Source organism: Limimaricola sp. G21655-S1 (genome assembly GCF_027213785.1).
Classification (GTDB): Bacteria; Pseudomonadota; Alphaproteobacteria; order Rhodobacterales; family Rhodobacteraceae; genus Limimaricola.
This window is the reverse complement of sequence record NZ_JAPWGO010000002.1, coordinates 1-224,565: the sequence shown is the minus strand read 5'-3', so window position 1 is coordinate 224,565 and position 224,565 is coordinate 1. Positions and strand designations below refer to the sequence as shown.

At 68.3% G+C, this 224,565-nt stretch carries 208 protein-coding genes, 7 tRNA genes, 1 other RNA gene and 1 pseudogene (1 of these 217 only partly in view); 139 read left to right on the top strand and 78 right to left on the bottom strand.

Features of this window, described 5'->3' with window-relative positions:
• The 3 genes in view from O4G76_RS03510 to O4G76_RS03500 are tightly spaced (at most 2 nt apart) and all read right to left on the bottom strand, a layout consistent with a single transcriptional unit that may run on beyond the window.
• Positions 1–570, bottom strand: partial view of a phosphoadenylyl-sulfate reductase gene (locus O4G76_RS03510; RefSeq protein ID WP_269396010.1) — the 5' portion only. The gene continues 174 nt to the left of window position 1, outside the view; 570 of the gene's 744 nt are visible here — the first part of the coding sequence; the start codon lies at positions 568–570; its stop codon lies off the left edge, out of view.
• Positions 560–2,242, bottom strand: coding sequence for a nitrite/sulfite reductase (locus O4G76_RS03505; RefSeq protein WP_269396009.1), 1,683 nt, complete (start codon positions 2,240–2,242; stop codon positions 560–562). Before O4G76_RS03505 ends, O4G76_RS03510 begins: the two co-directional genes overlap by 11 nt.
• Before the next feature lie 2 nt (positions 2,243–2,244).
• Positions 2,245–2,544, bottom strand: a complete 300-nt coding sequence (locus tag O4G76_RS03500) for a DUF2849 domain-containing protein (protein ID WP_085895688.1) — start codon at positions 2,542–2,544, stop codon at positions 2,245–2,247.
• Between the two features lie 141 nt (positions 2,545–2,685).
• Between O4G76_RS03500 and O4G76_RS03495 the strand changes: the two genes are divergently transcribed.
• Positions 2,686–3,147, top strand: a complete 462-nt coding sequence (locus O4G76_RS03495) for an Lrp/AsnC family transcriptional regulator (RefSeq protein ID WP_017928309.1) — start codon at positions 2,686–2,688, stop codon at positions 3,145–3,147.
• Between the two features lie 21 nt (positions 3,148–3,168).
• Here the strand turns inward: O4G76_RS03495 and O4G76_RS03490 are convergent, their stop codons facing one another.
• A complete protein-coding gene (locus O4G76_RS03490; RefSeq protein ID WP_269396008.1) occupies positions 3,169–4,335 on the bottom strand; it encodes a cytochrome P450 in 1,167 nt (388 codons plus the stop codon).
• 61 nt (positions 4,336–4,396) lie between these two features.
• Between O4G76_RS03490 and O4G76_RS03485 the strand changes: the two genes are divergently transcribed.
• From O4G76_RS03485 to O4G76_RS03465, 5 genes are all read left to right on the top strand, one after another.
• Positions 4,397–6,112, top strand: a complete 1,716-nt coding sequence (locus tag O4G76_RS03485; protein ID WP_269396162.1) for an ATP-binding protein — start codon at positions 4,397–4,399, stop codon at positions 6,110–6,112.
• Positions 6,109–7,356 (top strand): sigma-54 dependent transcriptional regulator, encoded by a 1,248-nt coding sequence (locus O4G76_RS03480; protein ID WP_269396007.1) that lies wholly within the window; start codon positions 6,109–6,111, stop codon positions 7,354–7,356. The genes O4G76_RS03485 and O4G76_RS03480 overlap by 4 nt, the downstream gene beginning before the upstream one ends.
• Before the next feature lie 218 nt (positions 7,357–7,574).
• Complete coding sequence (locus O4G76_RS03475) at positions 7,575–8,579, top strand: TRAP transporter substrate-binding protein (RefSeq protein ID WP_269396006.1); 1,005 nt, start codon at positions 7,575–7,577, stop codon at positions 8,577–8,579.
• Between the two features lie 89 nt (positions 8,580–8,668).
• On the top strand, positions 8,669–9,361 hold the full coding sequence (locus O4G76_RS03470) for a TRAP transporter small permease (RefSeq protein ID WP_269396005.1): 693 nt from the start codon (positions 8,669–8,671) through the stop codon (positions 9,359–9,361).
• Positions 9,362–9,363: 2 nt separating this feature from the next.
• The gene (locus tag O4G76_RS03465; RefSeq protein WP_269396004.1) at positions 9,364–10,791 is read left to right on the top strand and encodes a TRAP transporter large permease; all 1,428 of its coding nucleotides are present in this window, start codon (positions 9,364–9,366) and stop codon (positions 10,789–10,791) included.
• Positions 10,792–10,857: 66 nt separating this feature from the next.
• On the opposite strand, the gene tpiA is transcribed toward O4G76_RS03465, so the two are convergent.
• From tpiA to O4G76_RS03430, 7 genes are all read right to left on the bottom strand, one after another.
• The gene (tpiA, locus tag O4G76_RS03460; RefSeq protein WP_269396003.1) at positions 10,858–11,607 is read right to left on the bottom strand and encodes a triose-phosphate isomerase; all 750 of its coding nucleotides are present in this window, start codon (positions 11,605–11,607) and stop codon (positions 10,858–10,860) included.
• Positions 11,608–11,724: 117 nt separating this feature from the next.
• Complete coding sequence (locus tag O4G76_RS03455; protein ID WP_085895695.1) at positions 11,725–12,105, bottom strand: iron-sulfur cluster assembly accessory protein; 381 nt, start codon at positions 12,103–12,105, stop codon at positions 11,725–11,727.
• 63 nt (positions 12,106–12,168) lie between these two features.
• Positions 12,169–13,806, bottom strand: coding sequence for a mechanosensitive ion channel family protein (locus tag O4G76_RS03450; protein WP_269396002.1), 1,638 nt, complete (start codon positions 13,804–13,806; stop codon positions 12,169–12,171).
• Positions 13,807–13,917: 111 nt separating this feature from the next.
• Positions 13,918–14,274 carry an SUF system Fe-S cluster assembly protein gene (locus O4G76_RS03445; protein ID WP_269396001.1) on the bottom strand — a complete coding sequence of 119 codons (357 nt, stop codon included), beginning with the start codon at positions 14,272–14,274 and terminating at the stop codon, positions 13,918–13,920.
• Between the two features lie 257 nt (positions 14,275–14,531).
• Positions 14,532–14,954, bottom strand: coding sequence for an arsenate reductase (glutaredoxin) (gene arsC / locus O4G76_RS03440; RefSeq protein WP_269396000.1), 423 nt, complete (start codon positions 14,952–14,954; stop codon positions 14,532–14,534).
• Complete coding sequence (locus O4G76_RS03435; RefSeq protein WP_269395999.1) at positions 14,951–15,625, bottom strand: MIP/aquaporin family protein; 675 nt, start codon at positions 15,623–15,625, stop codon at positions 14,951–14,953. Before O4G76_RS03435 ends, arsC begins: the two co-directional genes overlap by 4 nt.
• Positions 15,622–15,942, bottom strand: a complete 321-nt coding sequence (locus O4G76_RS03430; RefSeq protein ID WP_269395998.1) for a helix-turn-helix transcriptional regulator — start codon at positions 15,940–15,942, stop codon at positions 15,622–15,624. Before O4G76_RS03430 ends, O4G76_RS03435 begins: the two co-directional genes overlap by 4 nt.
• An 82-nt stretch (positions 15,943–16,024) precedes the next feature.
• On the opposite strand from O4G76_RS03430, the gene tgt reads away from it, so the two are divergent.
• The 4 genes from tgt to O4G76_RS03410 all read left to right on the top strand — a co-directional run bounded on the left by tgt (position 16,025) and on the right by O4G76_RS03410 (position 21,465).
• Positions 16,025–17,149 carry a tRNA guanosine(34) transglycosylase Tgt gene (tgt, locus tag O4G76_RS03425; protein WP_269395997.1) on the top strand — a complete coding sequence of 375 codons (1,125 nt, stop codon included), beginning with the start codon at positions 16,025–16,027 and terminating at the stop codon, positions 17,147–17,149.
• Between the two features lie 175 nt (positions 17,150–17,324).
• On the top strand, positions 17,325–18,422 hold the full coding sequence (locus tag O4G76_RS03420; protein ID WP_269395996.1) for an alkene reductase: 1,098 nt from the start codon (positions 17,325–17,327) through the stop codon (positions 18,420–18,422).
• Positions 18,423–18,613: 191 nt separating this feature from the next.
• Positions 18,614–21,028 (top strand): endopeptidase La, encoded by a 2,415-nt coding sequence (gene lon / locus O4G76_RS03415; protein ID WP_269395995.1) that lies wholly within the window; start codon positions 18,614–18,616, stop codon positions 21,026–21,028.
• A 362-nt stretch (positions 21,029–21,390) separates the two neighbouring features.
• A tRNA-Val gene (locus O4G76_RS03410) sits at positions 21,391–21,465 on the top strand.
• Between the two features lie 41 nt (positions 21,466–21,506).
• Here O4G76_RS03410 and O4G76_RS03405 read toward each other — a convergent pair.
• On the bottom strand, positions 21,507–22,403 hold the full coding sequence (locus O4G76_RS03405; RefSeq protein WP_269395994.1) for a 5'-methylthioadenosine/S-adenosylhomocysteine nucleosidase: 897 nt from the start codon (positions 22,401–22,403) through the stop codon (positions 21,507–21,509).
• Positions 22,404–22,475: 72 nt separating this feature from the next.
• Positions 22,476–22,724, bottom strand: coding sequence for a hypothetical protein (locus O4G76_RS03400; RefSeq protein ID WP_269395993.1), 249 nt, complete (start codon positions 22,722–22,724; stop codon positions 22,476–22,478).
• A gap of 79 nt (positions 22,725–22,803) precedes the next feature.
• Here O4G76_RS03400 and soxR point away from each other — a divergent pair, with 79 nt between their 5' ends.
• From soxR to O4G76_RS03385, 3 genes are all read left to right on the top strand, one after another.
• Positions 22,804–23,271, top strand: a complete 468-nt coding sequence (gene soxR / locus O4G76_RS03395) for a redox-sensitive transcriptional activator SoxR (RefSeq protein WP_269395992.1) — start codon at positions 22,804–22,806, stop codon at positions 23,269–23,271.
• Positions 23,268–23,864 carry a histidine phosphatase family protein gene (locus O4G76_RS03390; RefSeq protein ID WP_269395991.1) on the top strand — a complete coding sequence of 199 codons (597 nt, stop codon included), beginning with the start codon at positions 23,268–23,270 and terminating at the stop codon, positions 23,862–23,864. Before soxR ends, O4G76_RS03390 begins: the two co-directional genes overlap by 4 nt.
• Positions 23,865–23,876: 12 nt before the next feature.
• Positions 23,877–23,952: transfer RNA gene (locus O4G76_RS03385), tRNA-Val, on the top strand.
• Positions 23,953–23,983: 31 nt separating this feature from the next.
• Here O4G76_RS03385 and O4G76_RS03380 read toward each other — a convergent pair.
• Positions 23,984–26,041: a VCBS repeat-containing protein gene (locus O4G76_RS03380; RefSeq protein ID WP_269395990.1), complete on the bottom strand. Its 2,058-nt coding sequence runs from the start codon at positions 26,039–26,041 to the stop codon at positions 23,984–23,986.
• Between the two features lie 428 nt (positions 26,042–26,469).
• Between O4G76_RS03380 and O4G76_RS03375 the strand changes: the two genes are divergently transcribed.
• The 4 genes from O4G76_RS03375 to O4G76_RS03360 all read left to right on the top strand — a co-directional run bounded on the left by O4G76_RS03375 (position 26,470) and on the right by O4G76_RS03360 (position 27,833).
• The gene (locus O4G76_RS03375) at positions 26,470–27,396 is read left to right on the top strand and encodes a pirin family protein (protein ID WP_269395989.1); all 927 of its coding nucleotides are present in this window, start codon (positions 26,470–26,472) and stop codon (positions 27,394–27,396) included.
• Between the two features lie 138 nt (positions 27,397–27,534).
• Positions 27,535–27,611 (top strand) — tRNA-Asp (locus O4G76_RS03370).
• Between the two features lie 34 nt (positions 27,612–27,645).
• A tRNA-Asp gene (locus O4G76_RS03365) sits at positions 27,646–27,722 on the top strand.
• A gap of 34 nt (positions 27,723–27,756) precedes the next feature.
• Positions 27,757–27,833 (top strand) — tRNA-Asp (locus O4G76_RS03360).
• A 263-nt stretch (positions 27,834–28,096) separates the two neighbouring features.
• Here the strand turns inward: O4G76_RS03360 and O4G76_RS03355 are convergent.
• Positions 28,097–29,479, bottom strand: a complete 1,383-nt coding sequence (locus tag O4G76_RS03355; RefSeq protein WP_269395988.1) for a M20/M25/M40 family metallo-hydrolase — start codon at positions 29,477–29,479, stop codon at positions 28,097–28,099.
• Positions 29,480–29,687: 208 nt separating this feature from the next.
• On the opposite strand from O4G76_RS03355, the gene hemA reads away from it, so the two are divergent.
• The 4 genes from hemA to O4G76_RS03335 all read left to right on the top strand — a co-directional run bounded on the left by hemA (position 29,688) and on the right by O4G76_RS03335 (position 34,403).
• Positions 29,688–30,911, top strand: a complete 1,224-nt coding sequence (gene hemA / locus O4G76_RS03350; RefSeq protein ID WP_269395987.1) for a 5-aminolevulinate synthase — start codon at positions 29,688–29,690, stop codon at positions 30,909–30,911.
• Positions 30,912–31,034: 123 nt separating this feature from the next.
• Positions 31,035–32,321: a helix-turn-helix domain-containing protein gene (locus tag O4G76_RS03345; RefSeq protein WP_269395986.1), complete on the top strand. Its 1,287-nt coding sequence runs from the start codon at positions 31,035–31,037 to the stop codon at positions 32,319–32,321.
• A 49-nt stretch (positions 32,322–32,370) separates the two neighbouring features.
• Positions 32,371–33,504: a flavodoxin-dependent (E)-4-hydroxy-3-methylbut-2-enyl-diphosphate synthase gene (gene ispG / locus O4G76_RS03340; RefSeq protein ID WP_269395985.1), complete on the top strand. Its 1,134-nt coding sequence runs from the start codon at positions 32,371–32,373 to the stop codon at positions 33,502–33,504.
• Between the two features lie 170 nt (positions 33,505–33,674).
• Positions 33,675–34,403, top strand: a complete 729-nt coding sequence (locus tag O4G76_RS03335) for a DUF1236 domain-containing protein (RefSeq protein WP_269395984.1) — start codon at positions 33,675–33,677, stop codon at positions 34,401–34,403.
• 57 nt (positions 34,404–34,460) lie between these two features.
• Here the strand turns inward: O4G76_RS03335 and O4G76_RS03330 are convergent, their stop codons facing one another.
• Both O4G76_RS03330 and O4G76_RS03325 read right to left on the bottom strand, forming a co-directional pair.
• Positions 34,461–34,922, bottom strand: coding sequence for a GNAT family N-acetyltransferase (locus O4G76_RS03330; protein WP_269395983.1), 462 nt, complete (start codon positions 34,920–34,922; stop codon positions 34,461–34,463).
• A complete protein-coding gene (locus O4G76_RS03325) occupies positions 34,919–35,668 on the bottom strand; it encodes a DsbA family protein (RefSeq protein ID WP_269395982.1) in 750 nt (249 codons plus the stop codon). The genes O4G76_RS03330 and O4G76_RS03325 overlap by 4 nt, the downstream gene beginning before the upstream one ends.
• 138 nt (positions 35,669–35,806) lie before the next feature.
• Between O4G76_RS03325 and O4G76_RS03320 the strand changes: the two genes are divergently transcribed.
• Complete coding sequence (locus O4G76_RS03320) at positions 35,807–36,967, top strand: pyridoxal phosphate-dependent aminotransferase (RefSeq protein WP_269395981.1); 1,161 nt, start codon at positions 35,807–35,809, stop codon at positions 36,965–36,967.
• Positions 36,968–36,999: 32 nt separating this feature from the next.
• Positions 37,000–38,229, top strand: a complete 1,230-nt coding sequence (locus tag O4G76_RS03315; RefSeq protein WP_269395980.1) for an N-acetylmuramoyl-L-alanine amidase — start codon at positions 37,000–37,002, stop codon at positions 38,227–38,229.
• Between the two features lie 57 nt (positions 38,230–38,286).
• On the opposite strand, the gene O4G76_RS03310 is transcribed toward O4G76_RS03315, so the two are convergent.
• On the bottom strand, positions 38,287–38,964 hold the full coding sequence (locus O4G76_RS03310; protein ID WP_269395979.1) for a trans-aconitate 2-methyltransferase: 678 nt from the start codon (positions 38,962–38,964) through the stop codon (positions 38,287–38,289).
• A 156-nt stretch (positions 38,965–39,120) separates the two neighbouring features.
• Here O4G76_RS03310 and O4G76_RS03305 point away from each other — a divergent pair, with 156 nt between their 5' ends.
• From O4G76_RS03305 to O4G76_RS03295, 3 genes are all read left to right on the top strand, one after another.
• Positions 39,121–41,643: a PBP1A family penicillin-binding protein gene (locus O4G76_RS03305; protein WP_269395978.1), complete on the top strand. Its 2,523-nt coding sequence runs from the start codon at positions 39,121–39,123 to the stop codon at positions 41,641–41,643.
• A gap of 94 nt (positions 41,644–41,737) precedes the next feature.
• On the top strand, positions 41,738–42,862 hold the full coding sequence (prfB, locus tag O4G76_RS03300; RefSeq protein ID WP_269395977.1) for a peptide chain release factor 2: 1,125 nt from the start codon (positions 41,738–41,740) through the stop codon (positions 42,860–42,862).
• Between the two features lie 139 nt (positions 42,863–43,001).
• A complete protein-coding gene (locus tag O4G76_RS03295) occupies positions 43,002–44,072 on the top strand; it encodes an NAD(P)/FAD-dependent oxidoreductase (protein WP_269395976.1) in 1,071 nt (356 codons plus the stop codon).
• 64 nt (positions 44,073–44,136) lie between these two features.
• Here O4G76_RS03295 and O4G76_RS03290 read toward each other — a convergent pair whose 3' ends face one another.
• The 4 genes from O4G76_RS03290 to bcp form a co-directional block, all read right to left on the bottom strand.
• Positions 44,137–44,646, bottom strand: coding sequence for a polymer-forming cytoskeletal protein (locus tag O4G76_RS03290; protein ID WP_085895720.1), 510 nt, complete (start codon positions 44,644–44,646; stop codon positions 44,137–44,139).
• Positions 44,636–45,964: a M23 family metallopeptidase gene (locus tag O4G76_RS03285; protein ID WP_269395975.1), complete on the bottom strand. Its 1,329-nt coding sequence runs from the start codon at positions 45,962–45,964 to the stop codon at positions 44,636–44,638. Before O4G76_RS03285 ends, O4G76_RS03290 begins: the two co-directional genes overlap by 11 nt.
• A gap of 204 nt (positions 45,965–46,168) precedes the next feature.
• Positions 46,169–46,996 (bottom strand): ferritin-like domain-containing protein, encoded by an 828-nt coding sequence (locus tag O4G76_RS03280; RefSeq protein WP_269395974.1) that lies wholly within the window; start codon positions 46,994–46,996, stop codon positions 46,169–46,171.
• On the bottom strand, positions 46,993–47,478 hold the full coding sequence (gene bcp / locus O4G76_RS03275; protein WP_269395973.1) for a thioredoxin-dependent thiol peroxidase: 486 nt from the start codon (positions 47,476–47,478) through the stop codon (positions 46,993–46,995). Before bcp ends, O4G76_RS03280 begins: the two co-directional genes overlap by 4 nt.
• Before the next feature lie 142 nt (positions 47,479–47,620).
• Here bcp and O4G76_RS03270 point away from each other — a divergent pair, with 142 nt between their 5' ends.
• The 7 genes from O4G76_RS03270 (at position 47,621) to uvrA (ending at position 59,078) form a co-directional block, all read left to right on the top strand.
• On the top strand, positions 47,621–50,923 hold the full coding sequence (locus tag O4G76_RS03270; protein ID WP_269395972.1) for an AsmA-like C-terminal region-containing protein: 3,303 nt from the start codon (positions 47,621–47,623) through the stop codon (positions 50,921–50,923).
• A 13-nt stretch (positions 50,924–50,936) separates the two neighbouring features.
• Positions 50,937–51,995 (top strand): tRNA preQ1(34) S-adenosylmethionine ribosyltransferase-isomerase QueA, encoded by a 1,059-nt coding sequence (gene queA / locus O4G76_RS03265; RefSeq protein WP_269395971.1) that lies wholly within the window; start codon positions 50,937–50,939, stop codon positions 51,993–51,995.
• Positions 51,996–52,093: 98 nt separating this feature from the next.
• Positions 52,094–53,371: an MFS transporter gene (locus tag O4G76_RS03260; RefSeq protein WP_269395970.1), complete on the top strand. Its 1,278-nt coding sequence runs from the start codon at positions 52,094–52,096 to the stop codon at positions 53,369–53,371.
• A 108-nt stretch (positions 53,372–53,479) separates the two neighbouring features.
• Entirely contained in the window at positions 53,480–54,091 is a 612-nt protein-coding gene (locus O4G76_RS03255; protein WP_269395969.1) for a DUF924 family protein, read from the top strand.
• Positions 54,092–54,201: 110 nt separating this feature from the next.
• Positions 54,202–55,596, top strand: a complete 1,395-nt coding sequence (gene lpdA, locus O4G76_RS03250; protein ID WP_269395968.1) for a dihydrolipoyl dehydrogenase — start codon at positions 54,202–54,204, stop codon at positions 55,594–55,596.
• A gap of 104 nt (positions 55,597–55,700) precedes the next feature.
• The gene (locus O4G76_RS03245) at positions 55,701–56,057 is read left to right on the top strand and encodes a peptidoglycan-binding domain-containing protein (RefSeq protein WP_269395967.1); all 357 of its coding nucleotides are present in this window, start codon (positions 55,701–55,703) and stop codon (positions 56,055–56,057) included.
• A 156-nt stretch (positions 56,058–56,213) separates the two neighbouring features.
• Entirely contained in the window at positions 56,214–59,078 is a 2,865-nt protein-coding gene (uvrA, locus tag O4G76_RS03240; RefSeq protein WP_269395966.1) for an excinuclease ABC subunit UvrA, read from the top strand.
• Between the two features lie 64 nt (positions 59,079–59,142).
• Here the strand turns inward: uvrA and O4G76_RS03235 are convergent, their stop codons facing one another.
• The 4 genes from O4G76_RS03235 to O4G76_RS03220 all read right to left on the bottom strand — a co-directional run bounded on the left by O4G76_RS03235 (position 59,143) and on the right by O4G76_RS03220 (position 63,055).
• Positions 59,143–59,787 (bottom strand): hypothetical protein, encoded by a 645-nt coding sequence (locus O4G76_RS03235; RefSeq protein ID WP_269395965.1) that lies wholly within the window; start codon positions 59,785–59,787, stop codon positions 59,143–59,145.
• Between the two features lie 68 nt (positions 59,788–59,855).
• A complete protein-coding gene (locus O4G76_RS03230; protein WP_269395964.1) occupies positions 59,856–61,007 on the bottom strand; it encodes a carboxylate-amine ligase in 1,152 nt (383 codons plus the stop codon).
• 65 nt (positions 61,008–61,072) lie between these two features.
• On the bottom strand, positions 61,073–61,471 hold the full coding sequence (locus tag O4G76_RS03225; RefSeq protein ID WP_269395963.1) for a cupredoxin family copper-binding protein: 399 nt from the start codon (positions 61,469–61,471) through the stop codon (positions 61,073–61,075).
• A gap of 84 nt (positions 61,472–61,555) precedes the next feature.
• A complete protein-coding gene (locus O4G76_RS03220) occupies positions 61,556–63,055 on the bottom strand; it encodes a CoA-acylating methylmalonate-semialdehyde dehydrogenase (RefSeq protein ID WP_269395962.1) in 1,500 nt (499 codons plus the stop codon).
• A gap of 107 nt (positions 63,056–63,162) precedes the next feature.
• On the opposite strand from O4G76_RS03220, the gene O4G76_RS03215 reads away from it, so the two are divergent.
• The 5 genes from O4G76_RS03215 (at position 63,163) to O4G76_RS03195 (ending at position 67,595) form a co-directional block, all read left to right on the top strand.
• Positions 63,163–64,068 (top strand): LysR family transcriptional regulator, encoded by a 906-nt coding sequence (locus O4G76_RS03215; protein WP_269395961.1) that lies wholly within the window; start codon positions 63,163–63,165, stop codon positions 64,066–64,068.
• Positions 64,069–64,111: 43 nt separating this feature from the next.
• The gene (locus O4G76_RS03210) at positions 64,112–64,546 is read left to right on the top strand and encodes a CBS domain-containing protein (RefSeq protein ID WP_269395960.1); all 435 of its coding nucleotides are present in this window, start codon (positions 64,112–64,114) and stop codon (positions 64,544–64,546) included.
• Positions 64,547–64,640: 94 nt separating this feature from the next.
• Positions 64,641–65,135 (top strand): pantetheine-phosphate adenylyltransferase, encoded by a 495-nt coding sequence (coaD, locus tag O4G76_RS03205; protein ID WP_085895737.1) that lies wholly within the window; start codon positions 64,641–64,643, stop codon positions 65,133–65,135.
• A 61-nt stretch (positions 65,136–65,196) separates the two neighbouring features.
• Positions 65,197–66,564, top strand: a complete 1,368-nt coding sequence (locus tag O4G76_RS03200) for a L,D-transpeptidase (RefSeq protein WP_269395959.1) — start codon at positions 65,197–65,199, stop codon at positions 66,562–66,564.
• A complete protein-coding gene (locus O4G76_RS03195) occupies positions 66,561–67,595 on the top strand; it encodes an extensin family protein (RefSeq protein WP_269395958.1) in 1,035 nt (344 codons plus the stop codon). The genes O4G76_RS03200 and O4G76_RS03195 overlap by 4 nt, the downstream gene beginning before the upstream one ends.
• A gap of 94 nt (positions 67,596–67,689) precedes the next feature.
• Here the strand turns inward: O4G76_RS03195 and gap are convergent, their stop codons facing one another.
• Together gap and O4G76_RS03185 are read right to left on the bottom strand one after the other, a co-directional pair.
• Positions 67,690–68,691 carry a type I glyceraldehyde-3-phosphate dehydrogenase gene (gene gap, locus O4G76_RS03190; RefSeq protein ID WP_085895740.1) on the bottom strand — a complete coding sequence of 334 codons (1,002 nt, stop codon included), beginning with the start codon at positions 68,689–68,691 and terminating at the stop codon, positions 67,690–67,692.
• Positions 68,692–68,797: 106 nt separating this feature from the next.
• Positions 68,798–68,941, bottom strand: coding sequence for a hypothetical protein (locus O4G76_RS03185; protein ID WP_269395957.1), 144 nt, complete (start codon positions 68,939–68,941; stop codon positions 68,798–68,800).
• Between O4G76_RS03185 and O4G76_RS03180 the strand changes: the two genes are divergently transcribed.
• A complete protein-coding gene (locus tag O4G76_RS03180) occupies positions 68,940–69,368 on the top strand; it encodes a DoxX family protein (protein ID WP_269395956.1) in 429 nt (142 codons plus the stop codon). The two genes, O4G76_RS03185 and O4G76_RS03180, sit on opposite strands and share 2 nt — an antisense overlap.
• Positions 69,369–69,437: 69 nt before the next feature.
• Here O4G76_RS03180 and tkt read toward each other — a convergent pair whose 3' ends face one another.
• Positions 69,438–71,453 carry a transketolase gene (gene tkt, locus O4G76_RS03175; protein WP_269395955.1) on the bottom strand — a complete coding sequence of 672 codons (2,016 nt, stop codon included), beginning with the start codon at positions 71,451–71,453 and terminating at the stop codon, positions 69,438–69,440.
• 225 nt (positions 71,454–71,678) lie between these two features.
• Between tkt and O4G76_RS03170 the strand changes: the two genes are divergently transcribed.
• From O4G76_RS03170 to O4G76_RS03160, 3 genes are read left to right on the top strand one after another with little or no spacing between them, the layout of a single operon-like run.
• Complete coding sequence (locus O4G76_RS03170; RefSeq protein ID WP_085895743.1) at positions 71,679–72,143, top strand: hypothetical protein; 465 nt, start codon at positions 71,679–71,681, stop codon at positions 72,141–72,143.
• On the top strand, positions 72,143–72,550 hold the full coding sequence (locus O4G76_RS03165; RefSeq protein ID WP_269395954.1) for a cell division protein ZapA: 408 nt from the start codon (positions 72,143–72,145) through the stop codon (positions 72,548–72,550). Before O4G76_RS03170 ends, O4G76_RS03165 begins: the two co-directional genes overlap by 1 nt.
• Before the next feature lie 4 nt (positions 72,551–72,554).
• Positions 72,555–72,884, top strand: a complete 330-nt coding sequence (locus O4G76_RS03160) for a GNAT family N-acetyltransferase (protein ID WP_269395953.1) — start codon at positions 72,555–72,557, stop codon at positions 72,882–72,884.
• A gap of 127 nt (positions 72,885–73,011) precedes the next feature.
• Here O4G76_RS03160 and grxD read toward each other — a convergent pair whose 3' ends face one another.
• The 5 genes from grxD to O4G76_RS03135 form a co-directional block, all read right to left on the bottom strand.
• Entirely contained in the window at positions 73,012–73,395 is a 384-nt protein-coding gene (grxD, locus tag O4G76_RS03155; RefSeq protein WP_085895746.1) for a Grx4 family monothiol glutaredoxin, read from the bottom strand.
• A 26-nt stretch (positions 73,396–73,421) separates the two neighbouring features.
• A complete protein-coding gene (locus O4G76_RS03150) occupies positions 73,422–73,664 on the bottom strand; it encodes a BolA/IbaG family iron-sulfur metabolism protein (RefSeq protein ID WP_085895747.1) in 243 nt (80 codons plus the stop codon).
• A gap of 94 nt (positions 73,665–73,758) precedes the next feature.
• Positions 73,759–75,948 carry a phosphoribosylformylglycinamidine synthase subunit PurL gene (purL, locus tag O4G76_RS03145; RefSeq protein WP_269395952.1) on the bottom strand — a complete coding sequence of 730 codons (2,190 nt, stop codon included), beginning with the start codon at positions 75,946–75,948 and terminating at the stop codon, positions 73,759–73,761.
• A gap of 296 nt (positions 75,949–76,244) precedes the next feature.
• Positions 76,245–76,571 carry a glyoxalase superfamily protein gene (locus tag O4G76_RS03140; RefSeq protein ID WP_373568005.1) on the bottom strand — a complete coding sequence of 109 codons (327 nt, stop codon included), beginning with the start codon at positions 76,569–76,571 and terminating at the stop codon, positions 76,245–76,247.
• Between the two features lie 328 nt (positions 76,572–76,899).
• Positions 76,900–77,805, bottom strand: coding sequence for a LysR family transcriptional regulator (locus O4G76_RS03135; protein WP_269395951.1), 906 nt, complete (start codon positions 77,803–77,805; stop codon positions 76,900–76,902).
• Positions 77,806–78,058: 253 nt separating this feature from the next.
• Between O4G76_RS03135 and O4G76_RS03130 the strand changes: the two genes are divergently transcribed.
• The 9 genes from O4G76_RS03130 (at position 78,059) to O4G76_RS03090 (ending at position 85,830) form a co-directional block, all read left to right on the top strand.
• Positions 78,059–78,958: a lysophospholipid acyltransferase family protein gene (locus O4G76_RS03130; protein ID WP_269395950.1), complete on the top strand. Its 900-nt coding sequence runs from the start codon at positions 78,059–78,061 to the stop codon at positions 78,956–78,958.
• Positions 78,936–79,748 carry a glutamate racemase gene (murI, locus tag O4G76_RS03125; RefSeq protein WP_269395949.1) on the top strand — a complete coding sequence of 271 codons (813 nt, stop codon included), beginning with the start codon at positions 78,936–78,938 and terminating at the stop codon, positions 79,746–79,748. Before O4G76_RS03130 ends, murI begins: the two co-directional genes overlap by 23 nt.
• Positions 79,749–79,801: 53 nt before the next feature.
• Positions 79,802–80,830: an N-acetyl-gamma-glutamyl-phosphate reductase gene (gene argC / locus O4G76_RS03120; protein WP_269395948.1), complete on the top strand. Its 1,029-nt coding sequence runs from the start codon at positions 79,802–79,804 to the stop codon at positions 80,828–80,830.
• Positions 80,830–81,288 (top strand): cytochrome c maturation protein CcmE, encoded by a 459-nt coding sequence (gene ccmE, locus O4G76_RS03115; protein ID WP_269395947.1) that lies wholly within the window; start codon positions 80,830–80,832, stop codon positions 81,286–81,288. The genes argC and ccmE overlap by 1 nt, the downstream gene beginning before the upstream one ends.
• 45 nt (positions 81,289–81,333) lie before the next feature.
• The gene (locus tag O4G76_RS03110; protein WP_269395946.1) at positions 81,334–81,945 is read left to right on the top strand and encodes a holin-associated N-acetylmuramidase; all 612 of its coding nucleotides are present in this window, start codon (positions 81,334–81,336) and stop codon (positions 81,943–81,945) included.
• On the top strand, positions 81,936–82,493 hold the full coding sequence (locus tag O4G76_RS03105) for a holin family protein (RefSeq protein ID WP_269395945.1): 558 nt from the start codon (positions 81,936–81,938) through the stop codon (positions 82,491–82,493). The genes O4G76_RS03110 and O4G76_RS03105 overlap by 10 nt, the downstream gene beginning before the upstream one ends.
• A gap of 79 nt (positions 82,494–82,572) precedes the next feature.
• Entirely contained in the window at positions 82,573–84,546 is a 1,974-nt protein-coding gene (locus O4G76_RS03100) for a heme lyase CcmF/NrfE family subunit (protein WP_269395944.1), read from the top strand.
• Positions 84,543–84,986 (top strand): cytochrome c-type biogenesis protein, encoded by a 444-nt coding sequence (locus O4G76_RS03095; protein ID WP_269395943.1) that lies wholly within the window; start codon positions 84,543–84,545, stop codon positions 84,984–84,986. Before O4G76_RS03100 ends, O4G76_RS03095 begins: the two co-directional genes overlap by 4 nt.
• A gap of 67 nt (positions 84,987–85,053) precedes the next feature.
• Complete coding sequence (locus O4G76_RS03090) at positions 85,054–85,830, top strand: enoyl-CoA hydratase-related protein (RefSeq protein ID WP_269395942.1); 777 nt, start codon at positions 85,054–85,056, stop codon at positions 85,828–85,830.
• Between the two features lie 4 nt (positions 85,831–85,834).
• Here the strand turns inward: O4G76_RS03090 and O4G76_RS03085 are convergent, their stop codons facing one another.
• The 3 genes from O4G76_RS03085 to gltX form a co-directional block, all read right to left on the bottom strand.
• Entirely contained in the window at positions 85,835–86,443 is a 609-nt protein-coding gene (locus tag O4G76_RS03085; RefSeq protein WP_269395941.1) for a hypothetical protein, read from the bottom strand.
• Positions 86,444–86,882: 439 nt separating this feature from the next.
• Entirely contained in the window at positions 86,883–88,178 is a 1,296-nt protein-coding gene (locus O4G76_RS03080) for a citrate synthase (protein WP_085895760.1), read from the bottom strand.
• A gap of 102 nt (positions 88,179–88,280) precedes the next feature.
• Positions 88,281–89,684, bottom strand: a complete 1,404-nt coding sequence (gene gltX / locus O4G76_RS03075; protein ID WP_269395940.1) for a glutamate--tRNA ligase — start codon at positions 89,682–89,684, stop codon at positions 88,281–88,283.
• A gap of 50 nt (positions 89,685–89,734) precedes the next feature.
• Between gltX and O4G76_RS03070 the strand changes: the two genes are divergently transcribed.
• Positions 89,735–91,825, top strand: a complete 2,091-nt coding sequence (locus tag O4G76_RS03070; protein ID WP_269395939.1) for a ComEC/Rec2 family competence protein — start codon at positions 89,735–89,737, stop codon at positions 91,823–91,825.
• On the opposite strand, the gene lexA is transcribed toward O4G76_RS03070, so the two are convergent.
• The 7 genes from lexA to O4G76_RS03035 form a co-directional block, all read right to left on the bottom strand.
• Positions 91,819–92,499, bottom strand: coding sequence for a transcriptional repressor LexA (gene lexA / locus O4G76_RS03065; RefSeq protein ID WP_269395938.1), 681 nt, complete (start codon positions 92,497–92,499; stop codon positions 91,819–91,821). The genes O4G76_RS03070 and lexA overlap by 7 nt on opposite strands.
• A 78-nt stretch (positions 92,500–92,577) precedes the next feature.
• A complete protein-coding gene (gene glp / locus O4G76_RS03060; RefSeq protein WP_269395937.1) occupies positions 92,578–93,750 on the bottom strand; it encodes a gephyrin-like molybdotransferase Glp in 1,173 nt (390 codons plus the stop codon).
• Positions 93,747–94,217, bottom strand: coding sequence for a cyclic pyranopterin monophosphate synthase MoaC (moaC, locus tag O4G76_RS03055; protein WP_269395936.1), 471 nt, complete (start codon positions 94,215–94,217; stop codon positions 93,747–93,749). Before moaC ends, glp begins: the two co-directional genes overlap by 4 nt.
• On the bottom strand, positions 94,217–95,026 hold the full coding sequence (gene trpC, locus O4G76_RS03050) for an indole-3-glycerol phosphate synthase TrpC (RefSeq protein ID WP_085895766.1): 810 nt from the start codon (positions 95,024–95,026) through the stop codon (positions 94,217–94,219). The genes moaC and trpC overlap by 1 nt, the downstream gene beginning before the upstream one ends.
• Positions 95,027–95,065: 39 nt before the next feature.
• Complete coding sequence (locus O4G76_RS03045) at positions 95,066–95,713, bottom strand: uracil-DNA glycosylase (RefSeq protein ID WP_269395935.1); 648 nt, start codon at positions 95,711–95,713, stop codon at positions 95,066–95,068.
• Complete coding sequence (gene trpD / locus O4G76_RS03040) at positions 95,710–96,729, bottom strand: anthranilate phosphoribosyltransferase (protein ID WP_269395934.1); 1,020 nt, start codon at positions 96,727–96,729, stop codon at positions 95,710–95,712. The genes O4G76_RS03045 and trpD overlap by 4 nt, the downstream gene beginning before the upstream one ends.
• A complete protein-coding gene (locus O4G76_RS03035; protein WP_269395933.1) occupies positions 96,726–97,328 on the bottom strand; it encodes an aminodeoxychorismate/anthranilate synthase component II in 603 nt (200 codons plus the stop codon). The genes trpD and O4G76_RS03035 overlap by 4 nt, the downstream gene beginning before the upstream one ends.
• A gap of 221 nt (positions 97,329–97,549) precedes the next feature.
• On the opposite strand from O4G76_RS03035, the gene O4G76_RS03030 reads away from it, so the two are divergent.
• Together O4G76_RS03030 and O4G76_RS03025 are read left to right on the top strand one after the other, a co-directional pair.
• Positions 97,550–99,331 carry a divergent polysaccharide deacetylase family protein gene (locus tag O4G76_RS03030; protein ID WP_269395932.1) on the top strand — a complete coding sequence of 594 codons (1,782 nt, stop codon included), beginning with the start codon at positions 97,550–97,552 and terminating at the stop codon, positions 99,329–99,331.
• A gap of 130 nt (positions 99,332–99,461) precedes the next feature.
• A complete protein-coding gene (locus O4G76_RS03025) occupies positions 99,462–99,866 on the top strand; it encodes a DoxX family protein (RefSeq protein WP_085895771.1) in 405 nt (134 codons plus the stop codon).
• A 121-nt stretch (positions 99,867–99,987) separates the two neighbouring features.
• Here O4G76_RS03025 and O4G76_RS03020 read toward each other — a convergent pair whose 3' ends face one another.
• The 6 genes from O4G76_RS03020 to fabI form a co-directional block, all read right to left on the bottom strand.
• Positions 99,988–100,488, bottom strand: coding sequence for an N-acetyltransferase (locus O4G76_RS03020; RefSeq protein WP_269395931.1), 501 nt, complete (start codon positions 100,486–100,488; stop codon positions 99,988–99,990).
• A 371-nt stretch (positions 100,489–100,859) separates the two neighbouring features.
• Positions 100,860–102,368 (bottom strand): anthranilate synthase component I, encoded by a 1,509-nt coding sequence (gene trpE / locus O4G76_RS03015; RefSeq protein WP_269395930.1) that lies wholly within the window; start codon positions 102,366–102,368, stop codon positions 100,860–100,862.
• A 7-nt stretch (positions 102,369–102,375) separates the two neighbouring features.
• On the bottom strand, positions 102,376–104,274 hold the full coding sequence (locus O4G76_RS03010) for a SurA N-terminal domain-containing protein (protein WP_269395929.1): 1,899 nt from the start codon (positions 104,272–104,274) through the stop codon (positions 102,376–102,378).
• A gap of 117 nt (positions 104,275–104,391) precedes the next feature.
• A complete protein-coding gene (locus O4G76_RS03005; RefSeq protein ID WP_269395928.1) occupies positions 104,392–105,570 on the bottom strand; it encodes an aminotransferase in 1,179 nt (392 codons plus the stop codon).
• A 151-nt stretch (positions 105,571–105,721) separates the two neighbouring features.
• Positions 105,722–106,228 carry a xanthine phosphoribosyltransferase gene (gpt, locus tag O4G76_RS03000; protein WP_085895777.1) on the bottom strand — a complete coding sequence of 169 codons (507 nt, stop codon included), beginning with the start codon at positions 106,226–106,228 and terminating at the stop codon, positions 105,722–105,724.
• 5 nt (positions 106,229–106,233) lie between these two features.
• Positions 106,234–107,040 (bottom strand): enoyl-ACP reductase FabI, encoded by an 807-nt coding sequence (fabI, locus tag O4G76_RS02995; protein ID WP_085895778.1) that lies wholly within the window; start codon positions 107,038–107,040, stop codon positions 106,234–106,236.
• 168 nt (positions 107,041–107,208) lie between these two features.
• On the opposite strand from fabI, the gene pdxH reads away from it, so the two are divergent.
• The 10 genes from pdxH to queE all read left to right on the top strand — a co-directional run bounded on the left by pdxH (position 107,209) and on the right by queE (position 116,213).
• Positions 107,209–107,814: a pyridoxamine 5'-phosphate oxidase gene (gene pdxH, locus O4G76_RS02990; protein WP_269395927.1), complete on the top strand. Its 606-nt coding sequence runs from the start codon at positions 107,209–107,211 to the stop codon at positions 107,812–107,814.
• Positions 107,815–107,914: 100 nt separating this feature from the next.
• A complete protein-coding gene (locus O4G76_RS02985; protein WP_085895779.1) occupies positions 107,915–108,496 on the top strand; it encodes a cold-shock protein in 582 nt (193 codons plus the stop codon).
• Entirely contained in the window at positions 108,493–108,966 is a 474-nt protein-coding gene (locus O4G76_RS02980) for a DUF192 domain-containing protein (protein ID WP_269395926.1), read from the top strand. The genes O4G76_RS02985 and O4G76_RS02980 overlap by 4 nt, the downstream gene beginning before the upstream one ends.
• Positions 108,967–109,017: 51 nt before the next feature.
• Positions 109,018–109,094 (top strand) — tRNA-Pro (locus O4G76_RS02975).
• Between the two features lie 504 nt (positions 109,095–109,598).
• The gene (locus tag O4G76_RS02970; protein ID WP_269395925.1) at positions 109,599–111,527 is read left to right on the top strand and encodes a hypothetical protein; all 1,929 of its coding nucleotides are present in this window, start codon (positions 109,599–109,601) and stop codon (positions 111,525–111,527) included.
• Positions 111,528–111,598: 71 nt separating this feature from the next.
• Entirely contained in the window at positions 111,599–112,189 is a 591-nt protein-coding gene (locus O4G76_RS02965; protein WP_269395924.1) for an exopolysaccharide biosynthesis protein, read from the top strand.
• 83 nt (positions 112,190–112,272) lie between these two features.
• The gene (locus O4G76_RS02960; protein WP_269395923.1) at positions 112,273–114,327 is read left to right on the top strand and encodes an NAD(+) synthase; all 2,055 of its coding nucleotides are present in this window, start codon (positions 112,273–112,275) and stop codon (positions 114,325–114,327) included.
• Between the two features lie 94 nt (positions 114,328–114,421).
• On the top strand, positions 114,422–115,120 hold the full coding sequence (queC, locus tag O4G76_RS02955; RefSeq protein WP_269395922.1) for a 7-cyano-7-deazaguanine synthase QueC: 699 nt from the start codon (positions 114,422–114,424) through the stop codon (positions 115,118–115,120).
• Positions 115,120–115,497: a 6-carboxytetrahydropterin synthase gene (locus O4G76_RS02950; RefSeq protein WP_269395921.1), complete on the top strand. Its 378-nt coding sequence runs from the start codon at positions 115,120–115,122 to the stop codon at positions 115,495–115,497. The genes queC and O4G76_RS02950 overlap by 1 nt, the downstream gene beginning before the upstream one ends.
• Complete coding sequence (gene queE, locus O4G76_RS02945; protein ID WP_269395920.1) at positions 115,494–116,213, top strand: 7-carboxy-7-deazaguanine synthase QueE; 720 nt, start codon at positions 115,494–115,496, stop codon at positions 116,211–116,213. The genes O4G76_RS02950 and queE overlap by 4 nt, the downstream gene beginning before the upstream one ends.
• Before the next feature lie 3 nt (positions 116,214–116,216).
• Here the strand turns inward: queE and O4G76_RS02940 are convergent, their stop codons facing one another.
• On the bottom strand, positions 116,217–116,906 hold the full coding sequence (locus O4G76_RS02940; RefSeq protein WP_269395919.1) for a hypothetical protein: 690 nt from the start codon (positions 116,904–116,906) through the stop codon (positions 116,217–116,219).
• 143 nt (positions 116,907–117,049) lie between these two features.
• Here O4G76_RS02940 and O4G76_RS02935 point away from each other — a divergent pair, with 143 nt between their 5' ends.
• The 12 genes from O4G76_RS02935 to O4G76_RS02880 all read left to right on the top strand — a co-directional run bounded on the left by O4G76_RS02935 (position 117,050) and on the right by O4G76_RS02880 (position 130,335).
• Complete coding sequence (locus O4G76_RS02935) at positions 117,050–118,060, top strand: c-type cytochrome (RefSeq protein WP_269395918.1); 1,011 nt, start codon at positions 117,050–117,052, stop codon at positions 118,058–118,060.
• A complete protein-coding gene (gene ctaD / locus O4G76_RS02930) occupies positions 118,057–120,627 on the top strand; it encodes a cytochrome c oxidase subunit I (protein ID WP_269395917.1) in 2,571 nt (856 codons plus the stop codon). Before O4G76_RS02935 ends, ctaD begins: the two co-directional genes overlap by 4 nt.
• Before the next feature lie 11 nt (positions 120,628–120,638).
• Positions 120,639–121,061 carry a hypothetical protein gene (locus tag O4G76_RS02925; protein ID WP_269395916.1) on the top strand — a complete coding sequence of 141 codons (423 nt, stop codon included), beginning with the start codon at positions 120,639–120,641 and terminating at the stop codon, positions 121,059–121,061.
• A gap of 26 nt (positions 121,062–121,087) precedes the next feature.
• The gene (locus O4G76_RS02920) at positions 121,088–121,651 is read left to right on the top strand and encodes a cytochrome c oxidase assembly protein (protein WP_269396160.1); all 564 of its coding nucleotides are present in this window, start codon (positions 121,088–121,090) and stop codon (positions 121,649–121,651) included.
• A complete protein-coding gene (locus O4G76_RS02915) occupies positions 121,648–122,820 on the top strand; it encodes a c-type cytochrome (protein ID WP_269395915.1) in 1,173 nt (390 codons plus the stop codon). Before O4G76_RS02920 ends, O4G76_RS02915 begins: the two co-directional genes overlap by 4 nt.
• A 134-nt stretch (positions 122,821–122,954) precedes the next feature.
• A complete protein-coding gene (locus O4G76_RS02910; protein ID WP_269395914.1) occupies positions 122,955–124,160 on the top strand; it encodes an ABC transporter substrate-binding protein in 1,206 nt (401 codons plus the stop codon).
• A gap of 1 nt (position 124,161) precedes the next feature.
• Positions 124,162–124,995, top strand: coding sequence for an ABC transporter permease (locus O4G76_RS02905; RefSeq protein WP_269395913.1), 834 nt, complete (start codon positions 124,162–124,164; stop codon positions 124,993–124,995).
• Positions 124,992–125,789 (top strand): ABC transporter permease, encoded by a 798-nt coding sequence (locus tag O4G76_RS02900; RefSeq protein WP_269395912.1) that lies wholly within the window; start codon positions 124,992–124,994, stop codon positions 125,787–125,789. Before O4G76_RS02905 ends, O4G76_RS02900 begins: the two co-directional genes overlap by 4 nt.
• Entirely contained in the window at positions 125,786–126,823 is a 1,038-nt protein-coding gene (locus O4G76_RS02895; protein ID WP_269395911.1) for an ABC transporter ATP-binding protein, read from the top strand. Before O4G76_RS02900 ends, O4G76_RS02895 begins: the two co-directional genes overlap by 4 nt.
• Before the next feature lie 106 nt (positions 126,824–126,929).
• Positions 126,930–127,685, top strand: coding sequence for a cytochrome c biogenesis CcdA family protein (locus tag O4G76_RS02890; RefSeq protein ID WP_269395910.1), 756 nt, complete (start codon positions 126,930–126,932; stop codon positions 127,683–127,685).
• A gap of 65 nt (positions 127,686–127,750) precedes the next feature.
• Entirely contained in the window at positions 127,751–128,980 is a 1,230-nt protein-coding gene (locus tag O4G76_RS02885) for a hypothetical protein (RefSeq protein ID WP_269395909.1), read from the top strand.
• A complete protein-coding gene (locus O4G76_RS02880) occupies positions 128,977–130,335 on the top strand; it encodes a cytochrome P450 (RefSeq protein WP_269395908.1) in 1,359 nt (452 codons plus the stop codon). Before O4G76_RS02885 ends, O4G76_RS02880 begins: the two co-directional genes overlap by 4 nt.
• Before the next feature lie 46 nt (positions 130,336–130,381).
• Here the strand turns inward: O4G76_RS02880 and O4G76_RS02875 are convergent, their stop codons facing one another.
• The 8 genes from O4G76_RS02875 to O4G76_RS02840 all read right to left on the bottom strand — a co-directional run bounded on the left by O4G76_RS02875 (position 130,382) and on the right by O4G76_RS02840 (position 135,238).
• The gene (locus O4G76_RS02875) at positions 130,382–130,564 is read right to left on the bottom strand and encodes an N-(5'-phosphoribosyl)anthranilate isomerase (RefSeq protein WP_306467175.1); all 183 of its coding nucleotides are present in this window, start codon (positions 130,562–130,564) and stop codon (positions 130,382–130,384) included.
• 71 nt (positions 130,565–130,635) lie between these two features.
• Entirely contained in the window at positions 130,636–130,854 is a 219-nt protein-coding gene (locus O4G76_RS02870) for a ribbon-helix-helix domain-containing protein (RefSeq protein ID WP_269395906.1), read from the bottom strand.
• Positions 130,847–131,023 carry a DUF4169 family protein gene (locus O4G76_RS02865; RefSeq protein ID WP_269395905.1) on the bottom strand — a complete coding sequence of 59 codons (177 nt, stop codon included), beginning with the start codon at positions 131,021–131,023 and terminating at the stop codon, positions 130,847–130,849. Before O4G76_RS02865 ends, O4G76_RS02870 begins: the two co-directional genes overlap by 8 nt.
• On the bottom strand, positions 131,020–132,420 hold the full coding sequence (gene fumC / locus O4G76_RS02860; RefSeq protein WP_269395904.1) for a class II fumarate hydratase: 1,401 nt from the start codon (positions 132,418–132,420) through the stop codon (positions 131,020–131,022). The genes O4G76_RS02865 and fumC overlap by 4 nt, the downstream gene beginning before the upstream one ends.
• Before the next feature lie 85 nt (positions 132,421–132,505).
• Positions 132,506–132,955, bottom strand: coding sequence for an SspB family protein (locus tag O4G76_RS02855; protein ID WP_269396159.1), 450 nt, complete (start codon positions 132,953–132,955; stop codon positions 132,506–132,508).
• Between the two features lie 110 nt (positions 132,956–133,065).
• Positions 133,066–133,740: a DUF1194 domain-containing protein gene (locus tag O4G76_RS02850; protein ID WP_269395903.1), complete on the bottom strand. Its 675-nt coding sequence runs from the start codon at positions 133,738–133,740 to the stop codon at positions 133,066–133,068.
• Between the two features lie 71 nt (positions 133,741–133,811).
• Positions 133,812–134,165, bottom strand: a transfer-messenger RNA (tmRNA) gene (gene ssrA, locus O4G76_RS02845).
• 32 nt (positions 134,166–134,197) lie between these two features.
• Positions 134,198–135,238: an ABC transporter substrate-binding protein gene (locus O4G76_RS02840; RefSeq protein WP_269395902.1), complete on the bottom strand. Its 1,041-nt coding sequence runs from the start codon at positions 135,236–135,238 to the stop codon at positions 134,198–134,200.
• Between the two features lie 158 nt (positions 135,239–135,396).
• Between O4G76_RS02840 and acuI the strand changes: the two genes are divergently transcribed.
• The 9 genes from acuI to O4G76_RS02795 all read left to right on the top strand — a co-directional run bounded on the left by acuI (position 135,397) and on the right by O4G76_RS02795 (position 147,577).
• Positions 135,397–136,386, top strand: a complete 990-nt coding sequence (gene acuI, locus O4G76_RS02835) for an acryloyl-CoA reductase (RefSeq protein ID WP_269395901.1) — start codon at positions 135,397–135,399, stop codon at positions 136,384–136,386.
• A gap of 146 nt (positions 136,387–136,532) precedes the next feature.
• Positions 136,533–138,248: a BCCT family transporter gene (locus tag O4G76_RS02830; RefSeq protein WP_269395900.1), complete on the top strand. Its 1,716-nt coding sequence runs from the start codon at positions 136,533–136,535 to the stop codon at positions 138,246–138,248.
• A 118-nt stretch (positions 138,249–138,366) separates the two neighbouring features.
• Positions 138,367–139,488, top strand: coding sequence for a mechanosensitive ion channel family protein (locus O4G76_RS02825; protein WP_269395899.1), 1,122 nt, complete (start codon positions 138,367–138,369; stop codon positions 139,486–139,488).
• A gap of 50 nt (positions 139,489–139,538) precedes the next feature.
• The gene (locus tag O4G76_RS02820) at positions 139,539–140,954 is read left to right on the top strand and encodes a deoxyribodipyrimidine photo-lyase (protein ID WP_269395898.1); all 1,416 of its coding nucleotides are present in this window, start codon (positions 139,539–139,541) and stop codon (positions 140,952–140,954) included.
• A gap of 90 nt (positions 140,955–141,044) precedes the next feature.
• Positions 141,045–142,253, top strand: coding sequence for a cyclopropane-fatty-acyl-phospholipid synthase family protein (locus O4G76_RS02815; protein ID WP_269395897.1), 1,209 nt, complete (start codon positions 141,045–141,047; stop codon positions 142,251–142,253).
• 27 nt (positions 142,254–142,280) lie between these two features.
• Complete coding sequence (locus O4G76_RS02810; RefSeq protein WP_269395896.1) at positions 142,281–142,721, top strand: TrgA family protein; 441 nt, start codon at positions 142,281–142,283, stop codon at positions 142,719–142,721.
• A gap of 2 nt (positions 142,722–142,723) precedes the next feature.
• Positions 142,724–143,854: an NUDIX domain-containing protein gene (locus O4G76_RS02805; protein ID WP_269395895.1), complete on the top strand. Its 1,131-nt coding sequence runs from the start codon at positions 142,724–142,726 to the stop codon at positions 143,852–143,854.
• A gap of 52 nt (positions 143,855–143,906) precedes the next feature.
• On the top strand, positions 143,907–144,941 hold the full coding sequence (locus O4G76_RS02800) for a cysteine synthase A (RefSeq protein ID WP_269395894.1): 1,035 nt from the start codon (positions 143,907–143,909) through the stop codon (positions 144,939–144,941).
• On the top strand, positions 144,938–147,577 hold the full coding sequence (locus O4G76_RS02795) for a DUF3772 domain-containing protein (RefSeq protein WP_269395893.1): 2,640 nt from the start codon (positions 144,938–144,940) through the stop codon (positions 147,575–147,577). Before O4G76_RS02800 ends, O4G76_RS02795 begins: the two co-directional genes overlap by 4 nt.
• Positions 147,578–147,598: 21 nt before the next feature.
• Here O4G76_RS02795 and O4G76_RS02790 read toward each other — a convergent pair whose 3' ends face one another.
• Positions 147,599–148,744, bottom strand: a complete 1,146-nt coding sequence (locus O4G76_RS02790) for an AI-2E family transporter (protein ID WP_373568004.1) — start codon at positions 148,742–148,744, stop codon at positions 147,599–147,601.
• 131 nt (positions 148,745–148,875) lie between these two features.
• Between O4G76_RS02790 and O4G76_RS02785 the strand changes: the two genes are divergently transcribed.
• A tRNA-Ser gene (locus O4G76_RS02785) sits at positions 148,876–148,965 on the top strand.
• 958 nt (positions 148,966–149,923) lie between these two features.
• Here O4G76_RS02785 and O4G76_RS02780 read toward each other — a convergent pair.
• Together O4G76_RS02780 and O4G76_RS02775 are read right to left on the bottom strand one after the other, a co-directional pair.
• Positions 149,924–150,229: a hypothetical protein gene (locus O4G76_RS02780; RefSeq protein WP_269395892.1), complete on the bottom strand. Its 306-nt coding sequence runs from the start codon at positions 150,227–150,229 to the stop codon at positions 149,924–149,926.
• Positions 150,230–150,380: 151 nt separating this feature from the next.
• Positions 150,381–151,334, bottom strand: coding sequence for a 1-phosphofructokinase family hexose kinase (locus tag O4G76_RS02775; RefSeq protein ID WP_269395891.1), 954 nt, complete (start codon positions 151,332–151,334; stop codon positions 150,381–150,383).
• Positions 151,335–151,789: 455 nt separating this feature from the next.
• Here O4G76_RS02775 and O4G76_RS02770 point away from each other — a divergent pair, with 455 nt between their 5' ends.
• A complete protein-coding gene (locus O4G76_RS02770) occupies positions 151,790–154,522 on the top strand; it encodes an HAD-IC family P-type ATPase (protein ID WP_269395890.1) in 2,733 nt (910 codons plus the stop codon).
• 107 nt (positions 154,523–154,629) lie between these two features.
• On the opposite strand, the gene O4G76_RS02765 is transcribed toward O4G76_RS02770, so the two are convergent.
• Together O4G76_RS02765 and O4G76_RS02760 are read right to left on the bottom strand one after the other, a co-directional pair.
• Positions 154,630–154,809 (bottom strand): hypothetical protein, encoded by a 180-nt coding sequence (locus tag O4G76_RS02765; RefSeq protein WP_269395889.1) that lies wholly within the window; start codon positions 154,807–154,809, stop codon positions 154,630–154,632.
• Positions 154,810–154,979: 170 nt separating this feature from the next.
• On the bottom strand, positions 154,980–155,921 hold the full coding sequence (locus tag O4G76_RS02760) for a penicillin-binding protein activator (RefSeq protein ID WP_269395888.1): 942 nt from the start codon (positions 155,919–155,921) through the stop codon (positions 154,980–154,982).
• Between the two features lie 437 nt (positions 155,922–156,358).
• Between O4G76_RS02760 and gspD the strand changes: the two genes are divergently transcribed.
• Positions 156,359–158,413, top strand: coding sequence for a type II secretion system secretin GspD (gene gspD / locus O4G76_RS02755; protein WP_269395887.1), 2,055 nt, complete (start codon positions 156,359–156,361; stop codon positions 158,411–158,413).
• Positions 158,414–158,762: 349 nt separating this feature from the next.
• Here gspD and O4G76_RS02750 read toward each other — a convergent pair whose 3' ends face one another.
• The 3 genes from O4G76_RS02750 to O4G76_RS02740 all read right to left on the bottom strand — a co-directional run bounded on the left by O4G76_RS02750 (position 158,763) and on the right by O4G76_RS02740 (position 163,867).
• A complete protein-coding gene (locus tag O4G76_RS02750) occupies positions 158,763–159,839 on the bottom strand; it encodes an SCO family protein (RefSeq protein ID WP_269395886.1) in 1,077 nt (358 codons plus the stop codon).
• Positions 159,836–162,277, bottom strand: coding sequence for a multicopper oxidase family protein (locus O4G76_RS02745; RefSeq protein WP_269395885.1), 2,442 nt, complete (start codon positions 162,275–162,277; stop codon positions 159,836–159,838). The genes O4G76_RS02750 and O4G76_RS02745 overlap by 4 nt, the downstream gene beginning before the upstream one ends.
• A 168-nt stretch (positions 162,278–162,445) precedes the next feature.
• Positions 162,446–163,867, bottom strand: a complete 1,422-nt coding sequence (locus O4G76_RS02740; RefSeq protein WP_269395884.1) for a GspE/PulE family protein — start codon at positions 163,865–163,867, stop codon at positions 162,446–162,448.
• A gap of 83 nt (positions 163,868–163,950) precedes the next feature.
• Between O4G76_RS02740 and O4G76_RS02735 the strand changes: the two genes are divergently transcribed.
• The 6 genes from O4G76_RS02735 (at position 163,951) to O4G76_RS02710 (ending at position 168,313) form a co-directional block, all read left to right on the top strand.
• On the top strand, positions 163,951–164,979 hold the full coding sequence (locus O4G76_RS02735; RefSeq protein ID WP_269395883.1) for a PilN domain-containing protein: 1,029 nt from the start codon (positions 163,951–163,953) through the stop codon (positions 164,977–164,979).
• On the top strand, positions 164,976–165,533 hold the full coding sequence (locus tag O4G76_RS02730) for a GspMb/PilO family protein (protein WP_269395882.1): 558 nt from the start codon (positions 164,976–164,978) through the stop codon (positions 165,531–165,533). Before O4G76_RS02735 ends, O4G76_RS02730 begins: the two co-directional genes overlap by 4 nt.
• Positions 165,530–166,048 (top strand): hypothetical protein, encoded by a 519-nt coding sequence (locus O4G76_RS02725; protein WP_269395881.1) that lies wholly within the window; start codon positions 165,530–165,532, stop codon positions 166,046–166,048. Before O4G76_RS02730 ends, O4G76_RS02725 begins: the two co-directional genes overlap by 4 nt.
• Positions 166,049–166,114: 66 nt before the next feature.
• Positions 166,115–167,323 carry a type II secretion system F family protein gene (locus tag O4G76_RS02720; protein WP_269395880.1) on the top strand — a complete coding sequence of 403 codons (1,209 nt, stop codon included), beginning with the start codon at positions 166,115–166,117 and terminating at the stop codon, positions 167,321–167,323.
• Positions 167,307–167,687 (top strand): type II secretion system protein, encoded by a 381-nt coding sequence (locus tag O4G76_RS02715; protein ID WP_269395879.1) that lies wholly within the window; start codon positions 167,307–167,309, stop codon positions 167,685–167,687. The genes O4G76_RS02720 and O4G76_RS02715 overlap by 17 nt, the downstream gene beginning before the upstream one ends.
• Entirely contained in the window at positions 167,684–168,313 is a 630-nt protein-coding gene (locus O4G76_RS02710; RefSeq protein WP_269395878.1) for a hypothetical protein, read from the top strand. The genes O4G76_RS02715 and O4G76_RS02710 overlap by 4 nt, the downstream gene beginning before the upstream one ends.
• On the opposite strand, the gene gspG is transcribed toward O4G76_RS02710, so the two are convergent.
• Positions 168,271–168,705 carry a type II secretion system major pseudopilin GspG gene (gene gspG, locus O4G76_RS02705; RefSeq protein WP_269395877.1) on the bottom strand — a complete coding sequence of 145 codons (435 nt, stop codon included), beginning with the start codon at positions 168,703–168,705 and terminating at the stop codon, positions 168,271–168,273. The two genes, O4G76_RS02710 and gspG, sit on opposite strands and share 43 nt — an antisense overlap.
• Complete coding sequence (locus tag O4G76_RS02700; RefSeq protein WP_269395876.1) at positions 168,696–169,250, bottom strand: A24 family peptidase; 555 nt, start codon at positions 169,248–169,250, stop codon at positions 168,696–168,698. Before O4G76_RS02700 ends, gspG begins: the two co-directional genes overlap by 10 nt.
• 61 nt (positions 169,251–169,311) lie before the next feature.
• Here O4G76_RS02700 and O4G76_RS02695 point away from each other — a divergent pair, with 61 nt between their 5' ends.
• Positions 169,312–169,905 (top strand): hypothetical protein, encoded by a 594-nt coding sequence (locus O4G76_RS02695; RefSeq protein WP_269395875.1) that lies wholly within the window; start codon positions 169,312–169,314, stop codon positions 169,903–169,905.
• Here O4G76_RS02695 and O4G76_RS02690 read toward each other — a convergent pair.
• From O4G76_RS02690 to O4G76_RS02680, 3 genes are all read right to left on the bottom strand, one after another.
• Positions 169,902–170,480 (bottom strand): helix-turn-helix transcriptional regulator, encoded by a 579-nt coding sequence (locus tag O4G76_RS02690; protein ID WP_269395874.1) that lies wholly within the window; start codon positions 170,478–170,480, stop codon positions 169,902–169,904. The genes O4G76_RS02695 and O4G76_RS02690 overlap by 4 nt on opposite strands.
• A 67-nt stretch (positions 170,481–170,547) precedes the next feature.
• Positions 170,548–171,219, bottom strand: a complete 672-nt coding sequence (locus O4G76_RS02685) for a hypothetical protein (RefSeq protein WP_269395873.1) — start codon at positions 171,217–171,219, stop codon at positions 170,548–170,550.
• A gap of 124 nt (positions 171,220–171,343) precedes the next feature.
• Positions 171,344–172,066: a hypothetical protein gene (locus O4G76_RS02680; protein WP_269395872.1), complete on the bottom strand. Its 723-nt coding sequence runs from the start codon at positions 172,064–172,066 to the stop codon at positions 171,344–171,346.
• A 543-nt stretch (positions 172,067–172,609) separates the two neighbouring features.
• On the opposite strand from O4G76_RS02680, the gene O4G76_RS02675 reads away from it, so the two are divergent.
• Entirely contained in the window at positions 172,610–173,368 is a 759-nt protein-coding gene (locus O4G76_RS02675) for a response regulator transcription factor (protein WP_269395871.1), read from the top strand.
• 162 nt (positions 173,369–173,530) lie between these two features.
• Here the strand turns inward: O4G76_RS02675 and O4G76_RS02670 are convergent, their stop codons facing one another.
• On the bottom strand, positions 173,531–174,373 hold the full coding sequence (locus O4G76_RS02670; protein WP_269395870.1) for a universal stress protein: 843 nt from the start codon (positions 174,371–174,373) through the stop codon (positions 173,531–173,533).
• Positions 174,374–174,550: 177 nt separating this feature from the next.
• Here O4G76_RS02670 and O4G76_RS02665 point away from each other — a divergent pair, with 177 nt between their 5' ends.
• The 23 genes from O4G76_RS02665 to O4G76_RS02555 all read left to right on the top strand — a co-directional run bounded on the left by O4G76_RS02665 (position 174,551) and on the right by O4G76_RS02555 (position 197,751).
• On the top strand, positions 174,551–174,958 hold the full coding sequence (locus tag O4G76_RS02665; protein ID WP_269395869.1) for a c-type cytochrome: 408 nt from the start codon (positions 174,551–174,553) through the stop codon (positions 174,956–174,958).
• A gap of 57 nt (positions 174,959–175,015) precedes the next feature.
• Positions 175,016–175,459, top strand: a complete 444-nt coding sequence (locus tag O4G76_RS02660; protein ID WP_269395868.1) for a hypothetical protein — start codon at positions 175,016–175,018, stop codon at positions 175,457–175,459.
• Positions 175,460–175,485: 26 nt separating this feature from the next.
• Entirely contained in the window at positions 175,486–176,328 is an 843-nt protein-coding gene (locus O4G76_RS02655; RefSeq protein ID WP_269395867.1) for a universal stress protein, read from the top strand.
• A gap of 177 nt (positions 176,329–176,505) precedes the next feature.
• Entirely contained in the window at positions 176,506–177,360 is an 855-nt protein-coding gene (locus tag O4G76_RS02650) for a universal stress protein (RefSeq protein ID WP_269395866.1), read from the top strand.
• 37 nt (positions 177,361–177,397) lie between these two features.
• Complete coding sequence (locus O4G76_RS02645) at positions 177,398–178,225, top strand: universal stress protein (RefSeq protein WP_269395865.1); 828 nt, start codon at positions 177,398–177,400, stop codon at positions 178,223–178,225.
• Between the two features lie 135 nt (positions 178,226–178,360).
• Positions 178,361–179,026 carry a sulfotransferase family 2 domain-containing protein gene (locus tag O4G76_RS02640; RefSeq protein ID WP_269395864.1) on the top strand — a complete coding sequence of 222 codons (666 nt, stop codon included), beginning with the start codon at positions 178,361–178,363 and terminating at the stop codon, positions 179,024–179,026.
• A gap of 523 nt (positions 179,027–179,549) precedes the next feature.
• Positions 179,550–181,484 carry a PrkA family serine protein kinase gene (locus O4G76_RS02635; RefSeq protein WP_269395863.1) on the top strand — a complete coding sequence of 645 codons (1,935 nt, stop codon included), beginning with the start codon at positions 179,550–179,552 and terminating at the stop codon, positions 181,482–181,484.
• A 13-nt stretch (positions 181,485–181,497) separates the two neighbouring features.
• Positions 181,498–182,814 carry a YeaH/YhbH family protein gene (locus O4G76_RS02630; RefSeq protein WP_269395862.1) on the top strand — a complete coding sequence of 439 codons (1,317 nt, stop codon included), beginning with the start codon at positions 181,498–181,500 and terminating at the stop codon, positions 182,812–182,814.
• A complete protein-coding gene (locus tag O4G76_RS02625; RefSeq protein WP_269395861.1) occupies positions 182,807–184,282 on the top strand; it encodes a SpoVR family protein in 1,476 nt (491 codons plus the stop codon). Before O4G76_RS02630 ends, O4G76_RS02625 begins: the two co-directional genes overlap by 8 nt.
• Before the next feature lie 93 nt (positions 184,283–184,375).
• Positions 184,376–186,670, top strand: a complete 2,295-nt coding sequence (locus O4G76_RS02620) for a bifunctional salicylyl-CoA 5-hydroxylase/oxidoreductase (protein ID WP_269395860.1) — start codon at positions 184,376–184,378, stop codon at positions 186,668–186,670.
• Positions 186,670–187,428 carry an SDR family NAD(P)-dependent oxidoreductase gene (locus tag O4G76_RS02615; RefSeq protein ID WP_269395859.1) on the top strand — a complete coding sequence of 253 codons (759 nt, stop codon included), beginning with the start codon at positions 186,670–186,672 and terminating at the stop codon, positions 187,426–187,428. The genes O4G76_RS02620 and O4G76_RS02615 overlap by 1 nt, the downstream gene beginning before the upstream one ends.
• The gene (locus O4G76_RS02610) at positions 187,425–187,886 is read left to right on the top strand and encodes a MarR family winged helix-turn-helix transcriptional regulator (protein ID WP_269395858.1); all 462 of its coding nucleotides are present in this window, start codon (positions 187,425–187,427) and stop codon (positions 187,884–187,886) included. The genes O4G76_RS02615 and O4G76_RS02610 overlap by 4 nt, the downstream gene beginning before the upstream one ends.
• Entirely contained in the window at positions 187,883–188,674 is a 792-nt protein-coding gene (locus O4G76_RS02605; RefSeq protein WP_269395857.1) for an enoyl-CoA hydratase family protein, read from the top strand. Before O4G76_RS02610 ends, O4G76_RS02605 begins: the two co-directional genes overlap by 4 nt.
• A 1-nt stretch (position 188,675) precedes the next feature.
• Entirely contained in the window at positions 188,676–189,827 is a 1,152-nt protein-coding gene (locus O4G76_RS02600) for an acyl-CoA dehydrogenase family protein (protein WP_269395856.1), read from the top strand.
• Positions 189,828–189,892: 65 nt separating this feature from the next.
• Positions 189,893–191,515 carry an AMP-binding protein gene (locus O4G76_RS02595; RefSeq protein WP_269395855.1) on the top strand — a complete coding sequence of 541 codons (1,623 nt, stop codon included), beginning with the start codon at positions 189,893–189,895 and terminating at the stop codon, positions 191,513–191,515.
• 14 nt (positions 191,516–191,529) lie between these two features.
• Entirely contained in the window at positions 191,530–192,303 is a 774-nt protein-coding gene (gene kynA, locus O4G76_RS02590) for a tryptophan 2,3-dioxygenase (RefSeq protein WP_269396157.1), read from the top strand.
• A gap of 35 nt (positions 192,304–192,338) precedes the next feature.
• The gene (locus O4G76_RS02585) at positions 192,339–193,475 is read left to right on the top strand and encodes an ABC transporter substrate-binding protein (protein WP_269395854.1); all 1,137 of its coding nucleotides are present in this window, start codon (positions 192,339–192,341) and stop codon (positions 193,473–193,475) included.
• 54 nt (positions 193,476–193,529) lie between these two features.
• Positions 193,530–194,450, top strand: coding sequence for a branched-chain amino acid ABC transporter permease (locus tag O4G76_RS02580; RefSeq protein WP_269395853.1), 921 nt, complete (start codon positions 193,530–193,532; stop codon positions 194,448–194,450).
• 44 nt (positions 194,451–194,494) lie between these two features.
• Positions 194,495–195,475 carry a branched-chain amino acid ABC transporter permease gene (locus O4G76_RS02575; RefSeq protein WP_269395852.1) on the top strand — a complete coding sequence of 327 codons (981 nt, stop codon included), beginning with the start codon at positions 194,495–194,497 and terminating at the stop codon, positions 195,473–195,475.
• A complete protein-coding gene (locus O4G76_RS02570) occupies positions 195,468–196,217 on the top strand; it encodes an ABC transporter ATP-binding protein (RefSeq protein ID WP_269395851.1) in 750 nt (249 codons plus the stop codon). The genes O4G76_RS02575 and O4G76_RS02570 overlap by 8 nt, the downstream gene beginning before the upstream one ends.
• The gene (locus O4G76_RS02565) at positions 196,214–196,903 is read left to right on the top strand and encodes an ABC transporter ATP-binding protein (RefSeq protein WP_269395850.1); all 690 of its coding nucleotides are present in this window, start codon (positions 196,214–196,216) and stop codon (positions 196,901–196,903) included. Before O4G76_RS02570 ends, O4G76_RS02565 begins: the two co-directional genes overlap by 4 nt.
• A 4-nt stretch (positions 196,904–196,907) precedes the next feature.
• Positions 196,908–197,363: a thioesterase family protein gene (locus O4G76_RS02560; protein ID WP_269395849.1), complete on the top strand. Its 456-nt coding sequence runs from the start codon at positions 196,908–196,910 to the stop codon at positions 197,361–197,363.
• Positions 197,353–197,751, top strand: coding sequence for a RidA family protein (locus O4G76_RS02555; RefSeq protein ID WP_269395848.1), 399 nt, complete (start codon positions 197,353–197,355; stop codon positions 197,749–197,751). Before O4G76_RS02560 ends, O4G76_RS02555 begins: the two co-directional genes overlap by 11 nt.
• On the opposite strand, the gene O4G76_RS02550 is transcribed toward O4G76_RS02555, so the two are convergent.
• The 3 genes from O4G76_RS02550 to O4G76_RS02540 are packed head-to-tail and all read right to left on the bottom strand — an operon-like array spanning position 197,748 to position 201,344.
• On the bottom strand, positions 197,748–198,500 hold the full coding sequence (locus tag O4G76_RS02550) for a metallophosphoesterase (RefSeq protein WP_085895855.1): 753 nt from the start codon (positions 198,498–198,500) through the stop codon (positions 197,748–197,750). The two genes, O4G76_RS02555 and O4G76_RS02550, sit on opposite strands and share 4 nt — an antisense overlap.
• 37 nt (positions 198,501–198,537) lie before the next feature.
• Positions 198,538–200,082 (bottom strand): CRTAC1 family protein, encoded by a 1,545-nt coding sequence (locus O4G76_RS02545; RefSeq protein ID WP_269395847.1) that lies wholly within the window; start codon positions 200,080–200,082, stop codon positions 198,538–198,540.
• Entirely contained in the window at positions 200,079–201,344 is a 1,266-nt protein-coding gene (locus tag O4G76_RS02540; protein ID WP_269395846.1) for an ROK family transcriptional regulator, read from the bottom strand. Before O4G76_RS02540 ends, O4G76_RS02545 begins: the two co-directional genes overlap by 4 nt.
• Positions 201,345–201,562: 218 nt before the next feature.
• On the opposite strand from O4G76_RS02540, the gene xylF reads away from it, so the two are divergent.
• From xylF to O4G76_RS02520, 4 genes are all read left to right on the top strand, one after another.
• Complete coding sequence (xylF, locus tag O4G76_RS02535) at positions 201,563–202,597, top strand: D-xylose ABC transporter substrate-binding protein (protein WP_269395845.1); 1,035 nt, start codon at positions 201,563–201,565, stop codon at positions 202,595–202,597.
• A 98-nt stretch (positions 202,598–202,695) separates the two neighbouring features.
• The gene (locus O4G76_RS02530) at positions 202,696–204,021 is read left to right on the top strand and encodes a sugar ABC transporter permease (RefSeq protein WP_269395844.1); all 1,326 of its coding nucleotides are present in this window, start codon (positions 202,696–202,698) and stop codon (positions 204,019–204,021) included.
• 1 nt (position 204,022) lies between these two features.
• Positions 204,023–204,829, top strand: a complete 807-nt coding sequence (locus tag O4G76_RS02525; protein WP_269395843.1) for an ATP-binding cassette domain-containing protein — start codon at positions 204,023–204,025, stop codon at positions 204,827–204,829.
• A gap of 201 nt (positions 204,830–205,030) precedes the next feature.
• On the top strand, positions 205,031–206,005 hold the full coding sequence (locus O4G76_RS02520; protein ID WP_269395842.1) for a hypothetical protein: 975 nt from the start codon (positions 205,031–205,033) through the stop codon (positions 206,003–206,005).
• Between the two features lie 4 nt (positions 206,006–206,009).
• Here the strand turns inward: O4G76_RS02520 and O4G76_RS02515 are convergent, their stop codons facing one another.
• Positions 206,010–206,726 (bottom strand): endonuclease/exonuclease/phosphatase family protein, encoded by a 717-nt coding sequence (locus tag O4G76_RS02515; RefSeq protein WP_269395841.1) that lies wholly within the window; start codon positions 206,724–206,726, stop codon positions 206,010–206,012.
• Positions 206,727–206,733: 7 nt separating this feature from the next.
• Entirely contained in the window at positions 206,734–208,122 is a 1,389-nt protein-coding gene (locus O4G76_RS02510; RefSeq protein WP_269395840.1) for a phospholipase D-like domain-containing protein, read from the bottom strand.
• 164 nt (positions 208,123–208,286) lie between these two features.
• On the opposite strand from O4G76_RS02510, the gene O4G76_RS02505 reads away from it, so the two are divergent.
• From O4G76_RS02505 to O4G76_RS02430, 16 genes and pseudogenes are all read left to right on the top strand, one after another.
• Positions 208,287–209,321, top strand: coding sequence for an LLM class flavin-dependent oxidoreductase (locus O4G76_RS02505; protein ID WP_269395839.1), 1,035 nt, complete (start codon positions 208,287–208,289; stop codon positions 209,319–209,321).
• Positions 209,321–209,779 (top strand): metallophosphoesterase family protein, encoded by a 459-nt coding sequence (locus O4G76_RS02500; RefSeq protein ID WP_269395838.1) that lies wholly within the window; start codon positions 209,321–209,323, stop codon positions 209,777–209,779. The genes O4G76_RS02505 and O4G76_RS02500 overlap by 1 nt, the downstream gene beginning before the upstream one ends.
• Positions 209,780–209,892: 113 nt before the next feature.
• Positions 209,893–210,951 carry a C4-dicarboxylate TRAP transporter substrate-binding protein gene (locus O4G76_RS02495; protein WP_269395837.1) on the top strand — a complete coding sequence of 353 codons (1,059 nt, stop codon included), beginning with the start codon at positions 209,893–209,895 and terminating at the stop codon, positions 210,949–210,951.
• 113 nt (positions 210,952–211,064) lie between these two features.
• Positions 211,065–211,586: a TRAP transporter small permease gene (locus O4G76_RS02490; RefSeq protein ID WP_269395836.1), complete on the top strand. Its 522-nt coding sequence runs from the start codon at positions 211,065–211,067 to the stop codon at positions 211,584–211,586.
• Positions 211,587–211,590: 4 nt separating this feature from the next.
• Positions 211,591–212,928: a TRAP transporter large permease gene (locus O4G76_RS02485; RefSeq protein WP_269395835.1), complete on the top strand. Its 1,338-nt coding sequence runs from the start codon at positions 211,591–211,593 to the stop codon at positions 212,926–212,928.
• Between the two features lie 7 nt (positions 212,929–212,935).
• Entirely contained in the window at positions 212,936–213,748 is an 813-nt protein-coding gene (locus tag O4G76_RS02480) for an IclR family transcriptional regulator (RefSeq protein ID WP_269395834.1), read from the top strand.
• Positions 213,749–213,840: 92 nt separating this feature from the next.
• Positions 213,841–215,928: a 3-hydroxyacyl-CoA dehydrogenase NAD-binding domain-containing protein gene (locus tag O4G76_RS02475; protein WP_269395833.1), complete on the top strand. Its 2,088-nt coding sequence runs from the start codon at positions 213,841–213,843 to the stop codon at positions 215,926–215,928.
• 14 nt (positions 215,929–215,942) lie between these two features.
• Positions 215,943–217,118, top strand: coding sequence for an acetyl-CoA C-acyltransferase (locus O4G76_RS02470; protein WP_269395832.1), 1,176 nt, complete (start codon positions 215,943–215,945; stop codon positions 217,116–217,118).
• Positions 217,119–217,131: 13 nt separating this feature from the next.
• A complete protein-coding gene (locus tag O4G76_RS02465; protein WP_269395831.1) occupies positions 217,132–218,328 on the top strand; it encodes an acyl-CoA dehydrogenase family protein in 1,197 nt (398 codons plus the stop codon).
• Positions 218,329–218,338: 10 nt separating this feature from the next.
• Positions 218,339–219,463, top strand: a complete 1,125-nt coding sequence (locus O4G76_RS02460) for an acyl-CoA dehydrogenase family protein (RefSeq protein WP_269395830.1) — start codon at positions 218,339–218,341, stop codon at positions 219,461–219,463.
• Between the two features lies 1 nt (position 219,464).
• Positions 219,465–219,893 (top strand): PaaI family thioesterase, encoded by a 429-nt coding sequence (locus tag O4G76_RS02455; protein WP_269395829.1) that lies wholly within the window; start codon positions 219,465–219,467, stop codon positions 219,891–219,893.
• Entirely contained in the window at positions 219,890–220,684 is a 795-nt protein-coding gene (locus O4G76_RS02450) for an oxepin-CoA hydrolase, alternative type (protein WP_269395828.1), read from the top strand. The genes O4G76_RS02455 and O4G76_RS02450 overlap by 4 nt, the downstream gene beginning before the upstream one ends.
• Positions 220,681–221,703, top strand: coding sequence for a nitronate monooxygenase family protein (locus tag O4G76_RS02445; protein ID WP_269395827.1), 1,023 nt, complete (start codon positions 220,681–220,683; stop codon positions 221,701–221,703). Before O4G76_RS02450 ends, O4G76_RS02445 begins: the two co-directional genes overlap by 4 nt.
• A complete protein-coding gene (locus O4G76_RS02440; RefSeq protein WP_269395826.1) occupies positions 221,700–223,262 on the top strand; it encodes a class I adenylate-forming enzyme family protein in 1,563 nt (520 codons plus the stop codon). Before O4G76_RS02445 ends, O4G76_RS02440 begins: the two co-directional genes overlap by 4 nt.
• 1 nt (position 223,263) lies before the next feature.
• Positions 223,264–224,475, top strand: a complete 1,212-nt coding sequence (locus tag O4G76_RS02435; protein ID WP_269395825.1) for an acyl-CoA dehydrogenase — start codon at positions 223,264–223,266, stop codon at positions 224,473–224,475.
• 14 nt (positions 224,476–224,489) lie between these two features.
• Positions 224,490–224,565, top strand: a pseudogene (locus O4G76_RS02430) (electron transfer flavoprotein subunit beta/FixA family protein); the annotation flags it as partial.

Sequence of the window (224,565 nt, the reverse complement as noted above, 5' to 3'; positions counted from 1 at the left end):
GGGCAGGCGGTTCTCGGCGATATAGTCCTGCAGGTCGGTGCTGGTCCAGTGGGCCAGCGGATTGATCTTGATCCGCAGGTCGTCCTCGTTCTCGAAGAACTCGAGCGCGGCGCGGGTCTTGCCCTGGTAGCGCTTGCGCCCGGTGATCCAGCTGTCGAAGCCCGAGAGCGCGCGTTGCAGCGGCTCGGTCTTGCGGATCGCGCAGCACAGGTCGGGGTTCGACTTGTGCAGCAGGTTCTCGGGGTCGTGCTCGGCCAACGCCTCGGGACGAGCCTTGATAGTGCGCACGTTCTTGAGGTTCAGCCGCTCCGTCAGCTCCATCTGGTAGGCCAGCGTTTCGGCGAAAAGCATCTCGGTGTCGACGAAGAGCACCGGGGTGGTGCGGTCGATCACCGAGACGAGGTGCAGGAGCACGACCGATTCCGCGCCGAACGAGCTGACCAGGGCGATCCGGCCGAGCGCGTGCTCGGCCAGCGCCTTTTCCAGCACCGCGGTGGCGCCATGGTGGCGGTAGCGGGCGTTCAGGTCACGGACGGTCTCGTCGATGCGATGCGGCCTCTCATGCAGCATCAGCCCGCTCCCGCTTCGCCTCTTGCTCGGGGTAGAGCACGGCCTTGAACGGCGCGGGCCCGAGCCGGCGATAGGCGGCGAGGAAAGTCTCTTCCGGCCCCGAACGCAGGTCGAGATAGCCCAGAACCAGCCGCTCGATCGCGGGCACGATCTCCTCGGCCGAAAAGCCGGGGCCGGCGCGCTCGCCGATGCTCGCGGTCTCGTCGCCCGAACCGCCCAGCGTCACCTGGTAGTTCTCGACCCCGGCGCGGTCGAGCCCGAGGATGCCGATATGGCCGACATGGTGATGGCCGCAGGCGTTGATGCAGCCCGAGATCTTGATCTTGAGCGGGCCCACGTCGTGCTCCAGCTTCAGCTCCTCGAAGCGCAGCGCGATCTGCTGGGCCACCGGGATCGAACGGGCCGTGGCCAGCGCGCAGTAATCCATGCCCGGGCAGGCGATGATGTCCGAGACCAGCCCGATATTGGCCGCGGCGAGGTCGTGCTCGCGCAGCTTCGCGTAAAGCGCCGGCAGGTCCGATTTGTGGACATGCGGGATGATCACGTTCTGCTCGTGGCTGATGCGCAGCTCGTTGTGCCCGTAGAGATCGGCGAGCTCGGCCAGCACCCGCATCTGCTCGGCGGTGGCGTCGCCCGGCGTCTGCCCCGGCTTCTTGAGCGATACCGACACGATGGCGTAGCCCTCGGCGCGGTGCTGCGCGAGGTTGGTATCGGCCCAGCTGCGGAACAGCGGGTCGGCGGCATAGGCCGCGTCATAGGCCTCGATCGGCGCGTTGCGCCACGCGGGCGGGGCGAATTGCGCGCGGATCTCCTCGAACAGCTTCACGTCCACGCCCGAGAAGGCGGGCTTGGTGCGGGCGAACTGCTCGTTCACCGCGTCGCGGAACGCGTCGAGGCCGTTCTCGAAGACGGTGATCTTGATGCGTGCCTTGTACTTGTTGTCGCGCCGGCCCATCAGGTTGTAGGCGGCGACGATCGCCTCGCAGTAGGGCAGCAGGTCTTCCTGGCTGACGAACTCCTCGATCACCTTGCCGATCATCGGGGTGCGCCCGAGGCCGCCACCGACCAGCACCTTGTAGCCGATCTCGCCCTTGGCGTTCTCGACGATCTGGATGCCGATGTCGTGGGCCTGGATCACCGCGCGGTCATGCGCGGCGCCGGTCACGGCGATCTTGAACTTGCGCGGCAGGAACTGGAATTCCGGGTGATCGGTCGACCACTGGCGCAGCAGCTCGGCCACGGGGCGCGGATCGGCGATCTCGTCGGCGGCGGCGCCGGCGAAATGGTCGGCGGTCACGTTGCGGATCGTGTTGCCGGAGGTCTGGATCGCGTGAAGGCCGACATCGGCCAGCGCCTGCAGCATGTCCGGTACGTCACGCAGGGCGGGCCAGTTGTACTGGATGTTCTGGCGCGTGGTGAAATGGCCGTAGCCGCGATCCCACTTCTCGGCCAGGAGCGCCAGCGTGCGCATCTGGTCGGAATTGAGCGTGCCATAGGGGATGGCCACGCGCAGCATGTAGGCATGCAGCTGCAGGTAGAGACCGTTCATCAGGCGAAGCGGGCGGAACTCCTCCTCCTTGAGCGAACCGTCGATCCGGCGCTCCACCTGGCCGCGGAACTGGTTCACGCGCTCTTGGACGAAGGCGCGGTCGAAGTCGTTGTAGTGATACATGCTCAGAGCTCCACCTGCTTGCCGTGGGCGTAGTTCGACGGACCGCGGGTACGGAAGGTTTCGCGGAAATGCGTGGGCTCGGGTCCCTCGGCGCCGGGCTTGGCATCGGCGAGATAGGGGCCGACGACGATGTCGGCCTGACTCTGCGCCGCCAGCAGCCGCAACTCGGCATGCGCCTCCTCGTCGATCAGCTCGGCCTCGCGCATGTCCGGAGTCCAGCGCCCGTCGGCGGTCAGCCAGACGGCATCGCCCTCGAGAAGGCGGTTGGCGGTCACGACCTTGGGCGTGAACTTGCGGGGCATGGCGCGATCTCCGTCCTGTGTTCTGACGTCGATATAGGACAGATGTCTTGCTTTTGGCCACCCGGCCGGGCAGATAAGGAATGCGTGTTCTTCTGGAAGCCTTCCGGGGGACATGCGTTCCAAAACCGAGGAGTGCCGCGAATGTCGTTCCAGCCTGACGAGATCGACCGGAAGATCCTGATCGAGCTGCAGCGCGACGCGGGTCGCTCGCTCGACGAGATCGCCAAATCGGTGGGCTCGTCCAAGACCCCGGTGTGGAACCGGATCCGCAAGATGCGCGAGCGCGGCATCATCGGCCCTCAGACCGTGGTGCTCGATGCCGAGGCGCTGGGCTTCGAGGCCTGCTTCTTCGTGCTGATCCGCACGAGCGCCCACGAGGCCGACTGGCAGGCCAAGTTCCTCGCCACGCTGCGCGACCGCCCCGAGGTGCAGGAGGCGCACCGGCTCGCGGGCGACATCGACTACATCCTGAAGGTGCGGGTCCGCAACGCGCGCGCCTATGACGCCTTCTATCAGGCGCTGATCGCCGAGGTGCGGGTGCAGAGCGTCACCGCGCTGCTGTCGATGGAAGAGATCAAGTCGACGGTGGCGCTGCCGCTCTGATCGATGGGCGGTGAACCAGCCTCAGAACGCGCGCACCATCAGTCGCTCCAGCCCGTGGAAATGATAGAGGTCCGAGTAGCGCGGCTCTTCGGCCAGCGCCAGATCCGGGCATTGGCGCATCAGCAGGCTCAGCGCGCATTGCATCTCGAGCCGCGCCAGCGGCGCGCCGACGCAGAAATGGATGCCCGCGCCGAAGCCCAGATGCGCGGGGCCGCGGCGCGCGGGGTCGAAGCGATGCGGGTCGGGATAGACCTCCGGGTCGCGGTTGGCCGCGCCCAAGAGGCAGGCGATGCGGTCGCCGCGCGAGAACCGATGGCCGAAGATCTCCAGATCCTCGTAGACCCAGCGGGTGAACATGTGCAGCGGCGGGTCGAGTCGGACCAGCTCCTCCACGCAGGCCGCGTCGATCTCGCGGTGGCCATGCATCAGCAGGGTGCGCACGGCATTGCCAAGTGAATGCACCGTCGCCTCGTGGCCTGCGTTCAGGAGCAGGATGCAGGTCGAGACCAGCTCCTCGGTGCTCAGCTTCTCGCCCTCCTGCTCGGCGGCGATCAGCTCCGAGATCAGGTCGTCGGCCGGGTTGCGGCGCTTTTCGGCGATATAGACCGCGAGGAAGTCGCAGAAGGCCTGCGTGGCCATCTCGGCGGCGTCCTCCATCGCGCGGGTGCGCTTGGCTTGGTACATGCCGACCATCGCGTTGGACCAGGCCAGCAGGTCGTCGGCGCGGCTTTCGGGCAGGCCCATGAGCCGGGCGATGACGATCACCGGCACCTGCCGCGCATAGGCGTCGAGCAGGTCGAACGGACCCTGCGGGAAGCCGTCGATCAGCCGGTGGCACAGCGCCTCGATTTCGGGTGCCAGGGCGTTGACGCGGCGCGAGGTGAAGGCGCGCAGCACCAGTCCCCGCAGCCGCGTATGGGCGGGCGGCTCCAGCTCCAGCATCGAATGCGCCTCGCAGGCATAGAAGGCGGCAAGATGCTGTGGAATCTCGGGCGCGCGCTCAAGCGGCACCTCGCGGCCCATGCGCCGGTCCCGAAGGATCGCGGAGACGGCGGCATGCGAGGTGGCGCAGGCCATGTCGTATTCGCTCCAGCGGAACAGCGGCCCCGCCGCCCGCGCCCGGTCATAGAACGGGTAGGGGTTCTGCACGAAGGCGGGCTCGGTCGGGGATTGGGACAACTCCTGCATGATCGGGAGGTTGGCCCGTGGCTCTGGCCTTGGCAAGCGCGCAGACGATATGATGCGAGTCATGGACGGGTCGCGGATCAGGCGGGCGCTGCGGGTGCTCGGATTTCTGGCACTGGTGGCGGCGCTGGCGCTGGCGGTGCAGCATTGGGGCTATCGCGCCGCGCTGTCCGAGATGTCGCGACGCGGCGCCTCGGACCTTGCGCTGGCCTCGGACAGGCTCACCAGCGAGTTGCAGCGCTACCGCCAGCTTTCGGTCCTGACCGCGCGGCACCCCTACCTCGCGCCGCGTCTCGACGGGCCGGATGGCGGGCGGGCCACGGCGCTGCTGCGCCAGACCGCCGACATGACCGGCGCGCTCGACATCGTGCTGCTGGACCGGTTCGGTCGGCAGATCGCGGCGGCCGGTTCCGTGGCACGGCGCGGCGATGCCGGTACGCCGTGGTTCGAGCGGGCGATGGACGGGGCGCTTGGCGTCGCGCATCTGTCGAGCCGCCGTTACGGGCGGCGGATATTCCTCTTCGCCGCGCCGATCTTCTCGCCCGAAGGGCCGGTCGCGGGCGCCGTGGTGGTGGTCACCGACGTCGAGGCGATCGAGGCGGGCTGGCGCGGCGATCCGCCGGCGCTGTTCTTCACCGACGATGCGGGGGAGGTCTTCGTCTCGAACCGCTCCGAGCTGGTCGGGCGCAGCGATCTGGGGCTGGTCGGGCGCGTCCGCGAGGCCGGGCAGGAGATCTGGCGAATGCGCGCCGGTCCCTATCTGCCCGAGCGGGGCCTGCACCTGTCGCAGCCCCTGCCGGTGATCGGCCTGACCGGCGAGGCGCTTCTCGACACCGCGCCGGCGCGCCGCATCGCGCTGTTGCAGGCCTCTGCGGCGGCGGCGCTTTGCCTCGCCTTCGGCGCGCTTTTGTTCCTCGCCACGATCCGACGGCGCACGCTGGCGCGCGCCAATGCCCGGCTCGAGGAGCGGGTGGCGCGGCGCACGGTGGCGTTGCAGGCGGTCAATGCCAGCCTGCAGCGCGAGGTGGCAGAACGTGCCGCCGCCGAGGCGCGGCTCCGGCGGGCGCAGGCCGATCTGGTGCAGGCGGGCAAGCTCTCGGCGCTGGGCCAGATGTCGGCCGGGATCAGCCACGAGCTGAACCAGCCGCTGATGGCGATCCGCAGCTTTGCCGAGAACGCCGAGACCTTCCTCGCGCGTGGCAATGCGGAGGCGGCGGGCCGCAATCTCGAGCGGATTTCCGAGCTGGCGCGCCGCATGGGCCGGATCATCCGCAACCTGCGCGCATTCGCCCGGCAGGAGAGCGCGGCGGTGGTCGAGGTGGACCTCGTGGCGGTCGTCGAGGCGGCGCTGGAGATGGCGATGGCACGGGCCCGGCAGGCCGAGGTGACCCTGGAATGGACCCCGCCAAAGGCGCCGGTCACGGTGCGCGGCGGCGAGGTGCGGCTGCAGCAGGTGGTGCTGAACCTCGTGGGCAACGCGATCGACGCGATGGAGGGGCGCGAGGAAAAGCGGCTCGCGATCGAGATCGCGCGAATGAGCGACCGGGCCCGTCTCACGGTGCGCGACAGCGGGCCGGGTATCGGCGAACCGGACCGGATCTTCGATCCGTTCTACACCACCAAGGAGGTCGGTGCCTCCGAGGGGATGGGCCTTGGGCTCTCGATCTCCTATGGGCTCGTGCAGAGCTTTGGCGGCGCGATACGGGGCCGCAACCACGAGGAGGGCGGGGCCGAGTTCACCGTGGAACTCGATCTCGCCAAGGCGAGCGAGGCGGCATGACGAAGCGGGTGTTGCTGGTCGATGACGACCGCGAGGTGCGCGAGGCGCTGGGCCAGACATTGGATCTCGCCGATCTGGAGCCGATCCTCGCGGGCTCCTACGTCGCGGCCAAGGACCATATCGCGCCGGGCTTCGACGGGGTGATCGTCACCGACATCCGGATGCCGGGGCGCGACGGGTTCCACCTGCTGGAACGCGCGCGCGAGGTCGATCCCGAGCTGCCGGTGATCCTGCTAACCGGCGAGGGCGACATCCCGATGGCGGTCCGCGCGATGGAGCAGGGCGCACATGCCTTTCTCGAAAAGCCCTGCGGCCCCAAGGAGTTCGTCGCCACGGTGAAGCAGGCGCTGGGCCTGCGCGCGGAGGTACTGGCGGCGCGTCGCGCGCGAGCGGCGAGCGTCGCGGGCGACGCGGCGTCCCGGATGCTGGTCGGCCGCTCGGCCCAGGCCGAGGCGATGCGCGAGCGGGTGCGGGCGATCGCGCGGGCCTCAGCCGAAGCGCTTGTCTGCGGCCCGCCCGGCAGCGGCACCTCCAAGGTCGCCGAGGTGATCCACCTGCTCTCGGCCTCGGCCCGCGCGCCCTTCGTCAAGCGGGCCGGTGCGGCGCTCGACGAGGCAGGGCTCGCGGCGGCCATGGAGGAGGCGGGCGGCGGCACTCTCTATGTCGACGAAGTCACGATGCTGCCGCCCGGCACGCAATACGCGCTTCTGGGCCGGCTCGAGGGCGGCGATACTCGCCCGCGCGTACTGGGCGGCAGCACCCGCGATCCTGCGGCCGAAGCCGAGGCCGGACGGCTCAACCCCGAACTGTTCTGGCGGCTCGACCTGATGCGCGTCACCATCCCGCCGTTGCGCGAGCGGCCCGACGACATCCCGGTGCTGTTCCGGCACTATGTCGCGCAGGCCTGCGAGCAGGCCAACCTCTCCATGCCCGAGATCGATTCCGACCTGTTGGCCCGGCTGATGGCGCGCGACTGGCCAGGCAACGCGCGCGCCCTCACCAGCGTGGCGATGCGGGTGGCGATGGGGCTCGATCCCGGCCTCGACGCACCAGAGTCGGAGAACGAAGGAGGCGGCCTCGCCGAACAGCTCGCCCGGGTCGAGCGGTCGCTGTTGATCGAGGCGCTGCGGCGGTATGGCGGCCATGCCACCCGAACCGCCGAGGCGCTGAAGCTGCCGCGCAAGACCTTCTACGACAAGCTCGGCCGCCACGGCCTGCGGGCCGAGGATTATCGCCGCGACTGACTGTGCGGATTGTCGCACAGTTTTTGGGCGAGGGTGTGCGGAACACCGCGCAGCCTTGGGGCGCGCTGAGAAGGCGATACATTATAAATGCTCACTAATATGTTATAAGGAAACGACTTTTTCACATATGGTGCGATGAGTGGTTTCCCGCTTGAGCGGTAGGCGGGCCGCCTGTTTGCTCGGCGCCGACGAAACGGAAGTCTCATGGGAGGAGACGCATGAAATACCTTTCCCTCGCCGCCACCGCCGCGGCGCTGAGCATTGCCGCGCAGGCCGCGCAGGCCGATCCGATGGGCTGCGACGCCGGTGAGACCGTGGTGAAGTTCAGCCATGTCACCAACACCGACAAGCACCCCAAGGGCATCGCTGCCGAGCTTCTCAAGACCCGCGTCAACGAGGAGATGGACGGCACGATGTGCATGGAGGTCTTCCCGAACTCCACGCTCTACACCGACGAGCAGGTGATCGAGGCGATGCTGCGTGGCGACGTGCAGATGGCCGCTCCCTCGCTGTCGCTGTTCGAGTCGATCACCAAGGCCTACCGCCTGTTCGACCTGCCGTTCCTGTTCGACGACATCGCCGCCGTCGACGCCTTCCAGGCCTCCGAGAGCGGGCAGGCGATGCTCGACAAGATGCAGCGCCGTGGCGTGCAGGGCTTGGGCTTCTGGCACAATGGCATGAAGCAGATGTCGGCCAACAAGCCCCTGCTCGAGCCCTCCGATGCCGAAGGCCTCAAGTTCCGCGTCCAGCCCTCCGATGTGCTGGTGGCGCAGATGGAAGCGCTCGGCGCCAGCCCGCAGCCGATGGCCTTTGCCGAGGTCTATGGCGCGCTGCAGACCGGCGTCGTCGACGGGCAGGAGAACACTTGGTCCAACATCTACGGCCAGAAGTTCTTCGAGGTGCAGGATGGCATCACCGAGACCAACCACGGCGTGCTCGACTACATGGTCGTGGCGAGCGTCGATTTCCTCGACAGCCTCGACCCGGCGGTGCGCGAGCAGCTGGTGACGATCACCGAGGAAGTGACCGCCGAGCGCAACGCCGCCGTCACCCAGGTCGATGCCGAGGCGCGCCAGGCGATCCTCGACGCCGGTGGCGAGATCCGCGAACTGACCGAGGAGCAGCGCGCGGCCTGGGTCGAGACCATGAAGCCGGTCTGGGCGCAGTTCGAGGACGAGGTCGGCGCCGACATGATCGAGGCGGCCCAGAACGCCGGCAAGTAAGCCCGCGCGATCGGGGCAGGGGCCGGGCCGCCGCCACGCGGCCCGGCCCCTCGCTTATCCGCAACATCGAACACGAAGGGACACGGGGGATGAACGCCGTCCACAGCAGGCCCGGCAGGGGCCGTTTCGGGCGCATCGTCGAGGAGTTCGAGGAGGGCATGATCGCCTTCCTGCTCGGCGCGATGACGCTGCTCACCTGCACCAACGTCATCATGCGCTACGGCTTCAACAGCTCGATCATCTGGAGCCTCGAAACGGTGCTGACGCTGTTCGCGTGGCTGGTGCTGTTCGGCATCGCCTACGGCTTCAAGATCACCGCCCATCTGGGCGTGGACGCGGTCATCAATCTGCTTCCCAAGCGCGGCCGTCGGATCGTCGCGCTCGTCGCCTGCGCCGCCTCGCTGGCTTACGGCGTGCTGCTGCTGAAGGGGGCCTGGGACTACTGGGCGCCCTTCGCGGACCTGCCCAAGACCACCGGCACCTGGCTGCCCACCGGCTTCGACACTCAGGCCCGCACCACGTCCTATTTCGAGACCGACCAGATCCCGATGTTCGACTGGCTGCGCTTCCTCGAGGGTTGGATCAACTACGACGAGCGCTACTCCAAGATGCCGCGGGTCATCCCCTACCTGATCCTGCCGATCTCGGCCGCCTTGATCCTGTTCCGCCTGATCCAGGCCACGATCCGCATCTGGAAGGGCGAATCCGAGAGCCTGATCGTCAGCCACGAAGCCGAGGACGCGGTCGCCGACGCCGCGCATCTGAACCGGGAGCTCTCCTGACCATGGAAGTCGTCTTTCTCTTCCTGATGATCGTGGGCCTGCTGCTGATCGGCGTGCCGATCGCCATCGCGCTGGGCCTGTCCTCGATCGTCTTCCAGCTGATGTTCTCCGAGACCTCGCTGGCCTCGATCGCGCAGTCGCTCTACCAGTCCATGGCGGGCCATCCCTCTCTGCTGGCCATTCCCTTCTTCATCCTCGCCTCCTCCTTCATGTCCACGGGCGGCGTGGCGCAGCGGATCATCCGGTTCGCCATCGCCTGCGTTGGTCACCTGAAGGGCGGCCTCGCCATCGCGGGCGTGCTGGCCTGCATGATGTTCGCCGCCCTCTCGGGCTCGTCGCCGGCCACCGTGGTCGCGATCGGTTCGATCGTCATCGCGGCGATGCGGCAGGTGGGCTACACCCGCGAATTCGCCGCCGGTGTCATCTGCAACGCCGGCACGCTGGGCATCCTGATCCCGCCCTCGATCGTGATGGTGGTCTACGCCTCGGCCACCGATGTCTCGGTGGGGCGGATGTTCCTCGCGGGCGTGATCCCCGGCATCCTCGCCGGCGTCATGCTGATGATCACCATCTACGTCATGGCGCGGATCAAGGACATGCCGGCGGGCGAGTGGCTCGGCTGGGGCGAGATCTGGGCCAGCTTCCGCGAGGCGTTCTGGGGGCTGTTCCTGATCGCGATCATCATGGGCGGCATCTATGGCCACCCCTGGGTCGATTTCTCGGGCGGCTTCCCGATCGTCTGGGCACCGGGCGCCTTCACCCCGACCGAGGCCGCCGCCGTCGCCGCCGTCTACGCGTTCCTCGTCGCCACCTTCGTCTATCGCGACATGGGGCCGCTCGCGGCCCGCGAAAAGGGCGGCAAGCCGACGCCGCTCTACCGTGCCCCATGGGCGCTGGGCACCGGCTTCATCCACCGCGATACACGCGCCACGCTGTTCGAGGCGGGCAAGCTGACCATCGTGCTGATGTTCATCATCGCCAACGCGCTGATCCTCAAGCACGTGCTGACCGACGAGCAGATCCCGCAGCATATCGCCGAGGCGCTGCTGGGCGCCGGTCTCGGCCCGATCACCTTCCTGATCGTGGTCAACGTGATCCTGCTGATCGGCGGCCAGTTCATGGAGCCTTCGGGGCTTCTGGTGATCGTCGCGCCGCTGGTGTTCCCGATCGCGATCCAGCTCGGCATCGATCCGATCCATCTGGGCATCATCATGGTGGTGAACATGGAGATCGGCATGATCACCCCGCCGGTGGGTCTCAACCTCTTCGTCACCTCCGGTGTCGCGGGCATGTCGGTGATGGGCGTAGTCCGGGCGGCGCTGCCCTTCCTTGCGGTATTGGGCGTGTTCCTGCTGATCATCACCTACGTGCCGTGGATCTCCACCGTGCTGCCCAACGCCACGATGGGCCCCGAAATCATCGTCAACTGACGACCCCTCACCGAAAACGGGAAAGGCGCCCTGAGGGGCGCCCTTTCTGCATGGCGGATACGTCGCTCAGAGCGAGGATTCGAGCGCCGAGACGATCGGCGAGAAATCGGTCGATTTCAGGCTGGCGCCGCCGACCAGCGCGCCGTCGACATTCTCGACGCCGAAGATCTCGGCGGCGTTGTCGGGCTTGACCGAGCCGCCATAGAGCAGCCGGATGCCCTTCGCCTCCTCGCCGAAGCGCTCCTTGAGGCCGGCGCGCAGGGCGCCATGCACCTCGGCGATCTGCTCGAGGCTCGGCACCTTGCCGGTGCCGATCGCCCAGATCGGCTCGTAGGCGACGACGGTATTGGCCGCGGTGGCGCCATCGGGCAGGGAGGCCGCGAGTTGGCCGCCCACCACTTCGAGCGTCTCGCCCGCCTCGCGCTGCGCGAGGCTCTCGCCGAGGCAGATGATGGCGGTGAGCCCGGCCCTGTGCGCGGCCTCGGCCTTGGCGCGGACCATGTCGTCGGTCTCGCCGTGATCGGCGCGGCGCTCGGAATGCCCGAGGATCACGTAGCGCGCGCCGGCATCCTTCAGCATGTCGGCCGAGATGTCGCCGGTATGGGCGCCGCTTTCCTTGGCGTGGCAGTCCTGACCGCCGACCCGGATCGGCTGGCCGCCGAGGCTGAAGGCCATGCGCGACAGCAACGTCGCGGGCGGGCAGATCACGATGTCCACGCGCGGCGCGGCCCAGGCGATCCCGAGCGCCTCGATCTCCTTGAGATCGGCATTGGTGCCGTTCATCTTCCAATTGCCCGCGACCAGTTTGCGACCCATGTGCCGTCCTTTCGAATGTGAAGAGTTGCGCCTGTGTAGACCAAATGCCCCATCGGCAAAAGCCGAGGGGCCGGTCCCTTTGGAACCGGCCCCTCTCAGGCCCGGGCGATCCGGTGCTCAGCCGTTGCGGCGTTCCGCGGCCAGCTCGTTCACGTCCTTGAACTTGATCGATTCGCCGCAGCCGCAGGCATCCTCGACATTCGGATTGCGGAACTTGAAGCCGCTTTCGAGCAGCGAGGTCTCGTAGTCGATCTCGGTGCCGAACAGGAACATCTGCGCCATCGGCGCGATCATCACCCGGGCGCCGTCCTGCTCGACGGTCTCGTCGTTGGGATCGGCCTCGTCGACATAGTCCATCGTGTATTCCATGCCCGCGCAGCCGCCCTTCTTGAGGCCTATGCGCAGCCCCGCATGACCGCCCTTCTCCATGAGACGGGCGATCTGCCGCGCGGCAGCGGGGGAAATGCTGACGGCCTGCTTGCCGGGGATCGAAAACATCTGGGGCCTCCTGGATTGGCACCTATCAACATAAGGCCCCGGCCACGCCGTCTCAAGCAGGGCTCAGGCGGCTTCGGCCGGATTCGCCTGCGGAAATACCGTGTGCCCCTCGGTCGCCCGCTCCCGCGCCCGTTCCAGCAGTGCCTCGCGCACCTGGCAGGACAGCGTCCATGCGGTGTCGGCCTTGGCGCAGGCGAGGCAGAACCACACCTCCTGGCCGAACACGTCCTGATCGGCCACCATCACGAAGTGTTGGTCGCGCTCCTGCACCTCGTCGGGATCCTGTTCGTCGACGATCTCGAAGAAGGCGTCGCGCAGCGGCTGCACCTCGGCATCATGCGCCAGCTTGAGCTTGATGGTGCGGATCATCGAGGGCGTCTGCATGGTCCAGTTCTCGAACGGCTCGGCCACGAATTCCGAGACCGGCACGATCAGCCGCACCCCGGTCCAGTCGAGCAACTGCACGTAGGTGAAGTTGATCCGCTCCACGGTGACAATGTGGCCCCGGAATTCGAGCTTGTCGCCGATCTTGGCCGAGCGGTTCATCGCGATCTGCAGGCTCGACAGGATGTTCCCCAGGATGTGCCGCGCCGCGAAGCCGATCAGCAGGGTCAGCGCCCCGGCCGAGGCGAGGATCGACAGGCCGAGGCTGCCGAAGAACTGTGCCTCGGCCAGCACGATCGCGCCGCCGATCAGCACGATCGCGATGATCAGCACCCGCCGCCACGCCGCGATCCGGGTGGCGAGGTTGCGGCGGTTCTCCATGCGCGGATCCGACAGGTTGTCGTCGTCGAAGGGCACGATCCGGTTCAGCACCGCGTCGATGCCGTTCATCACGAAGATCAGCGCGGCGGCGGTGAAGCCCAGCGCGATCAGCGGCACCAGCACGCTGTTGATCCGGCCCGAGAACATGAACAGCGAATGGCTCAGCGCCGCGGTCAGGCCCGAGCAGATCGCGAGGATGATCGGCATTCTCGTGGCACGCAGAAAATCGGTGGCCAGACGTCCCTTGGCGCGGCTGGCCAGCGCGGCCTGCAGCCGCCCGGTGGTCCAACCGGCGGCACCGACCAGCAAGAGCATCGCCGGGAAGGCGACCAGTTCCCACCACCTCAGCCCCCAGAAGGCCTGCTCGCGCCACGCCTCGGGCATCTCCTCCTCGAAGCGGGTGGGCCCGTAGATCGCGTGCAGCGCCGGGATGTTTGCCACGGTCTGGCGCGAGAAGACCCAGACCGGTTCGTCATCGCCGGGCTTCAGCCGGTTCAGCCGGATCGCCACCGCGCGATTGCCGAGTTCGACCACGTCGATCAGGATCGAACGTTGCGGCTGACCCGCGACCGGGCTCTCGGCGCTGGCATTGGCGTCGAGCGCGTCGGGCCTCTCGAGCAGCGCGGTCCAGTTGATGACAGCGATGCGGTCGAGCACCTCGACCAGGTCGGCGGCGAGCCGCGCGCCGCGCTCCACCTGTTCCTCGGGCGGGACGTCGACGAGGTTCAACAGATGCGCGGCGGTCTCGTACTCATGCGCCTCGATCAGCTCGAACAGCGCTTCCATGGTCGATTGCGGGGTCGAGCGATCGAGCCTGTCCGGCGGGGAAGGCAGCCCCTCGTTCAGTGTCTCGACCTCGAAGACAGAGGTGTCCTGCGCCAATACGGCGACGGGCAGCCAGACCAGCAGGGCGCAGGCGGCGATCAAGGTCTTCATGGGCAAGGTCGGGTCTCCCGCGATATCGCGGACCCAACCGGGGGCGGGGGCAGGGGTTCCGATGGCTGCCCCAAGGGGCAGGGCAGGCGGGCAGGCCCGCCGGGCCCCGAACTACATGAAGCCGAGCTCCAGCCGCGCCTCGTCGGACATCATCTCCATGCCCCATTGCGGCTCCCAGACCAGATCGACGTCGACCTGCTTGACGCCCGGCACCGCGCCCACGGCATCGGCGACCCAGCCCGGCATCTCGCCGGCGACGGGACAGCCCGGCGCGGTGAGCGACATCTTGATGTTCACCGCGTTCTCCTCGTCGATATGGATCGTGTAGACGAGGCCGAGATCGTAGATGTTCACCGGGATCTCGGGGTCGTAGACCGAGCGGCACGCCTCGACCACCTGATCGTAGAGCGCATGGTCGGTCGAGGAGGGCGCGATCAGCGGCGTGCCTTCGAGTTGGGTGTCGGGCATGGGCTGTCCTTGGGCTGGAGCGGGGCGCGCTTTGGCGGCGCCGATACCTGAGCGATCATATAGGAAAAGCGCGGGGCGGGGTAAAGGGTGCGGCCTTGCTGCCGCCGACCTGAAGCGTCCGGGAGGGGTGCGCCATGCGTATTTGCCTGAAGGATGAACGGGGAGGGGCGCCGAGGCGGATCCGGCGCGGGGCCCCTCCTTCATCAATCCTCAAATACGCAGATCCCGACGCCTCATCCGTGTTGCCTCCGGGGGCTTCATCCCACCCGGCGACCCTCTGCGTCGATCACCGCGGAGCCGTCCTCCTTGAAGAGCGGGCCCGGCGGCAGGCGGTCGAGCAGGTCGAGCACCGTCTCCGAGGGGCGGCACAGGCGCACCCCCTTTGGGGAGGCGACGATGGGGCGGTTGACCAGCACCGGATGCGCGATCATCGCGTCGAGCAGCGTCTCGTCATCGACGCTCTCGTCCAGAAGCCCGAGCTCGGCGGCGGGGGATTTGGAGGTCCTGAGCGCGTCGCGCGGGGTCAGCCCGGCGGCGGCGAAGAGCGCGAGAAGCTGCGGCCTGGTCCAGCCGGTCTGGAGGTATTCGATCACGATCGGTTCGGTGCCCGAGGCGCGGATCAGTTCCAGCACGTTGCGGGAGGTGCCGCAGGCGGGATTGTGGTGGATGACGATGCTCATGCTGTCTGCTCCTGTGGGCGGCCCGGGGCGAAGAGCCATGCCGCCACCGCCACGCCGATCAGCGCGCCGATGATCTGCGCCGCCACGAAGCCGGGCAGGTCGAAAGGCCGGATGCCCGAGAAGGTGTCGGTGAAGCTGCGCGCGATGGCGACGGCGGGGTTGGCAAAGCTGGTGGATGCGGTGAACCAGTAGGCGGCGGTGATGTAGAGGCCCACCAGCCACGGGATCGCGGCGGGCGCCTGCCGGATGCCGGCGAAAATGGTGAAGACGAGGCCGAAGGTCGCCACCGCCTCGGCCAGCCATTGCGGCCCGCCGGTGCGGATCTTGGTCGCGGTCTGCAGCACCGGCAGGTCGAACATGCCATGCGCCAGCGCCGCGCCGGCGATGCCGCCCGCCACCTGCGCGAGGATGTAGGGTGCGACCTCGCCCCAAGGGGCCTGCCGGCGCACGGCGAAGGCCAGCGTCACCGCCGGGTTGAAATGCGCCCCCGAGACCGGGCCGAGGATGGTGATCAGCACCACGAGGATCGCACCGGTGGGTAGGGTATTGCCCAGAAGCGCCAGCGCCACGTCCGGCGTGAGGCTCTCGGCCATGATGCCCGATCCGACCACGGCGCAGACCAGAAGCCCGGTGCCCAGCGCTTCGGCGAAGAGACGGCGCGACAGGCTCATGCGCAGTCCCCCATGGGCGGGCAGAGATCGGGCCTGCCGCCGCAGCAATCCTCGACGAGGAAATCGACCAGCGCGCCGACGCGGCCCATCGCCGCGAAATAGCGGATCGAGCGCCCCTCGCGGCGGCTCTCGACCAGCCCGGCCGCGTGCAGCACCGACAAGTTGGCCGACATGGTGTTCTGCCGCGCACCTAAGGCGTCGGCGATCTCGCCCGCCGCCATGCCGTCCGGGCCCGCCTTCACCAGCAGGCGGAAGGCATCGAGCCGCGTGGGCTGGGCGAGGGCGGCAAAGGCCGTGATGGCGTCTGTCTGTTCCATGTATCTGGAATTATCGATGTGACGGCGATGGGTCAAGCCATGTCGATTGCGCGGCGCGCCATTGGACGCTATCGGCTGCCCCATGAGCTTTTCCTTTTCCCTGAACGCCACCGACGGCGCCGCCCGCACCGGGGTCATCTCCACCCCGAGGGGCGAGATCCGCACGCCCGCCTTCATGCCGGTCGGCACCGCCGCCACCGTCAAGGCGATGATGCCCGAAAGCGTCCGCCAGACCGGCGCCGACATCCTCCTGGGCAACACCTATCACCTGATGCTGCGCCCCTCGGCCGAGCGGATCGACCGGCTCGGGGGCCTGCACAAATTCATGAACTGGGAGCGACCGATCCTCACGGATTCGGGCGGCTTCCAGGTGATGAGCCTCGCCTCCCTGCGCAAGCTCACCGAGCGCGGCGTGACCTTCAAGAGCCATATCGACGGCTCCAAGCACGAGATCACGCCCGAGCGATCGATGGAGATCCAGAAGCTCCTCGGCTCGGACATCGTCATGGCTTTCGACGAATGCCCGGCGCTGCCCGCCGACCGTGAGCGGATCGCCGAGTCGATGCGGCTGTCGATGCGCTGGGCCCAGCGGAGCCGCGACGCCTTTGGCGACCGGCCCGGCCACGCGCTGTTCGGCATCCAGCAGGGCGGGCTGGAGCGCGACCTGCGCGAGGAAAGCGCCGAGGCGCTCAAGGAGATCGGCTTCGAGGGCTATGCCGTGGGCGGTCTCGCGGTAGGCGAGGGGCAGGAGGCGATGTTCGGCTGCCTCGACTACGCGCCCGCGCAACTGCCCGAGGACAAGCCGCGCTACCTGATGGGGGTGGGCAAGCCCGACGACATCGTCGGCGCGGTGAAGCGCGGCATCGACATGATGGATTGCGTGCTGCCCTCGCGCTCGGGCCGCACCGGCCAGGCCTGGACCCGGCGCGGTCAGGTCAACATGCGCAACGCCCGCCACGCCGACGATCCGCGCCCCCTCGACGAGGATTGTGGCTGTCCCGCCTGCCGCAACTACAGCCGGGCCTACCTGCATCACGTCGTGCGCAGCCAGGAGATGATCGCGGGCATGCTGCTGACCTGGCACAACCTGCACTATTACCAGGAGCTGATGGGCGACATGCGGGCGGCGATCGCGGCAGGCGATTTCGCGGGCTTCGAAACCCGGTTTCACGCGTTGCGCGCCGAAGGGGACATCGAACCGCTCTGAGGTCTCGCCGGAAATCGCGAAGTTTCAGAACGAGGTAACCCGGCGCCGTGCCACGCGGCGTCCGGTTCTCGCACTGAGGCAGCAATGGCGCACATTGCACCGCGCATCGCCCCCGTCTTGCGGCGGCGCGGCGACGGCATAGTTCGGCTCCAATCCGTTCGGAAAGGACCGAAGAATGACCGACAAGCTATTTACCCCCGGCAAGCTCGGCGATGTCGAGCTGAAGAACCGCGTGCTGATGGCGCCGCTCACCCGTAACCGCGCCAGCAAGCAGGGCGACGCGCCCTACGACATTCATGTCGAATATTATCGCCAGCGCGCCGGGGCCGGTCTCATCATCACCGAGGCCACGCAGATCACCCCGGAGGGCAAGGGCTATATCCAGACCCCGGGCATCTACAGCCGCGAGCAGATCGACGGTTGGAAGAAGGTCGTGAACGCCGTGCATGGCGAGGGCGGCAAGATCGCTCTGCAGCTGTGGCATGTCGGCCGGATCAGCCACGTCTCGCTGCAGGAAGGCGGCCAGAAGCCGGTCGCGCCGTCGGCGCTCAGGGCAGAGGCGCAGACCGTGACCGAGGAGGGCTTCGTCGATGTCTCCGAGCCGCGCGCTCTGGAGCTCGACGAGATGCCGCGACTGGTCGATGATTATCGCCGGGCCGCCCAGAATGCCGAGGAGGCGGGCTTCGACATGGTCGAGATTCACGCCGCCAACGGCTATCTGCTCGACCAGTTCATCCGCGACGGTGCGAACAAGCGCAACGACGCCTATGGCGGCAGCCCGGAGAACCGCGCCCGGTTGATCCTCGAGGTGGTCGATGCCGTCACGGAGGTCTACGGCGCGGGCCACACCGGTATCCGCCTGTCGCCGCTGATCGAGGTGGCCGGGCTGAAGGACAGCGATCCGATGACCGTCTATTCCTACCTGATCCCCGAGCTGAGCCGCCGCGGCATCGCCTATATCCACATGGTGGAGCCGGGCACGCAGGGCGATCTCGATCAGGAACTCGGCCGCCAGACCGCGCGGCTGCGCGAGCTGTTCGACGGCGCCTACATCGCCAACGCGGGTTACGGGCGCGACACCGCGATCCGCGTGGTCGAAAGCGGTCAGGCGGACTTCGTGGCCTTCGGTCGGCCCTATATCGCCAACCCCGATCTGGCGCATCGCCTCGAGGTGGATGCCGAGCTGAACGAGGGCGACCAGTCGACCTATTACGGCGGCGGCGTCGAGGGGTATCTCGACTATCCGACGCTCGCGGAGCAGAAAGCCGCCTGACATCCGGGGACGGGTGGGGCAATCCGCCTTGCCCGTCCGCCCGCTCCGAGGCACATTGCCGAGAGAGCCACGCGACACGCGCTTGAACTGACCGGTCGGTTCACCCAAGTAAGATCCCGGACAGGAGACGGCCTTGCGGCTGCCGCACAGCGGGGCCAGACCGTCTTGCCAAGAACAAGGATACAATGAGCATGCAAGAGCCCCTCAGCCCCTCCTACCCGGTGCTGCCTCTGCGCGACATCGTGGTGTTCCCGCACATGATCGTGCCGCTCTTCGTGGGCCGCGAGAAGTCGGTGCGCGCGCTCGAGGAGGTCATGGCCGACGACAAGCAGATCCTGCTGTCGTCCCAGGTCGACCCCGGCGTCGACGAGCCGACGTCCGAGGGCATCTACAAGGCGGGCGTGCTGGCCAACGTGCTGCAGTTGCTGAAACTGCCCGACGGCACCGTGAAGGTCCTCGTCGAGGGCAAGTCGCGGGTGCGCATCGCCGAGTTCATCGAGAATGACAGCTTCTTCGAGGCACGCGCCGAGTACCTGACCGAGATGCCCGGCGACCGCGACATCGTGGCCGCGCTGGTGCAGAGCGTCGCGCAGGAGTTCGAGCGCTATTCGAAGATCCGCAAGAACATCCCCGAAGAGGCGCTCTCGGCCGTCACCGAGGCGACCGATCCGGCCAAGCTCGCCGACCTCGTCGCCGGCCATCTCGGCATCGACGTCAAGCAGAAGCAGGATCTCCTGGAAACGCTCGACATCGGCGAGCGGCTCGAGAAGGTCTATGGGCTGATGCAGGGCGAGATGTCGGTTCTGCAGGTCGAGAAGAAGATCAAGACCCGCGTCAAGAGCCAGATGGAGAAGACCCAGCGCGAGTACTATCTGAATGAGCAGATGAAGGCCATTCAGAAGGAGCTGGGCGACGGCGAGGATGGCGGCAACGAGGTCGCCGAACTGGAGAAGCGCGTCGAGGAGACCAAGCTCTCGGACGAGGCCCGCGAAAAGGCCGAGGCCGAGATCAAGAAGCTCAAGAACATGAGCCCGATGTCGGCCGAGGCCACCGTCGTGCGCAACTATCTCGACTGGCTGCTCTCGATTCCGTGGAACAACCCGTCCAAGACCAAGAAGGACCTGAAGCTCGCGCAGAAGGTGCTCGACGACGACCATTTCGGTCTCGAGAAGGTCAAGGAACGGATCGTCGAGTATCTCGCCGTCCAGCAGCGCTCGAAGAAGCTGAAGGGGCCGATCATGTGCCTCGTCGGCCCTCCGGGCGTCGGCAAGACCTCTCTGGGCAAATCGGTCGCCAAGGCCACGGGGCGCGAGTTCATTCGCATCTCGCTCGGCGGCGTGCGTGACGAGAGCGAGATCCGCGGCCACCGCCGGACCTATATCGGCTCGATGCCGGGCAAGATCATCCAGGCGTTGAAGAAGGCCAAGACCTCGAACCCGCTGATCCTCTTGGACGAGATCGACAAGATGGGCCAAGACTTCCGCGGCGACCCGGCCAGCGCGATGCTTGAGGTGCTCGACCCCGAGCAGAACGGCACCTTCGCGGACCACTACCTCGAGGTCGAGTATGACCTGTCGAACGTGATGTTCCTGACCACGGCGAACTCCTACAACATGCCGGGGCCGCTTCTGGACCGCATGGAGATCATCTCCCTCGCGGGCTACACCGAGGAAGAGAAGCGCGAGATCGCGCGGCAGCACCTGCTGCCCAAGGTTCTCAAGAACCACGGTCTGAAGGAAAAGGAGTTCTCGATCGACGACGCGGCGCTCACCGAGATGGTGCGCACCTATACCCGCGAAGCCGGCGTGCGGAACCTCGAGCGCGAGCTGTCGAAGATCGCGCGCAAGGCGGTGACCAAGATCGTCCGCAAGGAGGTCGAGGCCGTCGAGGTGACGCCCGAGAACCTGAACGACTTCCTTGGCGTGAAGCAGTTCCGCTACGGGCTGGCCGAGAAGGAGGATCAGGTGGGCGTGGTCACGGGTCTGGCATGGACCTCCGTGGGCGGCGACCTGCTGCACATCGAGGCGCTCAAGCTACCGGGCAAGGGCCGGATGAAGACCACCGGCAAGCTCGGTGACGTGATGAAGGAATCGATCGAGGCGGCGTCGAGCTATGTCCGCTCGATCGCGCCCCAGATCGGCGTCAAGCCGCCGCGCTTCGACCGCATGGACATCCACGTCCACGTGCCCGACGGGGCGACCCCGAAGGACGGCCCCTCGGCCGGCCTCGCGATGGTCACCTCCATCGTCTCGGTGCTGACCGGCATCCCGATCCGCAAGGATATCGCGATGACCGGCGAGGTGAGCCTGCGCGGCAATGCCATGCCGATCGGCGGCCTCAAGGAGAAGCTGCTCGCGGCGCTCAGGGGCGGCATCACGACGGTGCTGATCCCCGAGGAGAACGAGAAGGATCTCGCCGAGATCCCGGAGGTGGTGAAGAAGGGGCTGGAGATCATTCCGGTCAGCCATGTGTCCGAAGTGCTCAAGCACGCGCTCGTGCGCCAGCCCGAGCCGATCGAGTGGGACGAGGAGGCGGAGGAAGCCGCCGCCGCGGCCCGCGCGCTCGAGAGCCGCGACGGCACCGCGGGCACCGCCGCCCATCACTGAACGAGGAAAGGGCGCCCTGCGGGGCGCCCTTTTCGCATGGCGGGATCAGTTCCCGTCTAGCAAAGCCAAGCAGGCCCGGTGGCCGTGTTCCGCGACGCCGCCAGCCCCCCTGATGGCCGTCATCTGGTGCCCGGCCTCGCTGTCACCGGCACGATCGCTCGACAAATGGGAAGCTCCTTGATCGGGCGAACGAGAAGCCACGGGAGATTTGGCATGTCAGCGCCGGTCGCGCTTCCAAGGCCGTCCTTCGAGCTGGCAGCCGTGCCTTGGCCCAACGGGGCGTGTGAATTTCCACCCGAGGTGAAATTGCCGCGAAGGAGGTCTTGCGCCCCTTCGCCGGGACCGCTAAATGACGCGCCAACGGGTGATTAGCTCAGTGGTAGAGCGCTTCGTTCACATCGAAGATGTCAGGGGTTCAAATCCCTTATCACCCACCATATTACGGAAGGCGCGCCCGACGGGGCGCGCCTTTTGCGTTTCAAAGGGATGCCGGCAGTCGCGCCAGCACCGCGCGCATCAGCCGCGCCGAGTTCTCGGCCGCCACCGACATGAAGCGTACCATCTCGTTCTCGCCGCCGCCGCCGCCGGCGAGGTCGGACAGCGAGCGGAAGGCGATGAAGGGCACGCCGTTGGCATAGGCCACCTGCGCCACGCCTGCGCTCTCCATGTCGAGCACCCGCGCCTCGAAGCTGGCATGGGCGTGCTCGCGGAATTGGGCGTTGTCCATGAAGACCGGGCCGGAGATGCCGTTGCCGCCGATCACCACCCGGGGCGGGGTCGCCTCGGCGCCGCAGCCCAAGAGTTCGACCTCGGCTGCGGCGGCCTCGGCCAGTTCGAGGAGCACGGGGTCGGTGTCGAACCAGAACCGGCCCTGCGGCGCGTCCGCCCCCGGCGCCACCACGCCGACCGGGCAGGTATGCATCATCCCGAAATTCGCGACCGGTGCGCTCATCCAGCCGGGCAGGGCATAGCCCGCATCTGTCTCGCGCGCGAAGGCGCCTTCGAGGAAATGGCCCCAGCGCGCGGGCACCACCACGTCGCCGATGCCGAGGCCGGGGTCGACGCCGCCGGCGATGCCTGAGAACAGGATCGAGGTGACGTTGAAGTGGTCGAGCGCCGCCTGCGTGCTCATCGCGGCGTTGACCATCGAGATGCCCGACAGGAACAGCACCACCTCACGCCCTTCGAGCCGGCCGGTGATGTAGGTCGCGGGACCGATGCGCCGCGTTTCGGCGCCTTCCAGCGCGGTTTCGAGAATCGCGATCTCGGGGGCGAAGGCGGTGATCACCGCGACGCGCGGCTGGTCGTTCGGCGCCGTTCCTGCGCGGGGGATGGCCCGCGCGGTAGGCGGGACATCAATTGGAAAATGGGTCATGCGCACTCCGCTGCTGATCGGTCGGTCCCAGCTACGGCGGCCGGCCCCCGCGCGTCCAGAGCCGGTCTCCATTTACAGCAGCGTTCCGCCCGGCCCGACGCGGGGCGGGCAGGGATCGGCATCGGGCTCGAATCCCATGTCGCGGGCCAGATGCGGGTTGCGGCGCAGCTCCCGCAGCTGCAGCAACTGCGTCTCGTGGCGCATCGACTGAAGCTCCGCGCACAGCGCGTCGTCGAGCGGGTCATGCGCCCGCTTCGGCGTCGAGAACCATGCGAGCAGGCGGCGAAGGGAAGGGCGGCGGCGTAGCGGGAAGGTGGTCATGGACAGGGCTCCTCGGCTCTTGTGATTCCGTATCGGAGCCCGCAATCTGCGACCTCAAGTAAGGTTGAGGTCAAGCGCCATGTCACGCTTTCCCGTTCCCTCCGATCTCAGCATCGGCCAGATGGCGGCGCGCGCCGGGGTGCCGGTGTCGACGCTGCATTTCTATGAGGCCGAGGGGCTGATCCGCAGCTGGCGCAACACGGCCAATCATCGCCGCTACGACCGGCGAGAGCTGCGCCGCGTGGCGATCATCAAGGTGGCGCAGGCGGTGGGGGTGTCGCTGGCGGAGATCCGCGAGGTGCTCGACCGGCTGCCGCGCGATCGCGCCGTCTCGGCCCGGGACTGGGCCGAGGCGGCGGCGCCATGGCGCGCGATGCTCGACGAGCGCATCGCGCTGATGACGCGGCTTCGTGACCAGATGGGGCATTGCATCGGCTGCGGCTGCCTGTCGCTCGACAGCTGCCCGCTCTACAATGCGCAGGACCGGCTGGGCCGGTCCGGACCCGGGCCGCGACGCTGGACCGGCACGGCAGGAGAGCGCGCGTGACGATACCCGAGATCTACGTGATGCGGCATGGCGAGACCGAGTGGAATGCCATGCGCCGGATGCAGGGCGGTCTCGATTCGCCGCTTACCGAAACCGGGCGGGCGCAGGCCCGCGCGATGGGCCGGATGCTAGCCGCGCGCGGCGTCGGTCCGGCGACGCACCGCATCCTGTCCTCGCCACAGGGCCGCGCCGTCGAGACTGCGCGGCTCGCCTTCGGCACGGCACCGCGGCCCGAACCGCGGCTGCGCGAGATCGCCATGGGCGACTGGTCCGGGCTGGACCGGGCCGAGATCGACGCCCGCTGGCCCGGGCCGCCGGGCGAGCATTTCATCGATTTCTACGCCCGTGCGCCGCGCGGCGAGGGCTTTGCCGCGCTCTGGGCGCGCTGCGCCGATCTGCTCGCCGCGCTCGAGGGTCCCAGCGTGCTCGTCACCCATGGCATGACCTCGCGCGTGCTGCGCACCATCGCCACGGGCGGCAGTCGCGCCGATCTGGCGCGGCTGCCTGGCGGGCAGGGGGTGGTGTTCCGGATCTCGCAGGGACGACACGATCGGCTCCCCGCACCGCTTGCAGTCGGCGATGGGGGCGGCTAAACCGGCCCACGCGGGTGGTTAGCTCAGTTGGTAGAGCGCTTCGTTTACACCGAAGATGTCGGGGGTTCGAGCCCCTCACCACCCACCATCCCCCTTGCCGCGTTCGCCTGTCGCCCCGCTCAGACCCAGACGAAGGCCTCGTCGATATGGGCGACGTTCACGATCGGGGCGAAGGAGAACTCCGATGTGGAGAAGGGCGGGATCACGACCCCGGCCGAGGTGAAGTTGGCATCCCCATCATTAAGCAGCAGCGTCATCTCCGCGGCGGCATCGCGCGGTACGATGAGCGCGTCGTTGTCGCCGTCGAGGTCGAAATCGGCATGCGCCACCAAGAGCCCCTCGATTGTAGGGTCGAAGGATTTCAGAACGAACTCCGTGTCGGTCCCGGTTGTCACCACGTCGAAGACCCGCAAGCCCGGCGCGATGCCCGAACTGGGGTCGACTGCCCCGGCGCTCAGCACTTCGATCCCGGCATCGGTGTCGAAATTCCCCGCCTCGAATGAGCCGATCAGGCCGGTTTCGTCGACATCGGAGAAGTTCGGGAAGGTGGCCGCGCGCATCCCGGTCCCGTCATTGATGAAGGCCCAGATGCCGCGCCCTTCGCCGCTTGCGGCAAAGGCCACGTCGTTGTCGCCGTCGCCGTCAAGATCGATGATCTGGCCGTCGCCGTAGCTCTCGGCGCCGGGCGAGAATTCGTCCCGGAACGTCAGCCCGCCAACGCCGTCATTGAGAAAGATGCTCACTCCGGAGGAGTCGGCATCGGTCAGCAGGACCGCATCGAGAAACGGGTTCCCGTCAAAGTCGCCCAGCAGGGCCCGGCCGTCCTCCGGCAGGTCCGCCGGGCTGCGTGACAGCGGACTGAAATTGCCCACGCCGTCGTTCTGCAACAGGAAGATCGACTGGCCCGAGGCCTCCGTCGCGAGGAGGTCGATATCGCCGTCATCATCGACATCGGCCGCGTCATGCGCCTTGAAAACGAAGTCGAAGAAGCTGTCAAAGGGTTGCGTCAGGGTGACGGTGGAGCTCGCGGACGCGGTGAAGAAACCCGCACCGTCATTCTCGTAAAGGGCCGTGAAGACGTCGAACTGCGCCTCGCCTGGCACGCCGCCGGGGGTGCTGGCGCCGCTCGAGCTCACCTTCAGGAAATCCATGTCGCCGTCGCCGTCGAAATCGCCCGACAGGATGTCGGCGTCGCCTACCATGATACCGGTAGCGCGTTCGGTGAAGTTGGCCGCGCCGTCATTGAGCGCCACGATCACCTCGCCCTCGTCCTCGTACCACAGATCCGGCGTCGCGCGGGGGGCGGGTGTGACGGGTTCGAAGCGCAGGAAATCGGTGCGCAGCGGCTCGCGGCCATCGCCATGGCCCACCAGCTCCAGACGATCTCCCTCCGACACGGTCAGGTTCGAAATCACTCGTTCCGCCTGGCTCTGCTCGTTGGCGCGCCGGCCGCCCGACCTGCTGTCCCAGTCGAAGCGATCGATCTCGACCCCGTTCAGCAGGACCCGCATCGAGGAGACGCCGTCGCTTTCGTCGAAATAGCCGATCGTCATGTCGAAGGTGCCGGCCCGGTCGAAGGTATAGGCGGCGCGCGCCTCATCGGCGTCGCCATCCGTGCCGCGGCGCACATGCTGGAGGTAGGCGTTCCCCGAGGCCTTGCCGTTCGACACGACCTTGAAGCCCGAGACGATCTCCATCGCCTCGGCCTCGATCACGAAAGCGCCGCCGGGCGGCGGTGAGGTGTCGACCGCGATGTCGATGTAATCGGTGCGCAGCGGCTCGCCGCCATCGCCCATGCCGCGCAGCGTGATCAGGTCTCCCGGCGCGAGCCACAGATCCCCGACGAGATACTCCGCCCGGCTGGCCGGGCTCGATTTGTCATTTCCGAAGGTGCCGTTCCATTCGAAGCTGTCGACGATGGCGCCGTTCACCAGCACCTCCATCTGCGACACGCCGTCGGTTTCGTCGAAATATCCGACCGTGAGGTCGTAATAGCCGGCGCCACCATCGAAAACCCCGCTGGCGCTCGCCTCGCCGCTCTTTGCCTCGAGATAGGCCCCGTTTGAGGGGTGGGGGTTTGATTTGATCGCGAAACCTTTCGCGATGGTGAGGGTTTCGGCCTCGGTGCGGCCCAAGCCTATCTGGGCTTTCGGAAGCGCGGTCAGGTCGGATGCCACCGAAGTCGTTCGCAAATCATTAAACATCTGAGAACTCGCGATTTAAGGGTTTCGTTGGTGATTTCCCGCAGATCGACCGGCAAAGACTAACACTTGATGGTTGATTCGTTAATCGAATGTACAGGGCTGCGATTGACATGAAGCCGTCCGGAATTCGCCGTTCCTTTGCTTCGCGATATTCTCTAGTGCTCTCAATTCGTTGCGATTCCGGTTTCGACAAGCCGGGCGCGATGCCCGTTACAGATCCCTGAATTATTGATCGTCTTACCCTTGGCCGCGAATTCCGGTCCGGGTGTCCGGCGCGTGGGTCCGTTTCTTGCGCCGCAAGAGCCACCCGTCTCTTCGGTCCCGCACAATCGCCCTGCGGCGGTGGTCCTGCCGCGATCGTTCATGGGCTGCTATGTTGGGGTCATCGACAGGAGGCCTGTATGAGCCAGATCCCCAGCTTTCACCCGCTCGACACCAGCGTCGATCCCGACGTGATCGAAACGCTCATCGTGCCGCGCGCCCGTGACCTGGGCGGGTTCGAAGTGCGCCGGGCGCTGCCGGCGCCGCGCCGCCAGATGGTCGGGCCGTTCATCTTCTTCGACCAGGTTGGCCCGGCCGAGTTCCTGAAGGGCGAGGGATTCGACGTGCGGCCGCATCCGCATATCGGTCTGGCCACCGTCACCTACCTGCTGGAGGGACGGATCCATCACCGCGACAGCCTCGGTACGGATAGCTGGATCGCCCCGGGCGCGGTGAACCTGATGGTGGCCGGGCAGGGCATCACCCATTCCGAGCGCATCGACGGCGAGGCGCGTGCGGCGGGCGGGCGGATGTTCGGGCTTCAGACCTGGCTGGCGCTGCCCGATGCGATGGAAGACGGGCCGGCCCGTTTCGAACATGCGGGTGCCGACCGGTTGCCGGTGATCGAGGAGGACGGAGTGCGGCTGCGGCTGATGCTGGGCAACGCCTACGGGGCAGTGTCGCCGGTCGCGGCGCCGGGAGAGCTGTTCCATGCGGATGCCGAGCTTGCGCCCGGCGCGCAGCTGCCGCTGCCGGACGATCACGAGGATCGCGGCGTGCATGTGCTCTCCGGCAGCATCGAGGTGGCGGGGCAGAGCTTTGCCGCGGGGCGGATGATGGTGTTCCGGCCCGGTGATCGGCTGTCGCTGCGCGCGGGACCGGGCGGTGCGCGGATCGCGCTCTTGGGCGGTGCGACGATGCCGGGGCCACGCCATATCTGGTGGAACTTCGTCGCGTCCTCGAAAGATCGGATCGAGGCCGCCAAGGAGGCCTGGCGGGCAGGCGATTTCACGCATGGGCGGTTCCGGTTGCCGCCGGGCGAGAGCGAACACATTCCTCTGCCCTGACCACGGGCGCCGCCGCTGCCCCGAGGTCAGCCCGACAATCTCGTCCACCGGCCATTTTTGCACCGATCGGCGCTTGACGCCCCCCGCCACTGTGCCTAGAACCCGCCTCACGTTCGGCGCTGCCGGACGACGAGATGCGCGGTTGTAGCTCAGTTGGTTAGAGTACCGGCCTGTCACGCCGGGGGTCGCGGGTTCGAGCCCCGTCAACCGCGCCATTCTCGTCCGTCCCATACGCTCCGAGCCTTGTGCGCGGTTGTAGCTCAGTTGGTTAGAGTACCGGCCTGTCACGCCGGGGGTCGCGGGTTCGAGCCCCGTCAACCGCGCCATTCTCGTCCGTCCCATACGCTCCGAGCCTTGTGCGCGGTTGTAGCTCAGTTGGTTAGAGTACCGGCCTGTCACGCCGGGGGTCGCGGGTTCGAGCCCCGTCAACCGCGCCACTAGACGCCATGACGGCCCCGTCGCTCATCCGAGCGCGGGGCCGTTTGCGTTGCTGGCTGGGTGTGCCGGGAGGGGCGTGCCCTGCTTTTTATGCCAGCCTTGGAGCTTGCGTATTTTCGGAAAGATGAATGAAGGGCCTGCACTCCGGTCCGGCGTTCGCCTCTCTCGGGCGGCGCAGCTTCCGGCCCCGTCGGGTTCATCTTTCTTCAAATACGCAATCAGACCGGCACGCCATTCTGCGCGCCGGCCGGGCCTTGCGCGTTCAGCCGGCTTCAGACAGTGCCGCCAGCACCCGGGCCCAGCTGCGGATGCCCTTGTGGAAGCTCCGCAGGTCGTATTTCTCGTTCGGACTGTGGATCAGATCGTCGTCATTGGCGAAGCCCACCAGCATCGAATCCATGCCGAGCTCGGTCTTGAAATACCCCGCGATCGGGATCGAGCCGCCGGCCCCGACGAAGGCGGCCGGGTTCGGCCATTCGGCGCTGAGCGCCTGCCGCGCCGTCTCGAAGGCCGGGTCGTCGGTCGACATGACGCTGGCGGGGGCGGCGCCGTGGCCGTGGAACTCGACCTTGCAGTCGGGCGGCAGCATCGCGCGGACATGGGCGCGGAACGCGTCGCGGATCGCCTCGGGGTTCTGCTGACCCACGAGGCGGAAGCTGATCTTGGCGCTGGCCTGACTCGGCAGCACGGTCTTGAAGCCCGCGCCCGCATAGCCGCCGGCGATGCCGTTCACCTCGCAGGTGGGCCGGGCCCAGATCATCTCGAGCGCGGTGCGGTCGGCCTCACCCGCCGGTTGGCTCAGCCCGACGCCGCCGAGGAAAGCGCCGGCGTCGAAGCCAAGGCCTTCCCACTGCGCGCGCAGCTCGGGCGTGATCTCCGGCACGCCCTCATAGAAGCCGGGCAGGGTGACCCGGCCATGATCGTCGTGCAGCGCCGCGATGATCCGCGCCAGCAGCTTGATCGGGTTCGCCGCCGGGCCGCCATAGGCGCCCGAATGCAGGTCGCGGTCGGGGCCAGTGATGATCACCTCCTCGCCCACGAGGCCGCGCAGCATCGTGGTGATCGCCGGCGTGTCCCGGTCGAACAGGCCGGTGTCGCAGATCAGCGCCAGATCCGCCTTGAGCTCGTTGGCGTGGCTGCGCAGGAACGGCACGAGCGAGGGCGATCCGGATTCCTCCTCGCCCTCGAACAGGATCGACACGCGGGTCGGCAGCTCGCCATGCACCGCCACCCAGGCGCGGCAGGCCTCGACGAAGGTCATCAGCTGACCCTTGTCGTCGCTGGCGCCGCGGCCGCGGATCACCCGGCCCGCAGGCGTGTCCTCGACCGCGGGCTCGAAGGGCGGCGTCTTCCACAGCTCCAGCGGATCGGCCGGCTGCACGTCGTAATGACCGTAGAACAGCAGGTGCGGCCCGCCTTCGCCCATGCCGCCGGTGACCATCGGGTGGCCCGGCGTGTCGCGCAGCGCGGCATCCTCGAAGCCGATCGACTTCAGGTCCTCGACCAGCCAGCCGGCGGCGGCGCGGCAATCGGCGCGATGCGCCGGATCGGTCGAGATCGAGGGAATGCGCAGCAGTTCGAGCAGCCGCATGGTAGCGGCCTCGAGATCGGCGTCTATACGCCGCAAGACGGGGTCGAGTGTCATCGGAACTCCTGCTATAATTGGCATACAGACTGGCCGCGCTCTGCGGCACTGTCCAGCATCCGGGGTGGGCTTGCACGAGACGCAGGGCCAATATGCGGTGGGGTGGCAAATTGTAGCGTGTTGTCCGGGCGCGAGTCCGCCTATATGCACGACAACGGCCAAACGCCGGGGCGCCGCGCCCCACCAGACGAAAAGGGGAAAGATGCCCGTGGATTACGAAGCAGGGCTCGATGCCGCCATCGGCAAGCTCCACAGCGAAGGCCGCTACCGCACCTTCATCGACATCGCCCGCCACAAGGGCCAGTTCCCGCATGCCACCTGGCATCGTCCGGATGGCAGCGAGTCGCCGGTGACCGTCTGGTGCGGCAACGACTATCTCGGCATGGGGCAGCACCCGGCGGTCCTGTCGGCCATGCACGAGGCGCTCGACGCCGTCGGCGCGGGCTCGGGCGGCACGCGCAACATCTCCGGCACCACGGTCTATCACAAGCGGCTCGAGGCCGAGCTGGCCGATCTCCACGGCAAGGAGGCGGCGCTGCTCTTCACCTCCGCCTACATCGCCAACGACGCGACCCTGTCGACGCTGCCGCGGCTGTTTCCCGGGCTGATCATCTATTCCGACGCGCTCAACCACGCGAGCATGATCGAGGGCGTGCGCCGCAATGGCGGGGCGAAGCGGATCTTCCGGCACAACGACGTCGCGCATCTGCGCGAACTGCTCGAAGCCGATGATCCCGACGTGCCGAAGCTGATCGCCTTCGAATCGATCTACTCGATGGATGGCGATTTCGGCCCGATCGCCGAGATCTGTGATCTCGCCGAGGAATTCGGCGCGCTGACCTATCTCGACGAGGTGCACGCGGTCGGCATGTACGGCCCGCGCGGCGGCGGCGTCTCCGAGCGTGACCGGCTGGCGCACCGGATCGACATGATCAACGGCACGCTGGGCAAGGCCTATGGCGTGCTCGGCGGCTATGTCGCGGCCTCGGCCAAGATGGTCGATGCGGTGCGCTCCTATGCGCCGGGCTTCATCTTCACCACTTCGCTGCCGCCCACCGTGGCGGCGGGCGCGGCCGCCAGCGTCGCGCATCTCAAGACCGATCAGGATCTGCGGGACCAGCACCAGACCCAGGCCAAGATCCTCAAGACCCGTCTGCGCGGCCTCGGCCTGCCGATCCTCGACCATGGCAGCCATATCGTGCCGCTGATGGTCGGCGACCCGGTGCATACGAAGGTGATCTCCGACATGCTGCTCGCCGATCACGGCATCTACGTGCAGCCGATCAACTTCCCCACCGTGCCGCGCGGCACGGAGCGGTTGCGTTTCACTCCGTCGCCGCTGCACGGCCCGCGTGAAATGGATGCGCTGGTGCGCGCCCTGGATGGGTTGTGGTCACATTGTGCGCTGAATCGCGCCGAATTGACAGGTTAAGCATATCTCCCGGTGCGGTAGCCCGCGCCCCATGTTAGAATGAACCTCAGGACCTCCCGGGAGTTGTGCCCAGACACAGCCCCGGTCGGTAACCGGGGGCGGGCAGTAACGGGAACACTCGATATGATCGGGCGGAGCTTCAGGCGTGCAAACGCTACGGAGGAGGCCGAAACCAAGGGTTTCGATGCCTTCGAATTGCGCTTGGGCGACCTGATGCGCGGTGAACGCGCGACCTTGGGCAAGAGCCTGCTTGACGTGCAGCGCGAGCTGAAGATCAAGGCCGCCTATATCGCGGCGATTGAAAATTCCGATCCCACCGCTTTCGACACGCCCGGCTTCATCGCGGGATATGTGCGCTCCTATGCGCGCTATCTGGGCATGGACCCCAACACTGCCTACGAGACTTTCTGCCGCGAATCCGGTTTCACCACCGCGCATGGCATGTCCGCTGCCGCCTCGACGGTCCGGCCGAGGAAGGCTGCCCAGAGCACCAGCCTCGGCAAGGACATCTTCTCCGACAGCGCCACGCCGTTCCTGCCCCCGGCAGAGCGCATTCTCGCCGGCTTCGAGCCGCGCGCGCTGGGCTCGGTCGCCGTGCTGCTGCTGCTGATGGGCGGTCTCGGCTATGGCGGCTGGTCGATCCTGCAGGAGGTGCAGAAGGTGCGGCTGGCCCCGGTGGAGCAGACGCCGACTATTCTTGCGCAGGTCGATCCCCTTGCCGGCGGCGGCCGTCCCGAGACGGGCGAGACTTCGGCGACGGAGCTGGCTGCACTGGCACCCGCTGCGCCCGAGGTGCTCGACCGTCTCTACCGGCCGCAGGCGCTGGACGTGCCGGTGATGACGCCTCGCGACGGCCCGATCGCCGCACTCGTCACCCAGCCGCGTCGCCCGGGGCAGGACGCCCCCGTCGCGGTCGCGCAGACTGAGACCACCACTACCGCCCCGGAAGGGCCGAGCCCGATGCTCGCCGCGCTCGACGCCGTGGAACTGCCGACGATCACGATTCCGGATATCGAACTCGCCCTCGCCGAGGCCGGGGTCGAGGGGCCGTCGGTGCGTGTCACCGAGGATCCGGCCCCGACCGTGAAGATGGTCGCCGTGCGCCCGGCATGGGTGAGGGTGAAATCGGCCGATGGCACCACGCTCTACGAGGGCATCATGAATGGCGGCGATTCGTGGGAGGTGCCGGCGCTCGAAGACGCACCGACGCTGCGGGTCGGCGAATCCGGTGCCGTCTACTTCGCCGTGGGCGAACAGCATTACGGCCCCGTCGGCGATGCCGGCACCGTGACGTCCAACGTGGCCTTGTCGGTGGACAATCTTACCGCCAGCTATCAGGTTGCCGATCTGGAGAGCGACTCCGACCTGGCCAAGCTGGTGCGGGTCGCCGAAGCCGCGCCAACCGAATGACGCCGCGCAGGTCACGCGCCTCGCGGCCCTGATCCGCGAGAGGTTTCCCATGTCCCTTCACGCCGTCCGGCCCTGGCGCGAGATCCAGCGCCGTAAGTCGCGCCAGATCATGGTGGGGCGCGTTCCCGTCGGGGGCGATGCGCCGATCTCGGTCCAGACGATGACCAACACCGACACGAGCGACGTGAAGGCGACGCTCGACCAGATTATCCGCGCCGCCGATGTCGGGGCCGACATCGTGCGGGTCTCGACCCCCGACGAGGACAGCACCCGCGCCTTGCGCGAGATCACCCGCGAAAGCCCGGTGCCGATCGTCGCGGACATCCATTTCCATTACAAGCGCGCGATCGAGGCAGCGGAGGCGGGCGCGGCCTGCCTGCGGATCAACCCCGGCAATATCGGCGACGCCAAGCGGGTGGCCGAGGTGGTGCGCGCCGCCAAGGATCACGGCTGTTCGATCCGGATCGGCGTCAATGCGGGCTCGCTGGAGCGGCACCTGCTCGAAAAATACGCCGAGCCCTGTCCCGCCGCCATGGTCGAAAGCGGGCTCGACCACATCAAGCTGCTTCAGGATCATGACTTCCACGAGTTCAAGATCTCGGTAAAGGCCTCGGACGTGTTCCTCGCCGCCGCCGCCTACCAGCAGCTGGCCGATGCCACCGACGCGCCGATCCACCTTGGCATCACCGAGGCGGGCGGCCTGATGTCGGGCACCATCAAATCCGCCATCGGCATGGGCAACCTGCTGTGGATGGGGATCGGTGACACGATCCGCGTCAGCCTTTCGGCCGATCCGGTCGAGGAGGTGAAGGTCGGCTTCGAGATCCTGAAATCCCTCGGCCTGCGCCATCGGGGCGTCAACATCATCTCCTGCCCTTCCTGCGCGCGGCAGGGCTTCGACGTGATCAAGACGGTAGAGACGCTGGAAAAGCGGCTCGAACATGTGAAGACGCCGATGTCGCTCTCGATCATCGGCTGCGTGGTCAACGGGCCGGGCGAGGCGCTGATGACCGATGTCGGTTTCACCGGCGGCGGCGCCGGCAACGGCATGGTCTATCTCGCCGGCAAGCAGAGCCACCGCATGTCGAACGACCAGATGATCGACCACATCGTCGAGCAAGTCGAGGCGAAGGCCGCCGAGATCGAGGCCCGCGACAAGGCCGCCGCCGAGGCCGCCGAGTGAGCTGATCCGGCGTCAGGCGGGAGCCGGTCGGTTTCCGCCGACGCCTCGGCTATTTCCCGCCTGATTTCCGGGGCTTGCCGGGTGGCGGCATGAACCCGGACGGCCCCTTGCTCGTTTCTTGTCCAGACGCGCCGCCGAAGGTGGCGCACCATTGGAAAAGAGACTGACAGATGACCAAGCAATCGCTCCTGATGACGACCGCCGCCGCCCTCGTGGCCGCGATGCCGGCCTTCGCGCAGACCGCGACCACGGAGACGACGGCCGAGACCACCGCCAATGCCGAGACCGCGATGGCCGGCACCATGGCCACCGCAGCGACCGAGCTGAACCTGCGCGCGGGCCCCGGCCCCGACATGGAGATCATCGACGTGATCCCCGCCGATGGCGAGGTGACGGTCGAAGGCTGCCTCGAGGAGGCCAACTGGTGCCGCGTGACGCTCGACGGCACCACCGGCTGGGCCTATGGCGACTACCTGACCGTCGAGACGGCCGATGCCGCCGAGTCGGTCGTGGTGATCGACAACCGCGCCGAGCTGGAGATCGAGACCGTCACCTATGACAACTCGGCCAATAACGCCGCCGCCACCGCCGCCGGCGCGGCGACCGCCGCCGCGGGCGCCGCGGCCCTCGCCGCGGGTCCGGTCGGCATCCTCGGTGCTGCGGCGTTCGGTGCCGTGGCCGGTGACGCCGCCACGCCGAACGACGAGACCATCACCTATGTCCGCGAGAACCCGGTCGAGCAGGTCGTGCTCGGCGGCGAGGTCGTGGTCGGGGCCACCGTGCCGACCGAGGTCGAGCTGACCCCGGTGCCGGAGGCCGAGTACAGCTATCTCTACCTGAACGGCACCCCGGTCGTGGTCGAGCCGGAAGAGCGCCGGATCGTGCACATCATCCGCTGATCGCTGATCGGCATGACGATTGGAAAGGGCGGCCCACGGGCCGCCCTTTTCGCATGCTCAGCCGTCCGGGCGGAGCGATCGTTTGAAGCCCAGATGCGACGCCTCGTAGCCGAGGCTTTCGTCGAAGGCATGCGCGGCCTCCCGCGACCGGTCGGAGGACAGCTGCACCAGGGCGCAGCCCGCCGCACGGGCCCGCGCCTCCGCATCGCGCATCACAAGATGGCCGATTCCCGCGCCGCGCCTGCCGGGGGCCACCCGGACCGCCTCGATCTGGGCGCGCCGCGCGCCACCGCGCGAGAGCCCTTCGATCAGGGTGAGCTGGTAGCAGGCGACGATCTCGTCTTCGATCACGCCGACGACGAGAGAGTTTCCCGGCTGCGCGGACATCCTGTCAAAGGCCTCCAGATAGACATCCGGGGACGCCGTTTCGCGACCGCGTCCCAACTCGTCCCCGGCCCGCAGGGCCGAGATCGCGGCGACATCGCCGCGAACGGCCTGCCTGAACAGCGGCGCGCTCACTCGCCGCGCTGGGCCGAGACCAACTCGCGCATCTGCGCCAGCGGCACGTAGCCGCGCAGCATCTGGTCGCCCATCACGAAGCTCGGCGTGCCGCTGACCTGCATCGCCTGCGCCAGCTGCCGGTTCTCGGCGATGACGCGCGCCACCTCGGGGCTCTCCATCTCGGCCTGCACCGCCTCGAAATCGGCGCCGAGGCTGTCGGCGAGGGTCTCGAGCGAGTCTTCGGTCACGTCCGAGCGCATCGTCATCAGCGCGTTGTGCGCCTGCTTGTAGGCCGCGTCGCCCTCGAGCTCGCGCATCGCCAGCGCGAATTGCGATGCCATCAGGGACTGCTCGCCGAGGATCGGGAACTCCTTGAGAATGTAACGGATGTTGCCGTCGCTTTCGACCAGCTCCTCGACCTCGGAAAAGGCGCGGCGGCAATAGCCGCATTTGTAATCCATGAACTCGACGAGGGTGATGTCGCCATCCGGGTTGCCGCCCACCCAGTCGCCCTCGTTCTCGAACAGCGCCTCGGCATGGCTCGCGATCATCGCGCTGTCGCCTTGCGCCGCGGCCTCGGCCTGACGCTGGTCGAGCACGGCGATCGCCTCCATCAGCACTTCGGGGTTCTCCAGCAGGTAGGCGCGCACCTGGTCGCCGAAGGCATCGCGCTCGGCATCGGTCATCGCCTCGAGATCGAGCGCGGCGGCGGGGCCGGCGAGCGCCAGCGTGACGGGCAGGGCGCGGATGAGCGAGCGCAGCATTGGAATGTCCTTTCCTCGTGTCGAGCCGTGCAGATCACATCATCGTCCCCCTGCCAAGTTCCCGCGCGGGAAGGCGCAGGCCATTGACGGCAGGGGGGGCGCATTGGCACAACCCGGCCAAACCTTAGGGAGCAGGGCATGCGGAACTCAAGGCGCGGAGAGGTCGATCCCTTCATCGTGATGGACGTGATGGAGGCGGCACGGCAGGCCGAGGCGGCGGGGCGGCACATCATCCACATGGAGGTGGGCCAGCCCGGTACCGGCGCGCCGCGCGAGGCGGTCGAGAAGCTGACGCGCGAGATGGCGGCGGGACCGATGGGCTATACCGTGGCGCTGGGCCTGCCGGAACTGCGCGCCCGCATCGCCCGGCACTACGGCGAATGGTACGGGGTCGATCTCGACCCGGCCCGGGTCGTGGTGACCTCCGGCGCCTCGGGTGCGTTCCTGCTGAGCTTCACGCAGCTCTTCGACACCGGCGCCCGGGTGGGGCTGGGCGCGCCCTGCTACCCCTCCTACCGCCAGATCCTCAAGGCGCTAGACATGGTGCCGGTGGATATGCCGACCCGGCTCGCCAACCGGATGCAGCCGGTGCCCGAGGATATCGAGCGCCACGCGCTCGACGGGCTGGTGCTTGCCTCGCCCTCGAACCCGGCCGGCACCATGCTCGACCGCGACGGGCTCGGGGCTCTGGCGCAGGCCTGCGAGGCGCGCGGCGCCGCGCTGATCTCGGACGAGATCTATCACGGGATCGGCGGGCGCGGAACCTCGGCACTGGAAGTGACCGACGAGACCCATGTGATCGGCTCGTTCTCGAAATACTTCTCGATGACCGGCTGGCGCGTCGGCTGGCTGATCGTGCCGCCCGAGCATGTGCGCGGCATCGAGCGCATCGCCCAGAACATGTTCATCTGTACCTCGCACGCCTCGCAGCGGCTGGCGCTGCACGCCATGGACGCGACCGATGAGCTGGAAGCCAATGCCGCCGTCTATGCCGCCAACCGCGCGCTGATGCTGGAGCGGCTGCCGAAGGCGGGCTTCACCCGCTTCGCGCCCCCCGACGGGGCGTTCTACGTCTATGCCGACGTCTCGGCCTTCACCGATGACAGCCGCGCCTTCGCCGCCGAGATCCTCGACGAGGCGGGCGTCGCGGTGACGCCGGGCCTCGATTTCGACCCGGCGGACGGGCATCGCTGGATCCGCTTCTCCTATGCCCGCTCCACCGCCGATATCGAGGAGGGGCTGTCGCGGCTCGCCCGCTTCATGGCGGCGCGCGGTCATGCGGAGGCGGGCGCCGCATGAGGCCCCGCCGCGGTGCCCGGGGCAGGCCGGGTATGCGTATTTGGGGAAAGATGACGGGGATCGGCCTCGCGCTGCTGCTGGCGGGGCCGCTCTCGGCGCAGGAGTTCTCGGCGCAGGAGTTCTCGGCGCAGGAGTTCTCGGGGCTGGCCCGGCTCGATGCTTCCGAGAGCCATGTTGCGGATACGCGCCGGGGGCTGGAGCTGGAGCTGGCGTTGAGCCAGACGGTGCCTTGGCGGGTCTTCACGCTCGACGAGCCACGGCGGCTCGTGCTCGATTTCGCCGAGGTCGACTGGACCGGGGCCGATCCGGCGGCGCTGCTGTCGGGGACGCGCGCCAGCGCGCTGCGGCTCGGGCGCGGGCGGCCCGGCTGGTCGCGCCTCGTGCTCGACTTGGCCGAGCCACTCGCGGTCGAGAGCGCCGAGATGCGGGCACGGCCCTCGGGCGCGGCGCGGCTGCGCATCGCGCTGGGACCGGTGAGCGCCGAGGCCTTCGCGGAACGCGCGCGCCCCGCCGACCCGGCCGGAGAGACGCTGGCCCCGCCGCGGGCGGCGGAGGCGGGGCCGCTGGTGGTGGCGGTGGATGCGGGCCATGGCGGCGTCGATCCGGGCGCCATGCGCGAGGGGCTGGTCGAGGCCGACCTGATGTTGCAGCTGGCGCGCGAGACGGCCGAGGCGATCAACCGTTCCAGCAACATGCGCGCGGTGCTGACCCGCGACGCCGACGCCTTCGTGCCGCTGTCCGAGCGGATGACCATCGCCCGGGCGGCGGGGGCCGATTTGCTGCTGTCGCTGCATGCCGATGCGCTGGAGGAAGACGAGGCCTCGGGCGGCTCGGTCTACACGCTTTCGGACGAGGCGCAGGACACCGCATCGGGGCGCATGGTCGAGCGGCACCAGCGCGGCGACCTGTTGGCCGGGCTCGATCTCAGCCGTCAGGACGACCGGGTCGCCACGGCGCTGATGGATCTGGCCCGGATCGACACCGCGCCGCAGAGCGAGCGGCTGGCGCAGGCGCTGGTGGCTTCGCTCGGCGCGGCGGGCGCGCATCTCAATTCGCGGCCCCTCCGCAGCGCGCCGCTGGCGGTGCTCAACGCCGCCGATTTCCCCTCGGTTCTGGTAGAGGTGGGGTTCCTGTCGAATGCCGGGGATCGGGCGCGACTCGTCGATCCGGCCTCGCGCGCCCGGATCGTCGCGGGGCTCGTCGCGGGGCTGCGCAACTGGGCGGCCGAGGAGGCCGCGCGCGCGCCGCTGCGGCGGCGCTGAAACGCAAACGGCCCGCGCGGTGACGCGCGGGCCGTGATACCGTGCCGGGGCCGAGCCTCAGCCCTTGTTGGCGGGCTTCGGGCCTTCCTCGCGCGGCAGACCGTCGAAGCGGGCGAGCCAGACCGAGTGCATGCCGCAATCGGGATCTTCGGGGATGAAGGCCAGCGGCTTGAAGCCGTGCATCTCCAGAAGACCCTTGTAGGTCTTGGGGCTCAGGCTCTCGTGGAAGATCGGCTTGCCCGCCACGTCGCCGATCGCCGTGCCGGCCGAGGGGCCGGAGGTGAACATCAGCGCGCAGCCGGGCGCCGCGTGCTCGGCGAAGGTCGGGAACATCGACTGCTGATCGGGTCCCGCCAGGTGGAAGAAGCTGTCCCAGGCGAGAATCGCGTCGAACTTCTCGGACAGGCGCAGCCCGCGCATGTCGTGGTGGAAGGCGCGGGCGCGCGGCAGGTTCTTCTGGAACAGGCCCAGCATCACCCGCGAGGCGTCGACGCCGGTGACCTCGGCGCCGCGATCGGCGACGTATTGCGCGATCGGCGCGCCCGAGCCGCAGCCGAGATCGAGCACGCGGCGGCGGCCGCCATTGCGCGGCGCCGCGGCCAGCATCCTGTCGACCCAGCGCCGTTCGATCAGGCGTCGGTCGCGCGCCTTGGCCCATTCGGGGCCGACGGCGTCATAGGTCGCGATCACGTCGTCCGGCGTGGCGCGGCGGGAAGGGGTTGTGTCGGTTGCCATCATGTACGCCCTTTTGGGTGCCAGCTGTCGAGAGCGCAATCCCCTCGCCAAAGCGTGACCCCGCTTTCGGGCGTTTTGCTGCCGATTTCAAGCCCTGCGCTTTTGACCCCGGGCGGGCGCTTGCCTATAAGCCCCTCATTCCTCCCGGAGACAATCGTGCTGCGCTTCATCATGTCCTTCCTCGGCGGCATCTTCTCGATGCTGACCCTCGGCCTCGCAATGGGGGCGCTGACGCTCGGTGCGATCTTCTACGTCTATGGCCGCGACCTGCCCAGCTACGAGACGCTGGCCCAGTACACGCCGCCGACGATCAGCCGCGTCTATGACGGCGAAGGCAACATCCTCGACGAGTTCGCCACCGAACGACGGCTCTTCACCCCGGCCGAGGAGATCCCCGATCTCGTCAAGCATGCCTTCGTTTCGGCCGAGGACCAGAATTTCTACGTCCATTCCGGATTCGACGTGAAGGGCATCGTCGCCGCCGGCGTCGAGGCGGTGCGCTCGCGTGGCGAGGACATCCGCGGTGCCTCCACGATCACCCAGCAGGTGATGAAGAACTTCCTGCTCGACGGCTCGCGCACCATCGAGCGCAAGATCAAGGAACTGATCCTCGCGGTGCGGATCGAGGGCGCGATGGACAAGGAGCGGATCCTCGAGCTTTATCTCAATGAGATCTTCCTCGGGCAGAACTCCTACGGCGTCACCGCCGCCGCGCAGACCTACTTCAACAAGCCGCTATCGCAGCTCGAGCCGGGCGAGGCCGCCTATCTCGCGGCGCTGGCGCAGCGCCCCGGCAACCTGCACCCGGTGCGGCAATACGAGGATGCGGTGAACCGCCGCAACTACGTGCTGCGCCGGATGTGGGAAGACGGCTATATCGACGAGGCCGCCTATCGCGAGGGCCGTGGCCTGACGCTCGACACGGTGCAGTCCGGCGATATCGCGAGCTTCCGCGCCGCGTTGCCGCCGCGCGACTACTTCACCGACGAGGTGCGCCGCCAACTCTCGGCCGAGTTCGGCGAGGACGAGTTCTTCGGCGGCGGTCTGTCGATCCGCGCCACGCTGGACGGCCCGTTGCAGGTCGAGGCGGCACATGCGCTGCAGCGCGCGCTCGAGCAATACGATCGCGGGCTGGGCCGCTGGCGCGGCACCGGCAAGTCGATCCCGGTCGAAACGCTCGACGACGAGTTGGCCTGGCGCAAGGCGCTCTCCGAGGTCGACGTGCCGCGCGACGTGACGCTGGAGAGCCAGTGGTACCCGGCCGTGGTAATGGAGCTCGGCGAGAGCGAGATGCGCCTCGGGATCGAGGGGTTGGCCGATAACGGTTCCGAGCCGCATGTGGTGCCACGCGACGACATTTCCTGGATGCGCGGCAGCTTTGCCGAGAATTTCGAGCGCGGCGACGTGGTGCTGGTGCGCCGGATGACCTCCGACGATGACGGCAGCTTCATCCGCTGGACGCTGCGGCAGACGCCGCGCGTGCAGGGCGCCTTCATGGCGATGGACGTCAACACCGGCCGGGTGCTGGCGATGCAGGGTGGCTTCTCCTACCAGGACAGCGTGTTCAACCGCGCCACCCAGGCGATGCGCCAGCCCGGCTCCTCCTTCAAGCCCTTCGTCTACGCGGCGGCGCTCGACAGCGGCTACACCCCGGCGACGATCATCGTCGACGCCCCGATCGAGATCAACACGCCGCAGGGCATGTGGCGACCTCAGAACGCTTCCAACAAGTTCTACGGGCCGACGCCCCTGAGAACCGGCATCGAGCAGTCGCGCAACATCATGACGATCCGCCTCGCGCAGGAGGTAAGCATGGATACCGTCGCCGATTACGGCGAGAAGTTCGGTGTCTATGACGATCTCGGGCCCTACCTGTCGAACGCGCTGGGCGCGCAGGAGACGACGCTGTTCAAGATGGTCGCGGCCTATGCGATGTTCGCCAATGGCGGCGAACGGGTCGAGCCGACGCTGGTCGACCGGGTGCAGGATCGCTACGGCAACACGCTCTACCGCCACGATCAGCGCAACTGCGTCGACTGTTCGCTCCCGAACCTGCCGGCGGGCAAGGCGCCGACGATCCAGTCGAACCGCGAGCGGATCATGAACGCGGTCACCGCCTACCAGCTCACCTCGATGATGGAGGGGGTGGTCAAGCGCGGCACCGCGCGCGGCATCAACCTCCCGGTGCCGATCGCCGGCAAGACCGGCACCACCAACGATGCCAAGGACGTGTGGTTCGTGGGCTTCTCGTCGAACATCGTCGCGGGTTGCTACATCGGCTACGACAACCCGCGCTCGCTCGGCTCGGGTGCCTCGGGCGGCGGCATCTGCGGCCCGGTGTTCGAGAGCTTCATGAGGGAGGCGATCGAGCGTTTCGGCGGCACCGAGTTCCCGGTCCCCGACGAGTGCCAGTTCATCAAGATCGACCGCTTCTCGGGGGCGCGCCTGCCCGACGGCGCCTCGGGCGACAACGTGATCTCCGAGTGCTTCCGCATCGGCGAGGAGCCGCTGTTCGGCGTGACCTTCGATGGCGGATTCAAGATGTCGGGCGATCTGCCGCTCTACGAGGAGGCGGGCGGCAACAAGCCGGCCAAGAAGGTCCAGACCTCGACCGGCAACACCGCCACCGTCGGCCCGAAGGCGAGCTTCGGCACGCTGTCCTCGGGCGGCCTCTACTGAGCGACGCTCTCGCGCGCCTCGCTTGCCGGGGCGCGCGGGGCGCGCTATCACGCCGCACAATTCAAAGCCTTCGAGGCCGAGTGAGGAGCCGATCATGCGCGCAGAGACGCAAGCCAACATCGCCGCCATCGAGAAGTCGCTCGGGCTGCTGGCCAAGCGCATGGGCCTCGAGACGGCGGCGCACCGGCTCGAGGAATTCGACGCCCGGGTCGAGGACCCGACGCTGTGGGACGACCCCGCCGCCGCGCAGAGGCTGATGCGCGAGCGCCAGTCGCTGCTCGACAAGATGGGTACCTACGACCAGATCAGCCAGGGGCTGAAGGACAATGTCGAACTGATCGAGCTGGGCGAGATGGAGGGCGACGAGGAGGTCGTGGCCGAGGCCGAGGCCACGCTCAAGGCGCTGCGCCAGACCGCCGGCGCCAAGGAGCTGGAGGCGCTGCTCGACGGCGAGGCCGATGGCAACGACACCTTCCTCGAGATCAATGCCGGCGCCGGGGGCACCGAGGCATGCGACTGGGCGCAGATGCTGCAGCGGATGTATGTGCGCTGGGCCGAGAAGCGCGGCTACGAGGTCGAGATGCAGTCCGAGGAAGCCGGCGGCGAGGCCGGCATCAAGTCGGTCGCCTACAAGATCTCCGGCCCCAACGCCTATGGCTGGCTGAAATCCGAGAGCGGGGTGCACCGTCTCGTGCGGATCTCGCCCTTCGGCAAGGGCACGCGCGAAACCTCCTTCGCGAGCGTCTGGGTCTATCCGGTGGTCGATGACAACATCGAGATCGACGTGAACCCCTCCGACATCCGGGTCGATACCTACCGCTCCTCGGGGGCCGGGGGACAGCACGTCAACACCACCGACTCGGCGGTGCGGATCACCCACCTGCCGACCGGCATCGTCGTGACCTCCTCGGAAAAATCGCAGCACCAGAACCGCGACATCGCGATGAAGGCGCTGAAATCGCGGCTCTACCAGATGGAGCTCGACCGCCGGAACGCCGAGATCAACGCACAGCACGATGCCAAGGGCGATGCCGGCTGGGGCAACCAGATCCGCTCCTACGTGCTTCAGCCCTACCAGATGGTGAAGGACCTGCGCACCGGCCACGAGACTTCGGACACCCAAGGCGTGCTCGACGGTGATCTCGACGGCTTCATGGCCGCGACCCTGGCTGGCCAGGTCTCCGGCAAGAGCCGCGCCGAGGCGACCTCGGACGACTGAAGCCACCCCCGACTTTGTTCCTGAAATACGCCGGGGTCCGGGGCGGAGCCCCGGTCCCGTCCTCTCGGCCCGCGCTCACCTGTTCCGCATCTTGCCCGTCGTAACCCTGCGCTCCTAGACTGGGGCGGGAGGGCTGAGGATGAGGGTGCTGATCTGCGGCGCCGGACCCACCGGGCTGACCGCCGGGGTCGAACTGGCCCGGCGTGGTATCGAGGTGACGGTCTTCGAGGCGCGAGATGCGCCGTCCCCCCTGTCGCGCGCCGTCGGCATCAATCCCGAAAGCCTGCATCGTCTTGAGCCTTCCGGCGTGACCGAGGCGCTGCTGGCCGAGGGCGTCACCTATAGAGGCCTGATCCTTCATCGCGGCGGTCGGGTCTGGGCCAGCCTCGATTTCGCCGCGGCCCGGCCCGAGCGTTTCGGCCGTCGCTACATGCTCGGGCTGCCGCAGGATCGCACCGAGGCGATCCTCGCCGCGGCATTGGCACGTCACGGCGGCACGCTGCTGCGCGGCGCCGAGATCGTCGGCATGGCGCAGGACGCCCGAGACGTCCGCATCACATTGAAGGATGGTCGGGAGGAGCGCGGCGACTGGCTCCTCGGCGCCGACGGCACGCGCAGCCTCGTGCGCGAGGCGGCGGGGATCGGTTATCCCGGGCACCGGCTTCCGGATGTCTGGTCGATCGCCGATATCGACGCGCCGGGCTGGCCGCATCGCGACCGGGTGGCGCTGTCCCTGTTGCCCCAGGGGCGGGTGGCCGCCGTCGTGCCGCTGGGCGGTGAGCGGGTACGGATGATCTCGAACACCGAGGACGCGCTCGCGGCCGAGCCCTTCGGCGTGCGGGTCGCGCATCTGCACGACCGGGGCCAGTTCCGGGTGGCGTTGCGAATGGCGGAGCGGTTCCGGGAGGGGCGGGTGCTGCTCGCGGGAGACGCCGCGCATTCGCATTCTCCCGCCGGCGGGCGCGGCATGAATCTGGGCATCGCCGATGCCTGCGATCTAGCCGAACGGCTCGCGGGCGGCGGAATCGACGGCTATTCCAAAGCCCGCCGCGCGGCGGATCGCCGGATCATCGCCGGGGCCGAGCGGATGCGCCGCGTGGTCACCGCGAAGGGCCGGCTGGCCCGCCCAGCGACGCTGGCGGCGGTGCGGCTGATCACCGCCCTGCCGCCGCTGCGGGCGCGTTTCGCGGCGAATTTCCTCTACGGCTAGCCGGATACGAAAAGGGCGCCCCGGTTTCCCGAGACGCCCCGATCCGTCGATCCCGCGACCGGCCTCAGTCGTGGCCGCCTTCGGCCACGGACGGCTTCGGCAGCGGCTTGGGCGCGCCGGTGGTGTTCAGCGGGTCTTCCTGACGCTGCACCGAACCCTCGAAATGCGCCCCGCTCTCGATCGCGATGGTCTTGTGGATGATGTCGCCCTCGACGCGGGCGGTCGAGGTGAGGCGAACCTTGAGGCCGCGCACCCGGCCGACGATCCGGCCATTGATGACCACGTCATCCGCGACCAGCTCGCCGCGCACGGTGGCGCCTTCGCCGACGGTCAGCAGATGCGCGCGGATGTCGCCCTCGATCTGGCCCTCGACCTGGATGTCGCCGGTGGTCTTGACGTTGCCCTTGATGTGCAGGTCGGCCGAGAGCACCGAGGCCGGCGGCTTCGCCTTGGGTGCGGCGGGACGGTAGTCCTGCGATCCCTGCGGCTGCGCGGGCTTGGTGGTGGCGTCCATCTGGGGGTTCCCTTCGGCTGTCCTGGGTCCGGGCTCGTTGATCTTGCTCTTAGAAAACATCTTTTCCAGCTCGTATGTAGGTCATGGGATTGACGGGAGTCCCACCGACGCGCACCTCGTAATGGAGGTGGGGCCCGGTCGATCGTCCGGAGTTGCCCATATCACCAATCCGCTCGCCGCGCGATACCCTTTGGCCGACCTTCACGCTGATCTTGTTGAGGTGGGCATAACGGGTCTCGATCCCGAACTCGTGCTGGATCTTGATTAGCCGGCCATAGCCCGAGGCCCAACCGGCGCTGACCACCACGCCGTCGGCGGTGGAATAGACCGGGGTGCCGATCGGCGCCGCGAAATCGGCGCCCGCATGCAGGCGGCCCCAGCGCTGGCCGAAGCCGGAGGTAAAGCGATAGGAGGATTTCACCGGCTCCGCGAAGGGCGCCTTCGAGGCGGCGATCCGGTAGAGGTTGATCTCGTCCATCTTGTCGAGCAGCGCGTTGGCACGCTCGGCATTGTCGTGGCCATGGCCCGCATGGGACCCCATGGTGGAGAACTGGATCGGGGTCAGCGCGCCGCCGCCGATGCCGCTATAGCCCTTGCGCACCTTGCTGATCATCGCGTCGGGGTCCATGCCGGCCGCGCGGAACATCTCGCCCAGCGGCTCGACCGAAACGGTCATCGCCTCTTCGAGCTGGCGGAAGATCTCGTCGTTGCGTTCGGTCATCAGCCGCAGCTCGAGCTGCATCTCGTTGGCCTGTTCGAAGGCAAGCTCGGCATCCTCGGCGATGCGGTCGCGCTCTTCGGCGGTTTCGGCCAGCGCGCCGGACAGGATGTCGAGCGTGCCCTCGACCGAGGCCGCGTCGGCGCCGCCGGGCAGGGTACCGCCCTCGGCCAGCGCCAGCTTCAACTCCTCGGCGGCGTCGCGCGCGGTCTCGCGCTCGATCATGGTGCGGCGCAGCGCGGCCTGCATCACCTCGAGCCCGGTCTCCATCTCGCGGCGCTTGTCCTCGGAGGCCAGCAGCTCGCTCTGCATGGTCGAGATCTGGGCCAGCGCGGTCGAGAACCGCTCCTGCGCGGCGGCGGCTTCGGCGGCGCGCAGGTCGCGCTCGGCCGAGAGAACGTTCAGGCGATCCTCGTAGATCATCTGGTCGCGTTGCGCCTGGGCGCGGAAATTGCCGGAGCCGATCGAATCCATCAGCAGAATCGCGGTGGCGGTGATGGTCCAGCCGACCACCAGCGTCGCGCCGGTCCAGGCGATCAGCTGGGTCGAGGGGTGGAGCCTGATGAACCGGGTCTCGGTGTCCGAGCGCAGAAACAGCCGCCGTTCGGGAAACCGGCGCTCCAGCGCCGCGTGAAGTTTCTGTGCCAGTTTGATGCGCACCCGTCCGTCCCCGTGTTGTCCCGGTCACAGCCTCTCTTTTTCGAGAGTGCCGCGTGCGTGGTGTTAGCGGGGCCTCCCCCCTGTCGCAACATCTTTGGGCAGCCACCCGGGTCACGGGCGTGGAGAAGGCCGAAAAACGGCAAGATATCGCCGAAAGGACTATAGTGTCACACTGTGGCGCCCGAGCAACGAAAGGGCCGGTCTTCAGCCCTCTCGCCGTGCCGTCTCCTCCGCAAGCGGCCAGTAGAAATCGGGCGGGATCCCGGCCTCGGCGCGCTTCTCCTCGTTGAACGGCGGCTTGAGCCCGCCGTGGAAATGGCGCCGCACGAGGTCGCGAAACAGCGGCGCGGGGTCGAGATCGTGCCGCCCGCACAGGAAGTGGAACCACTTCGAGCCGTAGGAGACGTGGTGCACCTCCTCGACATAGATCACCTCGAGCGCCGCGACGGTGTCGGTGTCGCCCGCCTTGCGGAAGATCTCGATCATGCCGGGCGTCACGTCGAGACCGCGCGCCTCGAGCACCATCGGCACCACGGCGAGCCGCGCCATCAGGTCGGCGGCGGTGTCCTCGGCGGCGCGCCACATGCCCTCATGCGCGGGCAGGGCGCCGTAATGGCTGCCCAGCGCCTCGAGCCGGTCGCACAGCAGGTTGAAATGCTTCGATTCCTCGTCCGCCGCCTGCACCCAGTCGTCGAAATAGCCCAAAGGCAACGGCGTCGCGGCAAAGCGCGCGACCGCGTCCCAATGCAGGTCCACCGCGTTCAGCTCGATATGCGCCACCGCGTGGATCAGCGCGATCCGGCCATGTTCCGAGCCGGGACGGCGCTTGGGCATTTCGCGCGGCGCCAGCAGTTCGGGCCGGTCCGGGCGGGCCGGCCGATCCGGGGGCGGGGTATCGCCGATTTCCAGCGGCGCGCCGGCGGTGCGGCTGTCGCGCCAGGCCTTGGCGGCGGCGTGGCTGCGCGCGGTCTTGAGGCGGCCATCGGCGGTCGAGAGCACCTCGACCGCCAGATCAGTGAGCGTTTGGTTCACAGCGCCCGCACCGCGTCGAGAACCTCCTCGGCATGGCCCGCCACCTTCACCTTGCGCCAGATCCGGGCGATCCTGCCTTGGGCGTCGATGAGGAAGGTGGTGCGCTCGATCCCCATGAAGGTCTTGCCGTACATCTTCTTCTCGACCCAGACACCGTAGCGCTCGCAGACATCGGCCTCGGCATCCGACAGCAGCGTCACGCCCAGCCCGTACTTGTCGCGGAACCTCTCGTGCTTGGCGACGCTGTCCTTGGACACGCCGAGCACCCGTGCGCCCAGCAGTTCGAAATCGCCGCCCAGTTCGGTGAAGCCCTGCGCCTGCTTGGTGCAGCCCGAGGTGTCGTCGCGCGGGTAGAAATAGAGCACCACCGGCGCGCCGAGATGGGCCGAGAGCCGCACCTCTTCGCCGCCGTCGCGCGGCAAGATGAAATCGGGGGCTTTCTGGCCGGGCTCGGGCAGGGTGGCCGTCATCGTGTCGCTCATGGCGCATCCTCGCTGTCGTGAACGGGCGGCGGTGGCCCTCGGGGGGCAAGGGATCTACGCTGGGGCCGACGAAATCAAGGGGTCTTGGCCCGACTTGCAGCATCGATCGATCAGCCCGCGCGACCGGCGCGCCCGCCCGGCCGTGGCGGCGACGGCTCTCGCGCGCCCGCCGCGGCGGCGGGCGCGCGGGCTGAAGCTGGCGGAAGGCCTGCGCCTCGGTCTCGGGCTCGGGCTGACGCTGGTGACGCTCCCCGTGGCGCTGGCTCTTGGCCTGGGGCTGTTGCTGATCGGGCAGACGATCACGGCGCCGAGCTGGATCACCGAGCGGATCGAGGCGCAGGCGGACACCATGCTGGCCGGGGGGCGCATCGATTTCGGCGCGATCGCCCTGACGCTCGGCACCGACCTGCATCCGCGCGTGGCGCTGCGCGACACGGTGCTGCACGATGCCGAAGGCGCGGTGCTGGCGCGGGTGCCCCGGATCGAAGCGCTCCTGAGCCCGCGCGGCCTGCTCTTCGAGCGCTCCGTGCTGGCGCAGGAGGTGATCCTGACCGAGGCCGAGATCGGGCTCAGGCGCGACACCACCGGCCGGGTCGAAGTGCGGTTCGAGCGCGCCGCGCCGCGATCCGTCCCCGCGCCGCAGCCGGATACGAGCGGGCTGGCCGGGCTGTTGTCGCGCATCGACGCGGTGTTGGACCGGCCCGCGCTCGATGCTCTGGAGCGGATCGAGGCGCGGCGGCTGGCGGTCAATTATTCCGATGCGCGCGCGGGGCGCGACTGGACCGCCGAGGACGGGCGGATCGCGCTTGATCTGCGCGCCGGGATGCGGCTCGCCGGGCAGATGACGCTGCGCGCCGATGGCGGCGAGGTCACCGATCTCGCCCTCGGCTACGACCGTGCCGGCGGCGCGCGGGATGCCGAGATCCGGATGAATATCGAGGGGGCGGCCAGCCGCGATCTCGCCACGCAGCATCCGGCGCTGTCCTTTTTGTCGGTGCTCGACGCGCCGCTTTCGGCGCGGCTGCGGGGCCGGATCGGCATCGATGGCACGCCGGGGCCGTTCAGCGCGGCGCTGCGGATCGGCGCCGGCGCGCTGGCGCCGGGCGAGGGCGCCGAGCCGCTGCGCTTCGAGCGCGCCGGGCTGGCGCTGCGCTTCGACCCGGCAGAGGACCGGATCGCGTTCGAGCGCATCTCCGCCATGGGCGAGCTGGGCCGCGTCGAGGGGCAGGGGCAGGCCTGGCTGCGCGAGGTGAAGGCGGGCTGGCCCGGCGCGCTGGTGGCGCAGATGCGCTTCGACGAGGTGGCGCTCGCGGCGGGGGCCGGGCTACCGGACGCGGTGGCGCTGCGCGAGGTCTGGTCGGACCTGCGGCTGCACCCCGATCCCTTCGAGCTCGAGATCGGCGGATTCGGCGCCACCGATGCCGCCAGCGGCGCCCGGATCGGCGGCAGCGGCGCGATCGGCTCGACCCCCGAAGGCTGGCGCGCCGCGCTCGATGTCCAAGCCGCGGCGCTCTCGCGCGACCGTCTGCTCGCCTACTGGCCCGAGGGCTTCAAGCCGGGGACCCGCGACTGGATCGCCAACCACATACCCGCCGCCACGCTGCGCGACGTGACGGCGTCGCTGCGCCGCTCGCCGGGACAGGACCTCGAGATCGCGCTCAGCCATGGTTTCGAGGGCGCCACGATCCGCCCGCTCGACGGGCTGCCGCCGATCACCGGCGGGGCAGGCTATGCCAGCATCGGCGACGGCACCTTTTCCGTCAGCCTGACCGAGGGCGTGGCCGAGGCGCCGCAGGGCGGCCGCGTCGACCTCTCGGGCACCAGCTTCACGATTCCCCGGCTGGGCGGGCCGCGCCCGGATGCCGAGATCGGCATCGAGGCCGCGGGCACGGTCACGGCGATGCTGTCCTTGATCGACCAGCCGCCTTTCCGGTTCCTGCAGAAGGCGGGAAAGCCGGTGGATCTGATCGAGGGGCGGGGCCAGGCCAGCGCCCGCGTCGCCCTGCCGCTGGGCGGGCCGGTCGCACCGGAGGAGGTGGCCTGGTCCGTGAGTGGCACGCTCGACGAGGTGTCGAGCATGGCGATCGTGCCGGAGCGCCGCGTCGCCGCCGATCGCCTCGCGCTCAGGGCCGGGCCCGAGGCGCTCGAGGTCGAGGGCCCGGTGACGATCGACGGTCTGCCGGCCGATGTGGCCTTTCGCCAGCCGCTCGGCGCATCCGGTGGGACGGCGCGGCTCGACGGGACGGTCGAGCTGTCGCAGCGCTTTCTCGACACCTTCGGCATCGCGCTGCCCGAGGGCTCCCTGTCCGGTCGTGGGCGCGGCGAGGTCGCGATGCGGCTGGCGCGGGGCGCGCCGCCGCAGGTCACGCTTTCGACGGATCTCAGGGGGCTCGGCCTGTCGATCCCGGCGCTGGGCTGGTCGGTGGCGCCCGGCACCACCGGGCAGCTGGAGATCGCGGGGCGGCTGGGCGAGACGCCCCGGATCGACCGGATCGCGCTCGATGCGGGCGGTCTCTCGGCGCGCGGCGATCTGCGGCTGCGCCCCGGCGGCGGGCTGGAGCGCGCCAGCTTCGAGCGGGTGCGCCTGTCGGACTGGCTCGACGTCAGCGCCGATCTGGTCGGGCGCGGCCCGGGCGAGACGGTGGGGCTCGAGATCACGGGCGGCGCGGTCGACCTGCGGCGCGCCGGTTTCGGCAAGGGCGGCGACGGAGAGGGCGGGCCGATCAGCCTCGCGCTCGACCGGCTGCGCGTCACCGACGCGGTGGCGCTCACCGCGCTGCGGGGCCGGTTCTCGACCGTAGGCGGCTTTTCGGGTCGCTTCGATGCGCGGGTCAATGGCGGCGCGCCCGTTTCGGGGCTGGTGGTGCCCGATGATGGCGGTACGGCGGTGCGCATCACCGGGCCGGATGCGGGGGCGGTGCTACGCTCGGCCGGGCTTTACGGCACCGCCACCGGTGGCGCGCTCGACCTGACGCTGCTGCCCGACGGGCGGCCCGGCCATTACACCGGCGATCTCGACGTGGCCGGACTGCGGGTGCGCGACGCGCCCGCCATGGCGCAGCTTCTCGACGCGATCTCGGTGGTGGGACTGCTGCAGCAGCTGGACGGTAAGGGGCTCGCCTTCGACCGGATCCTGGCCGATTTCCGGCTGAGCCCTGACATGCTCGAGATCACGCAATCGAGCGCCACCGGGCCGGGTCTTGGCATTTCCCTCGACGGGAGATACAGCCTCGCTTCCAGACGCATGGCCTTCCAAGGCGTCGTCTCGCCCTTCTACCTCGTCAATTCGCTGGGATCGTTCCTGACCCGCCCCGGCGAGGGGCTGATCGGCTTCAACTACACGCTGGGCGGCACGCCCGAGGACCCGCAGGTCTCGGTCAACCCGCTCTCCGCGCTCACCCCCGGCCTGTTCCGCGAACTGTTCCGGAGGCCGCCACCGACCTGACCTGAGGACGCCGATGAAGCTCTCGGATTTCGATTTCGACCTGCCCGACGAGCTGATCGCCACCCGGCCCGCCAAGCCGCGCTCGTCGGCGCGGCTGCTGCTGGCCCAAGGTCAGGAGATCGCCGACCGGGTGGTGACCGATCTGGTGCAGATCCTGCGGCCGGGCGACCGGCTCGTGCTCAACGACACCAAGGTGATCCCGGCGCGTCTGAGCGGCACCCGGACCCGCCCCGGCGCCGCCGGCGAGGGCACGGCGCGGATCGAGGTGACGCTGCTCGGTCCCCGCGCCGACGGCTGCTGGAGCGCGCTGGTCAAGCCGCTTCGGAAGCTGCGCGAGGGCGAGGTCGTGGTGTTCTCGGAGCGACTCTCGGCCGAGTTGGTGGGCCGCGAGGCCGATCAGGCGGTGCTGCGTTTCGATCTCGAGGGCGATGATTTCGACGCCGCCATCGCCGAGGTCGGCGCGATGCCGCTGCCGCCCTACATTGCCGCCAAGCGCGCCGCCGACGAGAGCGACCGCGAGGATTACCAGACCGTCTGGGCGGCGCGGCCCGGCGCGGTTGCCGCCCCCACCGCCTCGCTGCATTTCGACGAGCCGCTGATGGCGGCGCTGGCCGCGCGCGGCGTCAGCTTCACCCATGTGACGCTGCATGTCGGGGCGGGAACCTTCCTGCCGGTGAAGGTCGACGACATCCGCGACCACAAGATGCACGCCGAATGGGGCGAGGTGAGCGAGAAGGCCGCCGCCGAGATCGCCGCCACCCGCGCCACGGGCGGGCGGGTCATCCCGGTCGGCACCACCGCGCTGCGGCTGATCGAGAGCGCCGCGCGGGGCGGCCAGATCGCGCCGTGGTCGGGCGAGACCGACATCTTCATCACCCCGGGCTTCGAATTCCGCGTCGCGCATGGGTTGATGACCAATTTCCACCTGCCGAAATCGACGCTGATGATGCTGGTCTCGGCCTTGATGGGGGTGGAGGAGATCCGCCGGATCTACGATCACGCCATCGCGAATCGCTACCGCTTCTTCTCCTATGGCGACGCCTCGCTGCTGTTGCCACGCAACGGGCGCTGAAGCCGCTTCGTTTTCGACCGACGAACCGTCGTATTGCTGAAAGACTCGGCTGCTAGCACCGGGTTAGCCGAGCCTTAGCCGGCAGAAAGGGACAGGCCATGATTCAGGTTCTCGGGAGCTCCTGGGCGCTTCTGCTCGGCATGTTCATGCTGATGATCGGCAACGGGCTCCAAGGCACGCTTCTGGGCCTGCGCGGCGAGGTCGAGGGCTTCTCGACGCTCGAGATGTCGGTGATCATGTCGGCCTATTTCGCGGGCTTCCTCTTCGCCTCGCGCTATGCGCCGATGATGATCCGCCGGGTCGGTCACGTGCGGGTCTTCGCGGCGCTGGGCTCGACCATCTCGGCGGTGCTGATCCTCTACCCGGCGCTGGCCGAGCCCTGGGCCTGGACGCTGGGCCGCGTCGCCATCGGTTTCTGCTTCTGCGGCGTCTACATCACCGCCGAGAGCTGGCTCAACGACGCCGCCAGCAACGAGCATCGCGGCAAGGCGCTGTCGCTCTACATGATCGTGCAGATGGCCGGCATCGTCATGGCGCAGTACCTCGTGACGCTGGGCGACGTGTCGGGCTTCATCCTGTTCATCATCCCCTCGGTGCTGGTGTCGATGGCCTTCGCGCCGATCCTCCTGTCGGTGAGCCCGGCGCCGGTGTTCAACACCACCAAACCGCTGCCTCTGCGGCGGCTGATCGATGCCTCGCCGCTGGCCTGCATGGGGATGTTCCTCCTGGGCGGCGTCTTCGCGGCGCAGTTCGGCATGTCGGCGGTCTATGGCGCCCGGGCCGGTCTGTCGGTGGCGCAGATCTCGCTCCTGGTCTCGATCACCTATGTCGGCGCGCTGGTGCTGCAGTTCCCGATCGGCTGGCTGTCGGACCGGATCGACCGGCGCTGGCTGATCCTCGGCCTGTCGGCGGTGGGCGGGGCGGGGGCGCTGGTGTCGTTCCTGCTGCCCGGTCATGTCGGGCTGATCCTCGTGTCGGCGGCGCTGGTGGGCGGCACCTCGAACCCGCTCTACGCGCTGCTCATCGCCTATGCCAACGACTACCTCGACCGCGAGGACATGGCGGCGGCCTCGGGTGGGCTGCTGCTGATCAACGGCGTCGGCGCCATCGCCGGCCCGATCGTGGTGGGCTGGATGCTCGACAATGTCGGCGCGCATGGCTTCTGGGCCTTCATCGCGGTGCTGATGCTGGGACTCGCGAGCTATGCGGGCTGGCGCATGCTGCGGCGCCCGGATCGCGGCGTCGAGGTCGGCGACACTGTCAGCTACGCGCCGATCGCCGCCACCGCCACGGCGGTGGCCGCCGAGGTCGCGCAGGAGGTCTATATCGAGCACGAGATCGAGCAGCAGGAAGAGGCCCGCGATGACGCCGCCTGAGCGGCGGGCGGCCGGATCGGGGCCAATTCGCGCCATATCGCGCCTTCGCGCTTGACCCGTGGCGGGGTTGGGGCAGGTTTGGGGGAACCACCGATCAGGAGGACCGCCATGACCGCCACCCCCGTCACCGCCCAGGCCGAGGCGCCGAGCGAGGCCGAGAAGGTGCTCGCCTTCTGGCTCGAGGAGGTCGAGCCGAAGCAGTGGTACATCGCCGATGACGATCTCGATGCCACGATCCGCGACCGGTTCGGCGCCATGTGGGACAAGGCCGCCGAGGGCGCTCTGGGCCACTGGCTCACCGAGCCGAACGGCGCGTTGGCCTATATCATCGTCACCGACCAGTTCGCGCGCAACATCTGGCGCGACGACGCCCGCGCCTTCCAGCTCGACGAGCAGGCCCGCTCGGTCGCCAAGCTGGCGATCGACAATGCCTGGGACCGCGAGATCGTGCCGCCGGGGCGGCAGTTCTTCTACCTTCCGCTGATGCATTCCGAGAATCTCGTCGATCAGGATCGCGCCGTGCGGCTGTTCTGCGAGCGGATGCCCGACGCCGAGGACAATCTGCTGCACGCCCGCGCCCATCGCGAGGTGATCCGGGAATTCGGCCGATTCCCGTTCCGCAACGACGCGCTGGGCCGCCAGACCACCGAGGCCGAGAAGGAGTGGCTGGATCAGGGCGGTTACGGTGCCGTGGTCGAACGGCTGAAATCCGCCTCCTGACCCGGCGGCAGCGCTTGCAGACCTGCCATGCAACCGGCCGTCTGGAAGCCCGGCGGAAAGTAGTTTAGCGTCAAACCAATTTTTTGCGGGACCGCCGAGGAGGAACACCGATGGCCGCCAGGAACTTCGACGTGATCGTGATCGGGGCCGGCCCCGGCGGCTATGTCGCCGCGATCCGCGCCGCCCAGCTGGGCAAGAAGGTCGTGATCGTCGAGCGCGAGAACTTGGGCGGAATCTGCCTGAACTGGGGCTGCATCCCGACCAAGGCGATGCTGCGCTCCTCCGAGGTGTTCCACCTGATGCACCGCGCCAAGGAGTTCGGGCTCAAGGCCGAGAGCATCGGCTACGATCTCGATGCGGTGGTCAAACGCTCTCGCGGCGTGGCCAAGCAGCTCTCCTCGGGCATCGGCCACCTGATGAAGAAGAACAAGATCGAGGTGGTGATGGGCGAAGCCACCATCCCCGCCAAGGGCAAGGTCACGGTCAAGACCGAGAAGGGCAGCGAGGAGCTGACCGCCAAGAACATCGTTCTGGCCACCGGCGCGCGCGCCCGCAACCTGCCGGGGCTCGAAGCCGACGGCGACCTGGTCTGGTCCTACCGCCACGCGCTGGTGCCGCCGCGCATGCCCAAGAAGCTGCTGGTCATCGGCTCGGGCGCGATCGGGATCGAGTTCGCAAGCTTCTACAACACGCTGGGCGCCGAGACGACGGTGGTCGAGGTGATGGACCGGATCCTTCCCGTCGAGGATGCCGAGATCTCGGCCTTCGCCAAGAAGCAGTTCGTGAAGCAGGGCATGAAGATCATGGAAAAGGCCGTGGTCAAGAAGCTCGATCGCGGGCAGGGCAAAGTCACGGCCCATATCGAGAGCAAGGGCAAGGTCGAGACGCAGGAGTTCGACACGGTGATCTCGGCCGTCGGCATCGTCGGCAACACCGAGGGGCTCGGGCTCGAAGAGCTGGGCGTCAAGATCGACCGCACCCATGTCATTACCGATGAATATTGCCGCACCGGCGTCGAGGGGCTCTATGCCATCGGCGACATCGCCGGCGCGCCCTGGCTCGCGCACAAGGCCTCGCATGAAGGCGTCATGGTGGCCGAGCTGATCGCCGGGGAGCATCCGCACCCGGTGAAACCCGAAAGCATCGCGGGCTGCACCTACTGCCAGCCGCAGGTGGCGTCGGTCGGCTACTCCGAGGCCAAGGCCAAGGAGCTGGGCTTTGACGTGAAGGTCGGCCGTTTCCCCTTCATCGGCAACGGCAAGGCGATCGCGCTGGGCGAGGCCGAGGGCATGGTCAAGACCGTGTTCGACGCCAAGACCGGCGAGCTTCTGGGCGCCCACATGGTTGGCGCCGAGGTGACCGAGCTGATCCAGGGCTACATCGTCGGCCGCACCCTCGAGACCACCGAGAAGGAACTGATGGAGACGGTATTCCCGCATCCGACGCTGTCGGAGATGATGCATGAGAGCGTTCTCGACGCCTATGGGCGGGCGCTGCACTACTGATCCTTGCCGCAGCGCAGGATCACGAATGCCCCCGACCGGCCCGGTCGGGGGCATTTTCTGTTAGGATGGCCCCATCGGGACCGGTTCCCGAAGTAGGGGGTATCATGCGTTTTCCGACATTCTGTGTCGTCGCGGGGCTAATCGCGACGGTGGCGCCAGCACAGGCCATGGAGGCCGATCGCGAGGGCGTCTACGAAATCCAGATCCTGCTGCAACATCTGGGCTACGAACCCGGGCAGATCGACGGGCTGCCGGGGCCGCGGCTGGCGCATACCATCCGCGTCTTTGAGGCGGAGCATGGCCTGCCGATCACCGGCCGCGCCGACACGGGTCTGAACGACCTGCTGCACGACCTGGTGGCTGCGAGCCCGTCGCGGGCGTTTATCGCGACCACCGCGCCGCCGCAGCGCCGTGGTTTCTGGCAGCGCCATGCCTGGCCGTCACGGATGGGCGGCTACTGACCGCCCGGACAAGATGCCGCAGCCCCTTCGCCTGCGCGGCAGGGGTTGCGGCATTTCGCGCAGCCCTGCCATGTGTTATCGTTTCGTTCTCATTTCGCGGTTGGAGAACGGCCTTCGGGGCCCTATCTTCCGGGCTGGACACTGGTGGGGACCTGCATGCCGGAACTGAAGCAGATCGAGGTGCGCGGCGCGCGCGAGCACAATCTCAAGAACATCGACGTGGATATCCCGCGCGACGAGCTTGTCGTGATCACCGGCCTGTCGGGCTCGGGCAAATCCTCGCTGGCCTTCGACACGATCTATGCCGAGGGTCAGCGCCGCTATGTCGAGAGCCTCTCGGCCTATGCGCGGCAGTTCCTCGACATGATGGAAAAGCCCGATGTCGATCACATTTCGGGCCTCTCGCCCGCGATCTCGATCGAGCAGAAGACCACCTCGAAGAACCCGCGCTCCACGGTCGGCACCGTCACCGAGATCTACGACTACATGCGCCTGCTCTTCGCGCGGGTCGGCACGCCCTATTCCCCCGCCACCGGCCAGCCGATCGAGGCGCAGCAGGTGCAGGACATGGTCGACCGGGTCATGGCGATGGAGGAGGGCACACGCGGCTACCTGCTCGCGCCCATCGTGCGCGACCGCAAGGGCGAATACCGCAAGGAGTTCATCGAACTGCGCAAGCAGGGCTTCCAGCGGATCAAGGTGAATGGCGAATTTCACGAGTTGGAGAGCCCGCCGACGCTCGACAAGAAGTTCCGCCACGACATCGACGTGGTAGTCGACCGGATCGTGGTGCGCGAGGGGCTGGAGACGCGGCTCGCGGATTCGTTCCGCACCGCGCTCGACCTCGCCGACGGCATCGCGATACTCGAAACCGCGCCCAAGGAAGGCGAGGGCGAGCCCGAGCGGATCACCTTCTCCGAGAAATTCGCCTGCCCGGTCTCGGGATTCACCATCCCCGAGATCGAGCCGCGGCTGTTCTCGTTCAACGCGCCCTTCGGCGCCTGCCCCTCCTGCGACGGTCTGGGCGTCGAGCTGTTCTTCGACGAGCGCCTCGTCGTGCCCGATGTCACGCTCAAGGTCGCGGACGGTGCCATCGCGCCGTGGCGCAAGGGCAAGACGCCGTATTTCCTGCAGACCATCGAGGCGATCTCCAAGCATTACGGCGTGTCGAAGACCGCCCGCTGGAAGGACCTGCCCGAGAAGGTGCAGGAGGTGTTCCTGCGTGGCTCCGGCAAGGAGGAGATCGCGTTCCGCTATGATGATGGCGGCCGGGTCTACAAGGTGTCACGGCCCTTCGAGGGCGTGATCCCGAATCTCGAGCGCCGCTATCGCGAGACCGACAGCTCCTGGGTCCGCGAGGAGATGGAGCAGTACCAGAACAACCGTGCCTGCGGCACCTGCCACGGCTACCGGCTGCGCGAAGAGGCGCTGGCGGTGAAGATCGCCGGGTTGCATGTCGGTCAGGTCGTGCAGATGTCGATCCGCGAGGCCTTCGACTGGTGCGAGACCGTGCCCGCCAGCCTCACCAACCAGAAGAACGAGATCGCCCGCGCCATCCTCAAGGAGATCCGCGAGCGGCTCGGCTTCCTCAACAATGTCGGCCTCGACTACCTGACGCTGTCGCGCAACGCCGGCACGCTGTCGGGCGGTGAGAGCCAGCGTATCCGGCTGGCCTCGCAGATCGGCTCGGGCCTCACCGGCGTGCTCTACGTGCTCGACGAGCCGTCGATCGGCCTGCACCAGCGCGACAACGACCGGCTGCTGACCACGCTCAAGAACCTCCGCGACCAGGGCAACACGGTGATCGTGGTCGAGCATGACGAAGAGGCGATCCGCGAGGCGGATTACGTCTTCGACATGGGGCCGGGCGCGGGCGTGCATGGCGGCGCCATCGTCGCGCATGGCACGCCGCAGGAGATCATGGCCAACCCGGATTCGGTGACCGGCCAGTATCTCGTCGGCAGCCGCGAGATCGCGGTGCCCGCCAAGCGGCGCGAGGGCAATGGCAAGAAGCTCACCGTGGTGAAGGCCACCGGCAACAACCTCAAGGAGGTGACGGTCGATTACCCGCTGGGCAAGTTCGTCGCCGTCACCGGCGTCTCGGGCGGCGGCAAGTCGACGCTGACCATCGAGACGCTCTACAAGAACGCCGCGATGAAGCTCAACGGCGCCCGGCAGGCGCCCGCACCCTGCGAGACCATCAAGGGCTTCGAGCATCTCGACAAGGTGATCGATATCGATCAGCGCCCGATCGGCCGCACCCCACGCTCGAACCCCGCGACCTATACCGGCGCCTTCACCCCGATCCGCGACTGGTTCGCGGGGCTGCCCGAGGCCAAGGCGCGCGGCTACAAGCCGGGCCGGTTTTCCTTCAACGTGAAGGGCGGGCGCTGCGAGGCTTGCCAGGGCGACGGCGTCATCAAGATCGAGATGCACTTTCTTCCGGATGTCTACGTCACCTGCGAGACCTGCAAGGGCGCGCGCTACAATCGCGAGACGCTGGAGGTGAGGTTCAAGGGCAAGTCGATCGCCGACGTGCTCGACATGACGGTCGAGGACGCGCAGGAGTTCTTCTCTGCCGTGCCCTCGATCCGCGAGAAGATGGACGCGCTGTGCCGCGTCGGCCTCGGCTACATCAAGGTCGGCCAGCAGGCGACGACGCTTTCGGGCGGCGAGGCGCAGCGGGTGAAGCTGTCGAAGGAGCTCGCGCGCCGCTCCACGGGTCGCACGCTCTACATCCTCGACGAGCCGACCACCGGCCTGCATTTCGAGGATGTGCGCAAGCTTCTCGAAGTGCTGCACGAGCTGGTCGAGGCGGGCAATACGGTCGTGGTGATCGAGCACAATCTCGACGTGGTGAAGACCGCCGACTGGATCATCGACATCGGGCCCGAGGGCGGCGATGGCGGCGGCACCGTGGTCGCCACCGGCACCCCCGAACAGGTGGGCGAGGTCGAGGCGAGCCACACCGGCCGCTACCTCAAGCCGATGCTGAAGCCGCGCAAGATCGCCGCCGAATGAGCGGGTAAGTATGAACGCAGAAGGGCCGCCCGAGGGGCAGCCCTTTCGCTTTGTCGGATCGGTATCAGTAGCCGGTCGGGCCGCCGAAGATCGAGCTGTCGGTCTCCAGCGACACCGTCTGTGCCGCGGGCTCTACGGTAGCGGTTTCCGCAGCGGCGGTCAGGGTCGGGGCGCTCGTCGCTTCGGAATAGGCGCCGCCCGAGGTCGAGACGCGGTCCCCCTCGATGTTGATCACCGTGGGCCCGGCCCCGGCGGTCGTGGTGCTGGTCACCCGGGTATCGCCCGGGGTCGAAGAGGTCCCGAGCGCCGAGGTCTCGATACGCCGACCGTTTTGCAAGGTGGTCACCGGGGGCGCTTCGGCCGGGGTGTCCATCGCGGCGAAGCTCGCCGCCTCGGGGCGAAGGCGCGGCCGCTGGCCCACGCTCTCGGGGGCGAAGCGCGGGGCAGGGGCCGAAGCGGCTTGCGCCATCGCGGCGCCGCCCGAGGCGGCCGCCACGGTGCCCGCGGCCACTGGCACGCCCGCCTTGCGCGCGGCCTTGCGCAGCTTCTTCTCGGCCTTGATGGCCTGCTTGGTGTTCCCGGCGACGACGGCGTTGAGCATCTGCATCACTGCGCCGCCCCCGTTGATCTTGAGCTTGGGTTCCGCGTTGAGAGCCATGGGAGCGGTGGCGATGGTGAGCGCGGTGCCGAGACCGATGAGCGTCTTCATGGGATCTTCTCCTGAATCGGATTTGGCTTGACAACGGCGCAATCTTCGTTCCGTTCCCCGCCGCGTGATCAACTCGGCGAAACTCCGCGCTCCACGCCTTCCATGAACTCCTGCGACACGCCGCGCAGCATCTCGCGCAGCGCCTCGCGCGGCTCGGCCCCGTTTCCCCGTGCCGTGTCGTAGGCGCGGCGCTGTCGCGTCGCCGAGGAACCGCGATGCGCGATCCTCCGGGTGCCACGCAGCTCGTCGAGGCAGCCCAGCGCCCGGGCGTCGCCCTCCATCATCTCCTCCAGCTCGCCCAAGAGTTCCTCCATCGGCCTGAGCGCGTTGCGCCCGAGGTCGAGCAGGGTGCCTTCCGTTCCGTAGCGCTGCGCCCGCCAGCGATTCTCCTCGATCAGGAAGCGATCATAGACGCGCCAGCGCTTGTTCTCGGTCTTGAGCCGCCACAGCATCCGCATCACGCATTGCACGAAGGCGGCCACGGACAGCGCCTCCTCCATGCGCGGCATCACGTCGGCGATGCGCGTCTCCAGCGTCGGCCAGGCCTCGGAGGGGCGCAGGTCCCACCAGATCTTGCTGGCATCCTCGATGATTCCGGCCTGAACCAGCGCATCGACCATCTTGCGATACTCGGCCCAGCTCTCGATCCGCGGCGGCAGGCCCGAGCGCGGGCACTGGTCGAAGACGTTGAGCCGCCACGACGACAGCTGCGTGTCCTCGCCGCGCCAATAGGGCGAGGAGGCCGAAAGCGCGAGCACGAAGGGCAGGAAGTAGCTCGCCTGTCCCATCAGGTCGGCGCGCAGCTCGTGATCCTCGCCCAAGCCCACATGGACATGCATGCCGCAGGTCATCAGCCGCCGCGCGATGCCGCCGATATCCTCGGCGATCTTGTCGTAACGCGCGCCCTGACCGGTGCCACGGCTTTCGGGGTCGCCCCAAGGGTGGCAGGAGACCGCGACGAGGGCGAGGCCGTGATCTTGCGCCACCTCGGCGAGGCCGCCGCGCAGATGCGCGAGATCGGCGCGCGCCTCGGAGATGTTCGCGGCGACCGAGGTGCCGATCTCGATCTGGCAGTCGCGGAATTCGGGGCTGACATGGTCGCCGAGCCGCTTTTTCGCGGAATCGAGCATCTCGCTCGGTACGGCGGCGAGGTCCATCGTCTTGGCGTCGACGACGAGATACTCCTCCTCGATGCCGAGGCTGAAGGCGGGATCAGACATGGGGCGGCCCTCCGGTAATGTTGCCGGGGCCAACGCCTCTTGCAGCGAAACGGGTCCGGCCCGGCTCAGCCGACGCGGAGCGTGCCGCGCATCCTCGGATGGATCGCGCAGAGATAGGGATACTCGCCGCGAGCCGAAAAGCTCATCCGAACCGATTGCCCGGAGCCCAGCCGGCCGCTGTCGAAGACACCGCTTTCAGAGGTCACGGTATGGGGTGCGATGTCGCGATTTGTGAAGACCACCGTGTCGCCCGGCGCGACGGCGATGGCCGCCGGCACGAAGGCGAAGCCCTGTATCGACACCTGGTGGACCTGCCCCATGGCCGGCGTTGCCGGAGCGGGGCGGGTCGGGGCGGGGGGCGGAACCGCGGGCGCGAGACCGCCCGCACGCGCGGCCAATGCCGCGATGGGCAGGGCTATGACAGCGGTGATGGCGCGGCTAAGTATCTGACGACGCGTCGGCATGACAGGATCCTCCGCGCGCGAAATGCGCGATGGAGACAGCGTCTCGCGGACGCTGCCCCCTGTCCAGTCGCGTTGACGTGAGCTTCAGTCCATCGGCTTGAAGTTGAACTCGCCGCCATCCTTGATTCCGCTCGGCCAGCGCGCGGTGACCGTCTTGGTCTTGGTATAGAACTTGAAGCTGTCGGTGCCGTGCTGGTTCAGGTCGCCGAAGGCCGATTTCTTCCAGCCGCCGAAGCTGTGATAGGCCAGCGGCACCGGGATCGGCACGTTGATCCCGACCATGCCGACATTGACCCGGTTCGCGAAGTCGCGCGCGGCGTCGCCATCGCGGGTGAAGATCGCGGTGCCGTTGCCCATCTCGTGATCCATGGCGAGCTTCAGCGCCTCCTCGTAGGAGCCCGCGCGCACGGTCGAGAGGACCGGGCCGAAGATCTCCTTGCGATAGATTTCCATGTCCGGCGTCACGCGGTCGAACAGATGCGCGCCGACGAAGAAGCCGTTCTCATAGCCCTGCAGCCGGAAATCGCGCCCGTCGACCACCAGTTCGGCGCCCGCATCGACACCGGACTGCACCAGCTTGAGGATGTTCTCCTTGGCGGCTGCGGTGACCACGGGGCCGAAATCGACATCGTCGCCCGAGGTGTAGGGCCCGACCTTCAGGCTCTCGACCCGCGGCTTGAGCGCCGAGATCAGCCGGTCGGCGGTCTCATCGCCCACCGGCACCGCGACCGAGATCGCCATGCAGCGCTCGCCCGCGGCGCCGTAGCCCGCACCCACGAGCGCGTCGGCGGCCTTGTCCATGTCCGCGTCGGGCATGATGATCATGTGGTTCTTGGCGCCGCCGAAGCACTGCACGCGCTTGCCGTGGCTGCAGCCCTTGCCGTAGATGTACTCGGCGATCGGGGTGGAGCCGACGAAGCCCACCGAGGCGATGCCCTCATGCTCGAGGATCGCGTCCACCGCTTCCTTGTCGCCGTTGACGACCTGCAGGATGCCCTTGGGCAGACCGGCCTCTTCCATCAGCTCGGCCAGCATCAGGGGCACCGAGGGGGCGCGCTCGGACGGCTTGAGGATGAAGGCGTTGCCGCAGGCGATGGCCGGGGCGAACATCCACATCGGGATCATGGCCGGGAAGTTGAACGGGGTGATGCCCGCCGAGACGCCGAGCGGCTGGCGCATCGAGTACATGTCGATGCCCGGGCCCGCGCCGTCGGTGTACTCGCCCTTGAGGAGATGCGGCGCGCCGATGCAGAACTCGACCACCTCGAGGCCGCGCTGCACGTCGCCCTTGGCGTCGGGGATGGTCTTGCCGTGCTCGCGCGACAGCGCCTCGGCCAGCTTGTCCATGTCGCGGTTGAGCAGGCGCACATATTCCATCATCACCCGCGCCCGGCGCTGCGGGTTGGTGGCGGCCCAGGCCGGCTGCGCCTTCTGGGCGGTCTCGACCGCGCGGTCGAGCTCGTCGCGAGAGGCGAGGGGGGCCTGGGCCTGCACCTCGCCGGTGGCGGGGTTGAAGACGTCCGCGAAGCGGCCCGAGCCGCCCTTGACGTGTTCGCCGCCGATGTAATGGGTCAGTTCCTGCATGTCCGGTCCTCCCGAAGAACGATCTGAGTTGGTATCACTATAGCCTTGCAGAAATGCCGGTAGAAGCGGCAGGGTGCCAAAACGGTTTTGCGTTTTTGCAGGATGATATGGAAAACTGGGACGATATCCGCGTCTTTCTCGCGGTGGCGCGCGCCGAGAGCCTGTCGGGCGCGGCGCCGGGGCTGCGGATGGACCCGGCGACGCTGGGCCGGCGGGTGGCGCGGCTCGAGGAGCGGCTGGGCGCGGCGCTCTTCGTCAAGAGCCCGCAGGGCTACGCGCTGACGCCCCGTGGCGAGCGGCTGGCCGAACACGCCGCGCGCGCCGAGGCGGCGCTGGCCCGGGCCGCCGAGGCCGGGACCCCGGAACGCGGCCTTTCCGGGCAGATCCGCATCGGCGCGCCGGATGGTTGCGCCAATTTCGTGCTGCCGCAGGTCTGCGCCGCGATCCAAGCCGAGAACCCGGATCTGGAGCTGCAGATCCTCGCCCTGCCGCGCGTCGTGAACCTGTCCAAGCGCGAGGCCGACATGGCGGTCACGGTGAGCCCGCCGGAGGCGGGGCGCCTCACCGTGCAGAAGATCACCGACTACCGGCTCAGCCTCGCGCAGCGGGCCGACGCGCCGGTGCCGGTGCGGCTGTCCGATCTGGGGGCGCGGCCGCTGGTCGGCTACATCCCCGACATGATCTTCGACCGGGAGCTCGACTATCTCGGCAGCCTTGGCGCGCAGGGCGTGCCGCTCGCCTCCAACTCGGTCTCGGTGCAGCTGCAGATGCTGCGCCATGCCGGGATCGGCATCGTCCATGATTTCGCGCTGCCATTCGCGCCGGAGCTGCGCCGGGTGCTGACCGACGAGCTGCGGCTGACCCGTGCCTTCTGGCTGGTGCGCCATGCCGCCGACCGCCGCTCGGCGCGGCTCACCCGTTTCGCGACGCTCCTCGCGGCGGCACTTCGAGCGGAGGTGGCGCGGCTCGAGGCGGAATGCTTGACAGGAACGAGCGCCGGGCGCGACGGTTGATCCATGGCCCCCAGCTCAGGGGGCGCTTGAAGAGGAGTGCGCCATGCTCGTGCAACAGATCCTGAAATCCAAGGCCAGCGACACCGTCGCCACCGTCGCGCCCGACATCACGGTGGCCGAGGCCGCGCGGCAGCTCTCGGAGAAGCGCATCGGTGCCCTCGTGGTCTCTCAGGACGGCAAGCGGGCGCTGGGCATCATTTCGGAACGCGACATCGTGCGCGAGATCGGCCAGCGCGGCCCGGACTGCCTGTCCGAAAAGGTCGAGGAGATGATGACCCGCGATCCGGTCACCTGCCACCGCGACGAGGTGGCCGATGCGGTGCTGGCCCGGATGACCGAGGGGCGGTTTCGCCACATCCCGGTGGTCGAAGGCGAGGAGATGGTCGGGCTGATCTCGATCGGCGACGTGGTCAAGGCGCGGCTGTCCGAACTGGCGATGGAGAAGGATGCGCTCGAAGGGATGATCATGGGCCACTGACGACGCCGGGCGCGGCTCCACGCGCGGGTCGGGGCCTTGCATCCCGGCCCGCCTTGGTGTCGTGTGCGCGCGCAACATGCGGCGGGGAGGCGTCATGCGCATCGGTCTTTATCCCGGAACCTTCGATCCGGTCACGCTGGGCCATACGGACATCATCCGCCGGGCCTGCACGCTGGTCGACAGGCTGGTGATCGGCGTGGCGATCAATCGCGACAAGGGACCCCTGTTTTCGCTCGACGAGCGGGTCGCGATGATCGAGGCCGAAACCGCGCCGATCGCGGCTGCCTGCGGCTCGGAGATTGTGGTGCACCCCTTCGAGAACCTGCTGATCGACGCCGCGAACGATGTCGGCGCGCAGATGATCATCCGCGGCCTGCGGGCGGTGGCGGATTTCGAATACGAGTACCAGATGGTCGGGATGAACCGGATGCTCGACAAGTCGGTCGAGACCGTGTTCCTCATGGCCGAGGCCCGGCACCAGGCCATCGCCTCCAAGCTGGTCAAGGAAATCGCCCGGCTCGGTGGCGACGTCTCGTCCTTCGTGCCGCCGGGGGTCGAGGCGGCGCTGAAGGTGCGGCTCGACCTCTGATCGAGGGACCTCGGGGCCGCCGCGCGGCGTTGTGCCGGACAGCTGTCCGGAGGAGCGCCAGATGACCCCAACCCCGATCCGCCTTTCCCTCTCCATCCTTGCTCTCGCGGCCAGCGGTGCCGTCGCGCAGCAGGGAACGCCAAGCGGGGCGGACATCGCCGCCGAGACCCGCAAGGTTCTCGAAGGAACGGCCGGACAGGACACGCAAGGTCAGGCGGCACAGCCCGCGCCTTCCGAGAGCCAGCCCCAGCAGCAACCCCCGGCGCAACAGGATACGCAAGGCGGGACAGGAGCGGAGGCCCCGCCCGCTACCGTGACCGCCCCCGGCGGCACCGCCGCGCAGCCCGAGACGCTGCGCATGCTGCAGCAGGGCGGCGCGCAGCCGGTCGAGGCGCAGCAGGGCACCCCGGACAGCTCCGGCGCATCGGCGAGTTCGGGTGCCTCGGGTGCCTCGGACGCCAGCGGCTCCGCCACCGCCCCGAGCGACGCCTCCTCCACGGAGCCGATGCAGGCGCAGACGCCAAAGGTGCCGCCCACCCCCGAGGAGATCGAGGCCGCCAGCTATCAGGGCGGACCGCTGCCGGACGGGCAGTCGGCGATCACCGTCAAGACGCAGATCCTGCTCGACCGCGCCGGGATTTCGCCGGGCATCATCGATGGCTGGAAGGGCGGGATGAGCGAGAGCGCCATCGCCGCCTTCGAGACGCGCGAGGGCTTCACGGCGGACGGCCAACTCGACAGCCAGGTCTGGGACGCGCTCACCGCGACCCAGCCCGCGCCGATGCTGCAGAGCTACACCATCACCGAGGAGGACGTGACCGGACTCAGCGATCCGCTGCCCGAGGATTACGCCAAGCTCGCCGAGCTCGACCAGCTCGGCTACACCAGCGTCGCAGAGAAGCTGGCCGAACGGTTTCACATGGATCAGGGCTTCCTCGAAAACCTGAACCCCGGCACCGGCTGGCGGCAGGGCGAGACCATCACCGTGGTCGATCCCGGTCCGGCGCTCGAGACCAAGGTGGCCCGCATCGAGGTGCGCAAGGGCACGAGCCGGCTCGCGGGCTTCGACGAGAGCGGCCGGATGATCCTGAACTACCCCGTCACGGTCGGCTCGGCCCAGACCCCGTCGCCCTCGGGCACGGTCGAGGTGGTCGCCGTGGCGATGGACCCGACCTACACCTACAACCCGGACGTCAATTTCCAGCAGGGCGACAATGACGAGGTGCTGATCCTGCCGCCCGGCCCGAACGGGCCGGTGGGGTCGGTCTGGATCGACCTGTCGAAGCCGACCTACGGGCTGCACGGCACCTCGGAGCCGGACTCGTTGTTCCAGGCGGCCAGCCATGGTTGCGTGCGGATGACCAATTGGGACGCCGAGGAGCTGGCGCTGCTGGTGTCCGAGGGCGTCGTCGTGGAGTTCATCGAATGATCCGGCTGGCGGCAGGGGCGCTGCTGGGCCTGCTGGCCGCGCCGCTCGCGGCGCAGGAGGCGCCGCCCGAAACCGCCCCCCTGCCGCCCGTGCGACCCGCCGATCTGACCGAGGACGCGCAGGCGCCGTCAGTACCGGATCAGGCAGAGGGCTCCGAGATGGCGCCGCAGGCGGTGCCGATGCCGGAGGCACGTCCCGAACCGCCCGATCCGGCGGGTCGGGACGAGACCGAAGGAACATCGGAGGAGGACGCCGGCACGCTGGGTGACGAGGCTTCCGACGTCGATTCCGGGACCGGGTCCGAGCTTGACGCCGTAACAGACGACGGTACCGAAGCCGAAGCCGAAGCCGAAGCCGAAGCCGAAGCCGAAGCCGAAGCCGAAGCCGAAGCGGGCGAGGTCACCGATGACACGCCCAATGCCGGCGGGACGGCGCGCGAGAGCGTCCCAGCGATGCCGGACCGGCTCGCCGCATCGGCGGCGGACCGCGAGACCTGCCGTGCCGAGCTGGAGGCGCTGGGCGCGGTGTTCGACACGCAGCCGCCGGTCGATGATACGGACATCGCCGATTGCGGCATCGCGCATCCGGTGAGGCTGTCGGGAATCGTGCCGGGCGTGGCCCTCGCGCCGCCTGCGCCGATGCGTTGCGAGACGGCGCTGGCACTGGCGCGCTGGGTGGAGGGTTTCGCCAAGCCCGCCGCCGAGCGGCTCGGGCGCGGCGCCCTGACCGAGATCCGGCAGGGCACGGTCTACAACTGCCGCAGCCGCAGCTCCGATGCCGACACGCTGTCCGAGCACGCCTTCGGCAACGCGGTCGACATCATGTCCTTCGGCTTCGCCGAGGGGCCGGAGGTCAAGGTGCAGCCGCGCGAGCGCGAGGGCTCGATGGCCGAGGCGTTCCAGGACGCGGTGCGCGCCACCGCCTGCCTCGAATTCACGACCGTGCTGGGGCCGGGCTCGGATGCCGCCCATGCCGACCATCTGCATCTCGACGTGAAGGCGCGCCGCGGCGATTTCCGGCTCTGCCAGTGAGCGCAACCCGCGAACCGACCGGGTGACCGCGATGCGGGATCGAAAAAGGCCGCCCCGAGGGGCGGCCTTTCGCTTTGTCAGGGAACTCGGGCGATCAGCCCAGCTTGCCCATCGCGACGGCGGTATCGGCCATGCGGTTGGAGAAGCCCCACTCGTTGTCGTACCAGGTCAGAATGCGGCACATGGTGCCGTCCATGACCTTGGTCTGGTCGGTGTGGAACACCGAGGAATGCGGGTCGTGGTTGAAGTCCGAGCTGACCAGCTGCTCGTCGGTGTAGCCGAGAATGCCCTTGAGCGGGCCGTTCGCGGCGTCGCGGATCAGCTGGTTGATCTCCTCGACGCTGGTCTCGCGCGCGGCGTTGAAGGTCAGGTCGACGACCGAGACGTTCGGCGTCGGCACGCGGATCGCGACGCCGTCGAGCTTGCCGTTGAGCTCGGGCAGCACCAGACCCACGGCCTTGGCCGCGCCGGTCGAGGTCGGGATCATCGACAGCGCCGCGGCGCGGGCGCGGTAGAGATCCTTGTGCATCGTGTCCAGCGTCGGCTGGTCGCCGGTGTAGCTGTGGATCGTCGTCATGAAGCCCTTGTCGATGCCGATGGCGTCGTTGAGCACCTTGGCGACCGGCGACAGGCAGTTGGTGGTGCAGGACGCGTTCGACACGACCTTGTCCTCGGCGGTCAGCGTCTCGTGGTTGACGCCGTAGACGATGGTCTTCTCGGCGCCCGAGCAGGGTGCGGAAACCAGCACGCGCTTGGAGCCGTTCTCGAGATGCATCGCGGCCTTCTCATGGCTCACGAAGATGCCGGTGCATTCCAGCGCGACGTCGACGTCGGACCAGGGCAGTTCCTTGGGGTCGCGGATCGCGGTGACGCGGATCGGGCCGCGGCCGACATCGATCGTGTCCTCGGTGGTCTTCACCTCGTGCGGAAAGCGGCCATGCACGCTGTCGTAGCGCAGCAGGTGGGCGTTGGTCTCGACCGGGCCAAGATCGTTGATGGCCACGACCTCGATGTCGGTGCGGCCGGATTCGATGATGCCGCGCAGGACGTTGCGCCCGATGCGGCCGAAGCCGTTGATTGCTACCTTGACAGCCATGGGGGTCTCCTCGGGAATTGCCGGGCTTGGGTTCGGCGCCAAGATCGGCATTTGTGGCGCGGCGTCAACCGAAGATCGCCCCGCAGCGCCCCCGTGAGCGCTGCCGTTAGCGCCAGAGGGCGAGCCAGTGGACCAGATCGAGCCCCGCGCGCGCCAGCACCAGCGCCACGCGCCCGTCGAGCCAGTAGTGATCCGCCGCCAGCGCCGCTAGGATCAGGCCGAACAGGGAGAGGGCGAAGGAGGTGCTCATGCGCGCAAGTCTAGACCGCGAGGCAGGGGAGGCGCAGCGGACCGCGTCGCCGTCATTGCGGCTGGACGACTGGCTGTTGCTGATCGGCCGCCTGCTGCTGGCGGTGCTGTTTCTCGGCGGCGCGGCGCAGAAGGCCTTCGACCCCGGCGAGGTGATCGGGCTGCTGGCGGGCTGGCATTTGCCGGGGCTGCTGGTCTGGCCGGCGCTGGCCTACAACGCCGCCGCCGGGCTGGCGCTGGTCTTCGGCGTGGCGGTACGGCCGGTGGCGCTGTCGCTCGGGCTCTATTGCGGCCTGACCTCGGCGTTCCACTTCCTGCCCGACGACCCGTGGCAGATGACGATCTTCGTCAAGAACTGGGCCATCGCGGGCGGCTGCCTGGCGTTGGCGGTCGCCGGCGCCGGGCGGATCGCGGTGCGGCTCGACTGAACGCCGCCTTCCAAAGACGAAGGGCGGCCCGAAGGCCGCCCCCATGTTTCGCGCCGTACCGTGTCGGCGTCAGAGCAGCGCCTTGACCTTCTCGGCCACGGCCTGCGCCGTGATGCCGAACTTCTCGTAGAGCGTCTCGGCCGGGGCGGAGGCGCCGAAGCCCTCCATGCCGACGAAGCCCGCCTTGGCCTCGCGGCCGCGCTCGCCCAGAAGCCAGCGGTCCCAGCTCTGGCGCACGCCCGCCTCGATGGCGACGCGCACCGGGCCCGCGGGCAGCACGCGCTTGCGGTAGGCCTCGTCCTGCACCGCGAACAACTCCATGCAGGGCACGGAGACCACGCGGGTGCCGATGCCCTCGGCCTCGAGGATGTCGCGCGCCGCGACCGCGATCTCGACCTCGGAGCCCGAGGCCATGATGATCGCGCGGCGCTTCTCGCCCGCCTCGCGCAGCACGTAGGCGCCCTGCTCGGTCAGGTTCTTGGTCTTGTGCTCGTTGCGCACCGGGGCGAGGTTCTGGCGGCTTAGCGCCAGCACCGAGGGGCGGTCGGAGGTCGACAGCGCGATCTCCCAGGCCTCGGCGGTCTCGATCGTGTCGGCGGGGCGGAACACGTAGGTGTTGGGCGTCGCGCGCAGCATCGACAGGTGCTCGACCGGCTGGTGGGTCGGGCCGTCCTCGCCGAGGCCGATGCTGTCATGCGTCATCACGTAGACCACCGGCTGGTGCATCAGCGCCGAGAGGCGCATCGCGCCGCGCGCGTAGTCGGTGAAGGCCATGAAGGTGCCGCCATAGGGACGCAGGCCGCCATGCAGCGCGATGCCGTTCATCGCCGCCGCCATGCCGTGCTCGCGGATGCCGTAATGGATGTAGCGGCCTGAGCGGTTCTCCGGCGAGAACACTTCCATATCGCCCGAACGGGTGTTGTTCGAGCCGGTCAGGTCGGCCGAGCCGCCCACGGTCTCGGTCATCACGCCGTTGACGACGTTGAGCACCATCTCCGACGACTTGCGCGAGGCGACCGGCTTGGCGTTCTCCAGCGCGTCCTTCTTGAAGGCGCGGATCTTGGCGGCGAGCGCCTTGGGGGCCTCGGCAGCGAAGGCGCGCTCGAACTCGATGCGCTTGCGCTCGGACAGCGCGTCGAAGCGCTCGCGCCATTCCTCATGTGCCTTGGCGCCGCGCGCACCCATCGCTTCCCACTGCGCCTTGACGTCGGCGGGGATCTCGAAGGGCCCGTGCTCCCAGCCATAGGCGGCCTTGGTGTCGGCGATCAGCTTCTCGTCGGTCAGCGCGCCGTGGCCCTTGGCGGTGTCCTGCGCCGATGAGCCCAGCGCGATATGCGTCTTGCAGGCGATCATCGAGGGGCGCGGGTCGGCCTTGGCGGCCTCGATCGCGGCGTCGATCGCCTCCGGGTCGTGCCCGTCGATCGACTGCACGTGCCAGCCCGAGGCCTCGAAGCGCTTGGCCTGGTCGGTCACGTCGGCGAGCGACACCTTGCCGTCGATGGTGATGCCGTTGTCGTCGAAGAACACGACGAGCTTCGACAGCTTCTGCATGCCCGCGAGCGCGATCGCCTCCTGGCTCACGCCCTCCATCAGGCAGCCGTCGCCGGCCATCACCCAGGTGTAGTGATCGACGATCTTCGGGCCGTATTTGGCGCGCAGCATCTCCTCGGCGATGGCGAAGCCCACCGAGTTGGCGATGCCCTGGCCGAGCGGGCCGGTGGTGGTCTCGACCGCGTCGAGATACTCGCTCTCGGGGTGGCCGGCGGTCTTCGAGCCCCACTGGCGGAAATTCTTGATCTCCTCGAGCGGCACTTCCTCGTAGCCGGTCAGGTGCAGCACCGAATAGAGCAGCATCGAGCCGTGGCCCACCGACAGGATGAAGCGGTCGCGATCGGCCCATTTCGGCGCCTTGGGGTCGAACTTCAGGTGCTTCTCGAACAGCACCGTCGCGACGTCGGCCATGCCCATCGGCATGCCGGAATGGCCCGAATTGGCCGCAGCCACGGCGTCGAGGGTCAGGGTGCGGATGGCCGCGGCCTTCCTCCAATGCTCGGGATGCTTGTCGCGCAGGGCGGCGATGTCCATGGGTGTCCTCCGGTTGGTCGAGGCAGCCGCGGCGCGGCCCCCCTTGTCGCGCACGGTATTGACAGGCGGCGCGAGCGAGTTCAAGCGGACGGCCGGCGCCTTGCGGTCCGCCGCCGGCGTTTGCGGGGGGCGGGAGCGTGGTCTAGGTTTTTCCGAAGCCCCGTGCGATTCGGACCGCGTTCGCGGCGGCCCGGACGGGACCGGGGCAGGGCAGGCAGGGGCACGATGACCGACATCACCGAATTGGAGAGCCGCCTCTCGGCGGCGCTGGACCGGATCGGCCAGGGGCTCGACCGTATCGAGAGCGGACCGCGCGGCGACGATGAGGGCCTCGGCGCCGAACTCAGCGCCCAGCAGCAGGCCAATGCCGAGCTCGAAGGCCGGCTGAAGGCGCTGCGCGAGGAACAGGATGGCCGGCTCGCGGCCTTCGAGGCGCGGATCGAGGCGCAGAACGCCCAGATGGCCGATCTCGACGGGCAGCTTCAGGCGCTGCGCCGCTCCAACGCCGAGCTGCGCGAGGTGGCGGGCGAGCTGCGCGAGGCGATGGAGGCCGAGCTGGCCGATCCCGAACTGATCGACCGCGCCATGGCCGCCGAGCTGGGTGCGCTGCGGGCCGAGCGCGACGCCGAGGTGGCCGAGCTCGACGCGGTGCTGTCCGAACTGAAACCGCTGGTCGAGGAGCGCGACTGATGCCGCAGGTCGAAATCACCATCGGCGGGCGCGAATTCGTTGTCGCCTGCCAGTCGGGCGAGGAGCCCTATCTGCAGGCCGCCGCGCGGCTTCTGGATGAGGAGGCCTCGGGCCTCGCCCAGCAGGCCGGGCGGATGCCCGAGAGCAAGATGCTGCTGATGGCCGGGCTGATGCTCGCCGACCGGGCCGCGGGGCTCGAGGACCGGCTGCGCCAGACCGAGAACTACGCGGGCCAGGTCGAGAAGCGGCTGAGCCAGACCGAGGCGGCGCTGAACAAGGCGCGCACCGATCCGCAGAAGGTCGAGGTCGAGGTGCCGGTGATCCCGCACGGCCTGATCGAGATGCTGGCCGAGATGACGGCGCGCGCCGAGGCGCTGGCCGAGCGGGTCGAGAAGGCGGGCGTCTGAGGCCATGCGCCTCAGGCTGGCCCGGGCGGCGGACCGGGATCGGATCGACGAGATCGTCACATCCGCTTACGCTCCCTATATCCCGCTGATCGGTCATGCGCCCGCGCCGATGCGCGCCGATTACGGTGCGCTGATCGCGGCGGGGGTCGTGCATCTGCCGGACGAGGCAGGTCCGAGCGCGGCGCTGATGGTGCTGCTGCCGCGGCCCGATCATCTCCTGCTCGACAACATAGCCGTGCATGCCGACGCACAGGGCCGCGGGCTGGGCCGGGCGTTGCTCGGCGCGGCCGAGAACATGGCACGGCGGGCCGGGCTGCCCGAGATCCGGCTCTAACCAACGCGGCGATGCAACGGAACCTGCGCATCTATGCCATGGCCGGATATGAAGAGACCCGGCGGGCCCATGAGCAGGGGTTCCACCGGGTCTTCATGTCGAAGCGCCTGTCTTAAGCGCCCTTGGCTCAGCCCTTGTTGGCTTCGCGGATCTTTTCGGCGGCGTCACGGTCGAAGGCCACGCCGTTCTTCTCGAACAGCTGGTCCAGCTCGCCTGAGAGCGTCATTTCGGTGATGATGTCGCAGCCGCCGATGAATTCGCCCTTCACGTAGAGCTGCGGGATCGTCGGCCAGTCGGAGTAATCCTTGACGCCCTGACGGATGTCGTTGTCCTCGAGCACGTTCACGTCGCGAAACTCGAGGTTCATGAAGTTCAGCACCCCGGCGACGCGGCTGGAAAAGCCGCATTGCGGCATGGTCTTGGTGCCCTTCATGAAGAGCACCACGTCGTTCGACTTGACGATCTCGTCGATGCGGGCCTTGGCGTCGGTCGCGTTGTCCTGCGCGGTCATATGCGTGTCCTTTGCGGGAATGGGGGTCAGTCGGGCGCCTTGGTGGTCAGCGCCAGCGCGTGCAGATCGCCCGCGGGCCCGTCCATCCGGCCCTTGAGCGCGGCGTAGACGGCGCGCTGCTGCTGCACCCGGTTCAGGCCGCGGAAGCTCTCGTCGATCACCTCGGCGGCGTAGTGATTGCCGTCTCCGGCGAGGTCGGTGATGGAGATCTTCGCCTCGGGAAAGGTCTCTCGCAGGAGATCCTCGATTTCCTGTGCGCTCATCGCCATGTCTGTCTTCCTCGCCTGTTCATGTCGCTTCAGATGTAGGCGGCGCCCCGGCGGCACGCAAGGCCGCCGCCGGGGCAGGGGGGGAGGCCGCGCCTCAGACCGCCAGCTCGGCCTCGGCCGCCGGAATGTGCAGCGCGGTCTCGAACGCGGTGCGGAAGAGCGTCGAAAGCTCCGACAGCGGCGCGGTGGCACCGCCGAGGCTCACCGTCGTGCCGCCGAAGCGGCCGACCCGCGCCAGCGCGATCCCGGCGGAGCCGGCGGCGGCCTCCAGGGCCGCGGCGCTGTCCTCGTCGGCGGCGATCAGGTAGCGGCCCTGATCCTCGCCGAACAGCGCCGCCGTGCCGGTGACGCCGATCTCGACGCCCAGCCCCGCGCCCTCGGCCATCTCGAAGGCAGCCAGCGCCAGCCCGCCATCCGACAGGTCGGTGCAGGCGCGAATGAGCGCGTGGTTGTCGCGCACGAAGAGGCCATGCGCCTTCTCGGTCGCCAGATCGACATGCGGCGCATCGCCCTCGTCGCGGCCCAGCATCTCCCACAGCAGCGCCGAGCGGCCCAGATGCCCCTCGGTGGTGCCCAGAACCAGCGCCACGTCACCCTCGCGCGGCTGCGTGCCGATGGCGCGGTCGGCGGTCTCGATCAGTCCGACACCGCCGATGGTCGGTGTGGGCAGGATGCCGGTGCCGTCGGTCTCGTTGTAGAGCGAGACGTTGCCCGACACGATCGGGAAGTCGAGCGCTTCGCAGGCCTCGCCGATGCCCTTGATGGCGCCGACGAGCTGGCCCATGATCTCGGGCTTTTCGGGGTTGCCGAAGTTGAGGTTGTCGGTCGCGGCGAGCGGTTTGGCGCCGGTGGCGATCAGGTTGCGCCACGCCTCGGCCACCGCCTGCTTGCCGCCTTGATAGGGGTTCGCCTTGACGTAGCGCGGCGTCACGTCGGAGGTGAAGGCCAGCGTCTTGTCGGTGCCGTGCACCCGCACGAGGCCCGAGCCCGCACCTGGCGCGCGCGCCGTGTCGCCCATCACCATGTGGTCGTACTGCTCCCAGACCCAGGCCTTGTGGGCGTGGTTGGGCGATCCGATCAGCGCGCGCAGCCCCTCGATCGCATCGACCTCGTCGACCAGCGGCAGCGGCGCGGGCGCGGGCGTCTCGACCCAGGGGCGATCATATTCCGGCGCGGTGCCCGACAGCGCCTTGAGCGGCAGGTCGGCCTTGGTCTCGCCCTCGTGGATGATCAGGAAGCGGTCCTCGGGGATCGTCTCGCCGACGATCGCGAAGTCGAGGTCCCACTTGTCGAAGATCGCGCGGGCCACGGTCTCCTTTTCGGGGCGCAGCACCATGAGCATCCGCTCCTGGCTCTCAGAGAGCATCATCTCGTAGGCGGTCATCGCCTTTTCGCGGCAGGGCACGCGGTCGAGGTCGAGCCGGATCCCGAGATTGCCCTTGTCGCCCATCTCCACCGCCGAGCATGTGAGACCGGCCGCGCCCATGTCCTGGATCGAGATCACCGCGCCCGAGGCCATCAGTTCGAGGCAGGCCTCCATCAGGCGCTTTTCGGTGAAGGGATCGCCGACCTGCACGGTCGGGCGCTTGTCCTCGATCGTGTCGTCGAACTCGGCCGAGGCCATGGTGGCGCCGCCGACGCCGTCGCGCCCCGTCTTGGCGCCGAGATAGACCACCGGCATGCCGACGCCCGAGGCCGCCGAGTAGAAGATCGCGTCGGCATCCGCGAGACCGGCCGCGAAGGCGTTGACGAGGCAGTTGCCGTTGTAGCTGGGGTGGAACCGCACCTCGCCGCCGACATTGGGCACGCCGAAACAGTTGCCGTAGCCACCGATGCCCGACACCACGCCCGAGACGAGGCGGCGGGTCTTGGGGTGCTCGATCTCGCCGAAGCTGAGCGCGTTCATCGCGGCGATCGGGCGCGCGCCCATGGTGAAGACGTCGCGCAGGATGCCGCCGACGCCGGTCGCGGCCCCCTGGTAGGGCTCGATATAGGAGGGGTGGTTGTGGCTCTCCATCTTGAAGACCACCGCCTGGCCGTCGCCGATATCGACGACGCCCGCATTCTCGCCGGGGCCGCAGATCACCTGCGGGCCCTCGGTCGGCAGCGTGCGCAGCCATTTCTTCGAGGATTTGTAGGAGCAGTGCTCGTTCCACATGGCCGAGAAGATGCCGAGTTCGGTGAAGCTCGGCTCGCGGCCGATGATCTCGAGGATGCGCGCGTATTCATCGGGCTTGAGCCCGTGCGCGGCGATGAGGTCGTCGGTGATCTGGGGGTCGGACATGCGGGCGCTCTCCTGCTGGTCGCGCGCGTCATACAATCGGGACGCCGCAGGGGAAAGCGGGTTTCGACGACCGGGAATTCAGGGGGCAGGGGCCGCATCGGCCCGTCCCGCGATCCAGTCGCGCGCGAGGAACATGTCGATCAGGACGCCGCCGTCATTCGGCTGTCGGGTGGCAATGGGTGGCCCCTAAACCGAAGTGCGGCTGATTTCTCCAACACGGGACAGATCGCCGGGCCGGTCGACCGCGTCCCGAGCAGGCTGGAGCAGCGCGGCAGGAGGGTTGAACGCGGGCTGGCTCAGCGCTCTTCGCAGAAGCGCAGACGGTTCGAGAACGGATCGATGACGATCATCTCGTCGCCCCACGGCCGGGTCTCGATCTCCGGGCGGGCGTTGGGGTGCCGCTTGGCGTGCAGGCTGTCCCGAAAGGCGCTCAGCCCCTCGACCGGCAGATAGGCCGCGGCGCCGGGGCTGGCATCGCCGTGATGGCCGCTCAGATGCAGCACCGCCCCGCCGCGCGCGATCTCGGCATAGAGCGGTTTGTTCGGGGCGAAGCGATGCTCCCACTTCACGCGAAATCCGAGAAAGTCGATGTAGAAGCTGCGGGCCAGCGCCTCGTCGAAGATTCAGAAGATCGGCACCGGCATCGCGAATTTCGGCGGCTGGGAAAGGGGATCGAAGCTTCGCATCCTGCCACCCTCCGGCTGTGACGCCGACAGGGTGCCCCCGCCTACCGCCTCGAACAAGACAAAAGAGGCAAAAAAAAAGCCGGGCACACAGGCCCGGCAAGTCCAACAGGGAGGTATGAAGCGATGCGCCGCAAAGCAGCATCGGCTTCGAAAGCTGAAATATATAGCGGTTAGTGAACGATCAAGTTCAAAACCCCTGCCATAGCGGCAAGGCCGTCATGCGCCCAGCGCATGACTATCTATTGGGCAGTCGCGGCAGAAATGCCTAATCGCCGAGCTGTTCGCGAAGTTTGCGGCGATGCGCCTGCACCTCCTCCTGCACGAAGTCGCGGAAGGCGGCGACGCGCTTGGACTGCCGCAGCTCCTCCGGATAGGCGAGGAAGACCGGCACTTCTCCGGACTCCAGATCGGGCAGCACCCGCTGCAGCGAGGGGAAATGCTGCGGCAGGTAATCGGGCAGCACGCCGACACCGAGATCGTTGAGCACCGCCTGCAGCACGCCGAAGTAATTGTTCACCGTCAGCAGCGAGGGGATGTTGTAGCTCAGCAGTTCCTGCACCATCGCTGCACCGGCCGAAACCTGCGCCGAGCTGGGGTTCTGGCAGATCAGGCGGTGGTTCTCGAAATCCTCGAGCTTCTCCAGCGGTCCGGCGCGGTCGAGATAGCTCCGCGTCGCGTAGAGCCGCATCTTCACGTTCATCAGCCGCTTGCGGATCAGGTCGGCCTGGCTCGGCTCCTTCATCCGGATCGCGACATCGGCCTCGCGCATCGGCAGGTCGAGCACGCGCTCCTCGAGGATCAGGTCGATCTTGAGGTTGGGATAGGCCTCGTAGAGCTTGCGCATTCGCGGCGCCAGCCACAGCGTGCCGAAGCCGATCGGCGTGGTCACCCGCAGCTCGCCGAACACCTCTTCCTCGCTGTCGCGGATCCGCGCCGAGGCGGCTTCGAGCCGCTTGTTCATGGCGCGGGTCGCGTCGAACAGCAGTTCCCCCTGCTCGGTGAGGATCAGCCCGCGCGCGTGGCGGTGGAACAGCGTCGTGTTGAGCTGCTCCTCCAGCGCCCGGATCTGCCGGCTCACCGCCGACTGGCTCAGATGCAGCGAATCGCCGGCGTGGGTGAGGCTCCCCGCATCCGCCACCGCATGGAATATCCGCAGCTTGTCCCAGTCCATCGCCTATCCGTCCTGCCGTGTCCGTTGCGCCCGGCCATCTATGGCGCGGCGCGGTTCCTGCAAAGCGCCTGCGCGATATTTCGCGCCGATGCGAGCGGAACCGGGCGCAGCATAGCGGGGAATTGCAAGATTTGTTGAATTTCTGGGCCGGAATGCCGGAACGTCGCCATCCGCTGCCGCAATTCCTTGCGTCATCTGCGCGTCATGCACCGGTGCGACCCTTCCCGCGCTTGGGCGCGGAAAGGATTTGACCATGCGACAAGAGCCGCTGGCACGAGAGATCAGCTATGCCGGCAGCGCGCGCAGCCGCAGGGGGCGGGCCCTGATCCGCGCGATGGAAGCGGCCTCCGGCCGCCACAGGCTGATCCGCCGGGCGCGCGGCTACGAGGCCGATCTCGCCGCCGGAGAGGACGTCTGGAGCGTCATGGCGCGCCGCTACGGGTTGGCGCTGGAGGTGACCCGGGGCGCGCTCGAAACGATCCCGGCGCAGGGGTCGGTGATCGTGGTGGCGAACCACCCCTATGGCATTCTCGACGGTCTGATGCTGGGCCACCTGATGTCGCGGCGGCGCGGCGCGGAGTTCAGGATCCTCGCGCACAAGGTCTTCGGGGCCGCCCCCGAAATCGCCCGTGTCGTGCTGCCCGTCGATTTCGACGGCAGCCGCGCGGCGGCGCAGAAGAACCTCGCCACCCGGGCATTGGCGCTGGCGCATCTGGGCGAGAACGGCGCAGTCGGCATCTTTCCGGGCGGCACCGTCTCGACCGCGGCGAAACCCTTTGGCATCCCCGGCGACCCGGTCTGGCGCAGCTTCACCGCCAAGATGGTCGCGCGCTCCGACGCCACGGTGATACCGGTGTATTTCGAGGGCGCCAACTCGCGGCTGTTCCAGGTGGCCAGCCACCTGCATTACACGCTGCGCATGGGCCTGATGCTGCGCGAATTCGGAGCGCGCACCGATACGCCGGTGCGCGTGGCGATCGGCGATCCGGTGCCGCGCACGGCGCTCGACGCGCGCCGCGCGGACCCCAAAGCATTGATGGATTTCCTTCGCAAAGCCACGTATGAGCTTTCTCCGACGCCCCGATCCATGGTGATGGGGCACGAATTCGAGAGCAGATACAGGGTGCGCGATGGCGGTCGGGATTTTCGATAGTGGCTTGGGCGGGCTCACGGTACTGGACGCCATCGAACGGCGGCTGCCCGATCTGCCGCTGGTCTATTTCGGCGACAACGCCCATGCGCCCTACGGTGTGCGCACGGCCGACGACATCTACGAGCTGACGACGCAGGCGACCGAACGGCTGTTCGATGCGGGCTGCGATCTCGTCATCCTCGCCTGCAACACCGCTTCGGCCGCAGCGCTCCGGCGCATGCAGGAGGGCTGGGTGCCCCGTGACAAGCGGGTGCTCGGTGTCTTCGTGCCGCTGATCGAGGCGCTGACCGAGCGGCATTGGGGCGACAACTCGCCGCCCCGGGAAGTCGGCGTGAAGCATGTCGCGCTCTTCGCCACCCCCGCCACGGTGAGAAGCCGCGCCTTCCAGCGCGAGCTGGCCTTCCGCGCCATCGGCGTCGATGTCGAGGCGCAGGCCTGCGGCGGCGTGGTCGACGCGATCGAGGAGGGCGACATGATCCTCGCCGAGGCGCTGGTGCGCTCCCATGTCGACGCGCTCAAGCGCAAGATGCCCGAGCCCGACGCCGCCGTCCTCGGCTGCACCCATTACCCGCTGATGGAAGAGGTGTTCCAGGACGCGCTGGGCCCGCAGGTCAAGGTGTTCAGCCAGGCCGACCTCGTGGCCGAGAGCCTTGCCGACTATCTGCAGCGTCGCCCCGAGATGAAGGGCCCGGGCACCGAGAGCCTGTTCCTGACCACCGGCAACCCGAAGAACGTGTCGAACCGCGCCACGCAGTTCCTGCGCCGCAAGATCGAGTTCATCCCGGCCTGATCGTTGTCCGAGGCGCGCCGCGCCCCTACCTGTCTTTCGACGAGGACCAACCCATGACCCATTCCGCCGCCATTCTCGGAGCCTCCGGATATACGGGGGCCGAGCTTGTCCGACTGATCGCTACCCATCCGGGGATCGAGATCGCGGCACTGTCGGGCGACCGCAAGGCTGGCATGGCGATGGGCGAGGTGTTCCCGCATCTGGGGCATCTGGAGCTGCCGAAGCTCTGCACCATCGACGAGATCGATTTCTCGGCCATCGACATCGCCTTTTGTGCGCTGCCGCATGCGATGAGCCAGGCGGTGATCGCGGATCTGCCCAAGGATCTGAAGATCGTCGACCTCTCGGCCGATTTCCGTCTCAGGAACGACGGCGAATACGAAAAGTGGTACGGCAAGCCGCATGCCGCGAAAGAGCTACAGGCCGAGGCCGTCTACGGCCTGACCGAGTTCTACCGCGAAGAGATCCGCGCGGCGCGGCTCGTCGCCGGGACGGGGTGCAACGCCGCCACCGTGCAATTCGCGCTGCGGCCGCTGATCGAGAAGGGGCTGATCGATCTCGACGACATCGTCTGCGATCTGAAGAACGGCGTCTCGGGCGCGGGCCGCTCGCTCAAGGAGAACATGCTCTTCGCGGAGCGCTCCGAGGACGTGCTCGCTTATTCGGCTGGCGGCACGCATCGGCATCTGGGCGAATTCGACCAGGAGTTCTCCCAGATCGCCGGGCGCGATGTGCGCATCCTCTTCACCCCGCATCTGGTCCCCGTCAATCGCGGCATCCTCGCCTCGTGCTACGTGAAGGGCGACCCGCAGGCCGTCCACGAGGCGCTGCGGTCGCGCTATGCCAACGAGCCGTTCCTTCGGGTGCTGCCCTTCGGCAAGCTGCCGGGGATGAGCCATGTGCAGGGTTCGAACTTCTGCCATCTGGGCGTGGCGGGCGACCGCGTGTCGGGCCGCACTCTGGTGGTCTCGACCCTCGACAATCTGTGCAAGGGGTCTTCGGGTCAGGCGTTGCAGAACGCCAACCTGATGCTGGGCCTGCCCGAAACGGAGGGGCTGATGCTGGCCCCGGTCTTTCCCTGATGCGCGGGCTCAAGAAAACCCGGAGGATCCAGGTCCTCATCCTCGCGGCGGTGGCGCTGGCGCTGGCCACCGGCATCATCGGCTACGCGATGCGCGACGGGATCAGCTTCTTCCGTTCGCCGGCACAGCTTCTGGCCGAGCCGCCCTCGCCGAACGAGGTGTTCCGCCTCGGCGGTCTGGTCGAGGAGGGCACGCTTTCGCGCGGTCAGGGCGAGACGGTGACCTTCTCGGTGACCGATGGCGCGGCCTCGGTGCCGGTCGCCTATACCGGCATTCTGCCGGACCTGTTCGAAGAGGGGCAGGGCATGGTCGGGCAGGGCCGCTGGAACGGCGAGCGCTTCGAGGCGATCGAGATCCTCGCCAAGCATGACGAAAGCTACATGCCCAAGGAAGTGATCGACGCGCTGGAGGAGCAGGGCGTCTACAAGGCACCGAACGCCGCGTCGCCGTCGAATTAACGAAGCGGCGGCATTCTCCCATCCGGGGTCACGGAGGGGTGCGGAATGAAGAGCGTGGAACAGATCGCGGCGGAGATCGTCGCGCGGGAAGGCGGCTATGTCGACGACCCGGACGATCCGGGTGGGGCCACGAATTACGGCGTCACCATTGGTACGCTGCGCAGGCTCGGCCGCGATCTCGATGGCGACGGCGTGGTCACCAAGGCCGATCTGAAGCGGCTCACCGCCGGGCAGGCGGCCGACATCTTCGTCGAGCATTACTTCAGGCGACCGCGCATCGACGCGCTGCCCGAGAGCCTGCACGCTTCGGTCTTCGACATGTATGTCAATTCGGGCGCCAACGCGGTGAAGATCCTGCAGCGTCTGCTGGTGGCGATGCGTATCCCCGTCGCCATCGACGGTATCATCGGCCCGCAGACCATCGCCGCCGCGGCCCAGGCGCAGGCGGCCGCGCCCGACCATCTCGCCGATGCCTATGGCATCGCCCGGCGCAACTACTACTACGCGCTGGCGGATCGTCGCCCGGCGAGCCGCAAGTTCGCGCGCCGCCGCGACGGCGGCAAGGGCGGCTGGATTCGCCGCGCCGAGGAGTTCATCTCGCCGCGCTATCACCTGAGCGAGGCGCAGCATCGCGAAAGGGTGGCGGCATGGGGCTGATCGGTGGATTGCTGACGACGCTGTTCGGTGCGCGCCGCAACGTCGTGGTCGAGACGGTCGAGGCGTTTCGCGAGAACGCCGAGGCCGGGGCCGGGCGCGCCTCGGACCACCGCGCGGCGGTGCTGGCGCAGTTCGCCGCCGAGATGGCGCGCGAGCGGCGCGGTGGCTGGGACCGCTTCATCGACGGGCTGAACCGGCTGCCGCGCCCGGCCATGGCCTTCGGCACGCTGGGCCTGATCGGGGCCGCCATGGCCGACCCGGTCTGGTTCATGGCGCGGATGGAGGGGCTGGCGCTGGTGCCCGAGCCGCTGTGGTGGCTGATGGGGGCGATCGTCAGCTTCTATTTCGGGGCTCGGATGCAGGCGCATGGCCAGAGCTTCGAGCGCGGGATGGTCGAGGCGTTCGCGCGGATGCGCGCCCACCGGCCCGACCCGATCCCGGGGCCCGCGCCCGCGCCGGCAGCCTTGCCTTCGCCGCGCGCGACCGGGCCTGAAGCCCCTTGGGCGCCGAACGCGGCGCTCGACGACTGGCGGCGCACGCAGCCGTGACCGGCCTTCCCGCGGGGGAGCGACGATCCGTCCCGCCCCCGAGATAGCGTCCGAAGGGCGGATCGGGTAGAACCGAAGCATGCTGATCGAACTCGGACATTTCGCCCTGATTCTGGCCTTTGCCACCGCCATCGTGCAGATGGTGGTGCCCCTGGTCGGCGCGCAGAAGGGCTGGCGCGGCTGGATGGGCGTGGCCGAGCCCGCCGCCACCGCGCAATTCGCGCTTACCGCCTTCGCCTTCGGGGCGCTGACAGTGGCCTTCGTCACCTCGGATTTCTCGGTGGCCCTCGTGGTCGCCAACTCGCACTCCTTGAAGCCGATGATCTACAAGATCAGCGGCGTCTGGGGCAATCACGAGGGGTCGCTGCTGTTGTGGCTGCTGATCCTGTCGGGTTTCGGCGCCTGCGCGGCGTGGTTCGGCGGCAACCTGCCCGAGGCGCTGCGCGCCCGGGTGCTGGCGGTGCAGGCCTCGATCGGCGTCGCCTTCGGGGCCTTCCTGCTGTTCACCTCGAACCCGTTCCTGCGGATGGCGGTCCCGCCCTTCGACGGGCAGGATCTGAACCCGCTGCTGCAGGACCCCGGCCTCGCCTTCCACCCGCCGTTTCTCTATCTCGGCTATGTCGGCCTCTCGATGTCCTTCAGCTTCGCCGTCGCGGCGCTGATCGAGGGGCGGGTCGACGCCGCATGGGCGCGCTGGGTCCGGCCCTGGACGCTCGCGGCATGGCTGTTTTTGACCATCGGCATCGCGCTGGGCTCGTGGTGGGCCTATTACGAGCTGGGCTGGGGCGGCTTCTGGTTCTGGGACCCGGTCGAGAACGCCTCCTTCATGCCGTGGCTCTTTGCCGCCGCGCTGCTGCACTCGGCCATCGTCACCGAGAAGCGCGAGGCGCTGAAAAGCTGGACCGTGCTGCTCGCGATCCTCGCCTTCAGCTTCTCGCTCCTGGGCACCTTCATTGTCCGTTCGGGCGTGCTGACGAGCGTGCACGCCTTCGCCAACGACCCCGAGCGCGGCGTCTTCATCCTGATGATCCTCGGCGTCTTCACCGGCGGCGCACTTACTCTCTATGCGGCGCGGGCGCATGCGATGGAGGCCAAGGGCGTGTTCGGGCTGGTGAGCCGCGAGAGCGCGCTGGTGGCCAACAACGTGCTGCTCGCGGTGGCGGCGATGGTGGTCTTCGTCGGCACGCTCTGGCCGCTGATCGCCGAGATGGCGTTCGGGCGCGTGCTCTCGGTCGGACCGCCATTCTTCGACGCGGCCTTCACGCCGTTCTTCGTGGCGCTGGCGCTGCTGCTGCCGCCCGGCACGTTGTTCGCGTGGAAGCGCGCGCAGGGCGCGCGCGTGCTGCGGCAGCTCTGGCCCGCGCTGACGCTGGCGGGTGCGCTGCTGCTGCTGGGCTATGCGCTGGGCTCGGGGCGCTCGGCGCTGGGGCCGCTCGGTCTGGCGCTGGGCGGCTGGGTGGTCGGCGGCGCAGGCGTCGATCTCTGGGCCCGCTCGGGTCGCGGTTCGGTCGCCGCACGGTTCCACCGCCTGCGCCGCCTGCCGCGCGCCGATTGGGGCCGCGGGCTGGCGCATGCGGGTCTGGGCGTCACCATCATCGGCATCGCCGGGCTTCTGGCGTGGGAGCGCGAGGATATCCGCGTCGCCCAGATCGGCGAAAACTGGAGCCTGGGGCGCTACGAGATCACGCTCGACGCGGTGCGCGAGGCCGAGGGGCCGAACTATCTCACCACCATCGGCGAGATGACGGTGCGCGCGGATGGGCGCGAGGTCGCGACCCTGCTGCCCGAAAAGCGGTTCTACCCGGTGGCGGGAATGCCCACCACCGAGGCCGGCATCGATGGCGGGATCTGGCGCGACCTCTATCTCGTGATCGGCGATCCGCAGGATGGCGGCGGCTGGGCCGTGCGCAGCCATATCAAGCCGATGGCGGCCTGGATCTGGGGCGGCGCGATCCTGATGGCGCTGGGCGGGGTGGTCTCGCTCACCGACCGGCGGATGCGGGTGGCGGCGGGGGCGCGGCGCGCGCCCGTGGCCACGGTGGCGGCGGAATGAAACGGCTCGCGCTCATCCTCGCGCTGGTCGCAGCGCCCGCCTTCGCGGTCGAGCCCGACGAGGTGCTCGACGACCCGGCGCTTGAGGCGCGCGCCCGTGAGATCAGCGCCGGGCTGCGCTGCCCGGTCTGCCGCAACGAGAGCATCGACGAGAGCAATGCCGGCGTCAGCCGCGACCTGCGGCTGATGGTGCGCGAGCGGCTGGTCGCGGGCGACAGCGACGCCGAGGTGGTGCGCGCCGTGGTCGATCGCTACGGCGAGTTCGTGCTGCTCAAACCCGATGCCAGCGGCGCCAACCTCGTGCTCTGGCTCGCCGCGCCGGGGCTCCTGCTGTTGGCGGGCGGCGTCGCCTTCGTCTCGATCCGCCGCCGCGCCTCGGGGCCGGAGGACCGGCTGAGCGAGGAGGAGGAGACGCGGCTCAGGGACATCCTGAAGCCCTGACGCGCGGTTGCCCCTTTATCGCGTCGCGCGCGACTGTAGGCTCGCCCGCAACAAGGGGAGAGCTTGCATGGACTACCAGACGATCAGCCTCGCGATCGATGACGGCGTGGCGCTGCTAACGCTCGACCGGCCGGCGGTGATGAACGCGCTCAACACGCAGATGCGCGCCGAGATCACCCATGCGCTGCGCCATCTCGACGAGAGCGCGCGGGTGCTGGTGATGACCGGGGCGGGCCGGGCCTTCTGCTCGGGTCAGGATTTGGGTGACACCGGCAACGCCAATGCCACCGATCTCGAGCGGGTGCTGCGCGACGAATACGTGCCGATGCTGCTGGCGTTGCGCGACCTGCGGGTGCCGAGCATCGCGGCGGTGAACGGTGCTGCGGCCGGGGCCGGGGCCAATCTGGCGCTGGCCTGCGACGTGGCGATCGCCTCCGAGGCGGCGCATTTCACCCAGGCCTTCACCCGGATCGGCCTGATCCCCGATGCGGGCGGCACCTGGACCCTGCCGCGGCAGGTCGGGACCGCGCGCGCGATGGGGGCGATGCTCTTCGCGGACCGGATTCCGGCGCGGCAGGCGGCGGATTGGGGGATGATCTACGAGGCGGCGCCGGAGGTCGATTTCGAGGAGCGCTGGCGCGCCCGCGCGGCGCAGCTGGCGCAGGGGCCGACCGAGGCCTACCGACAGCTGCGCGAGGCGATGCGCTCCAGCCCCGAGGCGAGCTTTGAGGAACAGCTCGCGATCGAGGCGCGCCATCAGGGCGCCTGCGGCCGCAGCCGCGACTTCAAGGAAGGGGTCGTGGCCTTCGTCGAGAAACGGGCGCCCCGCTTCGAAGGGCGCTGAAGGCTCAGGCGGCGCTGCCCAGCTGCTGCGCGCGCGGCGACATCATCGGCATGATCTCGTCGAGCAGCCCGCCGAAGACCGAGCCGTCGGTCGAGGTCGTCTTGCGGGTCGGCGCCGCCGGACGCGCCGGCAGCCGGCCCTCGATCACGAAGCCCGCGCAGGCGGCGTGGTTCGCCGCCGTCGGCACCAGCTGCAGCGAGAAGGCGCGGCCCGCCAGGTCGTCGAGCGTGATGCACAGCCGGTCATGCGCCAGATGCGCGGCAGCGCTGCGCGGCGCGGGGCCGTTCTGCCGCTGGGCCCGGCCGAAATTGGCACCGCAATCATGGCCGCGCCCGGTGTCGCCTGCGGCGCGGACCCGACCGGCCGAGAAGTGCTGGCCGCGCAGCTTGTCGCCGGTCAGGCTGAGCCCGCCCAGGAGGTCGTGATCGGCGAAGTCGAACACCAGCGTGCCCAGACCCAGCCCATGACCGTCCTCGTCCTGCATCTTCAGGTCGATCGTGATGCCGCCATCGGCCGTCTCGTGCAGCGCGATGCGAACCCGGACGTCCTGGCCGAATGTGGCATGGGTGCTCTCGGGGGGGGCGGTGAACTGCATCGCGATATGGGCCGACATGGGAGTATCCTTTCGCTCGATCCTGAAAATTAGAACTCGTTGAAGTGAACGCATTCTGTATCGCAACGGATTGCGGCATTGGGGTGGCAAGGCCCCCGGCGCCGGGAATTTTGCCCTTTTTTTCCAATGACTTATCCCTTCGGATAGGCGCCCAACGTATAGGGGCCCTATCCGAAAGAGTCTGCATATCCGGTTTCCTCAGGAAACGGATATCTCTTTCGAAGGGGTTATTTTGGGAGGCTTGCTCGAAAGTATAGGCGGGGATCGGGACAATTCCGTAGCGCCACGAGGATTGGTTCCGGCGTCGAAATGGCGGCGACGAGCGGACCGAAGCGCCGCCGAAACATGGCGGAATCATGGCGCGCGTCTCGCATCCGAAACGAAAACGGGCCCGGCGATTCCGCCGGGCCCGTCCATCGAGGCATCCTAGAGCTGTGTATCAGCGCTGTTCGATATCCACGTAGTCGCGCTGCGCGGCGCCGAGATAGAGCTGGCGCGGGCGGCCGATCTTGAGCTGCGGATCGGCGAGTTGCTCCTTCCACTGCGAGACCCAGCCGACGGTGCGCGCCAGCGCGAAGATCGGCGTGAACATCGAGGTCGGGAAGCCCATCGCGTCGAGGATGATCCCCGAGTAGAAATCGACGTTCGGGTAGAGCTTCTTCTCGGCGAAGTAGGGATCCTCCAGCGCCACGCGCTCGAGCTCCTTGGCGACCTGCAGCGTCGGGTTGTTCTCGATGCCCAGGAGCTCCAGCACCTCGTCGGCGCTTTCCTTCATCACCTTCGCGCGCGGGTCGAAGTTCTTGTAGACCCGGTGGCCGAAGCCCATCAGGCGGAACGGATCGTTCTTGTCCTTGGCGCGCTCGATGAACTCGGGGATCCGGTCCGGGGTGCCGATCTCGCGCAGCATCTCGAGGCAGGCCTGGTTGGCGCCGCCATGGGCGGGGCCCCAGAGGCAGGCGATGCCGGCGGCGATGCAGGCGAACGGGTTGGCGCCCGACGACGAGGCGAGGCGCACGGTCGAGGTCGAGGCGTTCTGCTCGTGATCGGCATGCAGCGTGAAGATCCGGTCCATCGCGCGGGCGAGGATCGGGTTCACCTCGTATTCCTCGGCCGGGACCGAGAAGCACATGCGCAGGAAGTTCGAGGCGTAGTCGAGATCGTTGCGCGGATACACGAAGGGCTGGCCGATCGAGTACTTGTAGGCCATCGCCGCGATGGTCGGCATCTTGGCGATCAGGCGGATCGAGGCGACCTCGCGCTGGTGCTCGTCATTGATGTCGGTGCTGTCGTGGTAGAAGGCCGACATCGCGCCGACCACGCCGACCATGGTGGCCATCGGATGCGCGTCGCGGCGGAAGCCGCGGAAGAAGTTGTGCATCTGCTCGTGGATCATCGTGTGACGCGTCACCAGCGTCTCGAACTCCTCGAGCTGCGCGGCCGAGGGCAGCTCGCCATAGAGCAGCAGGTAGCAGACCTCGAGATAGTGCGATTCCTTCGCCAGCTGCCCGATCGGGTAGCCGCGATGCAGCAGCACGCCCGCCTCGCCATCGATATAGGTGATGGTCGAGTCGCAGGACGCGGTCGAGGTGAAGCCCGGATCGTAGGTGAAGACGCCCGCCTGCGCATAGAGCTTGCGGATGTCGATGACCTCGGGCCCTTCGGTGGGGGCGTACATCGCCAGATCGTAGCTTTCGCCGTCGATTGTCAGCTTGGCGGTCTTTGTGGTTTCGGCCATTCAGGTCCCCTTCATGTTCCCGCCGCCGCCAGGGCGGCGCGCGACTCTGATCTCTCGATGCCGCGCTGCAACATAGCACCGGCCCTATGGCGGGCCAGTCTCTCAGGCCGCCGCATCCCCGATCCGTGCGACGGTTTCGTCGCGGCCGAGCACAAGCATCATGTCGAATACGCTGGGGCTGACCATGCGCCCCGCCAGCGCCGCGCGAAGCGGCCCTGCCACCTTACCCAAGCCCAGACCATGCGTCTCGGCCAAAGCTGTCACGACCCCCTCCAGCGCGTCACGCTCCCAGCTAGCAGTTTGCAGCTGCGGCGTCAATTCTGCCAGTATACCACGGGATACATCGTCGAGCGCCTTGGCCGATTTCTCATCCGGCTGGATCGGCCGCTCCGTCAGAACGAAGTGAGCTTTTTCAATGAGTTCCGGGAAGATCTTGGCCCGGTCCTTCAGATACGGCATGGCACGCAAAATGCCGTCCCGCTGGAATTCCGTGAGGGGAAGCTGCCCGGTCGCGGCAAGGAAGGCCTCCAATTCATGCAGCAGTGCGGCATCGTCGGCGACGGCGATGTGCTGGCGGCACAGGTTCTCGAGCTTCTTGGTGTCGAAGCGGGCCGGCGACTTGCCGATGCCCTTCAGGTCGAACCACTCGCGCGCCTCGGCATCCGAGAAGAACTCGGCGTCGCCATGGCTCCATCCGAGACGGGTGAGGTAGTTGCGCATCCCCGCTGCCGGGTAGCCCATCTGCTGGTATTCGGCGGCGCCGGTTGCGCCGTGCCGCTTCGACAGCTTCTTGCCGTCGGGGCCGAAGATCAGCGGCACATGCGCGAAGACCGGCAGGTCCCAGCCCATGGCGCGGTAGATCATCGCCTGTCGGTGCGCGTTGGTCATGTGGTCGTCGCCACGGATCACGTGGGTCACGCCCATGTCGTGATCATCGACCACCACGGCCAGCATGTAGACCGGCGAGCCGTCCGAGCGCAGCAGCACCATGTCGTCGAGCTGGTCGTTGCCGATGGTGATCTCGCCCTGCACCTCGTCGCGGATCGTGCTCGTGCCCTCGCGCGGGGCCTTGATCCGGATCACGAAGGGCGCATCGGGATGCTCGGCCTCCGGCACGTCTCGCCAGGGCGAGCGGAACAGCGTCGAGCCGCCCTCGGCGCGGGCCTGTTCGCGGAACGCCTCGATCTCCTCCTGGGTGGAGAAGCACTTGTAGGCCGTGCCTTCGGCCAGCATCCGGCGCGCCACCTCGGCGTGGCGCTCGGCGCCCTCGGCCTGGCTGATCGGCTCGCCGTCCCAGTCGAGACCGAGCCAGCGCAGCCCGTCAAGGATCGCCTGGGTGTTCTCGGCCGTGGAGCGGGCGCGGTCGGTATCCTCGATCCGCAGCAGGAACCTGCCGCCGCGACCGCGGGCATAGAGCCAGTTGAACAGCGCCGTGCGGGCGCCGCCGATATGCAGCGCGCCGGTGGGCGAGGGGGCGAAGCGGGTGACGACCGGGGTCTGGGACATGTCGGGGATTCTTAACCTTTCGCTAAGCATACGGCGCGCAGCCTTGTTGCATGGGGGATACTCAGGTCGGGGCACGGAAACAAGCATGGCCCAAGCGGGCGGCCCCGATCCCGCTGGCCGGCTTCGAAGGAGTGTTGGCGCGGCAGCGCGGCCATCTCGCCTGCTGGGCGCCGGTCTGCCTCGGCCTCGGCATCGGCATCTGGTTCGGGCTGGCCGAGGAGCCGGGGGCGGGCTTCTACGGTGCCGTGGCCGGGACCGTCGGCCTGTGCGTGGCGGCATGGGGCTTGCTGCGGCGCTCCATGTTCCGGTTTCTGGCGACGGCCGGTCTCTTGGTCTGCGGCGGTCTGCTGCTGGCCGGCGCCCGGGCGCACGGCCTGTCCGCGCCGGTGCTCGGCTTTCGCTATTACGGGCCGATCGAGGGGCGGATCGTCGATATCGACCGTTCGCAGAGCGATCGGCTGCGGATCACGCTCGACCGGGTGCGACTCGACGACGTCAGGCGGCGACCCGCGCGGGTGCGGCTGTCGCTGCATGGCGAAATCGACACGCCGCTGGCGCCGGGGGTGCGGGTGATGACCACCGGGCATCTGTCGCCGCCGCCGGGACCTGCCGAGCCGGGCGGCTTCGATTTCCGGCGCCATGCCTGGTTCGCACGGCTCGGCGCGGTGGGTTACAGCCGCGTGCCGCTGCTTCTCGCCTCCGAGGCGGGGGCCGAGGGCGCGTGGCTGGCGCGGCTGCGGGTCCGGCTCAGCGCCGCGATGCGGGCGCGCGTCGCGGGCGAGGCGGGGGGATTTGCCGCCGCGGTGACGACCGGTGACCGCTCCGGGCTGGGGCGTGACGCGAACGACGCCATGCGCGAGGCCAATCTCTATCACCTCGTCTCGATCTCGGGGATGCACATGGCGATGCTGGCGGGCTTCGTGTTCTGGCTGGTGCGCGCGGCAATCGCCGCAGTGCCGCCCTTGGCGCTGCGGCTCGACGCGCGCAAGATCGCCGCCGCCGCGGCGCTGCCCGCCTCGGCCTTCTATCTCGCGCTTGCCGGGCGCGACGTGGCGACCGAACGGGCCTTCGTGATGGTGGCGGTGAGCCTCGGGGCGGTGCTGCTCGACCGGCGGGCGCTGAACCTGCGGGGCTTGGCGATCGCGGCCCTGATCGTGCTGGGGCTCAGGCCCGAGACGTTGCTCAACCCCGGCTTCCAGATGTCGTTCGCCGCCGTGCTGGCGCTGGTCGCGGTGATGGGACGTCTGCCGCCGGGCTGGCACCGGCCGCGCGGGCTGGCGCGGTTGTGGATGCCGGTGGCGCTGCTGTCGCTGACCTCTCTCGTCGCCGGGTCGGCGACCGCCCCCTTCGCGGCGGCGCATTTCAACCGCGTGGCGCATTACGGGTTGCTGGCCAACCTGCTCGCTGTGCCGGCCATGGGCGGGCTGGTGATGCCCGGCGCGGTGATCCTCGCGGTGACCGGCCCGCTCGGCCTCGACCAACCAGCGACATGGATGATCGATTACGGGTCGCGCTGGATCCTGTTCGTGTCTGAGCGCATCGCCGCGCTCGATGGCGCCAGTTCGGCGGTGATCGCGCCGCCCGGCGCGGTGGTGCCGCTGGTGGCCTTGGGCGGGCTGTGGCTGGTGCTGTGGCAGGGGCAGGGTCGGGTGGCGGCGCTGCTGCCGCTGGTGCTGGCGGCGGGGCTCTGGGCGCGGGCCGAGCGGCCGGACCTGCTGGTGAGCGACAGCGGCGCGCTCCTGGGCCTGATGACGCCCGAGGGTCGGGCCCTGTCGAAGCCCACCGGCGATGGTTTCGCCGCATCCGCCTGGCTCGAGAATGACGGCGACGGGCGCGATCAGCAGGCGGCGCATGACCCGGCGGTCCTGCCCCGGATCGACAGGGTGCTGCGTCTCGATCTGGGGGACACGCGGATCGTCCAGGTCACGGGAAAGACCGCGCTGGCCGCGCTGCGGGGCTGCGATGGCGCGGACATCCTGATCGCCAACCAGCGTGACGCGGAGCCGCGTCCCTGCCTGCGCTACGACGCAAGGCGGCTACGCGACACGGGCGCGCTCGCGATCCGGGATGATCCCGACGGCCTGCGGATAGAGACGGTGGCCGAGCGCGCCGGCCGCCGTCTCTGGACGAGGGCTCAGTAGCTACGGATCAGCCCGACGAGGCGGCCCTGCACGCGGACCTGATCGTCGCTGTAGATCCGGGTCTCATAGGCCGGGTTCGCCGCTTCGAGCGCGATCCGCTTGCCGTTGCGGCGGAACCGCTTGAGCGTGGCCTCCTGCTCCTCGATCAGCGCGACGACGATGTCGCCATTGTCGGCGGTGCCGGTCTCGCGGATCACCACGACGTCGCCATCGTTGATCCCGGCCTGGATCATCGAGTCGCCGCGCACTTCGAGCGCGTAGTGGCTGCCCTGGCCGAGCATCGAGCCGGGCACCGCGATCTCGTGGCTGATCTCGCTGATCGCCGAGATCGGCACACCGGCGGCGATGCGGCCCATCACCGGCAGGTTCATCGCCAGCGCCGCGATCTCGGGCGGCATGTCGGAGGGCTTGGGATCGGCCTCCGGCGCCGCGCCCTCGGCGGCGAGACGCGCTTCCATCGCCTCGGGCAGCTTGAGGATCTCGAGCGCCCGGGCCCGGTGCGCGAGGCGGCGGATGAAGCCACGCTCCTCGAGCGCGGTGATCAGCCGGTGAATGCCGGATTTCGACCGCAGGTCGAGCGCGTCCTTCATCTCGTCGAAGGAGGGCGGAACGCCGTCGGCCTTGATCCGCCGGTGGATGAATTCCAGCAGGTCGGATTGTTTGCGGGTCAGCATGGTTGCCCCTTTATGCGCGCAGACGGTTGGGGCTCCGTTCTACGCACGTTCCCGTTTTGTGTCAAGAGGCGGCTGAAATCACAGCGAGATGATTTCGACCATCTCTCCCGCATCGCGGGCAGGGTCGTGCGGCGGCTGCACGATCAGGCAGTCGGCATCGGAGAGCACCGAGAGCAGCGAGCTGTCCTGCTTGGAAAAGGCGGTGACGCCGTCCGGGCCGCTGGCGGCGCGCAGGTAATGCTCGCGCGGACCGTTCGCGGCCAAGGGTGCCGCAAGGCGCGCGCGACGACGCGGCGCGGCGGCGGGCGGCAGCCCGGAAAGCGCCCGGATCAGCGGCACCAGAAAGACATGGGCACAGACCATCGATGAGACCGGATTGCCCGGCAGGCCCAAGAGCAGCGCCTCGCCGAAGCGGCCCGCCATCAGCGGCTTGCCCGGGCGCAGCGCCACCTTCCAGAAGGCGCGCTCCATGCCGGCCTCGGCCGCGGCGGCCCCGACGAGATCATGGTCGCCCACCGAGGCACCGCCGATGGTCAGAACGATGTCGGCGCCGCGCGCCAGGTCGAAGGCCTGTCGCAGCGCGGCCATGCTGTCGCCGGCGATCGGCAGCAGCCGTGGCGTGCCGCCCGCCTGCGCGACGATGCCGTGCAGCCCGTAGGCGTTCGAAGCGATGATCTGGTCGGGGCGCGGATCTCCGCCCGGCGCGACCAACTCGTCGCCGGTGGCGATGATCGCCACTTCGGGGCGGCGCGACACGGTGAGCCGGTCGGCGTTCATCGCCGCCGCCAGCGCGATATCGGCCGGGCGCAGGAGGCGTGGCGCGGCAAGCGCGTCGCCCACGCGGAAATCGGCGCCCAGGGGGCGGATGTTGCGGTTGTCCGAGATGCCGGGGCCAAGGATCACCGCGTCGCCATCGCGGGTCGTATCCTCCTGGATCACCACACGGTCGGCGCCTTCGGGCACCGGCGCACCGGTAAAGATGCGCACTGCTTCGCCGGGGCCCACGATACCGGAGAAGGCGTGTCCGGCCGCGGCCTCGCCGATCACCGTAAGCCGCGTGCCTTGCGCGCAATCGGTGTCCCGGATCGCGTAGCCGTCCATGGCCGAGGCCGAAAACGGTGGCTGATCGCGCCGGGCCGTCACCGGCGCGCGCAGCACCCGGCCCAATCCGGCGGTCAGCCCGACCTCTTCGACGGGCAGGGGGGCGACCAGCGCGAACAGCCGGTCCAGCGCCTCGGATACCGGGATCACGCTTCCCAGCGCCCCGACTTGCCGCCCTCTTTCAGGGCGAGGCGGACACCGCCGATCTCCATTCCCTTTTCGGCCGCCTTGAGCATGTCGTAGATGGTGAGCGAAGCGACCGACACTGCGGTCAGCGCCTCCATCTCGACGCCGGTGCGCCCGGTGGTGCGCACGGTGGCGGTGATCCGCACGCCCGGCAGATCCTCGTCCGGTTCCAGATCGATCGTCACCTTGGAGAGCGGCAGCGGGTGGCAGAGCGGGATCAGGTCGGCGGTCTTCTTGGCCGCCATGATCCCCGCGAGCCGCGCGGTGCCCAACACGTCGCCCTTGCCGGCGCGGCCCTCGCGCACCAGCGCCAGCGTCTCCGGGCTCATCCGGACATGGCCCTCGGCCACCGCCAGCCGGTCGGTCACCTGCTTGTCGGTGACATCGACCATCTGGGCGCGGCCCGCGGCATCGAAATGCGTCAGCGGCATCAGGCGCCGCCCGGTGCGGTCAGCGGGTTGGCGAGGATCGCCCGTGTCGCCGCCGTCACGTCCTCGTGCCGCATCAGGCTTTCGCCGATCAGGAAGCTGCGGGCGCCGTAGCGGGCGATCTCGGCGAGATCGGCGGGCGTCGAAAGGCCGCTCTCGGCGACGATCATCCGGTCCACCGGCACGTGCTTGGCCAGCATGCGGGTCACGTCGAGCGAGGTCTCGAAGGTCTGCAGGTTGCGGTTGTTGATGCCGATCATCTTCGAGTTCAGCCCGGCGGCGCGGTCGAGCTCGGCCCGGTCATGCACCTCGATCAGCGCGTCCATGCCCCAGCGCGTCGCCGCGTCCTCGAGCTCGCGCGCCTGCGCGTCGGAGACGCTGGCCATGATGATCAGGATGCAGTCGGCCCCGAGCGCCCGGCTCTCGGCCACCTGCCACGGATCGTAGAGGAAATCCTTGCGCAGCACCGGCAGCGACGAGGCCTCGCGCGCCTGCACGAGATATTCGTCCGCGCCCTGGAACGAGGGCCCGTCGGTCAGCACCGACAGGCAGGCTGCGCCGCCCTCCTCGTAGGCGCGGGCCAGCGCCGGCGGGTCGAAATCGGCGCGGATCAGCCCCTTGGAGGGGCTCGCCTTCTTGATCTCGGCGATCAGGCCGTAGCCCTCGCGCGCGGCCTCGGTCAGGCGGTCCGCGAAACCGCGCGGGGCGGGGGCCTGCGCGGCGCGCGCCTCGATATCCGAAAGCGGCAGCTCCGCCTTGCGGGCCGCGACGTCTTCGAGCTTGTAGGCCTTGATCTTGTCGAGAATATCCATGTCGTCGTTCTACCGGGCAAAATGGGGCTTGGAAAGCGTTCAGGCGGAACCGCACCAGTCGATCGCGGCCTCGCCGCGCGCCTCGAGCCAGTCGTTGATGCGGCCGAAGGGGCGCGACCCGAAGAAACCGCGCCGGGCCGAGAGCGGCGAGGGATGCGCGGTCTCGATCACCAGATGGTCGGGTCCGAGATGGGGTGCCGCGATCTTCTGGGCGTGCTTGCCCCAGAGCAGGAAGGCGCAGGGCCGCGCCGACGCGCGCGCGAGCACTTGGCCCACCAGCCGGTCCCAGCCCCAGCGCGCATGGCCGCCCGCCGCGCCCGGCTCGACCGAGAGCGCGGTGTTGAGAAGCAGCACGCCCTGCCGGGCCCAGTGGCTCAGATCGCCGGTGGTCGGGGCGCAGCCGATATCGTCGCGCATCTCGCGCTGGATGTTGCGCAGCGAGGGCGGCAGTTTCGCGAGGTCCGGCGGCACCGAGAAGGCAAGGCCGGTGGCGTGGCCCGGGGTCGGGTAGGGATCCTGGCCCAGGATCACCACGCGCAGCGTCTCGGGCGGCGTCAGCTCCAGCGCCCGGAACCGCAGTTCCGGCGACGGCAGCACGGCGGGCAGGGCGGCGAGACGGTCCCGCAGCGCCGGCCACTCCGCCGCGAAAAACGGCAGATCGGCCCAGCCTTGCGGCAGTTCGTTCACGCGGTGCCGGAGGTGATCGCGGCGAGACGCTCGATGGCACGGCGCGCGGCGCCCGAATCGATGCTCTGCGCCGCGAGATCGGCGCCTGCGCGCAGGTCCTCGACCCGGCCCGCGACCAGCAGGGCGGCGGCGGCGTTGAGCCGCACCGCGTCGCGATAGGCGCCCGGCGCGCCGTCGAGCAGCGCCGCCAGAGCCCGGCCGTTCTCCTCCGGGGTGCCGCCGATGATCGCCTCGAACGGATGCTCGGGCAGCCCGGCATCGGAGGGGCTGATCTCGAAGCTTTCGACTTTGCCGTTCTCGAGCGCGGCCACCGCCGAGGGGCCGCAGATCGACAATTCATCGGTGCCGTCGCCGCCATGCACCAGCCAGGCCCGCTCGGAGCCCAGCCGCCCCAGCACCTCGGCCATCGGCGCGATCAGCGCCGGGTCATAGGCACCGGTAAGCTGGCGCTTTACCCCGGCCGGGTTGGTCAGGGGGCCGAGAATGTTGAACAGGGTCCGGATGCCGATCTCGGCCCGGACCGGGCCCACATGCTTCATCGCCGGGTGATGCATCGGTGCCATCATGAAGCCGATCCCGGCCTCGCGGAGAGCGCGCTCGACCACCTTGGCCCCGACCATCACCTGCACGCCCATCTGGCCCAGCGCGTCGGCGGTGCCGGATTTGGAGCTGAGATTGCGGTTGCCGTGCTTGGCCACCGGCACGCCGGCGCCCGCCACGACGAAGGCGGTCGCGGTCGAGATGTTGAGCGTGTTCTTCCCGTCGCCGCCGGTGCCGACGATGTCGATCGCGCCCTCGGGCGCCGCGACCTTCAGGCAACGCGCGCGCATCACATGCGCGGCGGCGGCGATCTCGGCCACGGTTTCGCCGCGCATCCGGAGCGTCACCAGAAAGGCCGCCATCTGCGCCGGGGTGGCGTCGCCGTCGAACAGGATGCCGAAGGCGGATTCCGCCTCCTCGCGCGAGAGCGGTCCCGCCAGCGCCGCAGCGATCAGCGGCTTCAGACGGTCGCTCATGCCGCCACCGGGGTGCCGGGCGCGTGGCCGGGCAGCCGGTCGAGGAAGTTCTTCAGCATCTGGTGGCCATGCTCGGAGGCGATGCTCTCGGGGTGGAACTGCACCCCTTCGATCGGCAATTCGCGATGCATCAGCCCCATGATCGTGCCATCGGCCAGCGCCGCCGTCACCTCGAGGCTGTCGGGCAGGCTCTCGCGCTCGACCACCAGCGAATGGTAGCGCGTCGCCTTGAAGGGCGAGGGCAGCCCGGCGAAGACGCCCTTGCCCTCATGCAGCATATCGGCGGTCTTGCCATGCACGATCTCGTGGCAGCGTACCACGCGGCCGCCGAAGGCCTGACCGATGGTCTGGTGGCCGAGGCAGACCCCGAGCAGCGGCGTCCGGGTCTCGGCGGCGGCGCGGGTCAGGTCGAGACAGATGCCGGCGCGGTCGGGATCGCAGGGGCCGGGCGAGAGCACGATGCCCTCGGGCGCCATCGCCATCGCGGCCTGCGTGTCGATCTCGTCGTTGCGTTTGACCACGACCTCCGCGCCCAGCTCGCCCAGATAGTGCACGAGGTTCCAGGTAAAGCTGTCGTAATTGTCGATCAGGAGAAGCATGGTCCCTCCGGGCGGCGCACGCGGCCGTTGCAATTCGGGGCTACCGTTCGGCGGTGGTCCCTTGGTAAGGTCGGGGCATAAATGGGACCGGGAGGCGGGAAACGTCAAGGTCCGGGACTGAGCGACGCCGTGACGCGCGGCGCAGCGGGGCAGGAAAAGTGGGATCTGGGTTCATCATAGGCGGGCTCTGGGGTCTGCTCGTGTCGGCGGGGGCATTGGCCGTGGCCTCGCTCATCGGCGACCCGCCGGCCCGTGACGGTACGGCGGAGATCGGGCTGCGGGAGGTGGTGCCCGGGCCGGAGACGGAAACCGGGGTGACGCCGGAGGTCGAAACGGCGCCCGATGCGCCCATCGAGACGGGGCGCGAGCCGTCGGACGCGCCGGAGATGCCGTCCGAGGAGGGATATCCCGCGCGCGAGGCCGAGGCGGAGCGCGCCGAGGCCGACATCGTGGTGTCGGGCCGTGCCACCGTCGAGACCCTGCCCGACGCGCCGAGCGGCCCGCCGGTCTCGTCCTCGACGCCTCTGCCCGAGGTGCCGCAGGAGCCCGAAACGGTCGAGGCCTTCGACATGCCGGACACGGACCCGGGCAGCGGCGACGCCCCGTTCGAGATCGCCGGGATGGCACCGCCGGTCGAGGCCGAGGCGCCCTCCGAGCCGGTGCTGTCGCCGCCCCAGACCCAGGCGCCGCAGGTGCCGAGCGGCAGCGCGCCGCAGGATCCCCTGCCGACGACGCCGCGCGCCGACGTGCCGGCGGGTCGCGGCGCCGTCCCCTCGGCCGATACCGCACCCGAAAGCCGGCCCGAGGCCGGGGACGCGGTCTCGACGCCGGAGACGCTGCCCGAAACCGCCGCCGGGCCCTCCGTCGCCCCGGGCTCGGAAGAACCGGTGCTGCCGGGGCCGCCGTCGCGGGTGATCGAGGTGCCGGCGGGCGAGGCCGACATCACCGTGGCCACGGACCCGCCGCCGCCGCCCTCGCAGGCACCGCGCGAGGTGATCGATGAGGAGCCGGAAACGCCGGAGCCTGACGCGGCAGACGAGGTCGAAACCGCAGGCCTGCCGCAGGCCGGTGCGCCCGCGCCCGGGTCCGGCGGCCTGCCCGAGCCGCCCGCACCGCCCGAAGCCCCCGCCGCCGCAGGCGAGGCGCCGGCCGGGATCGCGCCGGAGCCGGGCACGATCACCGTGTTGCCGGTGCCCGAGACCGGCGAGCGCGGCCTGCCGGGCCGGGCGGCCGGTCTCAATGGCGGCGACGCGGTGCCGGTGCGCCGTCCCGGCACGGAGGAGGAGGCCGAGCCGGCGCCGATCGCCGAGGACGCACCCGCCGTTCTGCGTTTCGCCGCGCCCGATACCGCCGATGCCGGCGCGCCCCGGCTCTCGGTGGTGATGCTCGACATGGGCCTGCTCGACGATCCGGTGAGCGCGGTCTCGAGCATTCCCTTTCCGGTCACCATCGGCCTCGATCCAGAGGCGCCCGACGCCGCCGCGCGCGCCGCGCGCTGGCGCGAGGCCGGCTACGAGGTCGCGGCGATGGTGCGGCTGCCGGCGGGGGCGCGGCCCTCGGATGTCGAGGTCACCTACGAGGCCGCCTTCGCCGCGCTGCCCGAGGCGGTGGCGCTGCTCGATGCGGGCGGGGCCGGGCTCAACGCCGATGGCGACGTGACCGCGCAGGCGCTCGATCATCTGGCGGAGGAGGGGCGCGGGCTGGTGGCGCTGCCGCACGGGCTCGCGACGCCGTTGCGACAGGCGCGCGACCGGGGCGTGCCGGCGGTCGAGATCTACCGCGATCTCGGCGAGGTCGGTCAGGACGACCGGGTGATCCGGCGCTTTCTCGACCAGGCCGCCTTCCGCGCGCGGCAGCAGGGACAGGTGACGCTTCTGGCCGAGTTGAACCCCGAAACCATCACCGCCCTGACGCTGTGGGGCAACCGTGCCGGGCGCGAGGGCGTGTCGCCGGCGCCGGTCAGCGCGCTGCTGCGGCTGCAATCGGTGGGTCCGGGCAAGTAGGATGATCGAAGTAGGGCCGGGCAGGTCGGCGGGGCGGGATCTGCGTATTGGCGCACAGGGTCGGTGATTTGACCGCCATCCCGGTGCCGATCACTGATGACGCGTCACCACATCATCGAATGGATCGCCCATGACCTCCGCCCCCTCCCAGACCGGCCTCGCCGCCCGTGCGCCCGAAATGCTCAGCGTGCTGCGCATCGTCAGCGCCCTGATCTTCACGCTGCATGGCAGCCAGAAGATCTTCGCCTTTCCGCCGAGCGAACAGACGCCGCCGCTGGCCTCGCTGATGGGGGTGGGCGGTCTGCTCGAACTGGTGGGCGGCCTGCTGCTATTGGTCGGGCTGTTCACCCGCCCGGTGGCCTTCGTGCTCTCCGGCATGATGGCGGTGGCCTACTGGGCGTTCCACGCGCCGGGCAACCTGTTCCCGACGCTCAACGGCGGCGATGCGGCGATCCTCTACTGCTTCGTCTTCCTCTACATCTTCGTCGCGGGTCCGGGGCCGTGGAGCCTCGACGCGCTGATGCGCCGCCGCTGAACGCGGCGCGGCGACAGACCAGATGGGTGGGGCGACCCCCGGCCCATTGCCGAAAAAGTGCAGCCGCAGGGACTTCGGCGGCTGCATTGCTACAGGGGCATCATGAGCTGCGGTTCTGGCTTCAGAGCGGCTTCACGAGGCGATGAAGCACATGGTCGAGGCCATGCGTGTTGTCCGCCTTGCTGACCCCGGTCGCCCGGAACCCTTCGCGCTCCCAGAACGCGCGCCCCCGCGGGTTCGCCTCGAGGACGCCCACATACAGCTTCGTTGCCCCATCCGAGCGCGCGAGGTCTTCGATCCTGGACAGGAACGCGGCCCCGCGCCCGGCTCGCTGGGCCCAAGGCCCGAGGATCATCAGACCGAGATAGGCATCGCTCTCCGTGGGAAAGCCGTAATGAAGCTCGGCCAGCCCGGAAAGCCGGCTGTCCGAGAAGAGCCCCAGAAACCGGGAGCGATCGAGGTCGCAGCCCGGCGCGCCAGCGGTAAAGAACTCCTCCGCCTTTTCGTAGGGGTCCGGATGGCTTTCTTCCGCCAAGAGCCAATAATCGGGCGCCTCAGTATAGAAGCCCGCCACCTGATCCAGATGGGCAGCGATATTCAGCGCCGTGATGCGATCAGCCAAGCCTTGGTCCTCTATAGCCCGGAGGCCTCATTCACGCGCATCTGGCCGCGAGCAAGGTCGCGTAGCGTCGCGAGGGGCTTCGTCTTTCGAAGGCTCGATCGAGATCTGGATGATACGGGAGTTCGCGATGCCCCGGTCATGGTCTCGGGCCCGTGGAGGTCGTGTCGGTCCCGGCGCGCGTGAACGGCAACATGCCCGGGAGGGCCTGCAAAGAAGTCTTCGCAAGTAGCTCGTGTCGCTTCCCACCATGAACCTCGCACCTGGTACCGCTCACGGGAATGGTCGGGCACGATCCGGCCAGCCCGGGTTCGCGTGCGGCATTTACCGCGAAGGGCGGGGTGATCCCCGCCCAGTCTCGTTCCAGTCTCGGTTCAGCCATTGCCCTCCGGGCGGAACATGGCGGCGTCCGCCGCGGCGCGCCTGAGCGCGTTCGACTTGTGCACCGTCTCCATGTACTCGGCCTCGGGGTCGCTGTCATGGACCACGCCGCCGCCGGCCTGAATGTAGAGCTTGCCGTCCTGCACCACCGCGGTCCTGAGCGCGATGCACATGTCCATGTCGCCACCGGCGCTGAAATAGCCAAGGCCCCCGCCATAGACGCCGCGCTTCTCGGGTTCGAGCTCGTCGATGATCTCCATCGCCCGCACCTTGGGCGCGCCCGAAACCGTGCCCGCCGGCAGCCCCGCCAGAAGCGCCGAGAGCGCGTCCTGATCGTCGCGCAGCTCGCCCACCACGTTGGAGACGATGTGCATGACGTGGGAATAGCGCTCGATGATGAAGCGCTCGGTCGGGCGCACGGTGCCGGGCTTGGCCACCCGGCCCACGTCGTTGCGCCCCAGATCCAGCAGCATCAGGTGCTCGGACAGCTCCTTGGCATCGGCCAGCAGGCTTTCCTCGTTCGCCCGGTCCTGCTCGGGCGTGGCGCCGCGCGGCCGGGTGCCCGCGATCGGGCGGATCGTCACCTCGCCGCCCATCACCCGCACGAGGATCTCGGGGGAGGCGCCGACCAGCTGGTAGCCGCCGAAATTGAAGTAGAACATGAAGGGCGAGGGGTTGGTGCGCCGCAGGCTCCGGTAGAGCGCGAAGGGCGGCTCGGGGAAATCCTGGGTCCAGCGCTGCGCCGGCACCACCTGGAAGATGTCACCCGCGCGGATGTACTCCTTGGCCTTCTCCACGGCGGCGAGATAGCCCTCATGGGTGAAGTTCGACACCGGCTCCGAGAGCGGCGCCGGCGCCTGAAGCGCCCGTGCCTCCTGCGGCACCGGCCGGTCGAGCGCGCGCATCGCCTCGGTCACGCGCTCGGCGGCCTGGGCGAAGGCGGCGCGGGCCGACTGGCCCTGGCCGCACCAGGCCGGGGCCACCAGGATCACCTCGCCCTTCACCCCGTCGAGCACCGCCACCACGGTGGGGCGCATCATCACCGCGTCGGGCAGGCCGAGCGGGTCGGGGTTCACGTCGGGCAGACGCTCCACCAGACGGATCATGTCGTAGCCCAGATAGCCGAACAGCCCGGCCGAGGCGGCGGGCAGGTCCTCGGGCAGGTCGATCCGGCTCTCGGCGAGGAGCGCGCGCAGCGTGTCGAGCGGGTGGCCGTCGAGATCCTCGAAGGCGTCGTCGTCGTAGCGCGCGGCGCGGTTCACCCGGCTCTGCGTGCCGCGGCAATCCCAGACCAGATCGGGATTCATGCCGATGATCGAGTAGCGGCCGCGCGCCTCGCCCCCCGTCACGCTTTCCAGGATGAAGGCGTGCTTGCCGGCATTGGCGAGCTTCAGCATCAGCGAGACCGGCGTGTCGAGATCGGCCGCGAGGCGGGTCCAGACGATCTGGTTCGCGCCTGTCTCGTAGCCTTGGCGGAACGTCTCGAAATCGGGGCTGAGCATGGGCGTCTTACCTGAAGGAGGAATGGACCGCCTGGACGGCGGTGTCGTCGATGCGGATCTCGGTGCGGGCCTGCACGGCGCTGGCATAGGCGGTGTAGATGTCCTGCGCGATGCCGGTGCCGAGCCGCTCCTCGATCGCCTGACGCTCGGCCGCGACGCCGGCATCCTCCTCGGCGGGCGGCGCCACGGCATCGAGCCGGACCACGGCGGCAAAGCCGTCGCCGGTGATCGCGCGGGTCTCGCCTTCCTTCATCTCGAAGATCTCGCGGATGAAGCCGGGGAAGGTGCCCTCGACGAAGGCGCGGCGGGTGAGGTTCTGCGCCTCCTGCGGGGCGAGGCCCGCTTCGGCGAAGCTCGCGCCGCCGGCGATCTCGGCCGCCAGCGCCTCGGCCCGCTCGCCGCGCAGCCGCGCCCGGGTCTCGGCCTCGACATCGGCGATCACCTGCGCGCGCACCTCGTCGAGCGGACGCAGCTGGGGCGGCGTCACGCCGTCGAGACGCAGCGCGAAGACGCCGCCATCCTCGAAGCCCAGAAGCTCGGGGAAACCGCCCTCCTGCGCGGCGGCGGCCGCCTCGCGGAACGGTGCATAGGCGGCGATGCCGTCGGAGACCTCCTCGGACCATTCGATCGTGCCCAGCTCCATGTCGGCGCGCTCGGCCAGATCCTCGAGCGCGGCGCCGCCCGCGAGCAGGTCGGTGATCTCCTGGCTGCGGCGCTCGATCTCCCGGCGGGCGCGGGCCTGGGCCAGCTCGGCGCGCAGGTCGTCCTCGACCGCCTCGAAGGGTACCTCCTCGGCGGCGAGCACGGCGTTGACGCGGAACAGAGCAGGGCCGAGATCGGTCTCGACCGGGCCCACCACGTCGCCGGCCTCTGCGGCGAAGACCGTCTCGGCGGCGCCGTCCAGATCGGCCTCGGCCACGTCGCCCAGATCCACCGCCTCGAGGCTCAGCCCGCGCGCCTCGACCAGATCCTCGAAGCCGGCCTCGCCCGCCTCGAGCCGGGCCAGCGCCGTTTCGGCGGCCTCGGCGTTGGGATAGACCAGCCGCTCGACCAGCCGGCGCTCCTCCTGCACGTATTCGGAGAGGCGCTGCTCGTAGAGTTCGCGCACCTGCGCGTTGTCGATCTCGATCTCTTCGGCCACGTCCTCGGGGCGCAGCCAGACATAGCTGATCTGCCGGATCTCGGGCGCGGTATAGGCCTCGGGCGCGGCGGCGTAGCGCGCCTCGATCTCGGCCTCGGTGGGGGCGGGGATCTCGGCGTCGAGCAGGATCTCGGGCAGGATCACCCGCGGGCGGCCGTCATCGGCGGCGGGCGCGGGCGCGGCGCCGAGCGTCACCGGCGCCCAGGTGATGTCGCGCCGGGACATCAGGAACTCGACCAGCGCCTCGACATGGGCGTCGGGCGCGGCGACGCCGCCGACCACCGCCGTCTGCAGCAGGGCGCGGGCCTCGCCCTCGCGCAGGCTCTGCTCGAACTCGGCCACGCTGAGGCCGTTGCGGGACAGCGCGTCGCGATAGGCGTCGCGGTCGAAGCTGCCGTTCAGTCCCTGAAAGGCCGGGATCGCCAGCACCTGGTCGCGCACACGGGCGTCGCCCACCGAAAGGCCCAGCGCCTCGGCCTCGGCATCGAGCACCCGCTCGGTGACGAGCTGGCCCAGCACCGCCCGGTCGAGGCCGAATTGCTGCGCCTGCGCGAAGCTCACCGCCGAGCCGGTCTGGCTTTCGAGCGCGCGGATGCGACTTTGCAGCGCGTTGGCGTAGCTCTGGATTTCCAGATCCTTGTCGCCGACCGTGCCGAGCCGGGTCGCGTTGCCCGTGAGCCCGGTGGCCCCGAAGCCGATCAGGCCCACGAAGAGCAGGATCAGGATGATCCAGACGAATACGCGGTTGCCCTTGCTCGATGCCATTGCGGTCTCCCTGTCGCGCCCCTTCGGCGTGAGCCGTTGAATAGGCAAGCGGGCGGGGCCGTGCAAGCGGATGGGGCCGGGCCCCGTCCGCGGCGAGGGCCCCGCCCGGGGTCGTGCTCAGCGCGCGGGCAGCGCCGCGAGCCGGGTTTCCAGCTTGGCGATGCCGGTGGCGTCGACATTGGCGAAGGCGATACGCAGCTGCCGCCGGCCCGCCTCGGAGCCCTCGGGCGTGAACATCGTGCCCGGCAGCAGCAGCACGCCCGCCTCGTGCACCAGCCGCTGCGCCAGCGCGTCGGAAGGCTCGGCATGGGGATGCTCGATCCAGCCGAAATAGGCGCCGCAGCCCATCAGCCGCCAGCCCTGCGGCGCGAGCCGCGCGAAGCTCCGTTCCATGGCGCGGCGGCGCGAGAGGATCTCGGCGCGCTCGCCCGCCAGCCAGTCGCCCAAGTTGCGCATGCCCCACAGGGCCGCCTTCTGGCCGAGGCTGGTCGGGCAGATCGTCACCGTGTCGAGGAACCGCTCCATCTGCGCGATCCGCGCAGTGCTCGCGGTGACGGCGCCGACCCGGTGGCCGGTGAGGCGGTAGGCCTTGGAGAAGGAATAGAGCTGCACCAGCACCTCGGCCCAGTCCGGGTCCGAGAACAGCTCATGCGCCGGTCCCTCGCGGCTGTCGAAGTCGCGATAGGTCTCGTCGAGGATCAGCGCGAGGCCGCGGTCGCGGCACAGGTCGCGAAAGGCGGCGAGCAGCTCGGCGGGGTATTCGACGCCGCCGGGGTTGTTGGGGCTCACCAGCACGATGGCACGGGTCGCGGGCGTGATCAGCGCCGCGGCGGCCTCGGGGTCGGGCAGCAGCGTCGGGCCGGTCTCGAGCGGCAGGGTCCGCACCCCGGCCATGTCGTTCCACATGCGGTGATTGAAGTACCACGGGCTGGGCAGGATCACCTCGGAACCTTCGCCGCAAAGCGCCGAGATCGCGGCGCAATAGGCCTGGTTGCAGCCCGAGGTGACCGCCACCTGCTCGGGCACGACGCGGCCGCGATAGGCTTCGCTCCAGTGCCGCGCGATTTCCTCGCGCAGGTCCGGCAGGCCGAGGACCGGGCCATAGAGATGGGCGCTGGCATCCTGCATGACGATCTCGGCCATGGCGCGTCGCAGCGGCTCGGGCGGCGGATCGACCGGCGCGGCCTGGCTGACGTTCAGGAGCGGCCGCTCGGGCGGGAAGCTGACCCCCTCGATCCAGCGGCGGGCCTCCATCACGGGAGGTGGAAAGGTCGATGCGGTGCGGCTGCTGCTCATGTCGTCTCCCTGGGGTGTCGCAGGGGACGCTAGACCCGCGGCGATGCGGGCGCAATCGCCGGGCCCGCATCGCGCGATACGCCCGATGGGGCGGGCCGGAACGCGAACGGCCCCGCCGATGGCGGGGCCGTTGTGCAGGTGCCGGAGCGGCTCAGTCCTTGCCGCGATAGGGCTCGACATATTGCAGGGCCATGTCCCACGGGAAGAAGATCCAGGTGTCCTGGCTCACCTCGGTGACATAGGTGTCGACCTGGCCGTTGCCCATCGGCTTGGCATAGACGGTGGCGAAATGGGCGTTGGGATAGAGCTGGCGCACCAGCTCCAGCGTGCGGCCGGTATCGACGAGGTCATCGACCACGAGGATGCCGGTGCCGTCGCCCATCATCTCGGCGTCGGGGGCCTTCAGCACCTTGGCGCTGGCCTGATTCTGGTGCTCGTAGGACTTGACCGAGATCGTGTCGACGGTGCGGATGCCGAGCTCGCGGGCGACGATCATCGCCGGCGCCATGCCACCGCGGGTGATCGCGACCACCGCCTTCCAGGCGCCCTCGGCGTCGGGGCCCCGGCCGTCGAGCCGCCAGGCCAAGGCGCGGCTGTCGCGGTGCAGCTGGTCCCAGGATACGTGGAAGCCCTTTTCATGCGGCAGTCGGTCGGTCATCGCTCTCAGCCTTTCGTGATGTCGGGCGCGTCGGGGTTCTTCATGCCGATCACGTGGTAGCCCGCATCGACGTGATGGACCTCGCCGGTAACCGCGCTGCCCAGATCCGACAAGAGGTAGAGGGCGGATTTTCCGACCTCCTCCTGGGTGACCGTGCGGCGCAGTGGCGAATTATACTCGTTCCACTTCATGATGTAACGGAAATCACCGATGCCGGAGGCGGCCAGCGTCTTGATGGTGCCGGCAGAGATCGCGTTGACCCGGATCGCGTCGCGGCCCAGATCCTCCGCGAGGTACTGCACGCTCGCCTCCAGAGCCGCCTTGGCAACGCCCATGACGTTGTAGTGCGGCATCACCTTCTCGGCGCCGTAATAGGTCAGCGTCAGGCAGGAGCCGCCCTCGGTCATCATCGGCGCCGCGCGCTTCACCACCGAGGTGAAGGACCAGACCGAGATGTCCATCGACATCAGGAAGTTCTGCTTCGAGGTGTCGACATAGCGGCCGCGCAGCTCGGACTTGTCGGAAAAGCCGATGGCGTGGACGATGAAGTCGAGCTTGCCCCATTTCTCCTGCAGCGCGGTGAACAGCGCGTCGATGCTGTCCTCGTCGCCGACGTCGCAGGGCAGCACGATGTCGGAGCCGACCTCCGCCGCGAGCGGGCCGACCCGCTTCTTCAGCGCCTCGCCCTGATAGGAGAAGGCCAGCTCGGCGCCGGCACCGGCGCAGGCCTTGGCGATGCCCCAGGCGATCGACTTGTCGTTGGCGAGCCCCATGATGAGGCCGCGTTTTCCCGCCATCAACTGCGATGTCATGAATGTCCCTCTTGCCGATCCGGCGCCGTTTCGATCCGGTGTAGGCGATAGGGAGCATGGCATCAAGGCCACGGGCCTACGTGACGTCATGCTTAGAGCGGAAGGAGAGGGGACTAAATGGTTGAGAATGGAGTATACTGTCGGAATACGAGTGAGTGAGTTTGTATGATGGACCCGCGTGTCGGCATCTTCGCCGGAGATGATCCGCTGAATATTGCAAGGCTCTGGCTTGAGGAAGCCGGGCGCCACGAGCCTTCGGATCCCAACGCGATCGCGCTGGCCACGGTTGATTCCGAGGGTCTGCCGGATGTGAGAATCGTACTGCTCAAGAGCATCGAGAGCGATGCGTTCGTGTTCTACACGAACTACGAAAGCGCCAAGGCGCGCCAGATCGACAGCAATGGCCGCGCCGCTTTCGCCATGCACTGGAAGTCGCTGCGCCGACAGATCCGGGTGCGCGGGTTGGTGGAACGCGAGGACGGCCCGATCGCCGACGCCTATTTTAGATCACGGCCGCGTGAGAGCAGGGTGGGGGCCTGGGCTTCGCCTCAAAGTCGTGCGATCGCCTCGCGCGCGGCGCTCGAGGCGGAGGTGGCGCGACTCGATGCCGAGCTTGGCGAGGATCCGCCGCGGCCGGCCTTCTGGGGTGGATATCGGCTCAGACCGCTCGAGATCGAATTTTGGGCAGATGGCGCACATCGGCTTCACGACCGGTACAAATGGTCGAGACCGACGCTGAACCATCCGTTCGAAGTGTTACGTTTAGGACCGTGATTTCACACGGAATGAAATTCGATGCTTGTAGCCACCCTCGGACTGTGCTGCACAGACGAAAAAAATCGGACGGGCCGGGACAAGGCTGCTGGAGGCGGAGATGAACGACATGCTGGACAAGCAGACGGAGGACCGCCTCGAGATCGCGGGACACGTCAAGTGGTTCGATCCGGCGAAGGGATTCGGCTTCATCGTGCCCGATGACGGCGGCTCCGACATCCTGCTGCACGCCAATGTACTGCGCAACTATGGCCAGAACTCGGTGGCCGATGGCGCGCGGATACGCATCCTTGCCCATCGCACCGAGCGCGGCATCCAGGCCGCCGCCATCCTGTCGCTCGAGGCGCCGGCGACCGCCGCCGCGGTGCCGCTGGCCGATTTCCAGGAGTTCGATCCCGAATATCTCGCGAGCCGTCCGCTCGAACCGGCGCGGATCAAGTGGTTCGACAAGGCCAAGGGCTTCGGTTTCGCCAACATCTTCGGCGCCGGCGACGACATATTCCTCCATGTCGAGGTGCTGCGGGCGTCCGGCCTCGCGGATCTCGAACCCGGCGAGGCGGTGTCGCTGCGGGTGATCCAGGGCAAGCGCGGGCGAATGGCGACGGAAATCCTCACTTGGGACGCGGCGCTGCGCCAGCCGGGGGCCGCGAAGCCCGAGGATGGGAACGGGGACGAGGAATGAAGGCGCTGCTGCTGGCGGCCTTCGCCGTCTCGGCGCCGCTGGCCCTGCAGGCCGCGACCTGCGCGCCCGACCGGGTGACGATACGGGGCGATTGGGGGCAGGCGGCCTTCACCGTGGCCGTGGCCGATGATGCCGCCGAGCGGGCGCAGGGGCTGATGAACGTCCCTGAGATGCCGCGCATGACGGGCATGCTCTTCGTCTATGAAGAGCCGCAGGCCGTGTCCTTCTGGATGCGCAACACGCTCATTCCGCTCGACATGATCTTCGCCGGCCCCGATGGGACCGTGCGCAGCATCCACGAGCGCGCGCAGCCCCTCGACGAAACCCCGATCCCGGGTGGCACCGACATCCAGTACGTTCTGGAGCTCAATGGCGGCATGGCGGAACGGCTCGGCATCGCGCCCGGCGACACGCTGCGCCACCCTTCGATCGGCAGCGACGAGACGCCGGCAGCCGATCCCTGCGAATGATCACGGCGGCGCTTGCACCCGGGCGCGCGCCAGCCTAGAAGGGCGGCGGTCCGGGGCGTAGCGCAGCCTGGTAGCGCATCTGTTTTGGGAACAGAGGGTCGCAGGTTCGAATCCTGCCGCCCCGACCAATCTCCTCTCATTTCCATTCTCGGTGACCCGGAGGGGCCAGTCCCTCTGGTTTCGGGCCTCGTGGCGAATCCCCCTAACTCCGGGTGACGCCGGGTTGCGGCCCCTATCGCGCCATCGAAGAGATCGCCGGCCCAAAACGACCCCAGAAGACCCCTGTGGCCCCGATGTCACGCCTTGCGGTGGACAAGTTCAGGGCCCGTTTCTCACCCCCTGTGGATAATTTTCAGGCCGTGCTCAAGCGGTGCATATGTCCCTGCGTCAGGCGCCCTCAAAGCCCAACGCGGACTGGGCATATGGCGTTCTTCATGGGCCGGTGGGGGCTGTGGAAAACCCTGTGGGAGAGCGGTGAACTGCGGTGGGCGAATCCAAGGGCGCCGAGGCGGTGTCGCGATATTCGTTCGCGCCACCCCGGCACCGCGTTGACCGTACCCGCCGCGCTGCTCAGTTTCGCCGAACCGGGGGCCTGCGGCCCGCGGCTCACGCGGCGAAACGGGAACACCTGCATGCAGATCGAACGGCGCTATACGATGCCGGGACAGGCCCCGCTTGCCGGGATGCCGACCCGCCGCATCCGGCTCGAGGACGGCACCGCCATGCAGGTGCCCGCCGGCTGGACGCTGCGCGCCGCGCGCGCCTTTGCCGCGCAGGTGCCGGGGGCGCGGGGCGAGACCGGCCTCGCGGATGCCGTCGATGCGCTGACGCCGCGGCTCTCCTCGGGCGCCAAGGCTTCCGGCCTTCTGACGGACCCCACCTGCCTCGGCATCTGGGCCGACGAGATGCGCCAGATGGTCATGCACCGTATCGCGGTCATCGATCCCGCGCTCTGGAGCGGGCGCATAGGCGCGTCCGAGCCTGCGGCCTCGCCGCTGCGGGTGCGGATGGCGCAGGCGGAAGACGCGCAGGTGAGGTGCCTCGCCGAAGCGGTCCGCGACGGCGCGCCGCTTGCTTTCGATTTCGAGACCGATCCGCGCGTCGCCGCGCCGAGCGTCGTGCTCGACCTCCGCTGCTTCGTCGAGGATGGCGAGGTCGCGGTGGCGGCGCTGGTTCATGCGGTCCAGCTCTGGACACTGGCTCTCGCCGCGGCTGCCGGGCGCAAGGCCGTGCCGGGCGACCTTGGACTGGCGGGTTTGGGCGGTGCGCTGATGCGGCTCGGCCTGGGACATGCGACGCGCGAAGGGCGCATCGCGGCGGCAGCGATGGGGGCTCTGGCCGAGGCGGCGCGAGCGACCATGGCAGCGGAGCTCGGGCTTGCGCCGGGGGCGGGCGATGCGCATGCGCGCGCCGGTCTGGCGCGGCTCCAAGCCAAGCCGGTGCCGCACGCTGCCCGTGCGGCTATCGAGCGTGCGCGCGGGCTCTGGGCCGGGATCGACGAGCAGGCCGCCCCCGATGCGCCGGCGACCCCCCGGATCGCGATCGCGCCACTTGGCGCTCGGGCGGCGATCCTCGGGCTCGGGGACGACCCGCTCGCGCCCTTGGCCGAGCTGCGTATCGAGATGGAGACCGAGCGGGGACATTGCCGCGAGGCCGCGCCGGAGTTGCGCGCCGGGCTTGCCGCTCAGGGATACGGCGGCGACCGGATCGAGGCATTGATCCGTCACGTGGCCGGGCATGGAAGTCTCGCCGCCGCGCCGGGCATCGACCATGCGGCGCTGCGCGCGCGCGGGCTCGACGCGCAGCAGATCGCCCGGATCGAGGCGGCGCTCCCCGAGGCGCGCGACCTGCGCATGGCGGTCACGCCCTGGCGGCTGGGCACGGCGTTCTGCGCATCGCGGCTCGGCCTCGACGCCGCGGCGATGCCGGGGCAGGGGATGGGGCTGCTGGAGCAGCTCGGTTTCACCGAGGCGCAGATCGAGGCGGCCAATCGCCACGTCTTCGGCACCGGATCCCTGCGCGGCGCCCCGGGGATCGCGCCCCGCGACGCCGCTGCCTTCGATTGCGCACCCGAAGGGGCGGGCGGCCCGCAGGATGTCGGTCCGCGCGCACGGCTCGCCATGGCGGCGGCGCTGGCACGGGTGATCGGCGGCCCGGTGGTGGCGCGGCTGCCGCTGCCGGACGCGGCCGGGGCCGATGCGGCGCGCGCGGCGATCCACGCGGCGCGGCGGGCGGGGCTCGCCGGGCTGGTCCTGTCCCGCGATGCCGAGGCGGCGCAGCGCATGGGCGGCGCGACCGAGGCCTCCGCGGATGCCCTTCCACTGGCGCCGCGCCTGCGTGAGATCCTCGCGATGCTGCCGCCGGGCATCCGCCCCGGCAGCGCGCCATCCGAGGTGATCGAGCTGCTTGAGGCGGCGCGCCGCTCGCGCCCCGAGGCGCGACGTCATGCGCGGGCGCTGCGCGAACGGCTGCTGGCCGACCCGCTGCCGCAGGATCGCGGCAGGCTGGGCGTCGCCACGCCGCCGGCCGGGCACGACCGGGCGCAGACCAGGCGCGGCTGAGCCGTTCCGCTCCGGAACGTCTTCGCGCTCTCCGTGTTGCTGCTCAGAAGCAGCCGAGCTGGGAGAGGCGCATGGGCGAGAGATCGCGCGCGGTCGAGGATGTGCTCGACCGGCTTGAGCAGGAGGGGCGCGATGACGACCGCGCCACCGTGGGTGACGTGACCTCGGCGCTCGGGGATCGCGGCTTCGGCCCGTTTCTCTTCGTGCCGGCGCTGATCGAGATTTCGCCGATCGGCGGCGTGCCCGGCGTGCCGACGCTCCTGGCGTTGATCATCACGATCTTCGCGGTGCAGATCGTGATGCAGCGCGACGAGATGTGGCTGCCGGGGTTCCTCGAACGCCGCTCGGTCTCGGGCGACAAGCTCGCCAAGGCGGCCGACAAGCTGCGCGGCATCGGCCGTTGGCTCGATCGGTGGTTTCACGGGCGCTTTGAAGCGCTGACCGGGCCCAAGGCGTCGCGTATCGCGGGTATCGCGGTGCTGCTCCTGTGCTTGACCGTGCCGCCCCTGGAACTCGTGCCCTTCGCGTCCAGCGCGCCGATGGCGGCGATCGCGGCCTTCGGCCTCGCCATGACGCTGCGCGACGGGCTGCTGATGGGGCTGGGTTTCCTGCTGAGCATCGTGGCGGTCGGCGTGAGCTTCGGAATGATCGGAGGCGGCTGAAACCCGGGGGAGGGCTGGCCTATCCGTGGGCGACGCGGCATGGTCGGCGCGCCCGAACCGCCGGAGAAGACGAGGTGACGAACATGCGCAAGGGGCCAGACGCCTTTCATTCCCTGCACCGGCACGGTTTCGTCCGTGTCGCCACGGCAACGCCGCGCGTGCGGCCTGCCGACGTGTCGTTCAACCGCGACGCGGTGATCGCCGAGGCGCGACGCGCGCATGATGCCAAGGCCGATCTCGTGGTGTTCCCCGAGCTCTGCGTCTCCTCCTACGCGATCGACGACCTGCACATGCAGACCGCGCTTCTCGACGCGGTCGAGGCGGCAGTGATGCGTATCACCGAGGCCAGCGCCAAGCTCGCGCCGGTGTTGCTGATCGGCGCGCCGCTGCGCCATGAGGGGCGGCTTTACAACTGCGCCGTGGTGATCTCGCGCGGGCGCATTCTCGGCGTGGTGCCCAAGAGCTTCCTGCCGAATTACCGCGAATTCTACGAAAAGCGCTGGTTCGCCGAAGGGCGCGGCGTCACGGGTCGCGCCATGCGGCTCGGGGGAGAGGAGGTGCCCTTCGGCACCGACCTGATCTTCGAGGCAGAGGATCTGCCCGGCCTGATCTTCCACACGGAGATCTGCGAGGATTTCTGGGCCCCCGTGCCGCCGTCGAGTCAGGCGGCCACCGAAGGCGCGCTGATCCTCACCAACCTCTCGGCCTCGAACATCGTGATCGGCAAATCCGACGACCGCCACGTGCTGTGCCGAAGCCACGGCATGCGCAGCTTCGCGGCCTATGCCTATTCCGCCGCGGGCCCCGGCGAGAGCACCACCGATCTGAGTTGGGACGGGCAGGGCGCGGTCTACGAGATGGGCGACCTGCTGGCGCAGTCGGGCCGCTTCGACGTGGAGCCCGAGCTGTGCATGGCCGATGTCGACACGCAGCGGCTCGTGAACGAGCGGATCCGCACCGGCACCTTCAACGACGCGGGCAAGGGGCGGGCCCCGGCCTTCCGGCGCATCCGCTTCGCGCATCGGCCGCATTTCGAGGATGCCGGGCTGATCCGGCCGATCCGCCGCTACCCTTACGTGCCGAACCGCGAAAGCCATCTCGATCTCGACTGCTACGAGGCCTTCAACATCCAAGTCGAAGGGCTGCGCCGCCGGATGGAATCGATCGGCAACCCCAAGCTGGTGATCGGCATTTCCGGTGGGCTCGACAGCACCCACGCGCTGATCGTTGCGGCCAAGGCCTGCGACCGCATGGGCCTGCCGCGCGACACGATCCTCGGCTACACCATGCCCGGCTTCGCCACCGGGGATGCCACCAAGACGAACGCCTGGAAGCTGATGCGCGCAATGGGTATCGAGGCGGCCGAGATCGACATCCGGCCCGCCGCGCGGCAGATGCTGAAGGACATGGAACACCCGTTCTCCGGCGGCGATCCGGTCTATGACATCACCTTCGAGAACGTGCAGGCGGGGCTCCGGACCGATTACCTGTTCCGGCTGGCCAATCAGAATGGCGGTATCGTCGTCGGCACCGGGGATCTGAGCGAGCTGGCGCTGGGCTGGTGCACCTATGGCGTCGGCGACCAGATGAGCCATTACAACGTCAATTCCGGCGTGCCCAAGACGCTGATCCAGTACCTGATCCGCTGGTCGATCCAGTCCGGGCAGTTCGACGAGGCCGCCACCACCGACGTGCTGCAGGCGATCCTGGATACGGAGATCTCGCCCGAGTTGGTGCCGCAATCCGAGGAAGAGGAGCTGCAATCGACCGAGGACCGGATCGGGCCCTACGCGCTGCACGACTTCTTCCTGTTCCACACCATGCGCTACGGGCTGCCACCTTCGAAGGTGGCCTTCCTCGCATGGCACGCCTGGCACGATGCCGAGAAGGGGCTCTGGCCGATCGGCTTCCCGCAGGAAAAGCGCCGCGCCTACGACCTCGCGGAGATCCGCAAGTGGCTGGAGGTCTTCGTCTCCCGTTTCTTCGGCTTCGCGCAGTTCAAGCGCTCGGCCATGCCGAACGGGCCCAAGGTCTCGGCCGGTGGCTCGCTCAGCCCACGCGGCGACTGGCGCGCGCCGTCGGATGCGAGCGCGGCGGTTTGGCTCGAGGAGCTTCGCGAAAACGTGCCCGAAGGCTGATCTTTCCCGGCCCGCCCGGATGCGCTAGTGAGGGTCGCCCGGAATGGTCCGGGCACCGGTCGCAGCCTACCCGGTCAAAACAAGGACGGATCTGATGAAAACCTATGTAATCTGCTCTGGCGGGCTCGACAGCGTGTCGCTCGCCCACAAGGTCGCCGCCGAGAACGAGCTGGCCGGCCTCATCTCCTTCGACTACGGCCAGCGCCACTCGAAAGAGCTGGACTTCGCCCGCGCCGCCGCCGAGCGGCTCGGCGTGCCGTTCCACCTGATCGACATGCGCTCGATCGGCGCGCATCTGTCGGGCTCGGCGCTCACCGACGATGTCGAGGTGCCCGACGGGCATTATGCCGAGGACACCATGAAGACGACCGTGGTGCCGAACCGCAACGCGATCATGCTGACCGTGGCCTTCGGCTTAGCTGCGGCGCAGAAGGCCGATGCGGTGGCCACGGCGGTGCATGGCGGCGACCACTTCATCTACCCCGACTGCCGCCCGGCCTTCACCGAAGCCTTCGACGCGATGCAGCGCCAAGCGCTCGATGGCTACGCCGATGTCCGGCTCTACACCCCCTTCGTGCACGAACCGAAATCGGCGATCGTGACCGAGGGTGCGAAGCACGGCACGCCCTTCGCCGAGACCTGGTCCTGCTACAAGGGCGGCGAGAAGCATTGCGGCCGCTGCGGCACCTGCGTCGAGCGGCGCGAGGCGTTCCATCTCGCGGGCGTCGCGGACCCCACCGAATATGCCGATCCGGATTTCTGGGTCGAGGCCGTCGCGCGGGGGGCGAAGTGATGTACACGATCACCAAGGAATTCCACTTCTCCGCCAGCCACCAGCTCTGCGGCCTGCCGGGCGACCACCCCTGCGCCCGGCTGCATGGGCACAACTACATCGCCGAGGTGGAGCTGCAGTCCGAGGAGCTCGACGAGAACGGCTTCGTGCTCGACTACCGGGCGCTCGACCCGCTCAAGCGCTGGATCGACGATCATCTCGACCATCGCCATCTCAACGAGGTGTTCGGCCATGACGGCGTGACCTCAGAGGTGCTGGCCCGGGCGATCTACGACTGGGCCGCCGCGCGCTGGGACCAGGTCAGCGCGGTGCGGGTGTCGGAGACGCCGAAGACCTGGGCCGAGTACCGGCCCCAGCCTGGGCGGCGCGCGGCATGACCACGCTGCGCGTCTCCGAGATCTTCGGGCCGACGATCCAGGGCGAGGGCGCGCTGATCGGCCAGGCCACGGTCTTCGTGCGGCTGGGCGGCTGCGACTACCGCTGCTCGTGGTGCGACAGCCTGCACGCGGTCGAGAGCGAATACCGCCACACATGGGCGGCGATGGAAACCAAGGCGGTCTGGGACCGCATCGTCGAGCTGTCCGGCGGGCGGCCCCTGACGGTCACCATCTCGGGCGGCAACCCGGCGATCCAGGATTGCGGCCCGCTGATCGAGCGCGGGCGCGCGCTGGGCTACCGCTTCGCGCTGGAGACCCAAGGCTCGGTGGCGCGCGACTGGTTTTCCCGGCTGGAACCGCTGGTCCTGTCACCCAAGCCGCCGTCCTCGGGCGAGAGGCCGGACTGGGCGCGCTTCGACGAGTGCCTCGCCGCGGCGGGGGACGCGGAAGCGATCCTGAAGATCGTGGTGTTCGACGAGACCGATTATCTCTGGGCCCGCGAGGTGGCCGGTCGCTACCCGCAGCTGCCGGTCTACCTCCAGCCCGGCAACCATACGCCGCCGCCGCCCGAGGCCGAGGATGCCGAGATCGACATGGACGGCATCACCGACCGCATGGATTGGCTGGTGAGCCGGGCGCTGGCCGATGGCTGGTTCGAGGCGCGCGTGCTGCCGCAGCTGCACGTGCTGATCTGGGGCAACAAGCGCGGCGTCTGAAACTCAGGCGTCGTGCAATCCGCGCCGTGCGAGTACGAAGCCCGACAGGAAGGCGGCCTCGGCAAAGAGCTTCGCGCCTTCCTCGAACACCGTCATCACGTCGGCATAGAGCGGTCTTTGCGCCTCGGCGACGGCGAGCCAGTCGAGCCATTCGTCACGGTTCGAGATCGCGTCGAGACCGACTTGCAGCACCAGGAGCGCGAAGCCGAAGCCAAGCCACGGGAGCAGCCCGCGAAACCGGCGCAGCTCCGAGCGGCACAGCCACAGCACCGCGAGCCCGACCAGCCCGTAGACCGCGATGATCAGGTCGTCGAGCCGGTCGGTCAGCGCCGTCGACTTGGCCCCCGCGAGGGTGTGGATCAGCTTGTCGAGATTCTCGTGGATCTGCGCCAGATCGTCGAGCGCGAGAAAGGCGAAGCCCGCACCGATGGCGAGCCAGACGGCGCGCGGATCGCGCAGGAGCGGACGGGCGCAGTCGCGCCGGACCTTGCCGATCGCGAAGCTCGTCCACGAGATCAGGCCCAGAAGCAGCACCGAGCCATAGGTGACGATCCCGCTCTCGCGGAACTGCCAGTCCAACTGGTCGCGCCACAGCCCCAGCGCCACCGCGACGAACAGCAGCATCGCGACGCCTGCGAAGATGCCGGAAACCGGAAGACGCCCGGCGAGGGAGCTGGAATGTGCGAATGTCATGACGCCGTTACATAGCGATTGCGCGACGTCGCGCAATGCACAGGTCTCGGTGCGATTTCTTCGACTTGCGACGTTGACCGCAGCGCGGGGCGCGCTCTCATTGTCGTGACCTTGGCGCGAGCGCCGCTGACCCCGGACCCTGCATGCCCCGCGAGACCCGCGCCCGATCCATCTTTCTCCCCGGCCCGTCGCGGCTCGCGCTCCTGTCGTTCCTGCTGTTCGCCGCCTGCGAGGGGCGGCAATCGGCGCTGGTGCCGGGCGGCGAGGACGCGCGCATCCTGGGCGACCTGTTCTGGGTCATGCTCGCGGGCGCGGTGGTGCTGTGGTTCGGGATGAACGGGCTGTTCTACTGGGCCACGCGGCGCAGCCCGGCGGCGCATTCGCAGCGGATCGCCAACTGGCTGGTGATCCTGGGCGGCATCGCTTTCCCGACGGTGACGCTGAGCGCGCTGCTGGTCTATGGGTTGAGCATCATGCCCGACCTGCGCGCCACCGGCAACGGGCCGGTGATCCGGGTGACCGGGGAGCAGTGGTGGTGGCGCGTCGAATATCAGCGAGAGGACGGCAGCACCGTCATCACCGCCAACGAGATCCGGCTGCCCGCGGGCGTCCGCTCGACCTTCCTGCTCGACAGCAAGGAGGTAATCCATTCCTTCTGGGTGCCGTCCTTGGGCGGCAAGATGGACATGTTTCCCGGCCGGGTGAACGAGATGACGCTCGGCCCCGAACGCCCCGGCATCTATCGCGGCCAATGCGCCGAGTTCTGCGGCGAAAGCCACGCCTGGATGGCCTTCGAGGCCGAGGTGATGGAACCCGAGGCTTTCGAGGCATGGCTCGCGGCCGAGGCCGCCCCGGCAGTGACGCCCGCGAGCGCGGAGGCGGCCCGGGGGGCGGCGCTGTTTTTGTCGCAGGGCTGCGGCGCCTGCCACGCGGTGCGCGGCACGCCCGCCGTGGGGCGGGTGGGGCCGGATCTCACCCATGTCGGCTCGCGCCATTCGCTCGCCGCCGGGCGGCTCGGCACGAGCCCCGAGGATTTCGCCAAGTGGGTCGCCAACCCGGGCGCCTGGAAGCCCGGCGCCGAAATGCCCGCCTATGACCACCTTACGGGCGAACAGATCGACGCGATCGCCGCCTATCTCGAGGGCCTCGAATGACCGACCGAAGCATCCCCGCGGGCGACCTCGCGCCACGGGGCATCTATCCCCCGACCGAGGAGATGCTGAACGAACCGGTGCCGCGCGAGGTCCGCGAGAGGCAGGAAGAGAACCTGCGCCGTGCCTGGAAGACGCCCGAGGGCTGGCGCTACTGGACCGCCGTGAACAACTCCGAGGTCGGCGTCTGGTACACCATGACCGCCTTCGTCTTCATGCTGATCGCGGGTGTCATGGCGCTGCTGATGCGGTTGCAGCTCTGGGTGCCGGAGAACGACCTGATCTCGGCCGACATGTTCAACCAGCTCTTCACCATGCACGGCTCGGCGATGATGTTCCTCTTCGCCGTGCCGATGTTCGAGGCGATCTCGATCCTGATCCTGCCCGCCTTTCTGGGCGCGCGCGACATGCCGTTCCCGCGGCTCTCGGCCTATGGCTACTGGGCCTTCCTGATCGGCGGCATCTTCGTGATCGGCTCGATCCTGTTCTCGGCGGCGCCCAAGGCGGGCTGGTTCATGTATCCGCCGCTCGCCACCATCGAGCTTGGCATCGGCTCGGACATCTGGCTGCTGGGCCTCAGCTTCATCGAGGTGGCCTCGATCGCGGCGGCGGTCGAGCTGATCGTCGGCGCGCTGAAGTGCCGCCCGCCCGGCATGCGCGTCAACGTCATGCCGCTCTACGCGTGGTACGTGCTGGTGGTCGGCGGCATGATCCTGTTCGCCTTCCCGCCGCTGATCGCGGGGGATTTCCTGTTCGAGCTGGAGCGCTCGTTCGACTGGCCGTTTTTCGATCACACGCGCGGCGGCGACCCGATGCTGTGGCAGCACCTGTTCTGGATCTTCGGCCACCCGGAGGTCTACATCATCTTCCTGCCCTCGATCGCCATCGCCGCGATGATCGTGCCCACGGTCGCGCGCCGGCCGATCCTCGGCTATTCATGGATCGTGCTCTCGGCGGTGGGGACCGGGTTCTTGAGCTTCGGGCTCTGGGTGCACCACATGTTCACCACCGGCCTGCCCAACATGTCGCTGGGGTTCTTCTCGGCGGCCTCCGAGGCGGTGGTGATCCCGACCGGCATCCAGCTCTTCGCCTTCGTCGCGACGCTGATCGCCGGCAAGGTGGTCATGACGCTGCCGATGCTGTGGATCGCGGGCGCTCTGGCGATCTTCACGGCGGGTGGCCTGACCGGCGTCATGGTCGCGATCGCGCCCTTCGACTGGCAGGTGCACGACACCTATTTCATCGTGGCGCACCTGCATTACACGCTGTTCGGCGGCATGGTCTTTCCGGTGATCGCGGGGGTCTATTACTTCTTCCCGTTCTTCCGGAAGAAGATGCTCTCCGAGCGGCTGGGCCGCTGGTCCTTCTGGCTGATCTTCACCGGCTTCAACATCACCTTCCTGCCGATGCATCTCACCGGCCTCCTCGGCATGCCGCGCCGGGTCTACACCTATCCCGAGGGGCTTGGCATCGACTGGCTCAACCAGATCTCGACCGTGGGCTCGTTCATCGTCGCCGCCGGTTTCGCGGTTTTCGCCTGGGACATCGTGCGCCCGAAGAAGGACCAGCCGCAGATCGAGCGCAACCCGTGGGGGGCCGGCACGCTGGAATGGAGCCACGAGATCCCCGAGACCAAATGGGGCGTGCGCTCGATCCCGCACATCACTTCGCGCTATCCGCTCTGGGATCAGCCCAAGCTGGTCGAGCGCATGGATCAGGGGCGCTACTACCTGCCCGACGCCGAGGAGGGGCTGCGCGAGACCATTGTGACCAGCGTGATCGACGCGCGGCCGATCCAGGTGCAGCGGGTGACCGGCCCGGCCTATATCACGATCTGGGCGGCGGCCTTCACCGGCGGTGCCTTCATCCTGCCGACCTTCCACATCTATGGCCCGGCCATCGTCTCGGCGGCCTTCGCGGTGGTCTGCATCCTCTACTGGCTCTGGACCTCGACCGCGCGGCCGCCGGAAAAGGACATGAAGGATGTGGGCCTCGGCCTCAGCCTGCCGACCTATGCCGCCGGGCCGCAGGCGGTGGGCTGGTGGGCGGTCTGGATCACCATGCTGGGCGATGCCACCGCCTTCGCGTCGCTGGTCTTCGGGGTGTTCTTCTACTGGACCTCGAACACCGCCTTCCCGCCGCCGGGGGCCGAGCATGCCAACGGCTATCTCGTCGCGCTCTCCACCGCCGCCTTCGCGGCCGCCTGGGCGCTGACGCGCGGCGCACGCGGGTTGAACCGGGCCGGCCGGGTGGGGTCGGCGCGCGGGGCGCTGGCGGTGGCGCCGCTCCTGACGCTGGCCGGGATGGGTGGCTTCATCCTGTCGGTCATGGATCTCGACCCCGCCAGCCATGTCTATCCGGCGATGATGTGGGCGCTGATGGTCTGGGTGGTGGCGCATGGCATCGTCGGCACCATCATGCAGCTCTATTGCCTCGCCGGCAGCCTTTTCGGCAAGCTGACCCCGCGCTATGACGCGGATCTGTGGAACGTCACGTTGTTTTGGCACTTCCTGGGGCTGACGGCGCTGGTGACCGGCGCGATGATGGGTATCGTGCCCCGGCTGATGTGAGGGAGGGCCGCATGGAGCGCAGCGATCATGACCGGCCCTCGCATCCGCGCGAGGACGAGCACGAATTCTCGGAAGAGCGCGAGAGCCTGTGGCGGATCACGCTCGGGCCGACGATCTGGGCCTTCCACTTCTTGATCAGCTACGCGGCGGTCTCGGTCTACTGCTTCAAGTTCGAGCGCATGTTCTCGATGGGCGCGTTGCGCATCGCCCTGATCGCGATGACCGTCGCGATGCTCGCCGCGATCGCCTGGATCGGCTGGCGCGCCTTCCTGCGCTGGGACGTGCGCGACACCGGCGAATTCTCGAACCCCGAGGGCAGCGCCGAGGACCGGCACCAGTTTCTCGGCCATGCGGGGTTCCTGCTGGCGCTGGTGTCGTTCATCGGCGTGGTCTATGACACGCTGCCCCTGATCATCCTCGGAACCTGCCGGTGAGGCCCGGCGCGATCAGGCCGGTGCCGATGATCCTCGGGCTGGGGCTTCTGGCCGCCGTCTGGGTCGCGCCGCTCGAGATGTGGCTCGGCGCCTCCTTCGCGGGGCACATGCTGCGGCACATGACCATCGTGGCGCTCGCCGCGCCGCTTCTGGTGCTGGGCTGGCCCGCGCTGGGCCGGGCCTTGGCGCTGGGCCCGCTGATCGCCGCAGCGCTCGAATTCGCGGTGGTCTGGGCCTGGCACCTGCCGCGCGCCCATGCGCTGGCCTATCGCTCCGAGGCGGGTTTCGCCGCCGAGCAGGCCAGCTTTCTGCTGGCGGGGCTGCTGGTCTGGGCCGGCTGCCTGCGGGCCGGGCATCCGCTGGCCGGGGCCGGGGGGCTGCTGCTCACATCGATGCACATGACGCTTCTGGGGGCGCTGTTGATCCTCGCGCCGCGCGATCTCTATTCCGCCTGGTGCGGGCTGATGCCCGATCTGGGCGGCCAGCAGCTTGGCGGCATGCTGATGCTCGGGATCGGCACGCCGGTCTATCTCGTGGCGGGGCTGGCGCTCACCGCCCGCGCCGTGAAGGAAAGGGAGGCCGCGGCATGAAGCAGCGGACCAGGACAGTTCTCGTCACGCTCGCCGTGCTGGCGGGGCTGGGCGCGGCGGCGGGCGGTGCCACCATTGCCTTCGGGCTCTACAACGTGTCGGCGCGCGCGGGCCACCTGCCGCCGACCTACTGGGCGCTGCACACCACCTATCGCAACGCCGTCGATCTCTATTCCGGCCACCCCGAGACGCCGGCCCCCGATCTCGACGATCCGGCGCTGATCGAGCTTGGCGCGCGGCATTTCGAGACCGCCTGCGCCATGTGTCACGCCGTGCCCGGGCGCGACCGCACCGCCACCATCCTCGGCATGAACCCGGTGCCGCCGCACATCACCGAGGCGGTGGGTAGCTGGAGCCCCGAAGAGCTGCACTGGATCCTCTACGAAGGCGTGAAGATGTCGGGCATGCCGCAATGGCCCTCGCAGCGCGGCGACGACGTCTGGGCCGGGGTCGCCTATCTGCGCGCGATCCAGAAGGGCGAGGTGACGCCCGAGCGGCAGGCCGAGCTGACCGCGCTGGCCGAGAGCGGCGGCCCCGAAGGCGCGGCGTGGTGCGCGGGCTGCCATGGCGGCGTCACACGCCACGTGCCACGGCTCGACATCTTCGAAGCCGATTACATCGAGGCCGCGCTCTTGGCCTATCGCGAGGGGCGGCGCGAGAGCGGGATCATGCAGCATGCGGCCTCGGAACTGGCCCCCGACCAGCTGCGCGCGCTTGCCGAATGGTTCGCGGAGGCGCCCCGGGACGAAACGGGCGGGGTCCGGGCGCATGACCCCGAAACGCTGGCGCTGGGCGAGCGGCTGGCGCGGGCGGGCTCCGACGACGTGCCCACCTGCACCGCCTGCCACGGGCCGGGGCCGCGCGACCTCGAAGGGCTGGGCGGCGAGGCGCTGCAGGGGGATTTCCCGCCGCTCGCCGGGCAGGACGAGGCCTATCTGGTCACCCAGCTCCGGCTGTGGCGCGACGGGGTGCGCGGCGGCACCGAGGTCTACAACCTGATGCGGGTCGCGGCGCAGGATCTGGAAGAGGCGGATATCGAGGCGCTTGCCGCCTGGTATGCCTCGCTCGATCCGGGGCGCGGCACGGTCGAGGCGCCGGACGACGCATCCGCGCCCGGCGGTCATGACGGGCCGGGACCGAACCCGCTGCGCCGGCCCGCCGATCACTGATCATCGCTTTCATGTTGCAAGCGCCTGACATTTTGGTGTGTTGCGCCGATATCGCCGCACAGGCACTACCCTGTGATCGAAGCCGGGCGATGCGATCCGGCGGCATCGACGGGAGGAGCAACATGAAGCGGATGATGACAGGGATCATTGGGGCGCTGATCCTCGCGGGCGGCGCGGCCCGGGCGCAGGAGGGCGATGCGCTGCTCGAGATGAGCTGGGAGGAGATCGTCGAGACGGCGCGCGGCGGTGAGGTCAACGTCTTCATGTGGGGTGGGGCCGACAACATCAACGCCTATGTCTCCGACTACATCGGCGGCCGTCTCGAGGAGGAGTACGACATCACGCTCAACCGCGTGCCGCTCACCGACACCGCCGAGGCGGTGAACATCGTGCTGGGCGAGGTCGAGGCGGGCGCGACGACGGGCGCGGTCGACATGATCTGGATCAACGGCGAGAATTTCCGCACCATGAAGCAGGGCGACCTCGCCTGGTGCGGCTATGTCGACAAGCTGCCCAACGCGGCGCTGGTGAATTTCGACAACCCCGCCATCGCCAATGATTTCGGCACGCCGGTCGAGGGCTGCGAGGTGCCATGGAGCCGGGTGCAGTTCGCCTTCGCCCACGACACCGCCCGCACGTCCGAGCCGCCGCGCTCGATCCCCGAGCTTCTGGCATGGGTCGAGGCCAATCCGGGCCGCTTCACCTATCCCGCGCCGCCCGATTTCACCGGTGCCGCCTTCGTGCGCCACGTCTTCACCCATGTCGCGGGCGGGCCGGATGCGCTGATCGGGCCGTTCGACCGAGCCAAGTTCGACGAGGTGGCCAAGGAAACCTGGGAGATCCTGAACGGGATCGAGCCGCATCTGTGGCGCGAGGGCGTGACCTACCCGACATCGATCACCCAGCTGCAGCAGATGTTCGCCAATCAGGAGGTGGACCTGTTCTTCACCTACGACCCGGCCGAGGTCGGCACGGCGGTAGTGAACGGGATCTTCCCCGAGACCGCGCGCTCCTACGGGTTGAGCGACGGCACGCTGGCCAACACCAACTACATGGTGATCCCGGTCAACGCCGCGAACAAGGCGGCCGCCTTGGTGACCCAGAACCTGCTGCTGTCGGCCGAGGCGCAGCTCGAAAAGGCGCAGCCTGAGGTCTGGGGCGCGGCCACGGTGATCGAGCCCGACCGCGCCCCGGACGAGGTGCAGGCGGGCTTCGCGGCGCTGGAACGGCACCCCTCGGTGGTCTCGATCGAGGAGCTGGGGCAGGCGGCGTTGCCGGAGCTGCAGGCCGACTGGACCTCGGCGATCGAGGATGGCTGGATTCGCAACGTCGGCAACTGAGATGATCGGGCGCGGGCATCCATGGCTGTCGCTCGCGCCCGCGCTTGGCGTGATCGCGGTGCTGTTCGGCGGCGGCCTCGCGCTGGGGCTCGCAGGCTCCTTCGGCATGGGACGCGGCGGCGCCAGCGGTGACGCTTGGATCGCGGTGCTGTCCGAGGGCCGGGTCTGGCGTTCGCTCGGCCTGTCGCTCTGGATCGCCTTCGCCTCGACCGCGCTCTCCTGCCTGATCGGCCTCGGCGCGGCGCTGCTGCTGCGGCGCAGCTTTCCGGGGCAGGGGCTGGCGCGGCTGCTGTTCCAGATCAACCTCACCATCCCGCACGCGGTGGGCGCGCTGGGCATCCTGTGGCTGCTGTCGCAATCGGGCTTCGTCGCGCGGCTCTCGGCGGGCGCCGGGCTGATCGACGGACCCGCGGGCTTTCCCGCGCTGACGCAGGACCGTTTCGCCATCGGCATCATCGCCCATTACGTCTGGAAGGAGGTGCCCTTCATCGGGCTGATCCTCCTCGCCAACATGCAGAGCCTGGGCGACGACCCCGAAAGCGCCGCGCGCTCGCTCGGGGCCACGCCCTTCGCGGCGATGCGGCTGGTGCTGCTGCCGCTGCTGATGCCGGCGCTGATCCGCGCCGGCGCCATCGTCTTCGCCTTCTCCTTCGGCGCCTGGGAGGTGCCGGTGCTTCTGGGGCAGAGCGCGCCCACGGCGTTGCCGGTGCTGGCGTGGCAGCGCTTCACCGACCCCGATCTCGCGGCAAGACCCGAGGCGATGGCGCTGGCGATGCTGATCGCGCTGGTATCGGCGGTGCTGATCCGCGCCGCCTTCGCGGGGCGGAACCGTTGAGCCCGCGGCTGCGCATGCTGCTGGGGCTGGCGCTGATCGTGGCTCTCGTCGCGCCGCTCTTGCCGCTGGCGCTGTGGTCGGTGGCGCGCGGCTGGTTCTTTCCGCAGATCCTGCCCGCTAACTGGACCATCGAGCCTTGGATGCAGGCCTTCGCGCCGCGCTCGGAGATCCCCGGCGCACTCGCCACCACGACGCTGATCGCCCTTGCCGCCGCGGCGCTGGCGCTGGGCTTGGGCATTCCGGCGGGCCGGGCGCTCGGGCTCTACCGGTTTCGCGGCAAGGCTCTGGTCGAGCTGGCGCTGCTGGCGCCGGTGATCGTGCCGGGCATCGCGGTGGGGCTGGGCATCCACGGCGTGTTCCTGCGGCTGGGCCTCACCAACTCGGTGCCGGGCGTGGTGCTGGTGCATCTGGTGCCGACGCTGCCTTACGTGATCTTCGTGATGTCGGGCGTCTTCGCCAATTACGACGCCGAGGCCGAGGCGCAGGCCCGCAGTCTCGGGGCAAAGCCTTTGCAGGTGCTGTGGCACGTGATGCTGCCCGCCATCGCGCCGGGCATCGTCGTGGCCGGGCTCTTCGCCTTTCTGGTGTCGTGGTCGCAATACATCCTAACGCTGACCATCGGCGGCGGTCGGGTGGTGACGCTGCCCTTGCTGCTCTATGCGCAGGCGGGCGCGGGGCGCAACGACCAGGCCGGCGTTCTGGCGATGCTGAGCCTCGGCCCGGGCCTCGTGATCCTCGCCCTCGTGGCGCGGCAGCTGACGGGGCGCGGCATGGCCATCGGAGGGACGCGGTGACGCGGCTGACGCTCAACGACCTGCATCTGCGCCATCCGGGCGCGGAGCGCCCGGCGCTCGACGCGCTCTCGCTCGAGGTGGGGAACGGCGAGATGCTGGCCCTGCTCGGCCCCTCGGGCTGCGGCAAGACCACTGCGCTGCGCGTCATCGCCGGTCTGATCGCGCCCGATGCGGGCGAGGTCCGCTTCGACGGGCTGTCGGTGCTGCACCTGCCGCCCGAGCGGCGCGAGGCGGTGCTAGTGTTCCAGTCGGGTCAGCTCTTCGCGCATATGGACGTGACCGCCAATGTCGGCTTTGGCCTGCGCATGCAGCGACGCCCGAAGCGCGAGATCGCGATGCGCGTGGCCGAGGCGCTGGAACAGGTGCAACTCGAAGGCCTGGGGCACCGTTGCCCGCACGAGTTGTCGGGCGGCCAGCGGCAGCGCGTGGCGCTGGCCCGCGCGCTGGTCCTGAAGCCCGGCCTGCTGCTGCTCGACGAGCCGCTGTCGTCGCTCGACGCGCATCTGCGCACTGAGATGCGGGCGCTGATCCGGCGGCTTCAGCGCGAGACCGGTATCACCACGCTGGTCGTCACCCATGACCAAGAAGAGGCGGCGGTGCTGGGCGACCGGGTCGCCTTGATGCTGGGCGGCCGCATCCACCAGATCGGCGCGGGGGCGACGCTGTGGAACCGGCCCGCCGATCTCGAGGTGGCGCGGTTCTTCGGCGGCTGCAACTTCATCCCCGGCCGTTCCTCGGGCGGCGCGTTCGACTGCGCGCTGGGGCGGCTGGCGCTGCCCCATGCCGCGCCTGCGGGGGAAGGCTGCCTGACGCTGCGCCCCGAGGCGATCGAGACCGGCGAGGGCGAGAACGCGGTGACGCTGCGGGTGATCGAGACCCGCTTCGAGGGGCTGCTCACCCGGATCACCGCCGAGGTCGCCGGGCTTCGGCTGGAGGCGCTGATGCGGGCGGGCGCCGCGCGCGGTGCCATGCCCGGGCAGGACATCCGCTGGCGGCTCCCGCGCGAGGCGCTGTGGGTGCTGCCGGGCGTCTGAGCCTTCCCGCGCGGGACTGACACATTGCCGCACGACCAAGTGAGAGCCGGGCTGGTGACGCCCCGGGCGGCGGCTGATAGCCTCGCCGGACCAAAGGAGTTTTTCCATGTTCTCAGCCGAGATGATCCTCGACGCGACGCTTCTCCCCGCGATGATGATCGCGCTGACGGCGGGGCTCCTGTCCTTCCTCAGCCCCTGCGTGCTGCCGATCGTGCCGCCCTATCTGGCCTATATGGGCGGGGTGTCGGTGACCGATCTCGCCGCACCCGCGCGCGAGCGGCGCCGGGTGATGACGGCGGCGCTGTTCTTCGTGTTGGGGCTGTCGACGGTCTTCTTGCTGCTGGGGGTCGCCTTCTCGGCGTTGGGGCGGATGTTCCTGCAGTTCCAGGACTGGTTCAACATCATCGCTGGCATCACCATCATGGTCTTCGGCGCGCATTTCACCGGCGTCATCCGCATTCCCTTCCTCGACCGCGAGGCACGGATCTCGGGCGGCGACAGGGGCGGCTCGGCCTTCGGCGCCTACGTGCTGGGTCTGGCCTTCGCCTTCGGCTGGACGCCCTGTCTCGGCCCGATCCTCGGCACCATCCTCGGGCTGGCCGCGACCGAGGCCGAGGTGACGCGCGGCGCGGCGCTGCTCGCGGTCTATGCCGCCGGGCTGGGCATCCCGTTCCTCTTGGTCGCGGCATTCTTTCCCAAGCTGACCGGCGCGATGTCGTGGATGAAGCGGCACATGGGGCGGATCGAGCGGACATCGGGGCTGCTGCTATGGACCGTCGGCCTGATGATGCTCACCGGCCAATTTTCCGATTTCAGCTTCTGGCTGCTCGAGACCTTTCCGGTGCTCGCGGCGCTCGGCTGAAGCCCGGTTTCGGCCTTATGGTCGCCGGTTTCCTCGTCTAGTCTGGCGCCATGACGGGAGGGGCCATGGACGGATCGAGACCGGGACGGGTGCGCAGGCGGCGGGTCTTCTACATCCCCGGCTTCGACCCGATCCACCCGCGCCGCTACCGCGAACTCTATCGCCGCGAAGCCGCCGCGCAGGCGGTTGTCTCGGGATTCGACCTGACCCTGTCTCCGGCGACCGGCCGCCGCTTCGGCTGGAATGTCGAGGCCCGGATCGAAGGCTCCGAGCAGCGCGCCGAGTTCGAGGTGCTGGTCTGGTCGGACATCGTGCGCGAGCAGATGCGAGGCGGCGTCGCCGCGACCTATGCACAGCTTCTCAGGACAGCGTGGACCTACATCGCGAGCGGCGCGCTGCCGCGCCTGATGCGGCTTCGAAAGGGGCCTGTGATCGCCGCGCTCTATCCGGTGGTCATGCTGCTTCTGCAGCTTGGCCTCGCGCTCGGGTTCGGGGCGTTGGGGGGGCGTCTCGCTGAGCGGCTCATGGCCGCCTCGGGGGCGCCGTCGGCCCTCGTCTTCTGGCCCGTGCTGGCCCTGACGGCTTGGGGCGCGCTGCACTGGTTTCGTCGGAACGACCGTAGGTTCTTCGCCTATTACCTGATGCATGATTACGCCTTCGCCGCCCGCTGGCGCGGCGCCAATCCGGACGCGCTCGAGAGGCGTCTGGCACAGTTCGCCGATCGGATCGCGGCGGCGCTGCACGAGGATGTCGACGAGGTTCTCGTGGTCGGGCATTCCTCGGGCGCGCATCTCGCCGTCTCGGTGCTGTCGGACCTGATCCGCGCGAGCCGGGTGCCCGCAGGCGGCCCGGCGCTGGGGTTCGTGTCGCTGGGGCAGGTGGTGCCGATGATGTCCTTTTTGCCCGAGGCGCGTCGCCTGCGCGCCGATCTCGCCTATCTCTCGACCCGGGATGAGCTGACATGGCTCGACGTGACCGCCCCGGGCGATGGCTGCGCCTTCGCGCTGTGCGACCCGGTGGCGGTGTCGGGGGTGGCCCCCGAGGGACAGCGCTGGCCACTGGTGGTCTCCGCGGCCTTCACCCGGACACTGAGCCCGGCCCGCTGGCGCGAGTTGCGCTGGCGCTTCTTCCGGCTGCATTTCCAATATCTCTGCGCCTTCGATCGCCCCGGCGATTACGACTATTTCCGCGTCACCGCCGGGCCGCTGACGCTGGCGGCGCGCTTCGCCGAGCGTTCGCCGTCGCGCCAGGCGATCCGCAGGCCGCTCTCGCCCCATGTGACCACCGCCGCATGAACCCGCTGCCGCCCAAGCCCGTGCCCCGCGCGCCGCGCGTATCGCTCTGGCGGCACCTGAAGCTGTTTCGCGCCGATATCCTCTCGGCCCAGCCGGCTCGGCTCTACCGCGCCTGGATGGCGGAGTTTCGCACCCCGTTCTTCCGATCGGTACTGATCAATGATCCGGCGTTGCTGCGGCTGGTGCTGAAGGAGCGGCCGCACGATTTTCCGAAATCCGAACGGATCGGCGCGGGTCTGCGGCCGCTGCTTGGCGCTTCGGTGTTTCTCACCAATGGCGCGACATGGGAACGACAGCGGCGGATCATCGATCCGGCCTTCGAGGGCGGTCGGCTGAAGGAGAGCTTTGCCGCCATGCGGGCCGCAGGTGCTGCGGCGGTGACGCGGCTGGCGCCCTTGGCCGACGGGCGCGCGGTCGAGATCGAGGAACAGGCGAGCCATGCCGCTGCCGACGTGATCTTTCGCACGCTGTTCTCGTTGCCGATCGAGCATGAAACGGCCCGGGCCACCTACCAGTCCTTCCACGCCCATCAACGCAGCCAGCCCTTGCTGAACCTGGCCGCGTTCGTGAAGGGGCCTGTCTGGATGCCGCGGCTGCATTCGCGCGAAACCCGCGCCACCGCGCGGCGGATCAGGGCGCTGATCGCCGGGCTGGTCGAGACGCGGGCGGCGGAGATCGCGGCAGGCACGGCACCGCGCGATCTCGCCACCAAGATCATGACTACGCCGGATCCTGAAACCGGCGCGCGTTTCTCGCGCGAAGAGATGGTCGACCAGGTGGCGATCTTCTTTCTGGCAGGGCACGAAACCAGCGCGGCCAGCCTTGCCTGGACGCTCTACCTGCTCGCCACGCATCCTGGGATCCAGGACCGCGCTGCCGCCGAGGCACGAGGTTTTTCCGGTGCGTTCTCTGGGCTGTCCGGCTTGCAGCTCATCCGAGACTGCGCGCGTGAGGCGCTGCGCCTTTACCCGCCGGTGCCGATGATGGTGCGCGAGATGCTCAAGCCCGAGCGCTTCCGGGAACGATCCCTGCGGCGAGGCACGCAAGTAGTGTTGTCGCCTTGGCACCTGCATCGGCACGAGCGGTTCTGGGAAAACCCGGATCATTTCGACCCGGATCGTTGGGGCCGGGTCGAGACAAAGGAAAGCATGCGCTGTGCCTACATGCCCTTCAGTGCGGGGCCGCGGGTCTGTCCCGGTGCAGGCTTCGCGATGGCCGAGGCGGCCATGCTGTTGGCGGCGCTGCTGTCGCGCTTCCGCTTCGAGGCGGTCGAGGGCGATGCGCCCGTGCCGGTGGCGCATCTGACGGTGCGCGCCAGGGGCGGTATCCGGTTGCGGGTGACGGAACGCGGCTAGCCGGAACCTTTGAAGGTTCCGGACCGAATTCTGCGAAGAATTCGGATCACAGGATCCGCCGGATCGGCTCGCGATTGCAGAAGATCACGAATTGACCCGCATTCTCCACCACCGAAAAGCCGCGCCGGCGCATCTCCGCGAGGAACGCTTCGCGCCCGACATAGCGCTCCACGTCCCGGGTCTTGCGACGCAGCACGCCACCTTGCACGGCGCTTCTGGCGCTGAACATGTGTGTGAGCCAGGCTTCGGGCGACAGAGGGGCAGGAATGCTATGCATTCCTGCATCTCGGCACGAAATGCCTAACGATCCATGACCCGTTGCAGCACGAAGACCCGGATTGCCGAAGCGAGGCCGACATCACCGCGCGCTTCGTCGATTTCGGCCGCGAGGCCGTTGATCGTGCGCCGCTCGCGGGCGGCGATGTCGCGAAAGACCCGCCAGAAGGCGTCCTCCAGCGACACGCTGGTACGGTGTCCCCTGAGCGTCAGCGAGCGTTTCACGGGGCGGCCGTCACTCATCGTCGCGGCGATGTCCGTCGAGCCGCTGCGCCGCCGCCTTGGCCTCGGCCGCGTCGCGGTCCTTTTCGGCCTTGCTGCGGCCGAACTTCGCGGCATTGGCGTCGGCGCGGGCTTTCTTCTCGGCCCGCACCTTGTTCTTCCTGAACTGGTTCAGGTTCACCGGCTTCATTTCGGGCCGATCATCTCCTCGGGACGCACCACCCGGTCGAAGGTCTCGGCATCGACGAAGCCGAGGTTGATCGCCTCTTCCTTGAGCGTCGTGCCGTTCTTGTGCGCGGTCTTGGCGACCGTGGTGGCGTTGTCGTAGCCGATGGTGGGCGCCAGCGCGGTCACCAGCATCAGGCTTTCGCGCATCAGCTTGCCGATCCGCTCCTCGTTGGCCTCGATGCCGGCGACGCAATTGTCGGTGAAGGCCACCGCGGCATCACCCAGAAGCTGCATCGACTGCAGCACGTTGTAGGCGATCATCGGCTTGTAGACGTTGAGCTCGAAATGGCCCTGCGACCCGGCGAAGCCAACGGCGGCGTCGTTGCCCATCACATGCGCGCAGACCTGCGTCAGCGCCTCGCATTGGGTCGGGTTGACCTTGCCGGGCATGATCGAGGAGCCGGGCTCGTTCTCGGGCAGCATCAGCTCTCCGAGGCCGCAACGCGGACCGGAGCCCAGAAGGCGGATGTCGTTGGCGATCTTGAACAGGGAGCCCGCGACCACCCGCAGCGCGCCCGACATCTCGACCATCGCGTCATGCGCGGCCAGCGCCTCGAACTTGTTCGGGGCGGTGACGAAGGGCAGTCCGGTGATCTTCGCCATGTTCTCGGCCACGGTCTCGCCCCAGCCCTGCGGCGTGTTGAGCCCGGTGCCCACGGCGGTGCCACCCTGCGCCAGCTCGTAGATCGCCGGCAGCGCCGCCTTGAGGCGGCGGATGCCCATCGCGACCTGATGCGCGTAGCCGCCGAATTCCTGGCCCAGCGTCAGCGGCGTCGCATCCATGGTATGCGTGCGGCCGATCTTGATGATGTCCTTGAAGGCCTCGGCCTTGGCCGCCAGTTCGGCGTGCAGCTTCTCCAGCCCCGGCAGCGTCACGTCGCGCGCGGTGGTGGCGACGGCGATGTGCATCGCGGTGGGGAAGGTGTCGTTCGAGGACTGGCCCATGTTGACATGGTCGTTGGGGTGCACCGGGTCCTTGGAGCCGATGGTGCCGCCCAGGATCTCGATGGCGCGGTTCGAGATCACCTCGTTGGCGTTCATGTTGGATTGGGTGCCCGACCCGGTCTGCCAGACCACCAGCGGGAAGTGATCGTCGAGCTTGCCGGCCACCACTTCGGAGGCCGCCTGGATCATCGCATCGGCGAGGCGGGCATCGAGCTTGCCACGCGCCTTGTTGGCCTCGGCGCAGGCCTGCTTGATCACGCCCAGCGCGCGGACGATCGCCACGGGCTGCTTTTCCCAGCCGATCGGGAAGTTCAGGATCGAGCGCTGCGTCTGCGCGCCCCAGTAGCGGTCCGCGCGGACCTCGAGCGGGCCGAAGCTGTCGGATTCGGTGCGGGTGGGGCTAGTCTGGCTCATCGCGATCTCCCTGGTATGCCGTCGCATGCCATCTACCGCGTGGGCCGCCTCCGGGGCAATTGCCAAATCGCCGCCGGCCAGACGCTCAGGACTTGCGGAAGCTGTCGAGGCTGACGACTTGGGCGGCGCCCTTCTTCGGCGCCTCGTCCTCATCCTCTGGCTCGGCCATTTCCTGCATCGGCGCCTCCTCGTCGGCGTCTTCCTCGTCATCCTCCTGGTTCTCGAAGCGCAGGCCGAACTCAACCGAGGGGTCGACGAAGGTGCGGATCGCGTCGAAGGGGATGTAGAGCGGCTCGGGGCTGTCGCCGAAGTTGAGCGTGACCGAGAATCCCTCGTCGGTGACGGTGAGATTGTCGAACCAGTGCTGGATCACGATGGTCATCTCGCCCGGGTAGCGGTCCGAAAGCCAGTCCGCGATCTCCACGTCGGGATGCATGGTATCGAAGGTGATGAAGAAGTGATGCTTTCCGGGCAGGCCTTCCGCGGCCACCCGCGTCAGCACCTGTTGGATCAGCCCGCGCATCGCCCGATGCATGAGGTTTCCGTAGTCGATCGAGCGGTTGGCAGGCCGGGTCACGTCGCGTCATCCTTTCGCAGTCCGGGCAAGCATAAGGGATTCGAGGCCGGATGAAAGGGGGCAAGGGGTCAGGGCGGGTCGGCACGGCCCATCACCCGCACCAGTTCCCGGCGCAGCTTCATCCGGATCGCCTCGGGATATTCGCGATGCCCGCGCGCGGTGAGCACGAAGCCGTCGCGGGTGGCGACGCGGCTGCGGTAGAACCCGGTGATCGCGAGGCCGAGGCTCTCGATGGCGAGCCCGTTGATCGTCACCCCCATCGCCTCGGCCCGGCGCTGCGGCCCGCCGACATCGCCGCCGTCATTGGGCGTGCCGTCGCCGGAGACGTCGATCACCTTGCGGTGGCAATCGGGGGCGCGCTCCATCAGATGCAGCGCCGCCGACAGCGCCTCGGCCGGGGCGGTGCCGCCCATCACGAAGGCGCGCGGCGTGGCGCGGATCTCGGCGGCGAGCCGCGACAGCGCCGCATGGTCGGGCGGCTGGCGCCAATCGCTGGTGACGCGCTGCTGCGACGAGTCCGACCATTGCAGCACCGCGAGCGCCACTTGGCCCGTGAGCACCGCCTCGATCACCACCGGATCCTCGAGCGCGTCGGCCAACCCGTCGACCTGCAGCCGGTATTCGGCCTCGTCCACCGAGTTGGACACGTCCATCGCGAGCAGAAGCGCGGTGTCGCAGGCTCGCGCCGAGGCAGGCCAGGACAAGCAGGCGAGGGCGAGAGCAAGAAGCGGAAGCCGGGCCATGACCCATGCTGCACCGGGCAATGCGGGCCGGGCAAGTCGCTTCGCGGCAGACCGATGAAATGAGCGGGAAAAGTGCAGGCTTCTGTTGCCAGGTGCCTGCGAACCCCGCCTTACGCTGCTAGGCGCAAGGACTTAAGTTTCGGCAACCCGGACTGCTTAAGCAGCCAGAGCCATAGCCGGAGCACGGTTGTCGTTGGCAACTGTACAATTTTGGACCGATATCGGTGGTACCTCACCGAGACAAAGCCACCTCTTTACACGTTCGTCGATCCTGTTTCGGCCCCATCTGCCCCCAACGAGGGATGTTTGGTGGAGCCGCCGGGTACCGCCCCCGGGTCCGATCCGCTTATTACAGGCGCGTTTATGTCCATAGTCCCCGAAGGAACATGGCGAATATAGGGGGGCGGGCGCGGCTTGAAAAGGGGGCCGCGCGCGAAAGCGCGGCCCCCATCCCGGATCAGAAGCCGGACTTGATCATCTCGAAGGTCTCGGCGTGCTGCTCGCGCAGCGCGTTCGAGATCGGCAGCTGCGCCAGCACCGGCACCTCGATCTGCTCGAGCCCCGAGGCGGTCAGCGTCGCCTCGTCGATCTCGCCCAGCGCCGCGGCGTTGGCCGAACCGAAGCCCGCCTCCAGGAGCGGCATCGCCGCCTCGGGGGCCAGCATCGCGTTGATGTAGTCATAGGCGAGATCCTCCTCGCCCGGCGCATCCTTCATGTTGACATAGCCGCACAGCCACAGCGACGAGCCCTCAGCGGTCTCGCGCTGGAAGCCGATCGGGCGGCCTTCCTCGACCATGGTCGGATAGGTCTCGTTCCAGGCCCAGCTCACCAGCACCTCGCCGGTGGCCATCAGCTGGCTCAGCTCGGCCGGGTCGGTCCAGTAGGTGCGCAGGTTCGGATGCACCTCGCGCAGCCAGTTCGAGGCGGCCTCGAACTCGGCCTCGCCGGCCTCGGTCCAGTCCGTGGTGCCGGTGGCCAGATAGGCCAGCGCATAGGCGTCGTCGACATTGTCGGGCAGCGCCATGCGGCCCGCAAATTTCGGGTTCTTGAAGACCTCGAGCGAGGCCACGTCCTCCTCGGCGACCTCGTCGGGGTTGTAGGCGATGGCGGTGGAGCCGAAATCGGTCGGGATGAAATAGACCTCTTCGGTTTCGCCGCCGACCTGCTGGCCGGTCAGGTTCTGGTCGAGCGTGTCCCAGGCCTCGATCCGCGACGTGTCCCAAGGCTCGATCAGCCCGCTCTCGGTCCATTTGGTGACCGAGCCCGCGCAGATATGGGTGATGTCGGCCTGGAAACCGGCGCGCAGTTTCTGGAACGCCTCCTCCTCGTCGCCGAAGAAGGAGTAGGTCGGCTCGCCATGCGCTTCGCCATAGGCGGGATGGAAGGACGGCTCCTCGAAGCCCGGGTAGTCGAGGATGGTGAGATTGCCGTCCTGCGCGGCGGCGGCGGTGGCGAGGGCGGCGAGGGACGCGGCTCCGAGAAGGCGAGATAGGATCATGCAATCGCTCCAGTTGGTTGCGCGGCAACCGCGCATCTGCCGAAGCCTAGAAGCGGCCCCTCGCCGCATCAAGAGCGATGAGCGCCCCGGCGATTGCACCGTGCCGCGCGACATGCATTCATGCCCGCGACGACAACGCGGCCCGAGGGAGGATTCCGATGTTCAAGGCGCTTTTGGTCGAGAAGGACGAGGCGGGCGCGACCCATGCCTCGGTGCAGGAGCTCGATGACGCCCGCCTGCCGGAGGGCGACGTGACCGTCGCGGTCGAATATTCCACGCTCAACTACAAGGACGGGCTGTGCATCGGCCCGGGCGGCGGGCTGGTGCGCAATTACCCGCATGTGCCGGGCGTCGATTTCGCCGGCACGGTCGAGGCCTCGGACGATGCCCGTTACAAGCCCGGCGACAAGGTGATCCTGACCGGCTGGCGCGTCGGCGAGGCGCATTGGGGCGGCTACGCCACCCGCGCCCGGGTCAAGGCGGACTGGCTGGTGCCGCTGCCCGAGGGTCTGTCGACCCGCGACGCGATGGCGGTGGGCACCGCCGGTCTCACCGCGATGCTCGCGGTGATGGCGCTCGAGGCGCACGGGTTGAAGACCGGGCAGGGGCCGGTGCTGGTCACCGGGGCGGCGGGCGGCGTCGGCTCGGTCGCCACCGCGATCCTCGCCTCGCTCGGCCACGAGGTGGCCGCGGTGACGGGCCGACCGGAAACCGAGGATTACCTGCGCGATCTCGGCGCCGCCTCGATCGTGCCGCGCGCCGAGTTGAACGAGACCACCAAGAAGCCGCTCGAGAGCGAACGCTGGGCGGGCTGCATCGACGCGGTCGGCGGGGCGATGCTGGCGCGGGTGCTGGGCCAGATGAACCACGGCGCCTCGGTGGCGGCGGTGGGTCTGGCGGGCGGCGCCGACCTGCCGGCCAAGGTGATCCCGTTCCTGCTGCGCGGCGTGAACCTGCTCGGGATCGACAGCGTCATGCAGCCCTATGAGAACCGCGTCACCGCCTGGGAGCGGATCGCCCGCGAGTTGCCGATGGAAAAGCTGCGCGCGATGATCCGGCCGGCGCGGCTGGGTGATCTGCCCGAGCTGGGCGCGGAGATCCTCAAGGGCCAGGTGCGCGGCCGGGTCGTGGTCGACGTCGCCGGCTGAGACGCGGTGCCGACACGCATCGGTTGACCCCGTGACGCGTGGCGTCACGGGGTCGCATTCCGTGATATCATGTGACAGACACACGTTTTCTTGACCTCGGCCCCCCGGGCCTAGGTCTTCGTGTGACATCAAGCATGGGGGTGACGATGACGACGCCGGACACCGATCCAGACGCCGCGGAAACGACGCGGCTTATCGACGAGACCGATTACGAGGTCGGTCAGGACAACATTCAGACGCAGATCGGGCCTTTCGGGCTCGACATCCACAACCCGGTCTTCCTGATCGCGGGCCTCGGCATCGTGGCCTTCGTCTTGGGTACGCTGATGGTGCCCGAGGCCGCGACCGCGCTGTTCGAGAGCGTGCGCGACTGGCTTACCGCGAACTTCTCGTGGTTCTTCATCCTCGGCGGCAACATCTTCGTGCTGTTCGGCCTGTTGCTGATCGTGACGCCGCTGGGCTCGGTCCGGCTGGGCGGCGCGGCGGCGCGGCCCGATTACGGCTATGCGGGCTGGTTCGCGATGCTCTTCGCCGCCGGCATGGGCATCGGTCTGATGTTCTACGGCGTCTCCGAGCCGCTGTCGCATTTCTCGACCTCCTTCGCCGAGGGCGCGGGCAGCCCCGAAAGCTGGGCGCCGCTGTCCGGCGCCGAGGGCGACGCCGAGGCGGCGCGGCGGCTGGGCATGGCGGCGACCATCTACCATTGGGGCCTGCACCCTTGGGCGATGTATGCCGTGGTGGCGCTGGCACTGGGCCTGTTCAGCTACAATCAGGGCCTGCCGCTCACCATCCGCTCGGCCTTCTACCCGATCTTCGGTGAGCGGGTCTGGGGCTGGACCGGCCACATCATCGACATCGTCGCGGTCTTCGCCACGCTGTTCGGCCTTGCCACCTCGCTGGGCTTCGGCGCGGAGCAGGCGGTCGCGGGGATGGATTTCCTGTTCGGCACCGGTGACACCGCCGAGAACACCCGTTCGGTGTTCGGCCTGAGCTACAACAACCCGCTGCTGAACCCCGAGGGCGACGAGATCGGCCGCACCGGCGCCGGGCTCAAGATCCTGCTGATCCTCGGCATCACCGCCGTGGCCACGGTCTCGGTCATGGCCGGTCTCGACGGCGGCGTGAAGCGCGCCTCCGAGATCAACATGGTGCTGGCCTTCCTGCTGTTGCTGTTCGTGCTCTTCGTCGGTCCGACCGGCACCATCATCAGCACCTTCTTCGCCTCGCTCTGGGCCTATGTCACCAACTTCCCGGCGCTGAGCCAGCCCTTCGGGCGCGAGGACGCCAACTTCTCGCAGGGCTGGACCGCCTTCTACTGGGCCTGGTGGATCTCCTGGTCGCCCTTCGTCGGCATGTTCATCGCCCGGGTCAGCCGCGGCCGCACCGTGCGCGAATTCATGATCGCCGTGCTGCTGGTGCCCTCGATGGTCTGCATCCTGTGGATGAGCGTCTTCGGCGGCACCGCGATCACCCAGGTGGTGGTGGACGGCTTCCAGGGCGCGGCCGAGGCGGCGCTGCCGGTGCAGCTGTTCGAGATGCTGAGCCAGCTGCCGCTGGCCACGATCACCTCGTTGATCGGCATCATCCTGGTGATCGTGTTCTTCGTGACCTCGTCGGATTCGGGATCGCTCGTGATCGACACCATCACCTCCGGCGGCAAGGTCGACGGCCCGCTGCCGCAGCGTGTGTTCTGGTGCGTCTTCGAGGGTCTCGTGGCGATCGCGCTGCTCTTGGGCGGCGGTCTCGCGGCGCTGCAGGCGATGGCGGTGGCCACCGGCTTCCCCTTTGCCTTCCTGCTTCTGATGATGTGCGTGGCGATCTTCATCGCGCTCAAGAACGAGCGCAAGAACCCGACGCCGTGATGAAAAACGGAGCGGCCCCGCCTTCGGGGCCGCTCCTCACGCCGCACTTCGCCGCATTGCGGCGAAAATGCGCCTGCGGGGGTTTTCGGCGCGAAGCGCGCGCCTATCATCCCGCCGCATGATGCTATTCCAGACCTTCTCCGATGTCGGCCTTGGCTGGCTGCCGGCCTGGGCCGTGATCCTGATCGATTTCGGCCTCGCCATCGCGCTGGCCTGCCTCGTCCATGTGCTGATCTACCGCGCGCTCGGTCGCTGGGCCCAAGGCAGCGCGATGTTCCGCCGCGAACTGGTGCGGCAGACGCGCGGACCCGCCCGGCTCGGCCTGATCTTCTTCTTCATGGCGCCCGCCGCCGCCGTCGCGCCGCTTTCGCCGTCGGATGAGCGGGGGCTGCAGCACCTCGTGCTGGTGGGGACGATCCTGCTCATCGGCTGGATCGCGCGGGTGGTGCTCGATGTCTGGGCCAAGCTGCATCTGCGTCGCTACACGCTCGACGCCGAGGACAATCTCCTGGCGCGCAAGCATGTCACCCAGACCAAGATATTCCTGCGCGTCGCCTCTGTCCTGATTTCCATCGTCGCCATTGCCACGGCGCTGATGACCTTCGAGGAGGTGCGCCAATACGGGGTGTCGCTGCTGGCCTCGGCGGGGGCCGCTGGCATCGTCGCGGGCCTCGCGCTGCAGCCGGTGCTCAAGAACCTCTTCGCCGGGATCCAGCTTGCCATGACGCAGCCGATCCGGATCGACGACGCGCTGATCGTCGAGGGCGAATGGGGCAATGTCGAGGAGATTACCTCGACCTACGTGGTGATCCGGATCTGGGACTGGCGGCGGATGATCGTGCCGCTGAGCTACTTCATTGAGCAACCGTTCCAGAACTGGACCCGCGAGAACTCGACCCTGATCGGCTCGGTGCTGCTCTATCTCGACCATTCCGCGCCGATCGACCGGATCCGCGACAAGGCGCGCGAGATCACCGAGGCGAGCGCGCTGTGGGACCGCGACGTGTTCAACCTCGCCGTCACCGATTTCCGCGAACGGGTGATGGAGGTGCGGGTGCTGGCCTCGGCCCGCAATGCCGGGCGCGCCTTCGACCTGCGCTGCGAGATCCGCGAAAAGCTGGTGGCCTGGATTCAGGCCGAGATCCCGCACGCGCTGCCGCGCACCCGCGAGGAACTGACGGTGCAGACCGCTCGGGCGGAGCATCCGGCCGAGCCGTTGCGACGCGACGGCGCGGCTTGATCGGCCGGGCGGGGCGCTAACTCGGGGCAAAAGCGCCGAGGAGTGACCCCATGCCCGCCCCGATCCTTCTGTGGTTCCGCCGCGACCTGCGGCTGGCCGATCACCCGATGCTGGCCGAGGCGGTCGAGACCGGCGCGCCGCTGATCCCGGTCTTCGTGCATGACGAGGTGGTCGAGGGGCAGGGCGCCGCGCCCCGTTTCCGGCTCGGTCTCTCGGTCGAAAGCCTCGCGCGCGATCTGGAGGGCATCGGCTCGAAGCTGATCCTTCGACGTGGCCGGGCGCTCGACAGCCTGCGGGCGCTGGTCGCGGAGACCGGGGCCCGGGCGGTCTGGTGGAGTCGCGCCTACGACCCCGAGGCGCGAACACGCGACGCCGAAGCCATGGAAGGTCTCGACGCGGAGGGCATCGAAACCCGCGATTTCACGGGCCATCTGTTGTTCGAGCCCGAAAGCGTCGAGACCAAGACCGGCGGCTACTACAAGGTCTACACCCCATACATGAAGGCGGTGCGCAGCCGCGATCCGGGCGACCCGCTGCCCACGCCGGCACGGCTTCCGGCGCCCGAAAGCTGGCCCGACAGCGAACGCCTCGACGACTGGCGGATGGGCCGCGACATGCGTCGCGGGGCAGACGTGGTGGCGCGCTACCTCACCATCGGCGAGACGGCGGCGCGGGCGCGGCTCGACCGCTTCGTCGCGGAGCGGGTCGAGGATTACCACATTGCCCGCGACCGGCCCGACATCGAGGGCACCTCGGGCCTGTCCGAGAACCTCACCTATGGCGAAATCTCGATCCGCAGCTGCTACCGCGCCGCGCTCGGCGCGCGCGAGGCGGGGGCAGGCGGGGCCGAGACCTTTCTCAAGGAATTGCTCTGGCGCGAGTTCGCCTATCACCTGCTGCACCACACGCCCCGGCTGATCACCCGCAACTGGCGCGCCGAATGGGACCGGTTCCCGTGGTCCGAGGATGGCAACAGCCCCGAGGCCACGGCGTGGAAGCGGGGTCGGACGGGGATGCGCTTCGTCGATGCCGCGATGCGCGAGCTCTACGCGACGGGGCGGATGCACAACCGCGCCCGGATGATCACCGGCTCCTATCTCACCAAGCACCTGATGACGCATTGGAAAATCGGCCATGACTGGTTCGCCGACTGCCTCGTCGACTGGGACCCGGCCAACAACGCGCTGGGCTGGCAATGGATCGCGGGCTCCGGTCCTGATGCTGCGCCTTATTTCCGCGTCTACAACCCCGAGAGCCAGCTCGACAAGTTCGACCCCGACGGCGCCTATCAGCGCGCCTGGATCGCCGAGGGCCAGGCCGATCCGCCGCGAACCGCGTGCGACTTTCTCGAGGCGGCGCCGCGCCGCTGGGGGCTGTCGGCGGACATGCCCTATCCCGACCCGATCGTCGGTGCGGCGGAGGGGCGCGACCGCGCGCTCGCGGCCTATAAGGGGCGCGATAGCTGAGCCTTGCCATGCATTTGCCGGTCACGCGCCAGGTGACAAGCCCGCTTCGATCCGTAATCTGGATCGTGAGAACGGGGAGGCGCGCGACCGATGATCCTGACCGGCACCGAGGGGCAGAGCGGGCTGCCACGCTATTTCGCGCAGGTATTCGAACTGACGCGATCGATCCGCCGCGGCCGGCTCGACATCGTGCTGCCCGACGGCCGCCGGTTTCGCGCCGAGGGGGAGGCGCCGGGCTTCGCCGCCGAGATCGCCGTGCACGACCCGGACTGCTTCGCGCGGTTGATCCGCGAAGGCGATCTCGGATTTTCCGAAGCCTATGTGGACGGGGCCTGGTCCTCGCCCGACCTGCTGGCGCTGCTCGACCTCGTGCATGACGAGGTGGATGTGCTGTTCGACGGCTTCCCCGGCCACCGGCTGCTGCGCGCCTATGAGCGTCTGCGCCACTGGCTGCGCTCCAACACGAAGTTTCAGGCCAAGCGCAACATCCGCCACCATTACGATCTCGGCAACGAGTTCTACGCGCTCTGGCTCGACCCCTCGATGACCTATTCCTCAGCGCTGTTCGAGGGCAGCCAGCAAAGCCTCGAGGCGGCGCAGCGGCGCAAATACGAAAGCCTCATCGACCGCATGGGGGTACGCCCCGGCGACCACGTGCTCGAGATCGGCTGCGGCTGGGGCGGTTTCGCGGAATACGCCGCCGCCGAGCGGGGGCTGAAGGTCACCGGACTGACCATCAGCCAGGCGCAGCTCGACTTCGCCCGCGCCCGCATCGACCGGGCCGGGCTGTCGGACCGGGTCGAGCTGCGGCTGCAGGATTACCGCGATGCGGACGGCCAGTATGACGGCGTCGCCAGCATCGAGATGTTCGAGGCGGTGGGCGAACGCTACTGGCCGGTCTATTTCGACCGGCTGAGCGCCCGGCTGCGCCCGGGGCGCCACGCGACGCTGCAGGTGATCACCCTGCAGGATCAGCGCTTCGAGAGATACCGCGACGGCGTCGATTTCATCCAGAAATACATCTTTCCCGGCGGCATGCTGCCCAGCCCGGGCATCCTGCACCGGCTGAGCGAGCAGGCCGGGCTGCGGGTGACCGGTTCGCTCAATTTCGGCGAAAGCTATTCGCGCACGCTGCGACAGTGGCACCACAGCTTCAACACGCGCTGGGACGAGGTCGCACGGCTTGGCTTTGACGAAAGATTCAGGCGAATGTGGAATTTCTACCTGTGTTCCTGCGCCAGCACCTTCCGTTCCGGAAATTGCGACGTTACCCAGATCACCGTGACCCGTCCGGGCTGAACGCACCGCATATCGAGGAGAGCCGCCATGCCCACTGCGTCCAAGCTGGTCGGGGCTCTGCTGTTCGCGGCGCTGGGCTTCGTCGCATCGGTGCTGGCGCTGCCGCTTCTCGAGGGGCTGACGGTGAACCCGAATACGCCGCAGATCAACGCGGTGATCGGCTTCTGCATGGGCTGGTTCATCGCCGGGCCGCGCGCCGGGGGCGGTCTTCTCGACGGCGTGAGCAACGGGGTCACCACGACGGTCATCGGCCTTCTCACGGTGCTGGTGACGCATGGCGCGATCTTCGCGCTGCGCGCATCGTGGCGTGGCCGGTTTCGCGACCCGACGGATGCGATGGAGGCGATGGTGGATTTCATGCTGCAAAGCGCGCTTCGGCTGGTCCAACCGCAGGAAATTCTGCTGTTGGGCTTGGGCGGGATCGGCATCGGCCTGCTGCTCGAATTCACCCATTCCCGGGCCAGCTGAGCATGTCGGATCTGTTCGTCTTCGGGCCGCTGGCCGAGGCCGCGACATTCGAGGCGGTCACCGCTCGGTCGCTCGACGGGGTGCCGGCGCGGTTGCCGGGATACACCCTGACCGGCGCGCCGGACGCCGACCCGTCGCTCGTCGCGCGCGAGGGGGCGGCGGTCGAGGGGCTGTTGGTTTCGCCGCTGCCCGAGGCGGCGCGGGCCCGGCTCGATGCCTATGGCGTGGCGCTCGGCCATGAGACATTCGAGGCGCAGGTGGACTGCGTGGGCGGGGCACCGCGCATGGCCGAGATCCGCGCGCGGCGGGGCGGGGCGACCGGCCCGGACTGGGACGTGGCGGCGTGGCGGGACGGGCAGGGGGTACGATGGGCCCTCATGGCGGGCGAGATCGCCGATCATGCGCCACCTCTGAGCCCGACCAGCTTCGCCCGTCAGAAAGCGATGATCGCGGCCCGCGCCAGTTCCCGGTTGCGCGCGGCGGCCACGCCGGCCCCGGCGACGCTGCGCCACGAAGCGCGGACGGGCGATGTGGCGCTGCGTCTCGACGCCCCGCTTTCGGGCGAATTCTTCAAGCTTGCCACGATGCGCCTGTCGCATCGACGCTTCGACGGGGGACGTGCCGAGGCGCTGCCGCGCGAGGTGCTGGTGGGTGTCGATGCGACGCTGGTGCTGCCCTATGATCCACGCCGCGACCGGGTGCTGCTGGTCGAGCAGTTCCGCAGCGGCCCGGCCCGGCGCGGTTCGACCAACCCCTGGAGCCTCGAGCCGGTGGCGGGCATCGTCGATGCCGGCGAGACGCCCGAGCAGGCCGGGTTGCGCGAGGCGCGAGAGGAGGCCGGGCTGCGGCTCAACGCGCTGATCCCGATCTTCGGGGGCTACCCCTCACCGGGGTCGAGCACCGACCATTTCCACTGCTTTCTCGCGCTGGCCGACCTGCCGCGCGAGGAAAGCTGGCGCGGCGGGCTCGACGAGGAACACGAGGATCTGCGGCTGCACGCCGTGCCCTTCGACCGGGCCATGTCGCTGACGCAGACGGGCGAGATCGACGTCATCCCGATGCTCGCCATGATGTACTGGCTCGCGCATCATCGTGCGCGGCTGCGCGCCGAAGCGGAGGGCGACGCGGCTTGAGTTCCTGAGCAGCGCTGCATATTGCTCGGGACAACACAGGAAAGGCTGCCCCATGGACATCAAATCCGATCTCGCCGCCGCCGTCGGCAAGACCCCCCTGATCCGGCTGCGCGCCGCCTCCGAGGCGACGGGCTGCGAGATTCTGGGCAAGGCCGAGTTCCTGAACCCCGGCCAGTCGGTCAAGGACCGCGCGGCTTTGTGGATGATCCGCGACGCGGTCGAGAAGGGCACGCTGAAGCCCGGCGGCACCATCGTCGAGGGCACCGCCGGCAATACCGGCATCGGTCTGGCGCTTGTCGGCGCCTCGATGGGCTTCAAGACGGTGATCGTGATCCCCGAGACCCAGAGCCAGGAAAAGAAGGACATGCTGCGGCTCGCTGGCGCCGAACTGGTGCAGGTCCCGGCCGCGCCCTATCGCAATCCCAACAACTATGTCCGCTATTCGGGCCGTCTCGCCGAGGAGCTGGCACGCACCACCCCCGAGGGCGTGCTCTGGGCCAACCAGTTCGACAACGTCGCGAACCGTCAGGCGCATATCGACGGCACCGGCCCCGAGATCTGGGAACAGACCCAAGGCAAGGTCGATGGTTTCATCTGCGCCGTCGGCACCGGTGGCACTCTGGCGGGCGTCGGCATGGCGCTGCAGCCCAAGGGCGTGAAGATCGGCCTCGCTGATCCCGAAGGCGCGGCGCTGCACAGCTTCTACACCACCGGCGAGCTGAAGGCCGAGGGCGATTCGATCACCGAGGGCATTGGCCAGGGACGGATCACCGCCAATCTCGAGGGCTTCACCCCCGATTTCAGCTACAAGATTCCCGATGCCGAGGCGCTGCCGATCGTCTTCGACCTACTCAAGCATGAAGGCCTCTGCCTCGGCGGCTCTTCGGGCATCAACGTCGCCGGCGCGATCCGGCTGGCGCGCGAGCTGGGGCCGGGCCACACCATCGTGACGGTGTTGTGCGACTACGGCACGCGCTACCAGTCGAAGCTGTTCAACCCTGACTTCCTGAAGTCCAAGGGTCTGCCGGCGCCGGATTGGCTCGATCGCGGCCCTTCCTCCATTCCGGGCGTCTTCGAGGACGCATGAGCGCCTACGCGGCGGCCCGCAAGGGCGCGCGCCTCGCCCGGCGGCTGATGCTGCCGGCCTGGCTCCTGTTCGGGGCCGGTTCCGCCATGGCGCAGGGCATCGCCCCGGCACCGGGTGGGCTGTTCGACGCGCCCGCCGATGCGACGACCGAGGCGCAGGCGGGCGAGGCGGAGCCCGTACCCTCCGATGCCCCGGCCGCCAGCGTCGAGGACGCCCTGAGCCCTGAGGTGACCGGCGAGGCAGATGGCGAGGGTGCCGAGGCAGAGACCCCGGAGCTGACACCCGCCACGGCCTATGGCCCGGCCGATGCGACGCTGCCGGGAACCGGGCCGCTGGCCGAGGTGCTGGCCGAGGACGACGTGAACTGGGAAAGCTGGGAGCGCACCGCGGCGCGAAGCGAGGCGCTGTCCGAGCGCGGGCAGGGCTCCGATTTCGCGCTGCAGCGGCTGCGCGGCGATCTGGTGGTCTGGCGCGACCGGTTCCAGCAGGCGCGCGGCGCCAATAGTGGCCGCATCGGCACCGTCGAGGCGCAGCTCACGGCGCTGGGTGCCGCGCCCGAAGCCGGCGGCGAGGACGAGTCCATCGCGGCGCGCCGCGCCGCGCTGACCGAGCAGCTGATGCGGCTGCGCGCGCCGGTTCGGTTGGCCGACGAGGCCTATGCCCATGCCGACGGGTTGATCCGCGAGATCGACCGGCTGATCCGCGAGCGACGGGGCAGGGCGCTCGGCGATCGTGGGCCCTCACCGCTCAATCCCGGGCTTTGGCCTTCCGCGCTCGTCGTCGCCTTCGAGCGCGCCGAGGCGCTGCGGGCCGAGCTCTGGGCCGGCTGGACCTCGCCCGCGCGGCGGGTGGCGCTGGCGGGGGTCCTGGCCGAGGTGCTTTTCCTCGGGCTGCTGGGCGGCATCCTGATGCGTGCCGGCCTCTGGGCCCGGCATCTGCGCCGCCGCATTCTCGCAGCCGACCGACGCGGCTCGCGGGCGCTGGGCTTCGGCGTGTCGCTGGCGCAGGTGGCGCTGCCCTTCGCGGGGCTGGTGCTGGTCGCCCGCGCCCTCGATCTTGCCGGGATGAACGGGCCGCGGGCGGGCGCGCTGCTGGAGGTGCTGCCGCTGGCGGGTCTCGCGGTGCTGCTGGCGCGCTGGATGGCCGGGCAGTTCTTCGGCCCCGAGGCGGCGCAGCCGATCGCCGGCATCGCCCCGGCCCGGCAGACCCGGGCCCGAAGGCAGGCGATGCTGCTGGGCGGGACCATCGCCCTGACGCAGGTCTCGCAGGCGCTGATCGCCACCGCCGACGCGCCGGAGGGCGCCGAGGCGGCGCTCCTGTTCCCGCTGCAGCTTCTCGTTGCGGTGCCGCTGTTCCTGCTTGGTCGCACCCTGGCCGGGGTGGTGCATGACGGCGCACCCGCCACCGCCCCCGCCACGCCGCAACCCGAGACCGCGCGCCGCGACACCACCAGCGTCCGGCAGGGGCTCCTGTCGCTTCTGGGCAAGGTCGCGATGGCGGTGGCGGTGATCTCGCCGGTGCTCTCCGTGCTGGGCTATGCCGCGCTGTCCGAGGCGCTTCTGGTGCCGGCGATCAAGACCATGATGCTGATCGGCGTGCTGGTGCTGCTGCAGCGGCTGGTCTTCGACCTGTGGACCGTCGCCACCGGCTCCGAGGATCTGGCCCGCGACGCGTTGGTGCCGGTGCTGATCGGGCTGTTCCTGATCCTTGCCGCGCTGCCGGTGCTGGCTTTGGTCTGGGGCGCCCGGCCCGAGGATCTGGCCGAGGTCTGGACCCGGTTCCGCGAAGGCTATTCTTTCGGCGAGACGCGCCTTCAGCCCACCGACCTGATGTGGCTTCTGGTGATCTTCGTGATCGGCTACGCGTTGACGCGGCTGGTCCAGCGGGTGCTGCGCTCGGTGGTGCTGCCGCGCACCAAGCTCGACCTCGGCGGCCAAAACGCCGTCGCGGTGGGCTTTGGCTATGTCGGCATCACCTCGGCGGCGATCCTTGCGATCACCACCGCCGGGCTCGACCTGTCGAATCTCGCCATCGTCGCCGGTGCGCTCTCGGTGGGCATCGGTTTCGGCCTGCAGAACATCGTCTCGAACTTCGTCTCGGGCATCATCCTGCTGATCGAGCGACCCATAGGCGAGGGCGACTGGATCGAGGTGAACGGCCAGTCGGGATATGTGCGCGACATCTCGGTGCGTTCGACCCGGATCGAGACCTTCGACAAGACCGACGTGATCGTGCCCAACGCCGATCTGGTCTCGAACCACGTTACCAACTGGACCCGCGGCAACTCGGTCGGTCGGGTCATCGTGCCGGTCGGCGTGGCGCATGGCAGCGATCTCGAGAAGGTGCAGGAGATCATGCAGGAGGTCGCGGATTCCCATCCCCTCGTGCTCGCCAACCCGGCGGCGGCGGTGCTGTTCCGCGGCTTCGGCCCCTCGAGCCTGAACTTCGAGATCCGGGCCTTCCTGCGCGACATCAACTTCATCATCGCGGTGCAGTCGGAGATGAATCACGAGATCGCGCGGCGCTTCAGGGCGGCGGGGATCACCATCCCCTTCCCGCAGCAGGATCTGTGGCTCAGGAACCCCGAAACGTTGCGCGCGGCTGAAAACGCGGCAGAGGGGGGCGGCACGGGCTGAGGCCCCGCCGCCACGCCCGGATCATTCGGCCGCCTCGTGCCGCGAAGGGGTCTCGCGCGGTTCGGTCTCGGGCTCTGGCAACCCCTCGCGCGACAGCAGGATCGCGATCGGCCTGAGCGCCGGGATCTCCGAGCAGACGATCATCGCCGCCACGGTGATCGGCACCGAAAGGAACATCCCCGGAATGCCCCAGACCGCGCCCCAGAAGGCGAGGCTGATGATGATCCCGAACGAGGACAGCCTGAGCGCCCGACCCATCATCATCGGGTCGAGCACGTTGCCGTTGATGAACTGGATCACCCCGGTGATCGCGAAGATCGCCCCCGTCGTCGCCGGATCGCCGAGCTGCACATAGGCCACCAGCGCCACCAGCGCCGTGGCGACGATCGAGCCGATATTGGGGATGTAGTTCAGGATGAAGGTGAGGATCCCGAGCGCCACCGCGAGATCGAGCCCGAACAGCCCCGCCAGCGCCCAGACCATGACCCCGGTCATCAGCGACACCAGCGTCTTGACCGCGAGGTAGCGGTTCACCCGGCGGATGATCGAGCCGATGATCCGTCCCACCCGGTCGGCCCGCACCGGGTCGCCCACGAAATTGACCAGCTTGGTCGAGAACCAGACCCGCTCGGCGAAGAGAAAGCCGACGAAAAGGATCACCAGCACCGTGCCCTGCATCAGGTTGCCCGCCTGGCTCGCCAGCGCCCTGATATAGCCGCCGAGCTCGACCGTCTGCAGCGAGTTGAGCACCGCGGCCTCGGTGTTCTGGCCAAGCCAGGAGAACAGCGCCGCGATCGCCTCCGGCGCGCGGTCGGCATAGCTTAGCGTGGTGAGCAGCACCGTGTTGATCTGCGCCAGCACGATCGAGGTCAGCGTCAGCAGCGTCGCCGCGATGGCGACGACGGCGGCGACGGAGGCGAGCCAGTTCGGGATCGCCAGCGGCCCGATCCGGGCCCGCGCGATGAAGCTGATCGCGTCGCTCATCAACGAGAAGATGACGATCGCGGTCACCAGCGAGATCAGCAGGAACCGCGCCTGCACTAGGAGAAACAGCACCACCGCGAAAGCGATGATGATCAGGGCCACGTCCTGCACGCGGTGCGGATCGCGCGGCAGGCGCATCCGGCTCGGCTGGGATTGCAGTGGCGTGCGGGGTGGTTCGGTCATCAAGGCGCTGTCTCGTCCGGTCTGTGCGGCATCCACTATGCGGGAGCCTTGCGGCGGGGGCAATCAAAGGCGGAAATTGCCGGGGTCAGGCCCTTGCATTGGCGCCGAGCCTTGGCTACTGAGCCCGCAACGGAGCGGTGGCCGAGTGGTCGAAGGCGCACGCCTGGAAAGTGTGTAGGCGGGAAACCGTCTCGAGGGTTCGAATCCCTCTCGCTCCGCCACTAACTCACAAATCTTCCCGTACACTTAGCGCGGTAAGTCGACCGTCGCCGAATGACTTGGAGCACGAGGGCCTGATGTTGCCCGGCGTGCCCAGCTCGTTGCCAGCAGGTCTTGCCCCGAGTGAAGGATCCGCATGCCCCTTGGCTCGCAACTCTTCACGGAGGCGTAGCCCACGGTCGGCCGCGTCGCCGCCTCGCTGATCGCCCCGGCATCATTCGTCAGCTTACGCGACCTCACTGGGTCACGGACTGCTTCGCCATCCGTCTTGCCATGATGCACGTAAGGTTTGACATGGGCGGGTTATAGCAGCCGCCCCTCATGTCCGAGCGCGAGAGGCTCTAGTCCCCGGTGGCAATGGATGCGTAATCTTCCACGGCGGCGAGAAAGGGGGACGCAGGCGAAAGGACGACAGCACTTCACTGCGGCAGAGTTTTAGCCTGCGCCATCGAGGGTGGCTGCATGGCTTGGGAATACCCGCCCGGCGAGATCGCGGCTAACGCTGATCGCCTCCTGAGGCATGGAAACGTTCCTTACACCTGCTTCCTCGGCCAAATCATCCCACATGCGGTAGTGCAGGGGCCGTTCACGGCGCCCGGTCAGGTGTGCGTCACCCAATTATGGAACGGTGCAGAACGACTTCGCTCCCCTCATCACGACAGGGCAGCAGCCACTCCCGTGGCGGAAACGTGAACGCTATCGTGAATCCCCAGTAACAACATGCCCGAGCCTTGCACGAACCGGGGTTGATCAATCCACGGGCCGCTTCATCAACATCGCCAGAGGCGGCGGTAAGGCTATGCATCGGTTGTCATGCCACTGCTTATGGCGGGCAACCGGACTCCTATTTCCATTTGCCGAGGTTCGAGCCCCGCAGGGTCCCGTCAGGCAGCTGCCCCTCGGAACTTTCCCGGTCGATGGCCGGCGGCCCGGTGGAACATCGTGTCTTGGCGACGGTCGCTAGCGCAGCGCCTTGGGTGGCTCGGGCGTCTGCGTCGTCATGTGGCTGCTGGAGGAGACACGCATGACGGCCCGCCGGTGCTTGTCGCGCATGACATCGAGCACCTCGACCGAATGGCTGCGTACATCCGTCAAGCGGCGGATGCGCGAGCCCGGTGATCCGATCGGGCGTAAACCGTGCTGTCGCAGTTCGGGCATGACGGCTGCCGCGTGTTCCAGAGCGTGCTCCAGATCGTCTTCGGCCTGAAGATAGGCCCGGTAGGCCCGGATCAGGGCGCGTCGTGCGGCCATGGCGTCAGGGTTCATTTTCGCCTCCCTTGGAACAAGGAAACTCTGTTCATGATCAGGACCCATGACCCGGCTTCTGTCAACGCCGCAGGGGCCCGAAAGGGTGGTGCGAAGCGACCCCCAGCCTCAGCCCTCTGTTTTTCTGTCAGAACATCTTCGAGGGGCGGGGTCATTCTAGATCCCTAACCCTCACCTCGGCCACGAGCCTGCGGGCCAAGGCCCCGTCGCAAAGCTGGGTGGCCGGCGTGGTCACGGCCGCCGCCGCGGCCCCGGTGCCGGCCCGCAACGCCGCGCGAAAGCTTTGACGCTGCGCCAGGGCGAGCGCGGTTGCCCCGAGCAAGCTGTCTCCCGCCCCGACCGCACTGACGAGCTCGACCGGCGGGGCATCGCAAAAGAAGCTCTCCGTGGCGGATACGCCGAGCGTTCCGCTGGCGCCGAGGGACAGGACCACGCGCCGCGCCTTGCCGCTCCGGACAAGATCTTTCCCGAACGCCGCAAGCTCGCGCGCATTCGACAGGCCGCGTCCGGCCAATTCATCGGCCTCGGCCCCGTCCATCCGCAACAGGCCGAACGGCACCTCTTCAATGCTTGAGATCGCCTCCGCCAAGGCCGCGCCGGAGGTGTCGAGCAGCATCTCCGCCCCGCGTGCCTGGCACCGTTCCGCCAGGCGGACCAGAACCGCACCGGAGAGGCCCGGCGGCAGGCTGCCGGACACCACGAGCATCTGCTCCGGCCCGATCCGTCGCGCGAGTACGTCGAAGAGCCTGTCGGTGGCTTGAGGCGGCCAGCCGGGCCCCGGCAGGACGAAGCGATATTGCGCCCCGCTATCGCGTGCCGTGACCGCGAAGGATTGCCGGGTCAGCCCGGGCACGGAGATGGTCACGATCTCGACGCCCTCATCGGCAAGCAGTGCGGCGATCGTCTCGCCGGTCGCGCCGCCCAGCGCGACCATGGCGGTCGAGACGCCACCGAGCCGGGCGATCGCGCGAGAGACATTGATGCCGCCCCCGCCCGGATCGAGCCGCGGCGCGGCGCAGCGCAGTTTCCGGTTCGGCACGAGCGCTTCGGTTTCCGTCGCGAGATCAAGCGCGGGGTTCAGGGTCAGGGTCAGGATCTGGCGCATCGGCGGCTCATCGTTGAGGCTCCTTTCACGAAAGGGCTCAGGCAGGAGTTGAGACCGCGCACAGTCTATCGCCATCCGGCGCATGTTTCACCGACCTTGCGAATCGCGACGGGCACGTATCCGTACGAAACGCGCTGCACGTTCATGCACGGTGCCGGGCCCTCTCGTCCCGCCCTGTCTTGGCAATCGATGTCGATACAGGCGTACCCAGGATTGGTTTTTACCATCGCACCCGGTTCGAGGGCCCGCGCACCGCGCCTGGCCAGCTTCGTCTTTCCGCTTCCCGGGTCTCCTGCTCATTCTGCCGATTTCACGCCTCGATCCCCGGACCGCGGAAACGAAAGCATCCGCTTCCGGGACCCACCTTGATCTCGCGCAAGCGACAGGAGCGCCGCGCTCGCCTATCCTGAGCATGCCGCCGACCGCTCCGGCGCCGTGTCAGGAAGCCAGCCGCAATGACCTCCATGCCCCCGCAGGCCCAGGCGAACGGCACGCCCCTCTGGCATGCGTCCGACACCGAGGAGGTCCTGGGAAGCCTCGGAAGCGGGCCGGAGGGGCTCTCCCCACCCGAGATTGCCGCCCGGCTGTCCCGCCACGGACCCAACCGTCTGCCAGAGCCGCCGGGGTGCGGCCTGCTTGCCCGGCTGCGGGGCCAGTTCGAGAACCTTCTCATCCTGGTGCTGATCGCGGCGGGCGCCGTCACGGCGCTGCTCGGCCACTGGATGGATTCGGGCGTGATCCTCGCGGTGGTGGTGCTGAACGCGGCGATCGGCCTGTGGCAGGAGGGCCGTGCCGAAAGCGCCCTGGCCGGGGTGCGTCGGTTGCTGTCGGAGACCGCTTCCGTGCGCCGCGCGGGCCGGCGCGAGACCATACCGGCCGCCGAACTGGTGCCGGGCGATATCGTGCTGCTCGAACCCGGCGATCGGGTGCCGGCCGATCTCCGGCTGATCGAGGCGCGCGGGATGCGGGCGCAGGAGGCCGTGCTGACCGGCGAGTCGGCCGCCGTCGACAAGGATACCGACCCCGTTCCAAAGGACGCCCCGCTCGGCGATCGCAGGTCCATGGCCTTTTCGGGTACGCTGGTCGCGTCCGGGCGCGGAACCGGGGTGGTCGTTGCCACCGGGCCGCGCAGCGAGATCGGCCGGATCGGCGCGCTCCTCGGTGGGGTCGAGACCACGGCGACGCCGCTGCTGCGCCAGATCGACCGCTTCGCGCGGCGATTGACGACGATCATTCTCGGCGTCTGCCTACTCGTCTTCGGCTACGCGGTCGGATTTGGCGGATACTCCCGGGAAGACGCGTTCTTCGCCATGGTCGGCATGGCCGTGGCCGCGATACCCGAGGGGCTGCCGGCGGTGATCACCATCGCACTGGCGCTGGGCGTGCAGCGCATGGCGGCGCGACGGGCCATCGTGCGGCGGCTCCCGGCGGTGGAGACGCTGGGCGCCGTGACGGTGATCTGCACCGACAAGACCGGCACGCTGACGCTGAACGAAATGGTCGTGCGACGGGTCGTGACCGACCCGAGCGCCCCCGCCTCCGAGATCGGCGGCGAGGGCTATGCGCCCAACGGCGAGGTCGAAGGCGACCCGGCGGCCGTGGCTGCGCTGGCCCGGACCGGCCTGCTGTGCAACGACGCGCATCTGCGTCAGGACAAGTCGGGTTGGCGGGTCGAGGGCGATCCGATGGAGGGCGCGCTGCTGGCGCTCGCGGGCAAGATCGGCCTCGATGCCGAGGCCGAGCGCGCCGCGCATCCCCGCCTGCACGAGATCCCCTTCGACGCCGCATGGAGTTACATGGCCGTGCTGACCGCCGGCACCGACGGCGCGATGCTTCACGTGAAAGGCGCGCCGGACCGGCTGCTGCCACATTGCGATTTCCAGCCCGGTCCCGATGAGGCGGTGCCCATCGATCGCGAGGCCTGGGCGGCACGGATCGAGGCGCTCGCCGCCAGTGGTCACCGTGTACTCGCCTTCGCCGTGAAGCCCGTCGCGGCGTCGGGCGAGATCGGTCATGCCGACATCGGCGGGCTGAGGCTGCTCGGACTTGCCGGGTTCATCGACCCGGCCCGCCCCGAGGCGATCGCGGCGGCGGCGGATTGCCGGCGCGCCGGCATCGCTGTGAAGATGATCACCGGCGACCACGCCCTGACCGCGCAGGCGGTGGCGGCCGAACTCGGTCTCGACACGAGGGGCGGCGCGCTTGCAGGCCGGGAGATCGAAGCGGCGAAGGATGCCGATCTGCGCCGCATGGCGCGCGAGGCCAACGTCTTCGCGCGCGCCGCCCCCGAGCACAAGCTGCGGCTGGTCGAGGCGCTGCAGGCCGAGGGGCACGTCGTGGCGATGACCGGCGACGGGGTGAACGACGCGCCGGCGTTGAAACGCGCCGATGCCGGGATCGCCATGGGCATCAAGGGCACCGAGGCCGCCAAGGAGGCTGCGCGGGTGGTGCTCACCGACGACAACTTCGCCTCGATCGTCGCCGCCGTGCGCGAGGGCCGCACCATCCACGACAACATCCGCAAGGTGATCGCCTGGAACCTGCCGACCAATGGCGGCGAGGCGCTGGTGATCATCCTTGCGATCCTGATTGGGTTGCCGCTGCCGATCACGCCGATCCAGATCCTCTGGATCAACATGGTGACCGCCGTGGCTCTGGGGCTGACGCTGGCCTTCGAGCCACCCGAGCCGGGCGTGATGGCGCGCCCGCCGCGCCGCCCCGGCGCGGCGCTGCTCGACGGCGAGATGATCTGGCGCGTGGCACTGGTCTCGGTGCTGTTCGGGCTGGCGGTGTTCGGCCTCTCGGCCTGGGTCATGGCGCGGGGCGAGAGCCTCGCCTATGCCCGGACGCTCTCGGTCGACCTGCTGGTGGTGATGGAGATCTTCTACCTGTTTTCGGTGCGCTACCTGCACATGACCTCGATTACCGTGACCGGGCTTCTGGGCACCCGTGCCGTCTGGTTCGGCGTGGCATTGGCAGTCGTGGCCCAGCTTCTCTTTACCTACGCCCCGCCGCTGCAGGCGGTGTTCGACAGTCGGCCCGTGGCCCCGGCCGACGGGGCCGTGGTGCTCGGCATGGGAGTGGCGCTGCTGCTCGTGCTTGAGGCCGAGAAGCTTCTGCGCCGCCGCTGGCGTGCTCCGATGCGGCTGCAAGGCGATCCGGATCCGCGCCGAATCCGTTCGGACTAGGCCTCGCTCGAGGCCTCGTAGCCTTGCCTCTTGCCAACACTTGGAATTCAGCTCCTCGGGCGCGTCATTCACCTATGGGAGCGGACAGGCGGTGGCGCGGAACTCGATCACCGCAAAGATGATGCGTTCGAGCAAATCGCACCGGTCGGCTCGCGTCGGACAGCGCCCATCGGCCATGCAAAATCCGGCTTGGCCGCCATCTCCAGTTTAATCAGTGGAAAGCTGCGCGGCTTTGCAGGGAGCGCATCGCAGCAAAAGATCCCGACCGCCACGCCGCCGTAATCCATTTCCGTATCGCCCCGTGAATCGCGTCTCAGCCCTCGGCGCCGCTGACGCGGTACCCATGGGATAACGCTCCTGGGCAGTGGAGCAGTTGCGGGACAAGCCGAAGTTCTGAAGCATTGCCGATGAATGCCGGCAGGATAAGGTGGGAGGTGCCAACTCCGCGCGGCTGCCGCTACGCGACGAGTATCGTCGTTCCCTCCCTGACTTCGAGGATCGACAATTGTCGGTCCACGAGGCCGGTCTCCGTGAAACGAAACGGGCCGAGCACCCCGTTGAAACCGGCGGAGCGATGCAGTCCCTTCGGGTCTTGCTGACCGAGGCGGCCGAGAAGGCGGGCCATGTTCGCCGCGTCGAAGGCAAGCCCCGCAGTAACGCCGGCTTCCCCGTCGATCCTTTCTTCGAGGCCAAGGGCAAAGGCTTCGAAGCTGATCGGATCCGGCCCCGCGAACCACGCCTGATTCAAGGCGCCCAACTGGTGCGGCGGGATCGTGGCCCATTGCTCCGAACCCAGGACCTGCAGGCCGGCATCCTTCACCGCGTCGACCATCGGCGCCAGGCCTGCGGAGGCCGCAGGAAGATACACCGCATCCGGAAGGCGCCCGCCCGATGCTGCGGCCAGGCGGGAGACGAGGCCTTCCGAGTCGGTCGCCTGGAGCCGATCCGAAAGGGTGATACCGAATTCGGGCGCCACCTTTCGCGCTGCTGCCACCGCCTGCTCTCCATATGCCCCGGGCGGGGCCACGACGGCGATCCGCCGCATTCCGCGCGCGGAGGCGAAACGCAGAACGGCGTTTGCCGACTGCAATGGGGTGATCCCGAAAACATAGAGGTTCCGGCCCGCGATCGCATCGTTGTTCGAAAAGGATATGACAGGCACGCGCGTTCCGACCGCTGCGGCGACCGCTTGGCTCTGGTTCGAGAAAAGCGGCCCCAGGATCATGTTCGCGCCCGCTTCCACGGCTCGATTGGCTGCCGCCACCGCGCTCGTTTCATCGGCGCCCGCGTCGTGCAGGGCAATCTCGGCCCCGGGACCATCCACCGCTCCGCCAAGGCGGGCCGCTTCGGCCATCACTTGCCCGAGCTTGGCATGCTGCCCCGACAGCGGGAGCAACAAGGCTGCGCGTCCGGTCGTGCCGAGAGGGGGAAGCTCAGGCTCTCCGCTGGGACTGCAGGCGGAAAGTCCGAACAATGCCGGCATGGTCGCCAGTCCGCCGAGCAGCCTGCGCCGGCCAAGCCGAGGCTCGGTGGCCTGGCCGCCGAATGGTGTCTTCGGCAAGATGGACCGCGATGACATATGGGGGACCTCATGCTGCGCGTGGGTTCGGAGCGCTTTCGAGGCATCTCCTTCCGCGAGCCTAAGGAGCCCTTCGTGGCAAGTCGAGGGTTCGGGAATCCGTTCGATGGGGGAGGCCGAAGCCCCGGCGGCGCACTGTGGCGCGACTGCACCAGCCGGCATTGCGTTGGCTCGGAAAGTGGCATCAAAGTGAATCGAACCGGGGTTCGCGCTAGCCTCCGATGAAAGAGCAAGAGCAGCACAACACAACAAGGCTGATGGTGGATTACCTGGTCGCAGGCCTGAAGGGATGGTTCGGGCAATCAAATACCAGCCGCATTCCGCTGCCACGCGCGGGCTGCCGTGATGCCATGCGCGCGTGGCGGCTCGGCCTCGCGCGCTCCGTGGCGATGGCGGCGTGTCTCGCGATGGCTGCGCCGGTTGCCGCCCAGACCGCCGAGCCCGGTACGGGCGAGTTCGTGATCAATCTTCGCGAAGCGGACATTTCCGTTCTGGCGGAAGAGGTCTCGAAGATCACCGGGCGTACCTTGGTTCTCGATCCGCAACTGCAGGGCAGCGTCAGCGTCGTTTCCAGCGAGCGGCTCGACGAGGAGGGGGTCTGGGCGCTGTTCCAGTCGATCTTGCAGGTCCGGGGTTTCCTCGCCGTGCGTGCAGGCAATACGTGGCAGGTGGTACCGGCGGAACGGGCGCGGACGATCAGCGGCGCGCAGCCGGGATCCGAGACCGGCGCGCAGGACTTCGTCACGACGATGGTGCGGCTTGATCGCCTGCCTGCAGCCGAAGCGGTCAGGGTGCTCAGTCCGCTGGTCGCCGAATCCGGCTATATCGAGGGCATTTCCGATCCCAACGCGATACTGGTGACCGACACGCGGGCGAATGTGGACCGGATCACATCTATCGCGCGGGCGTTCGACGGAGCCGACGAGGCCCGCTCCGAGGTGATCCGCTTTGCCAACGCCGATGCCGTTTCGGTCGGCCGGGCACTGGCCGAAGTGCTTGGTGACGACGCGACGGGCGCGCGGTTCTCTGTGAACCCGTCCAGCAACCAGCTCGTGGTCCGGGGCACGCCGGAAGAGATCGGCGAGATCCGGGAACTGGCGCGCTCGATGGATGTGGCCCAGCGCAGCAGCCCGCAGGCCGCCGTGTCTACCCGGGTGTTCCGGTTGAAATACGGTGACGCTGCTGTGGTCGCGGAAATCATCCGCGGCACGGTGGGCGATGCGATAGAGCCAGTCACGGGAACGGCTGTCATCGCTGCCGCGGGCGAGACCACCGACGAGGGCGAGCAGGGCTTCGTACCGCTGGAAGCCGTGACAGTGACCCCGGAAGCGGTTGCGATCCAGGCCTCCGTCGATACGAATTCGATCCTGGTTCGGGGCACCGCCGCGCAAATCTCGGAAATCGGTCAGCTGGTCCATGCGCTCGATGTTCGCCGCCCGCAGGTGATGATCGAGGCGGCGATCGTCGAGGTCTCCGGCGAGGTGGCGGAACGTCTCGGCGTGCAGCTGGGCTTTGGCGATGCCACCCCGCCCGGGCAATTGGCCGCGACCTCCTTCGGCAATGGAGGGAATTCGCTGGCCAATGTGCTGATGGCACTGGGGGCGCCGAATTCGGTCGCGCTCTCCACCGGGCTCACCATGTCGGCGAGCGGCAACGACTTCGGCCTTCTGGTCCAGGCGTTGTCCCAGTCGAGCCGTGCCCGGCTGCTGTCGACGCCTAGCGTGACCACGCTGGACAACGAGCCGGCGACCATCGTGGTCGGCCAGAACGTGCCATTCCGCACGGGCAGCTTCGTTACCGATGGAAATTCGGTAACCCCCTTCACGACGATCGAGCGCCGCGATGTCGGCATCACGATGGATGTCGTGCCGCGGATCACCGCCAGCGACGTCGTCCAGCTATCGATCAACCAGGAAGTCTCGAGCCTCGTGGGCACCACCGTCGAAGGAGCCGCGGATCTCGTCACCAATCGTCGGGCCATCAACACGACGGTTCTGGCCGACAACCGGGGGACCGTGGTGCTGGGCGGGCTGATCACCGACGATCGGACGAGCCAGGAGGGCAAGGTCCCCGGATTCGGCGACGTGCCTGTGATCGGAAACCTGTTTCGGGCGCGCAACGGGCAGACCACCAGCCGGACGCTCTTCGTGTTCATGCGCCCCACCATCCTGCGGGAGCGATCCGATATCCGACAGGCCGCCGAGCAACGTTATGACCGGCTGCAGGCCGCCGATGTACGGCCGGTGCCCCGCACCATTCTGAATCAAAAGCCGGTGCGCCATCTCCCGCTCGAAATCGAGGGGCTGTATTGAGTGCGCGAGACGGATTTTGCGTCTCCATAGTCCGTTCGAAATGTCGAGTGCGTCCTAGCGAATGCAACCGAATCGCAGGGGCGCGTGTCGTGATCGGGTATTCGCGCGTGGACTGAACTCAGTCAGTGCTGGCAAGAGATCTCCAGCCTTCAACCCCGGCGGCTGATTCGAGAGCATGAGGGCAAGCCTTTCGATGTAGGGTCATTTCCGCCCCGGACTTCTTTCGCCGGTACCGAATCGCTGGATTGGGGTTCGCCTGCACGAGAAAAGGCCCGCGAGATCTTTTGGATCTCTCGCGGGCCGGTACCTTGCAAGCCACGGAGCTCCCGGGCGTGGGTGGCGTCGTCTTTCAGTGATGGTGCTCGCTCAGATCGTCCAGATCATGAGCCGCGTGACCTTCATGAGCGGCGTGACCCTCATGAGCAACATGACCCTCATGGCCGTCATGAGCGTGACCGCCATGAGCGTGGCCGTCATGACCAGCGTGACCATCATGCGTGGCGGCGGCCGGTTCCGCCACGCCCTCGAGGCGTAGGGTCTCGGTGTGCAGGTACTGGACAAGATCCGCCGCGTCGTTCTCGCCCAAGCCGAAAGCTGGCATGCGGACCGCCGGATAGGCGGCGTCGAGCATGACCGCGATCGGGTCCCCCTCGGCCAGCATCCGGTCTGGCGACATGATGTAGCGCATCAGCCAGTCGCGATCCCGGCGCAGCGTCACGCCTTCGAGGTCCGGCCCGACGCGGACCCCGTCACCGATCGAATGACACGCGGCACATCCTTTTATGAAGAGACCTTCGCCTTCCCGGTGGCGCGCGGCAAAGCGCTCCAGCGTCTCTCCCTCGATCACCTTGACCTCGGTCTGGGGCGGTTCCCAGTCGGGATCGAGCGCCAGAATCTCGGCGGTCGCCGTCACGAGGTTGCCCATCAGCGAGGAACGCCGCCATTCGCCCGTCAGGGGGTTGCCGATCAGCATGTCGCTGCGATGGTCGCTCAGCTGCTTGCTTCGCTCGCCAAGCTTGTAGCGCAGCAGCGCCACTTCCTCGGGATCGCCGGTCAGGAAATACCAGCCGGGCCCCGTGCCGAAGGCCGCCGCATAGGCCGCGAGTTCCTCGGGCGTGTCTCGTTCCGGCGTGAGAGAGATCGAGACGAAGACGATCTCCTCGCCCATGCGCTCATCGAGCCATTCATAGACCTTTGCGAGCCGCGCCGTGGCGAGGCCGCAGATGTCCGGGCAATCGAGATAGATGAAGTTGATGACGGCGATCCGCCCGTCCAGCACGTCATCCACGAAGCGGACCTTCTCGCCCTCCTGTGTCAGGAGCGGCGTGTTCGGAAAATAGTCGAGCTCCCACCTGGCCTGGGCGGCAGGTGCGGTCGCCAGGATGGCGGCGACCGCGAGCCCGCGCAGCATGAACCCCGGTTTCACTTCTGCCTCCTCGCCTTGCGCCGTGCGCGCTTGGACTTTTTGCGTGACTTGCGTGTCTTGCGCGTGGTTGACGGCTCGCTGGCTGCGACGCGGTTTATCGATGCCGCCATCTTTTCGTCATCATCGTCCTTGCCGACTCCCCCTTCGAAGTCGCGATCGAAGGGATTGCCCTCGGGCAGGATCTCGGGGTCGACATAGGTCACGCCGTATTTCGTCGGGTTCGGCGTTGGAACCACGCTGACGTGATACTTGGACTGCTTCGAATCATAGGGGTCGGTCAGCACGTCGTAGCGCGCCAGCATCGCCCAGTCCTCGTGCACGGTGTTGTGGCAATGGGTGACATAGGCGCCGCCATATTCCCCGAAGGTAACCTGGATCTTCACCTGTCCGCCGGCGCCGGTGCGCCAGACATCCTTGCGGGCACCGCGCTCGAGCGCAGACAGCTTCTTGCGGCCGCGGTCGATGGTAACACCTTCCTCGAAATGCAGGTGGATCGGGTGATCCCAACCGCCGCTGCTGTTCTCGAGAATCCAGTGCTCGGTCTCGCCGGGCCGCGGGACCAGCATGCTGACCCGGTTGGCGTTGAGGAAATGGTTCGATTCGCCGTTGATCCGGACGGTCCAGCCAAAGCCTTCCCGGTTGCGCTCGTCGCAATCGGGGAAGCATTCGTCCCTTTGCAACTCGCGGGGCGTATCGGTGCCCTTCCATTCGATATGGCGCACCCGGACCGGATCGATGATCGGGATCTGCTCGGTCAACTGCGATGGCACCCGGCTGTAGTCGGTGTCATTGGCGTAGTGCGTCTTGCCGGGGTTATCGACCGACTTGACGCTGTCGACGACGCGGAATTCAAGGAAGGTGCCGACCGCCGGGTCGTCGGTGTCCTGATCGATCGCGTCCTTCCGCGACAGGTACTCCTTCGGTCTCTCGCCGCTCTCGTGCTCGGCGACGTTGAGCATCCGGATCCTGCTGCCGATCGGGAACTGGCTGAAATCGACCACCACGTCGAAGCGCTCGGCCGTACCCATGGGATCGAGCTGGTTCACCGTGACCGGGTTGACCATGAGGTTGCCGTCGGTGGCGATCACAGTCATCGGCACCCAGCGGTTTCTCTGGTTGATCAGCCCGGGCCGGATGAATCGCGACATGCAGGCGTTGAGCAGCCGGAAGCGGTACTTGCGCGGCAGCACCTCGAAATACGGCTTGTAGGCGAAGTTGACGAGCATCAGGTCGCCGAGGAAGCCGTTGGTCTCGAAGATGTCGAAGAAGTACTGCCCGTCCTCGTCCAGCGCCGCGTCCGAGATCATCAAATTGACGTCGAAGTCGATATTGCCCCAGTCGAGCTCGGTGCCGCTCGGCAGCCGCAGGTTGACGCCATCATTGAGGCCCTCATGGCCGCGATCGGGGCCGCTATAGTAGTTCAGCGCACCCAGATGGCCCTTGTAGACGTTTTCGGCGGTGAAGAAGAACCGGTGGTCGTGGAACCACAGCGAACTCTGCAACTCGCGGAAATCGCCCTTCACGAGGTTCAGCCCGCCATAACCGTCAGGTCCCGAGGCGCGGGGGTCGGTGGCGTTGGTGTTGATCATGTCGGCCCGCGCCAGCGTCGTCGACCAGTGGTAGTCGTAGAACTGGCCGGTGAAGAAATGGGCGTTGGAGGCGCCGTCGCTGGCCGAGGCGTTGTGCGCGTTGTGGTTGTGCGTGGCCTGGCTGATCGAGCCGAAGCCGTTGTTCTTTTTGGGGTCATCCGGCACTTGGTTGTAGTGACGGAAGATCGCCGGCTCGCCATAGCGCATTTTCATCAGCGGCGGCGGCAGCACGGAATCCTCCTTGCGGCCGGAATTGAAGGTCCAGACGCTGTCGCGGTCCTGCTCCGGGAAATTCGGATGGAACGAGAACCCGTCATCCAGCCGGCCGAGCGTCATGATGAAGCCCTTCTTCGGCAGGTATTCCAGCCATCTCTGATGCGCGAAATATTCGCCCGGCGGCCGGCCTTCCATCGGGCCGCCCGAGAATTTCGGATTGCGGCACTCACGGCCGTCCGACTCGGTAAAGTCGGTATGGTAGGACAGACGCCGCGCCGCCGGTTCCTCCAGATGGGACGGAAAGGCGAGCTCGGTCTCACCGCCATTGGCGCGCGGCACGAGGTCGTGCGGCTCCTCCAGCCGCAGCCGCGGCATCGGCTGCGTGAAGGGCAGGGCGCCAAAGGTCGGGCTGCGCGGCACGCCAGTCGGCACGGCGGCGTAGGCACTCGTCGCAAAGGGGCTGAGGCCGTTGACGTTCGCCAAGGTGCCGAGGCCGGTGAAGATGCCCCACTTGAACAACTCGCGTCGGCTTACCTGGCCCTGCGAAAGCGCCTTGACGATTTCGGCGCGATTGTTGCGAGCGTTTTGCGCTTCCTTTTTGCGGCGGCGCGAGGCGTGAGGCTTGAGATACATAAATCCCTCCCGTGGGCGCTCCACAAATTGCGAAGCGCCGTGCGAATATTGCCTCTCCCGATGATTGGTTAATGGACGGAAACTGTCTATCGACTGAACGTCTTAAACAGAATTAGGGGCTTATGCCCCAATACAAGTGTTAACGGGGCTTGACGATTTACCGGGTATTCACGGCCGGGGTGAGTTTCCGAATTCCAGAAGCTGCGTCTCCAGCCGCCGCCCCGCGGCACCGGTGAAATTGCACGACGCGCAGCCGCTCCCCGCGCAGGCCGGGCATGGCTGCGCGACCAGGCGCTGCGACAGCACCCCGCGCAGGACGTCGGAGACCATGTATCGTGGCACGCCGAGATCCTCGAGCCTGAGCGCCGCCCCTTCCGCGCTGTTGGTGTGCAGCGTCGACAGCACCATCCGGCCGACCTGCGCCGCCCGGCAGGCGATCTCGGCGGTCTCCGGGTCGCGGATTTCGCCGATCAGGATCACGTTCGGATCCTGCCGAAGCACGGCTCTGAGCACCCGGGCGAAGCTCAACCCGATCGCCTCCTGCACCTGTACCTGCTGAATCCCTTCGAGATTGTATTCGACGGGATCCTCGACGGTGACGATCTTGGTCTTCGGCGTGTTCAGATGCGCGACGGCCGTATAGAGCGTGGTGGTCTTGCCCGAGCCGGTCGGGCCGGTGACGAGAAAGAGCCCGTTCGGTCTTTCGATCGCGCGACGGATGCCCCGGGCGATGTCTTCCTCGAACCCCAGCGCGTCCCAGCCGATCCTCAGCGCATGTGGATCGAGCACCCGAAGCACGATGCTCTCGCCACTCTGCGTCGGCAGGGAGGAGAAGCGGAAATCGATGACCCGTCCGGCCATCGGCAACGTGAGACGGGCATCTTGCGGCAGGCGACGCTCGGAGACATTGGCCGAGGCCATGACCTTGAGCCGTGCCAGTACCGCGGCGGGGCTGAGTTCGGACTGGACATCCTGTTTCACGAGCACGCCGTTGATGCGGAGCCTGACCGTGAGCGCATTGCCCGCGGCCTCGAAGTGGAGGTCCGACGCGCCGAGCGCGATCGCATCCGCGAGCTTGTCATTGACGAAACGGATGACCGGCCCCTCGGCCTCGGGTGGTTCCTCCGCCGTGTCGAGCCGTTGAATGCGCCGCCCGGTGGTGGAGCCGTCCTCGCGGACCTGCGAGAGAAGCTGGCGGATCGTGCGCCGCGTCGCGCCCCGGATCTCCACCTCTCGCCCCAGGTGAAAAGCGATCTCCTGCCGAAGCTCGGCATCGGCGGGATCGGCCAACAGAACGACCTGCGCCTCTGCCCCGTCCAGCTCGAGAGGGACCGCCGCCCGGTCGGTCAGATACTTGGCCGAGAGCCGGGCGATGGTGGCGACGTCCGGCCGCGTCCCGTCACCGGCGCGCCCCTCTTCGAAGCGGATATCGAGCTCGGCGCAAACCAGCGGCAGGAGCAGTTCCTCGTCGATCTGCCCGTGGTCGATCAGCGCCCTGTGGAGGGGAAGTCCTCGCTGCGCGGCCATCTCGCGTGCCGCCTTCAGCGCCTCCGGCTCCAGCAGACCAGCGACCGCGATGGCCTCGGCCAAGCGGGCGTCCCAGTCCGTTGCATAAGCCTTTCTTCCAATATCCACCGTCCCGGCCCGTGGTCTAGAATGCCCCAGCTAAGGGGATGACGGTGCAGACTGCTGTGTCAATCATGCGGACGGTATCAGTCATATGGGGCAAGGCCGGGCAGCGGCTTCGCGCTTTGCGGCATCTGCTGTTTCCCGATTGGCTGTTCGTCGCCGGCCTGCCGCCCCGCACGGCGCGCAGCATCGTGATCCGCAACACCCCGATCGGCGACGAGGAGAAGAGCCAGCTGCGTGCCTGCGGGCGAGGGCGCCAGCCCGTCGACCTCGTGTTGGCCTCCGACATTATGCTGGAAAAACGGATCAGCCTGCCGCGCGCGATCCGTCGAGAAGCCGAGGCGGCGATCTCTGTGCGGCTTCGCCAACAGATGCCCGCCGGAGGGGCCGGTCTGCTCTGGGCAGTGGTCCCCGGCGGACATGACGGAGACGCCATCGTCTACAGGGCCCTCATCGTCAAGCGGGCGGAAATGTCGGACCTGATCGACGAAGTGCGGCGCATGGGTTTCATGCCGCGGCGGGTCATCGCGGCTGGCGCGGCGGAGGCGAGGCCTTTCGTGGACCTGCGCCACGAGACCGACCGGCCGCAGCGGCTCTGGACGTTGATCGCCGCCTGCGTGCTCGTCGGGACGCTGGCCTGGGGAGGCTTCGGCCAGTGGCGGGAGCTGTCCACGCTCGCGGCCCAAGCGGCTGCGCTCGAGTTGGAAACGGCCCAGCTTCGGGAGCAGGCGGTCGCGGCGCGCGCACAGGCGACGACGCGTGACCAGTCGGTCGCGGAGATCGCCACGGAACTCGGGATCTTCAATCTCGAATATCGGCGGTTCCCGATCCTCGCGGACCTGACGGAGCGATTGGGCGACAACGTCCATCTGGAAGCGCTGCAGATCGATCGGGACGAGCTTTGGTTGGCGGGCCAGTCCGCCATCGACGTGGCCTCGTTGGTCGAGACATTGGGCGACGCGCCATGGGCGCGACATGCCCAGATCGACGGCCCGGTCTCGGTCGATCCGGTGACGGGCCAAAGCCTGTTCGAACTGCTGGTCGTGCTCGAGCAGGGGGAGGGCGGAACATGAAGGGGGGACTTCTCGGCATGATCGCCCCCTTCCTGTTGGCGGGGCTGGGCGCCGCTCTCTTCGCCGCCGTGATATACCCGGGCGAATTGCGCCGGACCGCACTGGAAACCGATCTGCAGCGGCTGAGCGGTGAGCGGGATGGTCTGCTGCGGCGCATCGGCGTTTGGGAGAGGGCGGGGGAGGGTGCGGAACTGCCGTCGCAGGTGGTGCAAACCGCCGCCGATCAGAGCGACGCCGTGCTGACCTTGCAAAAGACCCTCGTGGAGCTGGGGCGACAGTCCGCGTTGGAGCTTTCCGCCTTTGCGGAGGCCAGGCCCCCCGCCGAACTGACCCGCCCCGCCGTCGCGGTCGAGATCGAGGGCAGGAGCGATTTCACCGCCTTTGTCCGGCTCCTTGCCGGTCTCGAAGCCGTCACGCCGCGTCTGGCGGTCTCGCATCTGTCGCTGCACGAGGCCTCGCGCGAGCGGGACCTTCGGGCAAGCGGGCCGGTCGAGGCACCGGTCCTGTTCCAACTCGTGGTTTGGGGCTTCTGGGTACAGGAGGAGGAGGCATGACGCTGTTTGCCGCCTGGCCCCCCACCGCGCATCTCGCGGTCATTGCCGGGTTTGGCGCGATGGCGCTGCTGCATCATCGGGCACCTGAGCGGATCCTCCTGTTGGAACAGATCGATGCAGGCGCCGATGCGACGGTGGAAGCAGGGCCTACATTGGACATACCAGAGGCGCGGGATTACGCGGCTCTGCTCGCCGATCTCGCCGATCGGCCGCTGTTTTCGACCGGTCGCGCCGAGGACGCGGCAGATGCCGCGCCGATGCAGCCTGCCGCCGTGCCCGATGTCGCCCCCACCAGATCCGTTGCAGATCCTTCGACCGAGCTGCGCTTGCTCGCATCGATCCTGCACCCGTCAGGGTCGCGGGCCCTGGTCGTGTCAAGCGGAAGGTCCGAGCCCGTCTGGGTGGGCGAAGGCGATTCCGTGGCGGGCTGGACGATCACCGCCATCACCCAGCGCAGCATCGTGATGCGCTCCGAGGCGGAGGCCTCGGAAAGGACCGTGAAGATGCTGGAGTGAAGCTAGTCACCCGCCGTCGGGACCTGCACATTGCCATGGTCGCGCCGGCCGAGAGGGACCATGCCGATGCCGATGTTCTCCTATGTCGCCTATTCCGACAGTGGCCAGCGCGAAGCCGGCGAGATCGACAGCGCCTCCGAGGGCGGAGCCTATGAAACCCTGCTCGCCATGGGCCTTTCCGTCGTCGAACTGCGTGACGCGGGCAGCCCGTCGCGCACCTCTTGGCTGCGCCGCGAGATCGCGCTGCCACGTCGGCCCCTGCCACTGGGTGAGCAGGCGCTTCTGGCCGAGCAACTCGCGCTTCTGTTCAGCGTGCGCCTGCCCATCCCGAGCCTGTTGCGGGTCCTCGGACATGGCTCGATGCGGCATTCCACGAGAACGCGATTGCAGCGGGTGATCTGGCTCGTATCGGAGGGTCTGCCCTTCGCGCAGGCATTCCAACAGGTCGGTCCGCCCGTCTCGCCGGTCTTTCGGGAGTTGCTGGGTCTGGGTGAGGCCTCCAATGCCATGCCGGAGCTGTTGCGCGATCTTGCCGAACTGTTGCGGCGTCAGCAGAAGCTGCGTGCCCATATCACGTCGGCGCTGCTCTATCCGATCCTGTTGCTGGTAAGCGGGCTGGCGTTGCTGCTGCTCGTGACGATGTCGCTCGCGCCGGCTCTCGCACCGCTTTTCGACGGCGACGCGCGCCCCATGCCCACCAGCCTGTCCCTGCTTCTGGGCCTGCGGGAGTTCCTGCTTCAGTGGTGGCCGGCGCTCCTGCTCGCAGGCGGGGCAGGCTGCGTTGCCCTGCTGGCAGTGGCTGTGCGGCCGACTGCCGGACGGCTCGCTCTGCGCCTGCCCTTGATCGCCCCGGTGCTGCGCGACGCGGCGCTATTGCGACTGACCCGGGGGCTGCGCCTGTTGCTAAGGGCCGGGCTCATTCTGCCCGAAGCCCTCGAGGCCGTGGCCAAGGAAAGCGACATCCTCGCTCGGCCGGTGCGGGACGCCGCCGCTGCACTGAGGCGCGGCGGGCGGGCGCATGGCGCTTTCGCCGAGCACGAGACCGGCCTGCCGACGCTGTTCGTCGAGCTGTTCCGTATCGGGGAGGAAACCAACCGGCTGGAGGAGGTTCTGGAGACGCTTTGTTCCGTGCTGGCCACGCAACTCGAACGACGCGTGCAGGGGCTGCTGCAGGCGCTGACCCCGGCGCTGACGCTGCTGGTCGGCGGTGCCATAGGCGGGCTTGTCTTCACCATCATGGATGCGGTGATGTCGATCAATGAACTCGCCTTCTGAACACCGTCGGCCCCGGTCGGGCTTCACCTTGATCGAGACCTTGATCGCGCTCGCGGTCTTGGCCGTCGTGGTCGGGGGCGCGCTGGAGTTCACGCGTCTCCTGATGCGCCAGTCCTTCGAGCGCATGGAGCGTGCCTGGCTGGTGGAGTTGGCCCGCTCGATCAGTGAGGAACACCTGGCCACCCGCGGCGTATTGCCGGCCCGGGACGAGGGGCGGATCGGCGACTGGCTATGGTCGGTTTCGGAGGCGAGGGGCAGGGCCGGGCCGGGCTTGGTCGAGATCACGGTCACGGCCTGGCCGGTCGGCGATCCGACGCGCAAGGTCGAGTTTCGCAACCTTGCTTTGGATGAGGTCGAGTTGTGAAGACCGACAGGCCGCGCCACCCTCGACGGGGGACGAGCCTGCTCGAACTGTTGCTGGCGCTCGCCATGATGAGCGCGATCGCCCTCATCATGTCCGCCGCGCTGGGCTTGACGAGCCGGGCAGGGGTACGCTTTGCCGGTTCGGAGATCGGTACCGGGCTGCTGCTGAATCGAGACCGGCTGCGTCGCCTGATCGAAGACATGCCGCCCCAGGGACGATTATGGGGCACGGACGGTCGTCTTGAGTTCGAAACCTCGATCGAAGAGCCGCCCTTCTGGCCCGGCGATCTGGTGCATGTGACCTTGGAACGCGCCACCGTCTCGGGAGGCGTCAGCCCGGTCCTCGTGAGCGCTGCCGCGCCCGGCTTAGCTTCCACGGATGGACCCCGGACCGATTTCGCATTGGTCGAGCATTCGGACGGCCTGCAGCTTCGATACTGGGGTTCGCCAGTGCCGGGTATGCCGCCGGAGTGGCGCGAGGTGTGGCCCATGACGGCACCATTGCCGGAATTGGTGCGGATCGAATACGACGCCGCGGGTACGAGCCTGCCGCCCTTGGTCGTTCGACCGGCGCGAAGCCTGTCTCAGGAAGTGATGTCGCTATCCTCCCGGCTGCCGCCGGGCTGACCGTCCCGACCTAGCGTGATCAAGGCGAAATCGCCCTCCGCGCTCGGGTACTGATACAGGAACGGGCGGCCCCAGGGATCGGTAAGCGCCTCCTCCGAGTCGACATAGGGGCCAAGCCAATTTGCGGCCCCGACCGGCGGGGATATCAACGCTTTCAGCCCTTCCGTTTCAGTCGGATAGCGGCCCAGATCAATGTAATAGAGTTGCAAGGCGCCTTTCAGATTGGCCATCTGGACGCTGGCGGCCTGCGCCTTGGCCCGCCCGAAGCTGCTCATGAGCCGTGGCGCGCTCAGCCCGACCACGAGCGCGATGATCGCCAAGACCACCATGACTTCCAGAAGCGTCAGCCCGGCTTGCGCATTACGGGGTTTTCTCTTGTCGATTAATACCATGACACACTCGAAATCTGTAAAAGGAACACAAGATAGATCGCGTAGGCCAAAAAGGGCCCGAAGGGGATTTCTCGCGGCACCTCGGAGGGCCCGAACGGTTTTCTTGCCAGCGCCGCGATGATCCCGCCGAGGCATGCCAGGAACAGCGCCAGCCAAATATCCGCGAAACCGGTCCACAATGCGCCGGCACCAATCAATTTCGCATCTCCGATGCCCAGGGCTTCGCGGCCGCCGCGTTGGTAAAGATGGTAACCCACGGTCCAGAACAGGGCCATGAGCGCCACGGCTGCGCCGAGTTCGACAAACCAGCGATGCGGATGAACGAAATACTGGAATGCAACGCCGCCAACCGCGATGATGAGGACAGCTCCGTCGGGAATCTCGAACCGGCGCAGATCGGTCAGGCTCAACCAGATCAGGGGGAGTGCGAGGCCCGCGGCGAGAAGCGCCTCAAATCCCGCCGAAGCGCTCGCCGAGATGATCAGGAAACCGGCTGCATAGGCAAATGCGAGGGCAGGTACGGCAAGCAAAGCAGGGACGGTCATGAGGATTCATCCAGATGCTATCCGCCAGCCTAACCGAGGGGTTGTGCTCCTGGCAACGCTGTTGGGCGTCATGCTGGTCGCCGCAAGCGCGGTGGGGCTGCAACTCCGGGGCGCGTCCAATGCGAAAGTGCTGGCCGCCCTCGAACGCCGCCATGTCACGGCGCTGGATACGGCCTCCATCCGGGAATTGCTGCGCGCCCGTCTGAGCACGGCGGAGGCACGCGCCGACGGACTGCCACCGCGCGATGGCAGTCCTGTGACCTTGGCCTATCGAGGCTTCGAATGGGAGGTGCGGCTGAACGACATCGACGGGCTGGTCGATCTATATCTGGCGCCGCCGGAGGTTCTGGCGCTGCTGCCGGTCGACGGCGCGGAGCTCTATCATCGGCGCGAGGCCATGCGGGCGTCCTTGCCGCCGGGCACGCGTTACGCGAGCGAGCGGCAGACGCTTGCCCGACTTGGATATGATGCCACGACTCGGGCCGAACTTTATCCCCTGGTGACGCAGCTGGCCCGGACCGGCGGGATCAACCCCGATATCGCCCCGGATGCACTCCGGGAGAAAGCGCTGCGGCTGCAGGCACTGGACAGGGCGGGTGGTCAGGCCGTGGAACTGCGCATCCGCAGGCTCGGGTCGGAGGACCGCCCGCTCTAGCTATCGGCGATGCGGTTATTGGTCGGGGCAAGGGGATCGGATTCAGGGGGCGACGGAGCGGCAACGTCGCGATCACGGCCGTTGGGGTTCGGCGAGGCGGCAGGCGGGTTCAGGTCGCGCTCCAGCATCGAATCCGACATGAGTTCGTCGATGAACTGGCTCAACAGTTGCGGGCGTCCGGAAACCCCGGCCTTGCGGTAGACCGCGCTGGTCTGCGCCTTCACCGTGCCGGGGCGACTGTTGCGCAGATCGGCGATTTCACTGATCGACATTCCCTTGATCGAAAGCAGGGCGACGTCGCGCTCCGCCGGCGTCAGTCCCCAGTCGATAAAACGCTGTTCCAGGATCTGGGAAAAGGCGCCCGAAGCCGCCTGAAGCTGGGCTTCGACATAGGCGGTCCTTCGTCGGGCCTTGGACAGCGCCACGGCACCGAGAACGCTGCCGAGGATCAGCCCGATCGCGGCGCCAATCTCGATGAGTTCATGCGCAAACCAGCTGATCGTGGTGAGCCCGAGCACCGAGATTGCGATATTGCCTAGAAAAAAGAGACCGCAGACGGCCTGCACGGCCAGCACCGCCGTCAGAGGCCAGCCCCGAGTCACGGGCGATGCCGACGACAGGGGGCGATCAAGTCCTCATATGTCACCGATCTCCCCCTCGGCGGCCGCTGCGGTCATCATCGTCATCGTCATCGTCATCGTCATCGTCGTCGTCACGATCAGCGTCGTCATCGTCATCATCGTCACGATCGTCATCGTCATCGTCATCGTCATCGTCATCATCGTCACGATCGTCGTCGTCGTCACGATCGTCGTCGTCGTCATCCCGATCGTCGCCAAGGTCGATATCGCGGTCGTCGTCATCGCGATCATCGTCATCGCGATCGTCTTCGATGCGATCATCTTTGTCGGTTTCTTTCCCGCTGTCCCCATCCGAAGCGTTCGATGGCGAACGAACCCCGCTTGTCACCGGTCGGGAGCCGGAAGAGCCCGCGGCGCCATTGCCCGGTTCGACCAGACGCGGCGCCGTGCTGGCATCCCCGCGGCTTCGTTCCCGCACCCAGTAGTCGCGCAATATCTCACCGGTGGCTCCGTTGAAGACCAATTCGCGCTGCAGGTCATGCCGCCAGGCCAGAACGCGGGTCCGACCCAGAAGCGTCTGGGAAATCTCGATCCGCGTGAAGCCCTGAGCGATCAACTGCTGAACGATAGAATCCTGGATCGTCTGCGCCGCTGCCAGCTGTGGCAGGCTGGTCAGCAGCGCGGCCGCAGTCATCATCCGAACTGCGTTCCACCCATTGGCAATAATACCCATGCGCCTCTCATCCCGGGATGCGGAGAGCTGCCGGATCAAGTCCGGCAGCCCTTTCTCTCAGTCGGTTTCCAGATCGTCCAGACACCCGACGATGCGAGAGCCGTAGGCCGTTCTCCTGACCCATTCAGCGATCGTCGTCATCATCGTCATCATCGTCATCATCGTCGTCGCGATCGTCGTCATCATCGTCGTCGTCGTCGCGGTCGTCGTCGTCATCATCATCGTCGAAGCGGCCATCTTCGTCCCGCCGCCGCACATCGAGGAAGTCACGGTCCTCCTGCCGCAACTCGAAGCCGCTGCGCCGGTCGTCGTCGTCCGCTGCTTCGGTTTCCTGCTTCAGGATCCTCATCGTCGAGGAATCATAGATGACTTCGGTCTTCCGGTTTCCCGAGGTTGCTTCGACCTTGATCTGGTTCGGGCCCTCCTTGACCTCGACGCGGCTGTAACCAGCCTCCTTGTACTTCTGCAGAAGTGCCTCTCCGGAAGCAGAGACACCCCCGCCGCCGCCGCCGGTGTCACTCACGACGGGGCTTTCTCCGCCGCTCCGCCGTACCTCGACGAAATCACGGCTTTCCTGACTCAGTTCGAACCCGGCGCGCCGGTCATCCGCGCCGGCCATCTCGGTTTCCTGCTTGATGATCCTCATTGTGGCCGAGTCGTATATGACTTCGACCTTCTGATTTCCCGAGGTTGCCTCTACTTTGATCTGACTCGGGCCTTCCTTTACCTGAACGCGGCTGTATCCGGCCTCTCTGTATTTTTCCAAAAGGGCTTCGCCGGCGGGCGAGGCTGCAAGCGCGGAGGCGGATGCGGCCAGGAATGTGCTAGTCAACAGAATTCGTTTCATCGGAATATCCTTTTTGATCTCGGCAGGTGATCCGAGTGTCATTGGCCGGTTCGGCGGACGGCTGCGCCCCACGAGGAGATCGGGATTCGCTGTCGCTGGCTATCATCCGTAGGTTTATCGGATCAGAAAGCAGGGCGGATGCCGTGGCATAAACCTTGGTTTATGCTTGCCTCACGTTCGGGCTTATATGCTTCGTTTTGGCGGGGCGGACGAGGGAGGCCCTGCCAGTAGGGCGTGGGGTGGCATGCAGCGCTGTCGCTCGGGTCCTTTGTGAACCCGGGATTGTACCCCGGTCAGGCCGTCACGGTCCGAAGTTATGGCTAGCAAATAAGGTCGATTAATACCTTTGCCTCATTTTACGCACCGGCCGGGTATTATATTTGTTAATGGTAATTCTTTCGATCTTTAGTATATTGACGGATAATTAATTCCAAGGTACTATCTTTGAGGGCCGAGGGAAGTATGGGGGTGCGAAGCACAATACGGGACTACGGTGTGTATTTTTATTCAGTTTGACTTGTTGGTGGGTTTAAGGTCATGTCAGTGTCTATTTTAGCGCTTATTCCAGATACGAGTGAAGACAACGAAGTAGTCAAAGCCCTGCATGAATATAACGAGCAGAGCACCAGCGACCGAATCTGCATTGCCTCGCCCGAGGAGGGACTGGTCGGGCTTCCGGGGCGCGTGCATTCCTATGGCATGCGCCTGGTGATGATCGACTCCGGTACATTGGCGCGAAAGGGCAGCTCTACCGTCATGATGCTGCAACGCCGCTACCCCAAGGCCAGCATCGTCTGTATCGGAGGCCGGTATTCCCGTTCCAGCGTCCTGAGCGCACTTTCGCTCGGCGTCCACGGGTTCATCGGGCGGTTCCAATCGCCATCCCAGATCCGGCAAGCGATCGATATCGTGCTGAACGGTGGCATCTATCTTCCCGATCTCGCAACCGAACGCCCGCAGATCGAGGTCGTCGCCTCGTCCCGTAGCAGTGGTGGACGGGATCACATCGCAACGACGGAACGGCGCTATCAGGAGGAACTGGGCCTCTCGCCGCGCCAGGCGGTTGTCCTGGCCCTCCTGTCCGAAGGCATGACCAACAAGGCCATCGCCAGACATCTCGATCTCGCCGAGGCCACGGTAAAGGTGCATGTCAGCGCGATCTATCGCGCCCTGAGCGTTCGTAATCGTGCGGGCGCCGTGGCCGTCGCACTATCCTTGCCGCTCCGGGCCTCGGCTGACCCCGAAAGCCATTCGGAGGCTTCCGGACGCGCCTCCGGCGGGCTGTCGCCGGACCCGGTCTGACCTCCGGTCGCGAGAAGGCGCTGCTCCGCGGTCAACTGCGGAGCAGCGCCTGACAGGACCCGTCGTCGATACGCGATACCGCCAATACCGCCCCTGCCTTGGTGTCGGTGCGCCTTGAAGCCGGCAATGACTGGCCGCGGCACATCGCGGTCGCCGAAAGCCTCAGCGCGCGAGTACGAGCGGCATGCGCGCCGCGGTCAGCATCTCGCGCGTGGTGCCGCCGAAGAGCTGCTCGCGCAGCCGCGAATGGCCATAGGCCCCCATCACCACCGCCTCGGCGCCGGTGTCGAAGGCATGGCGTCGCAGCACCTCGGAGATACGGAACCGGCTGCGCGCCAGGACCGAAACCTCCACCTTGACCCCGTTGCGCGCCAGAAACAGTGCGAGATCGCCGCCCGGATCGGAGCGGTCGCCGACCTGTACGTCGGGATCGACGATCACCACGTCGACGCAGCCCGCGCGGCGCAGCATCGGCAGGGCGGCGCGCACCGCGACCATCGCTTCGCGGCTGTCGTCCCAAGCCACCATCAGCCGGGACGGGCTGGGCGCGATCTCGGCTCCGCCATCGGGAACGACGATCACCGGCAGCCCGCCGGTGAACAGCGCCGCTTCCAGCGTCGCAACCTGCAGCGGGCGCGCTTCGGGACCATAGGGCGCGGCGGCGACGATCCGATCGGCCAGCCGGGCAATCCGTCCGACTTCGTAACCGATGAGCCCTTCACGGATGTGGTGGCGATGTAGCTGCACATTGCCGCGATGCGCCGGGATCAGCGGCCGGATCTCGGCCTCCAACTCGCGGGCACGTTCGCGCGCGGCCTCCGGGTCGGGCATGGTCAGCATCAGCGCCGGTCCCGCCAGATAGGCGTCCGGCGGCGTGCTTTCGATCCCGAGGCAATGGATGTCGAGATGCGCCTCGTCGGTTTCGGTGAGCGCGAGCGCGGTGGCAATGGCCCCGCGATCCAGCGCGGCGTCGGTGGCCAGAACGGCGACGGTTCCTCGGGGCATGTGTCTCTCCTGTGAATGCGATGCGTCGAGGCTGCCGCTTTGCATGCCCTCGCGCCTTGATCCCGATCAAGCCGACGGGCGGTGACGCTTGATCCAGATCAATGCGCCGCCGCGACGGAGCGGCGAGTGCTCGGGGCAGGGGCCGGTACGGGCCCGGAGGCATCGATGGAGCAGGACATGAAACCGATCATCACCGCGGCCGTGCTGACGGGGGCGGCGCTGCTGGGCGCCTGCGCCGTGCCGGAGCCGGAATTGCCCACGGGGCGCGCGCTCTTCATGGAGAACTGCGCCGCGTGTCATGGCGCGGGCGGGCGGGGCGACGGGCCGCTGGCCGAGGGGCTGCCGCGGCCCCCGGCCGACCTGACGCGGCTGCGCGCCAAGGGCGAGCCGTTCCCGATGGTTCATGTCATGTCCTATATCAACGGCTATTTCCGGCAGGACGACCCGGCGCCAGTGATGCCCGAATACTCGCAGGTCTTCACCGGCCCGACCCTGCATGTCGATACCGGCGACGGGATCCTCACGCCGACGCCGCAGCCACTGGTCGCGCTTTCCGACTATCTCGAAACGCTGCAGGAGGGATGATCCAGATCAAGGCGCGCCGCCGTGCTCCGTCGATACTGAAGACAGGAGGACCTCGACATGACGCTTACACCGCTGATGAAACGCGTGGCGCTGGCCAAGTCGCTCGGTCTCGTGTTCGGGCTTGCAGCCCCGGTGCTGCTGACGCCGGTTTCGGCGGCGGAAACCATGCTGGTGTGGGGCATCGTGCTCTGGTCGGTAATCCTGGGCGCGCTGGTTGGGCTGTCGGGACAATTCGACCGGGTGCCGGTGTTCGACTTCCACCTGCCGGCCGGCTTTAGCGGTGGCTGGATCGGGTTCTGGATGGGCTTGGTGTTACTGCTCGTGGCGCAGGAGCCTTTGGGCGTCGTCTGGGCGCGCTCGGAATGGCTGCCGCAGCCGGGGCCGGGGGCTTGGTGGCTGATCGCCGAAGCGACGCTGATCGGCGCGCTGATCGACCTTGCGGTGACGGCGGTCACCGATCCGACGACCCGCGGCACCGGCCAGAGACGGCCGCGTCACTGATCGCCCATTTCAAGGGAGGAAACCCCATGCCCGGCATCCTGATGGCGAGCGATCTCTCGGCCCGGAGCGGCCATGCCCTCGAAAGGGCGCTGCAACTCGCGGCGACGCTCGGGGCCGAACTCGAAATTCTTCACGTGGTCGATGACAGCCTGCCGAGCCGCCTCGCCGAGGAGACAGGGCAATCCGCGTACGAGATGCTGTCGCGCGATACCGCCGGTGCGGCACGGGTGAACCTGCGCTTCGGCCATCCCTGGCGCGTGGTCGTCGACCATATCGCGCAGCGGCGCTTCGATCTGGTGGTGATGGGCGCGCATCGCGATCGCGGCATTCTCGACCTGTTTCGCGGCAGCGTGCTGCATCGCTGCGTGCAGATGTCGCAAGCCCCCGTGCTCGTGGTGTCGGACCGGCCGGTCCGCCCCTATGCCCGGCTGATGACCGCCACCAGCTTCGCGGCGCGCGATGCCGAGGCGGCGCGTCTCGCCGCGCGGCTGGCAAAGGGGGCGATGATGCGGCTCGTGCATGCCTACCGCGTGCCCTTCGGGGGGCTCGGCTACCGCATGGACGAGACCGGCGACATCACCAAGCACGACCGCGACGAGATCGAGGAGCCGATGCTGATCCAGCTCCGGCAGATGCAGGAGCGCCTGTCGCGGGATGGCGTCACGGTCGATATCGGGCTGATCGAGGGACGCGCGACGCAGGCCCTGCTCGATGCGGTGGCGCGCGAGGAGATCGACCTGCTGGCCATCGGCCGACATGGCGCCGAGGGGCACGTGCCGATGACCATGGGCCGCGTCGCGTCGGAATTGCTGGCCCATCTGCCCTGCGACCTCTTGGTGCATCCGGGCCGTTTGCCGCAGGCGCGGTGATCGCGCCCCCGGGCAGGCTCGGGCGAACGCGTCGCCGAATGACCGCTGCCATGCACGGGTATTCTGCACCGGGCCGCACCGGGCGGCTTGACCTGGATCAACGCGCTCTCGGACCGGCGGGGCTAGGGTCGATCCTGACAGAAGGGCGGATCCAGCGCCCGAACGGAGGCTCCGCTGATGCAAAGGATATTGATTGCCACCGACATGGCCGAGCAGGGCGATATCGCGCTGCGGCGTGGCGCGACGCTGGCCCGGGAATGCGGCGCGCAGCTCGTGCTGCTGCATGTCATGCAGGACGGCCTGCCGGACGATCTGCATGCGACCTTCGAGAGGGCGCTCATGGCGCGGCTGGAAGGGCAGGCCATCGGCCTACGCGACCGCCTCGGACTCGATGTGGTGGCGCGCATCGGCGTCGGCACCGACTGGATGGTAATCCTCGACCGGGTCGTGGAGGAGGGCGCCGATCTGCTGATCCTCGGCGCGCACCGGCATCCCGGCCTGATCGACCTGTTTCGCGGCACCACGGTCGAACGGGTCGCAAAGGCCTGCGGCGTGCCGCTGCTGGTCGCGCGTGACGACAGCGATCGGCCCTATCGTTCGGTCCTGCTTGCCACGGATTTTTCCTGCGCCGCGCGCGAGGCGCTCGTGGTCGCGCGCAAGCTGGCGCCCGCGGCACGCATCCGCCTGCTGCATTGCTATACCGTGCCGTTCGGCGGGGTGCTGCGCGGCACGGCGCGTGGCTCCGTGATGTCGGGTGAACGGCTGCGCGCGCGGGCCCGGGCCGAAACCGCCATGGAGACCTTTCTCGGTGGCATCGAGGATATCGTCGGCCCCTCCGACCGCGAACTGATCGAGGGCGAGACGGTTTCGGCGATCCGCGACGAGATCGGTTCCGCGCCGACCGATCTGCTGGTGCTCGGGACGCATACCCGCTCGCGGCTGTCCGAGGCGCTGCTGGGCAGCGTGGCGCGCGGCCTCATGGCGGACCCGCCCTGCGACATCCTCGCCGTGCCGCCCTCGATCCCCGACTGACCCCCTGATTCATCTGATCCTCGAAAGGAGACGATCCATGACCTGCCGTACCATCGCCCTGTGCTTTGCGGATGGCGCGAGCGCTCCGACCCTGGCCCGGACCGGCGCCGCGCTCGCGCGGCAGCATGGCGCGCATCTGCTCGGGCTTCATGTGCTGCCTGATCCCGTCGTCCATGCCTCGGTCTCGATGTATGTCACCGGCGAGATCCTGACCCAGATCCGCGCCGGGCAGCGCGACACGGCCCTCGAGATCGAAACCGCCTTCAAGGCGGCGGCGGAGGCCGAAGGCGTGACGCCCGAATGGCGCTGTCTCGAGGCGCGCCTCGCCACGATCGGCGAACGCCTGTGCGAAAGCGCCCGCGCCGCCGACCTGGTCCTCGTCATGCGGCCCGAGAAGGATGCGGCGGGCCGTCCGCAGGAGGAGTTGATCCGTCATGCGGGGCGCCCGGTGCTGATGATCCCGCCGGGCTACCAGCCCGGCGCGCTCGGAGCCTCGGCCGTGATCGGCTGGAGCGCCACGCGCGAGGCGACGCGGGCCGCGCATGACGCGCGCCTGCTGCTCGATGAGGGTGCCGAGGTGACGCTGCTCAGCGTCGAGAAGGCGCCGGACCCCGGCGAACAGGACTATCCCGCCAACGAGATGGCGGCGATGTTCAGCCGTCACGGCATGAAGGCGACCGTCACCCACAGGTCGCCGGGCGAGAGCCGCATCGCCGAGGTGATCGAGCGCGAGGCCTTCGAGACCGGTGCGAGCTTCATCGCCACGGGCGCCTTCGGGCATTCCAAGGCCTATGATTTCGTGCTGGGCACGGTGACGCGCGACCTGATGCAGCGCGCCAAGCGCCCGGTGCTGTTTTCGAAGTGAGGCGCGCGGCACCGATTTCGGGGTGGATCGATCCCGTGACCGGCGTGCGTCCCGCGGCCGTGAATGGCCTCTCGATGCTTGACCTCACCTGCTCGCGCGGCCCAGTAGCGGTGAGGCCATCCAAGGGAGCGACGCGTGCCGATCTTTCAGGTCAGGGGACTTCGCATCCTGTTCGTGCATATTCCGAAAACCGGCGGTTCCTCGGTCTCGCGCTGGCTCGGGGAGGCCGGCGCCGAGGCGTTCCGGATTCCGACGCGCACCGCCCTTCCATGCCCGCCGCAGCATTTCCACGCCGAACTGCTGGGCGCGCTGTTTCCCGGATCGGGGTGGTTCGACTATGCCTTCGCGATCACCCGCCATCCGGAGGCGCGGATGATCAGCGAGTATGTCTGGCGCAAGTCCGGCGGGCGAAAGCTGCGCCGATGGGGCGGGCTGCGCCGCCTGGCCGTTGCCGAGGTCTCGCCCGAAACGCGGGGTCGAGACTTTTCGCGCTGGCTGCGTCAGAACCTGCGGGCGGCCGAGCAGAACCCCTATCACCTGAGCAATCACCTTCGCTCGCAGGTCGAATTCACCGATCTGCCCGGGCTCGAGATCTTTCGCTTCGAGGATGGGATGGAGCCGGTCTTCGCGCGACTCTCGGAGGTGACCGGACTGGCCGCGCCGCACGATCTGCCGCGGGAGAAGGCGACGGGCGGGCTGGAGGTGCCGCTGCAGGCGGGAGACCGGGCGCGGATCGAGACACGATACGCGATGGATTACGACCGGTTCGATTATGGGCGCGGTGGGGCGGGCGGCGATTAGGCCTGCTCGGATCGGCCTTTCGGGTGCCGATCACGCGGATTTTTCTAGTCCGGTTTCGCACTAAAGCCTGTCGCGCCGCATGCGCCATCGCGTGCCGCGCGTCCGAAGAACCTGACAGCGCTCGCCAGTGCGACAGCCTTGCGGATCGGGCGCTGAATTCGCGACGCGACACCTTCGGCACGGAGCTACCCGGACGGGGAAGTGTGCTCTCTTTGCAGCGGCTTCAGCCATGTCACGAAGGCTTCGCCGAAGATCCTGCCCCGTGGGGACGGTATTCAGCCAAAGCGTGCGGGGGACTCACCCGCCAGTCGCGTGACCGAACACGGAACGCCCGGAACCGGGCATCGGAGGCGGGTTGTGTGCCATTCACGCACAACTCCCTGAAACATGATGCGTGACGCACCGTAAATCTCCGTGATTTGCCAGATCGTCGTCACCACATAATATGATGAAAGAAAAAGATTCGCCTGTGGGGGACGGGACCGCGCGACCAAGACGCGCCAACGGACGAGAGAATGGGCCGATGGATGTATTTACCCGCTACGCCGAAAGCTATGCGAACTCCCGAACCGAGGAGCTGACACTGCAGGAATACCTCCTGCGATGCCGGGAGGATCCATCGGTGCGTGCCACCGCTGCGGAGCGGATGATGCGCGCCATAGGCGAGCCCGAACTCGTGGATACGAGCCACGACCAGCGGCTCGGACGGATCTTCCTCAACCGTACCGTCAAGATCTACCGCGCCTTCGAAAGCCTCTATGGCAACGAGGAGGTGGTCGAACGGATCGTCGGTTTCTTCCGCCATGCCAGCCAGGGCCTCGAGGAGCGCAAGCAGATCCTGTACCTGCTCGGCCCGGTGGGCGGCGGCAAGTCCACCATCGCCGAGATCCTCAAGGCGTTGATGGAAAAGGAGCCGATCTACGTTCTCAAGGCCGGCGACCAGATCAGCCCGGTCTTCGAAAGCCCGCTGGGCCTGTTCGACCGCGAGCGTTTCGGCGATCTTCTGGAGGACAAGTACGACATTCCGCGCAGGCTCCTGACCGGGCTGATCAGCCCTTGGGCGGTGAAGCGGCTCGAGGAGTTCGGCGGCGACATCTCGCGCTTTTCGGTGGTGCGGATGCAGCCCTCGCGGCTTCGGCAGATCGGCGTCACCAAGACCGAGCCGGGTGACGAGAACAACCAGGACGTCTCGGCGCTGGTCGGCAAGCTCGACATTCGCAAGCTCGAACACATGGGTCAGGACGACCCCGACGCCTACAGCTATTCGGGTGGCCTGAACCGCACCACGCAGGGTCTTCTCGAATTCGTCGAGATGTTCAAGGCGCCGATCAAGGTGCTGCACCCGCTGCTCACCGCGACTCAGGAGGGCAGCTATACCGGCACCGAGAACATCGGCGCCATGCCTTATCAGGGCCTGATCATCGCCCACTCGAACGAGGCCGAGTGGCGCCAGTTCAAGAACAACCGCAACAACGAGGCCTTCCTCGACCGGATCTCGGTGGTGAAGATCCCCTATTGCCTGCGCGCCACCGAAGAGGCGCGGATCTACGAGAAGCTTCTGCGCGAAAGCTCGCTCGCCGAGGCGCCCTGCGCCCCCGAAACGCTGCCGATCCTGGCGCGGTTCTCGGTGCTCACGCGCCTGCAGGAGCACGAGAACTCGACGATCTATTCCAAGCTGCGGACCTATGACGGCGAGACGCTCAAGCACACCGATCCCAAGGCGCGGAGTCTTCAGGAATACCGCGACGCGGCGGGGGCCGACGAGGGCATGACCGGCGTTTCGACCCGCTTCGCCTTCAAGGTGCTGGCCGAGACCATCAACCATGACGTGGACGAGGTCGGCGCCGACCCGGTGCACCTGATGTACGTGCTCGAACAGGCGGTGCGGCGCGAGCAGTTCTCGGAGGAGACCGAGGCGCGCTATCTCGACTTCCTGAAATCCGAGCTGGCACCGCGCTATGCGGAGTTCATCGGCGAGGAGATCCAGAAGGCCTATCTCGAGAGCTATTCCGATTACGGCCAGAACCTGTTCGACCGTTACATCGCCTATGCGGATGCCTGGATCGAGGATCAGGACTACAAGGATCCCGACACCGGGCAGATGTTCGACCGCGACGTGCTCGAGGCCGAACTGGCCAAGATCGAAAAGCCCGCGGGCGTGTCCAACCCCAAGGATTTCCGCAACGAGGTGGTCAAGTTCGTGCTGCGCGCCCGGGCCGAGAACGAGGGCCGCAACCCCGATTGGCGCGGCTACGAGAAGCTGCGCCGGGTGATCGAAAAGCGGATGTTCTCGAGGGTCGAGGACCTGCTGCCGGTGGTCAGCTTCGGCGCCAAGCGCGACAAGGACACGGATGCGAAGCATGCCGAGTTCGTGGAGCGGATGGGCGAGCGGGGCTACACGCCGCGCCAGGTCAGGAGGCTCGTCGAATGGTACATGCGGGTGAACAAGGCCGGATGAGAAAGGGGCGGGCATGACGCATTTCATCGACCGCCGTCTCAACCCCAAGGGCCGCAGCACTCCCAACCGCCGTCGCTTCATCGGCCGCATCAAGGCGCATGTGCGCGAGGCGGTCGATGCCAGCGTGCGCAAGCGCGGTATCACCGACATGGAAGCCGGCACCGATGTCGCGGTGCCGCGCGACAGCTTGAGCGAGCCGAGCTTTCGCCATGCCTCCAAGGGCGGCACGCGCGAGGGCGTGCTACCGGGCAACCGGGAGTTCCAGGCCGGCGACGAGATCCCGCGCCCGCAGCAGGGCGGCGGCGGGGCGGGGCGCAAGGGGGCGCCGGATGGCGAGGGCGAGGATGATTTCGTCTTCGCCCTGTCGCGCGACGAGTTTCTCGACATCTTCTTCGAGGACCTCGAACTGCCCGACATGATCAAGCGCAGCCTCGCCGGCAGTTCGGTGGCGCGGCCGCGCCGGGCCGGGCTCTCGGTCACCGGCGCGCCCGCCAATCTCAATGTCGGGCGCACCATGCGCCGCGCCATGGGTCGCCGCATCGCCCTGCGCCGCCCCTCCGACGCGAAGCTCGAGGAGTTGCGAGAGCGGCTCTTCGCGCTCGAGGCGGTGTTCGAGCCCGACGCGGCGCAGCGCGCCGAGATCATGCGCCTTCAGGCCGAGATCGAGGCCCTGACCGCGCATCGCAAGCGGGTGCCCTATCTCGATCCGCTCGACCTGCGCTACAGCCATTTCGAGCCGCAGCCAGAGCCGCGCGCGCAGGCGGTGATGTTCTGCCTGATGGACGTCTCGGCCTCGATGGGCGCACGCGAAAAGGATCTCGCCAAGCGGTTCTTCGTGCTGCTGCACCTGTTTCTCACGCGGCGCTACGAGACGGTGGATCTGGTCTTCATCCGGCACACCCATCTCGCTTCGGAGGTCGACGAGCAGACCTTCTTCTATTCGCGCGAGAGCGGCGGCACCATGGTCTCGACCGCGCTGGCCGAGATGAACCGGGTGCAGTCCGAGCGCTACCCGGCCTCGGAATGGAACATCTACGCGGCGCAGGCCTCGGATGGCGACAATTACCAGGGCGACAGCCGCGACTGCCAGATCTGGCTCGAAAGCGAGCTTTTGAAGATCTGCCAGCACTTCGCCTATGTCGAGATCATCGGCGAGGCCGAGGCGCGGATCCTGCGCGACGCCGCGCGCGGCACCGAGCTGTGGATGGCCTATCGTGAGGTGGCCGAGCGCTGGCCCAACTTCGCGATGCGCCGGGTCGCCGGTCCGGCCGACATCTATCCCGTGTTCCGCGATCTCTTCGCCCGCCGCACGGAGGCCGCCCATGGCTGATCTCCTGTTCGACGGTCCGGACTGGAACTTCGACACGCTCAGGCGCACCACCGAGGCGATCGAGCAGATCGCGCGCGAGGATCTCGGGCTCGACGTCTATCCCAACCAGATCGAGATCATCTCGACCGAGCAGATGCTCGACGCCTATTCCGCCACCGGCATGCCGCTGATGTATCGCCACTGGTCCTTCGGCAAGCAGTTCATCCACCACGAAAGGCTCTACTCCAAGGGCGTGCAGGGGCTGGCATACGAGATCGTCATCAACTCGGATCCCTGCATCTGCTACTGCCTCGAAGAGAACACCATGCCGATGCAGGCCCTGGTGATCGCCCACGCCGCCTTCGGTCACAACCACTTCTTCAAGTCGAACCACCTGTTCCGGCAATGGACCGACCCGCGCGGCATCCTCGACTATCTCGATTACGCCCGCAATTTCCTCGGCCGGTGCGAGGAGCGGCACGGGCCGGGTCGGGTGGAGCGGACGCTCGACGCCGCGCATGCGCTGATGAGCGCTTCGGTGTTCCGCCATCGTCGCCCGGCGCAGCCCTCGCTCAGGGCCGAGGCCGAGCGTGCCGAGCGGCGCATCGAGGAGGACGAACGCGCCGCGCATTACCTGTGGAGCCGGCTCGAACGGGAGCGGCGGCCGCATGATCACGAGAACGCCGCGGCCGAACGGCGCCGCATGCTGGGCCTGCCGGAAGAGAACCTGATCTACTTTCTCGAACGCCACAGCCCGGTGCTCGAACCTTGGCAGCGGCAGGTGCTGCGGATCGTGCGCAACCTCGCGCAGTATTTCTACCCGCAGCGTCAGACCCAGGTGATGAACGAGGGCTGCGCCTGCTTCGTGCATTTCCACATCCTCAACAAGCTGCACGAGCAGGGCCGGATCGGCGACGGCGCGATGCTCGAGATCCTGCACAGCCATTCCAGCGTGCTGTTCCAGCCCGGTTACGACCACCCGGGCTATGGCGGCATCAATCCCTACGCGCTGGGCTTCGCCATGATGCGCGACGTCCAGAGAATCTGCGAGGCCCCCGAGCCCGAGGACCGCGAATGGTTTCCCTCGATCGCCGGCTGCGGCGACTGGCGCGGCGTGCTCAAGGACGCCTGGGCCAATTTCCGGGACGAGAGTTTCATCCAGCAGTTTCTGAGCCCGAAGGTGATGCGCGACCTGCGGCTCTTCGCGCTGCGCGACGCCGAGGCCGAGGACACGCTGAAGGTCACGGCGATCCATGACGAGGCGGGCTACCGAGCGCTGCGCGACACGCTGGCACGCGGCTACGACCTGTCGAACCGCTCGCCCGATATCGAGGTGATCGACGCCGACCTCGCCGGCGACCGGGTGCTGCGGCTGCGCCACGTGCTGCGCAACGAGGTGCCGCTCGATCCGCGCGAGCGCGAGGCGACGCTCGCCTGCCTGCGCGAGCTCTGGGGCTACGAGGTGGAGATCGACGAGATGACGGGCTGAGCCACCCGAACGCATGCTTCAAGCAAAGATATTTTAAGCTTGAAATGAATCGGGGCGCATCTTAGCCTCCTCGCAACAGCTCGGGGAGGGGCCATGAGGATCGCGTGCATCGGGGGAGGACCGGCGGGGCTCTACTTTGCCATATCGGCCAAGCTGCGCGACGCGTCGCACGAGGTGGTGGTGATCGAGCGCAACCGCCCCGACGACACCTTTGGCTGGGGCGTGGTGCTGTCGGACGAGACGCTCGACAACCTTGCCGCCAATGATGCGGCCTCGGCCGAGGCAATCCGCGCGCATTTCGCCTATTGGGACGATGTGGCGGTGGTGAAGGGCGGCGAGCGCATCGTCTCCACAGGGCACGGCTTTTGCGGCATCGGCCGCAAGCGGCTGTTGCTGCTGTTGCAAGACCGGGCGCGCGAGCTGGGTGTCGAGCTGCGCTTCGAGACCGAGGTGGGGTCCGCCTCCGACTACGCCGCCGATTACGATCTCGTGGTCGCGGCCGACGGGCTCAACTCCAAGACCCGCAACGAATTCGAAGAGGTCTTTCGTCCCGAGATCGACCGCCGCCGCTGCCATTTCACATGGCTCGGCACGACCCAGACCTTCGCCGACGCCTTCACCTTCATCTTCGAGAAGACCGAGCATGGCTGGGTCTGGGCGCATGCCTACCAGTTCGAGCCGGGCACCGCGACGTTCATCGTCGAATGCGCGCCTGAAACCTTCCGGGCCTGGGGCTTCGACAAGATGAGCCAGGACGAGTCGATCGCCGTCTGCGAGAAGATCTTCCGCGATCATCTGGGCGGTCACCCCCTGATGTCGAACGCGCGCCATATCCGTGGCTCGGCCTGGATCAACTTCCCCCGGGTGCTGTGCGAGCGATGGTACACCGACAATATCGTGCTTCTGGGCGATGCCGCCGCCACCGCGCATTTCTCGATCGGCTCCGGGACCAAGCTGGCGCTCGAATCCGCAATCGCGCTGGCGGACGAGATCGCCGCCGTGCCCGACCTCGCCACCGCCTTCGAAAGCTACGAGGAAACCCGCCGCATCGAGGTGCTGCGACTGCAGTCGGCGGCGCGCAACTCGATGGAGTGGTTCGAGGAGGTCGGCCGTTATCTCGATCTCGACCCGGTGCAGTTCAACTACTCGCTGCTGACCCGCAGCCAGCGGATCAGCCACGAGAACCTACGCCTGCGCGACCCCGAATGGCTGAAGGGCGCCGAGCGCTGGTTCCAGAGCCGCGCCGGGTTGCCCGAGGACGCGCCCGTGCGCGCGCCGATGTTCGCGCCCTACAGGCTGCGTGGCATGGAGCTGAAGAACCGCGTCGTCGTCTCGCCCATGGCACAGTACAAGGCCAAGGATGGCTGCCCGACCGACTGGCATCTGGTGCATCTGGGCGAGCGTGCCAAGGGCGGGGCGGGGCTGGTCTATACCGAGATGACCTGCGTGAGCGCGCAAGGCCGGATCACGCCCGGCTGTCCCGGTCTCTACGCCCCCGAGCACGAGGCGGCGTGGTCGCGGATCACCGACTTCGTCCATGCCGAGACGGATGCGAAGTTCTGCTGCCAGATCGGCCATTCGGGGCGCAAGGGCTCGACCCAGCTTGGCTGGGAGGAGATGGATGCGCCGCTGAAGGCGGGAAACTGGGAGACCATCTCGGCCAGCCCGATCCCGTGGTCGGACAACAACCCGACGCCGCGCGAAATGACACGCGAGGACATGGACGAGGTGACGGCGCAATTCGTGGCCTCGACCGAGATGGCCGCGCGGGCGGGCTTCGACATGATCGAACTGCACGCCGCGCATGGCTACCTCGTCTCCTCCTTCATCTCGCCGATGTCGAACCGGCGGAGCGACGAATATGGCGGATCGCTGGAGAACCGGCTGCGTTGGCCCTTGGAAGTGTTCCGCGCCATGCGCGCGGCATGGCCCGACGACAAGCCGATGTCGGTGCGCATCTCGGCCAATGACTGGGTCGGCGACCACGGCGTGACGCCCGACGAGGCGGTCGAGATCGCCCGCGCCTTCCACGGGGCCGGCGCCGACCTGATCGACGTCTCTGCCGGGCAGACCAGCATCGAGGCACGGCCGGTCTATGGCCGGATGTTCCAGACGCCGTTCTCGGACCGCATCCGCAACGAGGCGGGCATCGCGACGATGGCGGTGGGCAACATCTACGAGGCCGATCACGTCAATTCGATCCTGATGGCGGGGCGCGCCGATCTGGTGGCGATCGCCCGTCCGCATCTCGCCGATCCCTACTGGACGCTGCACGCCGCGACCGCGATCGGCGATCGGCACGCGGCGTGGCCCGACCCCTATCTGCCGGGCCGTGATCAGGCATGGCGGCTGGCCGACAGGGCCGAGCAGATGGTGGGAGCGGTCTGATGCGGCTTGCGGGACACCACGCGCTGGTCACCGGCGGCGGCACCGGGGTGGGGCGCGCCATCGCGCTCGCGCTGGCCGCCGAGGGGGCGCGCGTCACGATCACCGGGCGGCGCGAGGCGCCGCTCGTCGAGACCGCCGGGGGGCAGGCGGAGATGGGATGGATCACGGGGGACGTGACGCGCGCCGGCGACATGGCGCGCGTCGTGGAACAGGCGACGCGAGAGCGCGGCCCCGTGACCATCGCCATCGCCAATGCCGGCGCCGCCGAGAGCAAGCCCTTCGCCAAGACCACGGCGCAGGACCTCGACGCGATGCTCGCCGTCAACCTGCACGGCGTGTTCAACCTGTGGCAGGCGGTGCTGCCGGGCATGCGCGAGGCGGGCCGGGGGCGGCTGATCGCCATCGCCTCGACCGCCGGGCTCAAGGGCTATGGCTACGTCTCGGGCTATGTCGCGGCCAAACACGCGGTGGTGGGGCTCACCCGCTCGGTCGCTCTGGAGCTGGCGCGCACGCCGATCACCGTCAACGCCATCTGCCCCGGCTTCGCCGAGACGCCGATGCTGGAGGAGAGCATCGACAACATCGTTGCCAAGACCGGGCGGAGCCGCGAGGAGGCCGCCAAGGCGCTCGCCTCGGGCAACCCGCAGGGCCGCTTCGTGAAGCCCGAGGAGGTGGCCGACGCGGTGCTGTGGCTCGCAGGCGACGGCGCGAGCGCGGTGACCGGCCAGGCGATTTCGGTGTCGGGGGGCGAGACATGAGCGTGGACGTGCAGGCCAAGGCGGGCAAGACGCGGCTCAGGCTATGGCTGAAGCTCCTGAAGACCTCGAACGCCGTGGAGACGGCGCTGCGCGACCGGCTGCGCACCGAGTTCGGCACGACGCTGCCGCGCTTCGACGTGATGGCGGCCCTGGCGCGCAGCCCCGAGGGGCTGAAGATGTCCGAGCTGTCGCGGCGGCTGCGCGTGTCGAACGGCAACGTCACCGGCATCGTCGACCGGCTCGAGGTCGAGGGCCATGCCGAGCGCCATGCGGTGGCGGGCGACCGGCGCGCCATGGAGGTGCGGCTGACCGGCAAGGGTCGCGCGCATTTCGACACGCTTGCGACCGCGCACGAGGCTTGGGTCAACGAATTGATGGGCGCGATCACCGAAGCCGAGGCGGCGCGGATCATGGAGGATCTCGACAGCGTTGCCCGCGATCTGGAGGAGAAGCGATGAGCGCGCATTTCAAGCTGGAGCGCGAGGGCGCGGTCGCCGTGGTCCGGCTCGACCGGCCCGAACGCAAGAACCCCTTCACCTTCCAGAGCTACGCCGCGCTGCGCGACTGGTTCAGGGATCTGGTCGAGGATGAGGAGATCCACGCCGTCGTCATCGCCCCCAACGGCGGCAATTTCAGCTCCGGCGGCGATGTCGAGGACATCATTGGGCCACTCACCGAGCTCGACATGAAGGGGCTTCTGGGCTTCACCCGGATGACCGGCGATCTGGTCAAGGCGATGCTCACCTGCGGCAAGCCGGTCATTGCCGCGGTGGATGGTGTCGCGGTCGGTGCGGGGGCGATCCTCGCCATGGCCTCGGATCTGCGGATCGCCACGCCGGAGGCGAAGACCGCCTTCCTGTTCAACCGTGTCGGCCTCGCGGGCTGCGACATGGGGGCCTGCGCGATGCTGCCACGGATCATCGGGCAGGGGCGCGCGGCGGAGCTGCTCTATACGGGGCGGGTGATGAGCGCCGATGAGGGCGAACGCTGGGGCTTCTACAACCGCCTCGTCGGGGGGCACGAGTTGGAGGCCGAGGCGCTGAAGCTGGCGAGCCGCATCGCGGCGGGACCGCGCTTCGCCAACATGATGACCAAGACCATGCTGCTGCAGGAATGGGACATGGGACTGGAGCGCGCGATCGAGGCCGAGGCGCAGGCGCAGGCGATCTGCATGCAGACCGAGGATTTCCGCCGCGCCTACCGCGCCTTCATGGCGCGCGAAAAACCCGTCTTCGAGGGGGACTGACATGGCCGACAAGAGCTATCTCGACTGGCCCCTCTTCGAAGAGAAACATCGGGAGCTGTCCGAGGCGCTGGAGCATTGGGCCGGGCGGCGGCTCTCGGGCATCGATCACGCCGACACCGACGCGACCTGCCGCGATCTGGTGGCGCGGCTCGGGCAGGGCGGCTGGCTGGAGCACGCGGCCTCCGAGGACGGCAAGCTCGACGTGCGCAGCCTGTGCCTGATCCGCGAGACGCTGGCGCGCCATGACGGCCTCGCAGATTTCGCCTTTGCCATGCAGGGGCTGGGCTCGGGCGCGATCTCGCTCTTCGGCTCGTCCGAGCAAAAGGCGGAATGGCTGCCCAAGGTACGGCGCGGCGCGGCGATCTCGGCCTTCGCGCTGACCGAGCCGCAATCCGGCTCGGACGTGGCCAACCTCGCGATGACGGCGCGGCGCGACGGCGACGGCTGGGTACTCGACGGTGAGAAGACCTGGATCTCGAATGGCGGCATCGCCGATCTCTACGTGGTTTTCGCCCGCACCGGGGAGGGGCCGGGCGCCAAGGGGCTTTCGGCCTTCATCGTGCCGGCCGACACGCCGGGACTGCGCGTGGCCGAGCGTCTGGAGACCATCGCGCCGCACCCGCTGGCCCGGCTGGCCTTCGAAGGCGTGAGGTTGCCCGAAAGCGCGATGATCGGCGAGCCGGGACAGGGCTTCCGCATCGCGATGTCGGTGCTCGACGTGTTCCGCTCCACCGTGGCTGCGGCGGCGCTGGGCTTCGCGCGCCGCGCGCTGGATGCCAGTCTCGACCGTGCGGCATCGCGCGAGCTGTTCGGCGCGCCGCTGTTCGAGATGCAGATGGTGCAGGGCCACATCGCCGAGATGGCGCTCGACATCGACGCGGCGGCGCTGCTGACCTACCGCGCCGCCTGGACCAAGGATAGCGGCGCGCCGCGCGTCAGCCGCGAGGCGGCGATGGCCAAGCTGTTCTCGACCGATCAGGCGCAGAAGATTATCGACGCGGCGGTGCAGATCCATGGCGGCGACGGGGTGCGGTCGGGCTCGGTGCCTGAGACGCTCTACCGCGAAATCCGCGCGCTCAGGATCTACGAGGGCGCGAGCGACGTGCAGAAGATCATCATCGCCCGCGCCGCGATGGCCGCGCACGCAGGCTAGGGCAGGGACCGCGCCGCCGGGGAAGGGGAGAGCCCCGGCGGTGCGGATCAGGGGAGGAAAGACAGATGCTGGGACCGACGGCGCACGAAGACAGCTTCTCGCGCGACAACCTGCCGCCATTCGACCAGTGGCCCGAGCTGCTGCTCGACACTTTCGACTACCCCGAGCGGCTCAATGCCGGGGTCGAGCTGTGCGACCGGCTGGTCGAAAAGGGCTTTGGCGACCACACCGCGCTGATCGGCAATGGCCGCCGCCGCAGCTACAAGGAGCTGATGGACTGGACCAACCGCATCGCGCGGGTGCTGGTCGAGGATTACCACGTGAAGCCCGGCAACCGGGTGCTGATCCGCTCGGCCAACAACCCGGCGATGGTCGCCTGCTGGCTTGCCGCGACCAAGGCCGGGGCGGTGGTGGTCAACACCATGCCGATGCTGCGCGCGGGCGAGCTGTGCAAGATCGTCGACAAGGCCGAGGTGAGCCTCGCTCTCTGCGACACGCGGCTGATGGACGAGATGGTGGCCTGCGCCAAGCAAAGCCCGCATCTGGAAAAGGTGGTGGGCTTCGACGGCACCGCCAACCACGATGCCGAGCTCGACCGCGCCGCGCTCGACAAGCCGGTGACCTTCGAGCCGGTGCAGACGGGGCGCGACGACGTGGCGCTTCTGGGATTCACTTCGGGCTCGACCGGCGTGCCGAAGGCCACGATGCATTTCCACCGCGACCTTCTGATCATCGCCGATGGCTACGCCAAGGAAGTGCTCGGCGTCACGCCCGACGACGTCTTCGTCGGATCGCCGCCCTTGGCCTTCACCTTCGGGCTGGGCGGGCTCGCGGTGTTTCCGTTGCGCTTCGGGGCGGCGGCGACGCTCTTGGAAACGGCCTCGCCGCCCAACATGATCGAGATCATCGAGAAGTATAAGGCGACCGTCTGCTTCACCGCGCCGACCGCCTACCGCGCCATGCTGCGCGCGATGGACGAGGGCGCGGACCTGTCGTCGCTGCGCTGCGCCGTTTCGGCGGGCGAGACGCTGCCCGCGCCGGTCTATCACGAGTGGATGGAGAAGACCGGCAAGCCGATGCTCGACGGCATCGGCGCGACCGAGCTTCTGCACATCTTCATCACCAACCGGCTCGACGACAGCCATCCCGGCTGCACCGGGCGGCCCGTCACAGGCTATGTCGCCCGCGTGGTCGATGACGAGATGAACGAGGTGCCGCGCGGCACGGTTGGGCAACTGGCGGTCAAGGGGCCTACGGGCTGCCGCTATCTCGCCGACGAGCGGCAGCGCGACTATGTCCGCGACGGCTGGAACCTCACCGGCGATGCCTTCGTGCAGGACGAGGAGGGGCGCTTCCACTTCGCCGCCCGCTCCGACGACATCATCCTGTCCGCGGGCTACAACATCGCGGCGCCAGAGGTCGAGGCGGCGCTGCTGTCGCACGAGGCGGTCGCCGAATGCGCGGTGGTGGGCGCGCCCGATCCCGATCGCGGGCAGGTGGTGCAGGCGCATGTGGTGCTGGCCGAGGGCCACGAGGCCTGCGAGGCGATGACGAAGCTCTTGCAGGACCACGTGAAGGCGCAGATCGCGCCCTACAAGTATCCCCGCTCCGTCGTGTTCTGCGACGCGCTGCCCAAGACCGAGAGCGGCAAGATCCAGAGGTTCCGGCTGCGCGAGGGATCGAAGTGACCGACGATCCCGTCATGCGGTTCGAGGGCAAGATGTCCTACACGGACTATCTCGGTCTCGACGCGGTGCTGACCGCGCAGCACCCGCGCACCGAAGAGCATGACGAGATGCTGTTCATCGTGCAGCATCAGGTGACCGAGCTGTGGATGCGGCTGGCGTTGCACGAGCTGGACGCGGCACGCCGCGCCATCGCCGAGGACCGGCTGCGCCCGGCCTTCAAGATGCTGACCCGCGTGGCGCGGATATTCGAGCAGATGAACGCGGCGTGGGACGTGCTCAGGACCATGACGCCCCGCGAATACACCCGCTACCGCGACGCGCTGGGGCAGTCCTCGGGCTTCCAGTCCTGGCAGTACCGGCTGATCGAGTTCACCGTGGGCAACCGCAACGAGAAGATGATCGGCCCGCATGAGCACCGTCCCGACATCGTGGAGCGGCTGCGCGCCGAACTGGCCCGTCCGAGTCTCTACGACACCGCCATCGGCTGTCTCGCCCGCGCCGGCTTCGACGTGCCGGAACAGGCCGCGCATCCCGATGACCGCGTCATGGCCGCATGGACCGAGGTCTACCGCGATCCCGAGACGCATTGGCCGCTCTACGAGCTGGCCGAGAAGCTCGTCGATTTCGAGGACTACTTCCGTCGCTGGCGCTTCAACCACGTCACCACGGTGGAGCGGGTCATCGGCTTCAAGCGCGGGACGGGGGGCACGGGGGGCGTCAGCTACCTCAAGCGGATGCTCGAAATCGAACTCTTTCCAGAGCTTTGGCACTTGCGTACCAATCTATGACCGGCCCCAAGACCGGCATTCACAGGGAGACGAGAATGACCAGATACCTGACGACGACCGCCCTCGCGCTGTCGATGATCGGCGGCACGGCCATGGCCGAACCGGTCAAGGTCGGCATGATCACCACGCTTTCGGGCGGGGGCGCCAGCCTCGGCATCGACACGCGCGACGGTTTCATGCTGGCGGTCGAGGAGGCGGGCAATTCCGAGCTGGAGGTCGTCATCGAGGACGACCAGCGGAAACCGGAAGTGGCGGTGCAACTCTCGGACGAGATGATCCAGTCCGAGGATGTCGACGTGCTGACCGGCATCGTCTGGTCGAACCTCGCCATGGCGGTGGTGCCGGGCGCGACGCGGCAGGGCAAGTTCTACCTTTCGACCAATGCCGCGCCCTCGCAGCTCGCGGGCAAGGGCTGCCACGAGAACTACTTCTCCGTCAGCTACCAGAACGACAACCTGCACGAGGCGGCGGGGCAATACGCCACCGACGAAGGCTTCGGCAGCATGTTCATCATGGCGCCGAACTACCCCGCCGGTCAGGACAGCCTCTCGGGCTTCAAGCGCTTCTACGACGGCGAGGTCGCGAGCGAGGTCTACACCCAGCTCGGCCAGACCGACTACGCCGCCGAGATCGCTCAGATCCGCGACAGCGGCGCCGACGCGCTGTTCTTCTTCCTGCCGGGCGGCATGGGCATCTCCTTCATGAAGCAGTGGGCCGAGGCGGGCATCGACATGCCGGTCGTGGGCCCGGCCTTCTCCTTCAGCCAGGACATCCTGCCCGCGATCGGCGAGGCGGCGGTCGGCGTGAAGAACACCGCGCAGTGGTCCCCCGATCTCGACAACGAGGCCAACAAGGCCTTCGTCGCGGGCTTCGAGGAGAAATACGACCGTCTGCCGTCGCTCTATGCGGCGCAGGGCTACGACACGGCGCGGCTGCTGCTCTCGGCGATGGAAAAGGCCGATATCGCGGATGCGGAGGCCTTCCGCGAGGCGCTGCGCGCCGCCGAGTTCGACAGCGTGCGCGGTGATTTCGCCTTCGGGCCGAACCAGCACCCGGTGCAGGACATCTATGTGCGCGAGGTGATCTCAGAGGACGGTACGCTGACCAACAAGATCGTCGCCACGGCGATGGAGGATCGCGGCGACGCCTACGCCGAAGAGTGCAGCATGTAAGACCCCGCGCGGCGGGCCGTCCCGGCCCGCCGCATCCCTGACGAAAGCGAGCCGATGTCGATGTTATTGCTGATAGAGCAGCTGCTGAACGGGCTTCAGTCCGGGCTGATGCTGTTCCTGATGGCCGCCGGTCTCACGCTGGTTTTCGGCGTGATGGGGCTGATCAACCTCGCGCATGGCTCGCTCTACATGATCGGCGCCTTCGCCTGCGCGGGCGTGGCGGCCGCCACCGGCTCCTTCTGGCTCGGCCTCGCCGCCTCGATCGCGGCGGCCGCGGCGGCGGGTGCGATCGTCGAGGTGGCGGTGATCCGCAGGCTCTACCGCCGCGACCATCTCGACCAGGTGCTCGCCACATTCGCGCTGATCCTGATCTTCTCGGAAGGCACGCGCTGGCTCTACGGCTCCTTCCCGCTCTATCTCAACGTGCCGCCCAGCCTGTCGGGCAGCGTGACCCTGCCGGGCGGCATCCAGTATTCGCTGTTTCGCCTCGCCATCATCGGCGCCGGGCTTCTCGTGGCGGTGGGGCTGTTCCTGCTGATCGGCAAGACCCGGATCGGCGTGCAGGTCCGCGCGGGCGAAGCCGACCGCGAGATGATCGCGGCGCTGGGCGTCGATATCGGCCGCCTCTACACGCTGGTCTTCGCGCTCGGCGCGGCGTTGGCGGGCATGGCGGGCGCGCTGGTCGGCACGATCCAGTCGGTGCAGGTCGGCATGGGCGAGCCGGTGCTGATCCTCGCCTTCGTGGTGATCGTCATCGGCGGCATCGGCTCGATCAAGGGCGCGCTGGTCGGCGCGCTGCTGGTCGGGCTCACCGACACGATGGGCCGGGTGCTGCTGCCATCGATCTTCGATCTCTTCATGGAGACCTCGGCGGCGACGAGCGTCGGCGCGGCGCTGGCCTCGATGGCGATCTACATCCTCATGGCGCTGGTGCTGATCGTGAAGCCCGGCGGGTTGTTCGGAGCGCGGGCATGAGCGCGGCGGAGATCACGGCGGCGCCCACGGGGCGGGGAGGGCGCATGGCACGCGCGCAGATCGTCAACGCCGCGCTGGCGCTCGGGCTGATCGGCTTCGGCCTCGGCGCCTGGGCGACGGGCGAGACCTTCCTCGTGACGCTGGCGACCAAGGTGGCGATCCTCGCCATCGCCGGCGCCGGGCTGAACCTCGTGCTGGGCTTCGGCGGGCTCGTCTCCTTCGGCCACGCCGCCTATTTCGGGCTGGGTGGCTACACCGCCGGCATCCTCGCGCATCACGCGCTGAACTACACACCGATGTTCGAATGGCCGGTGCTGTTCGAGGGCACCACCTCGATGCCGGTGATCTGGCTGGTGGCCATGGCGGTGGGCGCGCTGGCCGCGGCGGTGATCGGCGCGCTGTCCCTGCGGACCACCGGCGTCTACTTCATCATGATCACCTTGGCCTTCGGACAGATGATCTTCTACTTCGCCATTTCATGGCCCGCCTATGGCGGCGAGGACGGGCTTCCGATCTACGTGCGCAACGGCTTTCCGGGGCTGAACACGCTCGATCCGATCCAGTTCTTCGTCCTCGTCGTCGCGTTGCTGCTGGCGGTGCTGGGCCTGATCGCCATGCTGGCGCGCTCGCGCTTCGGCCTCGCGCTTCAGGCGGCGCGGCAGAACCGGCAGCGGCTGATGGCGGTGGGCATCCGTCCCGGCGGGGTGCTGCTGGTGGCCTTCGTCATCTCGGGCGCGATCACTGCGCTGGCCGGCGCGCTCTATGCCGACCTCAACCGCTTCGTCAGCCCGTCGATGCTGTCATGGCACCTGTCGGGCGAGCTGCTGGTGTTCCTGATCCTCGGTGGCACGGGACGACTCTTCGCACCGCTGGCCGGGGCCGGGCTCTACATCGCGCTCGAACACCTGCTGGGCGGGGTCAGCGATCACTGGCAGTTCTTCTTCGGGCTGCTGCTCTTGGGCGTCGTGCTGTTCGCGCGCGGCGGCGTCATCGGCTTTCTCGCGGGGGGCAGGAAACATGGCTGATCCGATCCTCGACATCCGCGGCCTGTCGAAGAGCTTCGGCGCGCTGAAGGCCACCGACGACGTGTCGCTCGACCTGCGCCCGGGCGAGATCCATGCGTTGATCGGGCCGAACGGGGCGGGCAAGTCGACGCTGATCAAGCAGATCTCGGGCGAGATTGCACAGGATGCGGGCGAGATCCGGCTCGACGGGCGCAGCCTGTCGGGCGTCGACGCGGCCGGGCGGGCGCGGTTGGGCATGGCGCGCAGCTTCCAGGTGTCATCGGTCGCGTCCGAGTTCACGGTGCTGCAGAACGTGGTGCTGGCGGTGCAGGGTGCGTCGGGGGCGACGTTCCGCTTCTTCCGCCCGGTGATGCGCGACGCCGCGCTCATCGATCCCGCGCGCGACTGCATCGCGCAGGCCGGGCTCACGGGGCGCGAGGACGTGCCCGCGGCGGCGTTGGCGCATGGCGAGCGGCGCAAGCTCGAGATCGCGATGGCGCTGGCGCTCCGGCCGCGGCTGTTTTTGCTCGACGAGCCGATGGCCGGGATGGGCACCGAGGGCGCGCGGGTCTTGGGCGACCTGCTCGACGGGTTGCGCCACCGCGCGCCGATCCTACTGGTCGAGCATGACATGGATGCGGTGTTCCGGCTTTCGGACCGGGTGTCGGTGCTGGTCTATGGCCGCGTCGTCGCCACCGGCACGCCGGACGAGATCCGGGCCGACCCGGAAGTACAGCGGGTCTATCTGGGGGAAGAGGCATGAGCGCGCTTCTGGAAGTCGAGGATCTCTGCGCCTCCTACGGTGCGAGCCAGGCGCTGTTCGGCGTCTCCTTCACGCTGAAGGAGGGCTGCGCGCTGGCGCTGATGGGCCGCAACGGCATGGGCAAGACCACCACCATCGCCTGCATCACCCGGATGATGGCGGCCAATTCGGGGCGCATCGCCTTCGCCGGGCAGGACCTGTCGCGGCTACCCTCGCACCGCGCGGCGCGGCTCGGGCTGGGCCTCGTGCCGGAAGGCCGCCGCGCCTTTGCCGGGCTCACGGTGCGGGAAAACCTGATGGCCGCCGCGCGGCGCGGCGAATGGACGATGGCGCGGGTCTGTGCGCTGTTCCCGCGCCTTGCCGAGCGGGCTGGGCAGCGCGCCGAGACGCTGTCGGGGGGCGAGCAGCAGATGCTGGTGATCGGCCGCGCGCTGATGACCAACCCGAAGCTCCTGATCCTCGACGAGGCGACCGAGGGGCTGGCCCCGGTGGTGCGGGCCGAGATCTGGGCCGCGATCCGCGAATTGAAGGCGCAGGGCCAGTCGATCCTCGTGGTCGACAAGTCGCTGCGCGAGCTGGCGACGGTGGCCGATGACTGCGTGGTGCTCGAGCGCGGCCGCGATGTCTGGCACGGCGCGCCGGCGGCGCTCTCGGGCGATCTCGCGCAGCAATATCTGGGAGTGTGAGGCGATGGTCTTCACCACCACGCGCAAGGTGCGGTTCGAGCATTGCGACCCGGCGGGGATCGTCTTCTACCCGCGCTATTTCGAGATGCTGAACGCCTGCATCGAGGACTGGTTCGAGGAGCGTCTCGGCCGCAGTTTCGGGGCGATCCACGTCGATGGCGGCTTTGCCGTGCCGACTGCGCGCTGCGAGGTGCGCTTCACCGCGCCGAGCCGGATCGGCGATCCGCTGGAGCTGCGGCTCAGGCCGCTGCGGGTCGGGCGTTCCAGCCTCGATCTGGAGATCGACATCTCCAGCAATGGCGAGGCGCGGCTGCACGCCGATTTCACGCTGGTCCATGTCGCGCAGGCGACGGGGCGGCCGGCGCGCTGGCCCGACGCGCTGCGCGGACCGATCGAGGAAGACATCGCCCGGACGGGTGCGACAGAACAGACCGAAGGAGAGGCCCCGCATGGGACATGAGATCATCCACCCCGAAGGCTGGGCGCCCGCCAAGGGCTATGCGAACGGCGTGATGACGCCAGAGGGGCATCTCTTCGTCGGCGGCCAGATCGGCTGGACCGAAAACCAGGTGTTCGAAACGCATGACTTCATCGGCCAGATGGAACAGGCGCTGCGCAACATCCTCGCGGTGGTCGAGGCGGCGGGCGGCAAGGCCGAGCACATCACCCGGCTGACATGGTTCGTCACCGACAAGAGCGAATATCTCGCGCGGCAAAAGGAGGTGGGGCAAGCCTATCGCCGGGTGCTGGGGCGGCATTTCCCGGCGATGACCATGGTGATCGTCGCGGGCCTCGTCGAGGACGAGGCGCTGGTCGAGATCGAGGCGACGGCGGCGATCCCGCGCTAGGCCTCGGGTTCGGGGCGCAGCGGTGTCCGGCCATCGGGCGTCAGCAGCGACACCTCGCGTCCTTCGATTACCGCCGCCGCCAGCGGCCGCCCATAGGCCGCGCCGCCGTCGAGATCGACCCGGTTGCCGAAATGGCGGGGACGTTCGAGCGCGGTGTGGCCATGCACCACCAGCGGGCCGTGATCGCGGCCATCCTCGAGCCAGCCCTTGCGGATCCAGACGAGGTCGTCCTCGGTCTGGTCGGCGAGGGCGACGCCGGGGCGGATGCCCGCATGAACGAAAAGCACCTCGCCACGTGAATGGGTGAGCGGCAGCGCGGCGACAAAGTCGCGATGCGCGCGGGGCACCTTCGCCACGGCCTCGCGATGCACCTCGTAGAGATCGCGCCCCGCCACCGGTGCCACGCCGTAGCTTTCGAGCGTGGTGTCGCCGCCCAGCCTCGGATCGAGCCAGCCGAGATCCTCGCGCAGCCCCGGATCGTGCCAGTCGGGATCGTCGAGGAAGCGGTGAAACATCCGGTCGTGATTGCCCAACAGGACGATCCACGGCGCGCCGGCTGCGATGCCCTCGATCAACATCTCGATCACGCCCCGGCTGTCGGGGCCGCGATCGGTGAGATCGCCCAGATGGATCACCGGGCTTTCACCGTCGCCGGTCCGGTCCCGGTCGGCCGCGATGAGGTCATGCGCCGCGCGGAGTTTCTCCGGGTGGCCGTGAATGTCGCCGATGGCGTAGCTGCGTGTGCTCATGGCCGCGAGCCTAGCGTCGGGCGCGGCGGTGGCAAGCTCAGCCGGGCAGGGCGGCGCGGTCCAGTGTAACGACGCGGTCCACCTCCAGCTCGTACGGGCCCGTGATCGCGCCGTCGGGCCATTCGACGGTGACCCGCGCGCGCTTGGCGGCACCCAGCCCGACATGGAGCGGCCCGAGCTGTCCACCCGCATGGCCGGCGCCGATGGTCCTTTGCAGCGCCTGCCGGCCCGCTTCCGTCTCGACCGTCACCACCGCGCCGATGGCGAACCGGTTGCCGCCGGGTTGGCGCAGATCGAGGCCGAGCCAGTGGCCGGTGCCCTCGCTTACATTGCGCCAAAGCTCCATCGGCGCGCGGCGGTTGAGAACCACGAGGTCGAGCCGCCCGTCGCCGTCGAAATCCGCGAGCGCGGCGCCACGCGACCGCTCGGTGGTGGCAATCCCGGCCTCGACCGAGGTCTCGGTAAAGGTTCCGTCGGCCTGCTGCATCAGCAGGTTGTTGGGGTCGCGCATGGCATTGGAGGGCATCTGGTCGACATTGCCCTTGGCGATGAACAGGTCGGCGCGCCCGTCATTGTCGATGTCGCCGAACTCGGCGTGCCAGCCGGTCGAGGGGCGGCCGTCATCGCCGATATGCGGACGCTGCGCGTAGGAGCCGATCGAATAGGGCGCGGCGGCATAGCTGCCATCTTGTTGCGCGAGCTGCAGAAGCTGGTCGCCCATGGAGGTGAGCATCACCTCGTCGCGCCCGTCGCCCGTCAGGTCGCGCGAGGCGATGCCCATGCCCCAGAGTGAAACGGTGGGCCAGCCATCTGCCTCGTCCAGAAACCGGCGCGCTTCGATGTCCCACATCTGCTCGAAGCCGCCGCGCACGTAGTAGTGCCGGTCGTTGGAGATCCTGAGCGCGCGTCGCCCCCGCGCGTCGCGCGCCGCGAGCATCGACAGCGCGCAGAAGCCGGGGCCGAGTTCCTCGGCGCGCCAGCCATCCGCCCCGGGCCGCAGGATCGCGTTCTCGTCGCAGGCCTCGAAGGGGCCTTCCGGATCGTCGCGATCCACGTAGTTGCCGATCGCCATCACCGGGCGCTCATCCGCTTCCCACCATGCGGTGAAGGCGGTGGTCCAGCCGTCGCCCGGGGGCAGCCCCAAGGCCTCGGTCGCATCCTCGAACCGGCAATCGCCCAGTCCTCGCAGCAGCCGGTTCGGACCGGCGCGCATCACGAAGAGATCGGGGCGGCCATCGGCGTCGGCGTCGAGCGGATAGGCCCCGGTGGTGCCGCGCAGATCGGGCAGGGGCACGGGATCGAAGGCGAAATCGCCGCGGTTGCGCATGAGCCGTGCCGGGGTCTCGCCCCCGGCGGCGAAGATGTCGGGCCGCGCGTCGCCGTCGCAGTCGAACACCGCGACGCCGCCGCCCACGAAATGCTCCCAACCGCCCGCATAGACATGTTCGGGAAGCGCCGCCGAGCGGTCCTCGAAGCGCGGTCCAGCCGTGGCAGGACCTGCCGAGAGCAGGGCGGCCAGCCCGAGCGCCGCGACCCCCGCGCGACCGGTCCCGATCCCGGTCCGCCAGTTCCACCGCGTCATGCCGAGCGCGCCTCGGCGAGCACCGTCCCGGTGACGTCGGCCAGCGCCAGCGCGCTCGCGCCGCGGGCCCAGACCAGATCGCCCCAAGCGTGGATCTCGATCCGGGCCGGGACGCGCCCCTCGACGAGGGTGAGCTCGCGCATCTCCGACAGCACCTCGTCGGCGTAGAGATAGTCGTAGCGCATCCGTTCGCCCGAGAGGATCACCAGCTCCGGGTCGAACAGCTGGATCACGTTGGACAGGCCGAGGGCGAGGTAGCGTCCGGCGCGGTTGAAGATCGACCGGGCGGCCCGGTTGCCGCTCTTGGCCTCGGCATAGAGCGCGTCGAGCATCACCTGCGGGCTCTGCGGCGACCGGCCCAGCGCCGTGGCCGCCTCGCGGGCCAAAGCGTAATCGGCGATATAGGCCTCGAGGCAGCCACGTTTGCCGCAGCGGCACAGCGCGCCGTCGAGCTGCACCTTGGTGTGGCCCATCTCGAGCCCCATGCCGCGTTCGCCGCGATAGAGGCGGTTGTCGATCACGAGCCCCATGCCGACGCCGTGCTCGATGGTGACCACGGCGAAGTCCGAGCGCTGCCGCCCGACGCCGAACCACAGCTCGGCGAGGGTGAGCATGTTGGCGTCGTTGTCGATCAGCACCGGCAGTCCGAAGCGGCGGCTGGCCTCGGAACCGAGCGGCATGTCCGGGCCCAGATGCGGCGACCAGAGCACGGTGCCGCTTTCGTGGTCGACCATGCCCGAGAGGCCGACGCCCACCGCGAGAAGCTCGTCTCGCGGCCGCCCGGCCTGCGCCAGCACCGCCTCGATCAGCGCATCGATTTCGTGGCAGGTCTGGTCCAGCGTGCGGCGGCTCGGCGGGACCGGCCGCGCGGCATCGGCGAGGATGGCGCCGGAGAAATCGACCAGCACGGCGGTGTTGCGCTCGTCGGAGATCTTGATGCCGATGACGAGCCGACCCTCCGAGACCAGCTCGAGCGCCACCGGGGGTCGGCCCCGCGTCGTCGGGGCCGCGCCGGCGCTCTCGACCTCGCGCAGCAGGCCGAGGCCGATCAACTCCGAGGTCAGGGTGGTGACCGACCCGGCGCTGACGCCGAGGGCACGGCTGATATCGGCGCGGGCGGTGCGCCCATGGGCGCGGACATGCTCGAGGATCTGTTGCCGCAGCGGTCGCGCCTCGCGCTGCGCGCCGGGCAGCAGCGGTCCGACGCCCTGTTGCGGTTCGGCCACGGTATCGTCCGCCTCCGCCGGTTGTGCGTCGATCATAGTTCGATCCCCGAATTATCTGCAGGCCTCCTCCGGCCGATATTCCCGATTTGCTCGGAATGCGGCGCGCCTGCCATCGATTGTTACCGTCTCGGGGCAGCTCTTGGCAAAATATATTTTGACAAGCGAACTAAATATGCGACTGTGTCGGTCAACCGGTCCCTGGGAGGGGATCGGCTTCCCGGTGGGACGGGAGACATGTTTTAGGGAGGATACCCATGCGCAACGCAATTCTGGCCGCCGTCGCCCTGACGGCCGGCTTCAGCACGACCGCGATCGCCGAGCAGCACGGCATGACCGTGGGCGTCAGCTGGTCCAACTTCCAGGAAGAGCGCTGGAAGACCGACGAGGCCGCGATCAAGTCCGCGCTCGAAGCCGCAGGCGCCGAATACGTCTCGGCCGATGCGCAGTCCTCCTCCTCGAAGCAGCTCTCCGACGTCGAGAGCCTGATCGCGCAGGGCGTCGACGCGCTGATCATCCTCGCGCAGGACACCCAGGCGATCGGCCCGGCCGTGGACGCCGCCTTCAACGAAGGCATCCCGGTCATCGCCTATGACCGGCTGATCGAGGACGATCGCGCCTTCTACCTGACCTTCGACAACGTCGAGGTGGGCCGGATGCAGGCCCGCGCCGTGCTCGAGGCCGCGCCCGAGGGCAACTACGTGATGATCAAGGGCTCGCCCACCGATCCCAATGCCGACTTCCTGCGCGGCGGCCAGCAGGAGGTGCTGCAGGAGGCGATCGACAGCGGCGCCATCACCATCGTCGGCGAGGCCTATACCGACGGCTGGCTGCCCGCCAATGCGCAGCGCAACATGGAGCAGATCCTGACCGCGCAGGACAACCAGGTCGACGCCGTGGTCGCATCGAATGACGGCACCGCTGGCGGCGCCGTGGCCGCGCTCACCGCGCAGGGCATGGACGGCATCCCGGTCTCGGGTCAGGACGCCGACCACGCCGCGCTCAACCGCGTCGCGCAGGGCACGCAGACCGTCTCGGTCTGGAAGGACAGCCGCGAGCTGGGCCGCGAGGCCGGCGAGATCGCGATCGAGCTGGCCGGTGGCGCCGAGATGAGCGCGATCGAGGGTGCCGAGGAGTGGACCTCGCCCGCGGGCACCACGCTCTGGGCCAAGTTCCTCGATCCGGTTCCGGTGACCATCGAGAACCTCGACGTGGTGGTCGATGCCGGCTGGATCGATCAGGAAACCCTGTGCCAGGGCGTGACCGGCGACGTTCCCGCCTGCGCCGAGTGATACGCGCCGCCCCGGCCCGGTGATCCGGGCCGGGGCGTGACGCCCCCATGACCGCGCGCGCTCCCCCGCGCCGCGCCTCTCCGTCCAGGAGCCCCCACATGTCCGATACCGATACCGTCCCCAACGCCGCCCCCTCGGGGCAGCGGCCCGCGGACAAGGCGCCCGCGCGCTCCTTCCTGAACCAGCTGGAACTCGACCTGCGCCTGCTGGGCATGGTCGGGGCCTTCATCATCGTCTGCGTCGTGTTCAACGTGCTGACCGACGGCCGCTTCCTGACCCCGCGCAACATCTTCAACCTGTCGATCCAGACCGTCTCGGTGGCGATCATGGCGACCGGCATGGTGTTCATCATCGTCACCCGCCACATCGACCTCTCGGTCGGCGCGCTGCTGGCCACGGCATCCGCCGTCATGGCGATGATGCAGACCCGCTGGCTGCCCGATATGATGGGCCTGCCGCTGGGTCACGCGGCGCTGCCATGGCTGTCGATCCTCGCCGGCCTGATCACCGGCGCGGTGATCGGCGCGTTCCAGGGCTGGCTCGTCGGTTACCTCACCATTCCCGCCTTCATCGTGACGCTGGGCGGGTTGCTGATCTGGCGCAATGTCGGCTGGTACATCACCTCCGGCCAGACCATCGGCCCGCTCGACGAGACCTTCCAGGCCTTCGGCGGCATCAACGGCACGCTGGGCGCGCAATGGAGCTGGATCGCCGGCCTTCTCGCCGCCGTCGTCGCGGTGCTGGCGCTGTGGTCGGCGCGGCGCAACAAGATCGGTCACGGCTTCCGGGTCAAGCCGATCTGGGCCGAGGCGGTGGTCATGGCCATCATCGTCGGCGCGATCCTCGGCTTCGTCGCCATCCTCAACGCCTACGAGATCCCGAGCCGGGTGCTGGCCCGCGACTTCGCCGCGCGCGGCGCGGAGATGCCCGAGGGCTTCACCGCCTCCTACGGCATTCCCTACTCGGTGCTGCTGCTGATCGCGGTGGCGGTGGTGATGACGGTGATCGCTCGCAAGACGCGGCTCGGCCGCTACATCTTCGCCACCGGCGGCAATCCGGACGCGGCGGAGCTGTCGGGCATCAACACCCGGCTGCTCACGGTCAAGGTCTTCGCGATCATGGGCACGCTCGTCGCCATCTCGGCCGTGGTCGCCTCGGCGCGCCTGACCAACCATTCCAACGATATCGGCACGCTCGACGAGCTACGCGTCATCGCCGCGGCGGTGATCGGCGGCACGGCGCTGTCGGGCGGCATCGGCACGATATACGGCGCCATTCTCGGCGCGCTGATCATGCAGTCGCTGCAATCGGGCATGGCCATGGTCGGCGTCGACGCGCCCTTGCAGAACATGGTCGTCGGCACCGTGCTGGTCGCCGCCGTGCTGATCGACATCATCTATCGCCGCCGCGTCGGAGGGAAGTGACATGGACAAGCAATCCGATCCCCGCGCCTCTGGGGCACCCGATCCGCGCGCCTCTGGCGCAACCCCCCTCGTCGAACTGAAGGACATCCGCATCGCCTTTGGCGGCGTGCAGGCGGTCGATGGGGTGTCGCTCGATCTCTACCCGGGCGAGGTGGTGGGGCTTCTGGGTCATAACGGCGCCGGCAAGTCGACGCTGATCAAGATCCTCTCGGGCGCCTACAAGGCGGATTCGGGCGAGATCTGGATCAACGGCGAGAAGGCCTCGATTCACAGCCCTCGCGACGCACGGCGCTACAATATCGAGACGATCTACCAGACGCTGGCGCTGGCCGACAATCTCGACGCCGCCTCGAACCTGTTCCTGGGGCGCGAGATCGTCACTAGGATGGGCTTCGTCGACGATGCCAAGCAGGAGGCCGAGACGCGCAAGATCATGGCGCGGCTCAACCCCAATTTCCGCAAGCTTTCGGAGCCGGTTTCGGCGCTGTCGGGTGGCCAGAGACAGTCGGTGGCGATCGCCCGCGCGGTGTATTTCAACGCCAGGATCCTGATCATGGACGAGCCGACCGCGGCGCTCGGCGTGCACGAGACGGCGATGGTCGCGGACCTGATCAAGGAGTTGAAGGCGCAGGGGCTGGGCATCTTCCTGATCAGCCACGACACCCGCGAGATGATGGAGCTGTGCGACCGGGTCTCGGTGATGAAGAACGGCCAGCTGGTCGGCACCGAGCGGGTCGAGGACGTGACCGAGGACGATATCCTGTCGATGATCATCATGGGCAAGAATCCCAAGCGCGACGCCGCCTGAAGCCGGGCGGGACGCTGCAATGTTCCGGCCGTCCCGCGAGGGGCGGCCGGTTTTCCGTCTCTGCCCCTGAGATGGACCTCTGCATATCGGACCTCGCGCGTGCTGCGTGGTTTGCGCCACGCTCGCTCCCGAACGGCTTGCCGTCGCGGCAGCGGCCGCTAGGGTCTGGCCAGCCGGGCGCGTCGCCCGAGGGAGCGGCAGATGCAGACCGAACAGTTTCGAGAGATCGTGGAGGAAGCGCGCAGCGCTCCTTCCGCTCTCAACACGCAGCCCGCACGCTGGCGCCGCAAGGGCGACACGATCCTGATCGGTTGCGACCCCGCCGCGACGCTGCCCGTCTCCGACCCGCATGGCATTGCCGCCGGCCTCGCCTGCGGCGCGGCGGCGGAGGCCACGATCCTCGCGCTCTCGGCGCGGCGCATGGGGGCGGGCTTTACCGACCTCTGGGGCCGGGACGACCGGGAGACGATGCCGGGGCTGCGGCTGGCGGCGCGGATCACGCTCGAGGCGCAGACCGACCCGGACCCGCTGGGGCGGCAGCTGCCGCTGCGCTTCAGCGATCGGGGGCCCTACGAGCCGGGCCCGGTGGATCTCTATGGCTGGACCCGCCGCGATGCGATCCTCGTCACCGACGCGGGACGTCGCGACTGGCTGGCCGATCTGCATGACCGGGCGGCGATGGCGCATCTGCGCGACGGCGCGGCGCGGCGCGAGCTGCTGTCGTGGCTGCGGCTGAGCCCGCGCCACCCGCGCAAGCGCCATGACGGGCTCGACCGGGCGACGCTGCGGCTGAGCCCGCGCGCCGCGGCCGAGGCACGGCTGGTGCTGGGCCCGTTGTGGCGCCCGGCGGACATGCTCGGACTGACCGACCGGCTGGTGGGCGAGACCATGCAGATCCGCAGCAGCGCGGTGATCGCGCTGTTCCATCGGCCCGTCGCCGACAGTCCGGTGACCGCGGGCCGCGCCTATCTGCGATTGCTGCTCGAAGCCTCGAAGCTGGGCCTCGCGGGCTGGCCGATGGGGGTGCTGACCTCGCGCCACGACGCGCGGGAGGAGGTGGCGCGGCATGTCGGAATCGATCCGGAGCGGCGGCTGATGCAGGTGATCCGTTTCGGCCCGCCCGGGACGCATCCCGATCAGCGGGCACGGCGGCCTCTGGAGGAGCTGATCGTCTGATCGCTCAGACGTGGTGCAGATCGGCCCAGATCGGCAGGTGATCCGAGGCCGCGGGGGCGGGCTGTTCGTGCCAAACGCCGCTTTCGGCGATCACCAGCCCCGGGCCGGTCGCGATCCGGTCGAGCGCGGCCACGGGGCGCCGAGCGTGAAAGCTGCGTCCCGGCGCGTGTATCTCGAAGTGCCGCGCCAGCCGGCCCAGCCCGACCCGCTCCGACCACTCGTTCATGTCGCCCGCCAGCACCGTCGGGCGTTCGGGCATCCGGTCCAGCTCGTCCATGATATGGGTGAGCTGCAACCGACGCGAGCCGCGCAGCAACCCCAGATGCAGCCCGCCTACCCGCAGAGGCCCCGCCGGCGTGTCGAGATCGGCGGCGATCGCGCCGCGCGGCTCGAAGCCCGGAAGCACCATCCGGTGCAGGTCCCGCACCGCGATGCCCTCGCGCACCAGCATCGCGTTGCCGTGCCATCCGAGGCTCTTGGCCGATTGCCCGAAATCCACGACATGCAGGCCGCCGAGCTGCGAGAGCTCGGTCAGCGGGATCGCGGTGGGCCGTGCCCCAAGCCGCAGATCGGCCTCCTGCAGCACCACGATATCGGCCTCCATCGCCGCGATGACGTTGCAGATCCGGGCCGGGTTGCGGCGCCGGTCGGTGCCCAGCGCCTTGCGGATGTTGTAGCTCACCAGCCTGAGACGGCCGGGACGGAGATGGGGCTGGGTCATGGCATCCTCACAGCATCGGCGCGCCGAGGCGGAACACCCCCTCGGCCAGCCTGCGCCCGAGGCCGGGGCGGCGCACGCCCTCGCGGCACAGCGCCGTCTCGGCCGCGAACCAGTCGGCCAGGAGCGCGACCGATCCCCCATCATAGACGAAGACCGCCACTTCGAAATTGAGCAACATCGAGCGCACGTCGAAATTGGCCGAACCGGCCCAGGCTGCGTCGTCGATCACGCCCGCCTTGGCATGGGTCATCTGCCGTGGCAGCTGCAGCACCCGGCCGCCGGCCTCGTCGAGGCTCCGCAGATAGGCGCCGCGCGCGAAATCGGCGATCCGCTGGTTCGAGCGGGCAGGGACCATGACGCGCACGTCTACGCCACGTCGCGCCGCGGTGCACAGCGCCGCGTTGAGCGGCTCGGTCGGCAGGTAGTAGGGCGTGGCGATCCAGATCCGGCGGGTGGCGGCGTGGATCATCTGCACCAGAACGTCGTGCAGCGGGTCGAGATGGGTATCGGGCCCCGACGGGACGACCTGCACCACCGCATCGCCGGGCCGTTCCTCGACATGCAGTTCCGGCAGCGCGTCAGGGTTGTCTTCGACGACTCCCCAATCGGCGCGAAACAGGTCCCACAGCACCTCGACCGAGGGCCCCTGAAGCGTGAAGGACAGGTCGCGCCACAGCTCGGGGTCGCGCGGTCCGCGACCGGTCTGCAGCGGTGTCCCCATGTATTCGCAGCCGACATTGCGACCGCCGGTCCAGGCGCGGGCACGGTCGGCGATGATCATCTTGCGGTGGTTGCGCAGGTTCATGTGGCCCTTCAGCGGCCAGTTCAGGAAGGGCTGGTGCCAGCGCAGTTCGCCCCCCGCCGCCTCGAAGCGCGCCAGCGCCGCGCGCGGGCACCAGAAGCCGCCCAGCCGGTCGATGATCAGCCGCACCTGCACGCCATCCTCGACCTTGGCGGTGAGCCGGTCGACGAAATCGCGGCCGATCTCGTCGTCGTGGATCAGGTAGAAGGTGATGTCGAGCTCGTGCCGGGCGCTCGCCACGAGATCCCGCATCGCCTCGCGCGCATGGGCCGCGTCGCGATGCAGCTCGATCTTGTTGCCGGCGCTGGCGGGCGGCACGCCATAGGCGCGGAACGCCTCCGAGGGGCCGCCGGCGGGGTCTGGCCGGTCGCGGCCGGCGGAGGAGGAGAACCGGATGAAGGGGTGGCGGGTCCGGGTCTTGCGAAACCCCAGCGCGAAGAACAGCGGGATCGCGGCCCAGGGCAGCAGGATGATCGCGAGAATCCAAGCCGCCGCCGATTGCGGGGTGCGGCGCTGCTGCAGCAGCATCACCGTGGCGAGCAGCGCGAGGCCGATCCCGAGCAATGTGAAGAGGAACGTGTCGTAGGTGAACAAGCGCCCGGAATCCTTATGCTCCATCAAGATGTGGGGGAAACGCCGCCCTTGCGCAACGGGGTTCCGCGCCGTCGGACATCGATGCACAGATCATGCGCGAAAGCGACAGTTGGACCGGGCGGGCCGGGCCGCTAGCTCAGTCTCGTCAGGAGCGGGAGAACACCATGGAGCTTGGCCTCTACACCTTCGGCGACGTCGGCACGGACCCGGTCACCGGTGCCCGGGTCGACCCGGCGCTCAGGCTGTCGCAGCTGGTCGAGGAGATCGCGCTTGCCGACGAGGTCGGGCTCGACGTGTTCGGACTGGGCGAGCATCACCGCCCGGATTACGCGGTGTCGGCCCCGGCGGTGGTGCTGGCGGCGGCGGCCGGGCGCACCCGGCGGATCAGGCTGAGCAGCGCCGTCACCGTGCTGTCCTCGGACGATCCGATCCGGGTGTTCCAGCAATTCGCGACGCTCGACAATCTCAGTGGCGGCCGGGCCGAGATCATCGCCGGGCGCGGCTCCTTCATCGAGAGCTTTCCGCTCTTCGGCCACGACCTCGAGGATTACGAGGACCTGTTCGAGGAGAAGCTGCAGCTCCTGATGGCGTTGAACGAGGGAGAGGTGATCCGCTGGCCCGGCAGCACCCATACCCACGCGATTCCCGGGCGCGGCGTCTATCCGCGGCCCGTGCAGGAACAGCTGCCGATCTGGCGCGCCGTGGGCGGCTCGCCGCAATCGGTGGCCCGCGCCGGTGCGCTGGGCCTGCCGATGGCGCTTGCGATCATCGGTGGCGAGCCGGCGCGGTTCGCGCCCCTGTTCGACCTCTACCGCAAGAGCGCCGCGCAGGCGGGGCAGGAGCCCAGCGCGTTGAAGACCTCCCTCAACGTGCATGGCTTCGTGGCCGAGACCAGCCAGCAGGCCGCCGACATCATCTATCCGGCGCAGGCCGAGGTGATGAATCGGATCGGCCGGGAGCGGGGCTGGGGTCCCACGAGCCGCGCCCAGTTCGACGCGGCACGCGGCCCGGGGGGCGCGCAGTTCGTCGGCAGCCCCGCCGAGATGGTCGACAAGATCCTCGCCACGCATGAGATCTTCGGATTCGACAGGCTGCTGATCCAGATGGCGATCGGGGTCTATGACCACGCGCAGCTGATGAAGGCGATCGAGCTCTTCGGCACCCGCGTCGCGCCCGAACTGCGCCGCGCCACGGCCTGATGCGGATCGGCGTCATCTCGGACACGCACGGGCTCCTGCGGCCCGAGGCTCTCGGGGCGCTGGCCGGGGTGGACCACATCCTGCATGGCGGGGATATCGGCCGCGAGGACATCGTGACGGCGCTGGAGGAGATCGCGCCGGTTACGGCGATCCGGGGCAATATCGATACCGCGCCGTGGTGCCGGCGATTTCCCGAAACCCGCGATATCGAGCTGGACGGGCTGCGGCTCCACATGCGGCATGACCGCAAGACGCTCGATTTCGATCCCGCCGCGCGGGGCTTCGACGTGGTGATCAGCGGCCATTCGCACAAGCCGCTGATCGAGAGACGGGGCGGCGTACTCTACCTCAACCCCGGTGCCGCCGGACCAAGGCGATTCAAGCTGCCGATCACGCTGGCCATTCTGGAGCCGGGGCCGGATGGGCCCATCGCCGAGCTGGTGCCGCTTCTCGATTGAGGCGCGTTGCCGCGCTGCGGCGTATGCAACGGGTTGCCAGAACGGTACTGCTCTCGTAGGTTTCGTTTAGCAGAATACAATTCTACTATGCGAAATTCAGGGAGGAGACTGAAATGACGCGATTTCTGAAGGCGGCCCTCGCTTCGACGATTCTCGCCGGTGCCACGCTCGGCTCCGTCGCCCATGCCGAAACCACGCTTTTCTTCGGCGAGGCCGGTCCCAATCGCGGTGCTCGCGCCGAGGCGCTGAACTGGTTCGTGGAGGACGTGAAGACCCGCACCGATGGCGAGTTGAACTTCGACGTGCAGTGGGGCGGCGCCCTGTTCAAGGCCGATGCCGCGGCCCAGGCCGTGGCCGATGGCGTGGCCGATGCGGGCACCATCATCGGTGTCTACTTCCCGCAGGAAATGCTGGCCTACGGCATCGCCGACCTGCCGGTGCAGAACCCCGATCCTTGGGTCGGCATGAAGGCCACCGACGAGCTGATGCGTAACTCCGAGGCAATCCAGGCGAACCTCGCCGATCAGAACCTCGTATATCTGGGCACCTACACCACCTCGGCCGTGCATATCGGCTGCAAGGGCACGGCGATCCGCACGGTCGAGGACATCGACGGGCTCAAGGTCCGCGGCGTCGGCGCCTATGGCAAGACCTTCGCCGATTTCGGCGCCAACCTCGTCAACATGTCGATCTACGACGCCTATCAGGGCCTCGATTCGGGCCTGCTCGACTGCAGCCAGGGCTATTCCTACGCGGTCGGCGCGCTGAACCAGCAAGAGGTCATGGACAGCTACACCATGCTCAACTGGGGCCAGGTCGGTGCGCTGGGCATCTTCATGAACAAGGACGCCTATGACGCGCTCCCCGAGGATCAGCAGCAGGCGCTGATGGAGGCGGGCAAGGGGCTCTCCGACGAGTTCGGCCGCCTCGTGAACGCCGACAACGACGCCGCCATCGAGAAGATGAAGGAAGCGGGCGTCGAGATCATCGAACTGCCCGAGGCCGAGCGCGCCAAGCTCGTGGAAAAGGGCAACACCTATCTCGAGGAGTGGGCCGCGCAGGCCGATGCCGCCGGTCTCGACGGTGCGGCGCTGCTCGAGGAGTACCGCAGTCTGATCGCCAAGTATCAGGCCGAGGTCGACGAGAAGGGTTACCCCTGGGAGCGTGGCTGAACCACGCCCCATGGGAGCTTCGGGCGGCGCGCCTCACCCGCGTCGCCCGTCTTTCACCTGACCATATCCGCTGATGACCGCCGGGGCCCGGCCCCGGCGCCAAGGGAGTGCGCATGCTGAGCCGTATCGAAAGCTTCCTGCTCAACCTCGCCGCCGCGGCGGTGATCGGGCTTGGGCTGCTGATTACCACCAGCGTGGTGCTGCGCGCGACGCTGAACTCGGGCATCCCCGACACGATCAACATGGTGCGCGAACTGATGGTCGCCGCCATCGTGCTGCCGCTCGCGGCCACGGCGGCGGCGCGCGGCAACATCGTGGTCGAGGTGCTCTCCGAGCGGCTGCCGCCGCGCACGCAGGATTGGCTGGTGGTGCTGGGCTCGCTGGTCGGCCTGCTGGCGCTGGCGCCGCTGATCTGGGCCGGCTGGAACGAGGCGGTGCACACGCTGAAATCGGGAAGCTACTTCTTCGGCCAGCTGTCCTTGCCGAAATGGCCGGGCCGCGTGATCTTCCTGTTCGGCGTCTCGTTCTGCTGGCTGCGCCTCGCGATCCAGATGATGGGCGACATCCGCACGATCCGCTCGGGCGGCCGGGTGCTCGTCGATCCTTCCAAGCACTCTCCCCACGAAGAGGTCTGAGACCATGGACGGCACTCTCATCGGTCTCGTGGCCTTCGGCGCGGTCCTGTTCCTCTTGGCGCTGCGCGTGCCGATCGCCTTCGCGCTCGCGGCGATCGCCACCATCGGCACCTTCGTGATCTTCGCTTTCCGCACCGGTGCCTTCGCGCCGGAGCGGGCGATCCGGCCGACCACCTCGCTGGTCTTTTCCAACAGCTTCGATCTCATCCACAGCTACGACCTGTCGATGATCCCGCTCTTCGTGGCGCTGGGCCACATCGCCTACCGCGCCGATATCACCACCAAGATATACCATGCCGCCCGGGTCTGGCTGGCACGGGTGCCCGGCGGCGTCGCCATGGCCTCGGTCGTGGGCTGCGGCGGCTTTTCGGCGATTACCGGATCCTCGATCGCCTGCGCCTCGACCATGGGCCGCATCTGCACCCCCGAGATGCTCTCGGTGGGCTATGACAAGCGCCTCGCCACGGCGAGCGTCGCCGCCGGCGGCACGCTGGGCTCGCTCATTCCGCCATCGGTGCTGTTCATCATCTACGGCATCTTCACCGAGACCTCGATCAGCCAACTGTTCCTCGCCGGTATCCTGCCGGGCATCGTGTCGCTGCTGGGCTTCCTGCTGGTGATCTTCATCTGGGTAAAGCGCGACCCGGCCTCGGCGCCCGCCTATACCGGCACGATTTCAATGGCCGATCGCGGTCGCGCCGCGCTCGAGGCCTGGCCCGCCGTGCTGCTGTTCGTGATCATCGTCGGCGGCATCTATGGCGGCATCTTCACCGCCACCGAAGCGGCGGCGGTCTGCGTCTCGGCGGCGGTGCTGATCGGGCTGGTGCAGCGCAAGCTGACGCTGCGCGCGATCTGGGAGAGCTTGCGCGAGACCTGCATCCAGACCACCTCGATCTTCCTGATCGCGGCGGGGGCCAAGATCTTCGTGGCCTTCATCGCGCTCACCGGCGTCGCGCCCGACATCGTCGAGGCGGTGACCGCGGCCGAGCTGTCGCCGATCCTGCTGATGGCGGCGATCGCGCTGATCTACCTCGCGCTGGGCATGTTCCTCGATCCGATCGGCATCATGGTGCTGACGCTGCCGCTGATGATCCCGCTGATCGAGACCTACGGCTTCGACCTGATCTGGTTCGGCGTCGTCGTCATCAAGCTCCTGGAGATCGGCCTGATCACGCCGCCCGTGGGCCTCAACGTCTTCGTCATCGCGGGCGTGGTCGGGCGCGACGTGCCGATCGACCGCATCTTCGCTGGCATCGCGCGGTTTTTGTCGGTGGACGTTCTGGTGCTGATCCTGATCATGGCGGTGCCGGCGCTGTCGCTGGTCATCCCCTATTCGATGTGAGGCGCCTATGAAGATCACCGACGAAAGCCAGGACCGCCGTTTCGCCACCACGCTGGCGCGGGGCTTGTCGGTGCTGCGCGCCTTTCGTCCCTCGGATGACGGGCTGGGCAATGCCGAGATCTCCGAGCGGACCGGCCTGCCGAAATCGACCGTCTCGCGGCTGACCTTCACGCTGCAGTCGCTGGGCTATCTCACCCATGCGCGGCGCCACGACCGCTACCGTCCCGGACCGGCGCTGCTGGCACTGGGCAACGTGGCGAGCGCGTCCATTTCCTTCGTCGAGCTGTCGGGGCCGATCATGCAGCGCGTGGCCGACGAGACCGGCACGCTGGCGCTCCTGTCGGTGCGCGATCGGGGCCGGGTGCTGATCACCAAGACCTGGCGGCCGCAGAACGTCTCGTCGATCTGGCTCGAGGTCGGGCACCGGCTGCCCTTCAAGGGATCGAGCTCGGGCCACGCGATGCTGGCCGCCCTGTCGGAGGAAGGCTTCGTCGAGGCCGTCGCCGATGCCGAGGGGCATCGCGGCCTCGACGAGGAGACGGCGCGCGAGGCCCGGCGCGAGGCCTATACGCAGCTCGTCACCGAGGGCTTCGTGATCGCGAACCCGGCGGTCTATTTCGCCTCCAACATCCACGCCGTCTCGGTGCCGTTCCAGTCGCGCGACCTGAGCGAGCCGGTGGTCTTCACCTGCGGCGCCATGCCCAAGGATCTGAGCATGGATCGGATGAGGGGCGAGGTCGGGCCGAAGCTGCAGGCCGGGGTGCGCGAGCTCGAGCGGATCATGGGGCAGGGGCCGTTCCTGACCCGGCACGAGATCTGAATGCCGTATCAGTTCCGCATTGCGGAATTAAGATTTGCATGTTGAAATAGATTGGCGCGGCCGATAGGTTGAGGCCGGAGAGGGAGGACCAGATGGCAGGTACAGTGCATTTCGAGAGCCGGGGCCGGGTCGCGGTCATCACGGTGGATCATGCGCCGGTGAACGCCTTGGGCCGCGACGTGCGGGCCGGGCTGGTGCAGGCGATCGAGCGGTTCGAGGCCGATGCCGCCGAAATCGCGGTGATCCACGGGGCCGGGCGGCTTTTCATCGGTGGCGCCGACATCTCCGAATTCGGCAAGCCGCCGCAGGAGCCGTCGCTGCCCGAGGTGGTGAACCGGATCGAGGCCTGCACCAAGCCGGTCGTCGCCGCGATCCACGGCGCGGCCTTGGGTGGCGGTCTGGAGATCGCGCTCGGCGCGCATTACCGCGTCGCCGTCCCGGGCGCGCAGCTGGGCCTGCCGGAGACGAAGCTCGGCGTGATCCCCGGCGCCGGCGGCACCCAGCGCGCGCCGCGCCTCGTCGGCGCCGAGGCCGCGATCGAGATGGCCACCACCGGCACCCCGGTTTCGGCCCGGAAGGCCGTCGAGCTGGGGCTGGTGGATCGTCTCGGCGAGGGCGAGGCGCTCGAGGCCGGTCTCGCCTATGCCGAGGAACTGCTGCAGCAGGGCGCAGGCCCGCGCCCGGTCCGCGACATGGCCGCGCCCGCGCATGACGCCGCGATGTTCGAGGCCCGCCGCGCAGCGCTGCAAAAGAAGCTGCGTGGCGAGGTCGCCCCGCTGGCCGCGCTCGACGCGATCGAGGCGGCGACCAAGCTGGGCTTCGACGAGGGCCTCGCCGAGGAACGCCGTCAGTTCATGAAGATGATGGAGACGCCGCAGCGCGCGGGGCTGATCCACGCCTTCTTCATCGAGCGCAAGGTCGCCAAGCTGCCCGAAATCGAAGGCGTCACCCCCCGCGATGTCTCTGCCATCGGCGTGATCGGCGGCGGCACCATGGGGGCCGGCATCGCCACCGCGGCGCTATTGCGCGGCCTGACCGTCACGCTGGTCGAGCGCGACGACGAGGCCGCAGCCTGCGCCCGTGCCACCATCGAGAAGAACCTTTCCGCCGCCGTGAAGCGCGGCAAGCTCAAGGAAGACAAGCGCGACGCGATCCTTTCGGGCGCGCTCTCCTGCGTCACCGGCTACGACGCGCTGGGGCAGGCCGACGTGATCATCGAGGCCGTGTTCGAGAGCATGGACGTCAAGAAGGCGGTCTTCACCGAGCTGGACCGGGTCGCGAAGCCCGGCGCGGTGCTGGCCACCAACACCTCCTATCTCGACATCGACGAGATCGCGCAGGCGACCAAGCGTCCGGAGGACGTGATCGGGCTGCACTTCTTCTCGCCCGCCCATGTGATGAAGCTTCTGGAGGTCGTCGTCGCCCGCGAGACCGCGCCCGAGGTCACCGCCACCGCCTTCGCGCTCGGCAAGAAGCTGGGCAAGGTCTCGGTTCGTGCCGGCGTCTGCGACGGCTTCATCGGCAACCGCATCCTGTCGCACTACCGCACCGCCGCCGATCACATGATCCTCGACGGTGCCAGCCCCTACCAGATCGACCGCGCGCTGCGCGATTTCGGCTTCCCGATGGGGCCCTATCAGGTCGGCGATCTCGCGGGGCTCGACATCGGCTACATGACGCGGCAGCGGAAAGCCGACCAGCGCCACGAGCGCGACCGCTACCCGGGCTGGGCCGACACGCTCTACGAGATGGGGCGTCTGGGCCAGAAGACCGGTCGCGGCTACTATATCTACGACGAGGAGAGCCCGCGCGGTCGCCCTGACCCGGAGGTCGAGGAGATCATCGCCGCCGAGCGCGAGAAGCAGGGCGTCGCGCCCCGCGACTTCACCGACGAGGAGATCGTCGCGCGCTACATGGCCGCCATGGTCAACGAGAGCGCCCGCGTGGTCGAGGAGGGCATCGCGCAGCGCCCGCTCGATGTCGATGTGACGCTGCTCTACGGCTACGGCTTCCCGCGCCATCGCGGTGGCCCGATGCACTATGCCGACACGGAAGGCCCTGCCACGATCCGCGACCGGATCAGGCAATACGCCGCCGAGGACGATCACTTCTGGCAGGTGGCGCCGCTGCTCGACCGCCTCGCCGACGAGAATTCCACATTCGCCAGCCTGAACGGCTGAGAGGGAGAGACGACATGACCGACGCCGTCATCGTATCCACCGCCCGCACCCCGATCGGCAAGGCCGCCCGCGGTGCGTTCAACATCACCCATGGCGCCGACATGGCCGGCCATGCCGCCCGCCACGCGGTCGAGCGCGCCGGTATCGATCCGGCGCTGATCGAGGACGCGATCTTCGGCTGCGGCTATCCGGAATACGTCACCGGCGGCAACATCGCCCGTCAGGCGGTGATCCGTGCCGGAATGCCGGTTTCGATCGCAGCGACCACCGTGAATCGCTTCTGCGCCTCCGGCCTGCAGGCGATTGCCATGGGTGGGCACATGATCAGCCAGGAGGGCGCGAAGGCGATCCTCGTCGGCGGCGTCGAGAGCATCTCGATGGTGCAGCCGCCCGTGCGCCATTCGCGCAACGCCTGGATCGAGGAGCACAAGCCCGAGCTCTACCACGCGATGATCGAGACCGCCGACACCGTGGCCAAGCGCTACGGCATCTCGCGCGAGGCGCAGGACGAGCTGGCGCTGTCGAGCCAGCAGCGCACGGCGAAGGCGCAGCAGGACGGACGCTACGACGCCGAGATCGCGCCGATGGAGGTGACCAAGGCGGTCAAGGACAAGGAGACCGGCGAGGTTTCCCACGTCACCGAGACCATCTCGATGGACGAGTGCAACCGTCCCTCGACCAACCTCGAAGGCCTGCAAAAGCTCCAGCCGGTCCGCGGCGAAGGCAACTTCATCACCGCCGGCAACGCCAGCCAGCTCTCCGACGGCGCCGCCGCGCTCGTCATGATGGACCGCAAGGAGGCCGAGCGTCTCGGCCTCGACATCCTCGGCGCCTTCCGCGGCTTCGCGGTGGCGGGCTGCGAGCCCGACGAGATGGGCATCGGCCCGGTCTTCGCCGTGCCGCGTCTCCTGGAGCGTCAGGGCCTCACCGTCGACGACATCGACCTGTGGGAGCTGAACGAGGCCTTCGCCTCCCAGGCGCTCTACTGCCGCGACACGCTGGGCATCGACAACGACAAGCTCAACGTCTCGGGCGGCTCGATCTCGATCGGCCATCCCTTCGGCATGACCGGCGCGCGGATGACCGGCCACCTGATGATCGAGGGCCGCCGGCGCGGCGCCAAGCTCGGCGTCGTGACCATGTGCATCGGCGGCGGGCAGGGTGCCGCCGGCCTGTTCGAGATCTACTGAGAAGGGGGCCGCAATGGACCTGAGCTTCACCGAAGAGCAGAAGGCCTTCCGCGCCGAGGTGCGCCGCTTTCTGGACGAGAAACTGCCCAAGCGGCTGTCGGACAAGGGCCGTCTCGGCCAGCGGCTGACCAAGGAGGATTACGAGGAATGGCACGCCATCCTCAACGAGAAGGGCTGGCTCGCGGGCAACTGGCCCAAGGAACATGGCGGCGCCGGCTGGAACGCGGTCGAGCGGCATATCTTCGAGGAAGAGACCACCGCCGCCCATGCGCCGCGCATCGTGCCCTTCGGCCTCGCGATGCTCGGCCCGGTGCTGCAGAAGTTCGGCTCCAGGGAACAGCAGGATTACTGGCTGCCGCGCATCCTCGACGGCTCCGACTGGTGGTGTCAGGGCTATTCCGAGCCGGGCGCAGGCTCGGACCTCGCCTCGGTCAAGACCACTGCAGAACGCGACGGCGACCATTACGTGGTGAACGGGCAGAAGACCTGGACCACGCTGGGCCAGTACGCGAACATGATCTTCTGCCTCGTGCGCACCTCCAAGGAAGGCAAGCCGCAGGAGGGGATCTCTTTCCTGCTGGTCGACATGAACGACCCCGGCGTTACCGTGCGCCCGATCGTGCTGCTCGACGGCGAGCCGGAGGTGAACGAGGTCTTCTTCGACAACGTCCGCGTGCCGGTGGAGAACCTCGTCGGCGAGGAGAACAAGGGCTGGACCTACGCCAAGTACCTGCTGACGCATGAGCGCACCAACATCGCCGGTGTCGGATTTGCCAATGCCGGTCTGGCCAATCTCAAGCGGATCGCGAAGTTGGAACAGAGCCAGGGTCGCCCGCTGATCGAGGACCCGCTGTTTGCCGCGAAGATCGCCGAGGTCGAGATCGCGCTGATGGCGATGGCCACGACCAATCTGCGGGTGGTCTCGGCCGCAGCCGCCGGTCAGGCGCCGGGCGCGGAAAGCTCGATGCTCAAGGTCAAGGGCACGGTGATCCGGCAGGAGATCAACGCGCTGACCAAGCAGGCCGTCGGCCCCTGGGCCATGCCTTTCGTCTCCGAGGCGCTGGATGCGGGTTCGAACGAGGGGCCGGTCGGCCCGGACTACGCGATGGCCGCGACGCCGCATTACCTGAACAACCGCAAGCTCTCGATCTATGGCGGGTCGAACGAGGTGCAGAAGACGATCATCGCCAAGGCGATCCTGGAACTCTGAGGAGCGGGCCATGAACTTCCAACTGACCGAAGAGCGGCAGATGCTGCAGGACGGGCTGCGCCGCTATCTCGGCGACGCCGTCACCCCCGCCGCGCTCGCAGCGGCCGAGGCCACCGGATCCTCGCCCGAGATCTGGGCCGGGCTGTCCGAGATGGGCGTCGCGGGCGCCTTGTTCACCGAAGATCAGGGCGGCTTCGGCGGCATGGGCTTCGACCTGATGACCGTGTTCGAGGAGCTGGGCCGCTCTGGCGCCACCGAGCCGATGCTCGAGCTGCTGCTCGCGGGCGGGCTGGTGGCCGAGCTGGGCACGGAGGCGCAGAAGGGCCTGATCGAGCAGGCGGTCGAGGGCAGCGTCCAGCTCGCCTTCGCGCATGGCGAGCCGGCCAGCCGCTTCGACGTCGAACGGGTCGAGACCCGGGCCGAGCGTTCGGACGAGGGCTGGAGCCTCACGGGCCGCAAATCCGTGGTCGCGAACGGCGCGCAGGCCGATCACATCGTCATCTCGGCGCGGACCTCCGGCGAGGCGCGCGACCGCGACGGCATCAGCCTGTTCCTGCTGCCCAAGGGCACGGCGGGCGTCGAAACCCGCGACTACCCGCTGAGCCATGGCGGCCACGCGGCCGAGATAACGCTCGACGGCGTGTCCCTGCCCGAGAGCGCGCTTCTGGGGGCCGAGGGCGCGGCGATCGAGGCGATCGAGACCGCGCAGGCCCGCGCCACCGCCGCGCTTTGCGCCGATGCGCTTGGGGCGATGGAGACGGCACGTGGTCTCACCGGCGACTATCTCAAGACCCGCAAGCAGTTCGGCCAGCCGATCGGCAAGTTTCAGGCGCTGCAGCACCGCGCCGCCGACATGCTGATCGAGATCGAGCAGGCGCGCTCGGCGGTGATCAACCTGTGCGGCCATCTCGAGGCCGACCGCGACACCCGCGAGATCCATGTCTCCGCGACCAAGCATCTCGTTGGCAAGGTGGCGCGGCTGGTGGCAGAGGAGGCGATCCAGATGCATGGCGGCATCGGCATGACCGAGGAATACGATCTCGGCCGCTTCGCGCGCCGCCTGTCGATGCTCGATCAGCGCTTCGGCGACGCGACCTTCCATCTCGGGCGCTTCGTCCGGCTCCGGGCCGCCTGAGATGACCGGGGAGGGGATCATCAGGGGCGAGACCGGGGCGCAGCGGCTGCTGGGCTACACGCTCGACGTGGGACAGGGCGACGGACGGGCGCGCTGTCACCTGCGGGTGGGGCCGGAGCACACCAACAGGCACGGCATGCTGCATGGCGGCATCGTCGCGACGATCCTCGACAACGCGATGGGCGCCACCGGCAGCCTGACCCGCGACCCCGAGGGGCGGCACCCCTTCCTGACGATCTCGCTCAACACCCAGTACCTCGCCCCCGCCCGCGAGGGCGAGGCGCTCGTGGCGGTGGGCCGGATCACCGGCGGCGGCCGCAAGCTGTTGTTCATCGAGGGCGAGTTGCGGGCCGAGGACGACCGTCTCGTCGCCACCGCGACCGGCGTGTTCAAGCCGGTGTCGCAACCTGCAAAGGAGGGCGCGGCATGAGCATGGCGCGGATCGAGGATCTCGGCGACCGGCTGGTGGTGTGGAACCTCAACGCCGCCCGGCGCGGTGCGCTGACGCCGGATTACTACGCGGCGCTGCAGGAGGCGATCATGACGGCGGCCTATACGCCGCGCATCGCCTGCGTGGTCCTCGCCTCCGAGGGCGGCTTCTTCTGTGCCGGCGGCGATCTGGGTGTGCTGGCCACCCGCGCGGCGCAGACCGAGGCCGAGCGGCGCGGCAATATCGACCGGCTGCACGACCTGATCCGCGCCGTGATCGGTTGCCCCAAGCCGGTGATCGCCGCCGTCGAGGGGGGCGCCGCCGGGGCCGGGCTGTCGCTGGCGCTGGCCTGCGATTTCACCATCGCTGCCGAGAATGCCCGCTTCACCGCCGCCTATGTGAAGGCGGGGCTGGTGCCCGATGCCGGGCTCACGCATTTCCTCACAGCCCTGCTGCCGCGGGCGCTGGCACGGCGAATGGTGCTCTTGGGCGAGCCGATCGCGGCCGAGCGGCTGCACGGGCTCGGCGCGCTCTCCGAACTGGCCCCCGAGGGCGAGGTGTTCGAGCGCGCCATGGCGCTGGCCGACCGGCTGGCGCAGGGGCCGACCGTCGCGCAGGGCGAGATCAAGGCGCTGATGAACGGCGCCGCGACGGGCGATTTCTTTAGCCAGCTCGATGCCGAGCGCGACGCCATGGCCCGCGCCCAGGGAACGGCCGAGGCGGCCGAGGGCATCGGCGCCTTCCTCGAAAAGCGCAGCCCGGATTTCGCCAAGCTGAGGGAACGGACATGATCGATCCGGTCTTCGACACCGCCGTCACCCGTGCCTATGGCACGCGGCTGCCGATCGTGGCGGGCGGGCTGATGTGGCTGTCTGACGCGTCCTATGTCTCGGCCTGTGCGCGCGCGGGCATCGTCGGGTTCCTGACGGCGGCGAGCGTTCCCGAGCCCGACGCGCTGCGCGCCGAGATCCGGCGCACGCGCGAGATGTCGCAGGGCGGCGCCTTCGGGGTCAACGTCTCGATGCTGCCCAAGCTGGTGCCGGGCGAGCGCACGGAGGAGATCTTCGCGCTGATCGCCGAGGAGGGCGTGCGCTTCGTCGAGACCTCGGGACGCAACCCCGAGCCATGGCTGCCGATGCTGAAGGATGCCGGGATCACCGTGCTGCACAAGGTGCCGAGCGTGCGCTTCGCCGAGAAGGCGCAGGCGGTGGGCGTCGACATGGTGTCGATCGTCGGCGCCGAATGCGGCGGCCATCCGGGCCTCGACCTCGTTGGTTCCTTCGTCAACCTCGCGCTGGCCGAGCGGCGGCTGAAGATCCCGTTCCTGATCGGCGGCGGCGTCGGTCATGGCGGGCAGATCGTGGCCGCGCTGGCGGGCGGCGCTGCGGGCGTCGTGGTCGGCACGCGCTTTCTCGTCGCCGAGGAGATCGGCGCGCATCCCGATTACAAGCGGGCGCTGTCGGGCGCGCGCGAGACCGACACGATGCTCACCATGTCGAGCGTGCGCAACACGATCCGCACGCTGAGGAACGAGACCTCGGAGACGGTGGCGCGGTTGGAGGCGGAGAACCCGGAGATCGGGATCGAGGCGCTGCTGCCGCATGTCGCGGGGAAGATCGGGCGTCGGGCCTACGAGACCGGCGACGTGTCACGCGGCATGCTCTCGGCCGGTCAGTCGCTGGGGCTCACCGGGGAGATCGCGCCGCTGGCGGAGATCGTCGGCGGGCTCGAAGAGGAGGCGCTGGCGGCGCTGGCGCGGCTGCGCCCCGCGCCAGCACGCGACAGGATGCAGGAGGGGATGATCGCATGACGAGTGCCGAGATGGCCCAGAGCCCCGAGGCTGGGACGAGGACGTGCCGGGTGCACGAGCTGATCGCCCGGCAGGCGGCCGAACGCGGCGACGCGCCGGGGCTGATCGACAGCGATGGACGCGTGCTCAGCCACGCCGAATACCACGCCGCCATCGAGGAGATGGCCGGGCTGCTGCGCGACCGCGCCGTGGGGCCGGGCGACCGGGTGCTGGTCGTCGCCGAGAACTGCGCCGCCGCGGCGCTGGCGATCTTCGCGGCCTCGCGTCTCGACGCCATCGCGGTGCCGGTCAACGCCCGCATGACCGGCCCAGAGCTGGAGCGCATCACCGAACATGCCGCGCCGCGCGCGATCCTCTACACCTCGCATGTCTCGCCCGAGGCGCGCGCCCATGCGCAGGCGGCGGGCGCGGCTGAGGTCACTACCACGACCGGCAGCCTCGGCATCGCCGAGGGCCCCGCTGGGGCGCCGGAGCCGGGGCCCGAGGGCCCCGAACGGGTCGCCGTGATCCTCTACACCACCGGCACCACGGGCGACCCCAAGGGCGTGATGCTGACCCATGCCAACCTGCTTTTCGCCGGGGCCTCGAGCGCCGCGATGCGCGCCATGGTGCCCGGGGACCGGATCTACGGGGCCCTGCCGCTCACCCATGTGTTCGGTCTTGCCTCGATGCTGATGGCCGGCGCCTCCTGCGGCGCCTGCGTCCAGCTGGAGACCCGCTTCGCCCCCGACCGGCTGCTGGCCGCCCTGAAGGATGGCGCGACGGTGCTGCCGGCCGTGCCGCAAATGCACGCGCTGCTGATGAAGCACGTCGCTTCGCTCGGCCTCGACCGGCTGGAGGGCGCGAAGCTGCGCTACGTCTCCTCCGGTGCCGCGCCGCTCGACCCGGCATGGAAGCGCAAGGCCGAGGCCTTCTACGGGCTGCCGCTGCAGAACGGCTACGGCATGACCGAAAGCACGGCGGGCGTCTGCGGCACCCGCAACCCGATCGGCACGCCCGACGTCTCGGTCGGCCCGGCGCTGCCCGGCATCGAGATCCGCATCGATCCGGCGGCGAGCGACGCCGAGGGTGTGGGCGAGATCCACACGCGCGGGCCCCATGTGATGAAGGGCTACTACCGCAACCCCGAGGCCACGGCGCAGGTGATCGATGCCGAGGGCTGGCTCAGGACCGGCGATCTGGGCCGGATCGACACCGAGGGCCGCCTGCACGTGGTGGGCCGTTGCAAGGAGCTGATCATCCGCTCCGGCTTCAACGTCTACCCGCCCGAGGTCGAGGCGGCGCTGAACGATCACCCCGGCGTGGTGCAGGCCGCCGTCATCGGCCGCAGCCGGGGCGGCAACGAGGAGGTGCTGGCCTTCGTGCAGTGCACCGATCCGGCGCCCGAGCCGGCGACGCTGAAAGCCCATGTCTCGGAGCGGCTTTCGAGCTACAAGCGGCCATCGAAGATCCTGATCGTGGACCGGCTGCCCGCCGCGGCGACCGGCAAGATCCTGAAACACAAGCTGCTGGGCACCTTCGCGGATCGCCTGGCGGCACTCGACGCGGAGGAGAACTGACATGCCCAAGGACACACACGGCCACGGCCCCGAACTCGCTCAATTCGACTGGAGCGACCCGTTTCTGCTGGAGGCCCAGCTCGACGAAGACGAGCGGATGCTGCGCGACGCGGCGCGGGCCTTCGCTCAGGACAAGCTCGCCCCGCGCGTGACCGAGGCCTACCGCGAGGAGACGGCCGATCCCTCGATCTTCCGCGAGATGGGCGAGGCGGGCCTGCTCGGCGTCACCGTCGAGGAGGAGTATGGCGGTCTCGGCGCGTCCTATGTCACCTATGGCCTGATCGCCCGCGAGGTGGAGCGCGTGGACAGTGGCTACCGCTCGATGATGTCGGTGCAGTCGAGCCTCGTGATCTACCCGATCCACGCCTACGGCTCCGAAGAGCAGAAGAAGAAATACCTGCCCGGCCTGTGCTCTGGCGAGCTGATCGGCTGCTTCGGCCTGACCGAGCCCGATGCGGGCTCGGACCCTGCCGGCATGAAGACCGTGGCCAAGAAGACCGACACCGGCTACCGGCTGTCGGGCTCGAAGATGTGGATCTCGAACGCGCCGTTCGCGGATGTCTTCGTCGTCTGGGCCAAGTCCGAGGCGCATGAGGGCAAGATCCGCGGCTTCATCCTCGAAAAAGGCATGGCCGGCCTGTCCGCGCCGAAGATCGGCGGCAAGCTCTCCTTGCGCGCCTCGACCACCGGCGAGATCGTCATGGACGGCGTCGAGGTCGGCGAGGACGCGCTCTTGCCGAACGTGCAGGGCCTCAAGGGTCCCTTCGGCTGCCTCAACCGCGCGCGCTATGGCATCAGCTGGGGCGCGATGGGCGCGGCCGAGGCCTGCTGGCACGCGGCGCGGCAATACGGCCTCGACCGCAAGCAGTTCAACAAGCCGCTGGCCCAGACCCAGCTGTTCCAGAAGAAGCTCGCCGACATGCAGACCGAGATCGCGCTCGGCTTGCAGGGCAGCCTGCGGCTGGGCCGACTGATGGACGAGGGCCGCGCCTCGCCCGAGCTGGTCTCCCTGATGAAGCGCAACAATTGCGGCAAGGCGCTCGAGATCGCGCGCCATGCCCGCGACATGCATGGCGGCAACGGCATCTCCGACGAGTTCCCGGTGATGCGCCACATGATCAACCTGGAAACCGTGAACACCTATGAGGGCACGCATGACGTTCATGCGCTGATCCTTGGCCGCGCCCAGACCGGCCTGCAGGCGTTCTTCTGAGACAGGAGCAGATGATGAAGATCCTAGTCCCCGTGAAGCGGGTGATCGACTACAACGTGAAGGTCCGTGTGAAGTCGGACGGCACGGGGG

Coding starts and splice junctions, on each gene's coding strand:
- O4G76_RS03505 (WP_269396009.1), bottom strand. CDS start 2,242: ATGTATCACTACAACGACTTCGACCGCGCCTTCGTCCAAGAGCGCGTG.
- O4G76_RS03500 (WP_085895688.1), bottom strand. CDS start 2,544: ATGCCCCGCAAGTTCACGCCCAAGGTCGTGACCGCCAACCGCCTTCTC.
- O4G76_RS03495 (WP_017928309.1), top strand. CDS start 2,686: ATGTCGTTCCAGCCTGACGAGATCGACCGGAAGATCCTGATCGAGCTG.
- O4G76_RS03490 (WP_269396008.1), bottom strand. CDS start 4,335: ATGCAGGAGTTGTCCCAATCCCCGACCGAGCCCGCCTTCGTGCAGAAC.
- O4G76_RS03485 (WP_269396162.1), top strand. CDS start 4,397: ATGGACGGGTCGCGGATCAGGCGGGCGCTGCGGGTGCTCGGATTTCTG.
- O4G76_RS03480 (WP_269396007.1), top strand. CDS start 6,109: ATGACGAAGCGGGTGTTGCTGGTCGATGACGACCGCGAGGTGCGCGAG.
- O4G76_RS03475 (WP_269396006.1), top strand. CDS start 7,575: ATGAAATACCTTTCCCTCGCCGCCACCGCCGCGGCGCTGAGCATTGCC.
- O4G76_RS03470 (WP_269396005.1), top strand. CDS start 8,669: ATGAACGCCGTCCACAGCAGGCCCGGCAGGGGCCGTTTCGGGCGCATC.
- O4G76_RS03465 (WP_269396004.1), top strand. CDS start 9,364: ATGGAAGTCGTCTTTCTCTTCCTGATGATCGTGGGCCTGCTGCTGATC.
- tpiA (WP_269396003.1), bottom strand. CDS start 11,607: ATGGGTCGCAAACTGGTCGCGGGCAATTGGAAGATGAACGGCACCAAT.
- O4G76_RS03455 (WP_085895695.1), bottom strand. CDS start 12,105: ATGTTTTCGATCCCCGGCAAGCAGGCCGTCAGCATTTCCCCCGCTGCC.
- O4G76_RS03450 (WP_269396002.1), bottom strand. CDS start 13,806: ATGAAGACCTTGATCGCCGCCTGCGCCCTGCTGGTCTGGCTGCCCGTC.
- O4G76_RS03445 (WP_269396001.1), bottom strand. CDS start 14,274: ATGCCCGACACCCAACTCGAAGGCACGCCGCTGATCGCGCCCTCCTCG.
- arsC (WP_269396000.1), bottom strand. CDS start 14,954: ATGAGCATCGTCATCCACCACAATCCCGCCTGCGGCACCTCCCGCAAC.
- O4G76_RS03435 (WP_269395999.1), bottom strand. CDS start 15,625: ATGAGCCTGTCGCGCCGTCTCTTCGCCGAAGCGCTGGGCACCGGGCTT.
- O4G76_RS03430 (WP_269395998.1), bottom strand. CDS start 15,942: ATGGAACAGACAGACGCCATCACGGCCTTTGCCGCCCTCGCCCAGCCC.
- tgt (WP_269395997.1), top strand. CDS start 16,025: ATGAGCTTTTCCTTTTCCCTGAACGCCACCGACGGCGCCGCCCGCACC.
- O4G76_RS03420 (WP_269395996.1), top strand. CDS start 17,325: ATGACCGACAAGCTATTTACCCCCGGCAAGCTCGGCGATGTCGAGCTG.
- lon (WP_269395995.1), top strand. CDS start 18,614: ATGCAAGAGCCCCTCAGCCCCTCCTACCCGGTGCTGCCTCTGCGCGAC.
- O4G76_RS03405 (WP_269395994.1), bottom strand. CDS start 22,403: ATGACCCATTTTCCAATTGATGTCCCGCCTACCGCGCGGGCCATCCCC.
- O4G76_RS03400 (WP_269395993.1), bottom strand. CDS start 22,724: ATGACCACCTTCCCGCTACGCCGCCGCCCTTCCCTTCGCCGCCTGCTC.
- soxR (WP_269395992.1), top strand. CDS start 22,804: ATGTCACGCTTTCCCGTTCCCTCCGATCTCAGCATCGGCCAGATGGCG.
- O4G76_RS03375 (WP_269395989.1), top strand. CDS start 26,470: ATGAGCCAGATCCCCAGCTTTCACCCGCTCGACACCAGCGTCGATCCC.
- O4G76_RS03355 (WP_269395988.1), bottom strand. CDS start 29,479: ATGACACTCGACCCCGTCTTGCGGCGTATAGACGCCGATCTCGAGGCC.
- O4G76_RS03345 (WP_269395986.1), top strand. CDS start 31,035: ATGATCGGGCGGAGCTTCAGGCGTGCAAACGCTACGGAGGAGGCCGAA.
- ispG (WP_269395985.1), top strand. CDS start 32,371: ATGTCCCTTCACGCCGTCCGGCCCTGGCGCGAGATCCAGCGCCGTAAG.
- O4G76_RS03335 (WP_269395984.1), top strand. CDS start 33,675: ATGACCAAGCAATCGCTCCTGATGACGACCGCCGCCGCCCTCGTGGCC.
- O4G76_RS03325 (WP_269395982.1), bottom strand. CDS start 35,668: ATGCTGCGCTCGCTCATCCGCGCCCTGCCCGTCACGCTGGCGCTCGCC.
- O4G76_RS03320 (WP_269395981.1), top strand. CDS start 35,807: ATGCGGAACTCAAGGCGCGGAGAGGTCGATCCCTTCATCGTGATGGAC.
- O4G76_RS03315 (WP_269395980.1), top strand. CDS start 37,000: ATGCGTATTTGGGGAAAGATGACGGGGATCGGCCTCGCGCTGCTGCTG.
- O4G76_RS03310 (WP_269395979.1), bottom strand. CDS start 38,964: ATGGCAACCGACACAACCCCTTCCCGCCGCGCCACGCCGGACGACGTG.
- prfB (WP_269395977.1), top strand. CDS start 41,738: ATGCGCGCAGAGACGCAAGCCAACATCGCCGCCATCGAGAAGTCGCTC.
- O4G76_RS03295 (WP_269395976.1), top strand. CDS start 43,002: ATGAGGGTGCTGATCTGCGGCGCCGGACCCACCGGGCTGACCGCCGGG.
- O4G76_RS03290 (WP_085895720.1), bottom strand. CDS start 44,646: ATGTTTTCTAAGAGCAAGATCAACGAGCCCGGACCCAGGACAGCCGAA.
- bcp (WP_269395973.1), bottom strand. CDS start 47,478: ATGAGCGACACGATGACGGCCACCCTGCCCGAGCCCGGCCAGAAAGCC.
- queA (WP_269395971.1), top strand. CDS start 50,937: ATGAAGCTCTCGGATTTCGATTTCGACCTGCCCGACGAGCTGATCGCC.
- O4G76_RS03260 (WP_269395970.1), top strand. CDS start 52,094: ATGATTCAGGTTCTCGGGAGCTCCTGGGCGCTTCTGCTCGGCATGTTC.
- O4G76_RS03255 (WP_269395969.1), top strand. CDS start 53,480: ATGACCGCCACCCCCGTCACCGCCCAGGCCGAGGCGCCGAGCGAGGCC.
- lpdA (WP_269395968.1), top strand. CDS start 54,202: ATGGCCGCCAGGAACTTCGACGTGATCGTGATCGGGGCCGGCCCCGGC.
- O4G76_RS03245 (WP_269395967.1), top strand. CDS start 55,701: ATGCGTTTTCCGACATTCTGTGTCGTCGCGGGGCTAATCGCGACGGTG.
- uvrA (WP_269395966.1), top strand. CDS start 56,214: ATGCCGGAACTGAAGCAGATCGAGGTGCGCGGCGCGCGCGAGCACAAT.
- O4G76_RS03235 (WP_269395965.1), bottom strand. CDS start 59,787: ATGAAGACGCTCATCGGTCTCGGCACCGCGCTCACCATCGCCACCGCT.
- O4G76_RS03230 (WP_269395964.1), bottom strand. CDS start 61,007: ATGTCTGATCCCGCCTTCAGCCTCGGCATCGAGGAGGAGTATCTCGTC.
- O4G76_RS03225 (WP_269395963.1), bottom strand. CDS start 61,471: ATGCCGACGCGTCGTCAGATACTTAGCCGCGCCATCACCGCTGTCATA.
- O4G76_RS03220 (WP_269395962.1), bottom strand. CDS start 63,055: ATGCAGGAACTGACCCATTACATCGGCGGCGAACACGTCAAGGGCGGC.
- O4G76_RS03215 (WP_269395961.1), top strand. CDS start 63,163: ATGGAAAACTGGGACGATATCCGCGTCTTTCTCGCGGTGGCGCGCGCC.
- O4G76_RS03210 (WP_269395960.1), top strand. CDS start 64,112: ATGCTCGTGCAACAGATCCTGAAATCCAAGGCCAGCGACACCGTCGCC.
- coaD (WP_085895737.1), top strand. CDS start 64,641: ATGCGCATCGGTCTTTATCCCGGAACCTTCGATCCGGTCACGCTGGGC.
- O4G76_RS03200 (WP_269395959.1), top strand. CDS start 65,197: ATGACCCCAACCCCGATCCGCCTTTCCCTCTCCATCCTTGCTCTCGCG.
- O4G76_RS03195 (WP_269395958.1), top strand. CDS start 66,561: ATGATCCGGCTGGCGGCAGGGGCGCTGCTGGGCCTGCTGGCCGCGCCG.
- gap (WP_085895740.1), bottom strand. CDS start 68,691: ATGGCTGTCAAGGTAGCAATCAACGGCTTCGGCCGCATCGGGCGCAAC.
- O4G76_RS03180 (WP_269395956.1), top strand. CDS start 68,940: ATGCGCGCAAGTCTAGACCGCGAGGCAGGGGAGGCGCAGCGGACCGCG.
- O4G76_RS03185 (WP_269395957.1), bottom strand. CDS start 68,941: ATGAGCACCTCCTTCGCCCTCTCCCTGTTCGGCCTGATCCTAGCGGCG.
- tkt (WP_269395955.1), bottom strand. CDS start 71,453: ATGGACATCGCCGCCCTGCGCGACAAGCATCCCGAGCATTGGAGGAAG.
- O4G76_RS03170 (WP_085895743.1), top strand. CDS start 71,679: ATGACCGACATCACCGAATTGGAGAGCCGCCTCTCGGCGGCGCTGGAC.
- O4G76_RS03165 (WP_269395954.1), top strand. CDS start 72,143: ATGCCGCAGGTCGAAATCACCATCGGCGGGCGCGAATTCGTTGTCGCC.
- O4G76_RS03160 (WP_269395953.1), top strand. CDS start 72,555: ATGCGCCTCAGGCTGGCCCGGGCGGCGGACCGGGATCGGATCGACGAG.
- grxD (WP_085895746.1), bottom strand. CDS start 73,395: ATGACCGCGCAGGACAACGCGACCGACGCCAAGGCCCGCATCGACGAG.
- O4G76_RS03150 (WP_085895747.1), bottom strand. CDS start 73,664: ATGGCGATGAGCGCACAGGAAATCGAGGATCTCCTGCGAGAGACCTTT.
- purL (WP_269395952.1), bottom strand. CDS start 75,948: ATGTCCGACCCCCAGATCACCGACGACCTCATCGCCGCGCACGGGCTC.
- O4G76_RS03135 (WP_269395951.1), bottom strand. CDS start 77,805: ATGGACTGGGACAAGCTGCGGATATTCCATGCGGTGGCGGATGCGGGG.
- O4G76_RS03130 (WP_269395950.1), top strand. CDS start 78,059: ATGCGACAAGAGCCGCTGGCACGAGAGATCAGCTATGCCGGCAGCGCG.
- murI (WP_269395949.1), top strand. CDS start 78,936: ATGGCGGTCGGGATTTTCGATAGTGGCTTGGGCGGGCTCACGGTACTG.
- argC (WP_269395948.1), top strand. CDS start 79,802: ATGACCCATTCCGCCGCCATTCTCGGAGCCTCCGGATATACGGGGGCC.
- ccmE (WP_269395947.1), top strand. CDS start 80,830: ATGCGCGGGCTCAAGAAAACCCGGAGGATCCAGGTCCTCATCCTCGCG.
- O4G76_RS03110 (WP_269395946.1), top strand. CDS start 81,334: ATGAAGAGCGTGGAACAGATCGCGGCGGAGATCGTCGCGCGGGAAGGC.
- O4G76_RS03105 (WP_269395945.1), top strand. CDS start 81,936: ATGGGGCTGATCGGTGGATTGCTGACGACGCTGTTCGGTGCGCGCCGC.
- O4G76_RS03100 (WP_269395944.1), top strand. CDS start 82,573: ATGCTGATCGAACTCGGACATTTCGCCCTGATTCTGGCCTTTGCCACC.
- O4G76_RS03095 (WP_269395943.1), top strand. CDS start 84,543: ATGAAACGGCTCGCGCTCATCCTCGCGCTGGTCGCAGCGCCCGCCTTC.
- O4G76_RS03090 (WP_269395942.1), top strand. CDS start 85,054: ATGGACTACCAGACGATCAGCCTCGCGATCGATGACGGCGTGGCGCTG.
- O4G76_RS03085 (WP_269395941.1), bottom strand. CDS start 86,443: ATGTCGGCCCATATCGCGATGCAGTTCACCGCCCCCCCCGAGAGCACC.
- O4G76_RS03080 (WP_085895760.1), bottom strand. CDS start 88,178: ATGGCCGAAACCACAAAGACCGCCAAGCTGACAATCGACGGCGAAAGC.
- gltX (WP_269395940.1), bottom strand. CDS start 89,684: ATGTCCCAGACCCCGGTCGTCACCCGCTTCGCCCCCTCGCCCACCGGC.
- O4G76_RS03070 (WP_269395939.1), top strand. CDS start 89,735: ATGGGGGATACTCAGGTCGGGGCACGGAAACAAGCATGGCCCAAGCGG.
- lexA (WP_269395938.1), bottom strand. CDS start 92,499: ATGCTGACCCGCAAACAATCCGACCTGCTGGAATTCATCCACCGGCGG.
- moaC (WP_269395936.1), bottom strand. CDS start 94,217: ATGCCGCTGACGCATTTCGATGCCGCGGGCCGCGCCCAGATGGTCGAT.
- trpC (WP_085895766.1), bottom strand. CDS start 95,026: ATGGATATTCTCGACAAGATCAAGGCCTACAAGCTCGAAGACGTCGCG.
- trpD (WP_269395934.1), bottom strand. CDS start 96,729: ATGAGCGACCGTCTGAAGCCGCTGATCGCTGCGGCGCTGGCGGGACCG.
- O4G76_RS03035 (WP_269395933.1), bottom strand. CDS start 97,328: ATGCTTCTCCTGATCGACAATTACGACAGCTTTACCTGGAACCTCGTG.
- O4G76_RS03025 (WP_085895771.1), top strand. CDS start 99,462: ATGACCTCCGCCCCCTCCCAGACCGGCCTCGCCGCCCGTGCGCCCGAA.
- trpE (WP_269395930.1), bottom strand. CDS start 102,368: ATGCTCAGCCCCGATTTCGAGACGTTCCGCCAAGGCTACGAGACAGGC.
- O4G76_RS03010 (WP_269395929.1), bottom strand. CDS start 104,274: ATGGCATCGAGCAAGGGCAACCGCGTATTCGTCTGGATCATCCTGATC.
- O4G76_RS03005 (WP_269395928.1), bottom strand. CDS start 105,570: ATGAGCAGCAGCCGCACCGCATCGACCTTTCCACCTCCCGTGATGGAG.
- gpt (WP_085895777.1), bottom strand. CDS start 106,228: ATGACCGACCGACTGCCGCATGAAAAGGGCTTCCACGTATCCTGGGAC.
- fabI (WP_085895778.1), bottom strand. CDS start 107,040: ATGACATCGCAGTTGATGGCGGGAAAACGCGGCCTCATCATGGGGCTC.
- pdxH (WP_269395927.1), top strand. CDS start 107,209: ATGGACCCGCGTGTCGGCATCTTCGCCGGAGATGATCCGCTGAATATT.
- O4G76_RS02985 (WP_085895779.1), top strand. CDS start 107,915: ATGAACGACATGCTGGACAAGCAGACGGAGGACCGCCTCGAGATCGCG.
- O4G76_RS02980 (WP_269395926.1), top strand. CDS start 108,493: ATGAAGGCGCTGCTGCTGGCGGCCTTCGCCGTCTCGGCGCCGCTGGCC.
- O4G76_RS02970 (WP_269395925.1), top strand. CDS start 109,599: ATGCAGATCGAACGGCGCTATACGATGCCGGGACAGGCCCCGCTTGCC.
- O4G76_RS02965 (WP_269395924.1), top strand. CDS start 111,599: ATGGGCGAGAGATCGCGCGCGGTCGAGGATGTGCTCGACCGGCTTGAG.
- O4G76_RS02960 (WP_269395923.1), top strand. CDS start 112,273: ATGCGCAAGGGGCCAGACGCCTTTCATTCCCTGCACCGGCACGGTTTC.
- queC (WP_269395922.1), top strand. CDS start 114,422: ATGAAAACCTATGTAATCTGCTCTGGCGGGCTCGACAGCGTGTCGCTC.
- O4G76_RS02950 (WP_269395921.1), top strand. CDS start 115,120: ATGTACACGATCACCAAGGAATTCCACTTCTCCGCCAGCCACCAGCTC.
- queE (WP_269395920.1), top strand. CDS start 115,494: ATGACCACGCTGCGCGTCTCCGAGATCTTCGGGCCGACGATCCAGGGC.
- O4G76_RS02940 (WP_269395919.1), bottom strand. CDS start 116,906: ATGACATTCGCACATTCCAGCTCCCTCGCCGGGCGTCTTCCGGTTTCC.
- O4G76_RS02935 (WP_269395918.1), top strand. CDS start 117,050: ATGCCCCGCGAGACCCGCGCCCGATCCATCTTTCTCCCCGGCCCGTCG.
- ctaD (WP_269395917.1), top strand. CDS start 118,057: ATGACCGACCGAAGCATCCCCGCGGGCGACCTCGCGCCACGGGGCATC.
- O4G76_RS02925 (WP_269395916.1), top strand. CDS start 120,639: ATGGAGCGCAGCGATCATGACCGGCCCTCGCATCCGCGCGAGGACGAG.
- O4G76_RS02920 (WP_269396160.1), top strand. CDS start 121,088: ATGATCCTCGGGCTGGGGCTTCTGGCCGCCGTCTGGGTCGCGCCGCTC.
- O4G76_RS02915 (WP_269395915.1), top strand. CDS start 121,648: ATGAAGCAGCGGACCAGGACAGTTCTCGTCACGCTCGCCGTGCTGGCG.
- O4G76_RS02910 (WP_269395914.1), top strand. CDS start 122,955: ATGACAGGGATCATTGGGGCGCTGATCCTCGCGGGCGGCGCGGCCCGG.
- O4G76_RS02905 (WP_269395913.1), top strand. CDS start 124,162: ATGATCGGGCGCGGGCATCCATGGCTGTCGCTCGCGCCCGCGCTTGGC.
- O4G76_RS02890 (WP_269395910.1), top strand. CDS start 126,930: ATGTTCTCAGCCGAGATGATCCTCGACGCGACGCTTCTCCCCGCGATG.
- O4G76_RS02885 (WP_269395909.1), top strand. CDS start 127,751: ATGGACGGATCGAGACCGGGACGGGTGCGCAGGCGGCGGGTCTTCTAC.
- O4G76_RS02880 (WP_269395908.1), top strand. CDS start 128,977: ATGAACCCGCTGCCGCCCAAGCCCGTGCCCCGCGCGCCGCGCGTATCG.
- O4G76_RS02875 (WP_306467175.1), bottom strand. CDS start 130,564: ATGTTCAGCGCCAGAAGCGCCGTGCAAGGTGGCGTGCTGCGTCGCAAG.
- O4G76_RS02870 (WP_269395906.1), bottom strand. CDS start 130,854: ATGAGTGACGGCCGCCCCGTGAAACGCTCGCTGACGCTCAGGGGACAC.
- O4G76_RS02865 (WP_269395905.1), bottom strand. CDS start 131,023: ATGAAGCCGGTGAACCTGAACCAGTTCAGGAAGAACAAGGTGCGGGCC.
- fumC (WP_269395904.1), bottom strand. CDS start 132,420: ATGAGCCAGACTAGCCCCACCCGCACCGAATCCGACAGCTTCGGCCCG.
- O4G76_RS02855 (WP_269396159.1), bottom strand. CDS start 132,955: ATGCATCGGGCGATGCGCGGGCTGATCCAACAGGTGCTGACGCGGGTG.
- O4G76_RS02850 (WP_269395903.1), bottom strand. CDS start 133,740: ATGGCCCGGCTTCCGCTTCTTGCTCTCGCCCTCGCCTGCTTGTCCTGG.
- O4G76_RS02840 (WP_269395902.1), bottom strand. CDS start 135,238: ATGATCCTATCTCGCCTTCTCGGAGCCGCGTCCCTCGCCGCCCTCGCC.
- acuI (WP_269395901.1), top strand. CDS start 135,397: ATGTTCAAGGCGCTTTTGGTCGAGAAGGACGAGGCGGGCGCGACCCAT.
- O4G76_RS02830 (WP_269395900.1), top strand. CDS start 136,533: ATGACGACGCCGGACACCGATCCAGACGCCGCGGAAACGACGCGGCTT.
- O4G76_RS02825 (WP_269395899.1), top strand. CDS start 138,367: ATGATGCTATTCCAGACCTTCTCCGATGTCGGCCTTGGCTGGCTGCCG.
- O4G76_RS02820 (WP_269395898.1), top strand. CDS start 139,539: ATGCCCGCCCCGATCCTTCTGTGGTTCCGCCGCGACCTGCGGCTGGCC.
- O4G76_RS02815 (WP_269395897.1), top strand. CDS start 141,045: ATGATCCTGACCGGCACCGAGGGGCAGAGCGGGCTGCCACGCTATTTC.
- O4G76_RS02810 (WP_269395896.1), top strand. CDS start 142,281: ATGCCCACTGCGTCCAAGCTGGTCGGGGCTCTGCTGTTCGCGGCGCTG.
- O4G76_RS02805 (WP_269395895.1), top strand. CDS start 142,724: ATGTCGGATCTGTTCGTCTTCGGGCCGCTGGCCGAGGCCGCGACATTC.
- O4G76_RS02800 (WP_269395894.1), top strand. CDS start 143,907: ATGGACATCAAATCCGATCTCGCCGCCGCCGTCGGCAAGACCCCCCTG.
- O4G76_RS02795 (WP_269395893.1), top strand. CDS start 144,938: ATGAGCGCCTACGCGGCGGCCCGCAAGGGCGCGCGCCTCGCCCGGCGG.
- O4G76_RS02790 (WP_373568004.1), bottom strand. CDS start 148,744: ATGACCGAACCACCCCGCACGCCACTGCAATCCCAGCCGAGCCGGATG.
- O4G76_RS02780 (WP_269395892.1), bottom strand. CDS start 150,229: ATGAACCCTGACGCCATGGCCGCACGACGCGCCCTGATCCGGGCCTAC.
- O4G76_RS02775 (WP_269395891.1), bottom strand. CDS start 151,334: ATGCGCCAGATCCTGACCCTGACCCTGAACCCCGCGCTTGATCTCGCG.
- O4G76_RS02770 (WP_269395890.1), top strand. CDS start 151,790: ATGACCTCCATGCCCCCGCAGGCCCAGGCGAACGGCACGCCCCTCTGG.
- O4G76_RS02765 (WP_269395889.1), bottom strand. CDS start 154,809: ATGGATTACGGCGGCGTGGCGGTCGGGATCTTTTGCTGCGATGCGCTC.
- gspD (WP_269395887.1), top strand. CDS start 156,359: ATGGTGGATTACCTGGTCGCAGGCCTGAAGGGATGGTTCGGGCAATCA.
- O4G76_RS02745 (WP_269395885.1), bottom strand. CDS start 162,277: ATGTATCTCAAGCCTCACGCCTCGCGCCGCCGCAAAAAGGAAGCGCAA.
- O4G76_RS02735 (WP_269395883.1), top strand. CDS start 163,951: ATGACGGTGCAGACTGCTGTGTCAATCATGCGGACGGTATCAGTCATA.
- O4G76_RS02730 (WP_269395882.1), top strand. CDS start 164,976: ATGAAGGGGGGACTTCTCGGCATGATCGCCCCCTTCCTGTTGGCGGGG.
- O4G76_RS02725 (WP_269395881.1), top strand. CDS start 165,530: ATGACGCTGTTTGCCGCCTGGCCCCCCACCGCGCATCTCGCGGTCATT.
- O4G76_RS02720 (WP_269395880.1), top strand. CDS start 166,115: ATGCCGATGTTCTCCTATGTCGCCTATTCCGACAGTGGCCAGCGCGAA.
- O4G76_RS02715 (WP_269395879.1), top strand. CDS start 167,307: ATGAACTCGCCTTCTGAACACCGTCGGCCCCGGTCGGGCTTCACCTTG.
- gspG (WP_269395877.1), bottom strand. CDS start 168,705: ATGGTATTAATCGACAAGAGAAAACCCCGTAATGCGCAAGCCGGGCTG.
- O4G76_RS02700 (WP_269395876.1), bottom strand. CDS start 169,250: ATGACCGTCCCTGCTTTGCTTGCCGTACCTGCCCTCGCATTTGCCTAT.
- O4G76_RS02685 (WP_269395873.1), bottom strand. CDS start 171,219: ATGGGTATTATTGCCAATGGGTGGAACGCAGTTCGGATGATGACTGCG.
- O4G76_RS02680 (WP_269395872.1), bottom strand. CDS start 172,066: ATGAAACGAATTCTGTTGACTAGCACATTCCTGGCCGCATCCGCCTCC.
- O4G76_RS02670 (WP_269395870.1), bottom strand. CDS start 174,373: ATGCCCCGAGGAACCGTCGCCGTTCTGGCCACCGACGCCGCGCTGGAT.
- O4G76_RS02665 (WP_269395869.1), top strand. CDS start 174,551: ATGAAACCGATCATCACCGCGGCCGTGCTGACGGGGGCGGCGCTGCTG.
- O4G76_RS02660 (WP_269395868.1), top strand. CDS start 175,016: ATGACGCTTACACCGCTGATGAAACGCGTGGCGCTGGCCAAGTCGCTC.
- O4G76_RS02655 (WP_269395867.1), top strand. CDS start 175,486: ATGCCCGGCATCCTGATGGCGAGCGATCTCTCGGCCCGGAGCGGCCAT.
- O4G76_RS02650 (WP_269395866.1), top strand. CDS start 176,506: ATGCAAAGGATATTGATTGCCACCGACATGGCCGAGCAGGGCGATATC.
- O4G76_RS02645 (WP_269395865.1), top strand. CDS start 177,398: ATGACCTGCCGTACCATCGCCCTGTGCTTTGCGGATGGCGCGAGCGCT.
- O4G76_RS02635 (WP_269395863.1), top strand. CDS start 179,550: ATGGATGTATTTACCCGCTACGCCGAAAGCTATGCGAACTCCCGAACC.
- O4G76_RS02630 (WP_269395862.1), top strand. CDS start 181,498: ATGACGCATTTCATCGACCGCCGTCTCAACCCCAAGGGCCGCAGCACT.
- O4G76_RS02625 (WP_269395861.1), top strand. CDS start 182,807: ATGGCTGATCTCCTGTTCGACGGTCCGGACTGGAACTTCGACACGCTC.
- O4G76_RS02620 (WP_269395860.1), top strand. CDS start 184,376: ATGAGGATCGCGTGCATCGGGGGAGGACCGGCGGGGCTCTACTTTGCC.
- O4G76_RS02615 (WP_269395859.1), top strand. CDS start 186,670: ATGCGGCTTGCGGGACACCACGCGCTGGTCACCGGCGGCGGCACCGGG.
- O4G76_RS02610 (WP_269395858.1), top strand. CDS start 187,425: ATGAGCGTGGACGTGCAGGCCAAGGCGGGCAAGACGCGGCTCAGGCTA.
- O4G76_RS02605 (WP_269395857.1), top strand. CDS start 187,883: ATGAGCGCGCATTTCAAGCTGGAGCGCGAGGGCGCGGTCGCCGTGGTC.
- O4G76_RS02600 (WP_269395856.1), top strand. CDS start 188,676: ATGGCCGACAAGAGCTATCTCGACTGGCCCCTCTTCGAAGAGAAACAT.
- O4G76_RS02595 (WP_269395855.1), top strand. CDS start 189,893: ATGCTGGGACCGACGGCGCACGAAGACAGCTTCTCGCGCGACAACCTG.
- kynA (WP_269396157.1), top strand. CDS start 191,530: ATGCGGTTCGAGGGCAAGATGTCCTACACGGACTATCTCGGTCTCGAC.
- O4G76_RS02585 (WP_269395854.1), top strand. CDS start 192,339: ATGACCAGATACCTGACGACGACCGCCCTCGCGCTGTCGATGATCGGC.
- O4G76_RS02580 (WP_269395853.1), top strand. CDS start 193,530: ATGTCGATGTTATTGCTGATAGAGCAGCTGCTGAACGGGCTTCAGTCC.
- O4G76_RS02575 (WP_269395852.1), top strand. CDS start 194,495: ATGGCACGCGCGCAGATCGTCAACGCCGCGCTGGCGCTCGGGCTGATC.
- O4G76_RS02570 (WP_269395851.1), top strand. CDS start 195,468: ATGGCTGATCCGATCCTCGACATCCGCGGCCTGTCGAAGAGCTTCGGC.
- O4G76_RS02565 (WP_269395850.1), top strand. CDS start 196,214: ATGAGCGCGCTTCTGGAAGTCGAGGATCTCTGCGCCTCCTACGGTGCG.
- O4G76_RS02560 (WP_269395849.1), top strand. CDS start 196,908: ATGGTCTTCACCACCACGCGCAAGGTGCGGTTCGAGCATTGCGACCCG.
- O4G76_RS02555 (WP_269395848.1), top strand. CDS start 197,353: ATGGGACATGAGATCATCCACCCCGAAGGCTGGGCGCCCGCCAAGGGC.
- O4G76_RS02550 (WP_085895855.1), bottom strand. CDS start 198,500: ATGAGCACACGCAGCTACGCCATCGGCGACATTCACGGCCACCCGGAG.
- O4G76_RS02545 (WP_269395847.1), bottom strand. CDS start 200,082: ATGACGCGGTGGAACTGGCGGACCGGGATCGGGACCGGTCGCGCGGGG.
- O4G76_RS02540 (WP_269395846.1), bottom strand. CDS start 201,344: ATGATCGACGCACAACCGGCGGAGGCGGACGATACCGTGGCCGAACCG.
- xylF (WP_269395845.1), top strand. CDS start 201,563: ATGCGCAACGCAATTCTGGCCGCCGTCGCCCTGACGGCCGGCTTCAGC.
- O4G76_RS02530 (WP_269395844.1), top strand. CDS start 202,696: ATGTCCGATACCGATACCGTCCCCAACGCCGCCCCCTCGGGGCAGCGG.
- O4G76_RS02525 (WP_269395843.1), top strand. CDS start 204,023: ATGGACAAGCAATCCGATCCCCGCGCCTCTGGGGCACCCGATCCGCGC.
- O4G76_RS02520 (WP_269395842.1), top strand. CDS start 205,031: ATGCAGACCGAACAGTTTCGAGAGATCGTGGAGGAAGCGCGCAGCGCT.
- O4G76_RS02515 (WP_269395841.1), bottom strand. CDS start 206,726: ATGACCCAGCCCCATCTCCGTCCCGGCCGTCTCAGGCTGGTGAGCTAC.
- O4G76_RS02505 (WP_269395839.1), top strand. CDS start 208,287: ATGGAGCTTGGCCTCTACACCTTCGGCGACGTCGGCACGGACCCGGTC.
- O4G76_RS02500 (WP_269395838.1), top strand. CDS start 209,321: ATGCGGATCGGCGTCATCTCGGACACGCACGGGCTCCTGCGGCCCGAG.
- O4G76_RS02495 (WP_269395837.1), top strand. CDS start 209,893: ATGACGCGATTTCTGAAGGCGGCCCTCGCTTCGACGATTCTCGCCGGT.
- O4G76_RS02490 (WP_269395836.1), top strand. CDS start 211,065: ATGCTGAGCCGTATCGAAAGCTTCCTGCTCAACCTCGCCGCCGCGGCG.
- O4G76_RS02485 (WP_269395835.1), top strand. CDS start 211,591: ATGGACGGCACTCTCATCGGTCTCGTGGCCTTCGGCGCGGTCCTGTTC.
- O4G76_RS02480 (WP_269395834.1), top strand. CDS start 212,936: ATGAAGATCACCGACGAAAGCCAGGACCGCCGTTTCGCCACCACGCTG.
- O4G76_RS02475 (WP_269395833.1), top strand. CDS start 213,841: ATGGCAGGTACAGTGCATTTCGAGAGCCGGGGCCGGGTCGCGGTCATC.
- O4G76_RS02470 (WP_269395832.1), top strand. CDS start 215,943: ATGACCGACGCCGTCATCGTATCCACCGCCCGCACCCCGATCGGCAAG.
- O4G76_RS02465 (WP_269395831.1), top strand. CDS start 217,132: ATGGACCTGAGCTTCACCGAAGAGCAGAAGGCCTTCCGCGCCGAGGTG.
- O4G76_RS02460 (WP_269395830.1), top strand. CDS start 218,339: ATGAACTTCCAACTGACCGAAGAGCGGCAGATGCTGCAGGACGGGCTG.
- O4G76_RS02455 (WP_269395829.1), top strand. CDS start 219,465: ATGACCGGGGAGGGGATCATCAGGGGCGAGACCGGGGCGCAGCGGCTG.
- O4G76_RS02450 (WP_269395828.1), top strand. CDS start 219,890: ATGAGCATGGCGCGGATCGAGGATCTCGGCGACCGGCTGGTGGTGTGG.
- O4G76_RS02445 (WP_269395827.1), top strand. CDS start 220,681: ATGATCGATCCGGTCTTCGACACCGCCGTCACCCGTGCCTATGGCACG.
- O4G76_RS02440 (WP_269395826.1), top strand. CDS start 221,700: ATGACGAGTGCCGAGATGGCCCAGAGCCCCGAGGCTGGGACGAGGACG.
- O4G76_RS02435 (WP_269395825.1), top strand. CDS start 223,264: ATGCCCAAGGACACACACGGCCACGGCCCCGAACTCGCTCAATTCGAC.